Raw genomic sequence first — 229,676 nt, forward strand, 5'->3', positions numbered from 1 at the left:
TCGTGCCCTGCAGCAGCAACGTGAAAACGATCACGGCGAAGGCGATGAAGATGAACAGGTCCCGGAACGGCGAAGGGTCCAGCGTCTGGGCGGCGGCCAGGGTGACCACGCCGCGCATGCCGGCCCAGGCGATCACGGTCGGCGAGGTCCACGGCGGCCGTTCCTCCCGGCGGCGGATGCGCGGGATCAGCCGGACCAGGTAGGTCGCCGGATACATCCAGACGAAGCGGACGACGATCAGGGCGCCGATCACCGCGGCGGTGACCGCGACGGTCGTGCCCACATCCGTCTCGATGCTGTTGCCGATGCTCCGCAGTTGCAAGCCGACCAGGAGGAACACCACGCCCTCGAGGAGGAACGTGGTCAGCCGCCAGACCGCCTCCATCTGTAGCCGGGAGGTCGGCGACAGCAGGTACGGGATGCGGTGCCCGAGATAGAGCCCGCAGACCACCACCGCCACCACGCTGGAGCTGCGCGCCACCTCGGCGACGATCACCACGACGAACGGGATGAGCAGGGACACCGCGTCCTCCAGCAGCGGGTCCTCGATCTTGCGGTGCAGCTTGGCGGCGACGATCGCCGCGACGAGCCCGATCAGCACGCCGCCGCCGGCCTTGAGCGCCACCTGGCCGGCGATCGGCCAGAAGCCCACCGCGGCGCCGGAGAGGGCGCCGACCGAGATGCGCACCAGCACCAGCGCGGTCGCGTCGTTGAGCAGGCTCTCGCCCTCCAGGATGGTGACCACCCGGCGGGGCAGGCCGACCGAGCGGGCGATCGCGGTCGCCGACACCGCGTCCGGTGGGGCCACGATCGCGCCCAGGGCCACGCAAGCGGCGTACGGGATCTGCGGCAGGATCCAGTGCACCACCGTGCCCACCACGAACGCGGTGACCAGCACCAAACCGATCGCGAGCAGCAGGATCGGGCGGATCTGCCGGCGGAACGCGGGCACCGAGGTCTGCAGCGCGGCCACGTAGAGCAGCGGCGGCAGGATGCCGATCAGCACCAGCTCGGACTTGAGGTGTGCCTGCGGGAAGCCCGGCACGTACGACAGCGCCAGGCCGGCGACCAGCAGCACCAGCGGCGCCAGCAGGCCGAAGCGGCGGGCCAGAGCCGCGCCGAGGACCGAGATCGCCACCAGCACGACCACGTCGACGATGCTCTCCATGCCGGGAAGCTTAGAGACTTCAAGATGAGCACCCCTACTCACGCCCGAGGCACGCCGGATACGGAAGGCTGTCGCCCATGAATGTGGGGATCACCGGGATCGCGTACGCCCTGCCGGCCCGCGAAGTAGCGACCGGCGAACTGCAGCGCACCATCGCGGCGGCCAGCGGGCTGACGCTGCCGCCACGGATGTTCGAGCAGGCCACCGGCATCAAGCGGCGCCGGATGGTGGCAGACGGGGAGTACGCGTCGGACCTCGCGATCGACGCCGCCACCAAGGTGCTCGCCGACACCGGCACCGACCCGCACGACCTGGACCTGCTGCTGTTCGCCAGCGCCACCCGGGACATGGCCGAGCCGGCCACCGCGCACGTGGTGCAGGCGGCGCTGGGCAGCCGGGCGCACGCGCTGGACGTCACCAACGCCTGCAACAGCTTCCTCAACGGCATCGACTTGGCCCGGTCGATGATCCTGGCCGGCCGGGCGCGCCGGGCCCTGGTGGTGACCGGCGAGACGCCGACCCGGGCGATGCGTTCCCGGGTGGACGGGCTGGCCCAGGCCCGGACGGCGTTCGCCGGGTTCACCTTCGGCGACGCGGGGGCGGCCGTGCTGGTCGAGCCCGTCGCCACGGGCGGCATCGTGGACGTGGACAGCGAGACGCACTCCGAGCACTGGTCGGCCGGCGGGATCTTCGGCGGCGGCTCCCGGCACCCGCGCGGCGACGAGCACACCTACTTCACCGGCGACGGGCACCGGCTGCGCCGGATCTTCGAGCGGATCGGGGCCGGCCTGATCGAGCGGGTGGCGCTGCGCACCGGGTACGCCTGGGACGACTACGCCCGGGTGCTGGTGCATCAGGTGACCCGGCCGTACCTCGAGCACTTCGTCCGGGTGGCCGGGGTGCCCCGGGACAAGCTCGAGGTGACGGTCGACGAGCTGGGCAACATGGCGTCGGCGACGCTCGGGGTGCAGCTGGCCCGGGTGCGGCCGGCGCTGGAGACCGGCGACCGCGTGCTGCTGGTCGGCCTCGGCGGCGGGGTCAGTCTGATGACCATGGTCTGGGAGGTGTCGTGACGGCGCCGCTGTGGGTCGTGGTGCCGGCGTACAACGAGGCCGCCCGGATCGGCGACACCCTGCGGGCCCTCGCGGCGCAGACCGACACCGACTTCACGCTGCTGGTGGTCGACAACGGCTCGACCGACGACACGGCGTCGGTGGCCCGGTCGTTCGGTGCCCAGGTGCTGGTGGAGCCGGAGAAGGGAGTGGGCTGCGCGGTCGACACCGGCTTCCGGCACGCGATCGCGCGCGGTGCCGTCCACCTGGCCCGGACCGACGCCGACTGCGTGCCCGCGCCGGGCTGGGTCGCGGCCGCCCGCCGGGCGCTGGCCGAGAGCGGCGGCCTGGCCTGCGGCCGGATCGTGGCCCGGCGGGACGAGCATGGGCCGCTCGGGCGGGGCTTCTTCCGGGTGCTGGTCGGGCTGGCGGCGGCGTTCGGGCGGCTGCGGCCGGCGCACCGCGGCGACGAGTTCCTGGCGCCCTACCGGATGCACGCCGGCAACAACATGGCGATCACGGCCGGCCTGTACGAGGCGTGCGGGGGCATGCCGCGGCGGCCCTCCCCGACCGACCGCGCCTTCCTCAACCGGGTGCGGCGCACCACCGCGGCGATCGTGCACAGCCGGCAGATGGTGGTCGCCAACTCGACCCGGCGTCTTCGCGCCTACGGCATCGTCGGCACGGCGAAGTGGTACCTCGACCGCGGCAGCGGCACGTTGACGGCGGACCCGCGCTGATGCTGGAGCGGCTCCTTTCCGGGTTGCGGCCCGGCGACGACCGTCCGGCGCTGGCCGGGCGGGTCACTCGCGGTGAGCTGGCCGAGCTCACGCACGGCTACGCCGTGGCGCTGCGCGAGAAGGGCCTGGCCGCGGGCGAGACCATCGCTTTGGCCGTACGCCCGGGGCCGCGCTCGCTGGCGGCCATGCTCGCGGCGTACCGGATGGGGCTGCGGATCGCGGTGCTCGATCCGACCGCCGGCCCGGACGTGTTGCGCGCCCGCCTCGCGACGGCGACGCCCCGGCTGATCCTGGCCGACGCCGCGGCGCAGGCGGTGGCCGGCTGGCTGGCGCCGCTGGCCCGGCGCGCGCATCTCGCCCTGCCGCCGCTCGACTCGCTCGCGCCGGTGGTGACGATCGGCCGTCGCCTGCCCGGGATGCCGCCCGTGATGCGCCCGCTCCCGGGGCCGCCGCCACCGGCCTACGACGGCGACGGCGACGCGGTGATCGTCTTCACCTCGGGGACGACCAGCCGGCCACGGGCGGTGGTGCACACCCGGCGGTCGCTGTCGGCGGGGATGACCGCGGTGCACGACCTGGTGCGGCCGGTGCCGGACCTTCCGGTGCTGGGCGGGACCTTTTTCGTCCTGCTGCCGTCGCTGGCCGGCGGGGCGCCGGTGGCGTTGCCGTCACGCCGCCGACTGGGCCGGCAGATCCGGGCGCTGCGCCCGCAGGCCACCTATCTGACGCCGCCGCAGTTGCGCGCGGCGCTGGCGGACGGGGTTCGCTTCACCGGGCGGGTCTACAGCGGGTCGGCGCCGGTCAGCGCGGCCCTGCTGGCCTCGGTACGGGCAGCGGGGGCCGCCGAGGCGTGGGGCGTCTACGCGCTGACCGAGGTCTTCCCGGCGGCCGCAGTCGAGTCCGCGTCGAAGTCGGCCTTCACCGGGCCGGGTGACCTGGTCGGCGACCTGCTACCCGGCGTGACGGCGACCACCGACGCAGCGGGTCAACTCCTGCTGGCCGGGCCGACGGTGGCGGACCGGTACCTGGGCGAGGAGCCCTTCGACCGGGTGGCGACCGGCGATCTGGGGGACATTTCGGACGGCCGGGTCGTGCTCGGCGGTCGGCTCAAGGACATGATCCTCCGGCGGGCCGAGAACATCTATCCGGGCCTGTACGAGCCGTCGCTGCACCTTCCCGGCGTGGAGTTGGCGCTGCTGGTGGGCGTGCCGGCCGAGGACGGCGACGAGCGGGTGGTGGCGGTGATCCAGCCGGCGCCCGGTTCTGCGGAGGCCAGCCTCCGGGTGTCGCTTCGGGAGCCGCTGGCCCGGATGGGTGCGGCCCGCCCCGACGCGGTCGTCTTCGCGCGCATTCCGCTGGCCGGCCGCTCGCGCAAACCGGACCGCGCGGCCACCGCCCGCCTCGCCGCGCGGGCCACCGCGTGAGCTCCGCCGCCCGGGCGCGGGACCGGCGCGTCTACCTGCTCGGCCATCCGGTGCTGTTCGCGCTGCTCGCGGTCCTTCGGCGGAAGCCGGTGCGGAGGCTCGGCGGCACGCTGCTCGTGAACGACCGGGAGGCCTGCCTGACCGCGCTGACCCGGATTCCGCTCGACCGCACGGCCGAGGGCACGACCGGGGGTGCGGTGGATCGGCTGGCGGGCGCCGGCGGGCTCTTCGACCAGCAGGGCGACGACCACCGGCGCACCCGGCGGGACGTCGCCGAGCGGCTCGGCGCGGCCGGCGTCGAGCGGCTGCGGCCGGTCTGGAACGGGCTGCTCGACGAGCGCCTCGCCCGGCTCGCGGAGGGCGGCACGGTCGACCTCGTCCCGCTGGCCGCCGAGATCGCCGGGGCGACCGCGGCGGCGCTGCTCGACCTCGACGTGGATCCGTTCGAGCTGGCCGCGGCGGCCCGGGAGGCCGGCTCGGCGGCGGCGCGTGCCCACCTCCCGGGGCCGGCCCGGCGGCGGGCGGAGCGGCGGGCCGAGGCCGCGGCGGGACGCCTGATCGCGCTGGCCGGGCCGGGCGACGGCGGGCTGGCGGCGACGCTGGCGGTCGCCGCGGTGAACACGACCGTCGCGGCGCTTCCGCGCTCCGCGGCCTGGGTCTGCGATGACGGACTTTGGGCGTACGCAAGCGAGGTTTTGCTGGTCGACGAGCTGTTGCGGGTCACCTCGCCGACGCCGCTCCTGCCTCGCGTGGCCGCCGCCGGCGGCGAGATCACTCCGGGCTGCCCGGTCCGGAAGGGGGATCGGATGCTGCTGATCGTCCGGCACGCGGTGGACGCGCACCGGCGCGATCCCGACCCGGCGAATCCGGCACCGGCCCGGCAGGCTCAGCTGGTCTTCGGGGCGGGGACGCATGCGTGCCCGGGCGCGCGCCTCGCCCGGCAGCAGCTCGCCGACCTGCTGGCGGCCCTCGCCCCGCACCGGCCGGTCGTGGTGCGCGCGAAGGCCGACCGTCGCTCGGCGCTTCCCGGCTGGCGGTCACTGGTGATTCGGGGAACGGCATGAAGATCGCGATCACCGGGGCATCCGGCTTCTGCGGCGGCGTGCTGGCCAAGCAGGCGGCCCTGATGGGCGCCGACGTGCTGTGCGTGGGACGCCGGCCCGGCCCGGTCGGCAAGCACCTCCCCTGGGACGCGACCGTCGATCAGCCCGATCTCGGGGACGCCGACGCGGTCGTGCACCTCGCGGCGGCCGTAGGCGACCCGCGGCCCGGGCGCCGCACCGAGGAGGCCTTCCGCAGCGTCAACGTCGACGGGACCCGCCGGCTACTGACCGCCGCGGCCGGGCGACCGGTCGTCTGGGTGAGCAGCGCCTCGGTCTATCGGCCGGGGCCTTATCGAACGCCGGTGCGCGAGGATCACCCCGCCGATCGGCAGCGCACGGCTTACGGGCGTACGAAAGCAATCGGTGAGGAAATCGCCCTGGCCGGCCACGCGGTGGTGTTGCGGCCCCGCGCGGTCTACGGCGCCGGCGACCCCCACCTGCTGCCGCGCTTGCGACGGGTCGTGCACGGCGGACGCGCCTGGCTGCCCGGCCCGGACGTGCCGCTGAGCCTGACCGCCGTGGAGAACCTGGCGTCGGCCTGCCTGGCCGCGATCGGCTGGCCGCCCGGCGCCTACAACGTCGCCGACGACGTGGTCTACCGGCGGGACGAGGCGGTCGAGACCGTCCTCGGCGTGCCGGTGCGGCACGTCCCGCTGACGGTGGCGCGGGTGGCGGCGCTGCTCCCCGGCCGGACGCTCACCCGATACAGCGTCGACCAGGTCACCGACGGGATGGTGCTGGACCTCGGCAAGGCGCTGGCCACCGGATGGCGGCCGGCGAAGACCCTTACGCCGTCGTGACCACCCCGGAGCGGGCGACCGTCGAGGCCTGCGTGCCGTCCCGGCCCAGCATGGTGGTGACCGCGTCGACCGAGAAGACGTAGCGGGTCTTCGCGTCGAGGCCGCTGACCGTCGCGGTCAGGTAGCCGCAGCCCGTGCCGGGCGTGACCACGGTCCAGCCGACGTCGCGCTGCTGCCCCACGAGCACGTCCTGGGAGATCGCGGTGATCCGGTACTCGACCAGGTACGAGCCGCCCGGGTTGTAGAAGGTGACCGCGGCGCTGGTGGTGCCGGGGACGACGGTGGCGCCGCCGATGTCGTGCGAGGCGTCCGGCGGGCAGTCGGTCGCCGAGCCGGTGGGCGTCGGGGTGACCGAGCCGGAGGGCAGCGGCAGGAAGCCGGTCGGGAAGGTGCTCGGCGTGGCGGTGGCGACCGACGGGGACGGGGACGGGGTGGCGCTGCCGGAGACGGTGATCACCCAGGGTGTGCCGCTCGGGGACGGCACCGGGCTCGCGACGCTGCTCGCCTTGCAGCCGCCCAGCACCAGCGGCGCGCAGATCATCGTGCCCAGCCAACAAATGCCCAGCCAACGACGGCGCACCGGCCCGCCCTCCCCGTGTCTCGAACCGCTGTCGCGGATCAGATCGACCGGAGAGTCCAGAGCCTTAGACGGTACGGAACTGGGCGCGTGCCCGGGCGGCGAGCTCCCGCGTGGCGGCCGAGGTGACCCAGGCGGCCCGCTTCGCGAACACCCGGCGGGCCGCGTGCAGGCCGGCCATCTGGCCCAGGCGGTAGCCGAGCTTCATCATCACGCCGGTCAGCGGCCGGTCGCACACCTCGGTGAACAGGCGGCTGGCCCGCTCGCGGCCGGCGGCGACGCCGAGGGCCGTGCGGGCACTCTCGGCGCCCTTGTGCACGCGCTGCAGCACCAGCAGGTCGGCGGCGCGCTCGGGGGCGGCCGGGTCGAGACCGTACGCGGCGGCGATGTGCAGCACCATCCGCGACTGGGTCCAGGCCAGCACGCCGACGTCGAGCACCGCGGCCGGCAGCCCGGTGGCGCCGGAGACACTCCCGGAGATGCGGGCCAGCGTGGTGAAGCGGCGCACCGCCGCGGCGGCGAGGGCATCGCCGGTGATGCGCGGATTGTCCAGGCGGCAGCGCGCGGCCCAGGAGGCGGCTTCCGGCCCGAGACGACGCACCGCGTCCAGGGCCAGGTGTTCGGGCGCATACTGCGGATCTGACTTCATGCGTGACCAGAGCGGCCCGAGGGGCGCGACGGTCTCGGGGAGCGTGGCGGCTTCGCTCATTCCGATCTCTCCGTTGGGGGGTGGGAAGGATCCGGAGACTCCATTGTGCCGTGCACATGCACGTGCACGCGAGGGGTGAAGATCGGTTGTATCCGGGCTGAGACCTAGATCGCATCCGCCGCCGCCGGAATGAAGCCCGGCTCTACGTTGTTACCAGCAGTTACCCGCCTTTCTGCACAGGAGGTCCTCGACGTGCTCGATCCGACGGAGCTCTACGAGCTGGCCGACGACCTGCCGGCCCTGGACGAGCCGGTGCTCGTGCAGGCGCTCACCGGGTTCGTCGACGCGGGCAGCGCCATCCAGCTGTTCCGCGAAAACGTGCTGGACACCCTGGAGACCAGGGTCGTCGCGACCTTCGACCTCGACCAGCTGCTCGACTACCGCTCCCGCCGCCCTCCGATGATCTTCATGGAGGACCACTGGGAGTCCTACGAGGCGCCCAGCCTCGCCCTGCACCTCGTCCGCGACCAGCTCGGCAAGGAGTTCCTGATGCTCGCCGGCCCCGAGCCGGACCTGCAGTGGGAAAGGTTCATCGCCGCGGTCTCCGGGCTGATCGAGCGGTTCGGCGTGAAGCTGACGGTCGGGCTGAACGCGATCCCGATGGCCGTGCCGCACACCCGGCCGGTCAGCGTCACCGCGCACGCCACCGACCAGCGCCTGCTCGGCGACCGCGAGTCCTGGCTGCAGCGGGTGCAGGTGCCGGCGAGTGTCGGGAATCTGCTCGAGTTCCGCCTGGGCGAGCAGGGCAAGGACGCGATGGGGTACGCGGCGCACGTCCCGCACTACCTGGCCCAGACCAACTACCCGGCGGCGGCCGAGCTGCTCACCGACTCGGTCTCGGGCAGCACCGGCCTGGCCCTGCCCACCGGGGCGCTGCGCAAGGCCGCGGAGCTGGTCCGCGCCGATGTGGACAAGCAGATCGCCGACGACGAGCAGGCCGCCCGCCTGGTGAGCTCGCTGGAGGCGCAGTACGACGCGTTCCTGCGCGGCCGGGAGAACAACCTGCTGGCCGAGTCGGACACGCCGCTGCCTACCGCGGAGGAGCTGGGGGCCGAGCTGGAGCGCTTCCTGGCCGAGCAGAGCCGCGACGACTCCTGAGCAGGAAGTCGAGGACCACCTGGATCTCCCGATCCCAGTAGGGCCATTCGTGCCCGCCGGGGCCGAAGTCGGCGTCGAGCTCCACGCCGGCCGCGGCGCACGCGGCGACGAAGCGTTCGTTCTGCTTGACCAGGTGGTCCTCGGTGCCGCAGCGCAGCATCAGCCGCGGCAGGGTCGCCGGGTCCGCCTCCTTGACCAGGTGCATCAGGTCCTCGTCGCCGCCCGCGACCTTGCGGTCGGGGAAGACCCGGGCGACCAGGGCACGAATGTGCGGCCGCAGATCGAATTCCTGGATGTACGCGAGGTCCAGCGCCCCGGACATGGCGGCCGCCGCACCGAAGCGCCACGGTTCGCGCAGCGCCCACTTGAAGGCGCCGTAGCCGCCCATCGAGAGCCCGGCCACGAACGTGTCCTCCCGCCGGGTGGATACCTTGAAGAACCGGTCGACGGTCTCCGGCAGTTCCCCGGTCAGAAAATCCCAGAACCTCATCCCGTACGCCTCGTTGGCGTAGAAACTCCGGTGCACCTGGGGCATGACCACGGCCAGGCCACGGGCCGTCGCGTAGCGCTCGATCGAGCTGAAGCGGGTCCAGGCCGTGTCGTCGTCGGTGAGCCCGTGCAGCAGGTAGACGACCGGCGGCGGCGCCTCCCCCTCCTGCGGGAGCACCACGGTCATCGCGGTCTCCAGTTCGAGCGTCTCGGCGGCGAAGTCAACTCGGAGCAGGGCCATGCCGACCAGTCTGCGCGTACCACGCCTAGATGAGCGCCATCGCCTCCCACATGGCCATCGCGAGCTCCAGACCTCGTACATCCGAAAGGGTGTCGGCCATCTTGTTCGGGGTGTAGGCGAACGTCGTGCGGGCGTCGAGGTCGACCAGCACGAGCGAGCCGCCCAGGCCACCCCAGTAGAGCGTGTTCGGGTTGGGCATCATCCCGTTGCCGACGGCGAAGCCGAGCCCGAAGCGCAGCGGCAGGCCCAGGATGAGATCGCGGCCGTCGACCTGCACCTCGAGCGCGCGGCGGGCGACGGCCTCCCGCTCCGTGACCAGCAGGGCGAGCGCCTGGGCCAGCGAGCGGGCGTTGCCGGTGCCGTTACCGGCCGGGATCTCGGCGGCCCGCCAGGCCCGGCTCCCGGTCACCGCCACGTCGATCACCGGGTTGGTCGAGGCGTTGACCTGCAGCGGGGTCGGCTCGGCGAACATCGTCACCGCGGTCGCCGGCGGGATCATCTCGGCGACCCGGGCATCCTCGGCGGCGGGCAGCCCGATGTGGAAGTCGGCGCCGAGCGGCCCGGCGATCTCCGACCGGAAAACCGCTCCGACCGTACGCCCGGTGACGCGCCGCACGACCTCACCGACCAGGTAGCCCTGGGTCACGACGTGATAGCCGCTGGCCGTGCCGGGCACCCAGAACGGGGCCTGGGCGGCGAGCAGGGCGGTCGCCTTCTCCCAGTCGTACAGGTCCTCGACCGTGACCGGCTCGGCCCAGCCGGACAGGCCGGCCGAGTGGCTGAGCAGGTGGGCGACGGTGACCTCGCCCTTGCCGCCGGCGGCGAACTCCGGCCAGTACCGCCGGACCGGCGCGGCGACGTCGAGCTCACCGCGGTCGGCCAGCAGCAGGGCGGTCAGCGCGGTCATCGTCTTGGTGCAGGAGTAGACGTTGAGGATCGTGTCGGCCTGCCACGGCCGGGCGCCCGCGGCGTCGGCCCACCCGCCCCAGAGGTCGACGACGGTCTCGCCGTCGACGGTCACGGACAGCGCGGCGCCGCCGTCGGCGATGCTCTTCTCGAACACCGCGGCAACGGGCGCGAACCGGCCCTCAGCGAAGCCCTGCACGGCACGCAGTCTCCGGGCACGGACCGGACGACGCCACCGGTTTTCCCAGCCAGCCGGTGTTAATCTATAGATATGCCCGATTTTCAGGTGCTGTTCGAGTCGGCGCCCGGGCTTTATCTGGTGCTCGATCCCGAGCTGCGGATCGTGGCGGCCACCGACACCTACCTGCGGGCCACCATGACCGAACGCGCCGAGATCCTGGGCCGGCACCTCTTCGACGTCTTCCCGGACAACCCCGAGGACCCGGAGGCGACCGGGGTGGCGAACCTGCGCGCCTCGCTGGAGCGGGTCCTGAATCGCCGGGTGCCGGACACGATGGCGGTGCAGAAGTACGACGTGGCCCGGCCGGCCGCGGCCGGGGGCGGCTTCGAGGTGCGCTACTGGAGCCCCCGCAACACCCCGGTCCTCGGCCCCGGCGGGCGGCTCACCCAGATCATCCACCAGGTCGAGGACGTCACCAAGCTGGTGCTGCTCCAGCAGCAGGACGACGAGGCACAGCAGCAGACCGCCCGGCTGCAGGCCGAGATCCTGCGCCGCTCGGACGAGCTGCACCGGGCCAACCGGTTCCTGGCCGCGCTGCTCGACAACCTGGACGTGGGCGTCGCCGCCATGAACGCGCAGGGTGACTGGACGGTCTTCAACCGGGCGATGCGCGAGCTCTACGGCGTACCCGAGGACTGGGCCCCGGAACTGGTCGGGCAACGGGTCGCCGACCTGACCTTCGGGCCGGACGGCAAGCCGATGCCGCCGGAGCGGACCCCCTTACTCCGGGCGCTGGGTGGCGAGCACGTCCGCGCCGCCGACGTACTCGTCCAGGTCCCGGACCGGCGCGAGCGGATCTTCGTGGCCCGCGCCCAGCCGATCACCAGCAGCGACGGCCGGCGGCTCGGGGCGGTCACGGCGCTGCACGACGTCACCTCGGTGCGCCGCGCCGAACGCTTCCGCGCCTGCGAGCAACAGGTCCGGCGGATCCTCTCCACCTCGGCGACGATCGAGGAGGCGGCCCCGGACGTGCTGCACGCGGTGGCCGACGCGCTGGGCTGGCCGCACGCCGAGCTGTGGCTCATCGACCCGCTGACCGACACGCTGCACGACATCGCCGAGTGGAGCGCGCCCGGGCTGCGACTCGACGACCGGGTGGGCGGGAGCGCCGACATCATCGCCACCGTGTGGGCGAGCGGGCAGCCGCTGTGGGTGCCCGACCTCGCCGAGAGCACGCACCTGGCCGTCGCGCTGGCCGTGCCGGTCCGCGACGGCGACGTCATGTACGGCGTCCTGACCTGCTACGCCAACACCGCCGAGTACGACGAGGGCCTGCTCGCGGTGCTGCTGGGCGGGGTCGCCGCCCAGATCGGCCTGTTCCTGGCCGTCCGCCGGGCCGCCGACCTGCGGGTGCAGCTGAGCCGCAGCCGCGACGACTTCCTCACGCTGGTCGGCCACGAGCTGCGCACCCCGTTGACGACGATCTGCAGCTACGCTGCGATGCTCACCGACGACCCCTCGGCTGATGACACCCGGTCGATGATCCAGGCGATCGACCGCAACGCCCGTACGCTGCGGGCCCTGGTCGACGACCTCCTCGAGCTGGCCGGGCTGGAGTCGGGCCACCTGTCGCTCACCGTCACCGGGCTCGACCTGGCCGAGATCGCCCGGGCCGCGGTCGCCGCCGCCGAGCCGGCCGCGGCGGCCAACGCCGTACGGCTGGACCCCGACCTGCCCGAACACCTGCCGATGCGCGGCGACGCCACCCGGCTCCGGCAGGTGGTGGACAACCTGATCTCCAACGCGATCAAGTACAGCCCGGCCGGCGGCGACGTCCAGATCCGGCTGCGGGACGAGGCGGGCGTGGCCGAGCTGCGGATCAGCGACCGCGGCATCGGCATCCCGCCGGCCGACCGGGACCGGCTCTTCGGCCGCTTCTACCGGGCCAGCAACGTCGCCCACCACGGCATCGCCGGCACCGGGCTGGGCCTCGCCGTGGTCCGCGCCATAGCCGAGCTGCACCACGGCACGATCACCCTGGACACGGCCCACCAGCCGGGCGCCAGCCTGCTGCTGCGCCTGCCCGGCCACACCGCCTGATCAGTCGTCCAGCTCGACGGTGACGGTGACGCGACCCCGATCGTCGCGGCGGGAGGTCGCGTGACCGGTGCGCTGGACGCCGTCGAGGCCCAACGTGATCGGGCCGCCGCCGAGGAAGTTGCGCCACCAGTTCTTGGCATCGGGCATCAGCACGCTGATGGTCACCGTGCTCCCGGCTCGCTGGTACGACACCGGCGTGCTGAAGGTCCGGCCGGAGCGGCGGCCGGTGTAGGTGATGATCGTGAAGTGGCGTCGCCACCGCGGCGAGGACTCGAAGGACGCGAAACAGGCGTTGAACCGGTCGACCGCGGGCCGCAGCAGCATGCGTGGGATCGTAGCCCGTTGTGATCGAACAATTCGTCGAGGTTCCGGACGGGTACTTGTACAGCCGCACCCGCGGCGAAGGCCCGGACGTGGTGCTGCTCCACGCGGGCGCCGCCGACCTGCGCATGTGGGACTCGACGGTCGAGTGGCTCGCCACGTCCGCCCGGGTCACCGCGTTCGACTTCCGCGACATGGGCCTGTCGTCCCGGGCGACGAAGCCGTACCGCGAGGTCGACGACATCGCGGCGGTGCTGGACGCGGCCGGTGTGCGGCGCGCGGTGCTGGTCGGCGTCTCGGACGGGGCGAGGCGGGCGCTGGCCTTCGCCCACGCCTTTCCGGATCGGGTGGCCCGGGTGGTGTCGGTGGCCGCCACGTTCGGCGAGTTCCCCGACCCCACGCCGGATGAGGCCGCCGCCCGCCGGGAGATGCAGGAGCACATCACCCGGCTCGGACGACTCCTCGCCGGCCGGGGACTCGCCGCGTACGCCGAGGCGGACATCGGCAAGTGGGGTGCGGCCCTCGGCCCGGACGAGCGGCGCAAGATGGTCGGTCTGCAGCTGGCGAACGCGTACTGGATCGAACTGCCGGAGTCGCTCGGCGCCGAGCTCGACCCGCCCGTGAAGGCCCGCTTCGCCGAGCTCACCGTCCCGGTCGACGTGGTCGTCGGCGGGCGAGACTTCGCCAGCACACGGTGGTGGGCTCGCCGCCTCGCCGAGCAGGCGCCGGCGACGAGTCTCCTCGAGGTGCCCGGGGGCGACCACTTCCCGATGCTGTCGGCTCCCGCCGACTTCGAGCGCATCCTGCGCCGGGCGGCGGGGTTGGGGAATGTCGTACCCGTCGATTAGAATGTGTGTACTAAAAGGGGCCGTGACCTGCGAGGAGATCAACGTGAACGCTCCCGTTTTGTCCGATTCCGTGGCGGTGATCCCGCCCTACGCGACCATGCTCGGCTTCACTCGTTACGTGACCCGCACCGGCCCCGCGAAGGCCACGTTCGTCGGCGGTCTGCGGCGCGCCCGCGAGCGCCGCAGCGGTTTCAACCCGCACGGTCAGTTGGTGAAGGCGCTGAAGGCCGACATCGCGTTCCGCACCGGCGGCAGCTATCTGAACGGCGTGACCGATCTCGTGAAAGACCGGTGGAAGCCGCTGTATGAGGCGGTCAGCACCGGCGCGCTCGCCTACCTGGCGTCGCTGGGCGATCCGGCGGGGGTCAGCCTCGCGCAGACCCGGGACGCGCTCGCCTCGGTCGGGCCGCTCGCCGTCAAAATCAACCCCCACTTCGGATTGCGGTACGAGGACGGGCGGCGCGAAGCCGTGCGACTGCATTTCGACGAGGCGCCACCGACGGCCGAGGCGGTCACCGCGACGCTGCACCTGATGGCGGGGCATATGGACCAGATCCTGCCCAACGCGGAGCCGGTCCTGGTCGATCTGCGGCGCGGAATGACGCATCGCATTGACCCGGCCATGAAGCCGGCCGACATCGAGAGCTGGCTGACTGGGGAGGCGGCCGCGTTCACGGCCATGTGGTCCACCTCGGTCGCCTGAGGTTCGCTCCGAGCTCCGCGGCCGCCCCAACCACCCCGGGGCGGCCGCGGCAATCCGAGCGGCTCCCGTTATCGCGCCGGCCGTTTGCATCTCGGGGTCGCCCGCGTCTCGGGGTCGCCCGCGTCTCGGGGTCGCCCGCGTCTCGGGGTCGCCCGCGTCTCGGGGTCGCCCGCATCTCAGCGGCGCCCGCATCTCAGCGGCGCCCGCATCTCAGCGGCGCCCGCATCTTAAGTTGGCGTGACGTGACGTACCGGCCTGCTAGCGGACGCTGAAAAATGGCTCTGTCGACGATCTTGTGATCGTCGTGGTGTGCGTGTCACGCCTCCGTCCTATATGGACTGTGATAGTTGATCGCGGTGCGTTGCTGCTGGGCTTCAGGTGCTGTTTCCGCACCTGGGCGATGTCGTGGTGGCGGTCGGTCGGGCCGGACCGACGCCATGCGAAAGAGAAAGCGACATGAGCATGGTGATGCACCCCCGTGCGGGTCCGCCGAGCCCAGTTCGGCGGACCGCCGGGAGCATAGCGACGTCCTCGCGGCAGCGGTGACGGTCGATCGACCCACAAGGTAGGCCTCCACCAGCCGGATACCTCATCACTGCGGCCTGCCGAACACACCAGCCCAATCACACAGACAAGCCGAAACACATCGATCTTTCAACCTCTGCAACACGACCTGCGGGTGGTCCACTTGATCGATCGACACCTACAAATCTGGGCGCAGACGAGGCTGACGAAGCCGTCGTGGATGTCGAGGCGTCGTTGCGCCCGCTGATCGGTGACATCGGCACCGTGGTCGCGGCCCTGGCCTCGGCGCTGCTCAGCCCATGCGCCGGAACGCTCCCGGCGTCGTTCCGCGGTCACGCAGGAAGGCCCGGGTGAATGACGGGACGGACTGGTAGCCGACCCCCGCCGCGACGGCCTCGACGGGATCACGGGTGTCGCGCAGCCGGACGGCGGCGAGGTCCATGCGCCACTGGGTGACGTAGCTGGCCGGGCTGCGGTTCATGGCGGCCTCGAATCGCCGGGCCAGGGTCGCCCGGGACACGTTCAGTGCCGCGGCCAGTGTCGTGGTCGTCCAGTTCCCGGCCGGGTCGGCGTGCACGCGTTCCACCGCCGCGCGCACGACGGGATCGCCGGTCCAGCCCAGCCAGGTGCCGCGCTGCTGCGTGCCGCGCCGCGCCAGCCAGGCCCGGACCAGCTGGACCAGAACCAGCTCGACCAGGCTCTCCAGCACGGCGGTGGTGGCGAGCTGCGGGTGCGCCAGCTCACGGCCGAGCAGGCGTACGACATCGTCCAGGTACGCCGCGCCGGGCTCGCCGCCCTCGATGTGCAGGAAGTCGGGCAGCTCGTCGAGTACCTGGGTCCGGCTCACGTGATGGCAGTCGTAGTAGACGGTGAGGATCCGCGTGCGCGGCGCACCGGAGCCGAGGCGCACCACCTGACCGGCGGCGTCCCTGGGGAGCACCGATGCCGGTACGCCGTCGGTGGCGTCGCCCAGCCGGTGCGGCACGCCGATCGGCAGCATGACGACATCACCGGCCGCTAGCGGCACGTGCCGGCCGTCCTCGGTCAGCAGCAGGGCGGCGCCGCTCAGAACCGCATGGGTGGCTATTCCCGGGTAGTCCGACACCTCGGCGAGCCACCGGCTGCCCGCCTCGATGCGGGCGCCGACGGTTCCCTTCATCCCGGTCAGGCGCAGCACGTCGGTCACTGGATCCATGCCGCCTACCCTAGCGGCGTGCACCACCGAATGAGTCGATTGGATAAGCAAGATGCGTTTTTCGAGCATCGACTACTGCGAGGGCCTGCCACTAGCGTGACCTTCATGAAGCTATCAGGATCCACCGTGCTGGTCACCGGCGTCGGGGCCGGCAACCTCGGGCACCACTTCGTCGAGCAGCTGATCGAGCGCGGCGCGAGCCGGGTCTACGCCACCGCGCGCCGCCCGGAGACCGTCGATGCCCCCGGCTCCGAGGTGCTGCAGCTCGATCTGACCGACCGGGACTCGATCGCCGCGGCTGCGGCCCGCGCCCGCGACGTCAACGTGCTGATCAACAACGCGTCGGTGTTCGCCGCCGGGCTGACCTTCACCGGCGGCGACCGGGACGTGATCCGCCGCTCGTTCGACACCAACGTCTACGGCACCCTCGACATGGTCCGGGCGTTCGCCCCGATCCTTGCCGCCAACGGTGGCGGTGCCGTGCTCAACGTGCTCTCGTCGGCGGCCTGGGCGACCTCTGACGGTATCAACGTCTACGCCGCGTCCAAGGCCGCCCTGTGGAGCATGACGAAGGGCCTGCGCAGCGAGCTGTCCACCCAGGGCACGCACGTCAGCAGCCTGGTCTTCGGGATGGCCTCGACGCCGGCGTTGAAGGCGTTCGCGGAAGCCGTCGCCGGGCCCGGGACACTGGACGCGATGATGACCGACCCGGCCGTCATCGTGCGCCGGGCGCTGGACGGGCTCGAGTCGGGGCACGCGGAGATCCTGGCCGACCGGCTCGCCGTCGACGCGAAGGCGGCGCTGTCGGGCGACGGGCCGTCGGTCTACGCGGCCCTCACCGGCGAATAAGTTACTCGGTGGGGCGGGCCGAGGCGGCTGGAACGCGCCCGGGCTGAAACGCTGTATCGACTACCTCACCGCGAAACAGCCCTACCTCATCTACCGCATCGCGCTGACCATGGGCTGGCCCATCGCCACCGGCGTCATCGAAGGCGCCTGGTGCGCCACGAGGCGCATTGCTGTATCCCCAGCTCAGCTGGGAAGAACTCGAAGGGAGGTTCTTGGGTCCAATGGCTTACCCGCAGCCGAAAGGCCGACGCGGGGACCAGAGCATGCCAGGAAACCACGGGCCGGGTCCAGGCGTTGGGGACGGTGCCGTGGGAGGACCCGCGTGATATGGCGAAAGCTGGATTGCCTGAAACCCAATCTCCAGTCGACGGAACTTCGCGTCCGCCGGAAAGACGTCTGGAACCGGCGCCGTGTCCTGCCTCGGCAATGGCAGCAGAACGGGGCACCCTTCGGGGCGCGGGACGATGCCCAGCGAGGGCATCCAAGGAGATGAGTGGGTCGCCTACGTCACGGGAAGACTCGGCCGCTGGGCCTGCCGTCCTGGAGTGACAAGCTCGTCGGCGAGGTGATGCGCCTGCTGCTGGAGGCGTACTACGAACCGACGTTCTCCGAACGCTCTCACGGGTTCCGGCCCGGGAGGGGCTGCCATACCGCGTTGCGGGAGGTGGCCCAGACCTGGTCCGGACGGCCGGGTTCGTCGAGGGCGACATCTCCGACTGTTTCGGGTGGTTCGACCACGAGGTCATGGTCACGATCCTGGCGGAGAAGATCCACGACAACCGGTTCCTGCGGCTGGTGCGCAACATGCTCAATGCCGGGTACCTGGAGGACTGGACGTGGCACGCCACGCTGAGCGGGGTTCCGCAAGGCGGGGTGGCCTCACCAGTACTTTCCAACATATATCTACACAAACTGGATGTCTTTGTCGAGAAGACCCTCCTGCCGGAGTACACCCGAGGCCGCACCAGGGCCCGCAACCCGCACTACAAGAAGGTGGAAGCGGCAATCGAGAAAGCCCGCCGGGTCAGGGACCGCGCGCAGACGCGTGCCCTGCGACGGCGGCTGCATAGCCTGCCCAGCGGGGATCCGGACGATCCCGGATACCGCAGGTTGCGCTACTGCCGTTACGCCGATGACACCTTGTTAGGGTTCGCCGGCCCGAAGGCCGAAGCCGAACAGATCAAGCACCGCCTGGCCGGGTTCCTGCGTGACGAACTCAAACTGGAACTCTCGCCCGGCAAAACCTGATCACCCACGCCCGCAGCCAGCGGGCGCGGTTCCTCGGCTACGAGATCTCCGTGGCCAGCACCGACCGCCCGACGATGCGCCACACCCCGGGCAAGCGGCGGATCCGCCGTCGCACGCTCAACGGCGTCATCGCCTTGCACGTGCCCGCCACCGTGGTCAAAGCCAAGAGCGCCCCGTACTTGTCACGCGGCAAACCCGCATGCCGCAACCCGTTGATCAAGGAAAGCGATCACACCATCGTCAACCGATTCGGGACCGAGTACCGGGGCATCGTCCAGTACTACCTGCTCGCTCATGACGTCCACCGGCTGCACCGTCTGCGGTGGGTCATGGAAACCTCGATGCTCAAGACCCTGGCCTGCAAGCACCGCTCGTCGGTGACGAGGATGGCGGCCCGTTTCAAGGCCAAGACCTCGACACCACACGGCCTGCGGACCTGCTTCGAGGCCCGGGTCGAGAGGAAGAACAGGAATCCGCTGGTCGCGCGGTTCGGAGGTATTCCACTCAAACGGCACAAGAGCGCGGTCCTGACCGACCGTGCTTCTCCCCGCCCGCTCTATCCGGAGAAAGAGCTGGTCAAAAGGCTCCGGGCGGGCCGGTGCGAATGGTGCCAGCAACCGGACACGGACCCGCAAGTCCACCACGTCCGGCAACTGGCCGACCTCGACCGGCACGGAGAGCCGTGGCCCGCATGGGCAAAGATCATGAAGGACAAGCGCCGCAAAGCCCTGGTGGTCTGCGGAACCTGCCACGACCTGATCCACGGCCGAGCTGCCGTGACACTCACGTCATAGTCACCGGAGAGCCGGATGCCTGGAAAGCGGGCATGTCCGGTTCGGAGGGAGGCCACACGGAAAAGGACCAGCCAACCGGCTGACACCTCGCCGTGTGGTCGACCCTACCCGCCACCTCGTCAAAGACCGGCTCGCGATCACCGGCGCCCGCTGGAGCCTACCCAGCGCAGAGGCCGTCCTCCTGTTACGAGCCGTAATCATCAACGGCGACTTCGAGGCGTACTGGAAGTTCCATCTCCGGCAGGATTACCAGCGCACCCACGACGGCCGCTACCAGCACCAATACGACCTGGCAGCCTGACCAAGATCGAGAAAGTCACTCAGCGCAAAACGCACCCTTCTGGAGAAAGGCCCTGCCCTCTGCGGCTTTGTCCGAGGCGGCCCCACTCCTGAGGGCGCGCATGGTTTCCGACGCCGGGCGGGGGTTATGCGGGCATCCGCAGGTCGATCAGATGGTGGTCAGACCTTGGAGCTTCTGCCGCAGTGATTCCTGGGAGTGCCGATCCATGATCTCGTAGGCCTGCTCGATGTCGAGGCGTCTCATGGCTGCCACGAGGTCCCGATGGTCCTTGATCTCGGCTTCCTCGGTGAGCCTGTTGCGGAGGCTGGGCACGAGGTAGTGCATCCGGCGGACCTCGTCGCCCAGGTTGACCATCATGCGTTCGGCGCGCCGGTTTCCGGAGAGTGCGGCGATGTCGACGTGGAAGGCCGTCGCCGCGTTCAGCGCGGCTTCCGTGTCGGTCGCCGTCTCTTGGCCGTCGATGTGACGTTCCAGGGCGTCGAGTTGCTCGGGAGTGCTGCGCTTGGCGGCCTCGACGACCAGCGTCGGCTCGATCATCTGGCGTAGGGCGAAGACTTCACGCACGTCCTCGAACCGAAGTGGACGCACCAGGTAGCCCTTGCGGGGCAGGACCATCACCCAGCCCTCGTGGGCGAGAAGCCGTAGTGCCTCCCGGATCGGTGTCTTGGAGACCCCGTACTCCTCGGCGAGCTCCTGCTCGATGAGGAGAGTCTCCGGGCGTCGGCGGCCCTTGAGGATGTCCTCCTTGAGGAGGGCATGTGTCCGCTCGGTCAAAGACAGGCGCATGTCGCGTGCCGAAGCCATGGAAGACCCGATGTCTTTGCTGCTCACTGGAGTGTGCCTCGCCTCCCGCCTGAAGAGCCGACAGATCCTGCTGAGCTGAAAATACCACGTCCTTGACTGTGATCCCGCTCACCAGCATACTCAATGAATATCTAGAGAGCATCTCAGATATATCAGGCTCTTCAGCTGGCCTTTCGGGTGCGAAGCAGTGGTCGCGCACTCAGCTACTCCGCAGCCGACGAGTCAAGCGCATCACTCTGCGGAAGGGACGCCGCACGATGAATCCAACACCCGACCTGTCTTGTTCCGGGCCGCTCCAGATTGCCGCGAGGCTCGATCGCCTCCCGGTGTCCCGGTGGCACTGGAAGCTCGTTCTGCTGGTGGGCCTGGCGGCCTTCTTCGATTCCTACGAGATCTACATGAGCGGTGTACTCGGCAGTGTGCTGGCGGAGCCGTGGCAGCTGACCTCGTTCACCAAGCCCCTGCTCGTGGGGGCGCCGTTCTTCGGGATGGTCTTCGGTGCGATCTTCCTGGGGATGGCCAGCGACCGCTTCGGGCGGCGCCAGATGTTCACCTACAACCTCGCCGCGTACTCGCTGCTCGCGCTCGTGTCGGCCTTCGCGGTCAACGTCGGGATGCTGGTGGCTCTGCGTGTCGTCTCCGGGGTGTTCCTCGCCGCGGAACTCATCCTTCTCGACACGTACCTGAGTGAGTTCCTGCCGAGAAAGGCCCGCGGGCGCCTGATCGCGGTCGCCTACGCGATCGGCTTCCTCGCCGCCCCGGTCGTCGCGGGCTTCGGCGGACTGCTCATCGTCAAGATCCATTTCCTGATGGACGGCTGGCGCTGGATGCTGGTCGGCGGTGGCCTGGGCGGACTGCTGGTGTTCTGGCTGCGCCGCAACCTCCCCGAGTCCCCCCGGTGGCTCGCCGAGCGCAACCGCCCCCAGGAAGCGGAGGCGATCGTCTCCGAGGTGGAGCAGACGGTGGAGTCGCAGACCGGCCGCAAGCTGCCCGAAGTCCAGGGCGGCGCCTACCGGCCGGTGAAGAAACTCCGGTTCAGCGCGATGTTCCGACCGCCGTACTGGAAGCGGACCGCGATGATGTGGATCTTCCAGATCACCCAGACCGTGGGCCAGTACGGCTTCGCGTCGCTGGCGACCCTGATCCTGGTGAGCAAGGGATACGACATCCGGTCCTCACTGCTCTACACGGCACTGTCGTTCATCGGCGCACCGGTCGGTGCCCTGCTCGCGGTGCCGTTGGTCGAGCGCGTGGAGAGGAAGTTCCTGGTGATCGGTGGGCTTTCGCTCATCGGTGTGGCCGGTATCGTCTTCGGCAACTCGACCAGCTCCGTGGTTATCGTCGTCGCCGGCGTGACGATCACCGTCTGCAACAGCGTCGTCTCCAGCGCCTGGCACGTCTACCAGGCCGAACTGTTCCCCACGCAGGTGCGCAGCACCGCCGGCGGGGTGGCGTACTCGTTCTCGCGGCTCACGGCGGGACTGCTTCCGTTCGGTGCGCTGGCCATCCTGGACCACTTCGGGCCAGTCGAGGTCTTCGCGGCGGCCGCCGTGATCATCACGATCACGTGCCTCGATCTGGCGATTCTGGGTCCGCGAACGAACGGCCTGAGCTTGGAGGGCGTGACGGGGATCGGAGAGGGGACGTCGGCCGATCCCGCACCGCAGCTCGCGGCCGAGGTGGCCCGCGCGGGAATCGATGTGATTCCCGACCGGTCCTGAGGACACGGTCGTGGCATCCGGGTCACGTGACAGATCGGGCTCACCGGAAAGGACTGACGGCAGATGGCCCAAACGGCGGCCGACAAGATCTGGAACACACACATCGTCCGGTCGGACGATGACGGACAGGATCTCGTCTACATCGATCTCCACCTCTTACACGAGGCCAACACGCCCCAGGCTTTCGCCGGTCTTCGAGAGCAGAACCGCAGGGTCCGCCGGCCTGAACTCACCCTAGGCACCGAGGACCACGTCACACCCACGGTCGGCGGCACGGATATCTCCGGCGGTGTCGCCGAACGATACCTGACCCCTATGCGACGCAACTGCCATGATTTCGGCATCGAGTTGTTCAGTCTCGGTCACGAATCCCGGGGCATCGCGCATGTGATCGGACCGGAACTGGGACTTTCCCAGCCGGGGACGACGATCGTCTGCTGCGACTCGCACACCACGACGCACGGGGCCATGGGCGCGCTGGCCTTCGGGATCGGCACGAGTCAGGTGGAGCACGTACTGGCGACGCAGACGCTGCCGATGCGGCGGATGAAGAACATGCGGGTCACCGTCGACGGTGTATTGCCGCCCGGTGTGAGCGCCAAGGACCTCGTACTGGCCATGATCCGCCGGATCGGCACAGCTGGAGGCCAGGGGCACGTGATCGAGTACCAGGGACAGGCCATCCGGTCGATGTCAATGGAGGCCCGGATGACCCTGTGCAACATGAGTATTGAGGCCGGAGCACGGGCCGGGCTCGTGACAGCGGACGACGTGACCTTCGAGTACCTCCGCGGCCGGCCGCACGTTCCCCAGGGGGCCGCCTTCGACGAGGAGGTGGAGTACTGGAAGACGTTCGTCAGCGACGAGGACGCGTCCTTCGACAAGGAGGTCCGTCTCGACGCTGCCGCGCTCTCGCCGCACGTGACCTGGGGTACGAACCCGTCCCAGACGGTGGGTTTGACCGAGGTCGTTCCCTCGCCGTCGGAGTTCGCCGATCCGGTCGAGCGGCTCGCCGCGGAGCGGGCAGTCGCCTACATGGACCTGACGCCCGGGACACCGATGAAGACGGTGCTGATCGACGCGGTGTTCATCGGGTCGTGCACCAACGGCCGCATCGAAGACCTCAGGGAGGTCGCCGAGGTCTGGAAAGGCCGACGGGTCGCTGCGGACGTTCAGGTCTATCTGGTACCCGGCTCGGAGGGCGTGCGTCGCCAGGCGGTCGAGGAGGGACTCGACCGCACGTTCGAGGCCGCGGGCGTCCAGCTGCGCAGCCCGGGCTGCTCGATGTGTGTGTCCGTCAACGGTGAACGCCTCGCCGCCGGCCAGCGCACGGCATCGACGAACAACCGGAACTTCGAGGGACGTCAGGGGCCCGGTGTGCGCACGCACGTCGTCTCGCCCGCCGTGGCGGCGGCCACCGCCGTAGCGGGCCGCCTCGCCGAACCGAGCGACTTGGAGGACCGGACATGAAGCCGCTGCGCACCCATGTCGGCACGGCTGTGCCTCTGCGCAGGTCCAACGTCGACACCGACCAGATCTACCCCGCGCAACTCGCGCTCACCGGCAGCCTGACGAGGACCGGGCACGCCCCGAATCTCATGGGCGAGTGGCGCAAGGAGCCGGACTTCGTGCTCAACAGGCCCGAGTACGAGGGTGCCTCGATCCTCGTCGCCGGTCCAGAGTTCGGGACCGGCTCATCCCGTGAGTGGGCCGTATGGGCCTTGGTCGACTACGGCTTCCGCGTGATCCTGTCCCCGCGCTTCGGCGACATCTTCCGCGGGAACGCCGCCAACAACGGGCTGGTCGCAGCCGCCCTGCCCGAGCCCGCGATCGAAGCGTTGTGGGAGCAGGTCGAAGCAGCGCCGCAGCTCCCCCTGGCCGTCGACCTCGAAGGCCGGACCGTCTCCGTCAACGACCACCGGTTCGCGTTCGAGTACCCGGACGACTTCCGATGGCGTGTCATGAACGGAGTCGACGAGATCGAGCTGACGCTGCGGCACAGCGACGACATCACCGCGTACGAAGCCCGCCGCCGCCCTTCGCTGCCGAAGGCCCGCGGACCGGAGGCCGTGAAATGACCGCCGTTCCCGACATCGTTCGCCGCAGACTGACCGGGCGAGTGCCCGACGACCGGATCAGGACGGTGGACGTACCGCGACACGACACCGCCGAAGCCGCGAAGCTCCTGGCTCTCCCGGACCTAACCTCGGCCGTGGCCGACGCCCTCGACGAGCTCGGCGTCGGTACCGTGCTGACCACCGAGGCGCTTTCGCCGCTGACGCCGGACATGCGGGTCTGCGGTCCCGCCGTCACCTTGCGGTACATCCGGGCGAACGCCGATCCCGCGGTCGTCCGGTCCGCCGGGAGCCGACTGGTCGTCGGCGACCGTGACCTTTACGGAGTGGCCCGTCCCGGCGATGTGGCGGTCGTCGACTGCGGCGGCAACCGTGACTGGGCGCTGCTGGGCGGGCTCTCGGCGGAATGGGCGCTTAAGGCAGGTCTGGCCGGCTGCCTCGTCGACGGAGCCGTCCGCGACACCGCGACGATCGTCGGCACCGGTCTGCCGGTCTGGAGCGCGAACCGGTCTCCACGGGCGGCCCGCCACCGCGTGGACGCCGTAGCGATCAACGACGTGGTGAGCGTGGCCGGTGCGTCCGTCCGGCCGGGCGACTACATCGTCGCGGACGCCGACGGAGTGTGCGTGGTGCCGTTCGAGCACCTGCCGGCCGTCGCCGATGCCTGCGTCACCGCTCAGGCCACGGACGACGCCCTGGTCGACGCCATCCGCTCCAGCGCCGGCCTCGAAGAACTCGTCCGGCGCACCAGCACCCGGCAAACCCCCGAATGACCCGCCCCCAGCCTCGAAGGTGATCCCGCATGAACGTCTCCCTGGACGACCGGTACCGGCTCGACGAAGGAGCCATCTACCTCTCGGGCATCCAGGCACTGGTTCGGACGGTCCGTGACCGTGCGAGGCTCGATCGACGCGACGACCGGTCCACCGCGTCGTTCATCTCCGGATACGAGGGCTCCCGCTGGCCGGATTCGACCTCGAACTGGCCCGGCGCAAGAAGATGCTGGACGAGTTCGCCGTGGTGCACCGGCCCGGCATCAACGAGGAACTCGCCGCCACTTCGGTGATGGGCTCGCAACTGGCGTCGCGGGTCGGCACGTTGACGTACGACGGGGTGACCGGCTACTGGTACGGGAAGTCACCCGGCCTCGACCGCGCCTCCGACGCGATCCGCCATGCCAACCTGATCGGCACCGATCCCCGCGGCGGCGCCGTGGCGATCGTCGGTGACGACCCCGCGGGCAAGTCCTCGTCGCTGGCCTGCTCCTCCGAGATGGCCCTGGCCGACCTCTCGATCCCGACCCTGTACCCCGCAGACGCCCAGGAGGTCCTGGACTTCGGCCTCCACGCGCCGTATCTGTCCCGCTTCACCGGCCTGTGGTCGGGACTGAAGATCGTGACCGCGGTAGCCGACGGCTCGTGCACCGCGACCGTCCACCCCGAGCGCGTCCTGCCCACATACGGGGACCGGCCCGAGAGCACCTTCCGCCCCGACGCCAAGCTGGTCGGCGGGAACCTGCTGCGGCTGGAGCGGAGCATGATCTCGGAGCGCCTGCCGAGGGCGTTCGAGTACGCCCGGCTCAACCGGCTTGACCGTATCGTCACCCGGTCGTCCGGGGACCGTATCGGCATCGTGGCCGCCGGCAAGACGTACCTCGACCTCCGTGAGGCACTGGACGCACTCGGGCTCGACGACGCCGCGCTGACCCAATTCGGCATCCGCCTGCTGAAGATCGGCATGATCTGGCCGCTCGACCCGCAGGTGATCAGGGAGTTCAGCGAGGGACTCGACGAGGTGATCGTCGTCGAGGAGAAACGCCCCTTCCTGGAGAACGCGATCAAGGAGATCCTGTACGGCGTCTCGCGATCACCGCTCGTGATCGGCAAGGCAGACCCCGACGGGCGGGAGCTCGTCAGCCCGGTGGGGGAGCTCGACGCCGACCAGATCGCCGGGGTCCTCGGCGGACGGCTGGGCGACGCGCACGGGATCGAGTCGGCGCGGGCCTGGCAGCACCGCCCGGTCACCAACCGGACCGCACTGCCCCTGCTCACCAGGACGCCGTACTTCTGCTCCGGCTGCCCGCACAACTCCTCCACCAAGGTTCCCCAGGACACGCTCGTCGGCGCGGGCATCGGCTGCCACGGCATGGTGCTGATCATGGACGAGAAGCAGGCCGGTGAGGTCACAGGCCTGACCCAGATGGGCGGCGAAGGGGCGCAGTGGCTGGGCATGGCGCCCTTCCTGGCCGAGAACCACTTCATCCAGAACCTCGGCGACGGCACGTTCACCCACTCCGGGAGCCTCGCGATCCGTGCCGCCGTCGCCTCCGGGGAGAACATCACCTTCAAGCTGCTCTACAACTCCACCGTCGCGATGACCGGTGGGCAGGACCCGGCCGGAGCCCTGGCCCTGGACCAGGTGGCACGGCTGCTGCTCGCCGAGGGCGTGTCCAAGGTGGTCATCACGACCGAGGACAAGGATCGCGTGCCGCGCCGTCGCCTGCCCGCCGCGGTGGCGGTCCACGAACGACGTGACATCGTCACCCTTCAGCAAGAGCTCGCGACGGTGCCCGGCGTGACGGTGCTCGTGCACGACCAGGAGTGCGCCGCCGAAAAGCGCCGCAAGCGCAAGCGCGGCCTCGTCCCGACACCGTCCACTCGGGTCGTGATCAACGAGCGCGTCTGCGAAGGCTGCGGCGACTGCGGCGAGAAGTCCAACTGCATGTCCGTGTACCCGGTCGAGACCGAGTTCGGCCGCAAGACCCGCATCCACCAGTCGTCGTGCAACCTCGACTACTCCTGTCTCGCGGGGGACTGCCCCTCGTTCGTGACGGTGACACCGGGCACGGTCAAGGCCGAGCGGAAGGCCCTCGCCGACCTGGAACCGGACGCGATCCCCGCGGCCGCCGTCCAAGTCGACCCCGAAGACTTCACGATGCGCGTCACCGGGATCGGCGGGACCGGGGTGGTCACCGTCGCGCAGATCATCGCCACCGCCGCGTTCATCGACGGTCACGCGGTCCGCAGCCTCGACCAGACCGGCCTGGCCCAGAAGGGCGGCGCCGTGGTGTCCGACCTCAAGTTCACCGCCACGCCCTCAGAAGCCTCTTCCAAGCTCCGCGCCGGCTCCTGCGACCTGTACCTGATCTGCGACACGCTCGTCGGGACCGACCCGGTCAACCTCAAGGCGGCGTCGGCCGACAAGACGGTGGCCGTGCTGTCGACCGCTCAGATCCCCACGGGCCACATGGTCGTCGACACCTCGATCCGCTTCGCGGAGCAGAGCGCCATCCGCAGCGCCGTAGACCACACGGTGGCCCGCACCGTGTCCCTAGACGCCGACCGCCTGGCCCAGGCGCTCTTCGGAAGCGAGCAGTTCGCCAACATGATTCTGGTCGGCGCGGCGTTCCAGCTCGGCCGGCTCCCCATCACCGCGGCGGCACTTGAGCACGCCATCACGCTCAACGGCGCCTCGGCGGCCACCAACATCCAGGCCTTCCGCCGGGGACGCCAGGCCCTGGCGGACCCAGAAACCCTCCAAGCCGCTCTCGCGCAGAACGACGCACCTCCCGCCGTCACACCGATACCGTCCGGCGACGTGGCACGCCTGGTGGACATGGTGCGGGCGACGGACAGCTCACGGCTCGCCGACCTCGTCGCGCGTCGCACAGCTGAACTCGTCGCCTACCAGGATCTGGCGTACGGGCGGGAGTACGTCACCTTCGTGGAGAAGGTCCGCACCGCCGAAGAGGCCACCGTCCCGGGATCCACCGAACTGGCCGAGGCGGTGGCTTCCTACCTGTACAAGCTGATGGCCTACAAGGACGAATACGAGGTCGCCCGGCTCATCCTCGACGAGACGTTCGACGCGTCCGTCCGGCACGAGTTCGGCCCCGACGCGTCGTATCAGGTCAAACTGCACCCACCGCTGCTACGCGCGATGGGGCTCAAGCGGAAAATCTCGTTCGGCGCGAAGGCCCGTCCGATGTTCCGCCTGCTGTACGCCGCGCGACGCCTCCGCGGCTCTCGACTGGACGTCTTCGGCTACCACCCGGTGCGCCGCATGGAGCGCCAACTCATCGTGCAGTACCGGCGAGAGATCGAGGAACTGCTGCCCCGCCTCAGTCCGCTCACCCTCGCGTCCGCCGCCAAAATCGCCTCGCTCCCCGACATGATCAGAGGCTACGAGCAGATCAAGGTCCAGAACGTACACCGCTACCGGGAAGAACTCACGCGGCTGCGCCACGAGTTCGGGGAGAGCCACCGACTCAACACGCTCGACACTAGGGCGAGCGGCTCGCCGGACCGGTGAACCGAGGGCCCACTGCTCACCAGGTCGTGGCCGCTGGGCAGACCACGGACCACCGACTACGGCACCGGCTCCTGGACCGGCGGCGGTCCCGTCTGCCCGTACCCGGACACCACCGACCCCGACCGCCCTCCCGCATCAGTCAGTGCGCCGCGCTCCTGCCCCCGCTGCGGCGCCGCCTGGACCGACGAGCAGTACGGACTGGAAGCCACCGCGCTCGCCTACGCCCAGCACCTGAAGCAGGTCTTCACCCAGCTCTACCGCGTCCTGGCGCCCACCGGTACCGCATGGCTAAACCTCTGCGCCGCGGCCCGGCCAACGCCCGGGCGACCTGGACCTGCTCGGGCTTCACCGACCGCCTTTCCGACAAGTACCCGATCTGTCCGGCCGGCAGCCAGGTCCAGCGCGTGCCGGACTTCCCCGGCTGCTGGGACGGCAAGAACATCGACAGCACCAACCACCGCGACCACGTGGCCTTCGCCGACACCAACACCGGCGCCTGCAAGCACGGCTTCGTAGCGATCCCGCAGCTACGCATCACGCTCTCCTACGACATTCCCCGAGACGTGCAGACCAAGGGCCAGTTCGCGCTGGACTCCTTCCCCGAGGAGGACCACAACCCCTTCTCCGACCACAACGACTTCATCAACGTCAACTCCGCGCAGACCATGCAGAAGATCGCCACCTGCATCAACAAGGGCAAGACCTGCCGCTGACGGAAACCGTCGTACCGAAAGCCCTAACGGCATTTGAGGGTGGTTCACCTCGGCGGCTACTACCTTACGAGCGGTAACGGTCAGCTGCCGTCGACCACGGCTGGCACATTTCGGCTCACGACGCCATCGATCGCGGGTCCGGCGCACGGATGAGCCCTCAGCGGCGCACGCATCTCAGCGGCGCACGCATCTCAGCGGCGCACGCATCTCAGCGGCGCCCGCATCTCAGCGGCGCCCGCATCTCGGGGTGAAGACCGTGGGGGCGCTGCCCCCACACCCCCGGCCGAGCGCTCGGAGATGGGGGCTGGCGTATTGGTTGCGCTGGGGCGTTGGTGGGTGATCTCCTCGCGACGACTGCCGTAGGGAATCTCGGGGTGGGCGGGAGCGCAACCACACCCCGGTTGCGCTCCCGCCCACCCCGAGATGGCGCTTGGCTGCCGTCGCGAGGAGATCACCCACCAACTGGTTACCGTTTTGGGGCGGCTTCGCCGCATTTGTGTGCCTTGGCTAGTGGGTGGTTCGCGGGAAGTCGCCAAGATCAGGGCTCGGGTCGCGACCTTGGTGGGTTTGTGCTTTGTGCGAGTGCTTCGGCTTCAAGGTCTACGCGTGGGTGGCGTTCGTGGTGTGGGTGGCGTTCGTGGTGTGGGTGGCGTTGGTGGCTCGGCGGGCGGCTGCGGTGCGGGTGGAGCGGGAGACGGTGGCGGGGCGACCGGCGGCGGCTAGGCCGAAGGTGGGCATGTTGCCGTAGAGGGCTTCGAAGCCGCCGTTGGTGACCAGGTAGGTTTCGTGCCAGACGCCTACGTCGCCGCTGGTGCCTACGGCCTGGTTCCAGCGCTTCCAGGCCGGGCGGTGGGGCAGGCTCGCGTCTCGGGCGAAGGATTCCAGCTGCTCCACGCTGCGCCAATACTGCACCAGGATCGGGCCGCGCGGGCCCAGCCAGGTGGTGAAGTGCAGCAGGCCCAGCTCCTTGTGGCGCATCAGTTCGCGGAGCATCGGGCCCATCGCTCGGGCGACCGGGATCCACTTGTGCAGCTTCCAGGGCTTGTTGACGCGCATGCCGATCAGGAAGACCACGAAGTCGCCCTCCATCTCGGCGGTGGTGTAGCCCGGAACGACGGTTGCCATGGTGGTCTCCCCCGGCTCGTTTTGGATAGCGGTACTATCTGCTTCTAAATTAGATAGTTACACTATCCATTCATGGGCGCAAGAGTGGGGCGGCGCACAACGGGTGACGGGGGCGATGATCGATAGATGCGAGTGGGAGAGCTGAGCCGGCGTAGTGGGGTGCCCATCCCGACGATCAAGTTCTACTTGCGTGAGGGGCTGTTGCCGCCAGGGGTGGCTACCGCGGCCAACCAGGCGGACTACGACGAGGAGCATCTGCGGCGGCTCAAGTTGATTCGGGCGCTGATCGACGTGGGCGGGGTGACCGTTGCGGGGGCCCGTGAAGTAGTCGCGGCGTTGGGGGCGCACGCGAACGACCCGCTCGAGCTGCTCGGGGCGGCCCAGACGGCGGTCGAGCCCCGGCACCGGCCCGATCGGAGCACCGCGGCCTGGCAGGCGGCCCGTGATCGGGTGGTCGCGCTGATCGCCGAGCGCCGCTGGCTGATCCACCCGGGCTCGCCGGCGATCGACCTGGTGGCGGATGCGATCGCGGCCTTCTACTCGCTCGGCGTGGACGAGTTGCTCGACCTGCTCGGGGTCTACGCGGAGACCGCCGATCGACTTGCCGCCGACGAGGTGCGGGCGGTGCTCGAGTTGCCCGATCCGGCGTCGCGGATGGAGCTGGTGGTGGTCGGGACGGTGCTCGGCGAGGCGCTTTTCAATGCGCTGCGGCTGCTCGCCCATCAGCACGAGAGCGCACGTCAACTCGGGGCTGTGCCGCCGCGGGCGCCCCGTCCTCCGGACGGCGCGGAAAAGCCGGGCCCCGCCGGGGGCGGGTGAATTCCGGGTTTCACTCAGGCGCGAAACAGTTGCGGACGATCTGCTCGGTGTATGTCACATCGAGGGGGCGCTCCGTTATGCACGGCATGAAGACGATCACCGCAATCCTGACCGCGACGAGCGCCGCGGCCGGCGTAATGACGGGCGTGGTGGGGGGCGTGGTAACCGGCGTCGCGACCGGCGCGCTGACGGCCCGCCCCGCTTCCGCTCAAACCAGCAAAATGCCCGATATCGCGTACGTGCGCAGCGGCGACATCTACGTCAGCAACGGCTCGGCCGAGAAGCGGCTGACCGCCGGCGGCGGCCACTCGCGGCCGCGCTGGTCGCCGGACGGGCGCCGGATCGCGTACCTGAGCGGCGCCCAGCTGTGGACCATGAACGCCGACGGGTCCGGGCCGAAGCGGCTGACCACCCGGGCGGCGGCCGGGCCGTCCTGGTCGCCCGACGGCAAGTGGATCGCGTTCGCGTCGCTCTCCTGCAGCGGTGGGCCGGGCGTCTACCGGATCGCGGCGACCGGCGGCACGCCCGCGGTGCTGTTCCCGAGCGAGTGCCGCAGCGAGGCGCTTCCGCCGGAGCCGGCCGCGGTGGCGCCGCGGGCCGGCTCGCTCACCGACCGGCTGCGCGCCGACGACGCCGTGGCCTGGTCCCCGGACGGCGCGAAGATCGCCTTCCGGGGCGGCGAGTGCGAGTCGGTCTACGACGCCTGCCTGAGCATCGGCACCGTGGCGAGCGGCGGCGAGCGGGCCGTCGCGGCGTACGGCGGCGGCAGCCTGGAGACCCAGGGCTTCGCGGTGGTCCCGAGCTGGCGCACCGACGGCGCCCGGCTGGCCTGGACCGCCTACCAGGTGGGCGAGACGACCGCCGACAACCAGCCCGTCCACCTGGTCGAATACAACCCGGCCACCGGCACCCAGCGTACGGTCGGCGGCACGCTGGACCGGGAGCTCGCCTACCTCGACACCACGCACGCCGCGGTCACCGCGCAGTACCGGGGCGGCTCCTGGGTGATGCTGGTCGGGCTCACCGACGGCGCCCGGCAGCCGTTCCACCAGGGCTCGCAGCCAAGCGTCCGACCGATCCGGTAATGCCGCTAAGCGATCCCCCGTCGGTGCCGAACAGGTGGTGGACCGGTGGCAACCAGGTTGCCATCCCGCATGTAACTGATGGGGGACTCGCGATGACTGTCTCCGGCCTGGGTTCCGCGCACACTCCGCGCACACCTGCCGCCCCGGCGCTTCGGGCGCAGCGCACGGAGAAGGCGCACCGCAACGACTTCGACCACCTCACCGGGGCCGACCGGGAGCTGATCCACGAGGCGACCGGCCAGCGGCTGGCGCCCGGTTTCGACCCGGCCCGGGAGCCGACGACGACGTTCGCCGCGGCGCTGGCGGCGGAGCGCGCGGCCGGCCGCCTGGCGCCGGGCCAGCCGGTGACCGCGGTCTACCTCAAGGATCTCAACCGCCGCTTCGACCGCTCCGGGATGGCCAACCCGCTCGGGCCCTACCTGGGCAAGGCCCTCGACTACCTGGCCCGCAGCGGTGCCCGCCGGATCGACGTCTCGGCGTAGGGCCTGCGTATTCTCGGGAGACCATGACTGTCGAGCATCCGCCGATCCGCACATTCCATCCCCGCCGCGGCCGGATGAGCGCCCGGCACGCCGACGCGCACGCCGCCCTCTGGCCGAGCGTCGGTTTCACCGTCGACGACGGCGACCGCGAGCCGCTCGACCTGCCGAAACTCTTCGGCCGGGCGGCTCCGGTGGTGCTCGAGATCGGGTTCGGCATGGGCGACACGACCGCCGCCATGGCGGCGGCGGATCCCGGCCGCGACTATCTCGGCGTCGAGGTGCACACCCCGGGCATCGGAAATCTGCTCGCGCTGGTGTCCGAGCAGAACCTTGCCAACGTACGGGTGGCCCGCGCCGACGCCATGGAGCTGGTGCACAAGATCGCCCCCGGTGCGCTGGACGCGATCCACGTCTTCTTCCCGGACCCGTGGCCGAAGGCCCGGCACCACAAGCGCCGGCTGATCCGCCCGGACAACGTGGCCCTGCTGCGTGACCGGCTCCGCCCGGGCGGCCTGCTGCACTGCGCCACCGACTGGCCGCACTACGCCGAGGCGATGGCCGAGACCCTGGCCGCCGACCCGGGCTTGACGAGGGCCGGGGACGATCGGGCGGGCCGGCCGGAGACCAAGTTCGAGCGGCGGGGGACGGCCGCGGGGCGCCCCATCACGGATTTGCGGTATCGGCGGCGACGCTGACGGCGTACACACCCTGGTTTGCCGGTTTTAGAGGTTTTGGACCTTTAGGCTGGGAAACCGGAGGTAGGCCATGCGGCGAGAGGACCGCCGGGGTGCCGGCGATGCGTCGGGCGCCCGCGTGGCGACGCTCCCGAGCGGGGTCTGGCGACCCGGCGTGGTCGAGGAGGGGCTGCTCAGCGGCTCCGCCGAACCGCACCGGGGGGTGCTCACCAGCGGTGCCGCCGATCAGCTCGCCGCGCTGGTCGCCCGGGCCGCGCACGCTCCGGTCGGCCTGATCCACTTCGTGCAGGGCGGGCGGATGCGGCTGTACGGCGGGTGGGGGCTGGCCGGCTCCTGGGACGAGGTCGCCGACGTGCCGGTCGAGGACTCGCTGGCCGCTCTGGTCATGCGCACGGAGGCCCCGGTGCTGGTCGCCGACCTGTCCGCGGACGAGCGGATCCCGGCCGGCCAGCAGGGCGCCTACCTCGGGCACCCGATCCGCGACCAGCACGGTGCCATCCTCGGCATCTGCTGCGCCTGCGATCGCGGGCCGCGCCGGTGGACCGCCGACGAGGTGGCCGCGGTCGCCGAGGCCGCCCAGGTGTGCACCCTGCTGATCACCGAGCAGGTGGCCCGGCACGAGATCGACCAGCAGCGCCGCTTCCTCGACGCGGTGCTGGACAGCCTGCACGACGGGGTGACCGCCTGCGACGCCGACGGGCGGATCGTGTTCGTGAACGAGCGGATGCGGGCGATGTGGGGCGCGGCCGGCCTGCCCGAGAGCGAGCTGCCGGACGGGCTGACCGACGCCGACGGCCGGGTGCTGAGCCGCGACGACCTGGGCGTGTTCCGGGCGCTGCGCGGGGACAACCTGCGCGACGAGGAGGTCATCCTGCACGGCGCGGACCGGCACACCCGGCACTACCTGGTCGACGCGCACCCGATCGCCGGGCCGGACGGGCGCACGGTCGGCGCGGTGCAGGCGGTGCAGGACGTGACCCGCCGCCGCCGGGTGGAGCGGTTCCGCACCTGCGAGCTCGCGGTCACCAAGGCGCTCGCCGACGCCCCGAACATCGAGACGGCCGGACCGCGGGTGCTCGAGGCGGTCGTCGGCACGCTCGACTGGGTGCACGCCGAGCTGTGGCTGGTCGACGAGGCGGCCGCGGTGGTGCGCTCGGCGGCGAAGTGGAGCGCGCCGGGCTGGCGGGCGGACCTCGACGTGCCGGTGGACCTGCCGTACGGTACCGGGCTGGCCGGGCGGGCGTGGCAGGTCGGCAAGCCGCTGTGGATCCGCGATGTCGGGCAACCCCAGAGCCTGATCTCCGAGGAGACGGCGAAGAGCTCGCGACTGCATGCGGCGCTGGCCATCCCCGTACGGGAAGGATTTGAGACTCTCGGTGTCCTGACCGTCTTCGCGGACACGGTCGAGGATCCCGAGGACGAGTTGCTGGCGCTGATGTCCGGGATCGCGGCGCACATCGGGCAGTTCGTCGAGCGGAAAATGGTGGACGACCTGCAGCGGCAGCTCGACCGGTCGAAGCACGAATACCTGGCGCTGATCGGGCACGAGCTGCGCACGCCGCTGACCTCGATCAGCGCGTACACCGAACTGCTGCGCGAGGCGGACGAGCACACGCTGGTCACCGAGGGGCCGCGGCTGCTCGAGGTGATCGAGCGGAACACCAACCAGCTGCGCTACATCATCAACGAGCTGATGGAACTGTCCGCGTTGGACGCCGGGCACGCCGACGTCCAGCTGGCCCCGATGGACCTGGCCGAGCTGGTCCGCGACTCGCTGGCCAAGGCGCGGGCGGCGGTGCACGGCGCGCCGCTGGTGATCGAGGACGAGCTGCCCGAGCAGCTGGTGCTGCCCGGTGACCGCAAGCGGCTCAAGCAGGTGGTGGACAACCTGCTCGGCAACGCGGTGAAGTACAGCCCGGACGGCGGCCACATCGGCGTGACGCTGCGGACCACCGGCCGGGCCGCCGAGCTGGCCGTATCGGATGCCGGACAGGGCGTCTCGGCGGACGAGCGGGAGAAGCTGTTCACCGGCGTCTACCGGACCAGCCGCGCGCGGGACAAAGCCATTCCGGGTACGGGCCTGGGCCTGACGCTGAGCCGGGCGGTGGTGAGCCGGCACCACGGCAGCATCGAGCTGGTCGATCACGAGGGCGACGGGACGACGGTTCTGGTCCGGCTGCCGATGGACGCCCGTTGACAAGTCGTTGACATATGTAGCTCTGGTCCGCGGGCGGTCCGCCGGAGCAGGATGTTGGTCATGACCCGGTGGACTCCTGACCCGACGTTCTATCCCTCGCCCAGCGCGGCCGCGGGTGCGCCCGCCGAGACGCTGGCCTACGTGGCGGCCTTCGACCGGTCGGCGGAGCAGCCGGACGCGATCGCGGTGGTGGACACCGATCCGGCGTCCGGCACGTACGGGAAGGTGGTGGGGTGGACCTCGCTGCCGAACACCGGCGACGAGTTGCACCACTTCGGCTGGAACGCGTGCAGCAGCGCGCTGTGCCCGACGGCGCCGCATCCGCACGTCGAGCGCCGCTACCTGATCGTGCCGGGGCTGCGGTCGTCGCGGATCTATGTGCTGGACACGAAGGACGATCCGCGGGCGCCGAAGCTGGTCAAGGAGATTCCGGCGGCGGAACTGGCGGAGAAGGCGAACTACTCCCGGCCGCACACGATCCACTGCGGGCCGGACGGCATCTATGTCTCCGCGCTGGGTGCGGGGTCGGGCGACGGCGGGCCGGGCGGCATCGCGGTGCTTGATCACACCACCTTCGACGTACGCGGTCAGTGGGAGGCCGATCGGGGCGATCAGTTCCTGGCGTACGACTTCTGGTGGCACCTCACCCGGGACATCCTGGTCACCTCGGAGTGGGGCACGCCGTCCATGATCGAGAATGGGATCGACCCGTCGCTCCTCTTGTCCCGGAAGTACGGGCACAGGGTGCATTTCTGGGATCTGGCGAAGCGGTCGCTCGTGCAGACCGTCGACATCGGCGATCAGTATCAGATGACCCTGGAGCTGCGGCCGGCTCATGATCCGACGAAGGAGTACGGGTTCCTCGGGGTCGTGATCAGTGTTGAGGATTTGTCCGCTTCGGTGTGGGTGTGGCATCGGGAGTCGGGCGAGTTCAAAGTCTCGAAGATCATCGATATCCCGGCGGAACCGGCGCCGGCCTCGGCCCTGCCGCCCGCGCTGCAGCCCTTCGAGGCGGTCCCGCCGCTGGTCACCGACATCGACCTGTCCGTCGACGACAAGTACCTATATGTCTCCTGCTGGGGTACAGGGGAGCTGAAAAGGTACGACGTCAGCGACCCCTTCCACCCGGTCGAGGCGGGCTCCGTGCACCTCGGCGGCATCGTCCGGCGCACGCCGCACCCGTCCTATCCGGACGAACCGCTGGCCGGCGGCCCGCAGATGGTGGAGGTCTCCCGGGACGGCAAGCGCGTCTACGTGACCAACTCGCTCTACGGCTCCTGGGACGACCAGTTCTACCCGGACGGCGTCGGCGCCTGGCTCGCGAAGATCGACACCGACGAGTTCACCCTGGACCCGCGCTTCTTCCCGCACGGCGACGAGTTCCGTGGCCTGCGCGTGCACCAGACCCGATTGCAGGGCGGGGACGCCAGCTCCGACTCGTACTGCTTCCCGTGACCTGGGCGGCGCTGATCGCGCTCGGCGCCTTCCACGGCCTGAACCCGGCGATGGGCTGGCTGTTCTCGGTCGCGCGGGCGATGCAGGAGAAGTCCCGCCGCGTCCTGCTGCTGTCCCTGCCGCCCATCGCCGGCGGCCACCTGGCCTCGGTCGCCATCGTGGCCGCGGTGGTGACGGCGACCTCCTCGATCGTCGCCGCGAACGTCGTCGGCGTGGTGGGCGGCGCGATCCTGGTCGTCTTCGGGCTGTGGCGGCTGCTCTCCGAGCGGCACTTCCGCTGGGCCGGCATGCGCCTGTCGCACCCGCAGCTGGCCGCCTGGTCGTTCCTGATGTCCTCGGCGCACGGGGCCGGTCTCATGCTGCTGCCGGTGCTGACCACCACGGCCGTCGCCACCCACATGCACCACGGCGGCGGCGCGAACCAGCCGGGCGTCGCCGCGCTCGGCGGGCTGGTCGCCGCCGGGGTGCACACGCTGGCGATGTTCGCCGTGATGGCCACCTGCGCCCTGCTGGTCTACGAGTTCGTCGGCGTCAACATCCTGCGCAAGGCGTGGTTCAACATGGACAAGATCTGGGCCGGGGTGATGGTCGGCGCGGGCGCGTTGACGATCGCGCTGACCGCCTGAGCTACGCCGCCTCCGGCAGTTCGCGCATGGTCCGCAGCGGCGAGAATACGATCCACAACACGCCGAGCAGCCCGCCGATCGCGGCCACCCACAAGGCCGGCCGGACGCCGATGAACGTCCCGAGCGCGCCGCCGAGAACCGCGCCGACCGGCCGGATGCCGTAGTTGACCATCCGCTTGAAGCCGGACACCACCGAGAGCCGGTTGTGCGGCGTCGCCGCGGTCTGCAGCGAACCGGCGGCGATATCGAGCAGCATCACCCCCAGCGCCGACAGCAATTCCGCGACGAAGAGCGGGATCGGCCCGTGCGCCAGCGGAATCAGGATCAGCGGCGCCGGAAACGCCACCATCCCGAGAATCAGCGCCGGCCCGATCCCGACCCACCGCGCGACCCGGCCCGCGACCATCGCCCCGATCAGCCCGCCGACCGCTCCGCAACCGAGGATCAGCCCGAGCGTGCCCGGCGCGATATGCAGTTGCTTGGTCGCGTACAGCACGAACAGCGCGTCGAAGATGTAGTTGAAGAGGTTCAGGGTGGTGCCGCCGAGCAGAATCGGCCGCAGCACCGGCGACCTCAGCACGAACCGCATCCCGTCCGCCATCCCGCCGCCCTTCCGGTCCCGCTCGACCGGCCTTTCCTCGACCGCCATCCGGGACAGGAAGGCGGCCGAGGCCACAAAGGTCAGCACGTCGGCGACCAGCGCGAACGGCGCCGTGAACACCTGCACCAGCAGCCCGCCGACGCTCGGCCCGGCCACGTTCGCCATCGCCCGGCTCCCGTTGACCAGGCTGTTGGCCCGCACATAGTCGGGCCGTTGCACCAGATCGGCGAACAGGCTGCTGTGCGCCACCTCGAACAGCACCGAGAGCGTCCCGGTGCCGAACGCCACCGCGTACAGGACCGGCAGCGACAACCCGCCGCCCCACCACAGCAACGGCACCGCCAGCAGCAGAACGGCCCGCCCCAGATCGGCGAGAATCATCAGCCGGCGCTTGTGCGGATACCGATCGACCCACGCGCCGGCCGGCAGCGAGAAGAGCAGATTGGGCACCAGCGCGGCCGCCGTGAGGTAGCCCATCTCGGCCGGCCCCGCGCCGATCGCCAGCACCGCCAGCAACGGCATGGCGAGCAGCGTGACCTGGTCCCCGAACAGTGACACGGTCTGCGCCGACCAATACCGCCGGAACGTCACCTGCCGCAGCAGCGGCGGCATCATCGCCTCAATCACGGGGCACCGCCATCCGCATGATCTGCACCGGGCGCGCACCCTCGGGCCGCCGCGCCGGATCCTCGAGCCGGTCGTCGAACCGCGCCATCAACGCATCGATCTCCGCCATCAGCTGCACCAGCTCCGCCGCCGTGACATGCGTCAATACGTCCCCCAGCCCGGCCGCCCGCCGCCATTCCGCCGGCTCGTCCGCGCGCCGGGCGAGATACTCCCGCGTCCGCTGTGCGTACTCCCCCAAGATCGCCGTCTCGAGCTGAACGGCCGCGGCCCGGACCGCCGGATCGTCCGAGTCGCTCTCCCACGCGGTGTACCGCGCGGTCGCCCGCCAGGGCCGCTCCCGCGCGTCTGCCCCCGGCGCCCGCTCGGCCAGGCCGTATTTGGCCAGCTGCCGCAGGTGGAACGAGCAGTTCGGCACGGTGTCGCCCAGCCGCGCCGCCGCCTGGGTGGCCGTCATCGCCCCCTCGGCCCGCAACAGCCCGATCAACCTCAGCCGCAACGGATGCGCATACGCCCGCAGCGCCGTCGCGTCGTCCAGCCGCACCTCACGCATACCCTAAAGGATGCTTTAGAAAGACTCCTCTAGCAAGTCGGGCCGGCGGTCGATCAGCGGCCGACGGCGTCGAGGCGAGGGAGGGGAATCTTCCAGAGCGGCGTGCGGGGGTCGGCCATCCACATGCGGGCCGACATGACGCGCATCATGTGCAGCGGGCCGCCGATCAGGAAAACGGCGACCGGCAACTCGGCGACCAGGCTCGCCACCGACAGCCAGCGCCCGGGCCCGGCGGTGAGCATGACGTCGAACCAGCCGTCGCACAGGAGCAGGATGCCGGCGGCGAAGGCGGTCGGGATCATCAGCTGCCGGCGCCGCCAGCCGAGGACCGCGGTGAGGGCCAGCAGGAGGATCAGGATGATGTCGAAGCCCACCCACGCCGCCGCCCACGAGTGGACCTCATAGTGCGCCGGCAGCGTCAGCGCGAGATACACCGTCCAGGGGACGAGCGCGACGGCGACGACGGTCAGGATGGTCAGCCGGAACGTCCTGATCCGGCGCAGGGCGCCGGGTGGCGGCAGCAGTTCGCCGGCCGGCCGGCTCAGTCGCCGGATCAGCTCGCGGCGCTGCGACTCCGACAGGCCGGCGATCTGCTCGTCGGACAGGGTTTGTTCGCCCACTTGATCCATGCTAGGAGTGCCTTCGCGCCGGCGGACTACGAAGTCAGGCGGATGCGCCGCAGCAGCTGGGCGTTCGCGGCGACCACGATCGTGGAGGCGGACATCAGGATCGCGCCGACGGCCGGGTTCAGCACGAAGCCGGTCCCGGCCAGCACGCCCGCGGCCAGGGGCAGGGCGATCAGGTTGTAGCCGGTCGCCCAGGCCAGGTTCTGGATCATCTTGCGGTACGAGGCCCGGGACAGCCGGATGATCCCGGTGACGCCGCGCGGGTCGGAGGAGGCCAGCACCACGCCGGCCGACTCGATCGCCACGTCGGTGCCGGCGCCGATCGCCACGCCGACGTCGGCCCGGGCCAGGGCGGGGGCGTCGTTCACGCCGTCGCCGACCATCGCCACCCGCAGCCCGCGTGCCTGCAGGTCGGCGACCGCCTGGTCCTTGTCGGCCGGGAGCACCTCGGCGAAGACCTCGTCCAGGCCGAGTTCGGCCGCGACCGCCTCGGCGACCGGCTTGGCGTCGCCGGTGATCATCAGGATCTGGCCGACGCCGGCGGCGCGCAGCTGGGCGATCGCCTCGCGGGCCTCCGGTCGCACCTCGTCCCGCAGCGCGAACGCGCCGATCACCGCCTTGTCCTCGGCGACCAGGTAGAGGAGCACGGCACCGGCCCACTCCGACGTGGACTCGGTGAGCGCCGGCGGGACCTCCACCTTCAGCTCGCGAAGCAGGGCCGGCCCGCCCACGGCGTACGCTCGGCCCTCGACAAGCGCACGCACCCCCCGGCCGGTCAAAGACTGGAAGCCCGAGGCGGAAGCTCGCCGCGGAGCGGCGGCGACGATGGCCCGGGCCAGCGGATGCTCGCTGTCCGCCTCGACGCCGGCGGCGAGGCGAAGCACCTCGTCGGTCGAGTAGCCGTCGGCCGCGGCGACACCGGTCAGCGTGTGCGCGCCGCGGGTCAGCGTGCCGGTCTTGTCGAAGAGGACGGCGTCGACGGTGCGCATCCGCTCCAGCGCGAGCCGGTCCTTGACGAGGATGCCGGACTTCGCGGCGACCGCCGTCGACAGCGCGATGACCAGCGGAATCGCCAGGCCGAGCGCGTGCGGGCAGGCGATCACGAGGACCGTCACCGTGCGTACCACCGCCTGGTTGAGGTCGCCGAGCGCCCACCAGACCACGAAGGTGACCGCCGCGGCGGCCGTGGCCACATAGAACAGCAGCGCGGCGAACCGGTCGGCGAGCACCTGCGCGCGCCCGCGCGACGCCTGCGCCTGCGCGACCAGCCGGCCGATCCCGGCCAGCGCGGTGTCGTCGCCGACCGCGGTGACCTCGACGCGCAGCGCCGAATCGGTCGCCACGGTGCCGGCCACCACCCGGTCGCCGACGCCGCGCGCCACCGGCCGCGACTCCCCGGTGATCATCGACTCGTCCAGCGAGGCCGCGCCCTCCACGATCCGCCCGTCGGCCGGCACCCGGCCGCCCGATCGCACCAGCACGGTGTCGCCGACCCGGAGGTCACCGATGGCTACCTGCTGCGGCTCGCCCTGCGTGTCGATCCGCTCGGCCTCGTCGGGCAGCAGCGCGGCCAGCGCGCTCAGGGCGCCCTGGGCCTGGCCGATCGCCTTCATCTCCTGCCAGTGGCCGAGCAGCATGATCGTGACGAGGGCGGCGAGCTCCCACCAGAAGTCCAGGTCGAACCAGCCGAAGCTGGTCACCAGCGACGCCACGTAGGCGACCGTGATGGCCATCGAGATCAGCAGCATCATGCCGGGCGCGCGCCCGCGCAGTTCCTGCGCCCCGCCGGCGAGGAACGGCCACCCGCCGTAGCAGAACACGATCGTTCCGAGAACCGGCCCCACCCAGCCGATGCCGGGAAAGTCCAGGTGGTACCCGAACCAGTCCATCACCATCCCGCTGGTCACGACGATCGGGATGGTCAGCGCGAAGGTCAGCCAGAACTTCCGCCGAAACACCTCCGGATCGTGCCCGGCGTGCCCACCGTGCCCGGCGTGCCCACCGTGCCCGGCGTGCCCATCGTGCGCTGAGTGATCGCCGTGCTCTTCGTGGTCGTGGTGCTCGTGTGTCATGCCGGTCGCCGCGGTGCCGTGCTCCGTCATCACATCCACCTCCATGCCCAAACGTATACCCCCTAGGGGTACTCGGCAAAGAGAATGTGTCCAACGACCCATCCGCTTCCGTCAGCGGACGTTCTCGGCCTGCCGGCCCAGCCGGACCAGCGCGCTCAGCCGTTCCCAGCGGTCGACGAGGACGGCCGCCAGGGCGAACACCGCCGGTGGAGTGGCCAGCAGGACGGCCCACTGGACCGGCTGCAGCAGGATCGGCGAGGGGAACCGCTGGCTGGAATACATGAATCCGGCGAACCCGTAGCTGACCATCGCGGCGATGCCGGCCACCGGGGCGGTCAGCGCCAGGATCCGCCGGCGGACCGGGCCGCCCTGCCGCCACCACGCCCACCCGGCGAGCGCGGCGGCGATCAGGTAGAACGGCACGCCGAGCCGGACCTGGGGCCGGCCCTCGACGATCAGCGCGAGGTGGCTGGAGTATCCATAGAGCCGGTCGTCGACGACCCGGCCGCCGAACGCGACCACCAGCGCCGCGGCGAACCACCACCGGCCGCGCGGCGCGGTGACCGGCGGGCCGCCGACCAGCCACGCCGAGGCCACCGCGACCAGCAGGGCCACCGTCACCAGCCAGCTCGATTGCAGAACCTGGCTCGGCGAATGGTCGTACCACCGGGCGACGTGGACCACCTCGACGACCGCGCCGGCCATCGCGACGCCGGTGGCGACCCGGCGCAGGCCGGCGAGGGCCACGGCGACCACGATCGCCCACACGGCCGGCCGGGCGACGTCCAGCGCGTCCGCGCCGCCGGCGAGAAACGGGGCCAGGCGCAGGGGCAGCCGGTGGAGCCCGACGCCGAGCAGGAACAACGCCCCGGCAAGCTGCACCACGGATGCCGCCCGTCGCCACGCCTCGGCGCCGAGGACGCCGCCCCACCCACGAAGGCGCACGACCAGCGCGTTGACCAGCAGATCGGCGCCGTCCCGAAGATCCGGCCTGCGCTTGCCCGGCTCAGCCGCGGCCAGCAGCACGGCCACCATCTCCTCCTCGTACTCCCGCCGGTGCCGCCGCGGATAGGCGGTCATCAGGCGCCGATAACGGCGCTCCAACTCGTCATGCGCAGTCATCGACTGTGCGTCTCCCGTCATCTCGGTATCTCAGGCCGGCGCGTCGCCGAGCCGGGAACGCCGCTCCCGCAGCCGGCGGTCGGCGATGGTCGCCTGATGGCGCAGCCGGGCACTCTCGTCGGCCAGCCGCCGGTCACCGAGCGCGGTGAGCCGGTAATACCGCCGCAGCCGGGAGTTGACGACCTCTTCGCGGTCGACCTCGATGAGCCCGTCGTTCCGCAGCCGGTCGAGGACGGCGTAGAGCGTGCCCGCCCGCAGGGTGACGCGCCCGTCGGTGATGCGCCGGACATCCTCGATGACGGCGTAGCCGTGCTGCGGCTCGGCCGCGAGGGCGGTGAGCACCAGGAACGTGGGCTCCCGCATGGTCGCGTCAGTCATGGCCGCCACTATATACCGACGACGGGTATATACGCTGACGCGACGCTAGGGGTAAACAGCAGTGCTGTATTATCGGCGGATGGGTACGGAGGACCTCGCCGAGGAGTTGCGGGCCGCGATCGGCCGGTTCGTGCGGGCGACCCGGGCCCACGCCGACGGCCTGCCGCCAGCCCGCGCCCAGGCGATGGGTCACCTCAGCCGGGAGGGGCCGCAGACCATCGCCTGCCTGGCCGGCCGGCACGGGGTCCGGCACCAGAGCATGAGCCGGGTCGTCGGCGAGCTCGAGTCGCTCGGCTACGTGACCCGCGCCGCCAACCCGGACGACGCCCGCGGCTTCGTGATCGCCCTGACCCCGGCCGGCGAGGCGGCGCTCGAGGCCGACCGCGCCGCCCGCCGGGCCTGGGTGGCGACCGCCATCGAGACCCGGCTGACCCCGGCCGAGCGGGCGATCCTGCTGGCCGTCCCCGCCCTGCTGGACCGTCTGGCCGCCGACGACTGAGTCAGAGGTCCAGCGTGGTGCCCGGGGCCGGCTGCTCGATCGGAAGACCGGTCAGGCCGTCCTTGCCGAGGATCCGGGCCACCGACGCCTGACCGATCTCGCTCAGCATCACCTCGTGGATCTGCACCACCCGCGCCGGCCGCACCGCGCGCACGAAGTCGGCCGCCTCGCCGAACTTCGTCCACGGCCCGCTGGTCGGCAGCAGCAGCGTCTGGACCGGCACGTCCGGCACGAAATACGCGTCGCCGGGGTGGTAGAGCGCGCCGTCGATCACGAACCCGACGTTCTCCACCTGCGGGATGTCCTGGTGGATCCGCGCGTGCGTGCCGCCGACCGCCAGGATCTCGAAACCCGCGATCTCGAGCCGCTCCCCGGGCGTCACCGCGGTCACCCGTCCGCCGCGGTCACCGAGCGTTTGCCGTACGCCCGGCGGCGCCCACACCCGCAACCCGGCCCGCTCCCGCAGGGCCGCCCCCAGCATCTCTTCGTCGACGTGGTCGAAGTGCTCGTGCGTGATCAGCACGGCATCGGCCCCGGCCACCGCCTCGCGCGCGTCGGGCGTGAACACCCCGGGGTCGATCACGATCGTCCGGCCACCCTTGGCGAGCGCGACACAGGCATGCGCATACTTGGTAAGTTCCACAGCACCACTGTACAACTTGCCCCCGACCGCTACGGTCCGCGGCATGTCTTTCGTCCCGGTCAGGTGGTCCTGCAGCGGTACTTCCGGGGCGACCGGTGCACGTTCGTCCGGCCGATGCGGGTGGTCCGTGATGATCAGGACGGGCTGCTGCTCTGGCTCACGGCCGGCAGCGAGTTCGCGGCCCTGGTCGATGCGGACGGCAGGACCAGCCACGACCTCCCGCTCGACGAGTTGAACGAGCCGCGACTGACCAGGCAGCGGTGGCGCGACTACGACGTGCTGGAGTGGATGCCGGCCGGTGCCGCGTACTCGATCTGGTGGATGTTCGCGGACGCCTTCGCCGGGTGGTACGTGAATCTGGAGTCGCCCTACGAGCGGCACCCCGAGGGTGTGGACAGCGTCGATCTGGTGCTGGACATCCGGGTCGAGCCGGGCCGCGCCTGGAACTGGAAGGACGAGGACGAGTTCGCCGCCCGCACCGGCAGGCCGGGCTACTTCGACGCCGTCGAGGCCGAGGCGATCCGCGCCGAAGGAAACCGGCTGGCCAAGCTCGTCGAGGGCGGCGAGTTCCCGTTCGACGGCACCCACACCGACTTTCGGCCGGACCCCGGTTGGGGCCCGCTCACGCTGCCGACCGGCTGGGATCGGGAACATCGCGGACAGAGCGCGGGGCCCCGGCGCGGCGAGTAGCCGGCCGAGGCCCCGCTGACGGTCAGTGGGTCGGATGAGGGTCAGTGGGTCGGGTGGACGACGCCGGCCGCGCCGCCGCCGCGGCGGACCGGTTCGGCTGAGGCGATGAGGCCGCCGTGGGCGGTGAACTCCATGGCCGTGGCGGCACCCAGCTCGGCCATGTCCGGGCCGAACGAGTGGCCCAGCGCGGTGAGCGCCGGCCCGTACTGCGTGTGGAACGCCGGCTCCGCCTGGATTCCGGCTGTGTTGCGCTGGGACGCTCGCGGGGCCGCCAGCGCGGCCGGCAGCGGCATGCCCAGCACCAGCCGGTTGACCAGGATCTGCAGAACCGTCGTGATGATCGACGCGCCGCCGGGCGAGCCGAGGGCCAGGAACGGCTTGCCGCCCTTGAGCACGATCGTCGGCGCCATCGAGCTGCGCGGCCGCTTGCCCGGGCCGGGCAGGTTCGGGTCCGGCGCCGTGCCCTGGGTGGGCGCGAAGTTGAAGTCGGTCAGCTCGTTGTTGAGCATGAAGCCGCGCCCCGGCACGACCATCCCGTTCCCGCCGAACTGCTCGAGCGTGAACGTCCACTCGACCACGTTCCCCCACCGGTCGCTCACCGTGATGTTGGTGGTGCTCAGCCCGTTGTCGGGGGTGAGCGTCGCGGCGGCCGGGGTGCAGCCGGACGCGTTGATGTCGCCGGGCGCGACCGGCTTCACCATCGCCGCGGCGGGGTTGATCTTGCAAGCCCGCTGGGCGCCCCAGCGGTCCGAAACCAACTTCTGCAAAACCTCGGGCGGGGTGTACGCGCCGACATAGCGCCCGCGATCGGCGAACGCCAGCGCCGACGCCTCGAGGTAGGTATGCAGCACCTGCGTCACGTCGGCGGGCGACGGGTTCGCCGTCTCGAGAATGTTGAGCGCCTCGCTGACCGCCGTGCCCCCGCTGGACGGCGTGGACATCCCGTACACCCGCAGACCACGGAAGTCCGAGACGGTCGGGCTCGGTTGCCGCACCCGGTAGGCGGCCAGATCATCCATGGTCAGGACGCCGGGCCGGATCGGGTACGGCCAGGTGCCGACCGGGTTCGACGAGACCGGCGGGTGCTGGACGGTCTTGATCAGGTCCGCGCCGATCGGGCCGTGGTAGAACGAGCCGATCCCCTGCGCGGCGATCTGCCGGTACGTGCGGGCCAGGTCCGGGTTGCGCTGGGTGGTGCCGATCGCGGGCGGCTGACCGCCGGGCAGATAGAGCGCCTTGGTCGAGTCGAACTGCCCGAACGCGGCCGCGTTGTCGCTGACTTGCTGGCGGAACTGCGCGTCGACGGTGAAGCCGCGGTCGGCCACGGCCGCCGCCGGGCGCAGCAGGCTGGCGAGCGAGCGGGTGCCCCACTGCCGCAGCGCGGTGTCCCAGGTGGCGAGCGCCCCGGGCACGCCGGTGGAGAGGCCGCTGACCCGGGCCTCCTGGAAGTCGTAGGGCTGGCCGTCGACCGGGTCGATGAAGTAGGTCGGCGTCATCGTGGCCGGGCCGGCCTCGCGACCGTCGATGGTGGACACCCGGTGCCGCTTGGCGTCGTAGTAGACGAGGAAGCCGCCGCTGGCCGGGCCGGCCACGAACGGTTCGGTCACGCCGAGGGTGACCGCGGCGGCCACGGCGGCGTCGATCGCGTTGCCCCCGTGGCGCAGCACATCGAGCCCCGCCCCGGTGGCGGTCGCGTCGACGGTGGCGATCCCGCCGCCGTACCCGTAGGCGGTCGGGCCGAGGACCTGGGTGGAAGCGGACGCAGGGGCCGCGATCAATGTCGAGGACAGGGTTGCTGCTGCAAGAACCGGCAAGATCCGCATCGATCCTCCGAAGTGGGCAGAGGTAGCTGTCTATTCCTGCCTACCAGAAGTCGCGGCCCACGTCTCGAACATGGCGGCATAACGACCCCCGGCCCGAACCAGGTCGGCGTGCGAGCCGGACTCGACGATGCCGTGGTCGTCGACCACGATGATCCGGTCGGCGCGCATCGCCGTGGAGAGCCGGTGCGCCACCAGGATCGCGGTCCGCCCCTCCAGCAGCGCGTCGAGCGCCGCCTCCACGCGCAGTTCGGAGCGCAGGTCGAGGCTCGAGGTCGCCTCGTCGAGCACAACGACCCGCGGCTCGGCCAGAAACGCCCGGGCCAGCGCCAGCAACTGCCGCTCGCCGGAGGAGACCGACTGGCCGCGCTCGTGCAGCGGGGTATCAAGTCCTTCCGGCGCCCGCTCGACCAGGTCCCGCAGCCCGACCGCGTCGACCGCCGCCCACACCTCCTCGTCGTTGGCCGATGGCCGGGCAAACGCGATGTTGTCCCGCAGCGTCCCGGCGAAGAGGAACGGCTCCTGCGGCACCACCCCGATCTGGGTGCGCAGCGAGGCGAGCGTGACATCCCGCAGGTCATGCCCGTCGATCCGGATATGTCCGGAATCGGGATCGTAGAACCGGGTCACCAGCTTCGCCAGCGTCGACTTGCCAGCCCCCGTGGGCCCGACGCAGGCGACCGTCTCCCCGGGCGCGATCCGCAGGGATAGATGCGATAAAACCGGACGAGAAGGCAAATATCCGAAAGTGACGTCGTCGAACTCGATCTCGCCCACCACCGGCGGCAACACCGAAGCCGAGGCCGACTGCACCACCGACGGCGACGTCCGCAGCAGGGACCGGATCTTCCCGATCGCCGCCTTCGCCTGCTGATACTGGGTATAGAGCTGGACCAACTGCTGCACCGGCTGGAAGAACGCGTTGATGTAGAGCACGAACGCCGTCAACTCGCCGATCGTCAGCGTCCCCCGCAGCACCATCCGCCCGCCGACCAGGAGCATGATCGCCATCGCGACCAGCCCGATCACCGACGTCCCCGGCCCGTAGATCGCGTTGATCCGCCCGGTCCAGTCGTTGGCGTCCCGGTACGCGCCGACCACCGACCGGTGCGCGACCACGTTCCGGTCCTGCCGGTTGTGCGCGGTGACCACCCGCACCCCGTTCAGGCTCTCGGCCAGATCCGCGAACATCGCCGCGATGGTGTCCCGCTGGCGGTTGTAGCCCCGGTCCGCCGCGTACCGGAACCACAACGACGCGGCCGTGAGCGGCGGCACCACCAGCACCAGGGTCAGGATCGCCAGCAGCACGTCGTAGTGGAAGAGGATCGCGGTGACCACGACCATGGTCAGCGCCTGGATCAGGAACTGGGCGAACCCGTCCTGCAGCAGGTTCTGCAACGACTCCACATCGGAGGTCATCCGGGTCATCGTGACCCCGGCCTTCTCCTTGGTGTAGTAGTCCAGGGACATCCGCTGCAGGTGCGCGAAGACGCGGATCCGCAGGTCCCGGGTGGCCGAGGCGGCCAGCACGCCGGTCTTGCGCATCCGGATCGCGGTGGCGACCCCGGTGAGCAGCACGGCGGCCACGAAGCAGATCGTGGCGATCACCAGCACCCGCAGGTCACGCTTGGCGATCCCCTGATCAATACCGACCTGCACCAGGTACGGGCCGGCCTGCAGCAACAGCGTCTCGACCAGGATGGCCAGCGACGCCGCGAGCAGCAGCCCGGGCCGCCCGATCAGCAGCCGGCTCAGCGAGATCTTCGCGCCGGAGTCGGCCACCGGGTCGAACGGGACGCCCGGGTCGCCGTGGTCGGGCTCCCGGGACTCCAGCTTCGCCACGCCGGCGGCCAGGTCGGACGGGATGCCGGCGAACGGCAGCCCGCTGCCCTTCCGCCCGGCCGCGCCCACGGTCGGCCGCCCGCCCACGTTGAACCCGCCGAAGCCCCCGCCGAACATGCTCATGCTGTGCCCACCTTTGGCATGCCCTTCTGGCCCTCGCCTTCGACGCCGTCCGCACGTCCCGCCGGCTGCCGCTCGGTGCAGGCGGTCACGCCGAGACCTCCTGAGCCGCGAGCACTTCCGCGTAGCGCGGCTCGTTGGCCAGCAGCGACTCGTGCGTGCCGTCGGCGATCACCCGGCCGTTTTCCATCAACACGACCCGGTCGGCGAGGCTGATCGTGGACAGGCGATGCGCCACGATCAGCGTGGTCCGCCCGCGCATGCGCTCCTTGAGCGAGCCGTGGATCCGCTGCTCGACCCCGACGTCGATGGCGCTGGTCGCGTCGTCGAGCACGAGCACCGGCGGGTCGACCAGCAGCGCGCGGGCGATCGCGATCCGCTGTCGCTGCCCGCCGGAGAGCGTGTAGCCGCGCTCCCCCACCACCGTCTCGTAGCCCTCCGGCAGTTCCCGGATGAACTCGTCGGCGCCCGCCGCCACGGCCGCCTCGATCACCTCGCGGCGGGTGGCGTCCGGCCGCCCGTACGCGATGTTGTCGTGGATCGAGAGCGAGAACAGGAACGGCTCGTCCGGCACGATGCCGACCTGCTCGCGCAGCGCGGTCAGCTTGATCCGGCGGACGTCGACGCCGTCGATCGTGACGCTCCCCGAGGTCACGTCGTAGAACCGGGCGGCGAGCCGGCCGAGCGTGGACTTGCCCGATCCGGTGCCGCCGACCACCGCCACCGTCTCGCCGGCCCGCAGGGTCACACTCAACTGATCAAGAGCCAAGGTCCCATTGGGGTACGCGAAGGTGACGTCGACAAACGCGAGATCCCCGCGCAGCGGGCGCTCGACCGGCTCCGGGTCGTCGAGGATCTCGCTGGGCGTGTCCAGGATCTCGTAGATCCGCCGGGCCGACGCGGAGGCCCGCTGACCCATCATGATCATCATGCCGAGCAGCCGGAACGGCGGCTGGAGCATCAGCACGTACGAGTTGAAGGCGACGATCGTGCCCACTGTGGTGTGCCCGTTGATCACCATCAACCCGCCGATGAGCAGCACGAGCGCGAGCCCGAGCCGGGGCAGGTTGTCCAGCAGCGGGTTCCACCGGCTGCGGATCCTCGCGTCCTGCCGGTAGGCCCAGCGGATCCGGTCGGCGCTCTCGGCCAGCGAGCGCAGCTGCCGCCCCTCCGCCGCGAAGGCCTTCACGATGCGTACACCCTGAATGTTTTCGTCCACGACGGTGGCCAGCTGGGCCAGCCTCGCCTGGATCATCCAGGAGACCGGAAAGATCGCCTTGCGCATGCTGACGCCGAGCACCCCGATGATCGGCATGGTCACCATGGCGACGATCGCGAGCGGCACGTTGATCGAGAGCATCAGCACGAAGGCGACCACCGCGATCAGGCACTGCACCAGGATCGACGGGCCGAAGGACAGGTACATCTGCACCGCCCGGATGTCCGAGCCGGAGCGGGACATCAGCTCGCCGCTCTGCACCCGGTCGTAGAACCCGAACGGCATGCGGACGAGGTGCGCGTACACGATGTTGCGCAGGTCGTACTCCATCTCGTACGCCGTGCGCAGCAGATAGAGCCGGGCCAGATAGTTGATCAGACCCTGCAGCAGCGCGAGCCCGACGATCGCCAGCACGTAGGTGGAGAGCCGGCCGGTGCGGGCGACGATCGCGTCGTCGATCCCGATGCGGACCAGGTTGGGGATCTGGACCTGCACCACCAGGCCGATGAAGGACAGCAGCAACGAGGTGATCAGCAGCCCGCGATGGGCCTTGACGAGCGGCAGCGCGCGACGCAACCAACTCTTACGGACATCGGGATCGATGGACGCCTTGGGCGCGCGTCGGATCAAGCAGCGCCTCCCGGGAGGTGTTGTTAGCTTGGCTAACGATACTCCCCGTCGTCCGGCCTCGGAAGGTGACGCGAGCCACCACCGCCGTGACGATCAGCCCCAGCAGCTGGCAGCCGGCGATGCCGAGCAGCAGCACCACGGGGCCGGCCGACGCGGCGAGCCCGGCCACGGCCGCCGCCACCGCGGCCCCGGTGACCTTGAGACCGGCGCCGAGGGTGAACACCTGGGTCCGGGCCTCGGGCGGCGCGGCCCGGTCGCGGACCGCGAAGACCGCGACCACCAGGAGCGAACCGAGCGCGCCCGCGATCGCCAGCAGGACGAGCGCCGGCCATCCGTCCGGCGCCATCGCCACCAGGACGAAGACGGCCGTCGTTCCGGCAGGCAGAAGCGCGTGACCGCAAGCGGCGGACGACGCACCGGGAACACCGTCGTGAGCAGCGATCCGGCCAGCCCGCCGGCCGCCGTCACCGACAACACCAGGCCGGTGTACGCGGTGTCGTGCTGCCGGGCCGCCAGCAGCACCGCCACCACCGGCAGCGCGCCGACCCCGGTGTCCTTGAGCACCGACCCGGCGGTCACCGCGCCCAGCTCCCGATCGCGCACGATCACCGACAGTGCCCCGGCCGACTCGGCCCAGCGCCACCGCCGGCCCGAACCCGCCCGCAGCGGCAGCGACCCGGCCAGCACCGCCGCCGTCCCGGCCAGGCCGGCCAGCGCGAGCATCGACCAGAGCCCACCGGCGCTCGCGGCGATCACGGCGGCCAGGGCCGGACCGGCGATGCCCGCGACGGCGTACGTCGTCACGTCCAGCCCGAACGCCCGATCCAGCCGGTCACCGGCGAGTTCGCCGAGCAGGCTGGTGAGGCCGCCGATCAACAGCGGAGCGCAGCAACCCGCGGCGAGCAGCAGGCCGGCCGCCGCGACCGGGCACGGCCCGATCAGCGGTGCGGCGCCGGCCAGCGACGTCGCGTAGCCGAGAAACACGCCGGCGTAGAGTGCGCGCCGTCGCCGGGCGGCGTCGGCGAACGCGCCCACCACCGGAGCGGCCAGCACGTGCGGCACCATGAGCGCCGCGACCAGCAGGCCGCCCACCCCCGCCCGGCCGGTGCGCTCGATCGCGAGCAGGAGAACGGCGACCCTAGCGCCCTCGTCGGCGAGGCGCGCGCAGGCCGCCGTGCACACGTAGCGGCTCAGCACAAAGGACATCGACCATGCCTTACCCGGATCGGGCCGAGGGTCACCCCACGCCGAACGGTTTAGGCTCCACCGCCGGGCAGCTCGCGCCGGCCGGCGGTCGGACCAGCTTGATCAGGTACGCGTCGGCGGTGGCCGCGACGCAGGGGCTGTCCTTGTAGACGACGTGCCCCCAGCCCTGGTAGGTGAGCAGGCTGCCGGCCGGGCCGGCCTGCCGCGCGACCCGCTGCGCCCAGACGTAGGCGGTGGCCGGGTCGTGCCGGCTGCCGATCAGCAGCACCGGGGCCAGGCCGGTCGGCGGGGTGAACGGGCGCTGCGGGTTCGGCGGCGCGACCGGCCAGCCCAGGCAGTCCACGGTGGCGGAGAGCGCGAGCGGCGAGGCGATCATCTGCGGCGCGCGGGCGGCCAGGACCGACAGCCGCCGGTGCAGGTCGGCGAACCCGGTGATCGGCAGGTACCAGTCCGAGCAGATCACCGCGGCGAAGCTGTGCTCGCCCACGTCCATCGCGGACGCCGGCGCCGCGGGCACGGGCCGGGGCGGCGCGGCCCTGCGGGCTCCGCCGACTGATAGTCCAGGCTTGGGTAGGGACGCTCCGCCGACTGACAGTCCAGGCTTGGGTAGGGACGCTCCGCCGACTGATAGTCCAGGCTTGGGTAGGGACGCTCCGCCGACTGATAGTCCAGGCTTGGGTAGGGACGCTCCGCCGACTGACAGTCCAGGCTTGGGTAGGGACGCTCCGCCCCGGTCGTAGGGGTTCTCCAGGGTGCCGGCCCGCGCCCGGGCGAGCAGCTTCGCCCACAGCGCCGGGATGTCCTGGCCGCGCAGCACGCACTGGGCATCGCGGGCGCACCACGAGACGAACTCGCGGAACGAGTCCTGGGCGGCGTCGGTCTCCTGCACCAGGAACGTGCCGATGCCGGCGCTGTGGTCCATCACGCCGTCCAGCACCAGGGCGCGCAGCCGCTGCGGATAGCGCTCGGCGTACTGCTCGCCGATCAGCGACCCGTACGAGGCGCCGTAGAAGCTGATCTTCTGCTCGCTGAGGGCCGCGCGCAGCGCGTCGACGTCCCGCACCACGCTGAGGGTGTCGACGTGGTTGAAGACCGGGCCGGTGTGCGCGGCGCAGTCGGCGGCGAGCCGGCGGTTGTAGGCGATGGTCGACACGTACGCCGGCTCGGAGGTGATCAGCGGGTTCGGCCGCGCGTCGAGCAGGTCCTGCGTGCAGAGCACCGGGGTACTGCGGCCGACCCCGCGCGGGTCCAGGCCGACGATGTCGAAGTGTTTGCGCAGCTCCTCGGTGAAGAAGGTGGGCGCGTCGAAGGTGAAGTCCACCGCGGACCCGCCGGGCCCGCCCGGGTTGACGAACAGCGTGCCGATCCGTTGCGCCGGGTCGGTGGCCGGCCGGCGCGCCACGGTCAGCAGCACCGTCGGACCCTGCGGATCGGCCCAGTCGGCCGGCACTCGGAACGTCCCGCACTGCACCTTCGCGTTCTCCGGGCACGCCTTCCAGGCGATGACCGGAGGCGCCACATCTTGCGCTTGGGCCGGGCTTTCCGCGTACGGGAACAGGGTTAGCAGCAGGACCACCGCGGCCCGCAAGGGTCGCGCCAAAGCTCGCACCGCGCTGTCTCTCCGCCCTGCACGGCAGCGGCACCGCGCCGGCCCATCGTCGGACGAATCATGATCGCCGGACCGGGAAACGGGTGAATTTCGCCAGGCCGTGGCAGGGTATCCCGATGACCACCGCACCCCTCTCGCGTCTGGTCGCGATCGCGGCCGGCGCGGCATTTCTTTCCGCCTGCACCAACGGCTCGTCACCGCAGGTGGAGGCCCCTTCGGCCGCGGCGCCCGCGGCTTCCACCAGCCCCACGCTGCCGCAGACCGACGGGTCGTTCACCCCCCAGCGCGGCACCCCCGACCTGAGCAAGCCACAGACCGTGATGACCGGCCTCGAGGTCCCGTGGGGCCTCGCCTTCCTGCCCGACGGCGGCGCGCTGGTCAGCGAGCGGGACAAGGGCGACATCATCTACATCCCGGCGCGGGGCGGCAAGCCGTCGCGGGTCTACAAGATCGAGGAGTCGCAGGGCGGCGGCGAGGGCGGCCTGCTGGGTCTCGCGATCGACCCCGAATACCCCAAGAACGGTTTCGTGTACGCCTATTACACCGCCGCGACCGAGAACAGGATCGCCCGGTTCCGGCTGAACGACACCCGGCCCACCGTGATCTTCTCGGGCATCACCCGGGGTCCGCGGCACAACGGCGGCCGGATCGCGTTCGGGCCGGACGGGATGCTCTACGTCGGCACCGGCGACTCCAGCGACGGCGCGCAGTCGCAGGACCCGGCCGACGTGAACGGCAAGATCCTGCGGCTCACCCGGGACGGCAAGCCGGCGCCGGGCAACCCGACCCCGGGTTCGCCGGTCTGGTCGATGGGTCATCGCAACGTGCAGGGCCTGGCCTGGGGCCCGGACAAGAAGATGTACGCGATCGAGTTCGGCCAGGACACCTGGGACGAGGTGAACGTCATCGAGCCCGGCAGGAACTACGGCTGGCCCGAGGCGGAGGGCAAGGCCGGCAACCCGAAGTACGTCGACCCGATCGTGCAGTGGAGCACTGACGAGGCCTCGCCGTCCGGGGCGGCGATCTCCGGGAACACGCTGTACGTCGCGGCGCTCAAGGGCGAGCGGCTGTGGCTCGTACCGCTGAAGGGTGGCGCCCCGCGGTCCGAGTTCACCGGGAGGTACGGGCGGCTGCGCACGGTGGCGATCGCGCCGGACGGCGCGCTGTGGCTGATGACGTCGAATCGGGACGGTCGCGGCGACCCGAAGGACGGCGACGACCGGATCCTGCGGTTCCCGCTCGGTTGACAGCGGCGGGCCCGGTCCGTTGACGGCTCACGGACCGGGCCCGGCGCTCATCTCTTGGTGGCGTTCGGGGGTAGTTGGGGAAGGGCCGAGATCGCGTTGGCGTACTGCGCGATCTGACGGCCGTTGGGCACGACTCCGACGGCGCGGAGCTGGTCGTGGATCGCCTGCGCAACATCACCTTCGGACTGACCGCGGTGTGTCTGCGCGACCTTGTTGATGACGTAGTCGATCCGCACCTGTGCCTGCCAGCCGGCGGGTCGGCTGCCGCCGGATGAGGCGAGGCTGACTTTGGCTAGTGGTTCCATGCCCTGTCTATCGGAAGGTCAGACCCCGGACTCGAAGATATGGGTACCCGGTGCAACCGAATCGCACCGAGGGCACACCCCCTCGGCGATCAGTCCGGCTCGTCGCTCGGTTTCGTGTCCGTTTCGTCCGCCGGTTCGGGCAGCGCGTCGGGCGGGCTCAGCCGCAGCCAGAGCAGCACGAGCAGGCCGAAGACGAGCATGGCGAGGCCCATCCAGAGGTTGATGTGCACGCCCTGCGCCTTCTTCACCTCGGCGGTGGAGTCGAACAGGCCGATCACCGTGACGATGATCCCGTAGACCACGAAGAGGCCGCCGATCACCAGCCGGACGTCGAACAGCCGGGCGGCGCGCCGGCGGCCGGCCTCGGTCTCGTTTGCCATGACGGTTCTCCCCTCACCAGACCGGGATGTACAGGAGGACGGCGAGCACGAGCGCGATCACCCCGAGCAGCACCGGGTTGCGCCACCACACCCGGTCGCCGGCCATGATCACCTCGCCCGAGGTGGTGGTGCCGCCCAGCCCGTACACCAGGCCCCGCAGTTCGTTCTCGGGTTTCGGCGGGGTGAACTGGGTGACGATGATCGCGACGATGACGGCCACGACGAACGCGGCGCCCGCGCCCCAGAAGCTCTCGTCCAGGTCGGAGTGGAACTTGAGCACCTTGCTCAGGTGCAGGATGTACAGCGTCAGCGACGCCAGGAAGCCGAGCACCAGCGACCAGAAGCCGGCCCAGGCGGACATCCGCTTCCAGAACATGCCGACGATGAAGGTGGCGAACAGCGGCGCGTTGAACAGCGAGAACAGCGCCTGGATGTAGTTCATGATGTTGTTGAACCCGGCCGCGATGAACGCCGTGCCGATGCCGATCAGGATGCCGCCGATCGTGGCGATCCGTCCGACCCGCAGGTAGTACGCGTCGTCGCGATCCTTGCGGATGTAGGACTGCCAGATGTCGTACGTGAAGACGGTGTTGAACCCGGAGACGTTGGCCGCCATGCCCGCCATGAAGGAGGCCATCAGGCCGGTCACCGCCACCCCGAGCACGCCGTTGGGCAGCAGGTCGCGCATGAGCTGCGGGATCGCGTAGTTGTACTGCAGGTCGCCGGTCTCGGCGCCCAGCCCCTTGACGGTGACCAGCGCGATCAGGCCGGGGATCACGGTCACCGCCGGGATCACCAGCTTCGGGAAGGCGCCGATGATCGGAGTACGCCGGGCGGCGCTCATGTTCTTGGCCGAGAGCGCCCGCTGCACCTCGGCGAAGTTGGTCGTCCAGTACCCGAAGGAGAGCACGAAGCCGAGGCCGAAGATGATGCCGATCCAGTTCGCGCCCAGCGGGTTGTCGGTGCTCGCCGTGTTGGACCAGGTGTGCAGGCCGGCCTCGCCGAGCGGGGTTTGCCGCACCTTCTCGAACAGGCCGCCGATGCCGCCGACCTTGACCAGGCCGATGATCGTGATCGGGATCAGGCCGGCCAGGATCACGAAGAACTGCAGCACCTCGTTGTAGATCGCCGAGGAAAGGCCGCCGAGGGTGATGTAGACCAGCACGATGGCGGCGCCGAGAATGATCGACAGCCAGAGCGGCCAGCCGAGCAGCGCCTCGAGGATCAGCGCGAGGGCGAACAGGTTGACGCCGGCAATGAGCACCTGGGCGACCGCGAAGCTGATCCCGTTGAACAGGTGGGTGCCGTTGTTGAAACGCCGCCGCAGGAACTCGGGGACGCTGCGCACCTTGGAGCCGTAGTAGAACGGCATCATCACGATGCCGAGGAAGACCATCGCCGGCACCGCGCCGACCCAGTAGTAGTGCAGGGTCATCAGGCCGTACTGGGCGCCGTTGGCGGCCATGCCGAGGATCTCGATGGCACCGAGGTTCGCCGAGATGAAGGCGAGGCCGGTCACCCAGGCCGGCATCGACCGGCCGGAAAGGAAGAAGTCGGCACTGGTGTGGATCGCCGCGCGGGCCGCGAAACCGATGCCCAGCACGGTGAGGAAATACAGCGCGAGGATCAGGTAGTCGAAGACGTTCAGGTCGAGCCGGAGTCCGCTCGCGGCGAGCTCATGCACGGGCCACCTCCAAGGCAAGTCGCCACCGTCTACCCGGCATGAAGATGTTTCACACGCGTTGCGCCACAAGCACCCCCAAACCGTCCAGGATGCGCCCGAGTCCGAAGTCGAACGCGTCGTCGGCGCCGCCGTGCGCGGCCACGTCGGCCAGGGCGGCGACGACCGCCGGGTAGCGCTCGGCATGGTCGCGCACGACCATGCCCATCGCGGCGGCCAGATCGCTCTCCGCCCCGCCGGCCTGCCCGGCGATCATCCGGACGTGCCCGGCCAGGGTGGCCACCGCATCCAGCCGCTCGGCGCCGGTCAGGCCGGGCGGCAGCACGACCAGCGCCCGCTCCATCCAGGCCACCTCGTTCGGCCCGATCGGGCGGCGGCCGGTGCTCGCCTCGAGCGCCCAGGCATGCCCGCCATACGCCCGCAGCAACGCCGTCGCCCAGTCGGTCAGCGCCCGCCGCCACTCCCCCACGATCGGCGGCGGCGGGTCGAGCGCGCGCTCGAGCATCGCCGCGACCAGCTCGACCTTGCCCGGCAGGTATCGATACAGGGACATCTTCGTATAGCCGAGGTCGGCGGCGACCCGCTGCATGGAGACGGCCGCCAGCCCCTCGGCGTCGGCGATCGCGATGGCGGCATCGGCGATCTGCTCGAGGGTGAGCGCCGGCTTGGGCCCACGGGTCGGCCGCGGGCGCGGCGCCCAGAAGAAGTCAGCCATCTTGCCTTCCCTTCGAACAGCGTCTACCGTACACAGAAATAACCGAGTCCGATGGACACAGTTTTCGGTTTTCAGTCGACACAGCTTGAGGAGACGAAGATGGACGTCCTGATCTCGGGCGCGAGCATCGCCGGCCCGGCGCTGGCCTACTGGCTCGCCCGCTACGGCTTCGGCGTGACCGTCGTCGAGGCGGCGCCCGCGCTGCGCACCGGCGGCCGGGCGGTCGACTTCCGCGGCGACCTGCACCTGGGCGTGCTCGACAAGATGGGCGTGCTTCCGGCGCTGCGCTCGGTGCAGACCCACGGCACCGCCATGCGCGTCGTCGACGCCCAGGGCCGGCGCCTGATGGAGTGGCCGGCCGGCCTGGCCGGCGGCGATCTGGAGGTCCGCCGCGGCGACCTGTCCCGCATCCTGTGCGACGCCTCCCCCACCACGGAGTATCTGTTCGGCGACCGCATCACCGCGATGACCGAGACACCCGAGGGCGTCACGGTCACCTTCGCGAGCGGCCTGCGCCGCCCGTTCGCCCTGGTGATCGGCGCCGACGGCGTGCACTCCGGCGTCCGCCGCCTGGCCTTCGGCCCCGAGGACCGTTTCGTGAAACACCTGGGCTACTACGTGGCCGGCTGGGACGTCCCCAACACGTGGTCCCTGACCAACGACCTCCTGCTGCACAACGAGCCCGGCCGCATGATCAGCGCCGGCGCCGACCACCGCCACCCCGACCGGGCGTCGGCGTTCGTAGCCTTCGCTTCCCCCCTCTTGCAATACGACCGCCACGACCGCGACGCCCAGAAGCGCCTGCTACGCGACCGCTACGCCGGCATGGGCTGGCTGGCCCCGCAACTGCTGGACGCCCTGGACTCGGCCCCCGACTTCTGGCTCGACCAGATCTGCCGAGTCGACAATCCCCACTGGACCAAGGGCAGAGTCGCCCTGGTAGGCGACGCGGCTTGCGGCGCCACCATCGGCGGCCAGGGCAACGGCACCGCCATAGTCTCGGCCTACGTCCTGGCCGGCGAGCTGGCCGCAGCCAACGGCGACCACAAAGTCGCGTTCCCCGCCTACGAGCGCCGCATCGGCAGCTTCGCCCGCCGCACCCAAAAGGGCGGCGACACCACCGGCAAGTTCCTGGCCCCCAAAACCGCCACCGGCATCCGAGCCCGCAACTACTTGAACAACAAGCAGTGGTTCCTCGACCTGACCTTCAAAATCGCGGCCGACCGCAGCACCAACCTGACCCTCCCCGACTACCCGTCCCTGGCCCTCACCCGCCCACCCCGCTGATTCCGCTGCTTTCAAGATCGGCACCGGCACTGCGGTGCTGGACCGAAGACGACCGAACCCGCGTCTACCTGACCGACGGCTACGTGGCGCCGCCGCACCGGCGGCACGGCCTGGGCGGGCGGCTGCTGCGCAGGGCGGAGGTTGCCGCAGCCCGGCTTGCCGCCGGCGGCGTCGCGGACGGCGGGGTCATGCTGGGGCGGCAACGCCTCGACAGCCCAACCCGACCGGGCGGCGTTACTGCAGCGCAGCGGGTACCGGCAGGTGTTCACCATGGTCGAGATGGAACACGACGGGTCCCCGGCGCCACCTCGGCGGTTACCCGATGGCGTCACCATTCGTGCCGCCACGGTCGAGGATGCGCGACCGCTGCTGGCCCTCACCGCTCGCGCCTGGGCAAGGCGACCGTACTTCACCCTGCCGGCCGAGGATCGGTTCCGCGCCTGGCTGGGCCGGTCGCAGCTGTCGTTTCAGGTCGCGACCACCGGTGACCGCATCGTAGGGTTCGTCGCCGCAAGCCGTACTCCAGCCCGTGTCGAGATCGAGGACGTTCAGGTCGATCCCGACTTCCAGCGCCGCGGCCTGGCGACCGCGATGCCGACCCGGACACTCACCGCACCGGCCCTGCACGACGCCCGCCCGATCCGCCTTCATACCGAGGGGCACGACCCCGCCGGAGCGCGGTCGCTGTACGAGCGGCTCGGCTTCCGCGTCATCCGTGAGCACCACCGATACCGCAAAGCACTCAGCCCACAGCGCAACATCACACCCGCAGACCTTGAAACCTAAGTGCGAACACAGAACACAAACACAACAGCCTCACGCGTCAGGCCCCGGATCTTGACGACTTCCTGCGAGACAACCGCTCCCCAAATGCGGCAAAGCCGCCCAAAGCCCACCCCCGGTTGGTGGGTGATCTCCTCGCGACGGCAGCCAAAGCGCCATCTCGGCAGTCGTCGCGAGGAGATCACCCACCAAACAGCCAGCGCAACCGCCACGGGATGCATCCCCGAGCGCTCGGCCGGGGGTGTGGGGGGCAGCGCCCCCACGGTCTTAACCCCCCAACGCCGCCTCAATAGCCCGCCGAGTCTTCTCCGGCTCGGTAACCCACGGATAGTGCCCGGCATCCGGCAACCAAATAATCTGCGCATTGGGCAGCCAATCAGCCAACACATGCGGCGCCGCCAACCCGGTAACGATGTCCCGATCCCCCGCGATAACCGTAACCGGCACCCCCACCGCCGCCAGATCCCCCGGATCAAGCGTGTCCGCCCAGAAGTCCGCGTAATCCGCCGTCCTCTCCGCAAGACGAGAGTGCTCCCGCACCGCGGGCGTATCCGCCCCGTACACCAACGGCATGAACCCCAGGTCACCATCGACATCGGCATCCCACGACGCCTTAGCCGCCGGATACCACGGCTCGGCGGCAAACCACCGCTTGACCAGCACCTCCTGATGGGGCTCATCAGCCCCAAGAGGGATCGGAATCCGCGACGGCGTCAGCAACACCAGCCGGGAAACCCGCGACGGATGCCGAGCCGCATAGGCGAGCACCGTCCACGCCCCCGCCGAATGCCCCAACAGATCGAGCCGCTCCACCCCGAGGTCGATCCGAAGCCGTTCCAGGTCCTCCGCCAGATCGGTAAAGACATACGACGGCGCCGGTTCGGACAACCCCGTACCGCGCTGGTCGAGCAACAACAACGTACGCCCGCGGGAAACCCCACCGAGATCCCCCAGATACCCGGCGGGCCGCCCCGGCCCACCAGGCTGGCAGACCAGAAGCGGCCCATCCCCGCGCAGCTCGTAATGCAATTCGGTACCCGCGGCCGACCGAAAAACCCCCATCAGCGAAGCCTATCGATCGCTTCCACCGTCAGCCCGCCGAGATCCGACACGATCAGGCTCGCACCCGCGAGCGCATCCGGGGCAGGCGGGTAAACGCCGTGCGGCACCGCCACCACCGCCATCCCGGCGGCCGCGGCCGACCGAAGCCCATTGCTCGAATCCTCCACCGCCGCACAAACCGCCGGCGCCAGCCCCAGCTTCTCCGCCGCCGCGAGATAGACATCCGGATACGGCTTCCCCCGCGGCACCTCCTCGGTGGAGAGCGTCACCTGAAACGCATCGCTCAGCCCCGCCGTGGCCAGCACCTGGTCGATCAGAATTCGCGCCGACGAACTGGCCAGCCCCAGCGTGAACCGCGCCCCGATCCGCCGCACCGCTTCCACCGACCCCGGGATGAGCGGCAGTTCGGACCGGTACCGCTCAGCCATCCGCCCCAGCACGTCCGCCGCCACCTGCTCGGGCGTACGCGGCACACCGACCTCCGAGGCCAGGTGCCGCGACCACTCGCCGGTGCTCATCCCCATCATCCGGTCCTGGCTGTCCGGCAGAAACGAGCGCCCGTACTCGGCGACGTACCCCCGCCGGACCTCCTCCCAGACCTCCTCGGAGTCGATGATGACGCCGTCGAGGTCGAAGACGACCGCCCGGACCGTGCTCACAGCTCCGCTGCCGCTGGGATGATCTCGTTCCGGAAAACCTCGAACTGCTTGGTGTCGTACGCGTTGACCAGGCTGCCATGCGCCTGCTGGAAGCCCATCGCAGCGAGGCCACGCAGGCCGTCGAGGATCTCGCCCGGGCTCCTGGTGGTCAGGTCGTAGTGGAACATGCAGGTCTTCTCGATCTCGTCGTAGTCCCGGCCGACGGTCTCGCAGTGCTGCTTGAGCACGTCGAGCTTGTGCCCTACCTCCGGGCTCGGGAAGAGGTTGCAGGCGTCGGCGTACTTGGCCACGAGCAGCAGCGTCTTCTTCTCCCCGCCGCCGCCGATGAGGATCCGCGGGCTCGGCTTGCTCAGCGGCAGCGGCGAGTTGAGCAGCCGGCCCAGCTGGTAGTGCTTGCCGTGGTACGGGGTCTCGTCGCCGGCGAACATCTGCTTGCAGATCTGCAGCGCCTCCTCGAGACGCTCGAACCGCTCCTTCGTCGAGGGGAAGAACAGCCCGAGGCCGCGCGACTCCTCCTCGTTCCAGGCCGCGCCGATGCCGAGCAGCGCCCGGCCGCCGGAGAGCACGTCGAGCGTGGTCACCGCCTTGGCCAGCAGCCCCGGGTCGCGATAGGTCACGCCGGTGACCATGGTGAAGAGCTTGGCGGTCTTGGTGTGGGCCGCGAGGTACCCGAGCGCCGTGTAGGCCTCGAGCATGTCGTTCTCGGCCGGTCCGACCACGGGGATCTGCCAGACGTGGTCCATCACGCTGATCCGGTCGAATCCCGCCTCGTCGGCCGCCGTGGCCACGTCGGCGAGCACCGCGCCGAGCCGCGGCGCCCCCTCGGGCCAGGTGAAGCTGGAGATGTGCAGGCCAAGTTTCACTGCCTTTTTCCTTCCGAGAACCATTCACCCGTGTCTGATCCGCAATCAACCAAACCCTACCCCCAAAAACCTTTCTTATGTACGCACAGTAGCGGTGCACGAGACGCATACGTTCCGTCACCGCCGTTCGCCGGGGTGGAGTCCGACCGCGCAGCAGCCCGGTCTCCACCGTTCCGACGAGTTGCCGTTCGATTGCCGGCCGGTAGCTTCAAAGATCAGCAAGTCACCGTGAGGAGCACCGCCATGCCTCCCTCGCCGCTCAACCCAGCGACGACCCGTCACCGCCGACCATCACCCTCCGTGAGCGTCGTCATCCCGGTCCGCGATCCGGGCGGGCTGCCGCTGATGCTGCGCGGCCTGCCCCCGGTGGACGAGGTCATCGTGGTCGGCGAGGGCCCGACCACCGAGACCGCCGCCGTGGTCCGAGCCGCCCGCCCGGACGCCCGGGTGCTGCGTCCCGGCCGCCCCGGCGCCGGAAACGCCCTGGCCACCGGCCTGGCGGCGAGCCACTGCGACGTGGTGATCACGCTGAACGGCGACGGCTCGACCGACCCCGGCGAGATCCCGGCGTACGTGGCGGCGCTGACCGCCGGCGCCGACGTGGCGCTCGGCTCCCGCTATCGCGAGGGCGGCCGCGACCTGACCGGCGGCCGGTTCCGCCGCTGGGCCAACCTCGCGCTCGTCTGGCTCCTCAACACAGTGTTCGGCACCAAGCGCACCGACCCCGGCTTCGGCTACGCGGCGTTCTGGCGGGACGCCCTCGACCGGCTCGACCTGCCCGACCCGTCCGCCCGCTCGGCGGCCACCTGGACGGACGGCCCCGAGCTCGGCCCGCTGCTGGCCCTGCGCCCGTGGCTGCGCGGCCTGCGGGTGACCGAGATCGGCAGCGTCGCCTACCCGCGGATGAGTCGCCCGGCCCGCGCCGAGAGGCCCACGCTGGGTCAATGGCTCCGCATCGTCATCTCGGAACTCCGCGCCCGCCGGGCCCGCCACTCCCTGGAGGTCCCGGCCGGCCCGCCCGGCACCGGCTGGACGCGCGCCGCCGCAGCGGCGCTGCAGGGCCGCGCCGGCTCGACCCGGGGCGACGGGCCCCGGGCGCGATCGAGCACGCATGCCGGGAGCTCCGCGATGAAGGGGCTCACGTCCGCCGACGGCCGCGGTTTCGCCAGCGGCCCGGGTTTCGCCAGCGGCCCGAGTTCCGCCAACGGCCCGAGTTCCGCCAACGGCCCGAGTTCCGCCAACGGCCCGAGTTCCGCCAACGGCCCGGGTTCCGCCAACGGCCCGGGTTCCGCCAACGGCCCGGGTTCCGCCAACGGCCCGGGTTCAACCGGCGGCCCGGGTTCAACCGGCGGCCCGGGTTCCACCGACCGCCCGGGCGACGGGCCGACGGACCCCGCGGTCTCGGCCGAGTGGTATCGCTCGGACCGGCGGTCGGAAGGCGAACCGGTCTGGGGGCCGGGCCGCCGCCGGCCTTCGCTCGCCCGGGACCTGTGGCAGGCCGGCGAGCACCCGGAGCCGCACACGACGCCGCGCTCGATCGCCAACGTGACCCCGCACGCCTGGAGCCCCGGGCACCTCGGCGTGGCCGACGCGCCGGAGCCGCAGCCGAGCGCCGAGGGCGAGAAGCCCTGGCGCTACCCGCTGCCGGACGCCGACGAGCCCCGCGCCACGATCCCACCGCGGCGTGAGGTGGGCGGCAAGCGCCGCCGGATCGAGGGCCACGGCCGGCGCCCCGACCTGCGAGTCATCAAGGGCGAGGGCGACGGCACCGGGAGCCGCACCAAGAGCGGCCGCCTGCGCCCGGTCCCCAAGGAGAACCTGGGCAACTGACACCGCCCGGGCCGCCCTGTGGAGAACGCCCCGGAATTGTCACACCCACCCCGTTAAATGGTCCCCGCCCTACTGGGGTGGGGGCGGCCCGGGGTGGGGCCGCCCGCAGCGCGGTTGCGGGCGGGCGCGGCAAGCCCGCGGCGCGGTTGCGGGCGGGCGCGGCAAGCCCGCGGCGCGGTTGCGGGCGGGCGCGGCAAGCCCGCAGCGCGGCTGCCGACCGGCACGGCACGCCCGCAGCGCGGTTGCGGGCGGACACGGCAAGCCCGCAGCGCGGCTGCCGACCGGCACGGCACGCCCGCAGCGCGGTTGCGGGCGGGCGCGGCAAGCCCGCGGCGCGGCTGTCGCCGGGCGCGACACGCCTCCGGCGCGACTGCGGCCGGCGGCCTCGGGCAGGACCGTGCGGTCGGCGTGCCCGATCAACCGAGCCCGGCCGCGGGTCGGGGACAAACCACGCCGGCCGCTGCCGGAGCGCCTCGTCGGGAGCGCGGTCAGGCGCGGTCGCGCAGACGCGGGAGGATCTGGTCCGCGTACAGGCGTAGGAAGCGCTCCTGGTCGGGCCCCGGCGCGTGGAAGACCAGGTGTTTGAAGCCCATGTCGAGGTACTCCTGCACCCGGCTGCCGTGCTCCTCCGGGTCCGAGGAGCAGATCCAGCGGGTCACCGTGCGCTCGACCGGCAGGGCGTCGGCGCGGCGCTGCATCTCCAGTGGGTCCTCCACGCCCGTCTTCTCCTCCGGGGAGAGGGCCAGCGCGCCCCAGTAGTGGGTGTCGCTGCGGGCCCGCTCGAGGTCGTCGTCGAAGGAGACCTTGACCTCGATCATCAGGTCCAGGTCGTCGAGCTTGCGGTTCGCCTTTTCGGCGCCCTCGCGTACGGCCGGGAGCAGCGTGTCCGTGTAGAGAGCGTGGCCCTTGCCGCTGGTGGTGATGAAGCCGTCGGCGATCCGGCCGGCCAGCCGGGTCGCGGCCGGGCCCGAGGCGCCGATGTAGATCGGCACCGGCGTCGACGGCTTGTCGTAGATCGTGGCGTTCTCGGTGCGGTAGAACTGGCCCTCGAAGGTCACCCGGTCCTCGCGCCAGAGCTGCTGGATCAGCTGCACCGACTCCTTGAGCCGGGCGAAGCGCTCCTTGCCGTCCGGCCACTCGAGGCCCAGCGGCACCTCGTTGAGCGACTCGCCCGAGCCGACGCCGAGCACCACCCGGCCCGGCGCCAGGCAGCCGAGCGTCGCGAACGCCTGCGCCACCACGGCCGGGTGGTAGCGGAACGTCGGGGTGAGCACGCTGGTGCCGATCAGCACCCGCTCGGTGGTCGCGGCCAGCGCACCGAGCCACGGCAGCGCGGCCGGCGCGTGGCCGCCGTCGTGCCGCCAGGGCTGCAGGTGGTCGGAGATGAAGACCGAGTCGAAGCCGAGCTCTTCCGCGAGCCGGCTGTAACCGAGAAGCTCCGCCGGCGCGAACTGCTCGGCCGACGCCTTGTACCCGAACCGAATCATGACTCGACCCTAACCCGCGGCCTTGTAGGCCTCCCCGGCGGCAGTGGGCGAATCTCCGTCCCGATACAGGCCGAAGGCGGCGCTGTCGCCGACGGCGGGCAGGCCGAACCAGGCATACCTTTCGACGTACGACCGGCTCTGCATGCCTTTGGTGGTGCCCCTGATGAAGGTGACCAGTTGCGCGGCGGTGGGGTACTTCGGCGAGCCGGAGAAGTTCATCAGGCCGAACTCGGTGACCCAGATGGGCTTGTGGTAGCGCTGGTGCACGGCGTCGACGTATCCGAGGAACTGGTCGACGGCGGCGGCGCTGAAGTCCGAGCCGTACCAGTGCAGGGTGATGAAGTCGACCCGGTAACCGTTCCGCTGCGCCCCGGTCATGAAGCGGTCGAGCCATCCGCCGGCCTTGTCCCCGCCGTACGCCACGGACGGTGAACCCAAGCGCAAGCCGGTCGCCTGCAGCTTGGGCCACGCGGCCAGGGCGTCCTCGACGCTCATGTCGGCCTGGCCGGCCATGTCCGGCTCGTTGAAGCCGAGCAGCTCGCCGCCGCTCTCCCGCTTCGCCTTCGCGACGGTGGCATCGGTGGCGTCGCCCTTGGCCCGGATCATCGGAACGAATTCCACGCCGCCCGGGCCCGGCATGCTGTCGTTGGTCGACGCCCAGTTGTAGTACCAGCCGGCGCCGACGTCGGCGAGCGCCGCCTTGAGGCCGGTGAACTGCCAGACGCCGACGCCCTTCTTCTTGCTCGCCTTCGCGGTGATCACGACGACCGGCCGCTTGCTGGTCTTCGACGGCGAGGAAGCGGGCGTGGGCGACGGCGAGGGTTGGGTCGCCGACGGCCGCGGAGCCGGAGCCGAGGTGGCGAGCACGGCCGCGGCCGGGGTTCGCGAGGGCTGGTCGTGCTGGTAGACGACGACGGCGGTGGCGGTGGCGGCCACTGCCGTGGTGGCCAGCGCGGCGGTGAGCACCTTCTGCGAGACGCCGAAGCCGATCTTCGCGGCGGCCTGGGCCGAGCCGCCCGCCGCGGTCTTGCCGAGCAGCAGCTTGCCGCCCACGGCGACCGGGACCGGGACGAGCGACATGCGGGCCAGCAGCCGCTCGGCGGCGACCAGGTTCTGCCAGAACGGCGCGCACTGCCGGCAGTCGCGGGTGTGCCGGGCGATGCGCTTGCGCCAGAGCGGGCTCGGCGTGCCGTCCCAGTGCACGGTCACCAGGCGCAGGTCGGGGCAGGCCGGCTGGGCGGCGAGCGCGCGTACCACCACCCGGGCGGTCTCGAGCTGGCCCTTCATCCGCTGGATGCGGACCGCCGCGTGCTGCCGGCTGAGGTCGGTGGCCTCGACGATCTCGTCCCGGGTGAGCTCGCCGGAGGCCTCCAGCCACCACAGCGAGAGCAGCTCACGGCTCTCCTCGTCGAGCCAGCGGGTGGCCTCGGCGGTCTCCCGGCGCTGCCCGGACAGCTCGAGGCGGGTGATGGCCAGATCGGTGAAGTCGGCGCCCGGGTCGCGTACGTCCTGATCCACCAGGGTCTGCGGCGCGAAGCGCCGGGTGCGGAACCGCTCCCGCACCTGTCGGACGGTGATCGCCACCAGCCAGGACCGGAACGACTCGGGCTCGCGCAGGTCACCGAGATTTCGCAGGACGCGCAGCAGCACGTCCTGCACCACGTCGTCGACGTCCGCGTGCCCCTCCAGGGCGCGGCCGACGATCGTGTAGACCAGCGGCAGGTACCCCGCGACGAGCCGGTCGACGGCGGCCGGGTCACCGGCGCGGGCCGCGATGACCGTCGCGATATCGGGTTGGTCCGCCATGAGCCTGCCTCTCGTCGTGCGTCGCCGGCCGCGGTTGTGCCGGGCCACCTAGGGGAGACGCGCGCGCGTTCCATGGATAACACGTTTTCCGCAAGCCCCCGGACGGGCGAGCGCGGGATTAGACGGCCCGGGGTCCGGGCAACACCCAAGCAGGAGACAAGCCCTATCATGCTTGCACTCCGGCAATTATTGCCGACCTGGAAGGGAGATCGAGTGTTCGACGGACCGGCATCGACCGGCGCGCTGCTCCGCGCCACGCCACCCGATCGCCTCCCCGAGGTCACCGCCGAGCACCTGCGTGCGAAGTACGCCGCCGACGGGATCGAGGTGCTGCTCGGCGACCTGAGCCTGACCGCCCTCGTACCGGTGCTCGACCCCGACGGCCCGATCGGTGGCGCCCTGGAACAGCGCTGTTTCGGCAGCCAGCTGCCGGTGGTCGACGCCCGGCCCGACGGCCCCGCGCGAGTGGTTCTGCCGCTCACCGTCTGGGGCGACCGGCTCGGCGTCCTCACCCTGGCGATCGATCGGCCGGCCACCCCCGAGCTGACCGACGAGCTCGCCGATCTCGCGGGCGAACTCGCCATGGCGCTGCGCACCGCCGACTGCGACACCGACCGCTACCACCAGGTACGCCGCCGGCAGCGCCTGACGATGGCCGCCGAGCTGCAGTGGGACCTGCTGCCCGGGCGCTCGCTGAACGGCCCGCGGTTCCGGCTGGCCGGGGCGCTGGAGCCGGCGTACGCGGTCTACGGCGACCACTACGACTGGTCGGTCACCGGCGACCGGCTCACCCTCACCGTGCTCAACGGGCACGGCGACGGCATCGAGGCGACGCTGCTGACCGCGGTCGCGGTCAACGCCATGCGCAACGCCCGCCGGTCCGGGGCCGGCATCGTCGAGCAGGCCGAACTGGCCTCCGACGCGGTCTACTCACGGCACGGCGGAAACACTCACGTGGCCACCCTGCTGCTGGAGATCGGCCTGAGCGACGGCGCGGTCGAGGCGGTCGACGCCGGCTCGCCGAAGGCGATGATCGCGCACGACGGCGACATCCGGCCGATCACCCTGGAGCAGCAGCTGCCGCTCGGCATGTTCGGCGACAACCGGTACGAGACGCAGAAATTCCAGCTCGAACCGGGCGACCGGCTGCTGGTGGCGAGCGACGGCGTACACGCCGCGGCCCCCGGCGGTCGGGTCGAGTTCGGCACCACCGCGCTGCTCACCGCCCTGCGCCGAACCCGGCTGCAACCGCCCTCCGAGGCGGTCGGCACCGTCATCCGATCGTTGCGTGATTACCACGCGGGGCTGGACCCGGAGGACGATGCCGTGATTGTCTGCTTGGATTGGCTCCGATAGGCAGGCATGATTCGCGGCCTGGCGGGGTAGACACCTCCCGCATCGCGCAGTTGGCGTCTGCAGACAGGGACCTATCCGACATGGACGACCACGTCACCGATGTCGCCGCGGCCGTCGAGTCGGCGGTCGAGTCTCTCCTGTCCGTGCTGGACTCGGCGCGGGCCGCGCAGACCCCGACCGTGCCGCCGGCCCAGCTGCGGGTGCTCTCGATCATCTCGGGCAACCGGCAAACCAACATGAGCCGGCTGGCCGAGACGCTGGACGTGGTGCCCTCCTCGGCGAGCCGGCTCTGCGACCGGCTCGAGGCGGCCGGCCTGCTGCGCCGGGTGCCCGACCCGCGCGACCGCCGCGAGGTGCGGCTGATGCTCACCCCGACCGCCCGTCGCCTGCTCGACCAGATCCGCGAGCGGCGCCGGGCGGCACTGGCCGAGGTGCTCGAACGGATGCCGCCGGGCTCCCGGCAGGAGCTGCTGCGCGCGCTCGAGTCGTTCGCCGCGGCCGCCGATCCCGCCGTTCCGGCCGAGAACAACAACACCGAAGGATTGCGTACGGCGTGAGGTAAGTTCCTTTTCGTGCGCATCGGCATCGCGATCCTCCCCGACCAGCGCTGGTCGGTCTCCGCCGACCGGTGGCGCCGCGCCGAGGAGTACGGCTTCGACCACGCCTGGACGTACGACCACCTGGGCTGGCGCGACCTGATCGACGGCCCGTGGTTCGACGCGGTGCCCACCCTGACCGCCGCCGCCACGGTGACCACCCGCATCCGGCTGGGCACCTACGTCGCGTCCCCGAACTTCCGCCACCCGGTGCATTTCGCCCGCGAGGTGACGGCCCTCGACGACATCTCCGCCGGCCGCCTCCTGCTGGGCCTGGGCGCCGGCGGCACCGGCTTCGACTCGGCGGTCCTCGGCGAGCCCGAGTTGACCCCGCGCCGCCGGGTCGACCGCTTCGCCGAATTCCTGGATCTGCTGGCCACGATCCTGGCCAACCCCGCCACGACGTGGAAGGGCGAGTGGTACCAGGCGGTCGACGCGCGCAGCATCCCGGGCCCGCTGCAGCAGCCCCGGCCGCCTTTTATCGTGGCGGCGAACGGGCCGCGGACGCTGCGGCTGGCGGCCCGGCACGGCGACGGCTGGGTGACGACCGGCCCGCAGGCCGACGATGCCGAGTCCTGGTGGCGCGCGATCGCCGAGCTCGTCGGCCGCTTCGAGGAAACCATGGCCGGGGCGGGGCGGTCACCGGAGGCGATGCCCCGCTATCTGAATCTCGACTCGTCTCCGGTGTATTCAATGAGCAGCGTGGACGCCTTCACCGACGCGATCGGGCGAGCCGCGGCGCTGGGCTTCACCGACGCCATCACGCATTGGCCCCGCAAGAGCAGTTGGTACGCGGGCGACGAGAAGGTTTTGGAAGCCGTGGCGACCGTCCTGCCTACCCTGCGCGCCAACTGACACCAGGCCGGCATTGGGGGCGCGGCACGGTAGCCGTTCCGCGGGCGGCGTGCACGAGTCTGTGGGGTGTTCGGGGGGTAGACCCTGGGGCGCTGCCCCAGACCCCGGCCATCGCTGCGAAGATCAGGGGCTTGGCGTGTTGGTTGCGGTGGGGCGGTGGGTGATCTCCTTGCACGACAACCGTAGGGGATCTGCTGGTGGGAGGCGGCGCAAGCAAACCCCGCTTGCGCCGCCTCCCACCAGCAGATGGCGTTCGGCTGCCGTCGCAAGGAGATCACCCACCTATAGGTCGGGGTGTGCGGCGGCTGCTCCGCCTTGGCTGGGGGTGTGGCTGTGGCCGTTGTCCGGCGGCGGCTTGGGCTGTTGCGCTGGCGCTGGCTGCGGGACAGGAGCAGGAACTGTCCACGATCGCGTTCCGGGTGCCGACCTTGATAGGTCTGTGCTCGGTACGCGCACCAAAGCTTCGCCCTTGCCCGGCCGAACGCACGGGCCGCCCGATTTAGGGGAAATATCGCGACAGCCAGCGGGGCGGAATCCCAGCATGTGACCGCGAGGACCGGCGAGCGGGAACACCGGTCAGCATGCGGGACGCAGCCCACCCACTGGAACGGCTAACCCACTCCGCGAGACGAGTGCCTGGCTCGGCGTGGGCAGCGCCGCCCGATCCCGCCGCCGCTGTCGTGGGCTTGGCCCGTCCGCTGCCCGGTCATGTCGCGCCGCACCACGACCCCGTATCTGCGGGGTGCCCCGTATCCGAGAACGGCCCGCGATCGCCCCGCTGATGAGGAGAGGCCGGTTTTCGGCACCGCGGGGTTTGCGGTACCGAAACCCGGCCTCTCCTCATCAGCCCCAAAGGGGCGATCGCCCGCGGCGCCGGAGGCGACGCCAGCCAGCTCAGCCGCACGGAACGGTCAACCCGCGTGACTCGTCAATACGACCCGCACCACAACGGGCCGCACCACAACGGGCCGCACCACAACGGGCCGCACCACAACGGGCCGCACCACAACGGGCCGCACCACAACGGCAACGGCCCACACCACAACGGCCCACACCACAACGGGCCGCACGAGGACGGGCCGCACCAGGACGGGCAGCTAGTTCGCGGCGCGGTAAGCGTCGGTGACGCTCTGGGGAATGCGGCCCCGCTCCGAAATCTGGTGCCCGTTCGCCAAGGCCCACTCCCGGATCAACCGGTTCTCGTCGCGGGAGCTCGCCGTCCGGGCGGGCGCGCTGCGCCGGGCCGGGATGCGGCCGCTGCGGCCGAGGCGGGTGCCCGCGTTGATGAACGGGTCGAGGGCCTTACGAAGCTTCCCGGCATTGGCCTCGGAAAGGTCGATCGTGTAGTTAATACCGTCGAGACTGAACTCGACGGTGCGGTCCGCCTTCTTTCCGTCCAGATCGTCGATCAGCGTTGTGATGACCTGCCGCGCCATAACTGCTCCCGAAGAAAGCGATCCCGAGTCAATCCGATCAACCGCGCCCAGTGTTGCTCGTAACCGGCATCCCGCGCAACTCATCGGGCGGAAATTCGTAATTGTTTCTCGTCGGTGGCCGGTCCGTTATTCAAATGGCGGCACCAGCATTCACCGGAATCCGGCCGGAAAGACCGGGTGGCAGGCGGCCGGTGGATCACTTAGGGTCGCAGGCATGGACGACGGGACGGCCTGGAACGAGCAGCGCCGGCGGGCCATCGACGGGCACGCCGCCGCCCTGGCCGCCGGCCGGGAGGCCGAGGCGCGTCAGGCCGCCGACCTGCTGGTCTCCTTCGTCCGGCGGGCCGCGGAGCGTGGCCTGCCGCCGCATCCGCTGTCCGCGCGCACTTTCGACGGCCGCGCCACGTACCGCACCAGGGCGCGCGGCTGGTATCTGAAGTCGAATCGCTCGGTGGCGGTCGGCGAGCACGGTGAGTATTACGTCCTGTCCGTCCCGTCATCGTTGCGCGCCCGGTTCGCCGGCGCCGACCTCACCCCCAGCACCCCCCGATTGATCGTCGGCGCGGGCGGCGGTGACGGCGAGACCATTCCGCTGGCGCGACTGCTCGACCAGCGACTAGACGCGGGAGTCTCCTGGCCTTGATCCGCATCCCCCTCAGCCGGATCGCGGCGGCCGCCTCGGCCGCTGTCTTGATGATCTCCATTCCGGTAGCGGTTCCCGCCGCCGCGGAAGGAAAAACCGATATCTCCTGCCCCCATCCGAACATCGCCAAGCCGGCGGGTATCCCGCCGCGGCCGGTGCCGCCGCCGGACGACCCGGTGAACAGCGCGGTCGGCGGCGACGCCCTCGCCACGCACGGCCTGGTCATCCCGGCCGGGGCGAAGCAGCCGCCGGCGGTCACCGCGACCACCTGGATGGTCGCCGACCTCGACACCGGCGAGGTGCTCGGCGGCTGCGGCCCGCACGTCTACCAGACCCCGGCGAGCGTGCAGAAGACGCTGCTGGCCGCCACCGTGATGGACAAGCTCGACCCGAAGCAGACCGTGACCGTGGTCCGCGGCGACCTGGACATCGAGGTCAACAGTTCGGCCGTGGGGCTGGTGGTGGGCGGGAAGTATCAGATCGCCACGTTGTGGCTGGGGCTGATGCTGAACTCGGGCAACGACGCGGCGAACACGCTCGCCCGGCTGGCCGGTGGCGGAGGCCCGGACGGCGTGGCCAAGACCGTGGCGGCGATGAACGCGGAGGCGCGGTCGCTCGGCGCGTACCAGACGCACGCGGTGACCCCGAGCGGGCTGGACGGGAAGGGTCAGTTCACCAGCGCGTACGACCTGGCCTTGATCGCTCGTAAGGACTTCGCGAACGCCGACTTCCGCAAGTACGTGCTGACCAAGTCCGCCCAGATGCCCGCCCAGCCGCAGTTGAAGCAGAAGGGCTTCCAGTTCCAGAACGAGAACAAGTTGATCTTCGGCTACCCGGGGGCGATGGGCGGGAAGACCGGTTTCACCACGGTGGCCCGGCACAGTTATGTGGGCGCGGCCGCGCGTAACGGCCGGCGGCTGGTGGTGACGCTGCTCGGGGCCGAGGCGCATCCGCTGCGCGGCTACCAGCAGGGCGAGGCGCTGCTCGACTGGGGCTTCTCGCTGCCGAAGGACGCCTCGGTCGGCAAGCTGATCACGCCGGAGGACGTGGCGCAGCAGCAGGCGGCCGCCACCGCGAGCCGGGCCGAGTCGACCACCGAGGCCAAGCCGGTGTCGCCGGCGAGGTCGTCGTCGAGCGGCGGCGGCCTGCCGATGCTTCCGGTGGCGCTGGGCGTCGCGGTGCTGCTGGCCGGCACCCCGCTCCTGCTGCTGCTGATCCAGCGACGGCGGAAGCGGCCGCAGGTCAGGTAGCCAGCAGGGAAAGTCAGGTAGCCAGCAGGCCGAAGACCCAGACCACCGCGACGCCGAGCGCGGCGGTGAACTCGATCAGCATGGCCAGGCCGGCCGCGGCGAGCGCGCGCTTCGTCGACGGCCAGGCCTCGGCCGCGCCGACCCGGGCCCGTTCGACCAGCCAGACGCCGAGCACGAAGCCGAGGATCAGGCCCACCACCGGCACCACGAAGAACCCGATCAGGCCGAGCACGCCGCCGGCCAGCAGCGCCGTGTTGGGCACCCCGGCGGCCTTCAATTTCTTTCCCGGTACCAGGTACTTCACCACCGCCCCGAGCACGGCGACGAGCGTGGCGAACACCAGGACCAGCCACTTCAGCGCGCCCGAGGCATCGCCGAAGATCGCCCAGAACAGCACTCCGGCCCAGCCCAGCAACAGCCCCGGGATCACCGGGATCACCACGCCCACGACGCCGAGCGCGACCGCGATACCGGCGATCACGTTCACCATGGTCGCGGTGTTCGTGAGGTCCATGGGACACGGGTTCCCGATCTCCCGAGATTCCTAAACTCCGCAACTTTGCAGCACCTCTGCGTGACCAGAAGTCGTACTCGTGGTCACCCAATGTCTTTCCGGTCAGCCGGCAAGGAATGCCGACTAGCGAACCGGGGGAAAGACATGACGACCACCACCGTGACGAACGCCAGCGACACCGCGCCCGCCGCGACGGTGCTCTCCGTCGCCGAGCAGGAGGAGCTGATCCGCACCCACATGCCGCTCGTCGGCCATCTGGTGCGCGACATGCTCACCCGCATCCCGAACCACATCCACCGCGACGACCTCACCAGCGCCGGACTGCACGCGCTGGTCACCGCGGCCCGTGGCTGGGACCCGGACCGCGGCATCCCGTTCCACCGCTTCGCGAGCACCCGCATCCGCGGCGCCATCCTCGACGAGCTGCGCTCGCTGGACTGGGCAACCCGCTCGGTGCGGACCAAGGCGCGCGCCACCGACACCACCCGCCAGCAGCTGACCACCACGCTGGGCCGGACGCCGACCGCGGACGAGCTCGCCCAGGCGCTCGGCACCACCACGACCGACCTGCAGCAGACCGACACCGACGTGCAGCGGGCCACCGTGCTCTCGCTGCAGGGCTTCACCACCAGCAGCGCCGACGACCTGGTCACCGAGAAGAACCCGGGGCCGGAGGACATGCTGCTGCACCGGGAGCAGATCGGCTACCTGCACCACGCGATCGGCTCGCTGCCCGAGCGGCTGCAGACCGTAATCACCGAGTACTTCCTGAACGAGCGCCCGATGGCCGACATCGCCGAGGACCTCGGCGTCACCGAGAGCCGGATCAGCCAGCTGCGCGCCGAGGCGCTGTCGCTGCTCAAGGACGGGATGAACACGCACCTGAACCCGGACCTCGCACCGGTGCCGGACAACCCGGAGAGCATCACCGCCCGCCGCCGGGCCAGCTACTACGCCAGCATCGCCAACAGCACCTCGCTGCACAGCCGGCTGGCGATGACCAACGCGCACGGGCTCACCGCGCACAGCCGCGGACCGATCGACCGCACGCCCGTGACCGCGGCATGAGTTGACAAGAGGGGCCCGGTATCTCGCCGGGCCCCTTCGTTCTCACGATGCCAGGGCGGTGAGAACCTTGGGCAGGTCCGCGGTGTGCAGCACGCCGAGCCGCCGGGTGGCCCGGGTGACCGCCACGTAGAGATCGGACAGGCCGCGCGGGCTCTCCGCGATGATCTCGTCGGGCTCGACCACCACCACGGCGTCGAACTCCAGGCCCTTCGCCTGCCGCACGGTCATCAGGACCACCTGGTTGCGCAGGTCGGGCTGTTCGCCGACGGCGGCGCCCGGGACGGCCTCGACCAGGTGCCGGCCCAGTTCGGGTTCGAGCGCCTCGGGCACGATGACCCCGACACGGCCCTCTTCGGCTTCGGCGGCCTCCAGGCGTACGGCCGCAATCACCTCCGCGGGAAGCGCGGCCCGCGGCACCCGGAGTGACCAGGGAGCCACGCCGGCGGACCGGACCGACCGGGGTGGCTGCAGCGCCGGATCGACCGCCGCGAGCACGTCGGCCGCCACCGCCATCACCTCGGCCGGCGTGCGGTAGTTGACGGTCAGCTCGACCAGGTTCCAGCGCTGCGCGACGTACGGCTCGAAGACCTGCTCCCAGCCGGTGGTGCCGGCCAGCTCGGAGGTCTGCGCGACGTCGCCGACCACGGTCATCGAGCGGCTCGGGCAGCGGCGCATGAGCAGCCGCCAGGCCATCGGGGACAGCTCCTGCGCCTCGTCGACGATCACGTGGCCGAAGGCCCAGGTGCGGTCGGCGGCGGCGCGCTCGGCGGCGGTCCGCGTGTCGATCACCTCGTGCCGCTCGACGAAGGCGCTGGCGTCCACCACGTCGATCGCGGAGAGGATCTCTTCCTCCTGGTCCTCGAAGTCCAGCGAGCGGGAACCCTCGACGATCTCCAGCACGCCCTCCGCGTACTCGATCGCCTGGCGCCGCTCCTCGGCCACGGCGCGAGCGCGAAGCGTGTCGTCGACGCCCAGCAACTCGGCCAGTTCGTCGAGCAGCGGCACGTCGGCGGGGGTCCAGCGGGCCTCGCGGGCCCGCAGCAACAGCGCGCGCTCCCCGGCCGGCAGGTCGCGGGCCGCCGACTCCAGCCGGGCGGCGTCGGAGAGCAGGTCGCGCAGCACCTGCCGGGCGGTCAGCACCGGCCAGAACTCGAACAGCGCCAGCTGCACGTCGATGTCCTCGCGCAGCTCGCGGCGGGTCTCCGCGAGATCGGCCTCGGACAGCAGGTTTTCCCCACCCAGCGGGTCGGCGCCGATCCGCTCGGCGATCTGCAGCGACAGCGCGTGGATCGCCTCGGTCACGAAGATCTGCCGGGCCACGTTGTGCGGACGGCCGGACTTACGGGCCGCGGCCCGGGCATCCTCCAGCACCGACCGCTCGATCCGCAGCGGGTAGCCGTCATGGTCGACCTCGACGAAGTCGTCCGGCACGGTCTGCCGGTCGGCCACCGCATTCTCGAGGACGTCGAGCATGCCGAGCCGACCCTTGACCGCGGACGCGGCCGGAGATTCAACACCTTTCGCGCGTACGCCGGGGAACATGTCGCCCAGCGTCGCGAGCAGCACGCCGGTCTCCGCCAGCGACGGCAGCACCTGCGAGATGTAGCGCAGGAACGTGGTGTTCGGCCCGAGGATCAGCACGCCCCGTTTGGTCAGCTCGGCCCGGTACGTGTACAGCAGATACGCCGCCCGGTGCAGCGCGACCGCCGTCTTCCCGGTGCCCGGCCCGCCCTGCACGACCATCAGTCCGTTCAGCCCGGCCCGGATGATCTCGTCCTGCTCGGCCTGGATGGTCTCGACGATGTCACGCATCCGCCCGGTTCGGCTCGCGGTCAGCGCGGAGAGCAGCGCCGCCTCGCCGGTCACGTCCTCGCGGCCGCCCGCGCCGGCCGCCGCGAGGTCGAGCACCTCGTCGTCGATCCCGGTCAGCACCCGGCCCTTGGTGCGCAGGTGCCGGCGGCGGGTCACGCCGTCCGGCGAGACCGCGGTGGCGAGGTAGAACGGGCGGGACGCGGGGGCCCGCCAGTCGACCAGCAGCGGGTCGCGATCATGCTCCTCGGCGGAGAGACCGAGCCGGCCGATGTAGCGCGGATCACCCGCGGCGAAATCGAGCCGGCCGAAACACAAACCGTTCTCGACCGCATTCATCTGGGCGAGTTGCTCGGCGTAGTGGCCGCGGGTGGCCTCCCGCTGGGCCCGGCCCTGCGGGGTGCCGCCGGCCTCCAGCAGAATCGCCTTGAGACGGTGATCTGCCTGGTCACGCAGCCTGTCCAGGCGGTCGTAGAGGGTGGTGAGGTACGCCTGCTCGAAACGGAGGTCGTCCCCGGCGGAGCTTGACAATTCCACTCCCCTTTGTGGTAGCATTCGCCAGCAGTGACCATTCGTGGTCACTTTTTTATTGCTCGACAATCGGCCAGAATAGCCCATCGACGGCGACGCCCCAACCGGTGACGGCGGTGTCCGCAATCCGTCAGTTTTCCCGGCGAGCCGTTACGCAGGGGGGCGCATCGGACTTAACCGGGGCATGAACCACGACCACCCGATCCGACGTCTCGGCGCGCTCGCCCTCACCGCGGCCGCCGCCCTCACCCTCGTCACGGCGTGCTCCGGCGGCGACAAGCCGTCCGGCACCGCCGCGCAGGCCGCCGCCAACGGCCCCGAGCCCAAGACCATCGACGGCGCCAAGGCCGCCGCGCAGACCGTCTTCGACCGGTTCGCCGGCGGCGACTTCGCCGGGGCCTGGGACATGTACACCGCCGCCGGCAAGGCCGCGATCAGCAAGGACGACTACGTCAAGCTCAACCAGGCCTGCTCCCGCAAGGGCCTGGCCATCCAGCTGACCAGCGCCCGGATGGACGGCGCCGACCACGCGATCGTGATCGCCAAGCAGCTGGTGGCGACGCAGTCGTACACGATGGTCTACGAGAACAACGCGTGGAAGCTGGAACCGGCGCAGGAGGGGCTCGCGCTGTACAAGCTCGGCGCGGCCAAGGCGATCGCCGCCCAGAAGAAGGCCGGCACCTGCGCCGGCGGGCAGTAGCGGCACCGGCGCCCGCCGCGGGTCCGCGGCGGGCGCCCCGTTCCGCTCAGGCGGCCACCGGCAGGCCGTCCGGGCCGGTCATCGCGAGCCGGGTACGGATGTCGCCGCGTACGGCGATCTGCTCGTAGTAGGCGGCCCGGCGCCGGGCGACGCAGCCCTCCTTCGGCGGGTTCTCCGCCGCGAGCGCCGGGTCCAGGTGCGTGTTCAGCCCGTCGCGCAGCAGGCCCAGCGCCTCGGCGCGCAGCTGCGACACCCGCGACTCGGTGACCCCGAGGTCCTCGGCGATCCGGGCCATCGGCCGCTCGTCGAAGAAGTAGCCCTGCACCACCTCGCGCAACCGGTCGGGCAGCGCGTCCACCGCGTGCCGCAGGTAGCCCAGCCGCTCCCGGCGGATCAGCATCTCCTCCGGGCCGGCGCTCGGCTCGGTGACCATGTCGTCGGCCGTGGCGGTGGCGAAGCCCTGCAGGCTGAACACCACGGCGCGATGCACGTCGTCGTCGGCGCTCTCGATGTCCTCGACCGTGCAGCCCAGCCGCTCGGCGACCTCCTGCACGGTGGGCGTGCGGCCCAGCTCGGCGGTCAGCTCCTGGCGGGCCGAGTCGGTACGGCGGGCGCGCTGGCGGACCGAGCGGCTGGCCCAGTCCAGGCCGCGCAGCTCGTCCAGCAGGGCGCCGCGCACCCGGGCCGCGGCGAACCGGGCGAACGGGACGCCCCGCTCGGCGTCGAAGCCCCGGGCCGCGTGCACGAGAGCCGCGTAGCCGGCCGACATCAGGTCGTCGCGGTTGACGTGCTGCGGCACCCGGGCCAGCATCTCGCGGACCAGGTGACCGACCAGCGGCATGTGCTCCTGGACGATGTCCGGGCCGCGGCGGCGATCGACGTGGGGTGCACCGCTCATGGTGGGGGATCTCCTCGCGGTAACGCCCGGGCGGGGGTTCCCGGGCACTGAGGAGAACGGTGATCTGCGTTAAGTGCGGAACGGGTCCTGCCCGGGTGCAGCACGGTTGCGGATATGCTTGATCGCTTGGGAAGACCCCCAACCCTTTGGAGTTCCCGCTACATGACCACATTCACCGAGCTCGGCGTCCCTGCCGCCCTCACCAAGGCGCTGGCCGCGCTCGGCATCACCACCCCGTTCCCGATCCAGGCCGCCACCCTGCCCGACTCGCTCGCCGGACGGGACGTCCTGGGCCGCGGGCGCACCGGCTCCGGCAAGACGTACGCGTTCGCGCTGCCCGTGCTGGCCCGCCTGGCCGCCTCGGGCAGCCCCCGGCGCCCCGGCCGTCCCCGCGCGCTGATCCTGGCGCCCACCCGCGAGCTGGCCGGCCAGATCGACGCCGCCCTCGCGCCGCTCGCCGCCGCGCTCGGCCTGCGCACGCTGGTCGTCTTCGGTGGCGTCGGCGCGAACCCGCAGATCAAGGGGCTGGCGGCCGGCGTCGATGTGCTGGTGGCCTGCCCCGGCCGGCTCGACGACCACCTGCGCAACGGCCACGCCTCGCTGGACGCGGTCGAGATCACCGTGCTCGACGAGGCCGACCACATGGCCGACCTGGGCTTCCTGCCGGTGGTCCGAAGGCTGCTCGAGCAGACCCCGCGGGACGGGCAGCGGCTGCTCTTCTCGGCGACCCTGGACAACGGGGTCGACGTGCTGGTCAAGCGCTTCATGCGGCGGCCGGTGTCGCACGCGGTCGACCCGGTCGACGAGGTGCCGACCGAGATGGCCCACCACGTGCTGCACGTACGCGGGGACGACCGGTTCGGCGTGCTGGTCGACCTGCTGGCCGCGCCGGGCCGTTCGGTGGTCTTCACCCGCACCAAGCGGCGGGCGAAGGTGCTGACCAAGCAGCTGGTGGCGGCCGGGGTGCCGGCGGTCGAGCTGCACGGGAACCTGGCGCAGAACGCGCGCAACCGCAACCTGGCGGCGTTCTCCGACGGGAGCGCAGAGACGCTGGTGGCGACCGACATCGCGGCCCGGGGCATCCACGTCGACGACGTGGCGCTGGTGATCCACGCGGACCCTCCGGTGGAGCACAAGGCCTACGTGCACCGGTCCGGCCGGACGGCGCGGGCGGGTGCGCAGGGCACGGTGGTCACGCTGATGACGGACGATCAGCAGGCGGAGGTACGGGATCTGACCCGCAAGGCCGGCGTACGCCCGACGACCAGCCGGACCCGGCCGGGTGACCCGCTGCTGGCCCAGTTGGCGCCCGGTGAGCGGCGGTTCGTCGCGGCGCCGGCCGCCACGGCGCCGGCGGCCCGCCCGGCGTCGGCGAGCCGGCCGGAGTCGGCGAGCCGGCAGCCGTCGGCGAGCCGTTCCGGTGGCCGTCCCGCGCGCTCCTCGGGGCGGGGCGGGGCGCAGCCGGAGGCCGCCGGCCAGGGGTCGCGCGGCCGGGGACGCAGCGGCGGTCACGCTTCCGAGCCGGCGGCCGCCGCCGACCGGAGCCGTCGGGGTGGCGGTCAGCCGCGCACCCGTTCGGGGCCGGCCGCGACTCCCGTCGGTCAGCCGCGCACTCGTTCCGCGCCGGCCGCGACTGCCGGCGGCCAGCCGCGCACTCGTTCCGCGCCGACCCCGTCCTCCGGTGGCGGGGCGGCGGCGTTCTCCGCGTCCAGCCGGGCCGGTGGTCGCCGCCGCGGCGGCCGCTGAGGTTGAGCGGCGTTCGGTGGCCGGCCGGGCCGGTGATCGCGGGCAGGGTGGCCGCTGGGATTGAGCGGCGTTCGGTGGCCGGCCGGGCCGGTGGTCGCTGAGGTTGAGCGGCGATCGGTGGCCGGCCGCCAGCCGGGCCAGCTCGGTCCGGTTGGCGACCTGGAGTTTCGCGTACACGTGGGCCAGGTGGGTCTTCACCGTGCCGCGGCCGATGAACAGCCGCGCGCCGATCTCCACGTTGGAGAGACCCTGCACGGCCAGCTCGACGACCGAGAGCTCGGCCGGGGTCAGGCTCGCCCAGCCGGCGTCCGGACGCCGGCGTGGCCCACGGGCCTTCGCGGCATAGGCGGCCGCCGCCCGGAAGCCCAGCACCAGGTCGTGGTCCGCCCGGATCCGCATGGCCTCCCGGTGCAGCCTCAGCGCCCGCTCGGGATCGCCGTCGTGCGCCAGCAGCGCCTGCTCGTCGAGCACCCCGGCCCGGATCCGCGGCATCGCCGGGGTCAGCGGCGCGTTCTCCAGCGCCTGCAAGGTGCGGGCCGCCGCTTCGTGGTCTCCCGCCAACCGCAGCGCGGTCGCCAGCACCAGCCGGGTCTCCGGCGCCAGCCCCTCTTCGCTCGGCGCCGGCTGCCACCGGCCCTCCAACCGGCACCATTCGACCGCCTCCGCCGGGCGCCCCGACTCCAGCGCCAGCAGCGCCTTGGTCCGCTCCCAGCCGGTGATGTACGGCAACTCCCCGCCGAGCAGCGCGTCGATCGGCTCCAGCGCCCGCCACGCCTCCGCCACCCGCCCCTGCAGCACCCGGATCTCGGCCAGCACGCACCGGGTCGAGCCGGTCCAGTGGAAGTCCCGCAGCGGCGCCGCCGTCTCCACCGCCCGCTCGGCCAACTCCCCCGCCCGCCGGAGGTCACCGGACCGGGCCGTGGCCAGCGCCAGCCAGCACTGCGCCAGCGCCGCCACCCCGCGGTCGCCGCGGGCGAGCGGCCCGGCCACCGCCGCTTCGAGGTGCTTGATCGCCTCCGGATACCGGTCGGCGAGCACGTGGACCACGCCGATGAAGGCCTCGGCCGAGTCCGCGACGAACACGTCCCCGGCCGCGAGGGCCTCCGCCCGGGCCGCCTGCGCCTCGTCGAGCGCCCCGTCCAGGCCGACCATCAGCCGGCCGATCGCGGTCAGGGCCCGGCTGATCCGGGCGGCCGCCGGCGCGCCGGTCTCGACCGCGAGCTGCCGGGCCGCGTACGCCACCTGGTACGCCTCCGTGCCCGGCAGGCCGGTGTCGGCCACCAGCGCGTACGCCGCGAGCACGTCGGCCTGCAGCGGGGTGCGCTCGTCCGCGCCGCGATCGGCGGCGCGCCGAAGCAGGCGTACGCCCTCGCCGCCGCGCCCCTCCAGGTGCCACAGCCACGCGCAGGCCGCCGCCAGCCGCCGGCCTCGGCTCGGGTCCTCGCGGGACAGGCCCCACTCGATCGCCGCCCGGAGGTTCGGGTACGCCGCGCCGATCCGCGCCCGCCACTCGTCCTTGTCCGTGGTCAGCAGCGGCGCCAACCGCTCCACCAGGTCGAGGTACAGATCGAGGTGCCGGTCGCGCAGCTCGTCCGCCTCGCCGGCCTCGGTCAGCCGATCCATCGCGTACGCCCGCACCACGCCGAGCATCCGGTAGGCCGCCTCGCTGCCGGTGGTGTCGGCCACCACCAGCGACTTGTCGACCAGCCCGCGCAGCGCCCGCAGGCCGTTCCGCTCGGTCAGGGCTGACACGGCCGCCGCGCCGAAGCCCGGCTCGAACACCGCCAGCCGCCGGAAGAGCACCCGCTCGTCCTCGTCGAGCAGGTCGTGGCTCCACCGCATCGATCCTTCGAGGGTCTGCTGGCGGAACGGCGCCGTCCGCGCGCCGCCCTCCAGCAGCGCGAAGGGGCTGCCCAGCGAGTCGGCGATCTGGGCCGCGGAGAGGGTGCCGGCCCAGCCGGCGGCCAGCTCCAGCGCGAGCGGAAGCCGGTCGAGCCGATCGCAGAGCCGCCGGGCCCCGGCGCCGTCGGCGGCCCGGGACCGCTCCAGGAAGAGCGCCAGCGCGTCGGCCAGGCTCATCGGCGGCACCCGCCACACCCGCTCGCCGGGGACGCCGAGCGGGGCGCGGCTGGTGGCCAGCACGGTGACGCCCGGGCAGCCGGCCAGGATCGCCGCGACCAGCCGGGCCGCGCCGTCCGGGACGTGCTCGCAGTTGTCCAGCACGATCAGCAGCTTGCGGTCGCGCAGCGCGGCGACCACCGCGGGCACCGGGTCGAGCCCGGCCGGCGCGAGGACGTCCAGCGCCTCGGCCACCCGGCGCCCCACCCGCTCGGGATCGGGCTCCTCCTCGAGGCCGACCCAGCACGAGGCGCCGCCGTCACTGCCGCCGCCGGCTGCCTCCTGGCCCAGTCGGATGGCCAGCCGGGTCTTGCCGCAGCCGCCCGGCCCGACCAGGGTCAGCAGCCGCCCGGCCGCCAGCGCCGGCCCGAGCGCGGCGAGTTCCTCGGCCCGGCCGACGAAGGACGTCAGCTCCGGTGGCATAGGCGTCGGCATTCCCGGAAGTCTGCCAGGTGGCAGATGTTCTTCCGGCGCCCGGCGGACAGGATCGAGTCATGACACAGCAGATGAACACCACCGGCCGCCGGGTCGTCGCCAACCTCTCCCTCTCGCTGGACGGCCGGGTCAGCGGCGTCGGCGGCGAGTTCGACATGGGCTGGATCGTCCCGCACGCGGTGACCGACGCGGCCCGCGAGCACATGATCCGGGTGACCGGACCGGCCACCACCGCCCTGCTCGGCCGGAAGAACTATCAGGGCTTCGGCGGTTTCTGGCCGGCCGTCGCCAAGGACGAGAACGCCGACCCGCGCGACCGCGCCTTCTCCGAGTGGCTCAACGCGGTGGAGAAGGTGGTCTTCTCGACGACGCTGACCGACGCGCCCTGGGAGAATTCGCGGATCGCCGGCGGCTCCCCCGCTTCCGTCGTCCGGGAGCTGCGCGAGCGGCCGGGCGGCGACATCATCGTGCTCGCCAGCATCAGCGTCATCCAGGCGCTGCTCGAGGCGGGCGAGCTCGACCGGCTGAGCATCACGCTCTGCCCGGAGGTCGCCGGCGGGGGCCGCCGCCTGTTCGACGACGGCCTCCCCGCCGCGTCCTGGTCGCTCACCGACATGGCGACGACCGAGTCGGGCGCGATCTGCCTGATCTACGACCGGAAGTAGACCTTCTGTCCGTTCTAGGACCGGAAGTAGATCTCGAATTCCAGGTGGACGGGCCGGGCGATGATGCCCCGGCCCGCCTTCACGCCGGCCGCCACCCGGTCCAGAGTGCAGCTCGCCGTGCAGCGGTAGCCGGCGGTGGTCGGCTCGATCCCGTCGAGGGTCAGGGTGACCTCGCTGTCGGTGCCGCGGACCGACAGCACGCCGGTCACCTGCCAGCCGGCCGCCGCGCGGACACAGCCGGTGCTGCGGAAGGCGATCACCGGGTGGTCGGTGACGGCGAGGAAGCGCTTGCCGCGGATGTCCTTGTCGCGCTTCGGGTCGTCGCTGCGGAACGTGGCCGCGTCGAGTTGCGCCGAGGCGCTGGACCGGACCGGGTCGGCGCCGATGGTGACCGTGCCCGCGCGGATCGCCATGGTGGCGGTGACCGGCTTGAGGCCGAAGGCGTGGGCGGCGCGCAGCGTACACGTTGATTGACTTTGATCGATGGTGTAGGTGCCGGGCCGGAGGTCGGTGCTCAGGTTCGTTGTCATGCGCCCAGCGTCGGATTTTCCGGGGGCGCGGGCGTCAGTGCTGGTACTGAGATGTGCCACGTAGGTCGGCACGGCCGGTCAGGCCGAGCTTGCGCAGGATGCTGCGGACATGCGTTTCGACCGTACGCTCGGAGAGGAACAGGCGCGCGGCGACCTCCCGGTTCGACAGGCCGCGCGCCACCAGCCCGGCGATCTCCCGTTCCCGCGCCGTGAGCAGGTCGTCCCCGGCCAGCGTAGCCGCCTCCTCGGCGATCTTGTGGAGGCCGAGACGGCGGGCGGTGGCGAGCGCCCGGCCGGCCAGATCGCGGGACGTCTTCGGGTCGCCGGTGCGGAGAAAGCGGGCGTACGTCAGCTGCGCGAGCGCCAGGAACGGCGGCGAGCCCTGGCGCTCCTCCATCGCGACCGCGTCGCGCAGATGGCGCTCCGCCGCCGGATCCCCCAGCGTCGCGGCGATCACGCCGAGCGACCGGTCCACAGCGCCGTTACAGGATGACATGTTGTTGAGGTAACGGCCCGCATACGGCAGCGCCAGCCGGTAACACTGCGCGGCGAAGTCACGGTCACCGACCCAGGCCGCCACCTCGCCGGCCGAGACCACGATGAACGGCCGGCGCCCGTCGACCGGCAGCCGCGGCAGGATCCCGCGCAGCTGGGCGACCTGCTCGGCGGCCCGCTCGCGATCGCCCGCCCGCATGGCTATCCGGGCCAGCATGGTCACGCCGACCGGGACACCGGGGATGGTGATCGCGATCGCGGCCAGGTCGTTGTCCCAGCCCGGGGTGTCGCCGGTGAGCTGCCCGAGCCCGTCCTGGAACGCGGGCAGCAGCAGCCCGGCCGAGGTGTCCTGGGCGCGCAGGGCCAGGTCACGGGCCTCGATCGCGGTAACCAGCGCCTCGGTGACCTGCCCCGACAGCATCCGCCGGACCGCCCGCGCGCGCAGCAGGTGCCAGCGCGCGACCGGCCAGCCGAGGCGGTCCGCCAGCTCGGCCAGCCGGGCCTGCTCGGCGTCGAAACCCGCAAGATCACCGAGGCAGAGGTACGCATCGAGCCGCCACACGCGGCTCCACAGCTCGGCGTCGGGCCGGCCGCCCGGCACCGCCAGCTCGGCCCCGCGGCGGGCCAGGTCGAGCACCTCGTCCACGCCGAGCATCGGGTCCATGATCTCGTGCCGCGCGTGGATCGCGGCGACCAGGGCGCCCGGGTGGCCGGAGCGCTCGGCGAGGGTCATCGCCTCCCGGCTGATCGGCTCGGCCCGCGGCCCGTCGTGCATCTCGGCGATGAGGAAGGCGTACTGGGCCAGGACCTGGGCCCGGTCGGCGTCGTCGAGGGGCCGGGCGAGGGCGCGTTCGCAGAGGCGCAGGAGGGCCGGCGCCAGGGGGCCACCGAATCCGCCCAGCCCCCGGATGACCAGGGCGGCGGGCGCCCCGATCTCGTCGACGACGGCCTCGCAGTCACCCACGGCGAGATCGAGTTGACCGTCGCGGTAAGCGGCACCGGCCCGCTCCAGCCGGATCGCGGCGGTCGATTCGTTTTCCAGGGCGCGGGTCAGCCAGCGGACGGCCTCGCCGTGGTCCAGCGCGGCGGTCGCCTGCCGGGCGGCGGCAACACACGACTCCGCGGCGAGTCGGCGGGACGCGGGATCGACGGCGGCCCGCACCCGATGGCGAGCAACCTCGATCGGAGCCGCGCTGGCGGCGGCGAGCGCGTCCGCGATGCGCGCGTGCGCCCCGATCCGGGCCTCCCGGCTCAGGTCGGCGTAGCAGGCCTGCCGGACCAGCTCGTGCGCGAACCGCAACCGGGCCGGCGCCCACGGGTCGTCGACGAGCACGCCGGCCTCCACCGCCGGCGCCAGCTCGACGAGCTCCAGGACGGTCGTATCCACCTCGGCCCCGAACGCGGCGGCCACGCCCAGCGCCACCCGGCAGGCCGGGGCGAGATGCGCGGTGCGGCGGGTCACCAGCCGGCGCAGGCTGTCCGGCAGGTCGAGGTCGCCGGCCGGGCGCGCCAGCCGGCCCTCGCGCACCAGCAGCCGGCCCAGTTCCCGGGTGTAGAGCGGATTGCCGCCGCCGAGCTGGTGGACCACCGCCGCCCAGGTGCCGTGCGCCGGGCCGAGCCGGCCGAGATACGCCGCCACCGCCGGGACGTCCCACGGGCCGAGCGGCAGGACGGTCGCCTCCGGCAGGTCGAGGCCGGTACGCGAGGTGCCGAGCACCAGGATCCGGCTCGCCGACACCTCCCGGGCCAGCGCCGCGAGCAGGGCCAGCGACGCCGGGTCGGCCCAGTGCAGGTCCTCCAGCACCAGCACCAGCGGCGTACGCGTGGCCACCACCGCCAGCGCCGAGAGCACCTCCCGGATGGCCCGGAACCGCGCCGCCGCGGCCGGCTCCCCCGCGTCGGCGAGCGCCAGCAGCGACGGCGACAACCCGTCCACATCGGAGTCGAGCAGGCGCAGCCAGGGCCAGAAGGCGGGCGCCCCCTCGTCCGGGTCGGCCCGCCCGGTCAGCACCGTCACGCCGGCGGCCGCGGCCCGCGAGACGGCCTCCTCCACGACGGCCGTCTTGCCGATGCCCGCCTCACCGGTCAGCAGCGCCACCGCGCCGGACCCGTGCTCGGCCGCGGCGCGCAACTCGTCGAGCGCCACCACCTCGGCGACCCGGCCGATCAGGGTCTGTGTCGGAGTGGGGGCCGGAGCGAGGCGAGGTCCGGGCGTCGTCTGGGTGTGCGCCGCGGGCGCCCGAATACCGGGGTTGTATTCGGGTGTTCGCGGCGTGCGCCCAGGCGGCGGCTGGGCCACGCCGCAGCCCACGATCTCGTCGCCGAGGGCGAAACCGGCGCACAGTTCAAGCTCGTCGCCGCTCCAGAAGCGGCCGGGGTCGTACCAGTTGGGCTGGCGGCCGCGGGGCAGCAGGCCCATGTCCTCGTACGTCACCGCGACCACCTCGGCGCAGTAGGCCGTCTCCAGGCCGGCCTCGCCGACCGGGCCGCGCTGCCAGCGGCGGGGGCGGACCTGCGGCACCCGGCCGCGGACCCAGCGGAACGCGAGCTGGGCCGAGGACGGGAACGGGGTGCCGTCGAGGCGGGCCACCGTCTTCAGCGCCTTGTCTTCCATCGTGCGGGTGACGCCGGGCTCCAGCTGGCGCAGCCAGCCCCGCTGGCCGTAGCGCTGGGCCCAGACCGTGACCGCGTCCCGCAGGTCGTGCAGCTGAACGCCGCGCTGGAACGTGCCGGACCACAGGTCGGGCAGCGATTTGCCCAGCTCGGCGTGCCACATCAGGGGCGGCATGTCCTCGATCACCAGCGACATGCCGACGTGGTTGACCGGGCTGTTGGTCAGCGTCTGGATCGCCCGGTCGGGGCCGGAGCGCCCGCGGAAGATCCAGATGTCACCGGTGCGCGTCAGGTCGAGTGCCTGATCGAGGCTGATAGCGGCGTCCACGTGTCTATCCTCGGATGATGCGTTGGTGGAAAGTAGTGGGCTTGGCCGGATTGGCAGGGGTCGCGGCCACCGGGGTGGTCGTCGCCCGGGCGGAGCGCAAGCGCCGGGCGTACTCGCCCGACGAGGTACGCAACCGGCTGCACCAGCGGGTCGCCGAGGCGGCCGAGCCGGACAAGGTCTCAGACGACATCGGTGTCGCGGAGTAGCGTCCACAGCCCGGCGCCGTCGGGCGCCGTGAACCAGGTCTTGCCGCCGGAGCCGACCGCCTCGGGGTCGCCGGCCGGGCCCGGGATGGCGCCGGCCAGCACCGACTGGGTCGGCGACAGCCGGCGGATCGCCACCGCGGCCACGTTTTCCGGGTGGGCGTGCGCGAATTCGGAGTAGATCTCCTGGTCGTGCTGGCCGTCGTCGCCGATCAGCAGCCACTTGATGTCGGGGAACTCGGTGGCCAGGCGCTTCAGCGTGCTCCGCTTGTGCTCCTGGCCGCTGCGGAACCAGCGGTCGGGGGTGGGGCCCCAGTCGGTGAGCAGCAGGGGGCCGGCGGGGTACAGGTGGCGGCTGAGGAAGCGGGTGAGCGTGGGCGCGACGTTCCACGCGCCGGTGGAGAGGTAGAACACCGGGGCGCCGGAATTCGCGTTGACCAGCCGTTCATACAGCACCGCCATGCCGGGGACGGCCATCCGGGCGTGCTCGTCGAGGACGAACGTGTTCCACGCGGCCAGCAGCGGGCGGGGCAGGGCGGTGACCATCACCGTGTCGTCGATGTCGGAGATCAGGCCGAACTTGCAGGCCGGGTCGACCACCCGGATCGGGGCGTCGACCGAGGCCGCGCCGTCGGTGGACAGGCGCACGCTGGCCCAGCCGGGGGCGAGGTCGCCCTTGACCCGGCAGTCCACGTACCCACTTCGGTCGGTTCTGGTCTCGGTGACGTCGTCGCCGACCCGGATGCGCACCACGGTGTTGTTGACCGGGGAGGTCAGGAAGCTGCGCCAGCCGCGCAGCTTTTCCCGCTGCTTGCGCTTGCCGGCCTGGCGGGTGAGCACGATCCGGGCCATCACCCGGCACCAGCCGGGGGCGCCATAGCCCGTATACGCCGTGATCACCGGCTGCCAGCCGCGGCCGCGCAGCCGGCGCTCGACGACCTCGTGGAGCGCATCCTCCACCACGGCGGCGCGGTGCATCCGGACCGCGGGCGGGGAGGCACCCGCAGGAATCTCCGTCACGCTCGCCCCCTAACCCTCTTCACGTGCGGTTACGGTACCCGCCCGGTACGACCCTCGCGGAGGAATGCGGGGCCCCTCCATTCAGGACTTTCAGGCCGCCGCCGGAAGCTCGGCCGTGGTCCACGCGTCGGCCCACCATTGTTCATCGCCGGCCGGTTGCCCGGCGCCGGCCCGGGTGACGGCGGCCGACGCCTCCAGCCGGAGGCTGCGCAGCGCCTCGGCCGCGAACTCGGCCTCCTGCCAGGCCTTCCGCTCCTTCGCCAGGGCCGCCTGGTACTCGGCCCAGCGGTGGTCGCGGATCGCCTGCTTGAGCGCGGACTCCTGCACCACCGGGTGCAGCCGGGGGTTCCAGCCGCGGTGCGCGTATACGTCGTTCAGCTGGGCGATGGAGATCTCCCGGTTGCGGCAGGCCGCGCTCGCCGCGTGATGGAGATAACGCTGCCGTTCCACGTTCTCCCCCGGCTTGCGGCGCCGGCTCATCAGCGGGTACGCGAGGGCCTTGGCGGCCTGCCGGGCCACCTGGTCGGCCGCGTCGAAGGCCAGCCAGGCGGTATCGAGCTCCCGCTGGGCGCCGACCCACTCGGCGCGGCGGCGCTCGGCGGTGGCCCGGCCGGCGGCCACCGAGACCTCGCCGGCGTAGCGCCGGGCGTCGGAATCGGCCTCGGTGATCACCGGCTCGGCCGGGCGGGTGCGGCGGGCGAGCACGCCGGCGAGCAGGACGGCGCCGACGAGCATCAGCACCCAGAGAGCGGCGGCTTGCGGGACGGAGACAAGGAAGGTTTCCACGGAACACCTCACTGACGAACGCGGCGGTGGGTGGTGGGTCTTGCGGGGAGAGGCGCGGGCAGCGAATCAGGCGGCCGGCGGGGCTCGTTGCCCGCGAACCCGGAGCGCGCCACCGATCAGCACCACGAGCAGGGCGGCCACGACGATCGTCGCGGGCGCCTCGGGGGACGCCGGGCCTTCTTCCACGCGTACGGCGGAAGGCGCGGACACCGACTCACGCAGGGTGACCGAGGTCTCGGCCGACGCCGTCGTGACGGCGGGCGACGGCGCCACCGGCGGCGGAACGGTCGCGGCGGGCCCGGCGAACGCCATGGCGAGCAGCGCGAGGCCGGCCAGGAAGCGCAGCAGGCGCCGAGCGGCCCAGTCACTGGAGAACCAGTGACCGCGGAGCACACGCGCCACAGCTGTCACGGGATCAACTTACCGAATCAGGATGCAACGTGCACGAGTCGCCGAAGTCACGGGCGTGTGATGCGGTCCACCGAAGAGGGACCATTGGCGTCGTGGACCTTCAGGTGGTGGAGCAGGTGGCCACCCTCGGCGAGTGGATCTCCGAGGGTGGCGTGGTGGTGCTCAGCGGGGCCGGGCTCTCGACCGACTCGGGAATTCCGGACTATCGCGGGCCGTCCGGGTCGGCGCGGCGCAGCACCCCGATGACGTACCAGACCTTCACCCGCGACCCGATCGCCCGGCGGAGGTACTGGGCGCGTAGTCACCTCGGGTGGCGCACGATCGGGCAGGCTCGCCCGAACGATGGTCACCACGCCGTGGCCCGGCTGCAGCAGCGGGGCGCGCTGGACGGCATCGTCACGCAGAACGTCGACGGCCTGCACCAGGCGGCCGGCGCCCGCGACGTGGTCGAGTTGCACGGCAACCTGGCCCGGATCGTCTGCCTGGGCTGCGGCGCGTCCACGCCGCGGGAGGAGCTGGGCGCCCGGCTGGACGCGGCGAACCCGGCCTTCGCCGGAGTGGCGCTGGCGTTCAACGCCGACGGCGACGCCGAACTGGCCGACGAGTCGTTGGACGGATTTACCGTGGTGGATTGCCTGGACTGCGGGGGAATGCTCAAGCCGGATGTCGTCTACTTCGGCGAGACGGTGCCGCCGGGCCGGGTCGCGCGCAGCTTCGAGCTCGTCGAGAACTGCCGTACGCTGCTGGTTCTCGGCTCGTCGCTGACCGTGATGTCCGGCCGGCGGTTCGTGCTGCGAGCGGTCAAGCAGGGGATTCGGGTGGCCATCGTCAATCGCGGGGTCACCCGTGGCGAGCCGTACGCAAGCCTCCACATCGATGCCCCATTGGGCATCGTGCTCCCCTATCTCGCGACTTCGCATTGACGTGACCCGGGCCACTGCCGTTTACTGCCGGAACCGGTACCGAAACCGGTTCCGTCGTCTTCCCGAAACAACGGCGGCCGGGTGGGCGAGAATGCCTGCATGCAGACAGGAGGGCCAGGACCAGTGCCGATCACCATCGCCGACGTGGCGGCCCGGGCGAAGGTCAGCAAGACGACCGTGTCCCGGGTGCTCAACGGCAAGGGTGAGCTCGACGAGTCGACCGCGGCCCGGGTCCGGGCGGTGATCGACGAGCTCGGCTACGTGCCCAGTTCCCGGGCCGTCGGGCTGGCCCGCGGCCGTACCCGCGTGGTGGCCATGCTCGTACCGTCGCTGACCTGGCCGTGGATCGGCGAGGTGCTGCAGGGCGCGGTCGACGTGCTGGAGACCGAGCGGTACGGCCTGCTGCTGTTCACCTGCAACCGGGGCGAGGAGTCGATGCGCCAGTTCGGCGCCCAGGTCTCGGCGAAGTCCTTCGACGGGCTCCTGGTCATCGAGCCCGAGGGCACCCTCGACTACATCGCCACGCTGCACCGCCGCGGCCTGCCGGTGGTGCTCATCGACGACCGCGACCAGAGCACCGGCGAGATCCCCAGCGTCGGCACCACCAACCACGAGGGCGCCGGCGCGGCCGCCCGGCACCTGCTCGAGATCGGCCGCCGCACGCCGCTGGTGATCACCGGCCCGGAGCGCTTCGGCTGCACGGTCCAGCGCACGGCCGGCTTCGCCGCGGTGTACGCGGAGGCCGGCCTCGCCATCCCGCCGGAACGGGTCCGGCTCGGCGACTTCACCGTCGCCCGCGGGGCCGACGCGGTGCAGGCCGCGCTCGCCGCGGGGATCGACTTCGACTCGGTCTTCGCGCACAACGACCTCTCCGCGCTCGGCGCGATGCAGGCGCTGCTGGACAGCGGCCGCCGCACCCCGCAGGACGTGGCGGTGGTCGGCTTCGACGACATCCCGACCGCGGCGCACACCCAGCCGCCGCTCTCCACGGTGCATCAGCCGTTGCGCGAGATGGGCGAGTCCGCGGCCCGTACGCTGCTCGCCCACTTCGAGGGCACACCCCTGCCCGGCGAACCGACCGTCATCCCCACCTCGTTCGTGATCCGCGGCTCCACGGTCCACACCCCGTAAGCCTTCGCCCCACGTCGTCGCGCCCCGACGACTTCACGGAGTCGGCCGCACCTGGCCGGCACCGCGATACCGCACGCCCTCGATTACCCCCTCTTCACCCCATTCCCGGCAAGGAGCATCTGCGATGCAGAGAAGAAAACTGATCGCGGTCGCCGTGGCGGCCGCGCTCACCACCGGCGGTCTGGCCGCCTGCGGCGACTCGCCCAACGCCACCAACGCCAAGAACGCCGGCAAGACGTCGGTCGACTACCTGAAGATCGGCATGCCGAACGGGACGCAGACCGAGAACCACAACCCGTTCGCCGGCACCTCGTCGGCCAACGCGCTCGGCTACAAGTGGATGATCTACGAGCCGCTGCTCATGTGGAACCCGGTCAAGCCGGCCGAGCCCGCCAAGCCGTGGCTGGCCAGCAAGGTCGAGTGGGCGGCGGACTACAAGTCGGCGGACGTCACCGTCCGCGACAACGCGACCTGGTCGGACGGGCAGAAGGTCACCGCCGACGACGTCGCCTACACCTTCAACCTGATCAAGAGCAACGACGCGCTGAACGCGAACGCCATCCCGTTCGGCGAGATCACGGTCAACGGCAACGTCGTGCACCTGACGTTCGGCGAGCCGCAGTTCGTCAACCAGAACAAGATCATGGCGCAGACCGCGATCGTGCCGAAGCACATCTGGGAGACGATCAAGGACCCGGCCACCGACGTCGACAAGAACCCGATCGGCTCCGGCCCGTACACGCTGAAGTCCTTCACCCAGGCCGGCGTCGTGCTCGACGAGCGCACCGACGGGTACTGGCAGGACCTGCCCAAGGTCAAGGAGCTGCGCTACGTCTCCTACGCGGACAACAGCGCGCAGGCGACCGCGCTGGCCAACGACGAGTCCGAGTGGAGCTTCGTCTTCATCCCGAACTACCAGGCCACCTTCGTCTCGAAGGACCCGCAGCACCACAAGGTGTGGGCGCCCGGCGTGCTCGGCATCCACGGCCTCTACATCAACACCTCGGTGAAGCCGTTCGACGACCCGAAGCTGCGCCAGGCGATGAACATGGTGATCAACCGGGCGGACATCTTCAACCAGGCCGAGGCCAGTTACTTCCACCCGGAGATCGACAGCGTGACCGGGCTGCCGGCGGGCGCCGGGGACGCGTTCATCGCGCCGGAGTACAAGGGCAAGACGCTGTCGCCGGATGTGGCGGGCGCCAAGGCGTTGCTGCAGAGCGCGGGTTACCGGCTGAACGGGACGACGCTGACCGACCCGTCCGGGAAAGCCGTCAAGATCACCCTGACCGACCCGGCGCCGTGGTCCGACTACCAGACCACGCTGGAGATCATCAAGACCAACCTCGCGCAGATCGGCATCGACGCGACGGTCGACAAGGCCAACCAGGACAAGTGGGACCAGAGCGTCCAGAAGGGCGACTTCGGGGCCACCATGCGCTGGACCAACGGCGGCGCCACGCCGTACGACATCTACCAGACGGTCATGGACGGCGACCTGCTCAAGCCGATCGGCACCGCGGCGCAGCAGGGCAACTTCGGCCGGTTCAAGTCGCCGGAGGCCACCGCGGCGCTCAAGGCGTACGCGAACGCCACCAGCGACGCCGCCCGCGCCACGGCGATGAACCAGATCCAGAAGGTGTTCGTGGAGCAGGCGCCGATGCTGCCGGTCGGCTCGGACAACGTGGGCGGCGCCTACAGCACCAAGAACTGGATCGGCTGGCCGAGCGACGCCGACCCGTACGCGGGCATGCAGCCCACCCAGCCGTACGCGCTCGACGTCGTCCTGCACCTCAAGCCCGCCAACTCCTGATCGCGTGGTGCCGCTCCCCTGGTTTCCGGGGAGCGGCACCACCCTCGCAAAAGGAAGTACCCGATGACGTCTACGAAGGACGCCACGGTCGTGCTCGAGGCGGTCGGCCTGACCAAGCACTTCCCCGTCCGCCGGACGCTGCGCGATCTCGTCCGCAGAACGCACCACGCGGTGCACGCCGTCGACGACGTGCACCTCACGCTGAAACGCGGCCGGGTCGTCGCGCTCGTCGGCGAGTCGGGCTCCGGCAAGTCCACGGTCGCCCGGCTGCTCGCCCAGCTCTACCCGCGCACCGGCGGCGACATCCGGCTGCACGGCGAGTCCACCCGGGTCCGGAGCGGCCGCCAGTTCCGCGGCTACGCCGGCCGGGTCCAGATGATCTTCCAGGACCCGTTCGCGTCGCTGAACCCGGTGCACACGATCCGCTACCATCTCACCCGGGCGCTGCGGATCCACCACAACGACGGCGGCGACCTCGAGGCGGCCCTGCGCGAGCTGCTCACCCGGGTCAGCCTCACCCCGCCCGAGCGCTACCTCGACAAGTTCCCGCACGAGCTCTCCGGCGGCCAGCGGCAGCGGGTGGCGATCGCCCGCGCGCTCGGCGCCCGGCCCGAGGCGCTGCTCGCCGACGAGCCGGTGTCCATGTTGGACGTTTCCATCCGGCTCGGTGTGCTGAACCTGCTGCGCGACCTCAAGGAGCGGCTCGACCTGGCGATCCTCTACATCACCCACGACATCGCGTCGGCCCGCTACTTCGCCGACGAGACGCTGGTGATGTACGCGGGCCGGATGGTCGAGGGCGGCGACAGCGAGACGGTCACCCAGACGCCGGCCCACCCGTACACCCGGCTGTTGATCGATTCGGCGCCGGACCCGGACCGGCTGACCGGCGACGTGGACCCGCTCTCCAATGGGGTTTCTTCTAGGGTTTTCCGCCGCGGGTCAGCTCAAGCAGACCGGGGCAACGGTGAGCCGCCCAGCCTGATCCGCCCACCGTCCGGCTGCCGGTTCCACCCGCGCTGCCCGGCCGCGATGCCGCGCTGCTCGACCGACCTGCCCGTGCCCCTGGAGATCGGCGACGTGCCGGGCCACTGGGCCGCATGCTGGCTCTATGAAGGGACGGCGGGGTGAAGTACTTCCTGCAGCGCATGGGGTTCTACCTGTTCACCGCCTGGGCCGCGATCACCCTGAACTTCTTCATCCCCCGGCTGGTGCCGGGCGACCCGGTCCAGTCGCTGATCGCCAAGTACCAGGGCCAGCTCTCCACCAAGTCGATCGCGTCGCTCTACGTCCTCTTCGGACTGGACAAGCACCAGAGCCTGTGGACGCAGTACGTCGACTACTGGAAGCAGATCTTCCACGGCGACCTGGGCCTGTCGTTCACCTTCTTCCCTGCCCCGGTCTCGCAGGTGATCGGCCAGGCGCTGCCGTGGACCGTGCTGCTGGTCGGCATCACCACGATCATCAGCTTCACGCTCGGCACCGGGCTCGGCGTGCTGGCCGGCTGGCGGCGCGGCTCGTGGGCGGACGGCCTGCTGCCGGTCACCACGTTCTTCTCCTCGGTGCCGTACTTCTGGCTCGGCATCCTCGCGATCTACCTGCTGGCCGGGCCGGACAGCTTCTTTCCGTCCTCCGGCGGCTTCGACTCGGAGCTGGTGCCGGCCTGGGACCAGTACTTCATCCCGAGCGCGATCCAGCACAGCCTGCTGCCGGCGCTGACCATCCTGATCTCCTCGGTCAGCGGCTGGATCCTGAGCATGCGCAACATGATGGTGACCGTCTCGTCCGAGGACTACATCACCGTCGCGCACGCCAAGGGGCTGCCCGAGCGGCGGGTGGCGCTCTCCTACGCGGCCCGCAACGCGCTGCTGCCCAGCGTCTCCGGCTTCGCGCTGGCGCTCGGCTTCATCGTCGGCGGCACCCTGCTGGTGGAGATCGTCTTCTCCTACCCGGGGCTCGGCTTCACGCTGCTGCAGGCGGTCGGGGCCAAGGACTACCCGCTGATGCAGGGCATCTTCCTGATCATCACGATCGCCGTGCTGGTGGCCAACCTGCTGGCCGACGTCGCGTACCTGCTCCTCGACCCGCGCACCCGTAAGGAGGGCTGAGCGATGAAGAGCTTCCTGCGCAACGGCAAGGCCACCGCCGGCCTGGCCATCCTCGGCGTCTACCTGCTCTTCGCGATCATCGGGCCATGGATCGCGCCGTACGACCCGAGCGCCCGCGGCAACGACCTGGTGAAGGGCCCCTCGGCCGCGCACTGGCTGGGCACCACCCACCTCGGGCAGGACGTGCTGAGCCAGTTGCTGGTCGGCACCCGCAGCGTCGTCTACGTCGGGTTCCTGGCCGCGATCATCGCGACCGTGCTGAGCGTGCTGGTCGGGGTCGCGGCCGGCTACCTCGGCGGCAAGACCGACGACACGCTGTCGGTGTTCACCAACGTCGTGCTGGTCATCCCGGCCGTCCCCCTGATGATCATCATCACCTCGACGCTGAACGACGTCAGCGACACCCTGATCGCGGTGATCATCGGCCTCACCTGCTGGTCGTGGAACGCCCGGGTGCTGCGCGCGCAGACCCTGTCGCTGCGCCGGCGCGACTTCGTCGAGGCGGCCCGGGCGTCCGGCGAGCGCACCTGGCGGATCATCGGCTTCGAACTGCTGCCGAACCTCACCGCGGTGATCGCCTCCGGCTTCGTCGGCACGGTCATCTTCGCGGTGCTCTCCGAGATCACCCTGGCCTTCATCGGCGTCGTCAACAACGGCTGGAACTGGGGCACGATCCTGTTCTGGGCGCAGGGCCAGCAGGCGCTCGGGCAGGACGCGTGGTGGTGGTTCGTGCCGGCCGGCCTGGCCATCGCCGTGCTCGGCATGGCGCTCGCGCTGATCAACTTCGGCATCGACGAGTTCGTCAGCCCGCGGCTGCGCAGCGCCGGCAAGACCAAGCTCCGGACCGCGCGCGGGCGGACCGTCCGGATGCGGATCGGCTTCACCCCGGTGCTGGGCGGCGCGCCGCCGCCCGCCAAGGAACCCGCGCTGGCAGGGGAGGCGAAGTGATGGAGCCGGTCCTCGACATCCGCAACCTGAACGTCGACTACGGCCTCGGTGACAAAGCAGTGCATGCGGTACGGGACGTGAGCCTGACGCTGCACAGGGGCGAGGTGCTCGGCCTGGCCGGCGAGAGCGGCTCCGGGAAGTCGACCCTGGCCTACGGGCTGACCCGGCTGCTCGCGCCGCCCGGCGTGATCACCGGCGGCGAGGTGATCTACCACCCGCCGGACGACGAGCCGTACGACGTGCTCGGGCTCAGCGACCGCGCGCTACGGCAGTTCCGCTGGGCCGAGACGGCGATCGTGTTCCAGGGCGCGATGAACTCGCTCAACCCGGTGCACAAGGTCTCCACCCAGCTGACCGACGTGCTCAAGGCGCACGAGCCGAGGATGAGCGATCACGCCCGCAAGGCCCGCGCCCGGGAGATGCTGAAGCTGGTCGGCATCTCGCCCGACCGGATGGACGCCTACCCGCACCAGCTCTCCGGGGGCATGCGGCAGCGCGTGATGATCGGGATGGCGCTGATCCTGCGCCCACGGGTGGTGATCATGGACGAGCCGACCACCGCGCTCGACGTGGTGATGCAGCGGCAGATCCTGGGGCAGCTGATCGAGCTGCGCGAACGGCTCGGCTTCTCGGTCATCTTCATCACGCACGACCTGTCGTTGCTGGTCGAGTTCTCCAACCGGATCGCCATCATGTACGGCGGCCGGATCGTCGAGGAGGCGCCGGCGGCCACGATCTACCGGGACGCTCTTCACCCGTACAGCAAAGGTCTGTTGAGCTCTTTCCCGGCCTTGCGGGGCGCCCGGCGGGAGCTCGCCGGCATTCCCGGCTCCCCGCCGGACCTCGCGGGGATGCCCGCGGGCTGTTCCTTCCATCCCCGTTGCCCCCGGGCCTTCGAGCCGTGCGCCGGCGAGATCCCGGTGCTCGGCCGTCCGGATACCCCGGACGGCGCCGGCCGTTCCGTCGCGTGCTGGCTTTCCCATCCCCACCCTGGAGCGAGATGAACCCCACCATGACCGCGCTGCCGCCCTCCTTCCAGTGGGGCGTCGCGACCTCCGCCTATCAGATCGAGGGGGCGGCCTTCGAGGACGGGCGTACGGCGTCCATCTGGGACACGTTCTGCCGGAAGCCGGGCGCCGTGCACAACGGCGATCACGGCGACGTCGCGTGCGACCACTACCACCGGATGCCGCAGGACGTGGCGCTGATCAAATCGCTGGGCGTGGACGCGTACCGGTTCTCGGTGTCCTGGCCGCGGGTGCAGCCGGGCGGTCGCGGGCCGGCGAATCCGAAGGGGCTCGCGTTCTACGACCGGCTGGTCGACGAGTTGCTGGCGCAGGGGATCGACCCGTGGGTGACGCTCTACCACTGGGACCTGCCGCAGGAGTTGGAGGACGCGGGCGGCTGGCCGGTGCGGGACACGGCGTACCGGTTCGCGGACTACGCGGCGCTGGTGTTCGAGAGGCTGCAGGACCGGGTGGCCACGTTCACCACGCTGAACGAGCCGTGGTGCTCGGCCTGGCTCGGGTATCAGGTGGGGGTGCATGCGCCGGGGCGACGGAGTTTCGACGACGCGATCGCGGCGGTGCACCACCTGCTGCTGGGGCACGGGCTGGCGATGCGGCGGATGCGGGGGATGGAGACGCGGCCGCACACGTACGGGATCACGTTGAACCTGGGTACGGCCGATCCGGCGTCGGATTCCGCGCTGGACCGGGAGGCGGCTCGGCGCGCCGACGGGATGGGGACGCGGATCTATCTGGATCCGCTGCGGTACGGCCGGTATCCGTCGGACATCGTGGCCGAGTTGGCGACGCCGTTCCCCGTTCGGGACGGTGATTTGGAGATCATCTCGACGCCGTTCGAGGTGCTCGGGGTGAACTTCTATTTCGGGCAGGATTTCGCCGGTACGGACGAGGCGGGGAACACGCACGACCCGGACGGAAATCCGATAGTTCGGGCGATATTTCCGGATACCCCGCGCACGGCGATGAACTGGCCTATCACCCCTGCGCGCTTCACTCGGCTGCTAGTACGGTTGCACCGCGACTACCCCGGTCTCCCCATGGTCATCACGGAGAACGGGTCGGCCTTCGCCGACAATCCCGACATTTCCGGATTTGTCGCTGACGACGCTCGTACCGCTTATTTGGCGTCACATCTGGCGGCGGTGGCCGACGCCCGCGCGCAGGGGGCGGACGTGCGGGGCTACTTCGCCTGGTCCCTGCTGGACAACTTCGAATGGGCCGAGGGCTACGCCAAGCGCTTCGGCATCGTCCACGTCGACTACGAGACCCAGGCTCGCACCCCCAAGCAGAGCGCCCTCTGGTACCGCGACACCATCGCCCGCACCCGCGAGGCGTGATCAGTCCGCCGGCGGTTTCGCCAGACCGCCGGCGGACTTCACCTGGTCAGCCCTTGATCGCGATCGAGGGGAGGATGCTGCGCATCTGCGCGCCCGCCGCGTCCGGCTCGACGCCGGTGAAAATGAAGCCCAGCAGGGCGCCGGTGCCGACCCAGGCGCAGACCGAGACCTTCAGGCCGCTGAGGCCGGACTTGGCGCACTCCGCCTTGCCGCCGATCGGGCCCGCGTCGACCGCGGTCGGTTTCGCGCCGCCGAGCTGACTGCCCGCGCTGCTGAAGAAGCCGTCGAGCTGCTTCTGCCCGCCACCGGCGTTGAAGATCGAGCCGGTGCCGCCCCAGATGACGACGCGGCGCCCCTCGGTCTTGGTGTCCTGGTACACCGCGGCGAACGGGTTGTCGAACCCGGCGTTGCTCATCGCGCTGTTCAGCTTCTGCGCCTGGGACTGGTCGGAGGACTTCTTCAGCGCGCCGATCGTGGCCGGCGCGGTGAGCTTGAACGGCTTGTCCGTATTGGTCGAGCCGCCGCCCGACGAGGTGGTCTTGTCGTCGGAGCCGTACTTGACCGCGAGCACCGCGATCCCGGAGCAGAGGATCAGGGCGACCACGCCCACGACCAGGCCGATGATCAGCCCGGTCCGCCGCTTCTTGACGGGCGGCTGGGGCGGCGGGTAGCCAACGGGGCCCGGCTGCCCGTACGCGGGCTGCTGGTAGGCCTGCTGCGGCTGCGCGTAGGGGTCGCCGCCGTAAGGCTGCTGCCCGCCGTAGGGCTGCTCGCCCCCATAGGGCTGCTGCCCGCCGTAGGGCTGCTCGCCGCCGTAGGGCTGCTGCCCGCCATAGGGCTGTTGCCCGCCGTACTGCGGCGGCTGCTGTTGCGGGTAGTACGGCTGGCCGGAATAGGGCTGATTCGGCTGTTGCGGCTGGGATCCATACGGGTCGGACATCTTGTACTCCCTCGGCCGCTACGGGCAGCGAAATCTCGCCGAACTGGCGCTGGGCAGCATAGTGTCCGGCGGCGCCCCGCACCGCCCCGTTTCCGACACTCATCGCGAACCTCACAACACCGGTGCCACCATGGCGTGGGCGACCGTTCCGGGCAGGAGGCAGATGCACGACGTCGACAGTCTGATCATCGCGGCCGTTCCGGAGGAGTTCACCGCGGCGCGGGAGGCGGCCGAACGCTTGGCCGGCACGACCTGGGCGCGGCGGGACGGCGCGACCGCGGAGCCCTACCTGCTCGGCCGGTTCGGTGACTTGACGGTCGCGCTCGCCCGGCCGCCCGGCATGGGGTCGCGCGAGGGCGGCCAGTTCGTCGCCACCCTGGCCGGCCGGGTGCGCCCGCGGTCGCTGGCGATGTGCGGGGTCTGCGCGGGCCACCCGGACGAGACGGCGCTGGGTGACGTGATCGTCGCCGAACTGGCCTACCAGTACGACGAGGGCAAGCAGACCTCGACCTCGTTCCGGCCCGATCACCGGCAATACCTGCTGTCCGCCGCCTGGAAGCGGGCCGCTCAAGACTTCGATCCGGCCGGCCTGCCCAGCCATCGGGCGGCGACCCCGGACGACGGCGACACCTGGTTGCTGAGCCGGATCCGGCAGGGCCGCGGCTACCTGGACCATCCTGCGAACGAACGCTTCCCGGACACGCCGTCGGAGCGGCTGGATCGGCTGATCGCCGCCGGCCTGGTCACGGACGGCCGGCTGACCCCGGCCGGCGTCGCCGAACTCGAGCGTCGTGCCCGGCGACCGGCGCAACTGCCCTACGTCGTGCGGGTCGGGCCGATGGCCAGTGTCAACCAGGTTCGCCAGGACGACCTCTGGACCGAGATCGAGAACCATGGCGTACGCAAGATCCTGGCGATCGAGATGGAGGCCGCGACGATCGCCACCGCCGCGTTCCAGCGCGACCTGCGCTGGCTGGTGGTCAAGGGCGTGATGGACCACGCCGCCCTCGACAAGAACGACGGCGTGCAGGAGTTCGCCGCCCGCGCCTCCGCCGAGGTCATGTTCGGCCTGCTCGCCGGCTTCCGCCCGGCCGCCGGCCCGGGCTCCCGGGCGGCCGTCCCGGGCAAGATCAAAGTGGACGTGCTGCGCGGCCTGCTCGGCGATTGGCGGGATCTGGCCGACCACCTGGGCGTGCCGCCGCACGACACCTTCCGGTTCGGCGCCGGGGACCAGCCCCGCCAGCTGTGGGAATGGCTCGAGATCCGGCGCCGCCTCGGCGAACTGCCGGCCGCCCTCGACGGCATCGGACGCACCGACCTCGCGGACCTCGTGCGGCCTTACCTGTAGCGGCTACCCTGGGCTCCCTTCTCCACTTCGGACGGGGAGAGCTGGCGAAGATGTCCGAGTTTCGTTTCTCCGGCAAGTCCCGGGTCCGCTTCCAGCAGGATCTCGGTCCGAGCTGGAAAGACGTCGCCGACTACTTCCAGGTCGAGCCGCATGTCAAGGCCCGCTGGCGTCCGGGTGACGAGCCGAGCGAGCTGTGGGACTTCCTGCAGGCCCGCCGGCGGCTCGGCGAGCTTCCCGCGGCGCTGGCCGAGGTGGGCCGCCAAGATCTGGTTACCGTGCTGGAGCCCGAGCCGGCCCTGCCCCCTCCGCCGCGCCGGCGGATCTTCGTGCTGGTCGCGGCGGCCGCGGTGCTGGTTCTCGCGGCGGCCGCCGGATTGATCGTCTGGCAATGGCCCCGCGACCGCACCGCACCCGGGCCCGTGCGCCTGGTGGTCCGGCCGGCGCCCACGGCCACGACGTGGGGCACCGCGCTGACCTGCCCGGCGCATACCCAATGGCCCTTCTCGTTCCCCCGGGACTTCGTCGGCGACGTCTACGTGCAGTTCACCGCCGACGCGCGGCGGACCGTCAACGTCCACGCCACCCTCTACTGGGGCGGCTTGACCTGGAGCCAGACGGTGCCGTCCCGGCCGGGTGACATGGCCGAACGCGTCGGCGGCACCCTCCTGGTCTTCCAGAAGCGCACCATCGATCGCGGCAGCCCGGCGGTGGGGTCCTTCGAGACCGACGTGCCGGTGTGCGCGACCTTCGGCACCGCCTCCGGCACGACGAAACCGGCCCCCGGAGTTACGTTTCAGACCCCACGCTGGAGCTGAGCCCTATCGCCTCGAGTGCTGCGGGCGGCGATTCCTGGGCGGCAGGGCGACCATCGTCTCCTCCTGCTCCGGCAGGCCACCGTCGGCCAGCAACTGCGCGATCGGCAGCGTCGCCGCGCCCATCGCCACCGCGTCCGCGCCGAGCGTGCACAGCTCGATGCTGGTCTGCGAGTAGGGGCGGCGCAGGGCGTGCCGGGCCGCCGCCGCCCGGATCTCCGGGAGGAAGCGCTCTCCCAGCACCGAGCCCGCGATGCCGCCGATGACGATGCGCTCCGGGCTGAACAGATTGATCAGGTCGGCGATGCCCGCGCCCAGGTAGCCGGCCGTCTCGGTGAAGACCTCCCGAGCCGCCGGGGGCGTCGCCGCGAGCATCTCGGTGAGCAGCGCCGGACTGTACGGACGGCCGGTCGCGGCGGCCAGCCGGCGCCCGATGCCGCCGGCCCCGATGTAGGCCTCCAGGCAGCCGCGGGCGCCGCAGCGGCAGAGCTCGCCGTCGTAGATCAGCGTCGTATGGCCCCACTCGCCGGCGTTGCTGTTCGCGCCCCGGTAGCCGCGGCCGTCCATCACCACGGCGGCGCCGACGCCCGTACCGATCATGATGATGACCGCGTGGCGGGCGCCGCGGCCCGCGCCGAACCACATCTCGGCCTGGCCGAAGGTCTTCGCGCCGTTCTCCACGAAGATCGGGACCTCGGTGCCGGCCCGCAGCATCGCGCCGAGCGGCACCGCGTCCCAGCCGGTCGACTGCGAGTCGACCACGCCGTCCTGGTCGACCACGCCGGGCACGCCCACCCCGTAGCCCAGCACCCGGCCCGGGTCGACGCCCGCCTCGGCGGTCACCGCGGCCAGGCCGGCCAGCAGCAGCTCGGCGACCTGCGCCGGGTCGTCGTCGTGCTCGAACTCGGCCTGCGCGAGCCGGGCCATCGACAGGTCGTACAGCTCGATCAGCACGCGGGTCTCGGCCACGTCGGCGCCGACCACGTAGCGGAAGCCGCGCCGCACCTGCAGCAGCACCCGGGGGCGCCCGCCGTCCGAGCCGACCAGGCCGGCCTCCTCGACCAGGCCCTCCTCGAGCATCTCGCCGATCAGGTTGCTGACACTGGCCTGGCTGAGCGCGGTCGTGCCGGCCAGCTGCTGCCGGCTCTGCAGCCCGCCGTGGAACAGGTCGGTGAGCAGGCTGGACCGGTTGGCCCGGCGCACGTCTCGCACCGTCGTACGCCTGGTCTCCAACCTCGTGTTCCCCTCTGCCGGCCGCAACCTCCTCGAAACTCTACGGCGCGCCGGCCGCGCGGCCTCTATCGTGCCCCCGCGAGCAGCCATCGGGACATCAACTTGGCCCATCGGAACGGGGGCGCCGCCGCCCACGCAAACTCGCCCGGCTATCCGATGGCCGCTCTGGTGTCCGGCGGCGCAGGCCGTCAAAAACCTCATATCGTACGAGGCCACGGGCCCGACAACCGCAGGTGCGGCCGAACCCGCCTTTCCACGCGACCTGGGTGCCGTTCAAGGCTCTGCCGCGACCGCCGGGCTGACCTGCCTACTCACCCTCCCGGCCGTCCCGCCGTTCCGGTCGGTCGCGGGTTGGGGGCGGCTCGGTCACGGGTTGGGGGCGGCTCGGTCACGGGTTGGGGGCGGCTCGGTCGCGGGTTGGGGGCGGCGGCGGAGGTGGTGGGGTCCAGCGCCGCCGCCCGGCATGCGGGGGGATTACTTGCTTGGCTGAGGGACGTCGCACTTGATCTTCGGGTTGACGCCCATCCAGTTCAGCGGCCCGGCCACAACCGTGACCACGACGGTGCCGGCCTTCGCGCAACTGGCCGGCCCGGAGTTCTTGAAGTAACCACGCTCGGCGGCCGCCACCACGCCCAGCAGCAGCCAGATGACGATGATGACGGCGCCGATGGATCCGGTACGCATCGGGGGACTCCTCGGTCTCGGGGATGCCCCTCGGGTACCCCGGACCCGTCGATCTCTAAACGACCGGCTTCGTCCACAATCACCCCTCCCGCGCCGAACCCGCCGTCGCCGGCTCCGGTCCCGATCTTGGAAGGCAGGGTGAGTGGGCAGGTCAGCCCGGCGGCCGCGGCAAAGCCTTTCGTTGCACCCAGGTCGCGGGGAAACGCGGGCTCGGCCGCCGCTGCGGTTGGGGGTCGCCTCCTCGTACGGTCGAAGGAAGTTGAAGTTGGTCTTGCCGGCCGGTCGGTCAGCCTCGTTCGATCAGGTGGCCGATGATCTGCGGGCCCATCATCACCGCGGTGCCGGAGCCGTCGCGGCGGGTGTCGGGGTCGGGCAGGTCGACCGGGTCGCCGGTGTTGCTCGCGCCGACCGGACGGGGACCGACCCACGCCACCGCCAGGCGGGACTCGCCCTTGAGGAAGCGCTGCGCGCGCACGCCGCCGGTCGCCCGGCCCTTCGCCGGATATTGCGCGAGCGGCGTCACCTTCACCTGAGTGCCCGTCGACGTGACCACCATCGGCTCGCCGTGCTCGGGGTCGGCCGTCACCACCACGTTGAAGGACAGGACCTCGGCGTCGGCGGCCAGGTTGACGCCCGCCATGCCGCCGCCCTTGAGGCCCTGCGGGCGCACCGTCTTGGCCGGGAAGCGCAGCAGCGACGCGTCGGACGTCACGAACACCAGCGACTCGTTGCCGTCGGTGAGCCAGGTCGCCTGCAGGACCTCGTCGCCGTCCTTGAGCGTGATCACCTCGAACTCGTCGGAGCGGACCGGCCACTCCGGCGCGCACACCTTCACCACGCCGTGCTTGGTGCCCAGCGCTATGCCGGGCGAGCCGTCGGCGAGCGGCGCTATGCCGACCACCCGCTCCCCCCGCTCCAGCGGCACCAGCTCGGACGCCGACATCCCGCCGCGCAGCGACACCGTCCCGGACTGCTCGGGCAGCACCGGCAGGGTCAGCACGTCCGTCTTGAACGCCCGGCCCCGGCTGGTGACCAGCAGGATCCGGCCGCGGGCGGTCGAGTGGATCACCGTGCGGACCGCGTCGTGCTTGACCCGGCCGGAGCGGCGGCGGGCCTCGGTGGCCTCCTCGCTCTCGGCCGCGGTCCGCGCGATCAGCCCGGTCGCGGAGAGGATCACCTGGCAGGGGTCGTCGGCGACCTCGAGCGGCCCGGCCGGCGCGCTCGCCGCGAGCACCTCCTTGAGGTCGCCGTCGATCAGCGTGGTGCGCCGGGGCGCGGCGAAGTCCCGCGCCACCTCGGCCAGCTCGTCCGACACGACCTGCTTGAGCACGTCCTCGTTGTCGAGGATGCGGGACAGCTCGGCGATCTCGGCGCGCAGCCGTTCCTGCTCGGTCTCCAGCTCGATCCGGTCGAAGCGGGTGAGCCGCCGCAGCGGCGTGTCCAGGATGTACGTCGCCTGGATGTCGGAGAGGCTGAACTCGCTCATCAACGCCGCCTTGGCCGCGGCCGCGTCGTCGCTGCCCCGGATGATCGCGACCACCCGGTCGATGTCGATCAGGGCGATGAGCAGGCCGTCGACCAGGTGCAGGCGATCCGCGCGCTTGGTCCGCCGATATTCCGTACGCCGGGTGACCACGTCGTACCGGTGCTCGACGAACACCTCGAGCAACGCCTTGAGGCCCAGCGTCTGCGGCTGCCCGTCGACCAGCACCAGGTTGTTGATGCCGAACGACGTCTCCAGCGGACTCAGCCGGTAGAGGTCGGCCAGCAGAGCCGTCGGGTTGACGCCGACCTTGCACTCGATCACCAGCCGGGTGCCGTGCTCCCGGTCGGTGAGGTCCTTGACGTCGGCGATGCCTTGCAGCCGGGCGGCCTGCCGCTGCCCCCGCTTCGGCCCGGAGACGATCAGCTTGCCCTTCACCTCGTCGGTGATCGCCTCGATGATCTTCTCGGTGCCGATCCCGTACGGCAGCTCGGTCACGGTGATCGCCTGCCGCCCGCGCCCGCCCTCGAGCGGCCCGGTCTGCGCCCGCGCCCGCATCCGCACCACGCCGCGGCCGGTCTCGTAGGCCCGGCGCACCTCGTCGAGCCCGAGCAGCTGCCCGCCGGTCGGCAGGTCGGGCCCGGGCACGAACCGCATCAGCGTGTCGAGATCGGCGTCGGGGTGCGTGATCAGATGCTGGGCGGCGGCCACGACCTCGCCCAGGTTGTGCGGAATCATGTTGGTCGCCATCCCGACCGCGATCCCGGACGTGCCGTTGACCAGCAGGTTGGGGAAGGCGGCGGGCAGCACCTTGGGCTCGACGTCGTCGCCGTCGTACGTCGGCTTGAAATCGACCGTGCCCTCGCCCAACTCGCCGACCAGCAGCATCGCCTCGCGCGACATCCGCGCTTCGGTGTATCTCGCCGCCGCCGGTCCATCGTCCGGGCTTCCAAAGTTGCCGTGCCCGTCGATCAAAGGTGCATTCAGCGAAAAATCCTGCGCCAGACGGACCAAAGCGTCGTAAATGGCGACATCACCGTGCGGGTGGTACTTACCCATCACGTCGCCGACCACTCGCGCGGACTTCACGTACGCCCGATCCGGCCGGTGGCCCTGCTCGGACATCGACCAGAGGATGCGCCGGTGGACCGGCTTGAGGCCGTCGCGCGCGTCCGGCAGCGCGCGCGAGTGGATGACCGAGTACGCGTACTCCAGGTACGAATCCTCGACCTCGTTGGTCAGCGGGTTGTCGATGACCCGCGCGCCGGCCTGGTCGAACGCGGACGGATCGACGCGATTGTTCTCGTTCTTGCGGCGTGCCATGGGAAACAGCGACCTCTCAGGCGTCGATCGTCTCTTCGTCGATGCGGCCCGCCGCCTCGATCAGCCAGTTCTTACGGGGCTCGACCCGCTCGCCCATCAGCAGCTCGAGGGTGGCCTCGGCGCGCTCGGCGTCGTCCAGGGTGATCCGCCGGACCGTACGGGTGGCCGGGTTCATCGTGGTCTCCCACAACTCGTCGGCGTCCATCTCGCCGAGGCCCTTGAACCGCGGCACGGGTTTCTGCACCGTCTTGCCGCTCCGCTCGAAGCGGGCCACGGTCGATTCCATCTCCTGCTGTGTATACGTGAAGACGGTCTCCGAGTTGCGCCCCTTGGTGACCACCTTGTGCAGCGGCGGCATGGCGGCGAACAGCCGGCCCTCCTCGATCACCGGCCGCATGTACTTCGCGAACAGCGTGATCAGCAGGGTGCGGATGTGCGAGCCGTCCACGTCGGCGTCCGCCATGATCATGACGCGGCCGTAGCGGAGCGAGGCGAGCTCGAACGTACGCCCGGAGCCGGCCCCCAGCACCTGCACGATCGCCGAGCACTCGGCGTTGTCCAGCACCTGCTGCAGGGACGCCTTCTGCACGTTGAGGATCTTGCCCCGGATCGGGAGCAGCGCCTGGTATTCCGAGCTGCGCGCCATGCGGGCCGTACCGAGGGCGCTGTCGCCCTCGACGATGTAGAGCTCGGAGCGGGCGATGCCGGTGGCGCGGCAGTCGACCAGCTTGGGCGGCATCGAGGCGCCCTCGAGCGCGGTCTTGCGGCGGGCCGCGTCCTTCTGCTGTTTCTGGGTGAGGCGTACCCGGGCCGCATCCACCACCTTCTGCAGCACCAGGCGGGCCTCGGTCTTGGTGCGCCGCCCGTCGATCCACTCCTTGATGTGCGCCTCGACCAGCGCCTGCACCACCCGGGTGAGGCCGGCGGTGGACAGCTCGTCCTTGGTCTGCGAGGTGAACTGCGGCTCGGGCACGCGGACGTGCAGCACCGCGGTCATGCCCTCGAGCAGGTCGTCGAGGACCGGCGGGTCTTCCTTCGGGCGCAGCAGGCCGCGGGTGTTGCGGATCGCCTCGGTCAGCGCCCGCACCAGGGCCCGCTCGAAGCCCTTGCGGTGGGTGCCGCCGTGCATGTTGCGGATCGTGTTGGTGAAGCACTCGATCGTGCGGTCGTAGCCGGTGCCCCAGCGGAACGCGACCTCGACCTCGGCCTTGCGCTCGACGTTGGACTGCATCACGCCGTTCGCGTCGGCGGCGTTCTCCTTGTACGTACCCTCGCCGGTGACCAGGAGGATGCCGGAGACCGGCTTGTCACCCGCGTGGGTGAGGAACTCGACCATGTCGGTGAGGCCGCGCGGGAAGTGGAACGTCTCGGTGGCCGGCTCCTCCGCGGTCTCGTCGCGCAGCGAATACATCACGCCGGGGACGAGGAACGCCGTGTTACGCAGCTTGGCCCGGACCGCGTCGGCGTCCAGCCGGGCGCCGGTCTCGAAGTAGCGGGCGTCGTACCAGTACCGGATGGACGTGCCGCCGGGCTCGCCGCGCTTCATCTTCCGGACCACCCGCAGGCCGGACTCGGGGTGGAAGCGGGCGCCCGGGCCGGGGCCGTCGAAGACGCCGGGTGCGCCGCGGTGGAAGGAGAGCTCGTGGACCTTGCCGTCGCGCTTGACCGTGACGTCGAAGCGCACCGCCAGCGCGTTGACCGCGGAAGCGCCGACGCCGTGCAGGCCGCCGGAGGTCTTGTAGCCGGAGCCGCCGAACTTGCCGCCGGCGTGCAGCCGGGTCAGCACCAGCTCGACGCCGTTGAGGCCGGATTTCGCGTTGATGTCGGTCGGGATGCCGCGGCCGTCGTCGTCGACCTGGACCGAGCCGTCGGCGTGCAGGATCACCGACACCTTGGTGGCGTGGCCGGCGACGCCCTCGTCGGTGGCGTTGTCGATGATCTCGTTGGCCAGGTGGTTGACGCCACGGCTGTCGGTGGAGCCGATGTACATGCCCGGGCGTTTCCGGACGGCGTCCAGCCCCTCGAGGTGCGTGAGGTCGTCAGCCCCGTACAGAATTTCCGCGGTCACGAGGTGGCACTTCCCATCGGCCCTAGGTAATCGAGACGGCGCGAGCCTACCGGGACCCCCCGACAGTTCTTCGGAGCCGAGCCGAAGGCCGGTCGGAAGATCGGCGGATAATAGCCGCTAATACCCCAGGCGGTGAGCTATGACACGGCGCAGAGCACCCGCTGGGGCTGCAGTGCCCGCCACAGGTCGAGCGGGTACGGCTTGCCGGCCACCCGCACCGGCGGCAGCTCCTGGTAGGCGATCAGTTCGCCGGTGACCGCCTGGGTCGCCGCGCACACCACCACCGTGTCGTGCGGGGCGTACGCCTGCAGCCGCGCCGCGGTCGAGACCACGCTGCCACTGATCATGCCGTGCCCGAACTCGCGCGCGGCCGCGACGTCGACGATCACGTCGCCGGTCGCGAGCCCCACCCGGGTGCGGACGACGAACCTGCCGGCCAGGAGCTGCCCCCTCAACGCCTCCTGGACCGACAGGCCCGCCCGGACCGCCGCAGCGGCCGCCTCCGGACCGAACCCGCCGGGCCCGGTGCCGAACACCGCCATGACCGCGTCGCCGACGTACTTCTCGACCACGCCCCCCTCGGCGCGGACCACCTCGCACACGGTCGAGAAGTAGTCGCGTTGCAACGCGCAGACCACCGCACAGTCAAGATCATCCGTGAGCGAGGTGTAGCCCACGATGTCGATGAACAAAACCGTGACGGTCTGACGCCGCTCCTGCTCCGCCATAGCGATTGCGGTCATGACTCAACCCCCCAGATCACCTACTTGCCCCGGTGAGGAACGGTGCCAGCCGCCGTCCAGATCGGGATCGTCAGAACGACGTATCTCTGACAGCCGGGGCTCCCGTCACTTTTGTGACGCAGAACAGACCGAACCGACGAGAACCTGCTAGGTCCATTCGCACTAGGCTGCCCTGCATGGCCAGCGAGGAGGGGGACGACGGTCCGCTTGTCGGGCGCACCGACACGCTTGCCGAGATCGAGTCCGACCTGCGCAATGTCGGTCCGGGCGGCACGGCCGCGGTGTTCGTGACCGGCGAGAGCGGTGTCGGCAAGAGCCGGCTGCTGCGCGAGACCGCCCGCGCGATGGGTGACGCGGGTTACTCCGTGCTGTCCGGGACCTGCCTGGACATCGGCGACGCGTCCCCGTTGCACCCCGTTCTCCAGGCCTTACGGCAATATCAACCTGATCTTCAGCAGTGGGATCAGCCGACCGGTGCGGATGCCCTGCTCGATCGGGTGAGTCGCGACCTGCGCGCGGTGGCCGGCGAGAAGGATCTGCTGCTGGTCCTCGACGATCTGCAGTGGGCCGACCGCAGCACCCGGCAGCTGCTGCTCTACCTGCTGGCCGGCCTGGGCGGCATCCGCCTGTCGGTGCTGGCGGCGGTGCGCGCCGAGGCGCTGCACGGCGCCCACCCGCTGCGCCGCGTGCTGGCCGAGCTGCGCCGGCTGCGCTCGGTGCGGGTGGTGGATCTGGCCCCGCTCGACCGCGACCAGACCTCCGAGCTGGTCAGCGCGATCGCCGGGGAGGGCATCGAGCCCGAGGACGCCGACCGCGTCTACAAGCGGTCCGGCGGCAACCCGTTCGTGGTCGAGGAGCTGGCCCGTGACCTGCGCGACGGCCGGGTCGAGCTGTCCGACACGCTGCGCGAGATCTTCCTGTCCCGGGTGGACGAGCTGCCGCCGGCGGCCCATGCCGTGGTGCACGCGGTCGCGGCCGGCGTCGAGCCGGTCGAGCACACCGTGCTGGCCCGGGTGACCGGGCTGGCCGAGGCCGAGCTGATCGAGGCGATCCGGGCGGCGGTGGCGCACCGGTTCGTGGCGAGCTCGGCCGACGGCTACCGGCTGCGGCACCGGCTGGTCGCCGAGGTGCTGGAGGCGGAGGTGCTGGAGGCCGAGGCCGCGTCGCTGCACCGCCGCTACGCGGAGGCGATGGAGGTCTCCGGCGCGGCCGATCACGCCCGGCTCGCGCATCACTGGCAGCGGGCCGGCGAGCCGGCTCGCGCGCTGCCGTCGGTGGTCGCGGCCGCGCGCAGCGCCGAGAAGCTGTACGGGTTCACCGAGGCGCACCGCTACTGGTCCCTGGCGCTCGACCTGACCACGGACGACGCCCCGGAACGTATCGAGCTGCTCGCGCACGCGGCCGAGTCGGCCCACCACTGCGGCGAGCACCAGCGCGCCCTCGACCGGCTGGCCGAGCTGTCCCAGCGGCCCGACGCGCCCGGCGAGTGCGAGCTGCACCTGCGCCGGGCCCGCTACCTGGCCGCGGCCGGCCGGTCGGCGACCGCCGAGGTGGAGTACGAGCTGGCCCTGCGCTCGCCGGATTGCACCCCGCAGCAGCGCGTCTCGGCCGCCGCGAACCTCGCCGAGCTCCTGCTGCACCTGGGTCGCTACGCCGACGCGTATGCCCGGGCCACCGAGGCGCTCGACCAGGCCGCGGTCAACGGCTCCACCCGCGACCTGGTCCGGGCCAGCGCCGCCCTCGGCTTCAGCTCCGCCTTCCGCGAGGACCCGGATGCCGGGCTCGCCGTGATCCGGCACGCCGTCGAGATCGCCGAGCGCTCCGGCCACCCGGACGACCTCGGCGTGGCGTACCTGCACCTGGCCGAGCTGCTGACCGGCCCGCTGAACAGCGTCGAGGAGGGCGTGCTCGTCGCCCGCCGCGGCGCCGACCGGCTGGCCGCGCTGGGCGCCGGCCGTACGTATCAGACCCGCCTGCTCGCGATCGCCGGCAACGGCCTGTTCCGGGTGGGCCAGTGGGCCGAGGCCGACGCGGTGCTGGAGGCGGCCATGCGGCACCGCCCGTCCGGCGCCGACGCGGTCGAGCTGCTGCTGGCCCGCTGCCGGCTCTGGGTGGGCTTCGGCGACGTCGAGGCCGCCCAGCGCGACCTGGACGCGGTGGCCACCCTGCTGGCCGGCGGCGGCGCCCGGCACGTGCTGCCGATGCTCACCCTGCGGGCCGGCCTGGCGATGTGGCAGGGCCGGCACGCCCAGGCCCGGGCCGCGGTCCAGCGTGGACTCACCGAGACCCGCTCCGACGACCTGGTGCTGCTCGGCGTGCTGGCCTGGCACGGCCTGCGGGCCGAGGCCGAGGCGCGGGCGGCCGGCGAGGCGGTCGACCCGGGCGCGATCCGCCGGCTCAAGACCGTGGTCGACCGGATGGCCCAGGGCGTGGGCAACGCCGCGACCCCGGTCCGCGCGGTCGTCGACGGCTATCTCGACCTGTGCAACGCCGAGCTCAGCCGGGTCGAGGAGAAGCACGACCCGGACCCGTGGCAGCGCGCCGCGACCGCGTGGGACCGGCGCAAACAGCCCTATCCGGCCGCGTACGCCCGGCTGCGCCGCGCCGAGGCGGCCCTGACCCGCAAGTCGCGCAAGGCCGCGGCGGTGCTGGCGCTGCGGGAGGCGTATGCGACGGCGACCGCGATGGGCGCCCGGCCGTTCGCCGCCGAGATCGTCTCGACCGCGCACCGCTTCCGGGTGGCGCTGGCCGACGACGTCGACACGCAGGAGCTCGGCGGGCCCGGCGCGGAGGACGACGGGCTGGCCGTGCTGACCCAGCGCGAGCGCGAGGTATTGGCCGCGGTCGCCGAGGGCCTGACCAACCGGGAGATCGGCGAGCGGCTGTACATCAGCGAGCGAACGGTCGGCGTCCACGTCGGCCACATCTTCGACAAGCTCCAGGTACGTACGAGGGTGCAGGCCAGCCGGGTCTATCTGACCGCGGCGTGACCTTTTCGTTATCTGCGTTCGCGGAATACGTACTTCTACCGATCCCCGCGTAGGTCGCCGGTGAAAGGCTTCCCGCACGGGGGAGCACCACCCGGCGTCCACCGGCGCCGGGTGGTGCTGGGGGCCCTCCGAGGGAGAAGCACCTGGAGGAACCGATGACCGAGTCGGTCTGGGGTCCGGTGAAGCAGGAGATGTCGGATCTGCTGCAGACGTACCCCGACGACGTCCCCGCCGTGGTCGACCAGCTGACGAAGCTGCAGGACATACTCGGCCGCGTGCCACCGCTGCTGGCGGAGAATCCGCTCTGCGACTTCAACAAGCTGTACCTGACGATCACCGAGAGCGTCCTCGAGCGCCTGTACGCGGGCCGGTTCGCCGACCCGTCGTTCCTGTCCCGGCTCGACGTGGAGTTCGCCGCCCGCTACTTCGACGCGCTGCGCGCCTGGGCCGGCCCGGACGCCAGCCCGCGCTGCCCGCGCGTCTGGGCCGGGTTGTTCCAGCGGATCCCGGGCCCGGATTGCCGCCCGCTGCCCGCCGCCTGCGCCGGAGTGAACGCGCACATCAACTTCGACCTGCCGTTCGCGCTGGTGACCACGTTCGACCACCTGGGCACCGACCCGATCGACGACAGCATCCAGCACCACGACTACCTGCAGATCAACGAGATCTTCGCGGCGGCCATCCCCGGCCTGCGCCGCGGCTACCTCGACAGGTGGCAGGTGCTGATCGACACGATGAACGGCCGGCTGGACGACTGGTGGCAGGGCGAGGCGATCGATTACACCCGGAATGTCGCCTGGCGCAACGCGCAGAAGCTCTGGGGCATGCGCCACGACATGACGGCCACCGACAAGGAACGCGCCCACCTCGACCGGATCGCCTCCGACCTGGGGAAGCTACTGCTGAGCCCGCTCGGCGAGTTCCTTCAATAGAGCAAAGGCATTCCCGCGTACGCCGCGGCCCGTCCCGGGCGGGGAACGGGCCGCGGCCCCGGCTAGTCGGCCGAGATCATGGCTTGATCGCGATCAGCCGGGCGTCGTTGGCGCCGCCGTCCTTGGTGCCGGCCAGGCCGATCTCCTCGCCGGTCTTCAGCGCGCTCTTGTCGGCCGCCTTCTTGTCCTGAACGATTTTGACCTGGTCGCCGACGCTCCAGGTCAGCGTGAAGCCGTCGGTCGACTTGACGGTCACCTGGGTGGCGGTCACCGCGGTGACCTGGCCGCGCTGGACCACGATCGTCCGGGTGCCCTGTTTCTTGGTCTGGATGGTGAACTCGCCGTGCAGCGTGTTCTTGCGCAGGTACTTACGTACCTGCCGGCCGTGCGGTGCGTCGCCGCTGCCGGCCGAGGCGTTCGGCGACGGGGCGCCGGTCAGGCCGGTGTCGAAGCCGACCTGCTTCAGCGCGAGTGCCTCGTCGGCGATGTCCGCGGAGGCGGCGGCCGGGGTCGCGGTGCCGGTCGCGCCGCAGCCGGCGAGGGCCAGACCGCCGAGGGCCAGGCCGCCGCTGAGGCCGAGGGCCAGGAGGGTTCGTCTCATGGCGGCAATGCAACCGCGTACGGACGAAGTCTCGATCAGGGCAATGTACGGGTCACGTAAGGCTTGTCGGGATAGGGCAGCTCCACCGTGAACATCGCCCCGCCCTCGGGCGCGTGCCCGGCGCTGATCCGGCCGCCGAGCCGGGCCACCAGCCGCGCCGCCAGGGCCAGGCCGAGCCCGCTGCCGACCTTACGGATGCCGCGGTACCTGCGGTTCAGCGCGCCCCGGTCGAAGGCCACCTTCAGGTCGTCGTCGGTGAAGCCGGGCCCACCGTCGCGTACCTCGATGACGGCGCCATCCTGGCCGGCGTGCGCGGCCAGCACCAGCGGCCGGCCGGCCGGGACGACCCGCAGCGCGTTCTCGCACAGGCCGTCGATCACCTGCCGGATCCGGCCCGGGTCGGTGTCCACCATGATCGGCTCGGCGGCCAGCTGCACCCGCAGCAGCGGGCCGTCCGGCGCGCAGCGGGCCGCCCACGCCTCCCCGGCCGCGCGCACCAGGTCGACGACGTCCACCGCGACCACGTCCAGCGGCAGGTCGGCGGCCTCCAGCCGGGACAGCACGAGCAGGTCGGAGATCAGCCGGTCCAGGCGTTCCGACTCGGCCAGCATGGTGGCGCCCGCCTTCTGGGCGTCGTCCTCCGCCACGACCCCGTCGGCCAGGGCCTCGGCGTACCCCCTGATCGTGGCCAACGGGGTGCGCAGCTCATGCGAGACGCTCAACAGGAAGTCCCGCTCACGCCCCTCGCTGATCTGCAAGGCGGCAGCGAGGTGGTTGATCGCGGCGGCCAGGTCGGCGGCCTCGGCCGGCCCCTGCCGGGAGATCCGCACCGACCGGTCCCCGGCGGACAGCCGGGCGGCCGCCGAAGCCGCCAGCCGGATGGGCCGCGCGATGAAGCGGGCGAGCAGCGCCCCGGCCAGGATGCCGCCGCCCAGACCGGCCAGGACGGCGATCCAGATGCTGCCCAGCACCCGGCTCGCGGTGCCGGTGGCGACCGAGCGGGTGAGGATCACGCCGCTGGCCTGGCCGGTGAGCGGCTGGCCGACGATGAACGACGGGCGGCCCTTGACCAGGGCCCGCGTGTTCACCTGCGAACCGGCCGCGATCTGGTCGACGACCCGGGCGGGCAGGCCGGGCCGGTCGACGACGCCCCGGCGGACGAGGTAGATCTCGACCTTCTCGTCGCGCAGGTCGATCGCGATCCGCTCGCGGGCCGCCTGCTTCTCGGTGGTCAGCAGCTCCACCGCGATCTTGCTCTGCTCGACCAACTCGGCGCGGATCTGCAGATTCACCGAGCGGATCGCCACCGGCACCGCGACCAGCGCCGTGACGATCACGGCGACCACCGCGGTCGCGGCGGTGACCAGCACAACCCGGCCGGTCAGGGTGCGGAAGAAGTCACGCATCGGCGGTGTAGCCGACGCCGCGCACCGTGCGGATCAGGGTGGCCGCGTCGCCGAGCTTCGCCCGCACCTGGGCGACATGGACATCGACCGTACGGGTACCGGCCGCCGACGCGTATCCCCAGACGCTGGCCAGCAGCTCCTCCCGGGTGAACACCCGGCCCGGCCGGTTCAGCAGGTGGCCGAGCAGGTCGAACTCGGTCGGGGTCAGGGTCAGCGGCGCGCCGTAGACGGTGACCTGGCGCCGCCCGGGGTCCAGCGTCACCGGGCCGAGCGTCCGCACCCGGCGGCCCTCGTCGGGGGTGCCGGACGCGCGCCGCAGCAGGGTCTTCACCCGGGTGACCAGCTCGCGCGGGCTGAACGGCTTGGTCACGTAGTCGTCGCCGCCCAGCTCCAGCCCGAGGATGCGGTCGACCTCGTCGTCGCGCGCGGTGAGGAAGATGACCGGGGTCCAGTCACCGTCGCCGCGCAGCCGGCGGACGATCTCGGTGCCCTCCAGCCCGGGCAGCGCGATGTCGAGGATGCAGGCCACCGGGCGCAGCCGCCGGGCGGCCGCCAGCCCCGCGGCGCCGTCATGCTCCACGTGTACGCCGAAACCGTCCCGGGCCAGGTAGAGCCGGACCAGGTCGGCGATCGGCCGCTCGTCCTCGACCACCAGGACGAGGCCTTTTGCGGGGGCGTCGCTCACCGCTCCATCATGCCCGGGCGCGGGCACGGGCGGTGTTCGGGCAACGTAAGTCCCCCCGGGCGGCCGGGAACGCCTTCTGCTCGCCCTCTCGACGGCCTAGTGTCGGCAGAGAAAGAGGAGGTCAGCATGGACAAGGTCGTCCATTTCGAGGTGCCGTTCGACGACGGCGAGCGGGCCACGACGTTCTACCGCGAGGCGTTCGGCTGGCGGCTCGACTCGATGCCGCAATTCCAGTACACGATGGTCGGGACCACGGCGACCGACGAGCAGGGCCGGCCGACCGAGCCCGGCGCCATCAACGGCGGCATGCTGCACCGGCAGGGCCCGATCACCGCGCCGGTCATCACCGTCGGCGTGGACGACATCGACGACGCGCTCGCCCGCATCGAGAAGCTCGGCGGCAAGGTGGCGATCGGCAAGCAGCCCGTCGGCGAGATGGGATTCAGCGCCTACTTCCACGACACCGAGGGCAATCTGATCGGTCTCTGGCAGAACGGTTGAGTATGTTACATCGATGCGCGTCATGGTCTGGAACGTGTGGTGGCGCTTCGGCGGGAACTGGCGGGAACGCGAGGTCTCGATCGGCGCGACGCTCGAGACCTACCGCCCGGATGTGCTCGGCCTGACCGAGAGCTGGTCCGGGGACGGCACCGATCAACCGCATCGCCTGGCGGCCCCTTGCGGCATGCACGCCGCTTGGGCGCCGTCGTTCATTCCCACCATCATGGAGTACGCCGAGCAGCCCGGCATCGACATGGGCCTCGGGCTGCTCAGCCGCTGGCCGATCGTCGCCATCGAGGCCCACGAGCTGCCCACCACCCAGCGCGGCGGGCCCGGGCCCGCCGCGCTGCTCGCCACCGTCGACCATCCGCGCGGACCGCTGCACGTCATCGTGACCCGCACCGAGCCCGACCCGCGCTTCTCCCTGGACCGCCTGCACCAGTGCCGGGCGCTGGCCGCGCTCGCCACCGACCGGCGCCTGGACGGTCCGCTGCCGGTGCTCCTGCTCGGTGACCTGAACGCGAGCGCCGACCAGCCGCCGCTCGCTCCCCTGCTGGACGCCATGGTCGACACCTGGTCGGCGGCCGGCGCCGACCCCGCCGCGGTCACCCTCGACTCGTCGGTCCCGTACGCCCCGCGCGACGCACCGCACCTGCTGGACCGCCGGATCGACCACGTCTTCGCCCGCCCCGGCCGGCCCGGCCTGCCCCTGCCCGTGCACGGCGCGTTCCTGGCCGGCGACCGCCCCGCCGGCGGCGTCTACCCCTCCGACCACTACGCGGTCGGCGTCGACCTGGAGCCGTGACGCAAGTCGCCCTGGAGTCGTGACCGAAGTCGCCGACGAAGAATCCGCAGGGTCGCCGCAACCCGGCCGATAGACCCGAGCAACGGAACAGCAACCAGCCCCAAGGGGGACCCGATGGCGATCACCTCGGTCAGCACCAGCGCCCGCGCCCAGCTATCCCACTGCCAGGCCCGCCTCGACGCCGACCTGTCCGCCCGTAACTCCGCCGCCCGCGCCGTCGCCCAGGACGAGGACGCGATGAGTCGGGCTCAGCAGGCGGCCCGCCGCGAACTGCAGTCCCGCTCCAACAAGGGCCGCATCATCGACGTGACGGCCTGAGCGCATTTTCCCGCGCCATCAAGAAAGGCTTTTGGCCGTCGTCAACGCGGCGTCGCGAGTACGGAGGACCTGCAGGGCCAAGGCGCGCGTCTGCGGCTCGACTCCCGATTTGTCCTCGCTTTCGGCCAGATTCTGACTCTGTTCGAGATGCGCCCGGATCACCTTGATGACGTCCGCGTCGAAGGGCTTTCCGGTCAGCGCCTGCGCGTCGGTCACCTGCTGCGGGGTGACCATGCCGGGCATCGCCATGCCCTGGTGCGGGTTGGCCGAGGGCAGCCCGGCCCGGCCGCGCAGCGACCGCAGGGTGGACAACTCGGCGCTGGTGAACGCCTGGACCTGCAGCGCCAGTGCCTGCAGGCCAGGGCTGCCGCTGCGCTGCGGGACGAGCTCGAGCAGGGGCAGCAGTTGCTCGTCCATGGCGATGTTGATCTGGATCCAGGCGAGGTCGGTGCCGCCGAACTGGGTCGCCGTGGTCGCCGCCGGCGTCTCCTGCGCCCCGGGCTGCGCATTCCGGCAGCCCGCGAGCCCCGCCGCCGCCAGCAGCGCGACGAGCACCAGCCGGGCGATCGCTTTCACGCGCCGAGTCTGACTTTCGCGATCCACCCTGTCAACGATTCGATATTGATGAATGACAACGCCTTCGGCGCGTTTCCCACCGTGGAATTCGGTGCCCGCCGAAGAGGTGACTCGTCATGGCATGGGCCGTTCTGCCGGCTTGGTGGTGGGGCTGGCTCGCCATGGCCCGGGGGCTGCGTGGTCACGCTGGGCGGGGCCGGTCACGGTGGGCGATATGCGGCGAATGCCGAGGCCGTCAAGCGGCGCAAGGACCTCGCCGGACGATCTTCGCGGCAACGAAGAAGGGTTGCTGTTCACCACGAACAGCAAGTCATCATCGTCTGCCGGCCGTCGGTGAACCTTGAAGCACATCTGTTCGCCACGAACAGCAAGTCACCACTGTCGTGGCAGGCCGCCGCCCGAGGATGCCTCACCCACGCCCGGCCCTATGCCCGGACCACCCACCCAGCCCGACCGGCCGCACCAACAGCAACCACGCACACCCGGCCCATGGCAAACCAGCCCGGCCCGTGTTCAGCGGGAGCGGTGGTGGGCGGAACCACCGAGTCGCGCGAGAGGCGCGCTATGGCCTGTTGTTGCAGGTGGTCGCGCGGAGCGGCGGGGGCGGCCGCGATCGGCGGGGAGCCGTCATGCGTACGGTAGCGGAATTTGATTTACGGGCTTGCGGCGAGGAAGAGGAAGACGGCCGCGAGGGCGAGGTGGATGCCGCCCTGCAGGACGTTGGCGCGGCCGGGGACGATGGTCAGGGTGCCGACGGCCGCGGTCAGGGCCAGCAGGACCATCTGGGTGCCGCCCAGGCCCAGGAGCAGCGGGCCGGGTAGCCAGATCATCGCGATGGCGATCGCGGGGATGGTCAGGCCGATGCTGGCCATGGCGGAGCCGATCGCCAGGTTGAGGCTGGTCTGGACGCGATCGCGGACGGCGGCGCGGACGGCGGCGATCGTTTCGGGCAGCAGGACCAGCAGGGCGATCGCGACGCCGACGACGGCCTGTGGCATGCCGAGGTCGCCGACCGCCTTCTCGATCGCCGGGGAGACGCCCTTGGCCAGGCCGACCACGCCGATCAGGGCCAGCAGCAGCAGGGCGAGGCTGGTCAGCGCGGCGCGGGTGGTCGGCGGGTCGACGTGTTTCTCGGCGTTGATGACCTCGCCGGCGGTGGTGATCGGGAGGAAGTAGTCGCGGTGGCGTCGGGTCTGGACGGTCACGAAGAGTGCGTACAGGGCGAGCGAGGTGACCGCGGCGAAGGCCAGTTGCGCGGGGGAGAAGACGGGGCCGGGGCGGCTGGTGGTGAAGTTCGGCAGCACCAGGCTGAGGGTCGCGATCATGATGACGGTGGCGAACGCGCCGCCGGTGCCCTCGGGGTTGAAGACGGCCACCCGGCGACGGAGTGCGGCGACCAGCAACGAGAGGCCGACCAGGGCGTTGCAGGTGATCATCACGGCGGCGAAGACGGTGTCGCGGGCCACGGACTGGGTCTTCGCGCCGCCGCTGATCATCAGGGTGACGATGAGCGCGACCTCGATGACGGTGACCGCCACGGCCAGCACCAGCGAGCCGAACGGTTCGCCGACCTTGTGCGCGACGACCTCGGCGTGGTGCACCGCGGAGAGGACCGCGGCGCCCAGGACCACGGCGACGAGGACGACCACCGGCGGGGACAGATCACGGGCCCAGGTCAGGGCCAGAACGGCGACGGCGAGGATCGGTGTAATGGCTGCTCTCATCGAGCAACCTTACTGGCAGTATGGGAGGCATGGCGTACGCGAGCCCCTCGGGGGAGTTCAAGCGGGACCAGCGGTACATTCCGACGCGCATCACCGCGGACGGCCGGGACGGTTATCCGGTCGAGCCGGGGCGCTACCGGCTGATCGTGAGCCGGGCCTGCCCGTGGGCCAACCGGGCGATCATCGTGCGGCGCCTGCTCGGGCTCGAGGAGGTGCTGTCGATGGGCGTCGCCGGGCCGACCCACGACAAACGGAGCTGGACCTTCGACCTCGATCCGGACGGGCGCGACCCGGTGCTGGGCATCGAGCGGCTGCAGGAGGCGTATTTCGCCCGCTTCCCCGAGTACGACAAGGGGATCACCGTGCCCGCCATGGTCGACATCCCGAGCGGGCAGGTGGTGACCAACGACTTCGCGCAGATCACCATCGACCTGTCGCTGGAGTGGACGAAATATCAGCGGGCCGGGGCGCCGGCGCTCTACCCGGCCTCGCTGCGGGAGCAGATCGACAAGGTCAACCGGTTCGTCTTCGCCGATGTGAACAACGGCGTCTACCGGGCCGGGTTCGCGGGGACGCAGCAGGCCTACGAGCAGGCGTACGAGCGGTTGTTCGACCGCCTCGACGAGCTGTCCTCGAGGCTGGAAGATCAGCGATACCTGGTCGGGGACACGATCACCGAGGCGGACGTGCGGCTGTTCACCACGCTGGTCCGCTTCGACGCGGTCTACCACAACCATTTCAAGTGCAATCGGAACAAGCTGAGCGAGATGCCGGTGCTCTGGGCGTACGCGCGGGACCTGTTCCAGACGCCCGGCTTCGGCGACACGATCGACTTCGTGGACATCAAGCGGCACTACTACCTGGTGCACCGGGAGATCAACCCGACCGGGATCGTGCCGGCCGGCCCCGACCTGCGGAACTGGTTGTCGCCGCATGGGCGGGAGGCGCTGGGCGGGCGGCCGTTCGGGGAGGGGACTCCGCCGGGGCCGCCGCGCGAGCCGGTGCCGGCCGGGCACGGGGCGGCCTGACGGCCCAAACTGTCGTACCGCGCGTCTAGGGTTTGCCCGTGCCCGTTGAGCGATGGTCCCTCCCCCAGGTCGAGGCCCTGGCCCCCGATGCCGCCTCGGTGAAGGCCGCGCGGGGCCTCACCTTTTCGGCGTCCGGCCGGGTCGACGACTTCCTTTGGGGACTGTGCCGCGGTTACCAGGTCTGTGTCGACCTGACCGGGCCGGCGTTCCGCTGCTCCTGCCCCAGCCGCAAGATCCCCTGTAAACATTCGGTGGGCCTGCTCATGCTGTGGGCTTCGTCCGAGTTGTCCTCTGCGGACCCACCCTCCTGGATCTTGGGGTGGCAGGCGGCGCGCGCGGCTGCCGCTTCTCGGAAGAAGGCCGCAAATGGTCCACCTGATCCGGTGGCCGCGGCCAAGCGCGTCGAGCAGCGGGCCGAGCGGGTCGCGAGCGGCATGGCCGAGCTGAGCCGCTGGCTGGACGACCAGGTACGCCAGGGGCTGGCCGGCGCCCAGCGCGGCGGGCCGAAACCGTTCGACGCGATGGCCGCCCGGCTGGTCGACGCCCAGGCCCCGACGACCGCGGGCGCGGTGCGCCGGCTCGGCAGCATCGCCGGCATCGGCCCGCATTGGGCCGACCGGCTCCTGGGCGAGCTCGCGCTGCTGCGGCTGCTGGTGGCCGGGCACGAGCGGCTCGGCGAGCTGCCGCCCGATCTCGCCGCGACCGTCCGCTCCCGCATCGGGTTCCCGGTCGCCACCGACGACGTGCTGGCCGGCCCCCGGGTCACCGACCGCTGGCAGGTGCTCGGCCAGGTCGAGGTCGACGACGGCGCGCTGACCACCCGGCGCACCTGGCTGCGGGGCGCCGCGACCGGCCGGTTCGCGCTGGTCCTGGCGTTCGCCGCGCCCGGCCAGCCGCTGGTTTCCGAGCTCGCCCCGGGTACCGAGTTCCGCGGCGATCTGACCTTCTACCCCGGCGCCGCCCCACTGCGCGCGCTGGTCGCCGAGCGGCACAGCGCCGCCGAGCCGTTCCCCGAGCCCGACGGCGCCCAGCAGCTGGCCGAGGCGCTCGGCGGCTGGGCCACCACGATCGCCGCCGAGCCCTGGCGGTACGACGCGCCGGTCCTGCTCGCCGGGGTCACCCCGAGCGAGGACGGTTGGCTGGTCGACGAGTCCGGCGCCGCCCTGCCGCTGGCCGCCGGGCACCACGAGCCGTGGTGGCTGCTGGCCGCGGCCGGCGCGGCCCCGGCGACGGTGGCCGCCGAGTGGTCGCCGACCGGCCTGCGCCCGCTCGCCGCCTGGGTCGAGGGCGCCTTCGTCCCAGCCGGCTTCCCGGTGCCCACAGGACCGACCTCAAATCCGATGGGTGCGCCGCGGCAGCCCGAGCTGCCGCCCGACCTGCTGGCCGCCGCCCTGGTCGGCACCGACCGCCGCCCGTGGCCGGGCGGTTCGCTGCTGGAGGCCGCGGCGGTCGCGCTCGCCCGCCGCCGGGCCGGCGTCACCCCGGCACACGGGCACGCGCCGGTCCCGGCCGCGCCGACCGAGATCACGCCGCCGCTGCCCGCCGCGGCCGGCGCCCGGCTGATCCGCATCCTCGGCGAGGGCGTGCCCGGCGGCGCCCAGGTCGCGCACGAGCTGCTGGCCCAGTGGCTGGCGGCGGCCGCGGCCAAGGGCGGCCACGTGCCCCCGGTCGTGCTGCCGGCGCTGCTCGACGCGGGCCGGCGCAACTCGCTGATCCGCCCGGCGCTGGCCCAGGTCGCCGGCCGCCGCGGCGCCTGGCTGGCCGGGATGCGCGGCGACTGGCGCTGGCTGCGCGACGAGTCGGTCCCCTCCGCCGCCTGGGAGACCGGGTCCATCGGCGAGCGGCTCGGCTACCTCACCGAGCTGCGCCGGGCCGATCCGGCGGCGGCCCGCGAGCTGCTCGCCGCGTCGTTCGCCCAGGAGTCCTCGGATGACCGGGCCCGGTTCGTGGCCGCGCTGGGCACCGGCCTGAGCGTCGCCGACGACGCGTTCCTCGAGGAGGCCCTCGACGACCGCCGCAAGGAGGTCCGCGAGGCCGCCCTCGACCTGCTGCGCGGCCTGCCCGGCTCGTCGCTGGGCCGGCGGATGCGGGAGCGGGCCGCCGCGGCCGTGCGGCTCGACCCGCGCGGGTGGCTGCTGGTCACGCCGCCCGACGATCTCGACACCGGGATGCGCCGCGACGGGATGGCCGCCACCCCGGCCCGCGGCCTGGGCGTCAGCGCCTGGCTGCTGGAGGAGACGCTGGCCGGCGCGCCGCTCGACACCTGGTCCGACCCGGCCACCATGCTGCGCCTGGCCCGCGGCAACGACTGGGAGTCGGCGCTGCTGCACGGCTGGGCCAAGGCCGCCGTCACCCAGCAGGACCCGGCCTGGGCCACCGCGCTGATCGACGAGGCGGCCGGCGCCCTGCGCGAGTCGGTCCGGTGGGATCTGCATCTGATCATCCCGCCGGACGAGCTGGGCCGGCTCGCCGCCGACGCGCTGCGCCGCGAGGACGGCATGGCCCACCGGCTGCTCTCCATCCACCCCGGCCGGTGGCCCGACGAGCTGTCCGCCGCCGTGCTCGAGACCATCGCCCACCGCGCCCGGACCGACCGGCACACCTGGCAGCTCGGCGAGCTGTGCCGGTCGGCGGCGCTCGCCATGCCCCCGGCGTGGGCCGACCTCGTCGGCCGGCTCGCCGTCCAGCTCGACCAGGAGCCGTCCGACCAGTCGCGGGTGCGGCCGGTCGCCGAGCTCGCCCGCACGCTCACCTTCCGCCACGAGATGCTTCAGGAGTTTTCGTGACCGCTCTGCGCCCGCACGCCGAGGACCAGTACGCCGAGGAGCTGGCCCAGCTCGCCCGCGAGGACGACCGGCCCCGCCCGCCGGGCTGGCGGCTCTCCCCGCAGGCGGTGGTGACCTACCTGCTCGGCGACGGCGCGAAGGTCACGCCGAAATACGTCGGCCCGCGGCGGCTGGTCGAGGTCGCGGTGGCCACCCTCGCCACCGACCGGGCGCTGCTGCTGCTCGGCGTGCCCGGCACCGCCAAGACGTGGGTGTCCGAGCACCTCGCGGCGGCGATCTCGGGCGACTCGAAACTGCTCGTGCAGGGCACCGCCGGCACGGCCGAGGAGGCGATCCGGTACGGGTGGAACTACGCCCGGCTGCTCGCCGAGGGGCCGAGCGAGGCGGCGCTGGTGGAGAGCCCGATCATGCGGGCGATGCGGACCGGCGCGATCGCCCGGCTGGAGGAGCTGACCCGGGTGCCCTCCGACGTGCAGGACGCGCTGATCACGATCCTCTCCGAGAAGACGCTGCCGGTGCCCGAGCTGAACACCGAGGTGCAGGCGCAGCGCGGGTTCAACCTGATCGCGACCGCCAACGACCGGGACCGCGGGGTGAACGAGCTGTCCAGCGCGCTGCGCCGCCGGTTCAACACCGTGGTGCTGCCGGTGCCGGCCTCGGCCGACGAGGAGGTGGAGATCGTCGCCCGCCGGGTCGCCCAGCTGGGCGCGTCGCTCGACCTGCCCGCGGTGCCGACCGCGCTGGAGGAGATCCGCCGGGTGGTGACCGTCTTCCGGGAGCTGCGTGGCGGGCTGACCGAGGACGGGCGTACCAAGCTGAAGTCGCCGACCGGCACGCTCTCCACCGCCGAGGCGATCTCGGTGCTCACCAACGGCATGGCGCTGGCCGCGCACTTCGGCGACGGCACGCTGCACGCGGGCGACGTGGCGGCCGGCATCGTCGGCGCGGTGGTGAAGGACCCGGTGTCCGACGGCGTGGTCTGGCGGGAATACCTGGAGACCGTGGTCCGCGAGCGTCCCGACTGGATCGACTTCTATCGGGCCGCCCGCGATGCCTGAGCGGCTGTACGGGATCCGCCATCACGGCCCGGGTTCGGCCCGGGCGGTGGTGGCGGAGCTGGCGCGCCAGCGGCCGTCGGTGCTGCTGATCGAGGGCCCACCGGAGGCCGACGCGCTGGTGGAGTGGGTCCGTCACGCCGATCTTGAACCGCCGGTCGCGCTGTTGGGATATGCGCCTGACGATCCGCGGCGGGCGGCCTTCTGGCCGTTCGCGGTCTTCTCCCCGGAGTGGCAGGCGCTCAAATGGGCCGTTGCGGCCGAGGTTCCCGTGCGGTTCTTCGACCTGCCGTTCGGGTTTCGTCTGGATAAATCCGACTCACCGGAATTACGCCGCCCGGTCGACCCGATCGGCGAACTGGCGAACGCGGCCGGCTACGACGACCCCGAGCGCTGGTGGGAGGACGTCGTCGAGCACCGCGGCATGCCGGCCTTCGAGGCGATCGCCGAGGCGATGACCGCGATCCGCGACGACTCCCCGGAGGACCCGGACGACCTGGTCCGCGAGGCGTACATGCGGACGGTGCTGCGCGAGGTGCGCAAGACGCACGACGAGATCGCCGTGGTGTGCGGCGCGTGGCACGTGCCGGCGCTGACCCGCAAGGTGACCCAGAAGGACGACACCGACCTGCTCAAGGGCCGGAAGAAGGGCAAGGTCGCGTTCACCTGGGTGCCGTGGACGTACGGGCGGCTCGCCTCCTGGTCCGGCTACGGCGCCGGGGTGCGCTCGCCCGGCTGGTACCACCACCTGTTCACCTCGGCCGACGAGGTGGTGCCGCGGTGGCTGGTGGACGCGGCCGGGGTGCTGCGGGCCGAGGGCGTGCCCACCTCGTCGGCGCACGTCATCGAGGCCACCCGGCTCGCCGAGGCGCTCGCCACCCTGCGCGGCCGGCCGCTCGCCGGGCTGGCCGAGGTGACCGAGGCGGCCGAGGCGGTGATGTGCGACGCCGAGCCGCTGCGGGTCGAACTGATCAACAAGCGGCTCGTGGTCGGCGAACGGCTCGGCGGGGTGCCCGACGAGATGCCGGCGGTACCGCTGGCCAAGGACCTGGCGGCCCAGCAGCGCAACGTGCGGCTCAAACCGGAGGCCCTCGAACGTGCGCTCGACCTCGACCTCCGCAGGGAGACCGACCTCAAGCGCAGCCGCCTGCTGCACCGGCTGCGCGTGATCGGCGTGCCGTGGGGCGAGCCCGCGGCCTCCGGCCGGGGCTCGACCGGGACCTTCCGCGAGGAGTGGAAGCTGCGCTGGCAACCCGAGTTCGCCGTACGGCTGGTCGAGGGCAGCATGTTCGGCACCACGGTGGCCGCCGCCGCGACGGTGCGGCTCACCCGGGGCGCCGCCGAGGCGGAGACGCTCGCCGAGGTGACCGGCCTGGTCGAGACCTGCCTGCTGGCCGACCTCGCGGAGGCCTATCCGCCGGTGCTGGCGGCGCTCGACGCCCGGGCGGCGCTGGACGCCGACGTCGGGCACCTGATGGCGGCGATCCCGGCGCTGGCCCGCACGCTGCGCTACGGCGACGTCCGCAAGACCGACGTGGCCGGGCTGGCCGCGGTCACCACCAGCCTGCTCGGCCGGGTGTGCGCGGGGCTGCCGTCCGCGGTGGGCTCGCTCTCCGACGAGGCCGCCAAGATCCTGCGCGACCGGATCGACGGGGTGCACGCGGCGATCGGGCTGCTGGACGACGAGGATGCCCGGTCGCGCTGGCTGAGCACGCTGGAATCGGTGGCCGGGCGGGCCGACCTGCACGGCTTGCTGGCCGGGCGGTTGACCCGGCTGATGCTGGACGCGGGGCGGCTGGATGCGGCCGAGGCACGGCGGCGGTTGCGGCTGCCGCTGACGGTGGGTACGCCGCCGGCGCACGGGGCGGCGTGGGTGGAGGGATTCCTGGCCGGGGGCGGGCTGCTGCTGGTGCACGACGACGCGCTGCTCGACCTGCTGGACGGGTGGCTGGCGGACATCCCGGCGGGTGCGTTCGACGCGGTGCTGCCGTTGCTGCGGCGGACGTTCGGGGCGTTCGAGGCCGGGGAGCGCCGGGCGATCGGGGAGAAGATCGCCGGGGGCCGCTCGGCGGGTTCCGACGCCGGCGCCCTCGGCTTCGACGAGTCGCGGGCGGATCTTGTATTGCCGACGCTGAGCGCTCTGCTGGGGAGAGAGCTATGACCGATTTATCCGGCGAACGAGCGCGACGCTGGCGCATGGTTCTCGGCGGGGCGGCGGACGAGCCGCTGGGCAAGGCCGAGGGCCGCGACGGGCAGATGGACGCCGCGATGGCCGCCCTCTACGACTCGGGCGCGCCCGGCGAGGGCGAGACGACCGGCAGCAAGCGCTCGGCCGGCCTCGGCGGCTCGGCGCCCAAGGTGGCCCGCTGGCTCGGCGACATCCGCGAGTACTTCCCGAGCACCGTGGTGCAGGTCATGCAGTCCGACGCGATCGAGCGCCTCGACCTGACCCGGCTCCTGCTCGAGCCGGAGATGCTGGCCGCGGTCGAGCCGGACGTGCACCTGGTCGGCACGCTGCTCTCGCTCAACCGGGTCATGCCGGCCAAGACCAAGGAGGCCGCCCGCCAGGTGGTGCGGACCGTGGTCGAACAGTTGGAGAAGCGGATCACGCAGAAGACCCGGGCGGCGATCAGCGGCGCGCTCAACCGCGCGTCCCGGATCAACCGGCCCCGGCACGCGGACATCGACTGGGATCGCACCATCCGCGCCAACCTCAAGCACTACCAGGCCGGCCTGCGCACGGTGATCCCCGAGCGGCTGGTCGGCTACGGGCGGCGCACCACCGCCGTGCAGCGCGACGTCGTGCTGTGCGTGGACCAGTCCGGATCGATGGCGGCGTCGGTCGTGTTCTCCGGGGTGTTCGCGGCGGTGCTCGCCTCGATGCGGTCGCTGCGTACGTCCCTGGTCGTCTTCGACACCGCCGTGGTCGACCTCACCGACCAGTTGAGCGACCCGGTCGAGGTGCTCTTCGGGACGCAGCTGGGCGGCGGGACGGACATCAACCGGGCGATCGCGTACGGGCAGCAGCTGATCACCCGGCCGCGGGACAGCATCTTCGTGCTGATCAGCGACCTGTACGAGGGCGGCGTCCGGGAGCAGATGCTGCGCCGGGTGGCCGAGATGACCGCGGCCGGGGTGCAGGTGGTGGTGCTGCTGGCGCTCTCCGACGAGGGCGCGCCGGCGTACGACCACGACAACGCGGCGGCGCTGGCCGCGCTGGGCGTGCCGGCCTTCGCTTGCACGCCCGACGCGTTCCCCGACCTGATGGCCGCGGCGGTCGAACGGCGGGACCTGGTGGCGTTCGCCGCACGACTTGAGTCCGGCGCGAGCGGTAACTAGCGTAGGGGGTATGACTGCTTACATCTGGCAGGAGAGCTGGGACCGGCAACAGGCGGCGTTCATGCCCGACCGCGAGGAGCGCTTCGCGGCGATGCTCACCGCGGTCGACGCGATCACCGACGGGCGGCCGCCGAAGGTGCTCGACCTGGCCGGCGGGCCGGGCACGATCACGCTGCGTACGCTGGGCCGCTTCCCCGGCGCCGAGGTGACCGTCCTCGACCAGGACCCGGTGCTGCTGGCGATCGCGGACGCCACGCTGGCCGGGCGGGCCACGATCGTCGACGCCGACCTCGGCGACCCGGCCTGGCGGGCGAAGCTGCCCACCGACGGCTTCGACGCGGTGCTCACCGCCACCGCGCTGCACTGGCTGCCGGCCGAGCGGGTCGCCACGCTCTACGGCGAGGTCCTCGAGGTGCTGCGGCCGGGCGGCATCTTCGTGAACGCCGACCACCTGCCGGAGGAGTCGCTGCCCACGCTCTCCACGCGGCTGAGGGAGCGGGGGCGGGAACTGCGCGAGGCCCGGTACGCGTCCGGCGCGGCCACCTCGTGGGCCGAGTGGTGGCAGCGCGCCGCGGCCGACGAACGTCTCGGACCGAAGATGGTCGAGCGGGAGCGCATCTACCCCACGGTCACGCATCACCAGGAGTGGACGCCGCCCGCGCTCTGGCACGTCGACGCGCTGCGGGTGGCCGGCTTCGCCGAGGCGGGCGTGCTCTGGCGCGGCGGCACCGACGCCGCCGTGGTCGGCCTTCGGTCTCCGGAGAAGGGCATAGGGTGATCACATGCCATTGAACGGTGAATATGCCCCGAGCACGTCCGGCTGGGCGCGCGAGCAGGCCGAGAAGATCGAGTCCACCAACGGCGCCGACGGCACGACGATGCGTGGGATGCGGGTCATCGTGCTGACCTCGCGCGGGGCGAAGACCGGCCTGCTGCGCAAGACCGCGCTGATGCGGGTCGAGCACGAGGGGCAGTACGCGGTGATCGGCTCGCTGGGTGGCGCCCCGAAGAACCCGGTCTGGGTCTACAACGTACGCGCCGAGCCGCACGTCGAGCTGCAGGACGGGCCGGAGAAGCACGACTACCTGGCCCGCGAGGCCGAGGGCGAAGAGCGCGAGCTGTGGTGGGAGCGGGCGGTCGAGGCGTACCCGGACTACGCCGACTACCAGAAGAAGACCGACCGCGTCATCCCGGTGTTCGTGCTGACCAGGACCGACGCCTGACGGCAGTCCCGATCGGATCAACCTGCCGAAAATCGACTGCCACATCGACGTCGATGACCGATCATGGCGGTATGCGTACACCCCACCAGTCCGTGGACCGGCATGCCGGGCGCGCCGTGGAGCCGGCGGTCACGCCCCCGGCTTCCACGACGCTGCCGCTGTCCGGTTCGGTCGACGATGTCGACCGACTGGTGGACGTGGTCGACCTGCTCGCGCTGGACGCGTTCGTCACCGGGCGGGAGCCGTACGGCCGCAGCAAGTACCTGGAGAACGTGCGCTCCGACGCGCCGCTGACCGACGAGGACGCCCGCGTGCTGCGGGACGCGGTGGAGGACGACGCGCAGGGCCGGCTCGCGGTCGGCGAGGGCTGGACGCTGCACGTGATCCGCTGGAAGCAGAGCCGGCGGGCGCGCGTCACCGTGACGGCCGTGAGCGCCGAGCTGGCCGAGTCGGTGCTCGAGACGGTCACCGCCGGCGCGGTCGAGGAGCCGGCGCCGGCGGAGGACAGCGTACCCATCGGATTCTGGCATTTCGGTCCGCACGGACCACGACGCGTGCAGCGGGAGATCGACGCGGCGCCCTGGGAGAAGATCCAGGCGAACTATTCGCGGCCGGTCGCGCGGACGCTCGAGCAGCTGATGTCGCTTGATGGCTCGGTCGTGCACGGGCGGCTCCTGCTGCTGCACGGCGAGCCCGGCACCGGCAAGACGACGGCACTGCGGGCGCTGGCGCAGCAGTGGCGGTCGTGGTGCCAGGTGGACTGCGTGCTCGACCCGGAGCGGCTGTTCGGCGACCCGGCGTACCTGATGAGCGTGGCGCTGGGCAGCGGCGACGACGACGAGCCGCGCTGGCGGCTGCTGATGCTCGAGGACTGCGACGAGCTGGTCAGCGGCGAGGCGAAGGCGAGCGCCGGCCAGTCGCTGTCCCGGCTGCTGAACCTGACCGACGGCCTGCTCGGTCAGGGCCGGCACGCGCTGATCGCGATCACCACCAACGAGGACCTGGCCACCCTGCACCCCGCGGTGATCCGGCCGGGGCGCTGCCTGGCCAGCATCGAGGTCGGCCGGCTGCCGTACGCCGAGGCGACCGCGTGGCTGGGCACGACCGGCGGCGTCGGCCCGGAGGGCGCCACCCTGGCCGAGCTGTACGCCCTGAAGACCGGCGCCAAGCCGGTCACCGTGCCGGCCACCCCGCCCTCGACCGGCATGTACCTGTAGTCACTCGGGCTGGTTGCCGGCCACGTCGCCGATCTTGTAGGGCGTGGTGACGCCGGTGTAGGCGAGGTGGGCCAGCAGCCCGTCGGCGGCGTGCTTCAGGTTGTGGCAGTGGTCGACCCAGATGCCCGGGTTGTCGGCGACGAAGGCGATCTCGTACGTCTCCCCGTCGCCGACGTCCAGGGAGTCGAACCACCACGGGCTGCCGGTCGCGGCCACCCCGTTGCGGCTGAGCACCACGGCGTGATGCCCGTGCAGGTGCATCGGGTGCACCTCGCCGCTGTTGTTGGAGATCGTCATGCGCACGATGTCGCCGACGGTCACCATGAACATCGGCACGTCCGGGAAGAGGTGTCCGTTGACCGACCACCAGAGGCCGGGCTTGCCGTCGAGGAAGCCCGCCTTGCGCCCGATGCGATAGTCGAAGTTCCGGTTCGCCTTGGCGGGGTCGAAGCCGATCGGGGCTTTCGTCCCGTATGTCAGAAAATCCACCACCGTCTTCGGCTCGGCGGTGGCGGACAACCCGCCCGCGGCCAGCGCGGCCCCCGCGCCGGCATCGACCCTGGCCGCCCCCGAGGCCGGCATGGTGAACTCGAGATCCACCCGCCCACCCGCGGTGACCGTCACGGATTTGTCGGAAATGTCGGTCGGGCCGTGGACGTCGCGGCCGTCGATCGCGACGACCCGGTAGGGCGCTCCGGAAACCCAAGCCCGCAACGGCCCGGCGTCGGTATTGATCACCCGGGCCCGGACGAGCTGCCGCGGCCGGGCCGGCAGCGGCGACTCCCCCGCCGTCCCGTTGATCGTCCGGCGCCCGTCGTACGTGTGCACCTCGACGACCTCGTCGATCCCCTCGGAGAACACCGGCTCGCTCACCACGAACGCCCCGAACAGCCCGTTCTTCACCTGCTCGTGCGACACCTGATGGGAGTGGTACCAGTACGTCCCCGCGTCCTGCGCCACGAACCGGTAGACGAAGCTGTGCCCCGGCTGCACCGCGTCCTGCGTCATGCCGGCGACGCCGTCCTCCGCGTTCGGCACGTCGACGCCGTGCCAGTGCAGCGTCACGCCGTCGGTCACGTTGTCGTTGATCAGCGTCACCTGGACGAGCTGGCCCTTCTTGGCCCGGATCTCCGGACCGGGGGTCTGCCCGTTCAGCGTGTAGCGCCCGTCCTTCTCCGTGCGCGCCGTCAGCGTCACCGCGACGTCGGGGTCGCCGGTGCTCGGCCCGGTCAGCGAGGCCACGCTGATCGACCCGGCCCCGCCGTGCACATGCCCGGCCTGCTGGCCGCCCCCGTAGTCGGGATAGCCCATCTCGGCCATGTCGTAGGTGGACGGGACGAGGCTCCGCTGCCAGAAATACGCGAGCGGCCCGAGGATCGCCACCGTCACCCCTACGGCGACGGCAATCTTGACGGACTTCTTCAAGCCGCCACCGAGGCGCTCGCCTGTGGCGCCCCGGCCACCCGCGCCTGGCGCATCGCCAGCGAGGCAACGGCGGCCAGGGCGAACGCGTTGATCGCATGCAGCGTGCCGAGGATCGGCACCGGGCCGCCCACGTAGGCCAGCGCGATCTGCAGCACCATCACGCCGAACGTGATCGCCGCCCACTTCACCCCGCCCGGGATGCCGGCGAAAAAGGACACGACCAGCAACGCCAGGCAGATCAGCGGGACGACCATCTCGCCGACCACGGCGTGCACGGCGATGCCGGCGTTGTCCGAGTCCTTCGTGAACACCTGGCCGTCATCGGTCTTGTGCAGGATGTCGAACAGGGCGTACGCGATCGCCGCCGCCTGGACGACAACCCCGACCGCGATCAGCATGGCGAGAATCCGATACACCGCGCGCACGACACTCCCCCTCCAGTGGCCTACGTTTCCTGGGGCACATCCTGCCCCTCGGGTACGACAAGACGCACAACGCCCCTCAGAAAATGCTCAGTGTCGATCTCGTACGAGTGGCCGGCGGTGCCCTTCGGTACCCGGGGTGGAAGACTGTGCCGGTGAGCCCTCGTAGTCGCGGCCGCAAAGGCGGCAAGTCCCGGCGGTCCGGCCCGCGAATCCTCCGCGCCCTGCCGCCCGTCGAGTCCGGCGCCTGCGACTGCCCCGCCTGCACAGGTGAGGATCTCGATCCCCAGCAGCTCATCGACGACCTGGTCGCCGGCGGCGCAGAGCTCCTCGAGGCCGAGGACCCGCTGGAGGCGGAGCTGTTCGGCGCCGCGTTCCTGGCCGCGGGCGGCGTTGCCGGTGACGGTTTCGCCGATGCCCTCGCCGAGGGCATCGTGCCCGCCGTGGCCGCGCAGGCGGACCAGCGGTCGCTCGCCGTGCTGCTGGCGCTCGGCGCCGTGGCGGACGGGTCGGCCGCGGCCGACGCCGCAACGATGCTGGCCGGCGCGGGAGTGCCCGCCCCGGCCTGGGCAAGCGAGCTGGCCGAGCCGGTCCGGGTCGCCCTGTGCCGGCGATTCTCGATCGCCGACGGCACCGCTTCGGCCCTCCTCTGCACCTTCGACCGGGGCAGCAGCTCACACGGCTTCCTCCTGCACGCCGACCACACCGACTGCCACGCTGCGGTCGACATCGTGATCTTCCCCGGCGAGGTTCTGGGTGAGGTCCTCGACACGCTCCAGAAGGACGCCCGCCGGGCCGACCTCAAGATGACGGCGGAGGACCTCGAGCCGGCCGAGTTCCGCTGGCAAACCGAGCGCGCCCTCGACGCCCGAGCGGTACACGACGCGGACCTCGGCCCGGATGCGCTGGCGGACGACGACGACGCGGACGGGCTCGGCTATCACCAGCTGGCGGCGCTGCTGCGAGCCCGGATGCGCACGCTGCCCGAGCCGCCCCGGCCGCCGGCCCCGCACGACGAGGGATCCTCCCCGCTGGACATGCTGACCATGTTCCGGCAGCTCGCGGCCGCCCCTGGCACCCCACGGCAGCGCCGAGCCGGCACGCCGAAGCTGCCGGCGAAACGGAAGAAGTCGAGCGGCACGGCCCCGATCTACCAGATCAAGGTGGCCCTCAAGGAGACGAAACCGCCGATCTGGCGACGCCTGGAGGTCCCCGCCGACACCAGCCTGGCCAAGCTTCACGGCATCATCCAGACGGCGTTCGGCTGGGAGGACGCGCATCTGCACGTGTTCGAGACCGCGTACGGCGATTTCGGAGTCGCCGACCGCGAGCTGGGCCACCGGGCGGAGGCGCCGGTGACCTTGGAGCAGGTGGCGCCGGCCGAGGGCGACAAGTTCGGATACACGTACGACTTCGGCGACAACTGGACGCACGAGATCACCGTGGAGAAGGCGCTGGACCGCGGCCCCGGGCCGTACCCGAGGTGCACGGGCGGCCGGCGCGCCGCCCCACCCGAGGACTGCGGCGGGGTCTGGGGTTATGCCGACCTGCTCGAGATCCTCGCCGACCCGGCTCATCCCGAGCACGAGGAGCGGCTGGAGTGGCTCGGCCTGGACTCGTCCGCCGACTTCGACCCCGCCCGCTTCAACGCCGCCGACATCACCCGAGCCCTCACCAAGTAATTCCGCAGCCAGCCCGCCTGTACCAACTATCGGCAATATCAATGATGGAACCTATCGACATCCTGGATGGCATACGACTAGTCTAGTCGCATGCCCAGCGCTCAGCGCGAAGGCCCCGTAGCAGCAACCAGGACAAAACCCGATCTGCCGGCCGGCCCTGCCGCCAGCCATCCGCACCCGATGGGAGGCGTTCATGTCCGCCACAGCCGGCTACGAGTTCCAAAGTGAGCTGCTGCGCCAAGTCTCCGATGAACAGCAAGCCATTGGCGAGGCGAGGGGCGAGGCCCAAGCAATCCTCACCGTGCTCGAGGAACGCGGCGTCCCGGTCTCTGACGACATCCGCGGCGAGATCATGGCGTGCACCGACATCGGCCAGCTCGCCATCTGGCTGCGCCGCGCCGTCACCGCCGCGACAGCTGACGACGTCGTTCGCGAGTAGCGCCCGCCTCGGAAGTCCCGCAACACCGCGCCGACCTACGTTTCGGCCGCGCCATCCCGCCCCTCCGGCACGACAAGACGCACCAGCACCCGCAGGAAACGCTCGGTGTCCACCTCGTGCGGATGATCGCCGCCGAACACGTCTGACATGATCCAGTAATGGCTGACGGCCGCCATGATGACCGCGGCGAGCGCTTCCGGGTCCGGCTCGCCGGGTAGCTCCTCCCGCAGAAACGCGGTCACCGCAACGTGCACGCGTAGCAGTTCGCGCTCGCGTACGCGGTCCAGCAGGTCGGGAAACGAGGCCAGGTCACGCAGCAGCAGCCGGTTCACGTCCCGTTCCTGCTCGAGCCGCGCCAGGCCGGCCCGCGCCACCGCCAGGAAGCGCTCCCGCCGGCCGGCGGGTAGCTCCGCGCCGCCCAGAACGGACAGCAGCGGGGCCCCCGCCGCGACCTGCCGGTTCAGGCCCTCCTCGAGCACCGCCCGCTTGCTCTTGAAGTGCCGGTACAGCCCGCCCGCGCCGGCCGAGAGCCCGGCCGCCGCCTCGATCTGCGCGATCGTGGTCGCGTGATAGCCCTGCCGCCCGAACAGGTCCATCGCGGCGGTCACGATCGTGTCCTTGGTGCTCAGTTCCGCTCCAGCGTCAGCTCGTAGAACAGCGTCTTGTAGCCCTTGCTCCGATGGAAGGCCGGCACCAGCCGCCCCTGCAGCAGCGGGTGCTTGCGCGCCAGCAGCTTCCCGGCCCGCTTCACTTCCGCGCTCTCCCCGTCAAGCAAGGTAGCCCGTCCGGTCACGAACTCCCCGGTGACCCTCCCGCGCATCGTGCATGGCGCCACGCGCACCTCCGGGAAATTGCGCAGCCGCTTGGCCTTCCCCGACGCGTCGTAGGACTTGAAGAACCCGCGGCCGCCGTCGACCACGATGTTCACCGGCGTCCCGACCCAGCTTCCGTCCCGCTTCCGCGTCTCCAGCAGCAGGTAGCGCTCCCGCCCCAGCTCCTCGATCGTCTTCATCTCACGTCCTCGCTTCTAGTAAGTGCTTACTTACGACGCTAACTCCCGGGCACACCGGGCGCAAGTAAGTACTTACTTCCAAGCGAAAACCGACAAAACCACCGCAGACGTACGCGCGAAAACGCCCCAACCGCACGCTCGCCGTCCCGGCCCACTTGCCACCATCGGCGCCGTTCCGTGGCGTGCCGCGGCGACAACGACGACGGCTGAACCGTGGTGTTGCCGGCCGCGGTGAGCACCGCGTTGGTGAAGGCGTGCACCGAGAGGCCGCCGATGGTCGCCGTCAGGATGGACCCGCTCTGCAAGGTCGGGGCGGAAATGACGGCCCTGGTCGGCCTCCTCCAACGGCGCGCGGCGCCGAATCCGTAGTCGGGACGGGGCCCCGCGAGAAGTCAGCGCTGGGGAGACCCGAAAGGAGGATAACGGGAGAAACGACGAATGATGTGCGTTCCGGGAAATGCGAGAGCGCCCGCCGTCTCGATCGAAGACAACGGGCGCTCTTTTCATCTGGCTATCGTTTTTCGTAGGTGAGGCAGTCGGCCTTGTCGCCGGACTGGCCGACGACGATGGCCGGAGCGTGGCATTCGAGGTCGGTGTTGTGCTGACAGTCGGCCCGCTTGCAGGCCCCGACCTGCGCCAACGCCCTGCCCATGCCACCTTTGTCGCCGGAGTCGACGAAAGTGTCGCACTCGGCCGACATCGTCGTGCCGATGGTGACGGCGAACGCCGTACAGCCGTCGTGGTTGTAGCCACACTCACTCACGGTGCAGGTCTGCACCCGCGGCATTTCGAGCATCTGCGTCATGGCGGCCTCCTGGTTTCGAGTTCGGGATACGCCTCGACGATAAACCAATTCCACACCGCCGGAAAACGACGCCACCATTACCGTGAATAGGTAAGGCACCCCTTATTTAGTCGGCGACCAATACCCCGGGGACGACAACTGCCCGGGGACGAGGCCCCGGGCAGTCACTTGACTCGGTTGGGTTGAGCTACACGAGCGAGCTGTAGATGAGGATCCCGCCGGACGTGGGAGCCAGAGCCGGCGCGGTCAGAGGTCCACCGGAGTCCGGGTCCACCGTGGTGAACGAAACCGAGACCACGGGCGGGCTCGGGAGAGTGTGGATGACGAGGTGGCAGTAGGCCAGGGTGTCGGAGATTACCGTGCACGTGTACTCAACTCCGACAGAGCTGCTGGTGGTGAGGCTGCCGTCCCAGTCCCACACGGTCACGCCGGTCAGGCCTTTTCCGGTCACCTTGACGTCGGCGGTGCCGGACCCCGGCGTGTTCGCCGGACCGGTACAGGCGGGGAGCGTCGAGGGAAGAGTGGACGTAAGGTCGACCGAGCAGGTTGAAATATCGTTGATCACGGCCGGGTACGTCAGATGCGTCGTATCCGCGGTGCCCGGGATTCCGTCGTGGACCAGCATCAACCCGAACGGACTACCGTCCGGGCTGTTCGGCGGAAGCGTCACGGAGACGTTCGTCGTGTCCTTGAAGGCGACGGTGGCCGAGGCGACCTGCGGCGGGGCGTTGGACCCGGTCCCCACCGTGCTGTAGACGTAGGCGGTGATCTTCTCCAGCGGGAAGGTCGTGGTTGTCAGGTTGGCGATCCCGCCGGTGACAGCAACCGTGAGCACCCCGCCGCCGACCGGGTTCGCGTTCGTGGCGGCGATCGTGGCGGTGAGCGGCCTACGGTAGAAAAGCTCACTGGCCGTCGAAGCGCTGAGCAAGCTCGACGTTCCGCCACCCATGGTATTCAGAACCTGCACCTTGACCGAGCCCGTGCCCGCGACCGGCCCCCCGCTGGCCCCATCCGTTGCACTGATCGTCGGCACGGTGGCGTAGATCGTGGTGTCGGACACGACGGTGTAGCGGGTCGCAACCGTGAAGTTCGAGGTGCTGGTCGCCCCGACTCCGAGGAATCGGACCTGCGAGCATCCGGAGTTCGTCGTCGGATAGGCCACCGGAGCGTTACTGCTGCAACCACTGACGGCGGCATTGTCCGTCATACCGGTGAAGCCGGTTCCAGTAATGACGATGGTGCTTCCAGAGGTCACCACCTTGTTCGTGCTGGAGCCTGCGACGAAGACGCTGGTAATCGTCGGTAACGGCGTAACCGCGAACGCCGGACTGGCGACGATCGCTCCCCCGGCAACTACCGCTGCCGCCGTCAATCCGCTGGCGACACACCGCGCCAGCGTACCCGGTTTCGAAATCATCAAGTACCCTCCACATTGCCGCAGGGAATGGCCCCGCACCGCGATCGTTTCTTCGACGTCAATGCGACCCGGAAAGCGCCGAGGCCCGGGCCAAGACATTCGGTGAGGAGCTCTCTCGCAGCCTCCGCCACTTTCCGGGGAGCCGAAGTCCGCTCCTGTCCGTGACGAGTCTTACAGAAGCACGATGATCGTTAAGCGATTCGCCGATATCCGGGGCCGAAATCCGTCCGACATTTCCCGCACCCTTACATCGCCCTTCCGGCATCGCCCTTCCGCTTCTCGCAGGTCGGCCAGTCGACCCGCCTGCCGGTCACACGTGCGCGAACGCGTTGCTCACGACGCCCTTGGCGGCCGGGTCAACGACCGTGCCGCACTCCGCCGCCTGCTTCGCCCGATGATGGTCGCGACTTGCACAGCCGTCTGGCGGTAGTCGCACTCACTCACCAGGCAGGTCTTGACCCTCGGCATTTCCGTCGTAAAGGTGTCGTCTCGGCCGCGTGCTTCAAGGTCGGATACCGTTCCGCGACAGACCGATATCCGCGGCCGCAATCGACGCCACCAAATGCATGAATCCAGGTGACGCATCCCAAATTCACCAAAGCTCAATGTCGCAACCGCACGCAGCGGGTCGGGGGCGGAAGCGTGACCGTGCCGGCCGACGCCGGGTTGTCGGTATCGGGCCGGCGCGGCCATTCGAGGCACCGCGGCAGCGCCCGGACGTCGATGCTTGATCCACTCGTGCCAGGCAACGTCCCGCCAGACCAGACTCACTCAGATGAGGGCCCGAGCCGTCAGGACCGCGCCGAGCGAGGCGGCGTCGGCAAACGGAGCGCCGAACCCGTTCTCAGAATTGGTCGGCGATGGATCGATGGACGGCGTAGTTCTCGTCCCGTCGAGAAGGCGAACGAGTTCCGACGGCAGCGTAGCGCCCCGCGAGCTACGCACACCCGCAAAGTGTCGAAATTGCGGGAGAAGCGCCTCGAGGCCAGACCGCAACCCTGCAATCATCTTCATCACTCTAAGCAACTGAACCACTGCGTTTGGTTACGCTTCCGGCGAGATGGCCCGTGAACAGAATTCATGCGCGGGCCCCACCACACCCGACCAGCGGTCTTATTCACGACCGTAGGAGGACCTCGCATGAGCAAGTCCAAGTCCAGTACCGCCCGGCGACGGCTCGGCCGCGCCGGTCTCGCGACGGGCGCAGCGGCCGCCCTCCTCGCCGGTATCACCGCCGCGCCCGCCTACGCGGCGGCCGGCACTCTTGCACTGAGCGCGCCCAGCGGGCCAACCGGCGGAGGCAACACGCTCGTGGCGACCCTGGCGACGGCGCCCACTTCACCGAACCCCACGACGTTCACGTCATCGGCCGCGGCGTACTTCGTCATAGCGACCTCGGCGACCACCGCGCCGACCTGCCCGACCAGCTTCCCGAGCACGGCTCCCGCATCCAACCTGGTCGCCACGGGCTATCCCAACGTGAAGCTCCTGGCCCCGAACAAGATCGCGGTAGTCGTGCCGGCCGGTGTCGTCGTGTCGAGCAGCATCTACAAGTACGCGATGTGCGTGTTCGCGAGCAACGCCGCCAGCGCGGCCCTGATCGCCAGCGCCCAGTACACCGTCGGCACGGCGCCGAAGATCGCAGCGGTCAATGGCATCGCCCCGGTCGGCGGCCCGGCACTCGGAGGCACGACGGTCACGGTGACCGGAAGCGGCTTCGTCGCCAACACCACGGCGTCCCCGAACAACACGACCGCGACACTCGACGGCGTACCCCTGACGAACATCGTCGTCAACGGGGGCGGCACCGCTTTCAGCGCCACCACGCCGGCGCACGTCGCAGGTGGACCGTTCCTCCTGGAGATCACCACCCCTGGTGGCACCGTCAACACGCTCGGGAACACCACCACCAAGGCGAACCTCTTCAGCTACACAAACGGCATCATCGTGTCGCCCAATACGGCGCCGAACTACAACGGTTCGATGGATCTCGATGTCCTCGGCGTCGGCTTCTCGAACTTCGTCTTCGACTCCACGAACGGCAACACGCCGAACGCGGCCACCGGTCACGTGTACCTGACCGCCGGTGCCCACGACCCGACGACCAACAGCGGAGCCAAAACCAAAGCTGAGATCACCGAGTGCATCAACGTACTCGTGATCAGCGACAACGAGCTGCTGTGCAGCCTCCCGCTGAACCACACCTACAGCAACCCCACCACCGGCACTCCGCTCACCATCATCACCGGCGCCGGCGTCGCGAGCGCGCGGACCGGTAAGACGGTGACCACGACATCCGGGTCCACCGCGATCACCACGACGAACGGCGCCTTCACCCAGGCCGACGTCGGCATGCCGATCGTCGACTCCAACTCCAACACGAACATTGCGGCCGGTACGGTGATCACCGCGGTGAGCAGCCCCACCAGCGCGACCCTGTCGGCGGCCGCACTGGCGACCGGCACGATCTCCACGGCCAACATCGCCGGACCGCGCACGCTCGCCAGCGTCAACACGGCCACCTCGACGACGCTCGTCGGGTCGGCCGGCACCTTCACCTCGGCCGATGTCGGCCGCGTGGTCACCTCGGCGACCCTGCTCTCGAGCGCGACGCCGCCGGCGCCGGGTATTCCCGACAACACGACGATCATCGCCGTCAACGCCACGGGCACGACAGCCACGCTGAGCGCCCCGCTCACCGGCACGATCTCGACCAGCACCGCCTACACCGACGTCCTCGTCACCCAGTCGCCGCCGGTGCCGAACGGCACCTACACGGTGAGTGTCGTCAACGACGGCTCGGTCGGCGCCCAGGCCAACGCGACGTACTCGCAGTCGGTCGTCTCGAGCGGATCGACCTTCACCGTCGCGGACTTCTGATCCGGGGCACATTCACTGATCCACAGCAACGGCAGCGGCTCGAAGCCTGGCTTCGAGCCGCTGTTCCCCGTCTCCGGGCAGGCCGTGCTCAGCGGATCGCTGCCCACGCCTTGTCGAGCTCGGCGACGCTGTCCGCCGCGGACGGCCGCTTGTGGAAGTCGATCGCCACGGTGTAGGCGCTCTTCTTGGCGCTGGTCCGCCAGCAGATCAGCAGCGTCAGCCGCTCCCGTGCCGGAACGTTCTGGCTGACCGTGATCTTCTGGGTGCAGGTCGCGTCGCCGTACCGCGCGCCGTCGCGCACCCACGCGAGCTCCCGGTAGCCGGTGAGGTCGAACGGCGCCGACGACACCCGCATCATGTGGCCGGTCTGGTTGGAGCCGGTCTGCACGACCTTGACCTTGGACGGGTCGACGTGCGTCGGCGGCCGCGGCGCCGGTTGCCGCACCTCCGTGCCGAGCCGTTGGTTCGCGGACCGGGCCTCGCGCAGGCGCTCGGCGACGCTCTTGGCGCCCGAGACGGCCGGCGCCACCGGGCCCATCACGGCCGCGCCACCCGACGCGGCGCGACCCGAGCGCAACGGGCTCGGTGACCCGGCGGTACGGGCCGGGAGCGCCTCGGTCTCACCGGTCGTCTCCACCGCGGCGCCGGATCCGTTCCGCACCTGGTGGGTCACGAGAAGCGCGCCCACGCCCAGGACGGCCGCGAGCCCGGTCACTCCGATCACCGTCCGCTTGTTGCGGCGGACCCGACTGCTGATCGCCGACGGGACTCCGCCGTTCTCCGGTTCAGCGTTCGTCATGTGGTATGTCCTTCGCAGGTTTCGGCTGGCGGGCCACCCGCGCGCGCTGCGGGGCCGGCCCCGGACCCTCATGGTCCCAACACTGCCGACAAAACGGGCTAATACCACCGCTTGCTCAGCCAATCCACAGATCGTCGACGCCCACGGATTCATCCCGTGGGGGCCGGCGCGCTCACCCCAGCTTCCGCCACTGCTTGTCGATCTCGGCGGCGCTCTCCGTCGCCGACGGCCGGCCGTTCCGGGTGATGGTGAGGACCACGACGCTCCGGCTGTCGGACAGCCGCCAGCACAGCATCATCGTGGGCCGGACCGCGGCCGGGGCGGCACCGCTGAAGTGGAATCTCTGGGTGCAGCGAGCGCCGTCGACCGGCGTGCCGTCGTCGGCGGCCCAGAGCATCAGGCGATCCCCGCTGAGGTCGCCTCGCGCCGCGACCATCCGCCGCACGCCGCCGTCAGGGAGCGGCGTGGTGGTCTCGGTCGTGTCGTCGGCGGCCCGCATCGCGCCCGGCGGCGCGGTCAACGGCCGTTGCAGCGGAATGCCGTCCTTGGCCGCGGCCTCCCGGGCCGCCATGATCTTCTTGCGGACCGCCGCCTCGTCCTCCGAGGCGGCCGGCGAACCGGTCCGTGCCGTGCGGCCGCCCGAGGACGCCGCCGGGGCCGGCGAGGTGCTGACGGATGCGCTCGTCGGCGCCGAGGCCGGGGCGCCGGTCGTGGGCGGCGGGGAGACCGACTGCCGGAGCGGGGCGAGCGGCCGCGTGTCCTGCGCCACGGTCGCCTCCCGGCCGGCCGGCCCGGACATGACGAGGTAGGCGCCACCGCCGAGGAGCACGGCCATCCCGGCCACGCCCCCGACCGCCATCGCGCGGCGGCGGCCCGCCATGCGCCGGACGGCGTCGTCCGTACGTCCTTCGTCGTCGTGAACAGTCATTTCCCATCCCTTTGGTCGCGTCCGGCCCGGCCCCGTGCGGGCGGACCCGAGTTCCCATGGTCGCAACGGATGGGACATAGCGGACCAAAACCAGCAACCAGGCTGCTACTTGCGCATCACCAAGAACGGCGCATTTCGTCCGACTGTTACTCCTCGATCCCCCGAGCCAAGGACGACAGATGAAGCAGACACACCGTTTCGCCGCCACCGCCCTGGCGGCCGGACTGCTCGCCGGCGGCGCCGCCGTGGCCGTGACCGAGAACCAGCACCAGGCCCCCTACCAGACGCCGTTCGGCCTGAGCGCGACCCCCGACCAGATCGTGCCGACCACGGTCACCCCGACCCATCCCGTACGCGTGGTCAGCACGACGCTGGATCCGTACGGCCGCCCGGTGGTCAGCGCCAGCATCGCCACCGACCGGAAGAGCGCCACCGCGCTCGTCTCCAGCGCCCAACACGCCAGAAACGCGCTCGGCGTCGAGCTCGACGCCCCGATCACCATGCTCAGCGCGCCGGCCGGGGACGACACGCTGCGCGACGACCAGTGGGATCTCACCAAGATCCACGCGATGGACGCCTGGGCGTCCTCGACCGGCTCGGGCGTGACGGTCGCGGTCATCGACACCGGCGTCGACGCCACCCATGAGGACCTCGCCGGGCAGGTGCTCCCCGGCATGGACTTCGTGACCGGCGTCGCGGGCGCCGGCATCGACCCCAACGGGCACGGCACCTTCGTGGCCGGCACCATCGCCGCGATCACCGGCAACGGCCTCGGCATCTCGGCGATCGCCCCGGACGCGAAGATCCTTCCGGTACGAGTGCTGGACGCGGCCGGCAACGGCTTCATGTCCAACGCGGCCCGGGCCATCGTCTGGGCCGCCGACAACGGCGCGAATGTCATCAACATGTCGTTCGGCTCCATCACGCGCAGCCTCGCGGTCTCCGCCGCGGTCAGCTACGCCCGCGGCAAGGGCGTCGTGATCGTCGCCGCCGGCGGCAACGGCCGGGCGATGTCCAGCCCGGTCACCTATCCGGCCGCCGACCCGGGTGTGATCGCGGTCGCCGCCACCGACTCCAGCGACACCATCGCCGCCTACTCCAGCTCCGGCTCCTACATCGACGTCGCGGCGCCGGGCAACGCCATCGAGAGCACCACGACCGGCGGAACGTACGCCAGCATGTTCGGCACCTCGTTGGCGGCCGCACACGTTTCCGGGGTTGCGGCTTTGGTAGCGGCTCGGCAGCCGAGCCTCACGCCGGACGAGATCGAGGAGGCGATCGAGGAGAACGCGGTCGATCGCGGGGCGCGCGGCAAGGACAAGGACTTCGGGTACGGCCGGATCGACGCGGCCGCGGCGGTCACCGGCGCCGACACGATCGCGGGCACGCCGGCCCCCTCGGCGTCGACCTCGCCGGCCCCGATCGCAAGCCCGAGCCGTACCGTCGCCAAGAGCCGCGCGACCGTGTCGGTTATCGCATCGAAGTCGGCCGTCTCCTACGACACCGCCACCAGCACCGTCTTCACGGTCACGGTCGGCGGCCGGGCGGCTGCCGCACGGCCCGTGCAGCTCTGCATCGCCGACCCGGGCCAGGCGTTCATCTGCTCGGACACCACCACCTCGGCCAGCGGCAAGGTCGTCCTCACCCGTACGGCCGACGCGTCCTACCAGGTCCTGCTATTCGTCCCGGCAACCGACACCGCCGAGGCCGCGACCTCCGCGGTGGCCACCTACGTCGTGCGCGCCGAGGTCACGGTCACGAAGACAGCCCCGGGGACGATCAGCATCGATCTCACCGGCGACGTCGGCCAGGTCGTCCAGATCCAGCGGCTGGTCAAGGGCAAATGGATGCTGGTCACCGCGTACCGGGCCGTTCCGAACCACACGGTGAGCAACCTGACCAAGGGTCAGCAGTACCGGGTGGTCGTGCCGGACACCCTCGGCGTCACGGGAGCGACCAGCAAGAACATCTTGACCTGACCGCCGGCGGCAACCCATCTGCACCGCGGGAACAGCTCAAGCGCGCTCAGCCACCGCCGACTGTTGCCTTCGACCCCCACCCCCAGGGAGGCAGGACATCATGAGGAACCACCTGCGCCGTTACGCAGTCGGCGCGCTGGCTGTCGGCGCCGTCGCCGGTGCCGCCGCCATCGGCTTCGCCAGTTCGGGCGTCCAGGCGGCCCCGGCCTGGCAGCCCACCACCTACGGCCTGACCGCGAGCCCGGCGCAGCTGCTTCCGGCGAACGTCTCCGCGGCCCACCCGGTCCGGGTGGTCACCACGACCGTGGACAGCCACGGCCGGCCCGCCGTCTCCACCCGGACCGCCGGCGACAAGGTGACCGCCACCGCGCTGATCAAGGCCGCTCAGCAGACCAAGGGCGCGGTCAGCGTCAGCCTCGACTCGACGGCGTACTCGCTCGACACCGGGACCGATCCCTATCGCAGCCAGCAGTGGGACCTCGCCAAGATGAACGTGCCCACGGCGAACCTCAAGTCGACCGGCAGCGGCGTCACCGTCGCGGTGATCGACACGGGTGTGGACGCGAGCCACCCCGACCTGGCCGGGCAGGTGCTGCCGGGCATCGACATCGTCGCGGGCGGCACCACCGGCGTGGCCACCGACCCGAACGGCCACGGCACGCACGTCGCGGGCACGATCGCCGCGCTCACCGGGAACGGCGTCGGCGTGGCGTCCATCGCGCCGGGCGTCAAGATTCTTCCGGTACGCGTCCTGGGTGCCGACGGCAGCGGCTACATGTCCGACGCCGCCACCGGGATCGTCTGGGCGGCCGACCACGGCGCCAACGTCATCAACATGTCGCTGGGCTCCTCCTCGCCGGTCGCGGCGGTCACCAACGCCATTTCGTACGCCCGGAGCAAGGGCGTCACGGTGGTCGCCGCGGCCGGCAACTCCCGCACCTCGGGCAGCCCGACCTCCTGGCCGGCGGCCGACACCGGGGTGATCGCGGTGGCCGCGACCGACTCCACCGACACCGTCGCCTACTACTCCAACCAGGGCAGCTACGTCGACGTGGCGGCGCCCGGCAGCTCGATCGTCAGCACCTACCCGGTGGCGAAGGGCAGCTACGCCACCATGCAGGGCACCTCGATGGCGTCGCCGCACGTCGCGGCCGAGGCCGCGCTGCTCAAGGCGTACAACAAGAGCCTGACGCCGGACCAGATCGAGACGGCGATCGAGTCCACCGCCGTCGACCTGGGCCCGGCCGGCAAGGACACCGATTACGGGTACGGCCGGATCGACGCCGCGGCCGCACTGGCCGCCGTCACCCCGGCCACGACGTCGCCCAGCCCCAGCACCACCAGCGCGTCGCCGTCGGCGAGCCCGACCCCGGGCAAGACCAGCGCCTCGCCGTCGGCCAGCCCGAGCCCGAGCAAGACCGTCACGCCGACGCCCACCAAGACCGTCGCCAAGGTGAAGCCGGCCGTCGCCGTCAGCCCGGCCACCCAGCAGGTCGTCTACGGCGGCACGGCGAAGGTGACCTTCACGGTCACCGCCTCGGGCAAGGCGTGGGCCTCGCGCCCGGTCCAGGTCTGCGTCGTCGACCCCGGCGTGGCCGCCAAGTGCACCGCCACCACCACCGGCACCAACGGCGCGATCGTGGTCAGCCGGGTCTCCACCGCCGCCTACGGGCTCTACCTGCAGGTCACCGCCACCGACGCGGCCGAGGCGGCGACCTCCGCCACGGCCACCGTCACGGTCAAGGCCAAGGTCGCGGTGGTCCGCTCCGGCAAGTCGATGACGGTCAACCTCAGCGGGGTGGCCGGCCAGAAGGTGCAGGTCCAGCAGAAGAAGGGCTCGTCCTGGCTGACGACGCTCAGTTTCCAGGCGTCCGCCAAGACGAAGGTCTCCGGCCTCGCGACCGGCCAGCACTACCGTGTCGTGGTCCCCGACGCGACCGGCATCGCGGGCGCCACGAGCCCCACCGTCTGACGAACGCACCAGTACGCCCCCGGCCGTCGCGCACGGCCGGGGGCGTACGTCGTTCGGGCCAAGCTCAGAGCTTGGCCCACTCCCCGTTGATGATCGACTCGCTGACGCGCGGCGACGGCCGGCCCTTCTTGGCCACGGTGAAGGTCACGACACTGCGCTGCGCGGACACCCGCCAGCACAGCAGCACGCTCGGCAGCACCTGCGCGCCCGCGGCATTGGCGAACCGGAGCCGTTGCGTACACCGGGCCTGGCCGACCGGCTCGCCCTGGTCCGCGGCCATCCGCAGATACCGCTGTCCGGTGAGGTCGCCCTTCGCGGTGGTCACCCGGACCGTTCCCTCGCTCGTGGTCTCGGTGCGCTCCTTGACGGCCGTAACGCTCTTCGCCACCAACGGGCGCCCGTCGCCTGCCGATTTGTCCGGAGCCGCGGTGGTCCGCTGCTGGACCTCGCGACTCGCGGAAGGCTGGGGCGAGGCCGGCACCGCGGAACTCGCCTGCGAGCGGGCATCCCCGGCGACGCTCGGCGAAGCCGGAGGCGACGAAGGCCCGGCCGTGCCCGCGGAATCTCGCGCCGCGGTCGGACCGCTGCCGTGCGAACATCCGGACACCAGGCAGATCCCGGCCCCAAGCGTTGCGACCAGCCCGACGGCGCCCGCCACGAATCCGGCACGACGGCCCCTCGGTCGGCTCTCGATCATCACAACCCCCTATGATCAGAACTTCACTCTTCCGCCTAGACCTCCATGGTTTCAATGATTGGTATTTAACGGGCTAAAACGGGCGACGATCCACCTGTGAGTCTCTTGAAAGCGCTTTGGCCCGTGCGAATGACGGTCAGATAGCGGCCCACTCGCGGGCGACCAGCGCCGCCGCGTCGGCGGGCTGCGGCGGGGCGGTGGCCCGGGTGGCGATCACGACGACGCTCTTGAGCGGCGACATCCGCCAGCACAACAGCAGGCCCGGGCGGTTCTGCGGCAGCGGCGCCCCGTCGACCTGGAAATTCTGGGTGCAGCGCACCGAGCCGACCCGTACGCCGGTGTCGGCCGCGCCCAGCAGTTGCCACCTGGACGTGAGGTCGTAGCGCGCCGACACGATCCGCGCCTGCGCCCCGTCCACGGTGATCTCGTTCCGCACCGTCGCCGTCGCGTCGGCCGCCAGCACGCCCGCCCGCGGCTGCAGCAACCGGCCGACCTGCGTGGCGGCGAGCTCGTCGTCGGTGGGTGCGGTCGGCGAGGGCACCGGCGACGGCAGCCACGATCGGCGGGCGGCCGAGATCGTCCCCAGCGGCGGGCCGGCCGGCGCACTCTGCGGCGCGACGAACGGCGTGGCCGGGATCGGCGCCGCCACCGACGGCGTCACCATCGGCGGCAGCCCGTTCACCGTCGACTGGCGGCCGAGGAACCAGCTGGCCCCCACGTACGATCCGGCGCCCAGCAGCACCGCCCCGACGGCCACCGCCGCCCCGATCCTGCGCCGCCGCCGGCGGCGCTGCACCGTCGAGACGTAGATCCCGTCGTCCCCCACGCCTCGATGATCCCAGTTAACCCCACAAACCGCGCTAAAACGGCAAAGCACCCGTTTGGCACTCGGTCGGCCCGGGCCACCGCCGAATCCTCAGACCGACCACGGACATGGGGAGGCGGTCACTTTGCGGAAGAAAACTCTGTTGCTGAGCGCGGCACTAATCGGCGGCACCGGATTTGTCGGATTTGCACCCACAGCACACACCGAACCCAGGAGCGCCACCTGGCACCCGGTGACGACCGGCCTGACCCGAGCCGCCGCCGGCCTGCTCCCGGCGACCATCACCCGGGCCCATCCCGTACGCGTGGTGAGCACCGCCCTCGACGATCAGGGCCGGCCGGTGACCGTCGCCCGCACCGCCACCGACCGGGCCGGCGCCACCAGGCTGATCGCCGCCGGCCAGCATGCCCGGCACGCGCTCACCGTCGAACTGGACGCGACCGTGACCGTCGCCGACGCGCCGACCGGCTCCGACCCCCGCCGCGCCGCCCAGTGGGATCTCGCCGCCATGCGCACCCCGGAAGCGTGGGACCGTTCCACCGGCGCCGGCGTGACGGTCGCCGTCGTGGACACCGGCGTCGACTCCGGCCACCCCGATCTGGCCGGCCAGGTGCTGCCCGGCGCCGACTTCATCACCGGCACCGAGGGCCCGGCCACCGACCCGAACGGCCACGGCACCCACGTGGCCGGCATCATCGCCGCCGCGGCCGGCAACGGCGAGGGCATCGCCGGCGTGGCCCCGGACGCGCGCATCCTCCCGGTCCGGGTGCTCGGCGCCAACGGCAGCGGCTATCTCTCGGACGCCGCCAACGGTGTCGTCTACGCCGCCGATCACGGCGCGGACGTCATCAACCTCTCGATCAGCTCGACCTCCTCGATCGAGGCGATGACCAATGCGATTGCGTACGCCCGCAGCCGGGGCGTCGTGGTCGTCGCCGCGGCCGGCAACACCCGCGCCGACGGCAGTCCGGTCTCCTACCCCGCGGCCGACCCCGGCGTCCTGGCGGTGGCCGCCACCGACGCGGCCGACCACTATGCCCCGTATTCGAACGCGGGCGGCTACGTCGACCTGGCCGCCCCCGGCAGCGCCGTGCTCAGCACGTTCCCCGGCGGCTACCGCACGATGAGCGGCACCTCGATGGCCTCTCCGCACGTCGCCGGCCTCGCCGCCCTGGTCCGCGCGGCCGACCGCGGGCTCACCCCCGACCAGGTGGCGCAGGTCATCGAGTCGTCGGCCGTGGACCTGGGCGCCCCCGGCCGGGACGACGACTACGGCTACGGCCGGGTCGACGCCGCCGCCGCGCTCGCCTCGCTCCCCACGCCGGCGCCGTCGGAAACCACGCCGGAGCCGTCACCCTCGGAGACCACGCCCGAGCCGACGCCGTCGGAAACCACGCCGGAGCCGTCACCCTCGGAGACCACGCCCGAGCCGGCGCCGTCGGAAACCACGCCGGAACCCACGCCGTCGGAAAGCACGCCGGAACCCACGCCGTCCGAGAGCACACCCCAGCCCAGCCCGACGCAGAGCACACCCGAACCCGCGCCATCAGCGAAATCCCCGCTCCGGCTCTTCGTCGTGCACGTCAGCCACACCCAGCTCACCATCGCGATCGACCACCCCGACGGCCAGCTCGTCGAGGTCCAGCGGCGGCAGGACGACGACTGGGTCACCGACCTCACCTACCCCGCCACCCGGGTCAACCACCTCTCCGGGCTCACCGGGGCGGCCGTCTACCGGGTGGTCGTCCCCGCCACCGACATCTACGAGGGAGCGGTCAGCCCCGAGCTCATGCTTTAGGGGCGGCACCCACAACCAGCCTTCAGTCGAGTCATGGGGTGGTGGGATGGGCAGTGGAAACCCCATTGATCATCGGGTTTACTCATGTTCCATGGCCATCATTTCGCGAGGGTTCGGGGGCCGTCGACGTGAGTCGGTCCCCGGCCTGCCGCCCGGGCAGTATCTGACCCATGATTTCCCGGTGCTCTCGGCCGGGCCGACCCCGCGGATCCCGCTCGACCGCTGGAGCTTCACCGTCACCACCGAGTCCGGGGAGAAGACCAGCTGGACCTGGCCGGAGTTCACCGCGCTGCCGTACGAGGATTTCAGCACCGACATCCACTGTGTCACGAAATGGTCCAAGCTCGGGACCACCTGGCGCGGCGTCTCGCTGGACACGCTGCTCGCGGACGTCGAGACTGCTGCGGACTACACCATGGTGCACAGCTTCGGCGGGTACACCACCAACGTACCGCTGGAAGATCTGCTGGACGGGAAGGCGTGGATCGCTTATAAGTTCGACGGCGAGGATCTTGAGCCGGAGCACGGCGGGCCGGCCCGGATGCTCGTACCTCACCTGTACTTCTGGAAGTCGGCGAAGTGGGTCAACGGCCTGCAGATGATGCAGGAGGACGAGCCGGGTTTCTGGGAGGCGGCCGGTTACCACATGTACGGAGACCCATGGCTCGAGCAGCGTTACCAGGGCGACTGACCTGGCGGGCGGCGACCCTCGCCGAGGCCCGGCCGGAGACGCCGACGGCGCGCACCCTGGTGTTCGACGTGCCGGACTGGCCGGGACACCTGCCCGGTCAGCACGTCGACGTGCGCCTGACCGCCCCGGACGGGTACCGCGCGCAGCGCAGCTACTCGATCGCCTCGGCGTGGCCCCCGGGAGGCGGCGGGCCCCCGGGAGGCGGCGGGAAAGTCGAGCTGACCGTGCAACGGCTCGACGACGGCGAGGTCTCGCCGTACCTTACCGACGTGCTCGAGGTGGGCGATCAGATCGAGTTGCGCGGCCCGGTCGGCGGCTGGTTCGTCTGGCGGGAGACGCAGCAGAACCCCGTGCTGCTCGTCGGCGGCGGCTCGGGTGTGGTGCCGCTGATGGCCATGGTCCGCTCGCGGGGACAGAGCCGGGCCAAACAGCCGTTCCGCTTGATCTACTCGGTGCGTTCCCAGGGCGATCTTCTCTACCGCGAGGAACTGCCCCGACACGTACGGGATGATCCTGGTTTTGATCTGTTCTTGAACTACACGCGGCAGGCGCCGGACGGGTGGCCGAGCCCGCCGAAACGCATCGACGTGGCTACCATCAACACGCACGGCTGGCCGCCGGACTTCACGCCCGACGTCTACGTCTGCGGGCCGACCACCTTCGTCGAAACCGCCGCCGACATCCTGGTGGCGCTCGGCCACGACCCCAAGCGCATCCGGACGGAACGCTTCGGAGGCACCTCATGATGAAGTTGGACGGCAACGCGATGGCCGGCGACCTGCGCGAGATCTTCGCGTTCGACGTGACCGCCGCCCAGTACACCTGCGCGGGGTGCGGGCACGCCGAGGCGATCGGCGCCCTGATGCTGTGGGGGCAGGAGATGGGCCGGGTGGCCCGCTGCCCGCACTGCGACGACGTGGTGCTGAGCCTGGTGCACGCGCCCGGCCGGGTCTTCCTCGACGTGCGCGGCGCGGTCCGCCTCGAGCTGCCCCTCGCGGGCTCCTGAACCGGCCGGCCGCCCGTGTTCCGCCAAGCCGACCCGGGCGTGCCCGCCGACGACGACCTGCTCGCCGAGCTGGGCCGGGACGCCGTCGCGACCGTACGCGCCGCGCAGGACGACCTGGTCCGCGCCCCGCTGGACCGCCTGCTGATCATTCAGGGCGGCCCGGGCACCGGTAAGACGATCACGGCGCTGCGCCGGGTGGCCTGGCTGCTCGACGAGGGCCTGCTGGACGACGCCGAGACGCTGGTGGTCGGGCCGTCGGCGGCGTTCGCCCGGTACAGCGACGACGTGCTGACCAGCTGGGGCTACGACCGGGTGGCGCACCGCTCGGTCACCGCGCTGCTGCCGGACGTGGCGGTGACGGTCGACGAGCTTCCCCAGGTGACCCGGCTCAAGGGCGAGGCGCGGATGGCCCGGCTACTGGCCCGCGCGTTCGAGGAGCGGCCCGGCAGCTCGTCGCCGGGCGAGCTGCCCGAGTCGATCGAGATCGAGGGCCGGACGATCCGGCTCGACCCGATCGCGCTGCGCCGGGTGATCGACACCGCCCGGGCCAGCGAGGCCGCGCCGATCGCCCGGCGGATCCTGCTGCGCGCCACGCTGGTCGCCGACACCCGGGATCCGCGGCTGGTACTGGAGGCGGCCGACCGGCTCGCCGAGCGGCTGTGGCCTTCGCTCGACCCGCAGGGTTTCCTGCGCGAGCTGTTCGGCTCGCGGGAGCTGCTGGCCTCGGCGGCCGGCGGCGAGTTCACCGATCGGGAGATCGAGTCGCTGCACCGCCCGGCCGACGAGCACGGCTGGGGCGAGACCGACCTGCCGCTGCTGGACGAGGCGGCGCACCTGATCGACGGCGACCCGAAGGGCTTCGGTCACGTGGTGGTCGACGAGGCGCAGGACCTCTCGCCGATGCAGTTGCGGGCGATCGCCCGGCGCTCGACGACCGGCTCGATGACGGTGATCGGCGACCTCGCGCAGTCGACCGGGCCGTGGGCCCGCGACGACTGGCACGACCTGATCGCGCAGCTGCCCTCGGCCCAGCCGCACGAGCATCGCGAGCTGCGGTTCGGTTACCGGATCCCGCGGCAGATCTTCGATCTGGCCGCGGAGCTGCTGCCGATGGCGGCGCCGAGCGTTCCGGCTCCCTTGACCGTACGGGACGGAGCCGACCCGGTGATCGTGCCGGCCGACCCGGGGACCCGCGCGTCGCTGGTCGCCGCGGCCGCGGCCGGGCACGCCGAGCAGGGCAGGTCGGTCGCCGTGCTCTGCCCGGCCCGCTGCCGCGCCGAGATCATCGCCGGGCTGGACGCCGAGGGGGTGGCCTGGCAGCCGGGGGCGGCGGGGCCGGGGATCGCGCTGCTGGCGCCGCACGAGGCGAAGGGGCTGGAGTTCGACGCGGCGGTGGTGGTCGAGCCGGGGCACATCCTCGATGACGATCCGCGTGGGCATCGGCTGTTGTACATCGCGCTGACCCGCTCGATCGGGCACCTGCATCTGATCGGCGCCCCGGAGGATCTGCCGATCGAGCCGACAGTATCCGAAATTTCGGATACTTCCCCCGAGGCTGCGGTCGAGATCGAGCTGGATGCCGCCACGGACGAGACCATCAACATGACCGTGCAGTCGATGGCCGAGTCACTGCTCGGAACGCTGACGCCGGAGTTGTGGCCGGTCGCCCTCAGCCGCCTCGAGCAGCTGATCAACCCCGAGGCCTAGCGCCAGCCGCCGCGCAGGCGCTGGGCCAGCGAGACCGGCGGGCGCGGCGCGGGCGTGCCCGCGCGGGCCCGGGCCGGGCGGGAGCGGCCGACCGGGCGGTCGTAATCGGCGGTGGCGATGGCCTCGACGATCTGGCCGTCGCCGAAATTCTCCGAGTCGGGGATCGAGGCGACGAAGCCGACCAGGATCCCGTTCCGCATGATCTGGGCCTCGAGGCCGGCGGTGCCGTCGTTGTCCCAGATCGCCTCGCGGCCGTCCGGGAGAACCACGCGAATGCCGTACTGCGTGATGCCGGCCTGCGGCAGCTTCACATGGGCGAAGACGTTGCGTGCCCGCAGCGTGTCGACGACCCGACGTGCCCGTTCTTCTTCCATATGAAGACGGTACGGCGATCAACTGTGCGCACGCTGAGGGCCGCCTGTGGCGGTCTTGAAAGATCACCACGTGCGGTACGCGAAACATCACCACGTGACATAGGTGCAGGTCACATCGATGCATGTTACTACTTCGTAACTGGAAAAACACGATGTTTCTTTTCTCAGGGGCTTGACATACCGTGCGGTAACCGGAGCGCTTCGGCTTCCCTCCCCCTCGGACCGGAGGCCACCCCGATGACCAGACCCCACCTCGCCCTAGGCTGTCTCGTCGCTCTCCTTACCTTTGGCGTCGCGGCCCCCGCCGCAGAGGCGGCGTCCAGCGTCGACTACGTGGCGCTGGGCGACTCCTACTCCTCGGGCGTCGGCGCGCCCGGACAGGTCGGGCTGTGCCTGCGGAGCCCGAACGGCTACCCCGGCCAGTGGGTCGCCAAGAACTCCCCCAAGTCGTTCACCAACCTCACCTGCTCGGGCGCGGAGACCAGCGACGTGCTGTCCAGCCAGGCCCCGGACATCCCGAGCGGCACCGACCTGATCAGCATCACCATCGGCGGCAACGACGCCGGCTTCGCCTCGACGGTGCTGAGCTGCCAGGTCTCCAGCGACGCCGCCTGCGCGACGACGGTCGCCAACGCCGAGTCCAGCATCGGCGCGACGCTGGGCGGCAAGCTGGATAACACGTACGCGGCGATCAAGGCCAAGGCGCCGAGGGCCCAGGTGGTAGTCCTCGGCTATCCGCTGCTGTTCGACACGAGTTCGTCCTCCTGCGGGCTCACCGGGATGAGCCTGGCCAAGCGCAGGTCGCTCAACGGCGGTGCGGTGGTCCTCGACGACCTGATCAAGCAGCGCGCGCAGGCCGCCGGGTTCACCTTCTCCGACGTCCGCGACGAGTTCGCCGGCCACGGCATCTGCGCCTCGTCGCCGTACCTCAACGGCCTGACGCTGTCACAGAACGCGTTCCACCCGAACAAGAACGGATACACGTACGGCTACCTGCCCGCCTTCTCCGGCGCGGTCAGCTGAACGTCCGGCCCGGTGCTCCCCCGAGTGCCGGGCCGCACTACCGATTCGCACCCTTTCCGGGACCACCGGATCTTCTCAGGTTTGGCATCATCTACGCCCATGGCTCGCCTCTACTCGCTGTTCGTCCTCCTCGACCTGGCGCTGCTGGTCGTCGCGCTGATCGACTGCCTCTCCGCCGAGGAGTTCGCGATCCGGGCGCTGCCCCGGGTGGCGTGGGTGTTCATCATCCTGCTGTTCTCCCCGGTCGGCGCGATCGCCTGGTTCGTGGCCGGCCGCCCGGCGCCCACGGTCCGGCTCAGCAACGGCACGACGTGGCGGCCCGGCAGCGGCTTCCCGGAGGACGAGCGCCCTCAGCGCCGCAGCGGTCAGCGCGCCCCCGACGACGACCCCGAGTTCCTGCGCAACCTGGCCACCTCCCTGCGCGAGGACGAGTCGATGATGAAGAAGTGGGAGGCCGACCTCCGCCGCCGCGAGGAGGAGTTGCGCCGGCGCGAGCGCGAGGCCGAGTAGGTCAGCTGTCCCATTCCTGCGGGGCGGCGTAGCGGTAGACCTTCGAGTCGCGCAGCCGGAAGCCGAGCCGCTCGTAGAGCCGGTTCGCCGCCTCGCGCGAGGGCCGGGAGGTGAGGTCGACGGTCCGCGCGCCGGCCGCCTCGGCCAGCCGCACCGCCTCGCGGGTCAGCGCCGCCCCGACGCCCTGCCCGCGCGCCGAGGAGTCGACCACCACGTCCTCGATCCAGGCCCGTAGCCCGGTCGGAATCGGGAACATGACCAGCGTGAGCGTCCCGACGATCTCCCCCTTGACCCGGGCGATCAGCATCCGGTTCCCGGGAAAGGCGACCAGCTCACGCAGCGCCGCGGCGTCCAGGGCCGGCGCCGACCGGGAGAGCTGCGGCAGCAGCCGCTCGAACGCCTTGACCATGTCATCGGTCACGTCCCGGTCCCGCAGAACCTCGATCTCGACACCCATGCCGAGCACCCTAGGACCGTCTCGCACGCGGCGGAGGTAGGGGGCCCGGCTGACGTTGATCAGCCGGGCCGCCCTCGGCCTGGGCTGCCCTGGGGGGCCACAGCTGACCAGGCCCGCCGTTGGCCCGGCAGCGGGTTGTCGACATAGGTACTTGGTGCAGGGCAGGCCGCCCGTCGCTCAAGTCTCACTTGGCGTCCCGATTCCCCCGTAACGCTGTGCGCAGCCGGGCGAGGGCGACCTGTTCCCTGCAACGGGATCAATAGTCGACGGCGCATCTTGTACGAAGCGTGCGAGACTTGTCCGGCTCCTTGTGGATATCTTGAATCGCCTGGTGGGGACCGCCCGGGTCCGTAGTGGTGGGGAGGTCAGTTGTCGGCGGAGTTCGGGGTGCTCGGCGCGGTGGAGGGCCGGATCGACGGCCGGCCGGTCGTCCTCGGGCATGCGCGGCAGCGCAGCGTGCTGGCCGTGCTACTCGTCGAGGCCGGGCGTCCCGTCACGGTCGACCAGCTGATCGACCGGGTCTGGGGTGCGGAGGCGCCGCAGCGGGCCACCAACGCGCTCTACAGCTACCTGTCCCGGTTGCGGACGGCCGTCGCCGATGCCACCACCGGGATCGAGCGCCGGCCGGGCGGCTACGTGCTGACCGTCGACCCGCAGGCGGTCGATCTGCACCGCTTCCGCCGGCTCGCCACGCAGGCGCGGGCCACTTCGGACCGGTCCGCCGCTGAGCTGATCACGGCAGCTCTCGGCCTGTGGCGGGGCGAACCGTTCGCCGGCTTGGACACGCCGTGGCTGGACGCGACGCGGCAGCTGCTGCTCAGCGAGCGGTTCGCCGCCGAACTGGACCACAACGACGTCCTGCTCCGGCTCGGCCGGCACGGCGAGCTGCTGCCGTCGCTGTCCGCCGCGATGGCCGAGCACCCGCTGGACGAGCGGCTGGCCGAGCAGCTGATGCTGGCCCTCTACCGGTGCGGCCGCCAGGCGGACGCCGACGAGCAGTACCGGCGGATCCGCCACCGCCTCGCCGACGAGCTCGGCAGCGATCCCGGCGCCGGGCTGCGCCGGCTGCACGAGCGCATCCTGGCCGCCGACCCGGCCCTGAACGATGCGCCGGCGCAGGCCCGGGCGCCGCAGGCCCAGCTCGCCCCGGCCCGGAGGGTTCCGGCGCAACTGCCGGCGGACGTACGGGCGTTCACCGGGCGTACCGGGGAACTCGCCGCGCTGGACCGGTCGCTGGCGCCCGGCGGCGACGAGCCGCCGCTGCCCGTCGTGCTGCTTTCCGGCACGGCCGGGGTGGGCAAGTCCGCCCTGGCCGTACGGTGGGGGCACCGGGTGCGGGAGGCCTTCCCCGACGGGCAGCTGTACGTGAACCTGCGCGGCTACGACGCCGAGCAACCGGTGGCGGCGGCGGACGCGCTGGCCGGCTTCCTGACCGCGCTCGGCGTGCAGGGATCCATCCCGCCGGGCATCGAGGAGCGCGCCGGCCGGTACCGGTCCGAGCTGACCGGCCGCCGGATGCTCGTGCTGCTCGACAACGCGTCCTCGGTGGAGCAGGTGCGGCCGCTGCTGCCCGGTACTGGGTCCTGCCTGGTGCTGATCACCAGCCGGGACGCGCTGCCCGGCATGGTGGCACTGCACGGCGCCGAGCGGATCAATCTGGATCTGCTGCCCCTGCCGGACGCGGTGGGGCTGCTGCGCCGCCTGATCGGCGACCGGGTGGACCGCGAGCCGTCGGTCGCCGAGGATCTGGCCGCGGCCTGTTCCCGGCTGCCGCTGGCCCTGCGGATCGCCGCCGAGCTGGCCGCGGCGCGTACCGATGTCTCGCTGGCCGAGCTGGTCGGCGAGCTGAGCGACCACCGGATGCGGCTGGACCTGCTCGACGCGGGCGATCCGCGCGCCGAGGTCCGCGCCGTGTTCTCCTGGTCGTACCAGAACCTGCCCGCCGACGCGGCCCGGCTGTTCCGGCTGCTCGGCCTGCATCCGGGCGACAGCGTGCAGGTCGACGCGGTGGCGGCGCTGGCCGGAACGGACGCCGGCGAGGCTCGCCGGCTGCTCGGTGTGCTGGTCCGCGCCAGCCTGGTGCACGCCGGCCGCGGCGGCCGGTACGCCATGCACGATCTGCTGAAGGCCTATGCCGCGGAGCTCGCGGCGACGCATGACCCCGCGCCGGAGCGGAGCGCCGCGCTGACCCGCCTCTTCGATCACTACCTGGCCGGTTCGGTCGCGGCGATGAACACGCTGTACCCGGCGGAGGGGACGCCGGTGGCCGGCGACCCGGCCGCCGCCCGGAACTGGCTCGAGGCGGAACGGCCCAACCTGGCGGCGGCCTGCACGTACGCCTCCGCGCACGGCTGGTATCGATTCGCGATCGCGCTGGCCGGGACGCTGTTCCGCTACCTCGACGCCGGCGGGCCGGTCGCCGAGGCCGTCCGGGTCACCGCCTCCGCGGCGTCGGCGGCGCTGGCCGTCGGCGACCGGGCGGCGCAGGCCCGGTCGCTGTCCGATCTGGGCCGGTTGCATCGCCGGCAGGGCTGCCTGGACGAGGCCGCGGAGACGTACCGGCAGGCCCTGGCCCTCTACGCGGATCTCGGCGATCGCGCCGCCGAGGCGGTGGCGCTGCGCAACCTCGGCAGTGTCCACTGGCGGCTGGGCGACTACCGGCAGGCCGCGGAGCACTTCGAGCGGGCCTGGTCGAACTACCGGGAGCTGGCTGACGACGCCGGGCAGGCCGACGCGTCGGTCCGGCTCGGCCTGGTGGATGCCCGGCTCGGCGACGAAGCGGTGGCGACGAAGCGGCTCCGGTCGGCACTCGAGCTCTACACGAAACTCGGCGACCGGTTCAGCGAGGCGTACGTGCTCTCGCTGCTCGCCCGGCTCTCCGCCGAACCGGACGATCTCGACCGGGCCGCCGCCCACCTCGAGCAGAGCGTCGCCGCTGTCCGGCGGGCCGGCGACCGGACGGCGGAGGCGTACGCGCTGACCGATCTGGCCGCAGTGCATGCCCGCGGCGGCCGGCTCACCGAGGCGGCGGACCACCTGCGTCGCGCCCTGGTGCTGCACCGGCGGATCGGCGACCGGGCCAGCGAGGCCGAGGCGCTCAACGACCTCGGCGAGGTCCTGCGGGCCGCGGGCAACGAGGCCGAGGCCCGCGCCCAGCACGAGCAGGCGCTGGCCCTGGCCGAGGAGATCGGCGACCGGTACGAACAGGCGCGCGCCCACGACGGCATCGGCGGCCGGCCGCACCAGGATCTCGCCGGGAACCTCTTCGCCGATCTCGCGGTGCCGGCCACCCCGCGCTGGTAGTCAGACCCGGACCACACCCTCCACCCACAGCACGGTGACGGGGCGTCCGAGGGTCCGGGCGTACGTGACGACATCCGCGGTGCCGCCCACGCCCCGGGCCGGTCGGCCGTCCCACACCGCGAAGAGGTGGTCGCACCGATCCACCAGCGCCTGCCCGGCGGCGAGGAACGCCTGGTCGCTGGGCTCCGGATAGGGCATCGTGGTGACCTTCGCCGCCGCCCGCCGAAGGTGCTCGAACCGGCTCCGGCTGTCGTCCGCGATCAGCGTGGCGGCGTAGCCCTCGCACGGCAGCACCACCTCCAGGGTGCCGCCGGACGCCAGGACGTAGGTGGCGAACAACTGGTCGGCCCCGTCGGCGAGATTCGACACACCGTGCAGCTGGCCGGCGGCGGGGAGCACGAGGCTCCAATGTCGCATCGCCCGGTCGACGATGCTGGGCGGAAGGACCCGATGACCGGTGACACCGAACCGCACATCGACCTCCGTACCGGGCCCGTCAAGCTCTGCTGCGGTATGACAATACGATCTCCTGGCTTTTCTCGCGGGGCGCCGCCATGCACAATCTGTCGTCGCAGCACGTGCAGACCGCGGGGGACCAGCCATGACCTTCAATGGGTTCATTTCGTACAGCCATGCCGCCGATGGGCGCCTGGCTCCCGCCGTACAGCGTGGTCTGCACCGGCTCGGCAAGCCGTGGCACCGCCGGCGCGCGCTGTGGATCTTCCGGGACCAGACCGGCCTGGCGGTGACCCCTGGGCTCTGGTCCTCGATCCAGACCGCCCTGGACGGCTCGGAGTACTTCGTGCTGCTCGCCTCGCCCGAGGCCGCCCGGTCGGTTTGGGTGAACCGGGAGATCGAGCACTGGATGGCCACGAAGTCGGCGGACCGGGTGCTGCCCGTGGTGACCGACGGCGAGTGGGCCTGGGACGACGACCGGGGCGATTTCACCGAGGGCTCGACGGCGGTGCCGCCGACCCTGCGCGGAGTGTTCGCCGAGGAGCCGTTCTTCCTGGACCTGCGGTGGACGCAGGGCAGCGAGCACCTGACCCTGCAGCACTCCCGCTTCCGGGACGCGATCGCCCAGCTGGCCGCCCCGATGCACGGGGTGAGCAAGGACGAACTCGAGGGTGAGGACGTCCGGCAGCACCGCCGGGCCCGGCGGCTGCTCTCGGTGGCCGCGATCACCCTGTTGGTACTGGCGCTGCTGGCGTCGGTGACCGGGGTGTCGGCGATTCGTAACGCCGAGCGGGCGCGGAACGCGGCGGCGGAGGCACTGCGTCAGCAGCAGGTGGCCGACAACCAGCGGGACAGCGCCGCACGATCCGCGACCGAGGCAAGCCGGCAGGGCGAGCTGGCGAAGCAGGAACAGGCGAGGGCGTCCCAGGCGTCCCTCGCCGCGGACCAGTCCGACCAGGCCGCGAAGCAGTCCGAGGAGGCGGCGAAGCAGCAGCAGAAGCTGGCCGACAAGGCGGCGACCGAGGCACAGCGGCAGCGGCGGCTCGCCGACCAGGCGACGTCCCGGAAAAAGGAACAGGAGCGGCTGGCGGAGCAGGCGTCCGAGCGGGCCCGGCAGGCGGCCGAGCGGGCCCAGCAGGCGCGGCAGGAGGCGGACCGGCAGGCACGGCTCGCGGCCGAACAACGCCGAGAGGCGGCCGCGGCGGCCGCGGCGGCCGCGGCCGCCGCCAAGGAGGCCGACCGGCAGCAGCGCATCGCGATCAGCCGCCGGCTGCTGAACCAGGCCACGACCGAGATCGCCGACGACCCGCGGACCGCGCTGATGCTGGGCACCGCGGCCCAACGCCTCGACCCCGACCCGGAAACCCTCGGCAAGGTCACCGGGCTGGTCACGACGAACCAGGTCGCCGGGCGGATGCTCGGCGTGACGGCAACCGCGTACAGCCATGACGGCGTGCTGGCGACGCTCGGCAGCGACAACCGCGTCGCGCTATGGGACGTGACCGACCCGCTGCGGCCGGCCCAGCTCAGCCTGATTCCGGACGTGGCCGCGGCCGGCGCCGCGCTTCAGTTCAGCGTGGACCGGCGGACGCTGGCCTTCATGGATGCGCAGCGTGGGGCGGCCCTGTGGGACGTGGCCGACCCGTCCCACCCGGTTCGGCTGGCCACCGTGCCGATCGACGGCCTCCGGTCGTTCGCGTTGAGCGGGGACCAGAGCAAGCTGGTCATCGGCCAGACGTCCGGGGCCCTGACCGAATGGGACATCGCCGACCGGACGCATCCCGTCCAGATCAGCACCATCATCGAGGCCGACCCGCCGATGGTCATCCCGTCCAGCGGCCCCGTCCCACCGGGGCTCCCGCCCGGGCCGCCGGCGAATCCCGTGTCGGTCAGCCTGGACGGACGCTGGGTGGCGGTGGAATTCAGTGCCGACGTCGGTGCCAGCCAGGTGGTCTACGACCTGATCGATCGGGCTCATCCGGTGCGGCTGCCGTACATCACCTTCGACCTTCTGTCCAGCGGCGGCGAGGGCAAGCGTGCGATGACCATCAGCCCGGACGGGAAGACACTGGCCGTCGCGAACTTCAACGGCACGATCGATCTCTGGGACCTGACGCGCCCGAACGACGTCATGGCACCCGACTTCGGGTCATTTGCTCAGTCGGTCACTCCGCCGTCGAACCCCACCGCGCCTCCGGACATCACTCCGCCGCCACCGGCCGACTTGGACCCGGACTATGAGCCCATCGAACGCCTGAGCGGCCTGACCGACCGCGTCACCGCGATGGCGTACAGCCCGGACGGGCGCCTGCTGGCCGCCGGAGACCAAACCGGAACGGCGACCCTGTGGGACCTGACGGCGACACCGGAGCCGGCGGCCGTGGCCAAGGTGCAGGCCCACGGGCCGATCAACTCGGTGTCCGTCGACCCGGCGTCCGGCACGCTGGTCACCGGCGACAGCACCGCGGTGGCGACGCTGTGGCGCCTGGTTCCGCCCGGCGCCCCGGAGCAGCTCACGAAGCTCGCCATGCCGGGCTGGACGCCCCTGGGCGCGGTCTTCGGTGCGGACGGGCGATCCCTGATCGCCGCCGGCTCGTACGGAACGGCGAGGACCTGGACCGTCACCGATCCGAGCCATCCGGTCCCCGGCGCCGGCTTGACCCTGAACGCCGGCGGGGTCAACGCGGTGGCGTTCAGCCCCGATCGCCGTACGGTGGCGACCGTCGCGCCGGACGGGACGCTGCGGGTGGCGGACGCGGCGCAGCCGGCCCAGGCCACCACGCTCACCGTCCTGCCCGGGAGACCGGCGGGACTGAACGTGCTGTCGTTCAGTCCGGACGGGCGCACCCTGGCCGTCGTCGCCGACAGCGCCACCCTGATGCTCTGGGACGTGGCCGACCGAACCCGGCCCGCCCTGCTCGCCCGGCTGACCGGCGCCGGTTTCGGCGCCGCGACAGCCTTCAGCCCGAACGGACGCACCCTGGCCACCGCGGGCCCCGGCGACCGCACGATCACCCTGTGGAACCTGACCGACCGCTCCGCCCCCGCGCGCCTCGCCACGACCGCCGCCGGCCACAGCAACGACGTCGTCGCGCTGGCCTTCAGCCCGAACGGACGCTACCTGGCCAGCGGCAGTAACGACAGCACGGCGATGCTGTGGGACGTCACGGACCGGAGCCACCCGCAGCGAATCGCCACCTTGACCGGTCACAGCCAGGGAGTCAAAACGCTGGCCTTCAACGCCGACGGCCGCACCCTGGCCACCGGCGGCGGGGACGCCACGGTGATCCTGTGGGACGCCACCGCCCCGGCCGCACCGGTCCGGCTGGCCCAGGTGCGAGCTCCCTACGGCGAAGGGGTGTCCGGGCTGGCATTCCGCGGGGACGGGAGCACGCTCGCCGTCACCGGTTGGTCGACCGTTTCGCTGTGGAGTTACGCCAAGCTGAACAGTGTCCGCGCCGACCCGGCCAAGTACGCCTGCGCGATCACCCACGGCGGTCTCAGCCCCGACGAGTGGTCCCGCTTCATTCCGGAGGTCAAGTACCAGCCCACCTGCTGACCCGAAGTGGTTCCCGGCTTTTCTCGCGCTGCGGCGGCATGCACAATCTGTCGTCGCAGCAGGCGTCGACCGCGGGGGACCAGCCATGACCTTCAATGGGTTCATTTCGTACAGCCATGCCGCCGACGGGCGGCTGGCCCCGGCCGTACAGCGTGGCCTGCACCGCCTCGGCAAGCCCTGGCATCGACGCCGCGCGCTGTGGATCTTCCGGGACCAGACCGGCCTGGCGGTCACCCCCGGGCTGTGGTCCTCGATCCAGACCGCCCTGGACGGCTCGGAGTTCTTCGTACTGCTTGCCTCCCCCGAGGCCGCCCGGTCACCGTGGGTGAACCGGGAGATCGAACACTGGATCGCCACCAAGTCGGCCGAGCGGGTGCTGCCCGTGGTGACCGACGGCGATTGGAACTGGGACAACGACCGGGGCGACTTCACCGACGACTCGACCGCGGTCCCGCCCACCCTGCGCGGTGTGTTCACCGAGGAACCGTTCTTCCTGGACCTGCGCTGGGCCCAGGGCAGCGAGCACCTGAGCCTGCAACACTCCCGCTTCCGGGACGCGATCGCCCAACTCGCCGCCCCCATGCACGGGGTCAGCAAAGACGAACTGGAAGGCGAGGACGTCCGGCAGCACCGCCAAGCCCGCCGACTCCGCGTGGGCGCCACCGTCACCCTGCTGGTGCTGGCGCTGCTGGCGTCCGTGACCGGGGTGTCGGCGATCCGCAACGCCGATCGAGCACGCAACGCCGCGGCCGAGGCGCTACGCCAGCAGCACGTCGCCAACAACCAACGCGACAACGCCACACGATTCGCGACCGAGGCAAGCCGGCAGGAAGAACTGGCGAAGCAAGAGCAGGCAAGAGCGTCCCAGGCATCCCTCACGGCGGACCAGGCCGAGCAGGCCGCAAAGCGAGCCACGCAGGACGCGGATCAGCAGAAGACGCTGGCCGACCAGGCAGCGACCGAGACGCAGCGCCAGCGACGGCTCGCCGACCAGGCGACGTCCCGGAAACAGGAACAGGAACGGCTGGCGCAGGAGGCGTCCGAGCGGGCACGGCGGGCCCAGCAGGAGGCGGATCGGCTGGCGCGGATCGCGGCCGAGCAGCGCCAGCTGGCGGACCGGGCGGCCGCCGAGGCCGATCGGCAGCAGCGCGTCGCGGTCAGCCGGCGCCTGCTGAACCAGGCGGCGGCGGAAATCGTCGACGACCCGCGGACCGCCCTGATGCTGGGCGCGGCGGCGCAGGCTCTCAACCCCGACGCGGAGACCCGCAGCCGGCTCGCCGGCGTCGTCACGGAGACCCAGTTCGCCGGGGCACTCGCCGGCGTGACGAAGGCCGTGTACGGCCGGAGCGGCTTCCTGGCGGCTCTCGGCAACGACGACCGCGTCTCGTTGTGGAACGTGGCCGACCCGCGCCGGCCGGCCGGGCTCGGTGTGCTTCCGGAGGCCGCCTCGATCGACAGCCCCCTCGTGATCAGCTCGAACGGTCGGATGCTGGCCTTCGTCAACGCATACGGCAGGGCGGTCCTGTGGAGCGTCGCCGACCCGTCCCGTCCGGTCCGTCTCGCCACGCTGCCGACCGCCGGCTACATTGCCGCGATCGCGCTCAGCGAAGACGGGACCAGGCTCGTCATCGGCGAGGGGGCGGGGAACACGACCGTGTGGGACACCACCGACCCGATGCACCCGGTCCAGCTCGTCAGACTGTCCGACTTCGGAAACTATCCGGTGGCGCATCTGGCGCTCAGCCCGGACGGACGCCTGCTCATCGTGGACCGCCTGCGGTTCGTTCCGGTCTACGACCTGACCGATCCCACCCATCCGGTCTCCCCGAACGCGATCCTCAGCTTCGGCATGGTGCCGATGGCGATCAGCCCGGACGGATCGACGGTCGCGGTCGGGGACAGCGACGGCACAGTGGATCTCTACTACACGAGGAAGAGCAACGTCCCAGACAACGATCCGGACAACGTGCCGTTCGCCCGGCTCACCGGTCTGAGCGGCAGCGTCACTTCGGTGGTGTTCAGCCCGGACGGGCGCCTGCTGGCCGGCGGTGACGAGAACGGAAAGGCGGCGCTGTGGGACCGGACGGCGACGGGGAGTTCGGGCGCCCTGGCCATGGTGCAGGCCCACGGGCGGATCAACTCGCTGTCCCTCGACCTGAAGGCCGGCATGCTGGTCACCGGCGACGCCTCCGCGACCACGACGCTGTGGCACGTGACCTCGTCCGGCGCTCCGGACCAGCTCGCGAAACTCGCCACGCCGGACGGGCGGGCCCTGGCCACGGTCTTCGGGCCGAACGGACGGTTCCTGGTCGCCGCCGGCTCGAACGGAACGGCGAGCACCTGGAACACCGCCAACCCCCGCCATCCCGTCCCCGGCGCCGGCTTGACCCTGAGCAGTGGGGAGGTCCGGGCGGTGGCGTTCAGCGCGGATCGCCGTTCGGTGGCCACCGTCGCCGCGGACGGGTCGCTGAGGGTGGCGGACGCGGCGCGGCCGGCCCGCGCGACAAAGCTCACGGTCCTGCCCGGGGCGGTCGGGGAAACGAACGTGATGTCGTTCAGCCCGGACGGCCGCACCCTGGCCGTCGCGGCCGACCGCCGCACCCTGATGCTCTGGGGCCTGGCCGACCGGGCCCGGCCCGCCCTCCTGACCAAGCTGAGTGGGGTCAGCTTCGGCAGTGCGCTGGCCTTCAGCCCGGACGGCCGTACGCTGGCCACCGCGGGCCCCGACGAGCGAACGGTTACGCTGTGGAACGTGGCCGACCGCTCCGCCCCCGCCCGGATCGGCATGACGGCCGGCGGCCACAGCGACAGCGTGCAGTCGCTGGCCTTCAGCCCGAACGGCCGCTACCTGGCGAGCGGCGGCAACGACCGCACGGCCATCCTGTGGGATGTCACGGACCGGGCGCACGCGCAGCGGATCGCCAGTCTGGCGGGTCACGCGGGGACGGTGTGGTCGGTCGCGTTCAGCGCCGACGGCCGCACCCTGGCCACCGGCGGTGAGGACGCCACCGTAATTCTCTGGGACACCATCAATCCGGCCTCACCGTCCCGGCTGGCAACGGTGCGAGCCTTCGGCAGCGACCAGGTGCGCGGGCTGGCGTTCCGGAGCGACGGGCGCACCGTGGCCGTCAGCGGTCAGTCCAACATGGGCGACACGACCGTCTCGCTGTGGAGCTACGCGTCGCTGAACAGCGTGCGCGCCGACCCGGCCCGGTACGCCTGCGCCATCGTCGGCCGCGGCCTCGGCGCCGGCGAATGGGCCCACCTCATTCCGGAGATCCCGTATCGGTCCACTTGCCTGGGCTGACGGCCGGCTTCGACCTCGACCAGTTCCAGCTGACCGCATAGTGCGGCCCGGCGGCATCCAGCCGCCGGGCCGTCGTTGGTCAGTCCAGCAAGTGTGTCACCGTGCCGGCGGCGACCGTGCGGTTGCCCTCACGGACCGCGAAGCCCATACCGGCCTCGAGCGCGATCGGCTTGCCCAGCGTGACGACCACGTCGAGCGTGTCGCCGGGCAGGACCAGGTCGCGGTCCCCCAGGTCCATCCCGCCGGACACGTCCGTGGTGTGGAAGTAGAACTGGGGGCGGTAGTCGGCCGCGAACGGGGTGTGCCGCCCGCCCTCGGCCGCCGTCAACGCGTACATGGTCGCCTTGAAGGTTTTGTGCGGCGTGACGCTGCCGGGCAGCGCGACCACCTGGCCGCGCTGCACCTGCTCGCGCTTCACCCCACGCAGGAGGACGGCGGCGTTGTCGCCGGCCTCGGCCCGCTCGAGCGACTTGCCGAACATCTCCAGCCCGGTCGCGACCGTGCCGAGCGTCGGGCCGAGACCGACCACCTCGACCGGCTCGCCGACCCGCAGCGTGCCCCGCTCGACCTTGCCGGTCACCACCGTGCCCCGGCCGCTGATCGTCAGGACGTTCTCGATCGGCATGAGGAACGGCTCGCCGAGCTCGCGCGGCGGCACCGGCACGTACTCGTCGACCGCGTCCAGCAGGTCCACGACCGACCGCACCCACCGCGGGTCCCCCTCGAGAGCCCGGAGAGCACTCACGCGTACGACCGGAACCTCGTCGCCGGGGAAGCCGTACTCGGAGAGCAGCTCGCGGACCTCGAGCTCGACCAGGTCGAGCAGCTCCGGGTCGTCGACGGCGTCGCTCTTGTTGAGCGCCACCACCAGGTACGGCACGCCGACCCGCTGGGCGAGCAGCACGTGCTCGCGGGTCTGCGGCATCGACCCGTCCTGCGCCGACACCACGAGGATCGCGCCGTCCACCTGCGCCGCCCCCGTGATCATGTTCTTCACGTAGTCGGCGTGGCCGGGCATGTCCACGTGCGCGTAGTGCCGGTTCGGGGTCTCGTACTCGACGTGCGCGATGGTGATGGTGATGCCGCGCGCCGCCTCCTCCGGGGCCTTGTCGATCCCCTCGAACGCGACGTACCGGTTGGCGGCCGGGTCGCGCTCGGCGAGAACCTTGGTGATCGCGGCGGTCAGGGTCGTCTTGCCGTGGTCGACGTGACCCATCGTGCCGATGTTGACGTGCGGCTTCGTACGGATGAACTGGCTCTTCGCCATGGTCTTCTCTCGATCCTCACTGGATGTAAGGGCATTTCGGTGTCACACACCCCGTCGCCAGGCGGGGCGCGTCAGAACCCGCGCAGGGAGCAGCCCACCCTTCCCCGGGGTTCTGCTGCCGGTGGGGAAGGGTCAGAGTCGCGTATCGGCGCCGGGAAGAACGCACACGGGAGCCACCACGAGGGGCAGCTGCGAACCGAGCGCGAACATGAACAGCACGGTAGCCCTCAACGCGCGACGGCACGATCGAATTTCGCCTTCGGCACGGTCGCGCGGTGCACGAAGGCCGGCGGCAGGTTGCGCCACACCACCCGGCTCGTCCCGGTGACGCCGAAGCGCTCCTTGAGCTCACCGGCGAACCGGCGGCCCGGCGGCGTCCAGGCCGCGTGGGCGTACGCGAACGTCGTGAACGCGCCGGTGGGGGCGAGAACGGCGGTGACCGCGTCGAGAATCCGGCGCCGGACCGGCTCCGCCATGACGGTCCACGGCAGTCCGGACACCACCGCATCGACCGGCTGATCCACCAGGCTCGCCAGCTGGGTGGCGGAACCGTGCACGACGTCCACCGGCTCCCCGCGGTAACGGTGGGCAAGGTGCTCGGCAAGGTGCCCGTTGATCTCGATCGCGACGATCCGGGCGCCGGGCGGCACCCGGCGCCGGATCGCCTCGGTGAAGACGCCCGTCCCGGGACCCAGCTCGACGACGGTCCGGGCCTGCTCCAGGCCGATGCCGTCGGTCATCGCCCGGGCAAGCGCGGGCGAACTGGCGGCGACGGCCCCGGTCAGCAGCGGGTGGCGCAGGAACTCGGTGAGAATCGACATGGCGGGGACGCTAGGCGCCATGATCATCATCGGTCGTCCGGCCAGTCGGCCGTCCTCGTCCTCCCGCGGGAGGACGAGGTTCGCCGTACGGGAGGACGCCCGGCCGGCCGCCGATCGATACCGTGAGGCCCGTGTTCCGGGTGAGCTGGTGGTCGGGAGTGTGGGCCGTCGTCTTCGCGGCGTCGGCGATCGTGGATCCGCCCGCCGGCCGGCCGTTCTGGGTGCAGGCCGTCATCCTGGCCGGGTTGGTTCTGCCGCTGCTCTGGCGTCACCAGCGGCCGGGCGCGATGACGGCGATCGTCCTCGGCGCCGCCTGGCTCGGCTTGCTCACCCGCACCTGGGCGGAGAATCTCCCGCTCGCTCACCTGTCGCTGCTGCTCATGCTCTACACGCTGGTCGTGTGCGGCCGGCAGCGAGCCGCCGTGGCCGCCGGCGTGGCAGTGGCCGCGTTCTTCGGTGCCTGGACGCTTGTCCGGGCCGCTCCGGACATGGGCTGGAGCATGCTGACCTACGGGCTGGCGATCGCCACGGTCTGGCTGCTCGCCGCGCGGGTGCGGGCCCGGCGCGCCTACCTCGACTCGATCGAGCGCCGGGCCGAGCTGGCCGACTCCGAGCGCCGGGCGCTGTCGCGGGCCGCGGCGGCCGAGGAACGGACCCGGATCGCCCGGGAACTGCACGACGTGCTCGCGCACAGCGTGAGCGTGATGGTCGTCAACGCCGAGGGTGCGCAGCTGGTCCGGGAGACCGATCCGGCCGCGGTGGACCGGACGCTGCGGTTGGTGAGCGCCACCGGGCGGGCGGCGCTGATCGAGTTGCGCCACCTGCTGGCGGTGCTGGAGGCCGGCGACCCGGCGCCGTCGCCGCAGCCGACCCTGACCGACCTGCACCGGCTGACGACCGGGGTCGACGGGGCCGCCGTCCGGATCACCGGCCGCGGCGACGACGTGCCGGCCGGCGCCGTGGTGCAGGCCTACCGGATCGTCCAGGAGGCGTTGACGAACGTGGTCAAGCACGCCGGAGCGGGCGCCGAGGCCGAGGTGACCGTCGACCTCGGCGAGCCCGGCCCGCGCCGGGCGGTCCGGATCGAGGTGCGCGACAACGGTACGGCCGCGAGCCGGGCGGAACGGCTGCCGTCGTCCGGGCGCGGCATCGCGGGCATGCGCGAACGGGTGGCGATGTTCGGCGGCACGCTGGACGCGGCGCCGCATCCCGCGGGCGGCTACCGGGTGGTCGCCACACTGCCCCTCGACCAGGCGGTCACAGCGATTCCACAGCGGGAGACCGGCAGCATGGGCGGATGTTCGACCGGCCACCCTCCCGGGTCCTGATCTGCGACGACCAGGAGATGATGCGGGTCGGCCTCCGTATGGTGGTCGACAGCCAACCCGATCTCACCGTCGTCGGCGAGGCCGCCGACGGCCTCCAGGCGATCGACGCCGCGGCCGAGCACCGGCCGGAGGTGATCCTTCTGGACGTTCGCATGCCCGGCCTGGACGGCGTGGCCGCGGCCGGGCGGATCCGCGCCGCGCTGCCCGCCACCCGGATCCTGATGATCACGACGTTCGACCTGGACGAGTATGCCTTCGCGGCGTTGCGGGCCGGGGCGGACGGCTTCCTGGTGAAGGATGCTCCCGCCGCGGAGATGCTGGTGGCGATCCGCGGCGTGCTGCGCGGCGATCCGATGGTGTCGCCGTCGGTGACCCGGCGGCTGCTGGAGCGGTACGTCACCGCCGGCCCCGGGCCGCTGCCCGACCCGCGGCTGAAACGGCTCACCGACCGGGAGCGGGAGGTGCTGAGCCTGGTCGCGCGCGGGCTGAGCAACGCCGAGATCGCCGGCCGGCTCCACCTCGGCGAGACCACGGTGAAGACCCACGTGGGCCGGATCCTCGCCAAACTCGGAGTGCGGGACCGGATCGGTGCCGTCGTCCGGGCGTACGAAAGCGGGTTGATTCGGCCCGGCGCCTGAGTGGATCAAGCCGATCGGCCGGACCGGTGGGCCTCGCGCTGTTCGGTGACCCATCGCTCGGCCTGATCCACCGATGCCGCGAGCGGCCGGCCGCTGGTGTCGATGACGTGGGTGTGCCATCGGGGGTCCTCGGCGGTCCACCCGGTCCACCGGTGCCAGGCCATCTCCGGCCAGCTCCCGCTGATGATGACCGCCGGCCGGTAACGCGGGTCGCGGGCGTGGCCGCGGTGCCAGGCGGCCCAGCCGCAGAAGGCGTCGATGGCGGCGTGCTCCCATCGACCCTTGTCACGGACGGCGAGGCGGTCGCGCCGTTCCTGGTCGGCGACGTCGATCAGGCAGACCGCGATCCCGTTCAGCAGCGGGGCCGAGGGCGCGGCCAGGACCTCGCCCAGCGGCGAGTTCCCGGTCAGCAACAGGTCCAGGCCACGGTCCTGATATTCCAGCGCGCGCCGGACCCACACCTCGGTCATGCGATTGCGCCAGTGCGGCGGGATCGGCGGCTCCGGGACGCCGACCTCGTCGAAGTCGTGCACCACGACCCCGTCCAGTCGGCCGGCGAGGGCGAAGGCGAGTGTGGTCTTGCCCGCGCCGCTGGATCCGGTCAGCTTGAGCAGCATCCGGCCAGAGTGACAGCCGGCAGCGACTTTCTCGACTGGTTTGTCGGCCGCCGCTACGCTCGGTCAATTTCCGTCGTCGGCGCCATCACTATGCGCGGCTTCAGATGCGGGTCGAGCCAGCGCAGCATGCTGATCATGCTGGCTTGCGTGATCGAGACGCAGCCCGCCGTCGATCCCTTGCCGTTGACGTGGAGGAAGATGGCGCTCCCCCGCCCGATCATTGCCGGATCTGTCGTGAAATATTCGTGTTTTTTCGGGTCCCAGCTCACCGTGGCCGGGGGCGGCCGATTGAAGTCGATCACGGCGACGTACCGATACTGCCGCGGGTAGGCGGCCAGCCGCTCGGCCTGCCCGATCCGCCAGGTGCGCTGCGGCGCGGCCATCGGCTGGAAGAGGTTGTACGTACGCGGATCCGTCCGGTCGCCGACCCAGTAGTCGTCGCCGTCCACCCGCCGGTAGGGCAGCTTGGCGCCGGGATTCGCCGCGAGCCCGAAGGCCTCGGTGATCCGGAACGTGCCGATCGGCGTGGTGCCGGTGTCCTGCACCCGCTTGGCCGCCCACTGCCAGCCGCCGTAGCCGGTGCGCGCGGCCATCGCCGGGAAGGCCGCCCGCCATCGCCCGTCGTCACCACGCACGAAGGCACGCAGCGTCGCGTAGCTCGAGCCGGTCGAGCGTCCCGTGACGACGATCGCCTGCCGAGCGTCACCGAGGTGGGCGAGGCGGGTGGGGAACCACGCCGGGTCCCGCGGCGGCCCGCTCAGGGTCAGCACGATCGCCATTGTCGCCGACACGATCCCCACGCCGGCTCACGCTACGGCGATCACCAGGCGAAGACGGCGCCTTTCGTCGTGCTCGCCACCGTCTGGCCGCCGCGCACGTAGCGGAACGACATGGCCACGACGTACTTGTGCCCCTTTGCCGGATTCGCCCCGGCCGGGCCGCATCCCTGCGTGTCCGCGTCGCCGCCGAACAGCAGGCCGGTGCAGGTCCTCGGCCCGGCCACGGTCCTCCCGTTGCCGGCGTCCTGCAGCGCCACGGTGATGCTCCCGGTCCCGCCGCCGGGCGCGGTCAGCGAGGCCTGGTACTGGATGTCGCGGCCGAGCATCTGGCAGGGCTTGGGCGCGACCGGCAGCCTCGAGACGAAGTCGAACGCGATGCTCTGCGTGCACTGCCACGGCCCATAGGGCTTGGCTTCCGGTTGCGGTGACCGCGTCGTGGTCACCCTGGGTGCTTGCGATTTTGCCGGTACGCGCGGGGAAGTCACCAACCGCGCGACGTCCGTCGGCGCCAGTCGCGGCGGCGCGGCGCTCTTCGCGGCGGCGGCCCGTCGTGGCCCGTCGCCGCGCGTCGTCTCCCGGAATTGCCGCTCGGACGCGGTCGGCACCGCCACGATCGGGTGGGCGCCCGGGTCGGCGATGGCCTTGCCGTTGCCCCGGTAATGCCAGCCCGTGGCCGCGACGGCGGCGGCCAGCATCGCGCCCGCGATGACCGTCGTGGTGGTCGCCCCGGGCCGGGCCCAGCGCCGGCGTGGGGCAGCGTTGGCGGGCTCGCCGTGCCGCGGCAGGGGCAGCAGGCGCACGGCCTCCGGATCGTTCCCGCCCGCGTCCGGCGTCTTCCCTCCGTTGCTCATGGCGGCCTCTGCCCCGGTCCCCCGGCGGTTGTTGTCGTGCCCGCGCTCGGTGGTCGGCCGCCGCCCGCCGGCGGGAGCCATCGATCCGCCCTGCGCCGATCGGCCCTGCACCGGCACTCCCCGGATCGGCCCGGCGGATCCTCCACGTTCCCGCCGGGCCAGGTCCAGGCTCCCGCCGTCCGCGCGCTGGCCATTCACGCCCGGGCCGCCCACGCCCCGGTCTGCCACGTCCAGGTCGGCCAAGTCCGACTTATCCGGATCTATGGCGCTCGCACCTATGGTCGACGGCCGAGCCAGCGCCGGCACGTCGACGAACTTCCGGGCCGCGTCGGACAATTCGCCCACCATCTCGGCCGCCGTCGGGCGCAGGCGCGGCTTGGTGGCCATGCACTGGGTGATCAGGTCCCAGATACCGTCGGGGACGCCGCGCCGGCGCTCCGGGTTGCCCTCCATGTGCCGGCGCATCAGGTCGGGGATCGAGTCGCTGTCATACGGCGGGCGCCCGCTGACCAGCTCGTACAGCAGGACGCCCAGCGCGTACACGTCGGTCGCCGCGCTCGCGGTGACCCCGTGGAACGCCTCGGGGGCCATGTAGTGCGGCGTCCCGACGACCGCGTTCGGCGTGGTCATGCTGGGCGTGTTGAGGATCCGCGCGATGCCGAAGTCGGTGAGCCGGGTGTCCAGCCGCCCGCCCTCGACCCGCAGCAGGACGTTGTCCGGCTTGAGGTCGCGGTGGATCACCCCTAGCTCGTGCGCCTCGGCGAGCGCGGCGGCCACCTGCGCCGCGAGCCGCGCCGCTTCCCCGGCCGGCACGGTGTGGTACTCGCGCAGGTGATCGCGCAGGCTACCGCCGTCGACGAGGTCCATCACCAGCCCGAGCGTCTCGCCGACGCTGAAGAGATCACGCACCCGCACCACGTTCCGGTGCCGCAACATCAGCAGGATGGTCCGCTCCTGCACGAACCGGGTGACCAGCCGCGGCTGGCGCAGCAGGCTCTCGTGCAGCAGCTTGACGGCGACTGGCTCCCCCGATGCCCGATCGACCCCCCGCCACACCGTGCCGGTGGCACCCTGCCCGATCGGATGCTGGAGGACGTACGAGTTCCCCACGCACCGCCCGCTGAGATCCATGGTCGACGCGCCGTCGGAATCCGCGCGTGCGACGCTGCTCGTGCGATCCTTGGTCACTCAAGCTTCCTTCCGGGCTGCCAGCGATGACCCGGAATCCTGCTGTTTGTCCGGATCGCCTGGCAAGCCCGTGCGCCCAAGTTCGCACCTTTGGTAGGAGTCGCCGGATTCGCGTCACCCCCAGCCCCGGCACTCGTTCGAGCAGTCAGACCCTCCGAACCGAGCACCCGATCCGCCCACGCCGACTCGCCGCGCCTTCCCCGGCCCACACAGGAACTCGCTGCGGCCGCCCCGCGAAGAAAGTCGTCCACGTGGCCAGCGCGGGACCCGCAGCACCCGCCCCGCGCGCGAGACTCGCCGCACCCGGCCAGCGCGGGACTCGCCGCACGTGGCCCGCGCGGAACCTGCCGCGCACCCCTGGCGCCGCGCGCGAGACACGCCGCAGCGCCGGGACGGACTCGCCGCGCGGTTGCGGGCACGGGCAGTGCAGTGGCGCGAGAGGCGCGCTACGGCCTTCGTCGGCAGGCGGCCGCGCTGCGGCAGCGGCGAAGCCGAGCGCTGCCCGGATCGGCGTGGGAGCCGCCCAGCGTACGCGTTGGTGGTCTTTCTGTTCGGTCGGTGAGGTTCACAAAGGGTGCGAATCAGGCCCAGCGAGGTGCGAATAGGGGGCTACTCGGTGGGTTGGGGGCCGCAGAGGGTGCGGATCGCGCCCAGCAGGGTCGAGCGGGTGAACGGCTTTTCGATCAGCATGCTGTTCTCGTCGAGGTGCAGCTGCGGCCCGAGCGACGCCGCCGTGTAGCCGGACATATAGAGCACCGGCAGGTCGGGGTGGTGGGTGCGCAGCGCCGCGGCCAGTTCGGGGCCGGTCATCGTGGGCATGACCACGTCGGTGATCAGCAGGTCGGGATGGGCGCCCGCGGCAACCTGGGTGACCGCCATCAGGGCGTCGGTGGCGACCGTGATGACGTAGCCGGCCGGCTCGATCAGCCGCTGCACGAGCTGGGCCACCTCGGGCTGGTCCTCGACGATCAGCACGTTGCCGATCACCTGGTTGGCCGCCTGCCGCGCCTCGGCGGGCTGCTTGGTCTCGGCGGCCGGCAGGTAGAGGTGCACCGTGGTGCCGATCCGCGGCTGCGACTCGATCTCGATGTGCCCGCCGATCCCCTGCACGATGCCAGCCGTGGTGGCCAGCCCGAGCCCGGCCGCGGTCGGGCGGGTCGTGAAGAACGGCTCGAGCGCGCGCCGCCGCACCTCGTCGGTCATGCCGGTGCCGGTGTCGGTGATCACCAGGTGGACCAGCCGGCCCTTCGGCGCGCCCTCGGGCGGCTCGCCCTGCTCGTGCACCTCGTTCGACGCGGCGACCCGCAGCATGCCGCCGTGCAGCATCGCGTCCCGCGCGTTCGCCGCGAGGTTGACCAGCGCCTGCTCCAGCGGCCCCCGCTCGGCGCGCACCGGCCAGACGTCCTGCCCGAACGCCAGGTCGAGCCCGATGTGCTCGCCGAGCGTGCGGCTGAACAGCGACTGCACGTCGGTGAGCAGGTCGGGAATCGGGATGATCTCGGGCCGGTTGCCCTCGCTGCGGCCGAACGCGAGCAGCTGGTGGGTGAGCGTGCGCCCGGTGCCGACCGCCTCGAGGATGTCGTTGGCCAGCCTGTGCTGCGGCGAATCCGGCTCGGCGTGCGAGAGGATCATGTCGGCCGAGCCGCCGACGACGGTCAGCAGGTTGTTGAAGTCGTGCGAGATGCCGCCGATCAGCTGGCCGAGGCTGTCGAGCCGGCGCAGGTGATCGAGCTGCCGCTTGAGCCCGCGCGCGTCGATGTGGTCGGTGGTGTCGGTGACCATGCAGACCACGCCGGTGAACTGGCCCTGGTCGTTCATCAGCGGCATCATGCTCATCCGCACGCTGCGCCGGGAGCCGTCGGCCCGCATCAGCCGGGTCGCGCCGACCGTGGAGCGGCCGGCCTGGCACTCGGCGAGCCGCCGGGTCAGCTCCTTCTGCCCCTGATCGTCGAGGAATCCGCGCAGCGACACCCCCACGAGCTGGTGCCGCGGCATGCCGAGCACCACGCCGATCGGCTCGTTGGCGTAGGTGGCCACGCCGTCCGGGTCGAGCTGCAGCACCCCCTCGGGGATGGTCTCGAGCACCCGGCGGTACCGCTCCTCGCTCGCCCTCAGCCGCTCCAGCGCGCGGGCGCTCGAACAGGCCAGCGCCAGCTCGCCGGCGATGTCCCGGGCGAGCTCGACCTCGGCGGTCGAGTAGAACGAGCCCGGCGCCTCCCGGGTGAGCACGAGATACCCCGCATACATGTTGTCGACGATCACCGGGCAGAGCACGGCCGCGTGCACCTGGTGCTCCTCGCCGGCCAGCGGCTCGACGCCGTCGCCGGCCAGCACGATCGGCCGCCGGCTGGCGGCCAGCGCCGTGGAGAAGTCGTCGTCGGGCAGCTGGCCGACGTGGTCGAGCACCCGGCCGAGCGACGCCGAGCGTTCGTCGTCGACGTGTTTGTAGGTGATCGCTTCGTACCGGCCGTCGTCTCGCAACAGCTGCACGCCCGCGCCGTCCCCGATCATGTCGGCCGCCGCACGAGCCGCCGTGGAACGCACCTCCTCGGCGTTGTCGACGACCCGGCTGAGTGCCAGGGCGAGATCGGCGAGCGCGTACCGGAGGGGGTAAGCCATGACACCCATGTCGACATGATCCGTGTCGGGTGGGGTGCGTGCGGCCAGTTCGCCAGCATTGCAACCATCGTCAGACGATCGCGCGGTAGTGAGTGGTCAGCCGGCGCTCGTCGTCGAGCAGATGAAACGCGATCATCGGCGGCTGCCGGAGATCGATCAGCTCCTCCGTCTCGAACGGCAGCGTCGACATGGAGACCACGCCGGGGGCGGCCACCAGCGGACGCCCGGCGAAGGTGCTGACGGCCGCGGTGTGCGCATGCCCGCAGAGCAGCGCCACCACCTGCGGATGCCGCTCCACGACGGCGGCCAGCCGCTCGGCGCCGAACTGCCGGATGCCGTCGACGAAGGGCATGCCGAGCGTGACCGGCGGGTGATGGAAGCAGACCAGCGCGGGCAGCTCGGCCCGGGCCGCGAGCGTCACCCCCAGCCACTCGAGGGTCTCGTCGGCCAGCAGCCCGTCGTTGCGACCCGGGATGCTGGAGTCGCACATCAAGATCAAAACCCCGGCGATCTCGTACGCCCGATTGACCGGCCCCTCCTGCGGCTCCTCGCCGAGCAACGCCTTGCGGTAGGGCCCGCGGTCGTCGTGATTTCCCGGGCAGTACAGCACGGGCGAGGAGAGCGGGACCAGGCCACGAAACCGTTCATACTCCGCCTCGGCGCCATGGTCGGCGAGGTCGCCGGTGACGATCACCGCGTCGGGCGGGGACGGCAGCCCGGCGAGATATCGGAAGACCCGGCCGGTGCGCTCGGCGCTCCGCTCACCCGCGTCGACGTGGACATCGCTGACATGCGCAATCAAGACCATGCGCCGAAGGTACGCGCGGGCGGGGTCCCGGCTCGACGGCCAAAGGTCGATGGGTGGCGCTCAGAAGTCGACGGGGCCCACCGACTTCGGTCGACGAAAAGTCGACCGAGGCCGATTCACCGATCGGCCCACGCCCGGGCGACCAGCTCGGGCAGGATTCGCGCCGCGGTCCCCCGCAGGTTGACGTCGGCGACCGCGTCGAGGGCGGTGGGCTCCGGGTTGATCTGCACCACGGTGGCCCCGGACCGGGCCGCGACATAGGGAATCTCCGCCGCCGGGTAGACGAGGCCCGAGGTGCCCACCGTGAAGAGGAGGTCGCAGCCGAAGGCGGCCTCGGTGGCGGCGGAGAGCGCATCGGTCGAGAGCTCCTCGCCGAACCAGACGACGCCGGGCCGGACGGGGGCGCCGCAGGCGGCGCACTGTGGTGGCGGAATGCGGCCGTCGCGCTCACCCTCCGGCCGGGAGGCGGCGTCCGGCGAGGGCGGCAGGGAGGAGAGCGAGACGGGGCGGGAACACGACGAGCAACGCGGGGTGAAGAGGCTGCCGTGCAGGTGGATGGGGGTGCCGGAGCCGGCCCGCTCGTGGAGGTCGTCGACGTTCTGGGTGATGACCACCGTGTTGGGGACGTGCGACTCGATGCTGGCCACCGCCCGGTGGCCGGCGTTCGGGTGTACCCGCTCGACCCCGGCGCGGCGCCACTCGTACCAGCCCCAGACCAGCGCGGGGTCGGCGGCGAACGCCGCCGGGGTGGCCAGCGTCTTGGGGTCGAAGCGAGCCCACAAACCGGTCAGCGCATCCCGGAAAGTGGGCACGCCGGACTCGGCGGACATGCCGGCGCCGGTGAAGGCGACGACCCGTTTCGCGTCGCGGAGCAGCTCCGCGGCGTCACGCTCCGGCATCCCCCGGACCTCCCGGCGTCACGCGTCGCGGCCCCAGCGCCGCGACGGCCCCCGGCATTCTTACCCATCGGCGGCCCCGCGCGCGTCCCCCGGTCACGGGTGGACCACCGTGACGGGCCTTTCAGTATTGACAGATGTCAATTCAGAGGGAGGGTCGGCACTTGCCGGGTCACGCGCCGCGCGGAGGTCGAGGGCATCCTCCGCGGACCTTTCCCTGCCACCGACGGAGTTGTGAGCCTCATGAAAGCCAGGAAAATCCTCGTCGCCGCCCTTGTCACCGTCGTCGCGCCGGCCGGGCCGGCCCAGGCCACGGCAACGTCATCAGTCCGGCCTCGCGCAACTACGGCTGCTTCCTCCGGTGGGGCGACCACTTCCAGGACCGGCCATGGTCACCGAGGATCCGATGTGTTACCAGGCCTGGCAGGCCGACCCGAACGCGATGTGGAACTGGAACGGCCTCTACCGGGAGGGGTAGCCGGCAACCACCAGGGCGTCATCCCGGACGGGCAGCTGTGCAGCGCCGGGCACACGCAGAGTGGGCGCTACAACGCCATGGACACGATCGGCGACTGGACGGCCACCACGGTCGGCAACACCTTCACGGTGCAGGTGTTCGACCAGGCGCTGCACGGCGCGGACTACCTCTGGGTGTACGTCACCCCCGGCCACCACGCCCCCGACCACGCCGCCGGCCGCCGGTGACTGCTCCGCCGGGTAGGCGCTGAGCAGTCAGTGGTCCGGTGGATACCAGGCGGGCGTGACGGTGGCGGCCGGCTCGGCGGCGATCAAGGGCTGGACGGTCAAGCTCGCCTACCCGGGCGCGCCGGCCGTCCAGCAGACCTGGAACGCGACCGCGAGGGTGAGCGGCACTGTCCTGACGGCCACGAATGTCAGCTACAACGGGGCGCTGAGCGCGGGCGGGAGCACCACGTTCGGCTTCCTCGGCTCCGGCACGGCAACGACGCCGGCGGTCACCTGCACGGCGACCTGACGCGCCTCTGTTCATCTCTGTTGCGTACCGGTAAAGTCCTCTGGGAGCGCTCCCAAGATAGGCCCCCGCAAATGAAGGGAGGCAACCAGGCTGCACTATCGCGTGACACCGGTTCCTAGAGCCACCATCCGTCCGCTTGGACTGGAGCGGGGGACGGGACGCCCTCCCCGTCCCTCGCTCACCGGGTAACGTGACGTACGACCTCCTCCCGGTCTGGATCAAACTGCCGGTTGAGGAGGAGAAACATGCACATCGGGATCATCGGCGCGGGGCATGTCGGGTCGACGCTGGCTCGGTCGTTCGTGGTGGCCGGGCATGACGTGGCCGTCGCCAACTCCCGGGCGCCCGAGACGCTGCACGATCTGGAGACATCGCTCGGCAGGCACGCCCACGCCATGACCGCCCGCGAGGCGGCCGACTACGGCGACATGGTCGTGCTGGCCACCCCGTTCGGGCACTACCACGACCTGCCGGCCGGCGGGCTGGATGGCAAGACGATCGTCGACGTGGAGAACTATCTGCCCGGCCGGGACGGGCACATCGCGGCGCTCGACGAGGGGTGGACCACCTCCAGCGAGCTGGTTCAGGAGCATCTGCGCGGCGGCCGCGTGGTCAAGGCCTTCAACGCGATGCGGTGGGACCACCTGCGCGACTACGGGCACGAGGCCGGGGCGCTCGAGCGCTACGGCATCCCGCTCTCGGGCGACGACGCCGCGGCCAAGCGCGAGGTGGCCGACATCATCGAGCAGCTGGGCTTCGAGCCGGTCAACGCCGGGAGCCTGGCCGAGGGCGGCCGCAAGCACCAGCCGGGCAGCGACGTCTACGCCGCCGACCTCTGGGCCGAGGAAATGCGCGCCCGGATCGGCGTGACAGCCTGACGAACCACTCACGCAGAATGAAGGGCCAGGGGCAGCGAAAGCTGGGCCCCTGGCCCGGCCTCGGCGAGGCTGCGGTCGTACGCCCCACCCAGATACGACAGGAATGTGAATTCAGGCGAACAGGGCGCTCACCGATTCGCCGTTGTGGATGCGGCGCATCGCCTCGGCCAGCGCCGGGGCGACCGAGAGAATGGTCAGCTTCTCGGTGTGGTTCTTGCGGGGAATCGGCACCGTGTTGGTGCAGACGATCTCCTCGATCTCCTTCTCGTCGGAGAGGCGGCGGATGGCGTCGCCGGTGAACAGGCCGTGCGTGCAGGCGACCCGGACGCTGCGGACATTGCGCTCGCGCAGCCGGGCCAGCAATTCGAAAACGGTGCTGCCCTTGGCGATCTCGTCGTCGAGCACGATGACGTCGCGGTCGGTCACGTCGCCGATCACCGTGGTGATGACCACCTTGTCGTCGGCGTAGCGCTGCTTCGCGCCGGCCGCCACGTCGATGTCGAGCATGCGGGCGAACGCCGCGGCCTCTTTCGCGTTGCCCAGGTCGGGCGAGACGACCACGGTGTTGCTCAGGTCGTAGCCGCGGAAATGGTGGGCCAGCTCGCGCAGCGCGTGCAAATGGTCGACCGGAATGCTGAAGAAACCGTGCACCTGCGGGGAGTGCAACGTCATGGCCAGGACGCGGTGGGCGCCGGCCGTGGTGAGCAGATCGGCCACCAGTCGGCCGCCGATGGAAATGCGCGGCGCGTCCTTCTTGTCGCTGCGGGCGTAGGCGTAGTGCGGCAGCACCACGGTGATGCGGCCGGCGCTCGCGCCACGGGCGGCGTCGAGCATGAAAAGCAATTCCACCAAATTCTCTTGTACGGGTGGAACCAGCGGCTGGATGAGGAAGACGTCCCGCTCGCGGCAGTTGCCCTGGAGCTGGACCTCGATGCAGTCGTTGGCGAATCGGGAAGTCTTGGTGGGCATCAGCGGCACACCCAGATGCAGGCAGATCTCGGCGGCGAGCTCGGGATGGGCGGATCCGGAGAAAACGGCGATGTCACGCACGGGGATCACCCTAGAAGCCTACGGCCGGACACTTTCGAGCGACCATGGGTCCCGCTAGCGTGAGCCGCATGAACGGACTGGCCGTGGCCTGCCGCCGGGTCGTGCACATCTACCGGGCCGAGGCGGGTGACGTCGTGGCGCTGGCCGGCGTCGACCTGTCGATCGCGCCGGGTGAGACGCTGGCGCTGGTCGGGCCGTCCGGCTCCGGCAAGTCGACGCTGATCGCGCTGCTCGCGGGCCTGATGCGGCCGTCCGCCGGGCGGATCAACATCGGCACGTACGACATGGGCAAGCTCTCCGACGGCGAGGTCTCCCGGCTGCGCGGGACGGAGATCGGCGTGGTCCTGCAGGGTGCGGGACGAAACCTTCTGCCGTACGCGTCACTGCACCGCAACATCTGGCTCGCCCAGCGCCGGGCCGCCCACACCAGGGGTATCAAGCTGGACGACCCGGATCGCATCCTCGATCTCGTCGGCCTGCCGGGCCAGGGCCGGCAACGCCTCGCCGACCTGACCCCCGGCGGGCGGCAGCGGGCGGCCCTCGCGGTCGGCATCGCCACCGGCCCGGGCCTGCTGCTGGTGGACGAGCCGACCAGCCGCCTCGACACGGCCGGGCGCGACGAGGTCCTCGCGGCGATGGAGACGGTGAACGCCGAACGGCAGACCACGATCGTGGTGGTCACCCACGACAACGAGGTGGGCGCGCGGCTGGGCCGGGCGGTGACGATCCGCGACGGGCGGGTCGGCGCCGAGGGCCGCGACGGGCAGGACTTCGCGGTGGTCGCCGGCGACGGCACGGTGCAGTTGCCGCCGGAGGTGCTGGGCAACTATCCACCCGGGACGCTGTTCACCGTGCAGCACCTCGACGGCGAGGTCACCCTGGTGCCTAGTGATGAAAGGCGGTCGCCGACGGCCCACCCGACAGGTGCGGCAGCAACCGGTTGAGGTCGGCCAGGAACAGGTTGGCCAGGTCCATGGTGAAGCCGTTACGGACGACGATCCGCAGGACGGACAGGTCGGTGCGCTCGGCCGGGAACGTGTAGGCCGGCACCAGCCACCCCCGCTCGCGCAACATCCGGGACACGTCGAAGACGTCGAAGCCGGTCACCTCCGGGGCGGTGGCGAACGCGAAGGCCGGCACCTGGTCGCCGCGGGTGATCAGCCGGAACAGGCCGGTCGCCTCGATCCCCGTGGACAGGTGCACCGCGACGTCACGGGCGGCCTGCTGGACGGCCCGGAAGCCCTCGCGGCCGAGCCGGAAGAACGTGTAGTACTGGGCGACCACCTCGGCGCCGGGGCGGGAGAAGTTCAGCGCGAAGGTCGGCATCGAGCCGCCCAGGTAGCTGACGTCGAAGACCAGTTCCTCGGGCAGCGCGCCGCGGGAGCGCCACAGCACCCAGCCGACGCCCGGGTAGACCAGGCCGTACTTGTGGCCCGAGGTGTTGATCGACGCGACCCGGTCGAGGCGGAAGTCCCACTCGAGGTCCGGGTCGAGAAACGGCGCGATCATCGCACCGGAGGCGCCGTCGACGTGCAGCGGGATGTCCCAGCCGGTGCGCCCCTGCAGCGCGTCCAGGGCGGCGGCGATCTCGGCGACCGGCTCGTAGCTGCCGTCGTACGTCGAACCCAGGATCGCGACGACGCCGATCGTGTTCTCGTCGCACAGCGCCACCGCGTCCTCCGCCGTCAGGTGCAGCGTGTCGCCGTGCAGTTTCGCCATCCGGGGCTCGACCTCCCAGTAGTTGGCGAACTTCTCCCAGCACACCTGCACGTTGCTGCCCATGACGACGTTCGGCCGGGCGGTGCTCCCGGCCGGCTGCCGGGCGGCCCAGCGCCGCTTGAGGGCCAGGCCGGCCAGCATCGCGGCCTCGCTCGACCCGGTCGTCGAGCAGCCGACCACCTCGTCCGGGTCGGGCGCGTGCCACAGGTCGGCCAGCATGTTCACGCAGCGCCGCTCGAACTCGGCGGTCTGCGGGTACTCGTCCTTGTCGATCATGTTCTTGTCGGCGCACTCGGCCATCAGCCGCTCCGCCTGCGGCTCCATCCACGTGGTCACGAACGTCGCCAGGTTCAGCCGGGCCCGCCCGTCCAAGAGCAGTTCATCGTGTACGAGTTGGTACGCCACGTCGGCCGGCACCGGGTCGTCGGCCAGCGCCCGCAGCGGCGGCGAGAGCTGCTGCGCCAGCGCCGGATTGGCCACGGTCGCGAAGGGGTTGCTGTTGCGGTTCGTCGCCGCGTCCTGCGGGCGCCGGCCGGAGTGCAGAGGCATGCCCCCATCCTGCCCCCCGCCGGTTCCCCGAAGGGGGAATGGCCACCCCCACCGTGGGGTAATGTGTCCGCTCTCCCGCGCTGCGAGCGTCATAGGCGCGGTCGCGGAGGCCGCCACACGGAGGGAGCAATCGTGCCTGTATTCCGAGGCGGTCGACGGACGGCCGTGGTCATTGCCCTGATCGGAATGGTCGCGCCGGCGGGATGCGGCAGCGGCCGCTCGTCGGCCGCGCCCGCCCCCGCGCCGAGCGGCATGTCCGACGCGCAGGTCCAGGTGCTGGTGAACAACCTGGTCCAGTGCATCAGGCAGCACGGGGCGCCCGGCATGCCCGACGTCCCCGTCCGCAACGGGCACGTCGTGGTGCCCGACGAGAACACTGTGGACCAGGCGACGCGACAGAACCTCGACGCGGCTCGGGCCGCCTGCAAAGCGGTGGAGGACCGGATACCGGCCGCTGCCCTGCAGAACAACGACCGGGAGAACGTTCCCAACCCCGCCGACGTACCCAAGATGCGGCAGTTCGCCCAGTGCATGCGGCAGAACGGCGAGCCGGACTGGCCCGATCCGCGAGCCGACGGCGTGTTCCCGGGCGCGGATCAGATCATGGCGCAGGGCAAGGCCGCGGTCGGCCCGAAGATCCAGATCTGCCAGAAGTACTACGACGGCCCGATCAGGTTCGCCTCATGAGAAAGGTGGTGGGCGCGGCGGTGACGATTCTCGGTGTGGCCGCGGCCGGCGCCGGATGGGCGATGACCGCCCGGCCGGCGACGCCGGCGCCGGCCGCCGAGGTGGTGACGGGTACGGCGGCGGTGACCCGCGGTTCGGTGGCCGAGCGGACCCAGTACACGGGCACTCTCGGATTCGCCGGCAGCTACCCGGTCGCCGTTCTGGGTCAGCCGGGCGTGCTGACCGCGGTGGCGCCGGCCGGGAGCACCGTGTACCGGGGCGGCGTCCTGTACCGGGTGGCCGACCGGCCGACGCACCTGCTGTTCGGGGCGGTGCCGGCGTACCGGGAACTGCGCCTGGGCGTGACCCCCGGGCCGGACGTCAAGGAGCTGGAGACGAACCTGGTCGCGCTGGGCATGGATCCGGACGACCGGATGACGGTGGACGACACGTTCACGGCGGCCACGGCGGCGGCCATCAGACGATGGCAGGCCGCCTGGGGCCTGCCGGCGGGGCAGCGCACGGGGCAGTTGCCGTTGGGAACCGTGGTGTTCGAGCCGGGATCGCTGCGCGTCGACCAGGTGCCGGCGGCACCGGGGACCAGCGTCGGGGTGGGCTCGACTGTGCTGACCGGCACCTCGACCCGGCCGGTGGTCACCTGCGAGATCCCGGTGGCCGAGCGGGCCACGGTCGCCCCCGGCGACCGGGTGGAGATCACGGTGAACGGCCTGCCGGGCACGAGCGCCGGCACCGTCAGCTCGGTGGCTCGCACGGCCACCACGCCGGCCCGGCAGGGCGGTGAACAGAGCGCCGCCACCGTCACTGTCACCATCCGGGTCACCCTGCCCAAGGCGGCTCAGGGTCTGGACGAGGCGCCGACCGGCGTCTACCTCACGACCGCGAGCCGGACCGGCGTGTTGCTGGTGCCGGTCCTGGCCTTGCTGCCCCGATCCGGCGGCGGGTACCAGGTGCGGCTGGCGAGCGGCGGGTTCGTGCCGGTCACGCCGGGACTGTTCGACGATGTGACCGGCACGGTCGAGGTCGACGGTGACCTCACGCCGGGTCAGCTCGTTCAGGTGCCGGCCGGATGAGCGCCGTCCTGGAGTTGCGTGCGGTCCGCAAGGCCTACCCGGGCGTCGTGCCGGTCGACGGGATCAGCCTGACCGTCCACGCCGGAGAGATGGTCGCGGTCGTCGGGCCGTCCGGGTCCGGCAAGACCACGCTGCTCAACCTCGCCGCCGGACTGGACCGGCCGACATCGGGTTCCGTACGCATCGCCGGCCAGCCCCTCGAGGGCCTGTCCGACCGCCGGATCGCCGGGTTGCGGGCGCACCGTCTGGGCGTCGTCTTCCAGCAGTTCTTCCTGATGGAACGGCTCACCGCCCGCGACAACGTGGCCGCCGGCCTGCTGTACCGGGGCGTTCGGGCCGCCGAGCGCCGCCGGGCCGCCGACGAGGCGCTGGACCGGGTCGGGCTCGGGGACCGCGCGCGGCACCGGGCAGGGCTGCTCTCCGGCGGCGAGCGCCAGCGGGCGGCCATCGCGCGGGCCGTGGTCGGCCGGCCCGCCGTCGTGCTGGCCGACGAGCCGACCGGCAACCTCGACAGTGCCGCCGGCGCCGGCATCCTGGCCCTTCTCCGGGAGCTGAACGAGGCCGGCACGACGATCGTCGTGATCACCCACGACGACCGGGTGGCGGCGGCCGCCCGCCGTCGCGTGGAGATCCGCGACGGACGGATCGTCGACGACATCGGGAGCGACACATGACCCCGCTACAGATGACTCCGCCGCGGTCGCGGTTGCGCGTGGCCGACCTGCTGCCGGTCGGTACGGTCGGGCTGCGGAGCCGGCCGGTACGAGCGGCACTCTCGCTGGTCGGCGTGGCCATCGGCATCGCCGCCGTGGTGGGCGTCCTCGGCATCACCCGGTCCAGCCAGGCCGACCTGCTCGCCCGGATCGACCGGCTCGGCACCGGCATGCTGACCGTTTCGTCGGGGCAGAGCCTGGCCGGGCAGGAGGTGCCGCTGCCGGGCACCGCGCCGGCCACGATCGCCCGGACCCAGGGCGTGACCGGGACGACGGCCACGGCCGAGCTCGCCGACGTCAACGCGTACCGATCCGATCTGGTGCCGACGCGGCTGACCGGTGGGGTCGGCGTACGCGCAACCGCCGTTGATCTGCTATCCACGGTCGGCGGAACGCTCGAGCACGGCGCGTTCCTCAGCGGCACCACCGACCACTACCCGGCCGCCGTGCTCGGCCACGCGGCGGCGCAGTCGCTGGGCATCGCCGACCTGGCCGGCCACCCGCGGATCACGGCCGGTGGCCGGTGGTACGCGGTGATCGGCATCCTGCGCCCGGTCGAGCTGGCCCCCGAGATCGACAACTCGGTGCTGATCGGCCTGCCCGAGGCGGCAACGCGGCTGGGCTATGACGGGCACCCGACGCGCATCTATGTGCGTACGGAAACCGACCGGACCGCCCAGGTGCGCGACCTGCTCTCCCGCGCGGCCGATCCCGAGGCGCCCGAGCAGGTGACGGTGAGCCGCCCGTCGGACGCGCTGACCGCCCGGCTGGCCGCCGCGAGCTCCGGCACCGCGCTGTTCCTCGGCCTGGGCGCGGTGGCGTTGCTGGTCGGCGGCATCGGCATCGCCAATGTCATGATCGTCTCGGTGCTGGAACGCCGGGGCGAGATCGGCCTGCGCCGGGCGCTGGGGGCAGCTCGCCCGCACGTTGCCGCTCAGTTCCTCATCGAGTCGGTCGTGCTGGCCGCGGCGGGGGGTGGGCTCGGGGTGGTGGCGGGAGTGATCATCACCCGGGTGCTGGCCGTCGAGCACGGCTGGCCGCCGCTGATCCCGCTGGTCGCCGTGGCGGCCGGGCTGGCCGCGGCACTGGTGATCGGGGCGGTCGCCGGCCTGTATCCGGCGCTGCGGGCGGCCCGGCTGGCCCCGGCCGACGCGCTGCGCGGTACCTGAGCCGCCGGGATGCGTCCTATGGTGAGGTGGATGCGCAGAAGCTGGGGTCTGCGGGCCCGGATGGCCGGCTCGTACGTGCTGGTGACGGCGGCCGCCGTGGCCGTGGTCGAGGCCGTGGTGCTGATCGTGGTGGTGCCCGGCCTGCTCGCCGGCCAGCAGGACGCGCGGGTGCTGGTAGCCGGCCTGACCGCCCGGGACATCGCGGACAACGCCGCTGGGCTCGTCGCGCAGCTGGGTCGGCTGCCGGACGCCGCGCGGTTCCCGATCGGCGACCGGACCCTGCAGCTGCCGCCGGGCCAGGCGCAGCTGGCCGCCAGCGGGGTCGAGGTGCGCATCCCGTACACGGTGGGGGTCCCGGCCGGCACCGGCCCGATGACGATGGCGCTGCTGGCCGATCCGTCCGGGCGGATCGTCAGCAGCTCGTACCCGGCCCGGTACCCGGTCGGCGGGCAGATCGACGCCGGGGTGCTGGCCCGGTTCGAGAGCAGCCCCAAGGGTTACGGCGGACAGGACCGCGATGTGTTCTGGTCCGCCGTACCGGTCAGCGTGATCCAGACCGGAACCAAGGATGTCGCGGGCCTGGTCTACGTACAGATCCCGGTCACCGCCAGGATCAAGGCTATCGGTGGCCGCGGCCCGAGCGTCTGGGACGGCCTGGCCGCCGGCTCGGCCTCGGCCTGCTGGTGCTGCTGGGCGCGTTGCCGGTGGGCGCGGTGTTCGGGCTGCTGTCGACCCGGCGCTTGCTCGGCCGCCTGCAGCGCCTGGCCGACAGCACCGACGCGGTGGCCGCCGGCGACTACGAGCGGCGGGTGCCGGTGGCCGGCGGCGACGAGGTGGCCCGGCTCGAGGCCGGCTTCAACCGGATGGCCGAGCGGCTGGCCGAGACGATGGCCACCGAGCGGGCGCTGGCCGGCGCCGGCGAGCGCGCCCGCATCGCCCGCGAGCTGCACGACTCGATCTCGCAGGATCTGTTCTCGCTGCGGCTGCTGGCCGGCGGCCTGCGGCGGGCGTTGCCGGCGGGGTCGCCGATGCACCCGCGCGTCGAGGCGATGGAGCGGACCGTGTCGGGCACGCTGCAGGAGATGCAGGCGTTGCTGCTGGAGCTGCGGCCGGTCGCGTTGCGCGGGGCCGGGCTGGGACCGGCGCTGGCGGAGCTGGCTCGCGCGTACCGGGATCGGCTCGGCATCGCGGTCGAGACCGAGCTGGAACCGGTCGGCCTCGACCCGGCGGCCGAGCCGGCGCTGCTGCGGGTGGTCCAGGAGGCCCTGGCCAACGCCGTCAAGCACGGCCGGCCGTCCACCGTGGTGGTGCGGCTGGCCGACGCCGGCGGCGGTCGGATCGAACTGTCGGTCCGCGACGACGGCGCCGGCTTCGACCCCGGGCGGGCCGCCGAGCGGCACGGCATGGGCCTCGGTCTGATGCGGGAGCGGGTGGCCGAGCTCGGCGGCGAGCTCCGGGTCGAGTCGGCGCCGGGCCGGGGAGCGACCGTACGGGTGACGCTGGGACCGACCGCATGATCACCGTGCTGATCGTCGACGACCACAGCGTGGTCCGGCAGGGCCTGCGCTACCTCCTCGAGCAGGAGGACGGCATCGAAGTGGTCGGCGACTGCCCCGACGGCGCGAGCGCGGTGACCGCGGCCCGGGGCCTGGCCCCCACGGTCGTCCTGCTGGACCTGTTCCTGCCCGACGCCAGCGGCCTGGACGTGCTGGCCCGGATCAAACGGGACCGGCCCGCGACCGAGGTCCTGATGCTCACGTCCTCCACCGCCGACGAGCACCTGCTGGCCGCGATTCGCGCCGGCGCCCTCGCCTACCTGCCCAAGACGGCCGGCGTCGACGACGTCGTCGCCTCGGTCCGGGCCGCCGCCCGTGGGGAGAGCCGCCTCGACCCGCGGATCGCGGCCCGCCTGGTCCGTGAGGTCCGCGAGGCCGGTCCGCCGGCCGGCCCGTTGCACACGCTGTCGCCGCGGGAGACGCAGGTGCTGGCCCAGCTGGCCCGCGGACGCTCGAATCGGGAGATCGCGAAGACGCTGGCCATCACCGAGGAGACGGTCAAGGCGCACGTGTCCAGCATCCTGGCCAAGCTCCAGCTCTCCGATCGCACCCAGGCCGCCATCTTCGGCCTGCAACAGGGCCTGGTCCCGCTGGGCGAGGCGCTCGATTAGCGACCTAGGGACGGGCCCAGACCGCGGAACCGTCGGCCAGGCGCAGCTCCCGGTCGCAGGCCGCGGCCGCCTCCGGGTCGTGCGTGGCGAAGACGACCGCCGCGCCGCGGGTCGCCTCCGCCCGCAGCAGCTCGATCACCCGCTGCCGGTTGGCCGCGTCGAGCTCGCTGGTGACCTCGTCGGCCAGCAGCACGTCGCCGCGCAGCGCCAGCCCGCGGGCGATCGCCGTCCGCTGCTGCTGGCCGCCGGACAGCTCCTCGATCAGCTGGTCGGCCTGGCCGGCGAGCCCGAGCGGCTCGAGCGACTCGGCGGTGCGGCGGCGGGCCTCGGCCGGCGTGCCGCCGGTGGCGATGACCGCGACCGAGATGTTCTCGGCGGCGGTCAGGATCGCGGCCAGGCCGTTGTCCTGCGGGATCAGCACGACGCCCAGCGACACCGCGCGGTCGCGGTCGCCCAGGGACTCGCCGTCGATCAGCACCCGCCCGGTGGCCGGCCGCAGCAGGCCGGCCATCACGCTGAGCAGGGTGGTCTTGCCGGCGCCCGAGGTGCCGGTGACGGCCAGCATCTCGCCGGGGCGGGCGGTGACCGTGACGCCGGTCAGCACCGCGGGGCCGCCGTTCCAGGACAGGTCGGCACCCTCGACGGACAGGGTCTTCACTCGCGACTCCCCACGTTGATGCGACGCCGCAGATCGCGACCCGTGCCGAGGGCGACGGCCGCCAGCAGGACGACCACCGCGACGGCGGTGAGCAGGACGGTGGCCGGCCGGGGCCAGGTGGGCAGCGGCAACGGCGGCGGGTCGAGCCCGGCCAGCGGCAGCGCCCAGCCGGTCAGCGCCCACGCCGCCACCGCGATCAGCGTGCCGGCGATCGCCGCGATCGCCACCAGCGCCGGGTACGTCCACAGCGTCGCCCGCCCCGCCACCGCCCGCCGCAGTCCCTGGGTACGCAGCGCCGACAGGTCCTCGACCCGGCGCTCCCGGTCGACCGCCGCCGCCAGCACCAGCGCACCCGCGCCGAGCAGCACCGACAGGACGGCGGCCAGGACGTAGAAGTCGAGCGACAGGGCCGGCCCCTGCCCGGCGAGCCGCTGCCGCACCTGCGCCGCCCGGGTGTCGCCGGTGACCGTGAGCCCGGCCGCGGCCAGCCGGTCGAGGATGTCGGCGGGCGCGTGCCGGTTGAGCCAGACCTGCGGGTCGACCGCCGGCGACGCGTCCACGGCGAGCCGGTCGGCGTCCTCGAGGTCGACCATCGTGGCGTGCGTGCCGAGGCGCGGGACGGCGGGCAGCCGGGCGACGCGGCGGATCGGCAGGGGCCGCGCGTCGAGGCCGGCGATCTGGTTGGCCGGCAGGTCTCCGGCGTACGCGACCGGCAACGGGGTGGGCACGCCGGGCGGCCGCGCCCAGATGCCGTTCTGCAGGCCGGCCGGCGCATCGGCGTCGATCGCCAGCCCGCCGAGCGAGTCGACGACCACCTTCCCGGTCACGCCGGGCTGATCGGTGGCGATGGTGACCTCGATGCCGTTGACCCGGCAGCGCGGCGAGCAGACCGGCGCCCGCTGCACGTAGCGGGACCGGCCGTCGCGGAGCGTGCCGAAGTCGACCAGCTCGTCGCCGAGCCCGGTCATCGAGGAGACCGCGGCCGCCAGCTTCAGCTCCTTGCCCTCGGTCATGCCGGTGGCGGTGACGTCGAGGCCGAGATCCGGCCCGTCGACCAGCACCGGGGCGGCGGTCGCCGGACGCAGCCGGGCGGCTGCTGTCCGGAAAGAAGCGCCGGCCACCGCGGCCAGCCGGGTGGAGTCGACGGCGAGGCCGGGCGGCTCGTCCGCGGCGGAGCTGGGCAGCCGGGCGACCGCCATCGCGAACCGCCCATCCGGGTCGACCTGCCGCACCGCGTGGAGCAGCCGGCTGCGGTAGGTCGGGTCGATCGACAGCACCCGGTCGGCGCCGAGGCCCAGCCCGGCCTGTACGTCCCGGCCCTGGGCGGCGACGTCGATCGCACAGGCCGCGTACCCGGCCACCGCGACGGTGGCGACCAGCAGGGCGAACAGCCGCTGCGCGCCCGGGTGGCGGGAGAGCTGGAAGCCGGCCAGCGCCGGGCCGAGGCGGCCGGCCCGCAGCGTCCGGGTGGCGTAGCCGGTGACCGCCGGGAGCAGGGCCCGGGCGGCGAGCAGGGACAGGGCGAGGATGACGAAGGCCGGCGCGAGCAGCCCGATGCCGGTCAGCGTGCCGCCGGAGACCGCGAGCTGGACGCCGCCGACCACGGCGAGCAGCACGACGACCGCCTCGGCGACAACCGCGCCCCGGCCGTCCCCGGGGTGGCCGGTGCGGCGCAGCAGGGTGGCGACCGGGCTGATCAGCTGCCGGCGCTGGGCGAGCACGGCGGCGGTGACGGCGGCCAGCGCGGCGATCGGGGCGTAGCGCAGCGACGCGAAGCCGGCAGCCACCCCGACGCCGGGGAAGCGGGCGGCGGCCACCGCGTTGACCAGTAGCTGCCCGGCCACGCAGCCGACTACCGCGCCGGCCAGCACCGCGAGCAGGCTCTCCCCGGTCGCCAGCCACCAGCGGGTCCACCACCGGGTGCCGCGCAGCGCGACCACGGCGAGCTCGGGTTGCCGGCCCTGGGCGCTGTAGCCCACCGCGAGGAAGATGCAGAAGCAGGCGAGCAGCACCAGCGGTACGGCCATGACCGGCACGATCAGGTGCGCGTCGGAGCGGCCCGCGGCGATCCGGTCCAGCAGGTCCGGCAGGCTCGTGTTGACCTGCACGGTGGGCCCGAGCTTGCGGGCGGTCACCTTGAGCGCGTCGAGCCCGGCCCGCAGCTGCGGCAGCCGGTCGATGTCGAGGGCGGCCGGTTCGGCGGTGCCGTCGATCGCCAGCTGGGTCAGGCCGCGGTCGAACACCGCGAGGGTGGCCGCACCGGTGAAGACCGGCTCCCCGGGCCAGGCGCCGGGAGTCGCCGTGAAGTACCCGTGGGTGCCCCAGTAGAGGTCGTCCGGCCGCGGCACCGTGTACGTCCCGGCCACGTACAGCCGCTGGGGTTTGCCGTTGGGCAGCCAGAGCGGGCGCTGGTCGTTGTTGTTGTTCTTGGCGAAGGTCAGCGTGATCGCCTGCCCGGCCGTCAGCCGCAGCCGCCTCGCGGTCTCGGCGCCGATCAGCACCTCGCCCTCGCCGATCAGGCAGCGCCCGGCGACGATCCGCAGGTGCGCGCAGGCGTCCTGGCGGAAGACGACCCGGGAGGCGTTGACGTTGTCGGACTCGATGCCGACCGCCGGGAACTCGGCCGAGTAGCGGTAGTCGAAGCCGGGCAGATCGGCCAGCGCGGCGCCGATGTTGCTGAAGTCCGGGTTGCCAACGTTGTTGATCCGGTTGTCCTGCCCGGAGCTCAGCACGACGCCGCGCTCGGCCGGGGTGGCGGTGGCGATCTGCTCGGCGGCGACGGCCCGGTCGGCGGCGGCGAGGTAGGCCGGCGAGGCGACGGCGGCGGCCACCGCGAGCAGGGCAAGCAGGGCGAGCGTCAGCGACTGGCCGCGGCGCGTCCACACCATGGCGAGGACCAGGGAGATCATCGCCGGGCCTCCCGGGTCAGCGGCCGCGTCGCGAGCCAGCCGACCAGGCCGAGCACCAGCCACGCGGCCAGGGCGGCGAGGGCCAGCGACACCGGGCCGAGCGCGCCCGGCAGCGGCAGCACGTCCCAGCCGTCGGCGAAGGCGGGCACGGTGATCCGGGCGATCGGCCGGGCGAGCGCCGCCGCGACCAGCCCGGCGAGCAGGCCGCTGAGAACAAGACCAACCATTCCCGCGTACGCCGTGGCCACCGCGACGTTTCGGGGAAGGCCTTGCACGCGCAGCGCCCGCAACTGGTCGAGCCGGGCTCGCCGGTCGACGGCGGCGGCCACCCCGAGGGCCGCGGCGGCGAGCAGCAGCACCACGACGCCGGCCAGCAGCGCGAATCGGGTCACCACGGCGGGCGCCTGCTCGTCGAGGTCCCGGGCCCGGCCGGCGATCGTCACGTCGGAGCCGACGGTCAGCCCGGCTCGGGTCAGCGCGGCGACGATGCCGGGTCGCGCGCCGGGCGCCAGCCAGACCTGGAACTGGCCGGGCGGGCTGGCGTCGCCGATCACTCGCCGGGTCGCGTCGAGGTCGGCGAGAACGCCCCGCCGCCCGAGCACCGGCAAGGCGGTCGCGGTGGCGGCCACCCGCACCGGGGTCGGCTCGCGGCCGAAGGCGAGCAGGGTGGCCTCGCCGAACTGCCAGTGCTCCGGGGCCGGGCCGGCCAGCACGACCGGCAGCGGCAGGTCGGTGTCGACCGCGTACGCGGCGACGCCTTCCGGGCCGCCGGCGGCCGCGCCTTCCGGGGCGACGCCGGCCGCGCCTTCCGGGGCGACGGCGGCCGCGCCTTCCGGGGCGACGGCGGCGGGCGCGGGGACGGTCAGCGTCAGCGCGCCGCCGGTGGCGGCCAGGCTCAGCGCCGGGGCCGCGGTGCCGGCCCGCCAGCGGGCGATGTCGCCGAGCCGGGCGGCGTCCAGGATCGAGCCGGGCGGGTCGAGCTGGTCGAGGCCGCGTAGCGAGATCGAGGCGCCCGGCCGGCCGGCGACCTCCCAGTGCAGAATCCGGCAGCCGGGCGGCTCGGCGCAGCCGGCCACCGGCGCCGAGAGGGTCCGCTCCCCCGGGCCGACGCGGCCGAAGTCCACGGTGACCGGCGCGCCGGTGCCCTCGTGCTGCAGCACCAGGGTGAGCGTCGCGGGAGCCGAGCCGCCCGACGCCGGAGCCGAGCCGCCCGACGCCGGAGCCGAGCCGAGCGTCGCGGGAGCCGAGCCGCCCGACGCCGGAGCCGAGCCGCCCGACGCCGGAGCCGAGCCGCCCGACGCCGGAGCCGAGTCCGTCGCGGCTGCCGGGCCGGTCGCGGCGACCCGCACGGCCAGCCGGTGCCCGGTGATCCGGGGCAGCGCGGCCGGCCCCGCCCCCGCCGCCAGCGCGCCGAGCGGGCCGTACTCGGGCCGCCAGCGGGCCACCGCCGCCAGCCGTCCACTGTCGACGGCGAGCACCGGCGGGTCGGTCGTGGTGTCGACCGCGACCGCCATGGCCTGGTCCCCGGCCGGGTCGGCGGCGCGGACCGCGGCCAGCAGCACGGTCCGGTTCGGCGCCTGCACGCCGAGCACCCGGGTCGCGCCCAGTTCGGCGGCGCCGCGCTCGAGCCGGGCCGTACGCTCGCCGAGGTATCCGCCGACGCCGGTGGTGAAGACCGCGACCGCCACCACGACCAGCGCGAACACCCGGTCGCTGCCGGGCTGCCGGGACACCTGCACGGCGGTCAGGCCGAGCCGCAGCCGGCCGGCGCGCACGGCCGCGCCGCCGCCGCGGTCGGCCACCCGGCCGAGCAGCCGGGCCACCAGCAGCGCGACCGCCAGCGCCACCAGGGCGGGCGCGGCCAGCGCGAGCCCGGCGCCGGCCGCGCCGGACCGGGCCTGGTAGATCCCCGCCACCGCGACCGCGAGCAGCAGCACGTCGGCCAGGCCGGAGCGCCAGTCGCCGCGGCCGGTGACCTCGCGCAGCAGGTCGGCGACCGGCCGGCGCAGCGCCACCGCCTCGATCAGGGCGAGCACCACCAGGCCGCCGGCCAGCACCGCCCCGGCCGCGACCGCCGACAGTCTCAGCGTCGCCGGCCCGTCGACCGGCCCGGCCAGCAGCCGCGCGAGCGCGTAGCCCAGCGGCAGGCCGGCCAGCGCGCCGAGCACCAGCGGCGGCACATGCTGGCCCCAGGCCAGGCGCAGCAGCGCGCCGCGGGTGCCGCCGCGCAGCTTGACCAGGGCCGCGTCGCCGCGCCGGTCCCGCCCGGTGTAGTGGCCGGCCAGCCCGATCGCGAACCAGGCCAGCACCACCACCTGCAGCACCGCGACCAGCACCCCGCGCCGGATGGCCGCGCGGTCCTCGGCGACCGAGCGCAGCAGCGGCCCGGTGTTGTCGACCAGCCGCAGCGAGTCCTGGGCGAGGTCGTGGCCGGCCCGCCGGAGCACCGCGGCCAGGTCGTAGCCGCCGTCGCCGCGGATCAGCCGGTCGGACACCTGCACGTCGTAGCTGACCGTCGGCGAGCTCAACTCCGCCGCCCGGAACGTCTCGAGCGGGGTGAACGCCGGGTCGAGGCCGCCGTTCGCGGTGAACAGCGGGTCGCTCCAGTACGAGCCGGCCGGGTCGGTCAGCGCATAGGTGGCGACCACCCGCAGGGCGAGCGGCTTCGCGTCCGGCGCCGTCCGCAGGTCGAGCCGATCACCGGGCCCGAGGTCGAGCTGCCGGGAGGTGTTCACGCTGATCGCGACCTCGCCCGGCCGGACCGGGCAGGTGCCGTCGAGCCGCAGGTGGGCGCAGACGTCCTCGCGGTAGGCGACCTCCATCGACGGGGTCAGTTCGCCGCGCAGGATGATCAGCGGCTGCACCAGGCCGGCGACCGGGTCGCCGGCGGGCAGCGGGATGAGGCCGCGGACGTTCGCCACGAACTGGTCGAGGGCGCCGGACGGGTCACCGGCGGTCTGCGCGATCTTGCGGATCGACAGGGTGCGCTCGCCCGCGGGCGCCGACGCGACGTCGCCGGCGGCCGCCCGGCTGCTGCCGGCCGCGGCGAACCACGGGCCGGCCGCGGCCACGGCGGTGGCGAGCGCGGTGAGCAGGAGAACGGTCAATGCCTGGGCACGGCGGGAGCGGATGGCGCCCCAGACCAGTGCCAGCATGCCTCACCTTAGAGCCAGTGGCGCCGGCGAAGATAGATCCACAGACCGCCGGCCGAGAAGACGATCAGGACCATACTCTGCACGTACCCCCAAGGTTTGGCGAAGCCCGGGTACGGCAGGTTCTGTCCGAAATAGCCGGTGAGCGCGGTCGGGACGGCGATCACCGCGGCCCAGGCCGCCAGCTTGCGGGTGATGTCGTTGAGCACGTTGCCCTGCTCGGCCAGGTCGGCCTGCAGCAGCGACTGGATCCGGTCGCGCAGGTGCTCCACCTGGTCGTCGGCGTGCTGGGTGTGGTCCTCGACGTCCCGGAAGTAGGGCATCAGATGCTCACCGACCAGCTCGAGGTCGGGGCGCATGGCCTGCGCGACCAGGTCCGGCATCGGCGCCACCGCCCGGCGCAGCGCGGCCACCGTCTTGCGCAGCCGCATGCCCCGCATCCGCACCTCGCGCGGCGCGCCGCCCTCCTCGAGCAGGATGTCCTCGACGCTGTCCATCGCGACGTCCAGCTGCTGCGCGGCGCTGAGGTGCCCGTCGACCACCACGTCGAGCAGGCCGTAGAGCAGGAACGCGACGCCGCGCATCTCGGTCAGCTTGGCGCTGGCGTCCCACCGCTCGACGAACTTGGCGGTGTCGCTGGGCGCCTTGCGGACCGTGATCAGGGCCCGGTCGGTGACGAAGGCGCTGATCTCGGTCTTGCCGAACGGCGGGTCCTCGGGCTTCGTGGAGACGTCGACGGCGTACAGGTTGAGGAAGAGATGCTTCGGGTAGCGGTCGAGCTTCGGCCGCTCGTGCTCCTGGGTGGCATCCTCGACCGCGAGCGGATGCAGCTGAAACTCCTCGGCGACCGTGGCGAGATCCTGGGCGTCCGGCCGATAGAGGTCGAGCCAGAGCACGGCATCCGGATGTCGCGCCAGCCGCTCGGCCACCTCGCCGGCGGGGAAATCCTCAGCGATGACCTTGCCGTTCTCATACAGCCGAGTCTCGGCGGGACACGATGGGGCGTTCACCAAGACACTATGCCCCACCGAACAGCCGGCCATGCCGCGAGTCGTGGCCGGGCTCACGACGGTGCCAACCCGCGTCACCACTGCGGGTCGAAGGCTTCGAGCGCCGCGGCGTCGTCGCCGGTCAGGCTCGCGTGCCACGCTGCCGCGGCGGCGATGCGCTTGCGGCCGAGATACTCCCGGACCGCCGATACCAACCTCGTCATGGCTGGGATCGGGGGAGCACGATGCGGGACGGGCCCAGGGTGACCGTGTGGCGGGTCGCCTGGAGCTTGGTGCCCAGGCCGGGGTTTTCGTCGGTGCCCAGGTTGCGCCAGAACCGCGGATAGCAGCCGCCGGCGATCAGCACGCGCACCCGGGAGCCGGCCGCGAAGCGGTGGGCGATCGGGAGGAGCGGGAGGCGGACCGGGGCGTTCTGGTCGCGGTCGGGGTCGAGGCGGCGGTAGCCCTCGGTCACGTTGCGGGAGCGGCCGGCCGGGTCGACCTCGCTGACGCGGACGAACAGGTCGGCGTGCGGGTTGTCGCTGCGGTGCGCCAGCTCGGCCACCGGGGTGCCGTGCACCTCGAGCGCCGACTCCAGCGGGGCGCCGGTGAACGCCAGCACGTCGGAGCGGACGGCGAGCGAGCTGTCGTCGACGTAGCCGCCGCCCTCCAGCAGCGGGCCGCCGACCGCGGGCGTCGGGACGGCCGGGTCGAAGGTGAACGCCGCCTCGCCCGCGGCCGCCTCGCCGAGGCCGCCGCCGGGGCGCAGGTGCAGGGCCAGCTCGCGGGTGGGTGGCGGCCAGGACGCCGACTCGCGCCAGTCGTGGGTTCCGGTCACCTGCACCCGCACCGGACAGGGCCGCCGCAACGGCTCGCCGCGCAGTTTGGCGCCGAGCCAGTCGAGAGCCTCCGGGATGAGGATCGGGGCGCCCTTCCCGATCACCTCGGTGTGCGTCCACGGGCCGATCGTGAGGGCCACGTCGACGCCGCGGGCGCGCAGCCGGGCGTACTGCTCGATCGTCTGTTGCAGGAAGAGGTCTTGCCAGCCGCTGTGCAGCAGGATCGGGATCTGCGCCCGCTCCAGGGCGAGCGGGTGCCGCATCGGCTCCCAGTACGGGTCGGCCAGGTCGTTGCGGGTGGCCCGGTCGCGGAACCAGCGCGCCCGGCCCGCGTAGTGCCGCTCGGCCGCCTCGACCAGCGGCAGGTCGGTGAAGACCGGCCGCAGCGCCCTTTTCTGGCCGGGCCCGGCGAACACCTGGGTCACCGCGGCGGCCAGCGACGGCCTGTCCGACCGGGGCAGCCGGGACACCATGTCGCTCCAGCCGACCAGGTCGAGGTTGAGCGAACCGGTGCCCCACGAGTGCCGGGCGAAGTCGTGCGGGCCGACGGTGATCACCGCGGCGGCCATCTCGGCGGGCGGCTCCTCCAGCAGGGTCCACTGGGTGTAGCCGAGGTAGGACGGGCCGATCGTCGCGAACGTGCCGGTGAACCAGGGCTGTGCGACCAGCCAGGCCACCACGTCCCGCCCGTCCTTGCGCTCGGTGCGCATCGGGTCGAAATCGCCCTCGGAGTCGGCGGTGCCGCGGCTGGAGACGAACACGACGTGGTAGCCCCGGGCGGCGTAGGGCCTCGCGTACAGCAGGTTGAAGGGGAAACGACGGCCGTACGGGCCGCGCACGAGCAGGGTGCCGGCGGGTTTGCCGGCCGGCACGTAGTGATCGGCCGCGAGGGTGGTGCCGTCACGCATCGGAATGCGCAGGCCCCGCTCGACGGTGAACGCGCCGGCCGCGCCGGGCAGCTTGAGCACGCGGCCCACGAGTTGATCCTGCAGCGCCATGGCCGCCTCCTCGATCTGCTGGGCAACACCTTGCCAGACCGGTACGACAGCTTGCCGGGTCGCGGTACGGTCACTATCGGTATCGATGGGAGGATGGCATGGGGGATATGGTCCGCATCGACGAACCCGAGGTGTCCAAGATCGGGAACGCCGTCTCCGACGTGGCCGGGCGCCTCGAGCGGATCGCCGGCGAGGTCGACCGGTGCGGCCTGACCAGCGTATCGGCCGTCGAGGGGTCCGCGGCGCTCAACGCCGCCTGCGGATATGCGATCGGCTGGCGGCAGACCCTGACCGACCTGGCCGGGCAGGTGCGCGGCTTCGGCGACGACCTGCACAAGGCAGCCGGCGACTACCACGAGTCCGACGCCGGGGCGGCCCACGAGCTCTACCCGGAACCGAGGTACTCCTGATGGAGATCACGCTGGACGCGCTGCTGCACGCCGACACCGGCCGCATCCGGGAGGCGGCCGCCGGCTGGGAGAAGATCGCCGACGAGCTCGACGCGACCGTGGAGCAGATGGCGCGCGGCACCGGCGACCTGCCGAACCACTGGGAGGGCGCGGCCGCCGAGGCCGCCGAGCAGAGCAACCGCACCTTCCAGATCGAGATCGGCAACATCCCGCACGGCTTCCACGTCGTCTCCCAGCAGCTGCGCGCCCTGGCCGAGAAGTTCGAGCACTGCCGCCAGCAGGCGTACGCCGTGGTCGACGACGCCAAGGCCGACAGCATGCGGGTCGACCTGCGGACCGGGCAGATCAGCACGACCGGCCCGGTCACCACCGACTCGGTCGCGGCGGTGCAGGGCATCATGGACGAGCTCGCCCAGCGGCTCGCCCAGATCGTGGCCCAGGCCAACGACGCCGACCGCCGGGCCGCCGACCTGATCGACGGGATGGGGGTCGACCGGCACCCGCTGAACCCCGTGCTGGCCGAGACCGGGTCGAACGACTTCCTGCTGCAGGACTACCAGTTCCTGGCGAACGACATCTACTCGGCCGACTTCAAGGCGCAGGCCTGGAACGACATGAACCAGCTCAACCGGGACCGGCTGATCACCGAACACCCCGAGCTGATCGGCCCGACCATCGGCCTGCCCACCGCCGCCCGCGACCGGGCCAACCGCCTGCTTCTGGCCCGGGCCAGGAGCGCCGCGCTGGCCCGCCAGGAGCGGCTGGACGCCGTGCAGGACGGCGCCGCGAGCCGGGCCACCATGAACACCGAACGGGAGCTGTCCGACATCACCGCGGTGCAGCAGCAGCTGGCCGGCACGCCGGGCGCCCGGCTGCTCGGCTATCCGCCCGCGGTGATCGGCAAGGCCGACCCGAATTGGGACGACTGGCAGCCGCCGCCGCAGCGGGTCACCGGTTGAGCGTCCGGGCCGCCGGATAGCATCGTCTTCGGCCTGCCGTTCGTCGAAGGAGAAGACCGTGTCCGACCCTCTTGTCGTCCCGGCCGGGACCACGGCCGCCGACGCGGTGGCCAAGGCCGGCCTGCCCACCAGCGGCCCCAAGGCCGTCGTGGTGGTCCGCGACGCGGCCGGCCGGCTGCGTGACCTCGACTGGGAGCCCGAGCTCGACACCGACGTGACCCCGGTCGCGATCGACGAGCCGGACGGGCTGAACGTGCTGCGCCACTCCACCGCACACGTGCTCGCCCAGGCAGTGCAGGATGTGTTCCCCGAGGCCAAGCTCGGCATCGGCCCGCCCATCGAGAACGGTTTCTACTACGACTTCGACGTGCCGAAGCCGTTCCAGCCCGACGACCTGTCGAAGCTCGAGAAGCGGATGCAGGAGATCGTCAAGGCCGGGCAGAGCTTCCGCCGCCGCGAGTACAAGTCGCTCGACGAGGCGAGGGTGGAGCTCGCCTCCGAGCCGTACAAGCTGGAATTGGTCGACCTCAAGGGCGACGTTGACGCCAACGAGGTGATGGAGGTCGGGCACGGCGAGCTGACCCACTACGACAACGTCGACAAGGACGGCAAGCGGGTCTGGGGCGACCTGTGCCGCGGCCCGCACCTGCCGACCACCCGGCTGATCCCGGCGTTCAAGCTGATGCGCTCGGCGGCCGCCTACTGGCGCGGCAGCGAGAAGAATCCGCAGCTGCAGCGCATCTACGGCACGGCCTGGCCCTCGCGGGACGAGCTCAAGGCGTACCTCAATCGTCTTGCCGAAGCGGAACGCCGCGATCACCGCAAGCTGGGCACCGAGCTGGATCTGTTCTCCTTCCCCGATGAGATCGGGTCGGGTCTGGTCGTCTTCCACCCGAAGGGTGGGGTGATCAAGCGCGAGATGGAGGACTACGTCCGCGCGCGGCACATCGAGGAGGGCTTCCAGTACGTCGGCTCGCCGCACATCACCAAGGAGGGGCTGTTCCACACCTCCGGGCACCTGCCGTACTACAAGGACACGATGTTCCCCCCGATGGAGCTCGAGGGGGCGAACTACTACCTCAAGGCCATGAACTGCCCGATGCACAACTTGATCTTCAAGTCGCGCGGGCGGTCCTACCGTGAGCTGCCGCTGCGCTTCTTCGAGTTCGGCACGGTGTACCGCTACGAGAAGTCGGGCGTGGTGCACGGCCTGACCCGGGTGCGCGGCCTGACCCAGGACGATTCCCACTCGTACGTGACCGCGGCGCAGGCCCCCGACGAGATCAAGCACCTGCTGACCTTCGTCCGCTCGCTGCTCGACGACTTCGGTCTCGACGACTACTACCTGGAGTTGTCGACCCGAGACCCGAAGAGCGACAAATTCATCGGTACGGACGAGCAGTGGGCCGTCGCGACGAAGGTCCTCGAGGACGTGGCCGCCGCATCGGGCCTCGAACTGGTGCTGGACCCCGGTGGCGCGGCGTTTTACGGGCCCAAGATCTCGGTGCAGGCCAAGGACGCGATCGGCCGTACGTGGCAGATGTCGACGATCCAGTACGACTTCAACCAGCCGGCCCGCTTCGGCCTCGAATACCAGGCCGCCGACGGCACCCGCCAGGAACCCGTGATGATCCACTCGGCGAAGTTCGGCTCGATCGAGCGGTTCTTCGGCGTCCTGGTGGAGCACTACGCCGGCGCCTTCCCGGCGTGGCTGGCGCCGGTGCAGGTGGTCGGCATCCCGATCCGCGACGAGCACGCCTCGTACCTGGAAGATTTCGTCGCCGCGCTGCGGAAGCAGGGCATCCGGGCCGAGGTCGACCACTCGGACGACCGCATGCAGAAGAAGATCCGCACCGCGCAGCAGCAGAAGATCCCGTTCATGGCGATCGCCGGCGACGACGACGTGGCCGCCGGCACGGTGTCCTTCCGCTACCGGGACGGCTCGCAGCGCAACGGGGTCGCCCTCGACGAGGCGGTCGCGCACGTGGTCGAGATCGTCCGCTCCCGGGTGAACACCGGGCCGTCGGCCGCCTAACCCTCCTGGAGGCCGTCCCACGACCAGCGCGGGACGGCCATCCCGGCCGGCACCTCCGAGGCCGAGCCGTGGTAGCGCGACATGGTCGTGGTGGTCGCCCAGGCGAAGTAGTCGTGCAGCACCTGCCGCAGCGGCTCCCCGGTGAGCCCGGCGTCGGCCAGCGCCGCGTCGAAGCAGGCGATGGCGCGGCGATCCATCTCCTCGTGCGGCCCGTTGCCGCTGTGCAGCCGGACGACGTCGGTCTCGGCCAGCCCGCCCGGCGGCCCGCCGAGCGCCTCACCCCAGTACGCAGCCAGCCGCTCGGTGTGATCCGGCCGGTAGCCGTGCTCGAAGGCGTGGCTGACCACCTCGTCGGCGAGCACCCGCTCATGCCAGGCCGCGGCCAGCCTGGTCAGTCCGTCGCGGCCGCCCGCGGCCTCGTACACGCTGCTCATGCCCACGAAAATACGCGTGCCCGGATCGGGAAGCAGCATGAGCATCGCCCGGGAGCGCCGGCGGGCGGAAGCATCACGCTGGCCTGGCCGCTGGTGACGGCCACCACATCTATATTTACGACCGGTCGGTAGCTTTGTAGGTTCGGGGCATGACCGTCGACGGCCGGCTCGCCCGCGGCGAACGCACCCGCACCGCCGTGCTCGACCACGCCCTCGGCCTGGCCACCAGCGAGGGGCTCGACGGCCTGTCGCTCGGCCAGCTCGCCGAGGCGCTCGGGATGAGCAAGGCCGGCCTCTTCGCACACTGGCGCTCCAAGGAGTCATTGCAGCTCGCGGTCATCGAGCACGCCCGCGACCAGTGGACCGACGAGGTCATCCGCCCCGGGCTGCTCGAGCCGCGCGGGGTGCGCCGGCTGTGGGCGGTGCACGACCTGCGGCTCGCCTTCTACGAGACCGAGCGGCTGCCCGGCGGCTGCTTCTTCGCCAACGCCAACTTCGAGTTCAACGCCCGCCCCGGCGCCGTCCGCGACCGGCTCGCCGTTCAGCTGCGCGAGTGGATGGCGTTCCTGACCGGGCTGGCCGCCGATGCGGTCGAGCGGCGGGAGTTGCGGGCCGACACCGACGCCGCCGCGCTCGCGTACGAGGCCGAGTCGCTCGCCGTCTGCGCCGTGATGCAGGCGCCGGTGCTCGGTGCGGAAGTCACCTTCCGGCACGCCCGCAACGCGCTGCTCGGCCATCTGCGAGCGCTCGCCACCGACCCTTCGATCCTTCCGGAGCCGACATGACCGCCGCAGCCCTCGAATACGGACACACGACGCACGTCCCGGTGCACTTCGACGACCTGGACGCGCTGGGCGTGCTGCACAACGCGCGCTACGCCGTCTTCGTCGAACGCGCGATGATCAGCTGGTGGGCCGAGCGCGGCGTCTCCTTCGCCGACGGCCGCCCCACCACGCCCGACGCGTTCAACGTCGTCCGCGAGTACTCGATCACCTTCCACGCCCCGGTCCGCGGCACCGGCGAGATCGCCGTGCACTTCTGGGTGGAAAACCTCGGCACCACCAGCGCCGACTATCGCTTCCGGGTCACTTCCAAGAACAACCAGATGGTGTACGCCGAGGGCCGTCGCGTAAACATCCGCCTCGATCCAGCCACGATGCGCCCCACCCCGTGGACCGAGGAAGGCCGCCGCCTCGCGACCCAATTGGCCCGCCCGGCCTGACCCGGCGGCCCGGTGAGCCGGTGAGCCGGCCGCTCGGCGCGAGGACGGTCGCGCCGGGCGGCCGATCCTCGCGCTCAGGGCGTGGGCGCGGTGGTGGCCGCGCCGATCCCGCCGGCCGTCTCGGTGGTGGCCGGTTGCGGAGTGGCCGGCGTGGCGGCCGGTTGCGGAGTAGCCGCGGTGGCGGTCGGCGCCGGCGCGGTCGGCGTCATGGTCGGCCCCACCGTCGGCGCGGTGGCGGTCGGCGTCGGCCCTGCCGTCGGCGTCACGGTCGGCTCGGTCGTCGGCGTCACGGTCGGCTCGGTCGTCGGCGTCACGGTCGGCTCGGTCGTCGGCGTCACGGTCGGCTCGCCGTCGCGGTGGGCGTCGGCTCGACCGTGGGTTGTGCCGTCGGCGTAGCGGTCGGCTCCGCGCCCGGCGCCCCTGGCGTTCCCGGGCCGCCCGGCAGTCCGGGCATGCCCGCGCCGCCTCCGGTGTCCGACCCGCCCACCGGGAGGTGCAGGCGGGCGAGCAGGGCACCGAGCGGCCAGTTGTCGTTGCTCAGCGTAATGATCATGATGTGGACGGGCATGCCGCTCCCGCAGCCCGGTTCGGCCGCCGGCGCGTAGGACGTGTTCGTCGCGCAACCACCCGACGCGTCCGCGGCAACGCCGGAGAACGGCCACGGCCCCGGGTCCGCGAGGGCGGTTCCCGCGCACAGGGTCGCGCCGGCCAGCGCCCCGGCGCCGAGCACGGTCAGATTCCGCAGGTACTTCTTCATCTCGATACCTTTCGTGCTGGACGATTTCCGCCGCCCAGTCCAGCACGCAAATCAGATCACTTCCGGCGTTCGGCAGTATGCGGCCGATGTCGGGTTTCTTAGGTCCATATAGGAGATTCGCGGAACAAAACGCGAGCTAGCGGCCCCACATGGGCCGCCAGCCGATCCAGTCCCCGCTCTCGGACCGGTTAAACCTGGCCGAAGGATCGTCTTCGCCGGCGCACCGGCCTGACCGGGCCACCGCTGTCCGAGGCGAGGCGGGACGAAATCGCCCTCGCGGTGCGAAAGCAGCTCGACGAATGATCGCAGTCGGGTGGCGCCCCCTTTCCAAAGCGGTCAGCCGTACCACTGTTTGGCGAGCAGTTCGAACGATCGGAGGCGGTCGGTGTGGTCGTACGTCATGGTGGTGACCAGTAGTTCGTCGGCGCCGGTGACGCGGCGGAGGGTTTCCAGGCGCTCCGCCACCGTCGCCGGCGATCCGGCGAACTGCGTCTCCACCCGGTCGGCGACCAACTCGCGGTCCTGGTCCGTCCACTCGTGTGCCGCGGCCTCGGCCGGCGACGGGTAGGGGATCGCGCCCTCCCCCGTTCGCACGCTGCGCACCCACAGCCCGTACCCGGCCGCCAGCCGCCGCGCGGTCTCGTCGTCCTCGGCCACCACGACGTCGGCCGAGACCATCACCTTCGGCGAGGAGAGCACTGCCGACGGGCGGAACGCCTCGCGGTACGCCGAGACCGCCTCCAGGACCCGGGCCGGCGACACGTGGTAGTTGGCCGCGAAGGGCAGGCCGCGGGCGCCGGCCACCCGGGCGCTCTCCCCGCCGCTCGAGCCGAGCACCCAGATCTCCGGTTCGGCGCCCTCCCCCGGCACCGCCCGCGCCTCGTTCCCCTCGTCGTCGGTGTACGGCCCGGCCAGCAGCGTCTGGATGTCGGCGATCACCGTGTCGAGGTCGAGCGGTTCGGCATTCGGCTGGCTCAGCAGCTTGAAGAACAACGCCGACCGGGATGACCGAAATATCGGCGTAAAGGAGAAGGACTTCGGGATGAGCAGGCCGTCGACGACCCGGGATTCGGTCGCCGGGTCTTCGGGGCCGCCGCGACGGCGCTGAGCCGACCGGCCCAGCCCGAGATCGAACCGCCCCGGGTACAGGGCGTCGAGCATGCCGAACTGCTCAACCACGCCGAGCGGGGTGAGGAATCCGGTCTGCACCGCCCCGGACCCGAGCCGGATGTGGTCGGTGACCGCGGCGATCTGACCGAGCAGCAGGGCCGGCTGCGAGCTGGCCACCCCGGGCGTGAGGTGATGCTCGGCCACCCAGAACCGGTGGTAGCCGAACTGCTCGGCCCGGCGCGCGAGGTCGAGCGTACGGCGCAGGGCGTCGCCGGCCGTACCGCCGGAGACGAGCGGCGACAGGTCGAGGATCGAGAGCGGCACAGTCATCCTCTTTTCCTATCGCCAAACTAGGTTTTAAACAAGGGCAGGCGACGTTGACAACCTCGTAAAGACATACAAGTCCCATAGGACTTGTGGCGAACGAGCGGGCGCACCTAGCTTCGATCCCGTGAGTGTCTTGTCTGAGGCCCGGGCCGCGCCGCCGGCCACCGAACCGCTGACCGTGGTGCCCGCGCGACACCCGTGGCGCTGGGTGGGCGCGGCCGCCGTGTCCGTGCTCGTGACGCAGTTCGCCCACGGGCTGATCACCAACCCGGGCTGGGACTGGGCGACGTTCGCCGGGTATTTCTTCGAGAAGTCGGTGCTGCAAGCGCTGCTCGTCACGCTCGAGCTGACCTTCGCGGGGGCCGTGCTCGGCTTCCTCGGCGGCATCGTGCTGGCGCCCATGCGCCTCTCCCGCAACCCGGTGCTGCGGTCGGTGAGCTGGACGTACATCTGGGTGTTCCGCTCGGTGCCGCTGATCGTGCAGCTGCTGTTCTGGGCGAACCTCGGCTACCTCTACGACACCCTGCAGGTCGGGGTGCCGTTCGGGCCGGGCTTCGTCCACGTCGGCACCAGCGACCTGGTCAGCTCGTTCGGCGCGGCGCTGCTGGGCCTGGCGCTGCACGAGGCCGCGTACGCCGCCGAGATCGTCCGGGCCGGCATCATCTCGGTCGACCAGCGGCAGCTGGAGGCGGCGGCCGCGCTCGGCATCCCGCGGCTGCGCCAGTTCCGCCGCATCCTGCTCCCCCAGGCCATGCGGGCGATCCTGCCGAGCGCCGCGAACGAGCTGGTCAACCTGCTGAAAAACACCTCCGTTGTGTACGTGCTGGCGATCGGCGAGCTGTTCTACCAGGTGCAGGTGGTCTACGGGCGGAACGGCCGGGTCGTACCGCTGCTGCTGGTGGCGACCGTCTGGTACGTGATCCTCACGGCGGTCCTCTCCTTCTTCCAGCATTACGTCGAGCGGCACTTCTCGCGGGGATGGCGGCGATGATCGAGCTCCGCGGGGTGCAGAAGTCGTTCGGATCGCACGAGGTGCTCAAGGGCATCGACCTGACCGTCGGCAAGGGCAGCGTCACGGTCATCCTGGGCCCCTCCGGCTCGGGCAAGTCCACGCTGCTGCGCACGATCAACCACCTGGAAAAGGTCGATCGAGGCCACGTCCGGGTCGACGGCGAACTGATCGGCTATCGCCTGGACGGCACCAAGCTGCACGAGCTGCCCGAGCGCCTGGTCCTCCGGCAGCGCGCCGGCATCGGGTTCGTGTTCCAGACCTTCAACCTGTTCCCGCACCTGACCGCCGTGGAGAACGTCGCCGAGGCGATCCGGCGGCCCGACGCCCGGGAGCGGGCGATCACAGAGTTGGTACGGGTCGGGCTCGCCGAGAAGACGGACGCCTACCCCCGCCAGCTCTCCGGCGGCCAGCAGCAGCGCGTCGCGATCGCCCGGGCGCTCGCCCTCGACCCCAAGCTCGTGCTCTTCGACGAGCCCACCTCGGCCCTCGATCCCGAGCTGGTCGGCGAGGTGCTCGACGTCATGCGCGACCTGGCCCGGGCCGGCACCACGATGATCGTCGTCACGCACGAGATCGGGTTCGCCCGCGAGGTGGCGGACACGATCGTCTTCCTCGACGACGGCCGCATCGTCGAGCAGGGGCCGCCGGCCGAGGTCCTCGACTCACCGAAACACGACCGAACCCGAGCGTTCCTGTCCAAGGTCCTCGTCTGACATCCGGGAGCTTCCCATGCGTACGGCAAGAATTGCTCTGCTCTCCGCCGCACTCGCCGCGAGCCTCACCGCCTGCGCCGCGCCCACCGAAACCGTGCGAACGGCGACGGTTGCCGACACGGTGAAAGTCAACGACGGCCCGGACCAGAACCGGATCGTGCCGGCCAAGGTGGACGCGATCGCGCAGTTGGTGCCGGCGAAGATCCGGGCCGCCGGCAAGCTCACCATCGGCGTCGGCGCGGCCGGCTCCGGTTTCCCGCCGCTCGCCTTCACCGCCACCGACAACAAGACGCTGATCGGCAGCGAGCCGGACATCGCGGTCGCCATCGCCGGCGTCCTCGGCCTGCAACCGGACCTGGAGAACACCTCCTGGGAGAACCTGTTCATCGGGCTGGACAGCGGCAAGTACGACGTCGGCGCCTCGAACATCACGGTCACCGAACTGCGCAAGCAGAAGTACGACTTCGTCTCCTACCGCAAGGACGACCTCGCCTTCGAGGCGAAGAAGGGCGCGACCTGGACCGTCGCCGGGCCGAAGGACGTGGCCGGCAGGAAGGTCGCGGTCGGCTCCGGCACCAACCAGGAGAAGATCCTGGTCGAGTGGAGCAAGCAGGACGTGGCGAACGGCCTGCCCGCGGTCGACATCAAGTACTACCAGACCAACCAGGCCACCTACCTGGCGCTCGGGTCGGGGCAGATCGACGCCTATCTCGGCCCCAACCCGACGGCCGCCTACCACGTCGCGGTGGCCGGCCAGACGCAGATCATCGGTACCTACTCGGGGGCCGGCGCGAACCTGCAGGGGCTGATCGCGCTCACCACCAAGAAGGACAACGGCCTGGTCCGGGCGTGCAAGGCGGCGCTGGACGAGCTGGTGAAGTCCGGCGACTACGCCAAGATCCTGGCCCGCTGGAACCTCTCGAACGAGGCGATCATCACGCCCGAGGTCAACCCGCCGGGCCTGCCGATCGAGGGAAAGTGACATGACAGCGCCACTGCATCTGGCCGTCGCGCTCGACGGCACCGGTTGGCACCCCGCCTCCTGGCGGGAGCCGGACGCCCGGCCCGCCGAGCTGTTCACCGCCCAGTACTGGCTCGATCTCGCGCGCGAGGCCGAGGCCGGCACGCTCGACTTCGTCACCTTCGAGGACGCGCTCGGCCTTCAGTCCGATCGGCCGGACGGGCCGGACGAGCGGACCGACCACGTCCGCGGGCGGCTCGACGCCGTGCTGATCGCGAGCCGGGTTGCGCCAGCGACCGGCCACATCGGGCTGGTGCCGACCGCGACGGTGACGCACACCGAGCCGTTCCACATCGCCAAGGCCCTGGCCACCCTCGACTACGTGAGCAAGGGCCGGGCGGGCTGGCGGGTGCAGGTCTCCGGGCGGGCGCACGAGGCCGGGCATTTCGGTCGCCGCACCCTCCCGGTGATCGAGCCGGGCCGGATCGACGACCCGGCGACGCGAGCGGTCGTCGAGGACCTCTTCGCCGAGGCGGCCGACTACGTCGAGGTGGTGCGCCGGCTCTGGGACAGCTGGGAGGACGACGCCGAGATCCGGGACGCCGCCACCGGGCGGTTCATCGACCGGGAGAAGCTGCACTACATCGACTTCGCCGGGAAGTACTTCAGCGTCCGCGGACCGTCGATCACGCCGCGGCCGCCCCAGGGCCAGCCGCCGGTCACCGCGCTCGCGCATGCCGAGACCCCGTATCGGTTCGCGAGCCGATCCGCCGATCTGACCTACGTGACCCCCGCCGACGCCGATCATGCCCGGCAGATCGTCGGCCAGGTCGAGAGCGGACACATCTTCGCCGACCTCGTGATCTTCCTCGAGGAAGGCGCGAAAGATCGTCTCGATGCCCTGGACCGCGAGGTGTACCGGTCCGACGCCGCGATCTTCAGCGGCACTCCGGCACAGCTCGCCGACCTGCTGATCGAGTGGCAGGCGGCCGGGATCAGCGGGTTCCGGCTCCGGCCCGGGCGGCTGCCCGCCGACCTCCGCTCGATCACCCGGGAGTTGGTGCCGGAGCTGCGGCGCCGAGGCGTCTTCCGGGAGGCCTACGAGGCGCCGACCTTGCGCGGGCTGCTCGGTTGGGAAAGGCCCGCCAACCGCTACGCCGTGGGAGCGACCGTTGCCTAAGCAGATTCACCTCGCCGCGCACTTCCCCGGCGTCAACAACACGACCGTCTGGAGCGACCCCGCCGCCGGCAGCCACATCGAGTTCGAGTCGTTCGTGCGGCTCGCGCAGACCGCCGAGCGGGCCAAGTTCGACTTCTTCTTCCTGGCCGAGGGGCTGCGGCTGCGCGAGCAGGGCGGCCAGATCTACGACCTGGACGTGGTCGGGCGGCCGGACACGTTCACCGTGCTGGCCGCGCTGGCCGCGGTGACCACCCACCTCGGGCTGGCCGGCACGATCAATTCGACCTTCAACGAGCCGTACGAGGTGGCCCGCCAGTTCGCCTCGCTGGACCATCTCTCCGGCGGGCGGGCGGCGTGGAACGTGGTCACCTCGTGGGACGCGTTCACCGGGGAGAACTTCCGGCGCGGCGGGTTCCTGGCCGAGTCCGACCGGTACGGCCGGGCCACCCAGTTCCTGGCCACGGCGGCCGAGTTGTTCGACTCGTGGCCGGCCGACGCGATCCTCGCCGACCAGCGGAGCGGACAGTTCCTGCGGGACGGCGCCGCCGGCACGTTCAAGCACACCGACGCGCACTTCGACATCAGCGGCCGGTTCAACGTGCCGCGGTCGCCGCAGGGCCGGCCGGTGATCCTGCAGGCCGGCGACTCGGACGCGGGCCGGGAGTTCGCGGCGGCCACCGCCGATGCGATCTTCAGCCGGCACGGGACACTGGTCGAGGGCCGCAAGTTCTACGCGGACGTGAAGGGACGGCTGGCCCGGTACGGCCGCAAGCCGGACGACCTGCTGGTGCTGCCGGCCGCGACCTTCGTGCTGGGCGACACCGACGCGGACGCGGCCGAGCGGGCGGCCGAGGTACGCCGGCAGCAGGTCAGCGGGCCGACCGCGATCAAGCTGCTCGAGCAGCTGTGGAACCGGGACCTCAGCGGGTACGACCCGGACGGGCCGCTGCCGGAGATCGACCCGGACGTCTCCGACGCGCACATCGCGCGCGGGCGGGCCAGCGTACGGATGCACCGCGACCCGATCGCGACGGCCCGGGAGTGGCGGGAGCGGGCCGAGGCGGGCAACCTGTCGATCCGCGAACTGATCATCGAGGTGACCGGGCGGCAGACGTTCATCGGCTCCGCGGCGACGGTTGCCGGGCAGCTCGACGAGCTGGTGCGGAACGACGCCGCCGACGGGTTCATCCTGGTGCCGCACGTGACGCCGGGCGGGCTCGACGAGTTCGCCGACACGGTGGTGCCGTTGTTGCAGGAGCGTGGGGTGTTCCGTACCGAATATGCCGGACCCACCCTGCGCGACCAGTTGGGACTGACCCGGTGATCGACAATCCGATCTGGCATTCCCTCACCGGCGCGCACAGCCATCTGGCCACGGTGCACGGGCGCGCGGCGCGATATCCGGATGAAGTGGCACAGTTCTACGCGGTGGCCGACCCTTCCGACCCGGCGTCCTGGGTGGACCTGGCCGAGCTGGCCGGGCCGGGGGCCGAGGTGGCGGTCGCCGGCCCGGTCCCGGCCGAGCACCCCGGCTGGGAACTGGCGGCCGAGATCCCCGGGGTGCAACTGGTGGACGTCTCGCTGCGGGCGGAGCCCCATCCCGAGGCGGTACGGCTGACCGCGGCGGACGTGCCGGAGATGCTCGACCTGGTCGAGCGCACCCGGCCCGGACCGTTCCGGCCGCGGACCATCGAGCTGGGTACCTACCTCGGCATCCGGCGCGAGGGCGCGCTTGTGGCGATGGCCGGCGAGCGGATGCGCCCACCGGGGTGGACCGAGATCAGCGCGGTCTGCACCGATCCGGCGTACCGCGGGCGGGGCTTGGCGACGTCGCTGGTCCGGGCGGTGGCGGCCGGCATCCGGGAGCGCGGCGAGACGCCGTTCCTGCACACGGCGGCGAGCAACGCGCCGGCGATCCGGCTGTACGAGGCGATCGGCTTCAAGCTGCGGCGGCGCACGACGTTCGGCCGCTACCGGTTGGTCGCATAAATCGACCACGTCGATGACGAAGGTGCCGGCGGCCGATCGGTGTAGGCGACGGTCGGCTGGGGGTCGATGCGGCTGGGGGTCGATGCGGCTGCCGGCCGGGAAGCGGAGACGCTCGGCCTGCTGACCGGTGAGGGCGGGCTTCGCGGTGACCACATAAGACAGTTGCAGACCGGTGCGGCCGGGATCGGGGCGGAAGGGCGGGCAGCGGGGAGGTCGCCCGACACCAGGAGGAGCGCCACCAGCAACGCCGGCGCGGCGAGCACGCGCTTCAGGCGGCCTCCTGTCTCCATAGGAGAGATCTTCACCCAGCTGTCCGTGGGGCGACAGGCCGCGCGCTCCTCGTGCGCCATCGTCAACGGATGGACCTGAAAACCAGATTCACCGAGGCGTACGGGTTGAGCACGCCCATCGCGCAGGCTGGGATGGCATTTGTCGGCATGGCGCCGGAATTGGCGGTCGCGGTCAGCAACGCGGGTGCGCTCGGCTCGCTCGGCGTCGGGCTGCTGCCCCCGCCCGCCATCACGCAGACCATCGCGGCCATCCGGGCCGGCACGCCGCGCCCGTTCCACGTCAACCTGATCACCGCGCTGACCGACGAGGCGCGGCTCGACGCGGTCGCCGAGGCGGCGCCGGCCGCGGTCTCGTTCCACTGGGGACACCCGTCGCGGGTCTGGATCGACGGGCTGCACGCGGTCGGCGCCCGGGTGTTCGAGCAGGTCGGCTCGGTCGACGACGCGAAGCGCGCGGTCGACGACGGGGTGGACGTGATCGTGGCGCAGGGGCTGGAGGCGGGCGGCCACAACTTCGCGACGCTGCCGACCTTCGCCCTGGTGCCGCTGGTGGTCGACGCGGTGGCTCCGGCGATCGTGCTGGCCGCGGGCGGGGTCGCCGATGGGCGGGGGCTGGCCGCGGCGCTGATGCTGGGCGCGGACGGCGCGTGGGTGGGCACCCGCCTGGTCGCCACGGACGAGTCGCTGGCCCACGAGGAGTACAAGGCGCGCCTGGTGTCGGCGGCGGCCACCGACACCGTACGCACCTCGCTTTTCGGTCCGGAAATGCCGGAATTCAACCCGATGCGGGTGCTCCGCAACCGGGCGATCGAGGAGCCGCCGACCGAGGAGCGCCCGGTGATCGGCCGGACGCGTCTCGGCGACGAGGTGATCGAGCTGCGCCGCTACACCAACATGGTCCCGATGCGCGGCCTGACCACCGGCGACCTCGACGAGATGCCGCTGCTCGCCGGCCAGGGCGTCGGCTTGGTGGACGCGGTCAAGGGCGCCGAGTCGGTGATCGCCGACATGACCGCCCAGGCGCTCGACTGCCTGGGCCGCTACCGTCCGTCAGCCGGCTAGGAGCGCCACGCCCGCGACGATCAGCGAGAAAACCTTCACCAATTCCAGGCCTACGTACGCGAGGTGGGCGTGCGACCGCGGCCCGTCCGCGCCCGCCAGCACGGCATCCGATCGGCGGGCCAGGGCCGGCCGGACGGCGGCGAGCTGGGCGACCAGCGCCGCCGCCGCGACCGAGTAACCGGCCCAGGCCGTCGCGCCGCCCTGCCCGGCCGCCAGCCCGACCGCGACGGCGACCCCGAACCCGGCCTCGACCACGTTGAGCGCCCGGAACACGAGCCGGCCGATGCCCAGCCCGATCGGCAGGGTGACCCCGGGCGCCCGGAACTTCAGCGGCGCCTCGAGGAAGGAGATGGCCACCACCATCCCGAGCCAGACGAAGATCAGCGCCACCACAAGCCCCAGCCAGTTGTTCCCCACGGCCGCGACGATAACCCGGCACCGACACAGCGGCGGCGGGCCACCCTGGGGCGGCCCGCCGTGGGGTTGGGTCAGGGGCGTTCGATCGTGCGGATGCGGCTGCGGCCGGCCGTACGCTCGAAGGTGATTTTGTCGATCTCGGTGTAGGGCTTGCCGGAGCCGGGGAGGGCGTCGGCCAGGGTGCGGACCGTGAACGTGGTGCGCTCGCCGTGGCGGCCGGGGACCACGTCGACCGCGATGAAGGCGTAGTCGTCGTAGCGGACCTGCGAGTAGCCGGTGTTCGTCTGGATCTCGTACGACAGGTCGTTGGCGTCCACCGAGATCACGCCGACGTTGCCGTACCCGAACCGGTAGACCGCGGGGCAGGTGTGCGGCCCGTTCGCCGGCAGGTCGAGCCGCTTCGCGTGCCCGCCGTAGCCGTGGTTCGGGCTGCCGCCGAGGAACTCGGTGTTCCCGTACAGCGGCTCCATGTCGTGGTTGCCGGTCGCGAACATCCACGGCGTGAACGCCGCCTGCGGCTCGATCTGGTTGAGGAACACATCCCAGACGTACGGGTTGTACTTGTTCTTGCCCGCCGGGGTGGCGTTCGGGATCGCGCTGTCGTCGGCCGGGAGGCCGGAGCCGTCCGGGTCGGCGTAGCAGATGTCGCCGGCCAGCAGGGTGAAGACCGGGCTCTGGGTGGCCATCAGGCTGGTCTGGGTGACGGCCGGGGTCTTGTCGGTGCCGTTCGTGCCGGCTGCCGGATCAACGTCCCGTTATTCGGGTAATTCACCGGTGAACTGAACATGACCTATATCTGAATCGAAGTTGATCAAAGCGAGCGGTCAGAAACTGACCGCAATGGCGGCGACGATGGAGACATGACAGCGACGTGGAAGATTGAGCTCATCCCGGTGCCGGTGACCGACGTCGACCGGGCCAAGGCGTTCTACGAGAAGATCGGCTTCACCGCCGACATGGACCGCACGGTGCGCGAGGGGCTGCGGTTCGTCCAGTTCACCCCGCCCGGGTCGGCCTGCTCGTTCGCGATCGGCGAGGGCATCACCGAGAAGACGCCGGGCACCCAGGAGATCCAGGTCGTGGTGGCCGACGCGCACGCGGCCCGCAAGCACCTGCTGGACGCCGGGGTCGAGGCCAGCGAGGTCGACCCGCAGCCGTGGGGTAACTTCGTCTACTTCAAGGACCCGGACGGCAACAGCTGGTCGCTGCAGGCGCTCGACTACCGCCCCAACGGCTGAGGCGCCGTACGCTACCGTGCGTGCTGACGGACGGATGGTGATCGATGAATCTTCCGGCGGACGCGGACGTGGTGTTCGTCCCGGCGCGGCCGATCCGCGACGGCGGCGAGCGGGAGCCGGCGGTCGAGCTGCGCCGGCTGGCCGAGACCGGCGAGCGGGTCGCGCTCGCCTTCAGCTCGGTCGGGGCCCTGGTGCGTACGCTGGGCCCGGCCCAGCCGTGGGTCGGCGTGCCGATGTACGCCTTCGTCGTCTGGCTGCGCACCCAGGGCGTCGACCGGATCGAGGTCGACCCGGTCTACGCCGGCGACATCTGGCGATGGTCGGCGGCGGACGTCCGCCGGGCCGCGGAGGAGAACTGATGGGCGCGGGGTATCAGGTCGTCTACGGCGACCTCGGCGATCTGGCCGGGGCGTTCACCACCGAGTCGGGCGAGTTCGCCGGGCTGCGGCCGCGGATGGCGCCGGCCCCGGCCGACGGCGGCGACGCGACGGTCGACTCCGGGATAGCCGCGCTGCTCTCGCTGTTCGCCTCGCTGAACGCCGGGATCAGCCAGGCCATGGGCGAGCACGGCAAGAAGCTGCGCGAGTGCCACGACGACTACAAGGAGAACGACTCCGACGTGGTCGCGCTCTACAACAAGGTGATCGGAGAGGCATGAGGATCGCCGGGGACATCGGCGGCCTGCAGCGGGTGTCCGGCTCGCTGACCGGGGTCGTCGAGGAGATGCACGGCAGCGCCGAGGCCCTGAGCAAGCGGGTCGACCAGCTGATCGGCGACGCCGGCTGGTCCGGTTCGGCGGCCGAGGAGTTCCGGGGCGCCTGGGAGCAGGACGCCGCCGCGGTGATCCAGCTGAGCAGCTGCGTGAAGCTGGCCGGCACGGTGCTCGGCACGCTCGCCACCAAGCTCCAGGCCGCCCAGCACCAACTCGACCTGGCGGTCTCGAACGCGCTCGACGCCGGCGTGCCGGTCGCCGACGACGGCGCGGTGCCGCCCGGCGTCTACACCGCACCGGTGCTCGCGGCGATGACTCAGTACTCGACCGACCGGGCCGCCGCGGAGCGGGCCGCCCAGGACGCTCGCGACGAGACGAGCGACATGCTGCACGACATCACCGCCGCCATCACCGGCCAGCCGACCTCGTTCCTGAAGTCGGCCGACGTGGCCGTCCTGGCCGCGTCGCTGAAGGGCTACTACGCGCTGCCGAACGAGTACGCCGAGGACGCCAAGAGCAAGCTCGACGACTTCAACAAGCGCTACAAGGACACCCAGTACACCCGCAAGCACACCCCGGCCGGCTCGCCGGAGAAGAAGGCGCTGACCGCCGAACTGGCCGAGATGCGGGCCGAGCGCAAGCTGCTGACCACCGACCTGTCGGCGGCCGAGAAGCTGGCCGGGCACTTCAAGGGCGGCCACTTCCTGGGCAGCTCGCTGGGCGACATCGCGGACGGCCTCGGCGTCCTGCAGGACGGCGGAAAGATGTCCCGCCTGCTCGACGGCGTGCCGGCCGTCGACGTGGCGCTGGGCGCGTTCGCCACCTGGGCGCAGGCCAAGGAGGACCACGAGAAGGGCTGGTCCTGGACGCACGCGATCCTGGTGGACGGCGGCTCCAACGCGGCGGCGATCGGCGCCGGCCTGGCCACCGACTGCATCCCGTACGTGGGCCCGGTGCTCGCGCCGTTCACCTCGTACGGGGTGGGCGCCTTCGGGTACGAGGCCGGCCACGAGGGACACTGGAACGAGCACATCACCGAGGACGGCTGGGTCAAGGGCATCGGCGAGGGCTTCGTCGACTCCGGCAAGGCGACCTGGGATTCGGACGTGGTCGGCATGTACCACAAGGTCGGGCACGACATCCAACATCCGCAGGAAGCCGCCGAGAGCCTCTGGCACGGCGTGAAGAACCTGTTCTGACGAGAGCCGGCGCCGATGAGCAAGCCCCGCAAACCCGCCGACGAGCAGGAAATGCGCCTGCGCGTGGAGGCCCGCCTGCACGACGGCGTCATCCCGGTGCCGTTCCTCGGCAAGACCTGGCTGACCCGGGGCGCGGCCTACTGGCGCCGCCGGGCCGGCGCGGTGGTCGTGATGGTGCTGGCGCTCGCCCTGGTGGGCGGCATGACCGTGGGCTTCACCATCGGCATCGTCGGCGACGGCAGCGACGCGATACGGATCGCGCTGGCCGTCCTCTACGACCTGACCGTCGTCGCCGGCGTCCGCACCGGCCTCCGCAAGATCGCCGCCGCCCCGCTCGACGACCGCCGCGGCGGCCCGGGCACGCACGTCCCGAACGGCCTGCTCGCCTTCGTGCTGGCCCCCTTCGGCACCGGTCTCGTGCTCACCATCCTGCTGGCCATGTTCGGCCGCGACTTCATCGGCGAGCGCCGTGCCCGCGAGCTGAGCCACCCCAAGCCTAGGTGACCGGGGCCGTGCTGGCCCGGACCTTCAGTTCCACGCCGAGCAGCGACTGGGCCGGCGGCCCGCCGGCCGATCCGTCCACTCGGGACAGCAGGATGCGGGCGGCCTGCGCGCCCATCTCGGCCAGGGGCAGCGCCACCGAGGTCAGCGGCGGGGCCAGCTTGTCCAGGTGGGGCATGTCGTTGAAGCCGATCAGCGACACCTCGCCCGGGCAGGAGCGGCCGGCCCGGGCCAGCGCGTCCAGCACGCCGAACGCGATCAGGTCGTTCCCGGCGACCACCGCGGTGAACGGGCGGGCCGAGGCGAGCAGCCGGCCGGCCGCCTCGGCGCCCGCCTCCTCGGTGTAGGCGGCGCAGGCCCACACCAGGTCGGTGGCGGGCAGGCCGTGCTGCAGGACGGACTGCCGGAAGGCGGCGGCCCGTTCCCGGCCGGTCGAGGTGTCGGCCGGGCCGCCCAGGTGGGCGATGTGCCGGTGGCCCAGCGCGACCAGGTGGTCGACCGCGAGCCGGACGCCGGTGCGCTCGTCGCCGCCCACGTACGGCAACTCGGCGCTCGCGGTGTTGCGGTTGACCAGCACCGCCGGCACCCCGGCCGCGGCGATCTCGGCGAGCAGGTCGTCGTGCCAGCGGGCGGTGGCGACGATGAAGCCGTCGGTGCCGCGGGCCCGCAGCAGCTCGATCTGCCGGCGCTCGGTGGCCGCGTCGTTGTCGGTGTCGGTGAGCACCAGCGTGTAGCCGGCCTGGGTCAGCACCTTCTCCGCGCCGCGGACCATAGGCGGGAAGAGCGGGTTGGTCACGTCCGGCACGACCATTCCGATCAAGAACGATCGGGCCGTGCGCAGGCCCCGCGCCACCGGATTCGGCACGTAGCCGAGGCGCTGGGCGGCCCGGGCCACCCGCCGCACGGTCGCCGGGCTGACCTGCTCGCGGGTCTCCGGGTTGAGCGCGCGGCTGGCCGTCCCGGGGTGGACGCCGGCCGCCCGGGCAACGTCCGCCAGCTTGATCCGCTGCATGGGCTCAGCGTATCCCGTACCACAATCGATTGCGTCATCTGATCAAACACCACATTGACGTGGCCCGAAAGGTGGCGAATGCTCGCCTGCAATCGATTGTTGAGGAGCGGCCCATGTCGACGAACAATCGTTTCTGGCGGGCCGGCCTGGCGACCGGCGCCGCGCTGGCTCTCGCGGCGTGCTCGTCCGGCGCCGCGAAGACGACGAAGGCCGCCGAGGCGCCGCTGGTGATCGGCGCGTCGGTCTCGCTGACCGGGGATTTCGCCGATTCCGGCAAGGCGGTCAAGGCCGGCTACGAGCTCTGGGCGGACACCGTGAACGCCAAGGGCGGCGTACTCGGGCGTACGGTCCAGATGAAGATCGTGGATGACACGTCCAGCCCCAACCAGGTGGTCACCAACTACCAGAACCTGATCAACAAGGACAAGGTCGACCTGGTCTTCGGCCCGTTCTCCAGCCTTCTCACGGTGCCCTCGTCGCAGGTCGCCAAGCGGTACGGGTACGCGTTCCTGGAACCGGCCGGCGGCGGCCCGGCCGTCTTCGCCCAGAAGCTGCCCAACCTCTTCTTCGTCCAGCCGGCCCCGGTGGTCAAGCAGGGCGACGTCTTCGCCGACTGGGTGCTGTCGCTGCCCGCCGCCCAGCGACCGGCCACCGCCGCCTACACCGAGCTGGACGACCCGTTCGCGACGCCGGTCGCCGAGGACATCCGGGCCCGGTTCGAGGCGGCCGGCATCAGGACCGTCTACAAGCAGGTGTATCCGGCCGAGACCCAGGACTTCTCGACCATCATGACGAAGGTGGCCGCGGCCAAGCCGGACGTGCTGGTCGGCGGCACCCAGAGCGAGGACGCGTACGGGCAGGTCAAGAGCCTGGTCCAGCTCAAGTTCAGCCCGAAGTTCATGTTCCTGTCCAACGGGGCGAACTCGCCGGTGGAGTTCCCCGACAAGGTGGGCGCCGCGAACACGGCCGGCATCATGTCCTCCGGCGACTGGTTCCCGGCCAGCAAGGCGCACGGCAGCGACGAGTTCGCCGCGGCGTATGTCAAGAAGTACGGCGGGACCACCGACACGATCGACAACACCAGCGCCGAGGCGTACGCGGCCGGGCAGTTGGTCGAGGAGGTCGCCGCGAAGACCGGGAAGATCGACAACGCCACCGTCATCGCGACCCTGCACCAGGGCACCTGGCCGACCGTGCTCGGCGACCTGAGCTGGGACGCGGTCGGGCAGCCGAGCGGCAGCTTCGCGCTGATCCAGTGGCAGAACGGCAAGCTGGTGCCGGTCTACCCGGCGGGCGTGGCGCAGGCCCAGCCGGTCTCCCCCAAGCCCGCGTGGGGCGGGTGAGCGTGTGCACGCCCTCGTCCAAGGGCTGATCCTGGGCGTGCTGACCGGCGGCGTCTACGCGCTGATGGCCTCCGGTCAGACGCTCGTCTTCGGCATCATGAAGGTGGTCAACCTGGCCCAGGGTGCGCTGGTCGTCCTGGGCGCGTACCTCTCGTACCAGCTGTTCGTCTCGTACGGCATCGACCCGTTCCTGGCGATCCCGGTGACCGCGGTGGTGATGTTCGCCCTCGGCGTGGGCGTGCACCTGGCCGTCCTGCGCCCGCTGCGCCGCGAGGACCGGGCCGAGCTGAGCCTGCTGGTCACCTTCGCGGTGGCGCTGCTGATCGAGGGCGTGATCGGCGTCGTCTGGAACACGACCCGGCGCAGCATCAACACGTCGTACGCCAACGACAGCTGGACGGTGGCCGGCTACCAGATCACGGTGGTCCGGTTCGCCGCGTTCGCGCTCTCGGCCGCCGCGCTCGGCCTGCTGATCCTGCTGCTGCACCGCACCCGCTTCGGCCGGGCGGTGCGGGCGACGGTGCAGAACCCGGAGTCGGCCCGGCTGCTCGGGGTGCGCGCCGAGCGGGTGGCCGCCCTCGGCTTCGGCCTGGGCGCGGCCACCGCGGCGGCGGCCGGCTCGGTCTACGGCCTGCTCTACCCGTTCAACGCCGGCAGCCACTACGACCTGATCTCGCTGCTGCTGTCCATCGTGGTGCTGGGCGGGCTGGGCAGCATCGGCGGCGCGATCGCCGGCGCGATGATCATCTCGGTCTCGTCGGCGGTGGTCGCCTCGACGATCTCCCCGTCCTGGGCCCCGATGACCTTCTTCGTGCTGCTGCTGGCCGTCCTGCTCGTCCGCCCGCAGGGCCTCTTCGGGAGACCGGCGTGATCAGGGGCGCGGTGTTCGTGGTGACGCTGGCCGTGCTGCCGCTGCTCGGGCTGCCGCACTGGGTGCTCAACATGCTGGTCTTCGTGCTGATGTTCGCCGCCCTCGCCAGCGCCTGGAACCTGGTCGGCGGCCTGACCGGCTACCCGTCGCTCGGGCACGCGGCGTTCTTCGGCATCGGCGCGTACGCCTTCGCCCTGCTCCTGCACCGGCAGACCGAGATCACCGACGGTTGGCAGCCGTTCGCCTGGCTGCCGGCGATCGGCGTGGGCACGGCGCTGATCGGCGTGCCGATCGCCGCGATCGCGATGCGCACCCGGGCCGACGTCTTCGCGATCGTCACCATCACGCTGCTCTTCGTCGTGCAGACGCTCGCGTTCAACCTGCACGGGCTGACCGGCGGCGCGCAGGGGCTGTCCTTCCCGGTCGCGCCGTTCCCGGCGGACACCTTCGAGCGGCCGTTCTACTACGTGCTGCTCGGCCTGCTGGTGCTGGCGATGCTGCTGACCTTCGGCACGCTGCGCAGCAAGGTCGGGCTGGCGCTGGCGACCGTGCGCGGGGACGAGGACAAGGCGCGCGGGCTCGGCATTCCGGTCGGCGGCGCGAAGGTGCTGGCCTTCGCGGTCAGCGTCGGGCTCACCGCGATGGTCGGCGCGGTCTGGGCGTACTACCAGGTCGGGATCATCTACCCGCAGTTCGCGGTGGATCCGCTGGTCACGATCGCGATGGTGCTGATGGTGTTCCTCGGCGGCCGGGGCACGCTGTGGGGCCCGGTGCTCGGGGCGTTCGTGCTCGAGACCGGCCAGCAGTACCTCGCGTACGAGCTGGGTGCGAGCCAGTTCTACCTGATCGCGTACGCGATGATCTTTCTTTTGATCATGTTGTTCCTGCCGCGCGGAGTGCTGCCGAGCCTGGCCGGGCGGCTGCGATGAGCGACCTGCTGCGAGTGGACGGCCTGCGCAAGAGCTACGGCGGGGTGACCGCGGTCGACGACTGCTCGCTGGCCGTCGCCGAGGGCACGGTGACCGCGCTGATCGGGCCGAACGGCTCCGGCAAGACCACGCTCTTCGACCTGATCACCGGATATCGCAAGCCGGACGCCGGCCGGGTTTTCTTCGCCGGCCAGGACGTCACCGGCCGTGGCCCCGGGCGGCTCTACCGCGCCGGGCTCTCCCGCACCTTCCAGCAGGCCCGGGTGTTCCCGCAGCTCACGGTGGTGGAGAACATGGTGGCCGCGGCCGGGCACCGGTGGTGGCGGCAGCTCGCCACGCCGCGGGTGAGTGCCGCCGACCGCGCGCGGACCGAGGCGCTGCTCGCCGAGTTCGACCTGACCGGCGACGCCGACCGGATCGCGGCCGAGCTCTCCTATGGCCGGCGCAAGCTGCTCGAGTTCGCCGCCGTGCTGATGAGCACGCCCCGGCTGGTGCTGCTCGACGAGCCGGCCGCCGGCGTCAACCCGGTGCTGGTCGAGCGGATGGAGCAGCACGTCCGGTCCCGGCACGCGGCCGGCGTGACGTTCCTGATCGTCGAGCATGACCTGTCCTTCGTGATGCGGCTCTGCGACCCGGTCATCGTGCTGGACGCCGGCCGCCCGATCAGCCAGGGCGACCCGTCCGCGGTCCGGGCGGATCCGCGGGTCCTCGACGCGTACCTGGGCGGTTGAGATGCTGCTCCGGATCGAGCGGGTGGTGGCCGGCTACGGTGCCGGCGACGTGCTGCGCGGCATCGACCTGGACGTCGCCGAGGGCGGCGTGACGTGCCTGATCGGCCCGAACGGCGCCGGCAAGTCGACGCTTCTGAGAACCGTCAGCGGGCTGCTGCGGCCCAGCCGCGGCCGGGTGCTGTTCCGCGGCGAGGATCTCGGCCGGCGCGGCCCGCGCGAGCGGCTGCTGCTCGGCATCGTGCACGTGCCGCAGGAGCGCAGCCTCTTCCCGGCCATGACCGTGCGGGACAACCTGCTGATGGGCGGCTACCTGCTGCGGGACCAGCGGCTGTTGCGGGAGCGGATCGACCGGGCGGTGGCCGCCTTCCCGATCTGCGCGCGGCGGGCCGGGGCGCACGCCGGGTCGCTCTCCGGCGGCGAGCAGAAGCAGGTCGAGCTGGCCCGCACGCTGCTGCTGGACCCGGCGCTGGTGCTGCTCGACGAGCCGTCGATCGGGCTGGACCCGCGGTCCCGGCGGCAGGTCTTCGAGAGCGTCCGGCAGCTGGCCGGGGCCGGCCGCACGATCCTGCTGGTCGAGCAGAACGCCCGCTCCGGGCTCGCCGCGGCGGACACCGGCGCGGTGCTGGACGGCGGCGTGGTGCGGCTGGTCGCGCCGGCCGCGCGGCTGCTCGACGACCCCGAGGTGGCGCGGCTGTACCTGGGTGCGGGTCCGGCTGAACACAAGGCGGAAAGGAGTCGAGATGAGTGAGGTCGGCTGGATCGGCGCGGGGCGGATGGGCGCGGCGATGGCTCGGCGGTTGCTGGCGGCCGGTTACGGCATCCACGTCTGGAACCGCACCCGGGAGAAGGCCGAGGCGCTCGCCGGGGCAAAGGTCGCCGACGCCGTGGACGACCTGGCCGGGCTGGAGGTCGTCGTCACCACGGTGGCCGACGACGCGTCGCTGCTGCGGGTCACGATCGGCGAGGAAGGGCTGCTGCGCGGGCCGGTGTCCCCCCGCTTCCTGATCGACGCCAGCACGGTCGCGGCGGAGACGTCGGAACGGGTCCGGCAGTTCGCCGCCGAGCGGGGCACCACGCTGCTGGCCGCCCCGGTCAGCGGCAACCCCAAGGTGGTGCGGGCCGGCCGGGCGTCGATCGTGGTCTCCGGGCCGAAGGACGCGTTCGCCGAGGTCGAGCCGCTGCTGCGGGCGATCGGCGCGGTGACCTACGTCGGCGGGGGCGACCAGGCCCGGCTGGTCAAACTCGCGCACAACGTGCTGCTCGGTGTGGTGACCCAGGCGCTGGCGGAGGTGACGGTGATGGCCCAGCGGGGTGGCGTACCCCGGTCGGTGTTTCTCGGTTTCCTGAACGACTCGGTGCTCGGCTCGGTGTTCAGCCGGTACAAGTCGCCGGCGCTGGTCAACCTCGACCTGACCCCGACCTTCACCACCGACCTGCTGCGCAAGGACTTCGACCTGGGGCTGGCCGCGGCGCGCGGGCTCGAGGTGCCGATGCCGGTCGCGGCGGCGGCCTACCAGCTGGTGCAGGCGGCGGCCGGGCGCGGGCACGGCGACGCCGACTTCGCGGCGCTGATCGTGGAGCAGGCCCGCAGCGCCGGGCTCGAGCTGGAACCGGAGCACGCGGACGTCGACGACGGGCTCGGGTCATGATCCCGGCATCGCCCGGGCGGATGGGCGTGGATTTTGAGGAGCGCGTCGACTTCGCGCGCCTGCGCGCCTACCGGCTCGGCCGGGCCCGCGCCGCGCTGGAGGCCTCCGACCTGGGCGCGCTGCTGCTCTTCGACATCAACAACATCCGGTACGTGTCGTCCACCATGATCGGCGAGTGGGCCCGGGACAAGGTCGCCCGCTACGTCCTGTTGACCCGCACCGGCGAGCCGGTGGTCTGGGATTTCGGCTCGGCCGCCCGGCACCACCAGCTGTACGCGCCATGGATCGTCCCGTCGAACAGCCGCGCCGGGATGCTCGGGCTGCGCGGCGCGGTCGCCCCCGACGCCGGCCTGATCGCCGCGGCGGTGGCGGAGCTGCGGGGTCTGCTGGCCGAGCACGGCGTGGCCGGGGAGCCGGTCGGGGTGGACATCGCCGAGACGCCGATGTTCCTCGAGTTGCAGCGCTCCGGCGTGGACGTGCGCGACGGCCAGCAGGTGATGCTGGACGCCCGGGTGCTCAAGTCGGCCGACGAGATCATGCTGTTGTCCACCGCGGCCGCCATGGTCGACGGCGTCTACCAGGACATCGCCGAGGCGCTCAAGCCCGGCATCCGGGAGAACGAGATCGTCGCGCTGGCCAACAAGCGGCTCTACGAGATGGGCTCGGACGACGTCGAGGCGATCAACGCGGTCTCCGGCGAGCGCTGCAGCCCGCACCCGCACAACTTCTCGGACCGGCTGATCCGGCCGGGCGACCAGGCGTACTTCGACATCATCCAGTCCTTCAACGGCTACCGGACCTGCTACTACCGCACCTTCGCGGTGGGCCGGGCGACCGCTTCGCAGCGGGACGCGTACGCCAGGGCGCGGGAGTGGATCGACGCGGCGATCGACCTGGTCCGGCCCGGGGTGACCACCGATCAGATCGCCCGGCTCTGGCCGGCCGCGCCCGAGTTCGGTTTCGCCGACGAGATGGCCGCCTTCGGCCTGCAGTTCGGCCACGGGCTCGGCCTCGGGCTGCACGAGCGGCCGATCATCTCGCGGCTCAACTCGCTGACCCACCCGGTCGAGCTGCGCGAGGGGATGGTCTTCGCGCTGGAGACGTACTGCCCCGCCGACGACGGCTACTCGGCCGCCCGGATCGAGGAGGAGGTCGTGGTCACCGCGGAGGGCGCGGCCGTGCTCACGCTCTTCCCCGCCGAGCAGCTCTTCGTGGCCAATCGCTATTAGTTGGAGGCTTCGATGCCACCCCCCGGCCTGTCCGCCCAAGACCTCTACACCCCGGTGGGCGAGGTGCGTGCGCCGGTTGCGCTCGACCTCTTCCGTACGCAGGTACGCCTGCGCCGGTTCGAGAAGCGCGCGTACGACCTGTTCCTGCAGAACCTGGTGAAGGGCACGAGTCACCTGTCGCTCGGCATGGAGGCGATCGCGGCCGGGTTCGCCGCCGCGATGACGCCCGAGGACTACACCTTCGCGACCTACCGCGGGCACGCGCACACCCTCGCGCGGGGCGCGCCGATGGACGCGGTGCTCGCCGAACTGCTCGGCCGGGACACCGGGCTGCTGCACGGCAAGGGCGGCTCGATGCACCTCACCGACGTCGAGCACGGGATGATGGGCTCGTACGCGATCGTCGGCGCGCACCTGACCGTGGCGCTCGGCGCCGGCTGGTCGGCGCGGTACCTGGGCCGCCCGCGGGTGACCGTGGTGTTCTTCGGCGACGGCGCGACCAACATCGGCGCGTTCCACGAGGCGCTGAACCTGGCCGCGACCTGGCGGCTGCCGGTGGTGTTCGTCTGCGAGAACAACCAGTACATGGAGTACACGCCGATCCGGGCGGTGACCGCGGTCCGGCGGCCGGCGGCGGACCGGGCCCCGGCGTACGGGATGGAACCGGTTCTGATCGACGGCAACGACGCCGACGCGGTCTTCCTCACCGCTTCGCACTTCCTCGGCCGGGCCCGGGCGGGCGACGGACCGGCCCTGATCGAGGCCTACACCTACCGGTCTACCGGCCACTCGCGGGCCGACCCGGCGCACTACAAGCCAGCCGACGAGGTGGCCGCGTGGGCGAAGTACGACCCGCTCGACCTCTACCGGCGGCGGCTGCTGGACGGCGGCGTGCCGGCCGCGGTGCTCGACGAGATCGACGCCTCGGCGCGGCAGGAAGTCGACGCGGCGACCGCCAAGGCGAAGGCGGCCCCCGCGCCCGGCCCGGACCGCCTGCTGACCAACCTGTGGGCGGACGGAGGCTCGTCATGGCGGAACTGACCTACCGCGACGCGGTGGCCCGGGCGATCGCCCAGGAGATGGCGCGCGACGAGCGGGTGGTCTTCCTCGGCGAGGACGTCGGCGCCCCCGGCGGCGTCTTCAAGGCGACGCCGGGCCTGCTGGAGCGGTTCGGCCCGGAGCGGGTCCGCGACACCCCCATCTCCGAACAGGCGATCCTCGGCGCCGCGATGGGCGCCGCGATGACCGGCCTGCGCCCGATCGCCGAGGTCATGTTCGCCGACTTCTTCGCGGTCTGCTGGGACGTCGTCGCCAACCAGATCGCCAAGGCCCGCTACATGACCGACGGCCAGGTGAGCCTGCCGCTGGTGATCCGCGCGGCGAACGGCGGCGGCCTGCGCTTCGGCGCCCAGCACTCGCAGGCGGTGGAGAACTGGGCGATGGCCGTGCCCGGCCTCAAGGTCGTCGCCCCGGCCACCCCGCGCGACGTGATCGGCCTGTTCGCGGCGGCCGTCCGCGACCCCGACCCGGTGCTCTTCTTCGAGCACAAGGCCCTGTATCCGGCGAAGGCCGCCGTGCCGGACGGGGAGATCGTCGACTCGCTGGGCACCGCGGAGGTCCGCCGCCAGGGCGACGACGCGACCATCCTGGCCCTGGCCGCGATGGTCCCCCGCGCGCTGGCCGCCGCCGACCGGCTGGCGGAAGACGGCATCGAGGCCACCGTCGTCGACGTCCGCAGCCTGGTCCCGCTCGACACCCGGACGATCCTGCGCGAAGTTGCGCACACCGGCCGGCTCTTCACCGTCGAGGAGAACCCGCGGCTGCTCGGCTGGGGCGCCGAGGTGGTCTCGATCGTCGCCGAGGAGTGCTTCTGGAAGCTGGACGGCCCGATCGTCCGGATCACCACGCCGCACATCCCGCTGCCCGCCGCCGACTTCCTGGAGGACCAGGCCATACCGTCGGTGGACCGGATAACCGACACCATTCGGGCCGCCATGAAGTCGTGATCTTATACTCCTCCGGGGCCGCGTACGCAAGATCCCACGACCAACATCACCTGAACCGGTGATCAGTCCTAACTGGTCTGTCGGTGACAGCGGGTCGAGTCGCCGTGACTCGACGCGATCTCCCGCCAGTACGTTCTCTCAGACTCGTGAAAAGGGTGAGCGATGATGAGTGAACGGGCGCGGATTCTCTATCCCCTTGCCCTTCTGGTGGCGGTCTCGGTGTTGTTCGCCCTGGTGTGGCAGTCGGTCGGGGAGCAGTCCGACTTCGCCGGCTCGGAGCGGGACGGCATCCGGTACATCCAGGCGCTGGTACCGCTCGAGATCGCACTGACCAACGCGGAGTCGGCCGCCGTCACCGGCGACTCGTCGCCGCGCGACACGCTCGGCCGGGCCATCGAAGCGGTTGCGCAGGTCGACGCGGAGCTCTCCGGCTCGCTGCGCACCCAGGACCGGTGGACCGAACTGCGTACCAAGATCGAGTCGCTGCCGAGCACCGGCGCGCCCGCGGAGATCATCACCGCGTACGGCGGCGCCAACGACCTGCTGCTGGCCCTGATGGACAAGGTGCGCAACACCTCCAAGCTGATCCGGGACCCGGAGGCCGGCCCGTACTACCTGGAGGACGGCGCGGCCCAGGAGTTGCCCGAGGGCATCGTCGCGGCCGCCCAGTACACGGATCTGCTGGTGAGCGTCGCCAAGCAGTCGGTGGCCGACCAGGCCAAGTCGGTCGTCGACATCAGCTCCGCGAAGTCCGACCTGGCCAGCAACGCGTCGGACCTCTCCGACGACGTGCGGCTCGCGGTCGAGGGCTCCGGCGGCGGTGAACTCGGCGCCGCGCTGCTGAGCAAGCTCGACCGCTTCAACCGGTCGATCGACAACCTCAAGCCCCTGATGGCGCCGCTGCTGGCCGGCAAGGGCGGCCTCGACGCGACCAAGGTCGTCAAGGCGCGCGACGAGACCCAGGCCGCCGCCGCGGACCTCTCGGTGGCGCTCCTCAGCCAGATCGACGCCGCGCTCCGCGACCGGCTCTCGTCGCTCAGCCACAAGCGGCTGCTGGCGGCCGGGGTTCTCGTGGTGTCCGTGCTGGTGGCGGCGGCGCCGTTCGTCCTGGCCGTGCTGGCCCGGCGCCGCAAGGACCCGCCGGCCCCCGCGCACCAGGCGCCGGCGCCGATCCCCGCACCGCCGCCGGCGCCCGTGCCGGCGTACAGCGCGCCCAGCTCGGAATACGCACAATGGGAGCGTTTCGGTGCTTCTCAGTAGGCTTCGTATCCGCGGCAAGCTGACGCTGCTGGTGATGATCCCGCTGCTGGCGATGGCCGGCCTGGCCGTGCCGGTGATCCGCGAGCTGGTCGTCGACGCCGGCAAGGCGACCGACATCGACACCGCCGCCACGGTGGCCGGGCGGGTCGGCTCGCTGCTGCAGGACCTGCAGCGCGAGCGGCTGCTCTCGGTCGGCTACCTGCTCGGCACCGTCGACGAGGACGACCTCGTGCTGCAGATCGCGCAGGTCACCGACCGGATCCGGGACATCCGGCTGGACCTGGGCAGCGACCTGCCGGCCGAGGTGAGCGCCCAGCTCGACAACACGCAGAAGCTCA

205 protein-coding genes and 3 pseudogenes (2 of these 208 only partly in view) are annotated in these 229,676 nt (G+C 71.7%); 120 read left to right on the plus strand and 88 right to left on the minus strand.

Going from position 1 to position 229,676, the window contains the following annotated elements:
• Positions 1–1,168: the 5' portion of a Na+/H+ antiporter gene (locus IH26_RS0125515; protein ID WP_030438764.1), read on the minus strand. It extends 386 nt beyond the left edge of the window; 1,168 of the gene's 1,554 nt are visible here — the first part of the coding sequence; the start codon lies at positions 1,166–1,168; the stop codon falls past the left edge of the window.
• A 77-nt stretch (positions 1,169–1,245) separates the two neighbouring features.
• On the opposite strand from IH26_RS0125515, the gene IH26_RS0125520 reads away from it, so the two are divergent.
• Genes IH26_RS0125520 through IH26_RS0125540 form a run of 5 tightly spaced genes read left to right on the plus strand, consistent with a single transcriptional unit; the run spans position 1,246 to position 6,287 of the window.
• Positions 1,246–2,241 (plus strand): 3-oxoacyl-ACP synthase III family protein, encoded by a 996-nt coding sequence (locus IH26_RS0125520; RefSeq protein WP_030438765.1) that lies wholly within the window; start codon positions 1,246–1,248, stop codon positions 2,239–2,241.
• Positions 2,238–2,960, plus strand: a complete 723-nt coding sequence (locus IH26_RS0125525; protein ID WP_084599058.1) for a glycosyltransferase family 2 protein — start codon at positions 2,238–2,240, stop codon at positions 2,958–2,960. Before IH26_RS0125520 ends, IH26_RS0125525 begins: the two co-directional genes overlap by 4 nt.
• Positions 2,960–4,384: a class I adenylate-forming enzyme family protein gene (locus IH26_RS0125530; protein WP_034215944.1), complete on the plus strand. Its 1,425-nt coding sequence runs from the start codon at positions 2,960–2,962 to the stop codon at positions 4,382–4,384. Before IH26_RS0125525 ends, IH26_RS0125530 begins: the two co-directional genes overlap by 1 nt.
• Positions 4,381–5,448, plus strand: coding sequence for a cytochrome P450 family protein (locus tag IH26_RS0125535; RefSeq protein ID WP_030438767.1), 1,068 nt, complete (start codon positions 4,381–4,383; stop codon positions 5,446–5,448). Before IH26_RS0125530 ends, IH26_RS0125535 begins: the two co-directional genes overlap by 4 nt.
• Positions 5,445–6,287: an NAD-dependent epimerase/dehydratase family protein gene (locus tag IH26_RS0125540; protein WP_030438768.1), complete on the plus strand. Its 843-nt coding sequence runs from the start codon at positions 5,445–5,447 to the stop codon at positions 6,285–6,287. Before IH26_RS0125535 ends, IH26_RS0125540 begins: the two co-directional genes overlap by 4 nt.
• On the opposite strand, the gene IH26_RS0125545 is transcribed toward IH26_RS0125540, so the two are convergent.
• Together IH26_RS0125545 and IH26_RS0125550 are read right to left on the minus strand one after the other, a co-directional pair.
• Positions 6,274–6,867 (minus strand): RAD23 family protein, encoded by a 594-nt coding sequence (locus IH26_RS0125545; RefSeq protein ID WP_157437385.1) that lies wholly within the window; start codon positions 6,865–6,867, stop codon positions 6,274–6,276. The genes IH26_RS0125540 and IH26_RS0125545 overlap by 14 nt on opposite strands.
• A gap of 64 nt (positions 6,868–6,931) precedes the next feature.
• Positions 6,932–7,573 carry a hypothetical protein gene (locus IH26_RS0125550; RefSeq protein ID WP_030438770.1) on the minus strand — a complete coding sequence of 214 codons (642 nt, stop codon included), beginning with the start codon at positions 7,571–7,573 and terminating at the stop codon, positions 6,932–6,934.
• Positions 7,574–7,765: 192 nt separating this feature from the next.
• Between IH26_RS0125550 and IH26_RS0125555 the strand changes: the two genes are divergently transcribed.
• A complete protein-coding gene (locus tag IH26_RS0125555) occupies positions 7,766–8,671 on the plus strand; it encodes a proteasome assembly chaperone family protein (RefSeq protein WP_030438771.1) in 906 nt (301 codons plus the stop codon).
• On the opposite strand, the gene IH26_RS0125560 is transcribed toward IH26_RS0125555, so the two are convergent.
• The gene (locus IH26_RS0125560; RefSeq protein WP_051808494.1) at positions 8,604–9,401 is read right to left on the minus strand and encodes an alpha/beta hydrolase; all 798 of its coding nucleotides are present in this window, start codon (positions 9,399–9,401) and stop codon (positions 8,604–8,606) included. The genes IH26_RS0125555 and IH26_RS0125560 overlap by 68 nt on opposite strands.
• A 25-nt stretch (positions 9,402–9,426) precedes the next feature.
• A complete protein-coding gene (locus IH26_RS0125565) occupies positions 9,427–10,506 on the minus strand; it encodes a serine hydrolase domain-containing protein (protein WP_245665503.1) in 1,080 nt (359 codons plus the stop codon).
• Positions 10,507–10,578: 72 nt separating this feature from the next.
• Between IH26_RS0125565 and IH26_RS0125570 the strand changes: the two genes are divergently transcribed.
• Positions 10,579–12,588, plus strand: a complete 2,010-nt coding sequence (locus IH26_RS0125570) for a PAS domain-containing sensor histidine kinase (protein ID WP_084599059.1) — start codon at positions 10,579–10,581, stop codon at positions 12,586–12,588.
• On the opposite strand, the gene IH26_RS0125575 is transcribed toward IH26_RS0125570, so the two are convergent.
• Positions 12,589–12,912: a hypothetical protein gene (locus IH26_RS0125575; protein ID WP_030438775.1), complete on the minus strand. Its 324-nt coding sequence runs from the start codon at positions 12,910–12,912 to the stop codon at positions 12,589–12,591.
• 20 nt (positions 12,913–12,932) lie between these two features.
• Here IH26_RS0125575 and IH26_RS56100 point away from each other — a divergent pair, with 20 nt between their 5' ends.
• Both IH26_RS56100 and IH26_RS0125585 read left to right on the plus strand, forming a co-directional pair.
• Positions 12,933–13,757: an alpha/beta fold hydrolase gene (locus IH26_RS56100; RefSeq protein WP_030438776.1), complete on the plus strand. Its 825-nt coding sequence runs from the start codon at positions 12,933–12,935 to the stop codon at positions 13,755–13,757.
• A 97-nt stretch (positions 13,758–13,854) separates the two neighbouring features.
• Complete coding sequence (locus IH26_RS0125585; RefSeq protein ID WP_051808544.1) at positions 13,855–14,460, plus strand: hypothetical protein; 606 nt, start codon at positions 13,855–13,857, stop codon at positions 14,458–14,460.
• A gap of 817 nt (positions 14,461–15,277) precedes the next feature.
• Here the strand turns inward: IH26_RS0125585 and IH26_RS0125590 are convergent.
• A complete protein-coding gene (locus tag IH26_RS0125590) occupies positions 15,278–16,180 on the minus strand; it encodes an AraC family transcriptional regulator (protein WP_030438778.1) in 903 nt (300 codons plus the stop codon).
• 105 nt (positions 16,181–16,285) lie between these two features.
• On the opposite strand from IH26_RS0125590, the gene IH26_RS0125595 reads away from it, so the two are divergent.
• The 4 genes and pseudogenes from IH26_RS0125595 to IH26_RS0125605 all read left to right on the plus strand — a co-directional run.
• Positions 16,286–17,029, plus strand: coding sequence for an SDR family NAD(P)-dependent oxidoreductase (locus IH26_RS0125595; RefSeq protein ID WP_030438779.1), 744 nt, complete (start codon positions 16,286–16,288; stop codon positions 17,027–17,029).
• Between the two features lie 675 nt (positions 17,030–17,704).
• Entirely contained in the window at positions 17,705–18,277 is a 573-nt protein-coding gene (locus tag IH26_RS63105; RefSeq protein WP_342668307.1) for a reverse transcriptase/maturase family protein, read from the plus strand.
• Positions 18,278–18,327: 50 nt separating this feature from the next.
• Positions 18,328–19,071: a group II intron reverse transcriptase/maturase gene (locus IH26_RS63110; RefSeq protein WP_245665505.1), complete on the plus strand. Its 744-nt coding sequence runs from the start codon at positions 18,328–18,330 to the stop codon at positions 19,069–19,071.
• A gap of 109 nt (positions 19,072–19,180) precedes the next feature.
• Positions 19,181–19,372: pseudogene (locus IH26_RS0125605) on the plus strand (ISKra4 family transposase); the annotation flags it as partial.
• A 147-nt stretch (positions 19,373–19,519) separates the two neighbouring features.
• Here IH26_RS0125605 and IH26_RS0125610 read toward each other — a convergent pair.
• Positions 19,520–20,176 carry a GntR family transcriptional regulator gene (locus tag IH26_RS0125610; RefSeq protein ID WP_157437386.1) on the minus strand — a complete coding sequence of 219 codons (657 nt, stop codon included), beginning with the start codon at positions 20,174–20,176 and terminating at the stop codon, positions 19,520–19,522.
• A 98-nt stretch (positions 20,177–20,274) separates the two neighbouring features.
• Here IH26_RS0125610 and IH26_RS0125620 point away from each other — a divergent pair, with 98 nt between their 5' ends.
• From IH26_RS0125620 to IH26_RS0125645, 6 genes are all read left to right on the plus strand, one after another.
• Positions 20,275–21,897, plus strand: a complete 1,623-nt coding sequence (locus tag IH26_RS0125620; protein ID WP_211268752.1) for an MFS transporter — start codon at positions 20,275–20,277, stop codon at positions 21,895–21,897.
• Positions 21,898–21,960: 63 nt separating this feature from the next.
• On the plus strand, positions 21,961–23,367 hold the full coding sequence (gene leuC / locus IH26_RS0125625) for a 3-isopropylmalate dehydratase large subunit (RefSeq protein ID WP_030438783.1): 1,407 nt from the start codon (positions 21,961–21,963) through the stop codon (positions 23,365–23,367).
• Positions 23,364–23,975 carry a 3-isopropylmalate dehydratase small subunit gene (leuD, locus tag IH26_RS0125630; RefSeq protein ID WP_030438784.1) on the plus strand — a complete coding sequence of 204 codons (612 nt, stop codon included), beginning with the start codon at positions 23,364–23,366 and terminating at the stop codon, positions 23,973–23,975. The genes leuC and leuD overlap by 4 nt, the downstream gene beginning before the upstream one ends.
• Positions 23,972–24,745 carry an RraA family protein gene (locus tag IH26_RS0125635; RefSeq protein WP_030438785.1) on the plus strand — a complete coding sequence of 258 codons (774 nt, stop codon included), beginning with the start codon at positions 23,972–23,974 and terminating at the stop codon, positions 24,743–24,745. Before leuD ends, IH26_RS0125635 begins: the two co-directional genes overlap by 4 nt.
• A 226-nt stretch (positions 24,746–24,971) precedes the next feature.
• A complete protein-coding gene (locus tag IH26_RS53995) occupies positions 24,972–28,283 on the plus strand; it encodes an indolepyruvate ferredoxin oxidoreductase family protein (protein WP_245665507.1) in 3,312 nt (1,103 codons plus the stop codon).
• A gap of 284 nt (positions 28,284–28,567) precedes the next feature.
• On the plus strand, positions 28,568–28,996 hold the full coding sequence (locus IH26_RS0125645; RefSeq protein WP_030438786.1) for a DUF1996 domain-containing protein: 429 nt from the start codon (positions 28,568–28,570) through the stop codon (positions 28,994–28,996).
• Between the two features lie 600 nt (positions 28,997–29,596).
• Here the strand turns inward: IH26_RS0125645 and IH26_RS0125650 are convergent.
• Positions 29,597–30,121: a DUF4188 domain-containing protein gene (locus tag IH26_RS0125650; RefSeq protein WP_051808497.1), complete on the minus strand. Its 525-nt coding sequence runs from the start codon at positions 30,119–30,121 to the stop codon at positions 29,597–29,599.
• A gap of 126 nt (positions 30,122–30,247) precedes the next feature.
• Between IH26_RS0125650 and IH26_RS0125655 the strand changes: the two genes are divergently transcribed.
• The 7 genes from IH26_RS0125655 to IH26_RS0125685 all read left to right on the plus strand — a co-directional run bounded on the left by IH26_RS0125655 (position 30,248) and on the right by IH26_RS0125685 (position 37,480).
• Positions 30,248–30,940 carry a MerR family transcriptional regulator gene (locus IH26_RS0125655; protein WP_030438788.1) on the plus strand — a complete coding sequence of 231 codons (693 nt, stop codon included), beginning with the start codon at positions 30,248–30,250 and terminating at the stop codon, positions 30,938–30,940.
• An 86-nt stretch (positions 30,941–31,026) separates the two neighbouring features.
• Positions 31,027–32,025: a TolB family protein gene (locus IH26_RS0125660; RefSeq protein WP_030438789.1), complete on the plus strand. Its 999-nt coding sequence runs from the start codon at positions 31,027–31,029 to the stop codon at positions 32,023–32,025.
• Between the two features lie 92 nt (positions 32,026–32,117).
• A complete protein-coding gene (locus IH26_RS0125665; RefSeq protein ID WP_030438790.1) occupies positions 32,118–32,507 on the plus strand; it encodes a hypothetical protein in 390 nt (129 codons plus the stop codon).
• A 23-nt stretch (positions 32,508–32,530) separates the two neighbouring features.
• Entirely contained in the window at positions 32,531–33,202 is a 672-nt protein-coding gene (gene trmB, locus IH26_RS0125670; protein WP_030438791.1) for a tRNA (guanosine(46)-N7)-methyltransferase TrmB, read from the plus strand.
• A 70-nt stretch (positions 33,203–33,272) separates the two neighbouring features.
• Positions 33,273–35,399: a sensor histidine kinase gene (locus IH26_RS0125675; RefSeq protein WP_030438792.1), complete on the plus strand. Its 2,127-nt coding sequence runs from the start codon at positions 33,273–33,275 to the stop codon at positions 35,397–35,399.
• A gap of 60 nt (positions 35,400–35,459) precedes the next feature.
• Positions 35,460–36,854: a selenium-binding protein SBP56-related protein gene (locus IH26_RS0125680; RefSeq protein ID WP_030438793.1), complete on the plus strand. Its 1,395-nt coding sequence runs from the start codon at positions 35,460–35,462 to the stop codon at positions 36,852–36,854.
• Positions 36,851–37,480: a hypothetical protein gene (locus tag IH26_RS0125685; RefSeq protein ID WP_030438794.1), complete on the plus strand. Its 630-nt coding sequence runs from the start codon at positions 36,851–36,853 to the stop codon at positions 37,478–37,480. The genes IH26_RS0125680 and IH26_RS0125685 overlap by 4 nt, the downstream gene beginning before the upstream one ends.
• A 1-nt stretch (position 37,481) precedes the next feature.
• Here the strand turns inward: IH26_RS0125685 and IH26_RS0125690 are convergent, their stop codons facing one another.
• The 6 genes from IH26_RS0125690 to IH26_RS0125715 form a co-directional block, all read right to left on the minus strand.
• On the minus strand, positions 37,482–38,696 hold the full coding sequence (locus IH26_RS0125690; protein WP_051808499.1) for an MFS transporter: 1,215 nt from the start codon (positions 38,694–38,696) through the stop codon (positions 37,482–37,484).
• Positions 38,697–38,700: 4 nt separating this feature from the next.
• On the minus strand, positions 38,701–39,258 hold the full coding sequence (locus IH26_RS0125695) for a winged helix-turn-helix domain-containing protein (RefSeq protein ID WP_030438796.1): 558 nt from the start codon (positions 39,256–39,258) through the stop codon (positions 38,701–38,703).
• A gap of 53 nt (positions 39,259–39,311) precedes the next feature.
• A complete protein-coding gene (locus tag IH26_RS0125700; RefSeq protein ID WP_030438797.1) occupies positions 39,312–39,878 on the minus strand; it encodes a hypothetical protein in 567 nt (188 codons plus the stop codon).
• Between the two features lie 35 nt (positions 39,879–39,913).
• Positions 39,914–41,986: a copper-translocating P-type ATPase gene (locus tag IH26_RS0125705; protein WP_425394398.1), complete on the minus strand. Its 2,073-nt coding sequence runs from the start codon at positions 41,984–41,986 to the stop codon at positions 39,914–39,916.
• Positions 41,987–42,067: 81 nt separating this feature from the next.
• Positions 42,068–43,078, minus strand: coding sequence for a hypothetical protein (locus IH26_RS0125710; protein ID WP_157437387.1), 1,011 nt, complete (start codon positions 43,076–43,078; stop codon positions 42,068–42,070).
• Positions 43,079–43,108: 30 nt separating this feature from the next.
• Complete coding sequence (locus IH26_RS0125715; protein ID WP_030438800.1) at positions 43,109–43,456, minus strand: PadR family transcriptional regulator; 348 nt, start codon at positions 43,454–43,456, stop codon at positions 43,109–43,111.
• 79 nt (positions 43,457–43,535) lie between these two features.
• On the opposite strand from IH26_RS0125715, the gene IH26_RS0125720 reads away from it, so the two are divergent.
• Positions 43,536–43,955 (plus strand): MarR family winged helix-turn-helix transcriptional regulator, encoded by a 420-nt coding sequence (locus IH26_RS0125720; RefSeq protein WP_030438801.1) that lies wholly within the window; start codon positions 43,536–43,538, stop codon positions 43,953–43,955.
• Between the two features lies 1 nt (position 43,956).
• Here the strand turns inward: IH26_RS0125720 and IH26_RS0125725 are convergent, their stop codons facing one another.
• Entirely contained in the window at positions 43,957–44,598 is a 642-nt protein-coding gene (locus IH26_RS0125725; protein WP_030438802.1) for an MBL fold metallo-hydrolase, read from the minus strand.
• A 63-nt stretch (positions 44,599–44,661) separates the two neighbouring features.
• Here IH26_RS0125725 and IH26_RS0125730 point away from each other — a divergent pair, with 63 nt between their 5' ends.
• Positions 44,662–45,288, plus strand: a complete 627-nt coding sequence (locus tag IH26_RS0125730) for a ribonuclease FAU-1 family protein (RefSeq protein WP_051808500.1) — start codon at positions 44,662–44,664, stop codon at positions 45,286–45,288.
• A gap of 41 nt (positions 45,289–45,329) precedes the next feature.
• On the opposite strand, the gene IH26_RS0125735 is transcribed toward IH26_RS0125730, so the two are convergent.
• The 5 genes from IH26_RS0125735 to IH26_RS0125755 form a co-directional block, all read right to left on the minus strand.
• Complete coding sequence (locus tag IH26_RS0125735; protein ID WP_030438804.1) at positions 45,330–47,111, minus strand: gamma-glutamyltransferase family protein; 1,782 nt, start codon at positions 47,109–47,111, stop codon at positions 45,330–45,332.
• 30 nt (positions 47,112–47,141) lie between these two features.
• Complete coding sequence (locus tag IH26_RS0125740; protein WP_030438805.1) at positions 47,142–49,073, minus strand: ABC transporter ATP-binding protein; 1,932 nt, start codon at positions 49,071–49,073, stop codon at positions 47,142–47,144.
• Between the two features lie 85 nt (positions 49,074–49,158).
• Positions 49,159–50,919, minus strand: coding sequence for an ABC transporter ATP-binding protein (locus tag IH26_RS0125745; RefSeq protein ID WP_030438806.1), 1,761 nt, complete (start codon positions 50,917–50,919; stop codon positions 49,159–49,161).
• Positions 50,920–51,012: 93 nt separating this feature from the next.
• Positions 51,013–52,125 carry an MFS transporter gene (locus IH26_RS54000; protein WP_157437388.1) on the minus strand — a complete coding sequence of 371 codons (1,113 nt, stop codon included), beginning with the start codon at positions 52,123–52,125 and terminating at the stop codon, positions 51,013–51,015.
• A 31-nt stretch (positions 52,126–52,156) separates the two neighbouring features.
• On the minus strand, positions 52,157–53,734 hold the full coding sequence (locus tag IH26_RS0125755) for an alpha/beta hydrolase (RefSeq protein WP_030438807.1): 1,578 nt from the start codon (positions 53,732–53,734) through the stop codon (positions 52,157–52,159).
• 116 nt (positions 53,735–53,850) lie between these two features.
• Between IH26_RS0125755 and IH26_RS0125760 the strand changes: the two genes are divergently transcribed.
• A complete protein-coding gene (locus tag IH26_RS0125760; protein ID WP_030438808.1) occupies positions 53,851–54,981 on the plus strand; it encodes a PQQ-dependent sugar dehydrogenase in 1,131 nt (376 codons plus the stop codon).
• 47 nt (positions 54,982–55,028) lie between these two features.
• On the opposite strand, the gene IH26_RS54005 is transcribed toward IH26_RS0125760, so the two are convergent.
• The 4 genes from IH26_RS54005 to IH26_RS0125780 form a co-directional block, all read right to left on the minus strand.
• Complete coding sequence (locus tag IH26_RS54005) at positions 55,029–55,217, minus strand: hypothetical protein (protein WP_030438809.1); 189 nt, start codon at positions 55,215–55,217, stop codon at positions 55,029–55,031.
• A gap of 158 nt (positions 55,218–55,375) precedes the next feature.
• Positions 55,376–55,666 carry a hypothetical protein gene (locus IH26_RS0125770; RefSeq protein ID WP_030438810.1) on the minus strand — a complete coding sequence of 97 codons (291 nt, stop codon included), beginning with the start codon at positions 55,664–55,666 and terminating at the stop codon, positions 55,376–55,378.
• 13 nt (positions 55,667–55,679) lie between these two features.
• Positions 55,680–57,350 carry a sodium:solute symporter family protein gene (locus tag IH26_RS0125775; RefSeq protein WP_030438811.1) on the minus strand — a complete coding sequence of 557 codons (1,671 nt, stop codon included), beginning with the start codon at positions 57,348–57,350 and terminating at the stop codon, positions 55,680–55,682.
• A 49-nt stretch (positions 57,351–57,399) separates the two neighbouring features.
• Positions 57,400–58,062, minus strand: coding sequence for a TetR/AcrR family transcriptional regulator (locus IH26_RS0125780; RefSeq protein WP_030438812.1), 663 nt, complete (start codon positions 58,060–58,062; stop codon positions 57,400–57,402).
• Between the two features lie 99 nt (positions 58,063–58,161).
• Here IH26_RS0125780 and IH26_RS0125785 point away from each other — a divergent pair, with 99 nt between their 5' ends.
• A complete protein-coding gene (locus IH26_RS0125785) occupies positions 58,162–59,349 on the plus strand; it encodes an FAD-dependent monooxygenase (protein WP_030438813.1) in 1,188 nt (395 codons plus the stop codon).
• Positions 59,350–59,619: 270 nt separating this feature from the next.
• Positions 59,620–60,135 carry a GNAT family N-acetyltransferase gene (locus IH26_RS0125790; protein WP_157437390.1) on the plus strand — a complete coding sequence of 172 codons (516 nt, stop codon included), beginning with the start codon at positions 59,620–59,622 and terminating at the stop codon, positions 60,133–60,135.
• 264 nt (positions 60,136–60,399) lie between these two features.
• Here the strand turns inward: IH26_RS0125790 and IH26_RS0125795 are convergent, their stop codons facing one another.
• Genes IH26_RS0125795 through IH26_RS0125805 form a run of 3 tightly spaced genes read right to left on the minus strand, consistent with a single transcriptional unit; the run spans position 60,400 to position 62,716 of the window.
• Entirely contained in the window at positions 60,400–61,194 is a 795-nt protein-coding gene (locus tag IH26_RS0125795; protein WP_030438815.1) for an alpha/beta fold hydrolase, read from the minus strand.
• Positions 61,194–61,853: an HAD family hydrolase gene (locus IH26_RS0125800; RefSeq protein WP_030438816.1), complete on the minus strand. Its 660-nt coding sequence runs from the start codon at positions 61,851–61,853 to the stop codon at positions 61,194–61,196. The genes IH26_RS0125795 and IH26_RS0125800 overlap by 1 nt, the downstream gene beginning before the upstream one ends.
• Positions 61,850–62,716: an LLM class F420-dependent oxidoreductase gene (locus IH26_RS0125805; RefSeq protein ID WP_030438817.1), complete on the minus strand. Its 867-nt coding sequence runs from the start codon at positions 62,714–62,716 to the stop codon at positions 61,850–61,852. The genes IH26_RS0125800 and IH26_RS0125805 overlap by 4 nt, the downstream gene beginning before the upstream one ends.
• Positions 62,717–63,016: 300 nt before the next feature.
• Between IH26_RS0125805 and IH26_RS56105 the strand changes: the two genes are divergently transcribed.
• Positions 63,017–64,546 carry a glycosyltransferase family 2 protein gene (locus tag IH26_RS56105; RefSeq protein ID WP_051808502.1) on the plus strand — a complete coding sequence of 510 codons (1,530 nt, stop codon included), beginning with the start codon at positions 63,017–63,019 and terminating at the stop codon, positions 64,544–64,546.
• A gap of 488 nt (positions 64,547–65,034) precedes the next feature.
• Here the strand turns inward: IH26_RS56105 and fgd are convergent, their stop codons facing one another.
• Positions 65,035–66,033, minus strand: coding sequence for a glucose-6-phosphate dehydrogenase (coenzyme-F420) (gene fgd, locus IH26_RS0125815; protein ID WP_030438819.1), 999 nt, complete (start codon positions 66,031–66,033; stop codon positions 65,035–65,037).
• Between the two features lie 9 nt (positions 66,034–66,042).
• Positions 66,043–67,839: a sigma-70 family RNA polymerase sigma factor gene (locus IH26_RS0125820; protein WP_030438820.1), complete on the minus strand. Its 1,797-nt coding sequence runs from the start codon at positions 67,837–67,839 to the stop codon at positions 66,043–66,045.
• Between the two features lie 213 nt (positions 67,840–68,052).
• Here IH26_RS0125820 and IH26_RS0125825 point away from each other — a divergent pair, with 213 nt between their 5' ends.
• The 3 genes from IH26_RS0125825 to IH26_RS0125835 all read left to right on the plus strand — a co-directional run bounded on the left by IH26_RS0125825 (position 68,053) and on the right by IH26_RS0125835 (position 70,646).
• Positions 68,053–69,195, plus strand: coding sequence for a PP2C family protein-serine/threonine phosphatase (locus IH26_RS0125825; protein ID WP_030438821.1), 1,143 nt, complete (start codon positions 68,053–68,055; stop codon positions 69,193–69,195).
• 80 nt (positions 69,196–69,275) lie between these two features.
• Positions 69,276–69,752: a MarR family winged helix-turn-helix transcriptional regulator gene (locus IH26_RS0125830; protein WP_030438822.1), complete on the plus strand. Its 477-nt coding sequence runs from the start codon at positions 69,276–69,278 to the stop codon at positions 69,750–69,752.
• A gap of 15 nt (positions 69,753–69,767) precedes the next feature.
• On the plus strand, positions 69,768–70,646 hold the full coding sequence (locus IH26_RS0125835; protein ID WP_030438823.1) for an LLM class flavin-dependent oxidoreductase: 879 nt from the start codon (positions 69,768–69,770) through the stop codon (positions 70,644–70,646).
• A gap of 1,097 nt (positions 70,647–71,743) precedes the next feature.
• Here the strand turns inward: IH26_RS0125835 and IH26_RS0125840 are convergent.
• On the minus strand, positions 71,744–72,082 hold the full coding sequence (locus IH26_RS0125840; RefSeq protein ID WP_030438824.1) for a histone-like nucleoid-structuring protein Lsr2: 339 nt from the start codon (positions 72,080–72,082) through the stop codon (positions 71,744–71,746).
• Positions 72,083–72,296: 214 nt separating this feature from the next.
• Between IH26_RS0125840 and IH26_RS0125845 the strand changes: the two genes are divergently transcribed.
• Together IH26_RS0125845 and IH26_RS0125850 are read left to right on the plus strand one after the other, a co-directional pair.
• Positions 72,297–72,725, plus strand: coding sequence for a hypothetical protein (locus IH26_RS0125845; protein ID WP_030438825.1), 429 nt, complete (start codon positions 72,297–72,299; stop codon positions 72,723–72,725).
• A 50-nt stretch (positions 72,726–72,775) separates the two neighbouring features.
• Positions 72,776–73,975: a D-alanyl-D-alanine carboxypeptidase family protein gene (locus tag IH26_RS0125850; protein WP_084599099.1), complete on the plus strand. Its 1,200-nt coding sequence runs from the start codon at positions 72,776–72,778 to the stop codon at positions 73,973–73,975.
• 13 nt (positions 73,976–73,988) lie between these two features.
• Here IH26_RS0125850 and IH26_RS0125855 read toward each other — a convergent pair whose 3' ends face one another.
• Positions 73,989–74,489, minus strand: a complete 501-nt coding sequence (locus tag IH26_RS0125855; RefSeq protein WP_030438827.1) for a DUF456 domain-containing protein — start codon at positions 74,487–74,489, stop codon at positions 73,989–73,991.
• Positions 74,490–74,633: 144 nt separating this feature from the next.
• Between IH26_RS0125855 and IH26_RS0125860 the strand changes: the two genes are divergently transcribed.
• Entirely contained in the window at positions 74,634–75,557 is a 924-nt protein-coding gene (locus IH26_RS0125860; RefSeq protein WP_030438828.1) for a sigma-70 family RNA polymerase sigma factor, read from the plus strand.
• 42 nt (positions 75,558–75,599) lie between these two features.
• Here the strand turns inward: IH26_RS0125860 and IH26_RS0125865 are convergent, their stop codons facing one another.
• Positions 75,600–77,921: a HelD family protein gene (locus IH26_RS0125865; protein ID WP_051808503.1), complete on the minus strand. Its 2,322-nt coding sequence runs from the start codon at positions 77,919–77,921 to the stop codon at positions 75,600–75,602.
• 160 nt (positions 77,922–78,081) lie between these two features.
• Between IH26_RS0125865 and IH26_RS0125870 the strand changes: the two genes are divergently transcribed.
• Positions 78,082–78,597: a hypothetical protein gene (locus IH26_RS0125870; RefSeq protein ID WP_030438830.1), complete on the plus strand. Its 516-nt coding sequence runs from the start codon at positions 78,082–78,084 to the stop codon at positions 78,595–78,597.
• 46 nt (positions 78,598–78,643) lie between these two features.
• Here the strand turns inward: IH26_RS0125870 and IH26_RS0125875 are convergent, their stop codons facing one another.
• Positions 78,644–79,495, minus strand: a complete 852-nt coding sequence (locus IH26_RS0125875) for a sigma-70 family RNA polymerase sigma factor (RefSeq protein WP_030438831.1) — start codon at positions 79,493–79,495, stop codon at positions 78,644–78,646.
• Positions 79,496–79,657: 162 nt separating this feature from the next.
• On the opposite strand from IH26_RS0125875, the gene IH26_RS61420 reads away from it, so the two are divergent.
• A complete protein-coding gene (locus IH26_RS61420) occupies positions 79,658–81,241 on the plus strand; it encodes a DEAD/DEAH box helicase (protein WP_169789831.1) in 1,584 nt (527 codons plus the stop codon).
• A gap of 138 nt (positions 81,242–81,379) precedes the next feature.
• Here IH26_RS61420 and IH26_RS64275 read toward each other — a convergent pair.
• Positions 81,380–83,794, minus strand: a pseudogene (locus IH26_RS64275) (helix-turn-helix transcriptional regulator); the annotation flags it as partial.
• A 59-nt stretch (positions 83,795–83,853) separates the two neighbouring features.
• On the opposite strand from IH26_RS64275, the gene IH26_RS0125885 reads away from it, so the two are divergent.
• Positions 83,854–84,459, plus strand: coding sequence for a dihydrofolate reductase family protein (locus IH26_RS0125885; RefSeq protein ID WP_084599065.1), 606 nt, complete (start codon positions 83,854–83,856; stop codon positions 84,457–84,459).
• 14 nt (positions 84,460–84,473) lie between these two features.
• On the opposite strand, the gene IH26_RS0125890 is transcribed toward IH26_RS0125885, so the two are convergent.
• The 3 genes and pseudogenes from IH26_RS0125890 to IH26_RS63120 all read right to left on the minus strand — a co-directional run.
• Entirely contained in the window at positions 84,474–84,989 is a 516-nt protein-coding gene (locus IH26_RS0125890) for a YceI family protein (protein WP_030438834.1), read from the minus strand.
• Positions 84,990–85,023: 34 nt separating this feature from the next.
• On the minus strand, positions 85,024–87,795 hold the full coding sequence (locus IH26_RS58240) for an ATP-binding protein (protein ID WP_245665536.1): 2,772 nt from the start codon (positions 87,793–87,795) through the stop codon (positions 85,024–85,026).
• Positions 87,796–88,425 (minus strand): annotated as a pseudogene (locus tag IH26_RS63120) (hypothetical protein); the annotation flags it as partial.
• A gap of 41 nt (positions 88,426–88,466) precedes the next feature.
• Between IH26_RS63120 and IH26_RS54010 the strand changes: the two are divergent.
• Positions 88,467–88,631, plus strand: a complete 165-nt coding sequence (locus tag IH26_RS54010) for a hypothetical protein (RefSeq protein ID WP_245665542.1) — start codon at positions 88,467–88,469, stop codon at positions 88,629–88,631.
• Here IH26_RS54010 and IH26_RS0125905 read toward each other — a convergent pair.
• The 3 genes from IH26_RS0125905 to IH26_RS0125915 form a co-directional block, all read right to left on the minus strand.
• Positions 88,605–89,606, minus strand: a complete 1,002-nt coding sequence (locus IH26_RS0125905; protein ID WP_051808505.1) for an App1 family protein phosphatidate phosphatase — start codon at positions 89,604–89,606, stop codon at positions 88,605–88,607. The genes IH26_RS54010 and IH26_RS0125905 overlap by 27 nt on opposite strands.
• Before the next feature lie 132 nt (positions 89,607–89,738).
• Complete coding sequence (locus tag IH26_RS0125910) at positions 89,739–90,434, minus strand: hypothetical protein (RefSeq protein ID WP_245665508.1); 696 nt, start codon at positions 90,432–90,434, stop codon at positions 89,739–89,741.
• 66 nt (positions 90,435–90,500) lie between these two features.
• Complete coding sequence (locus IH26_RS0125915) at positions 90,501–90,845, minus strand: hypothetical protein (RefSeq protein WP_157437392.1); 345 nt, start codon at positions 90,843–90,845, stop codon at positions 90,501–90,503.
• An 83-nt stretch (positions 90,846–90,928) separates the two neighbouring features.
• Here IH26_RS0125915 and IH26_RS0125920 point away from each other — a divergent pair, with 83 nt between their 5' ends.
• From IH26_RS0125920 to IH26_RS0125955, 8 genes are all read left to right on the plus strand, one after another.
• A complete protein-coding gene (locus IH26_RS0125920) occupies positions 90,929–91,768 on the plus strand; it encodes an NAD-dependent protein deacetylase (RefSeq protein ID WP_051808546.1) in 840 nt (279 codons plus the stop codon).
• 123 nt (positions 91,769–91,891) lie between these two features.
• The gene (locus IH26_RS0125925; RefSeq protein WP_030438840.1) at positions 91,892–92,899 is read left to right on the plus strand and encodes a LacI family DNA-binding transcriptional regulator; all 1,008 of its coding nucleotides are present in this window, start codon (positions 91,892–91,894) and stop codon (positions 92,897–92,899) included.
• A 124-nt stretch (positions 92,900–93,023) separates the two neighbouring features.
• On the plus strand, positions 93,024–94,712 hold the full coding sequence (locus IH26_RS0125930) for an ABC transporter substrate-binding protein (protein WP_030438841.1): 1,689 nt from the start codon (positions 93,024–93,026) through the stop codon (positions 94,710–94,712).
• A gap of 63 nt (positions 94,713–94,775) precedes the next feature.
• A complete protein-coding gene (locus IH26_RS0125935; RefSeq protein ID WP_030438842.1) occupies positions 94,776–95,843 on the plus strand; it encodes an ABC transporter ATP-binding protein in 1,068 nt (355 codons plus the stop codon).
• Positions 95,840–96,820, plus strand: coding sequence for an ABC transporter permease (locus IH26_RS0125940; protein WP_030438843.1), 981 nt, complete (start codon positions 95,840–95,842; stop codon positions 96,818–96,820). Before IH26_RS0125935 ends, IH26_RS0125940 begins: the two co-directional genes overlap by 4 nt.
• Before the next feature lie 3 nt (positions 96,821–96,823).
• Positions 96,824–97,768 (plus strand): ABC transporter permease, encoded by a 945-nt coding sequence (locus IH26_RS0125945; protein WP_051808506.1) that lies wholly within the window; start codon positions 96,824–96,826, stop codon positions 97,766–97,768.
• Positions 97,768–98,772 (plus strand): ABC transporter ATP-binding protein, encoded by a 1,005-nt coding sequence (locus IH26_RS0125950; protein WP_030438845.1) that lies wholly within the window; start codon positions 97,768–97,770, stop codon positions 98,770–98,772. The genes IH26_RS0125945 and IH26_RS0125950 overlap by 1 nt, the downstream gene beginning before the upstream one ends.
• Complete coding sequence (locus tag IH26_RS0125955) at positions 98,769–100,133, plus strand: GH1 family beta-glucosidase (RefSeq protein WP_030438846.1); 1,365 nt, start codon at positions 98,769–98,771, stop codon at positions 100,131–100,133. Before IH26_RS0125950 ends, IH26_RS0125955 begins: the two co-directional genes overlap by 4 nt.
• A gap of 46 nt (positions 100,134–100,179) precedes the next feature.
• On the opposite strand, the gene IH26_RS62235 is transcribed toward IH26_RS0125955, so the two are convergent.
• Positions 100,180–101,073, minus strand: coding sequence for a hypothetical protein (locus IH26_RS62235; RefSeq protein ID WP_051808507.1), 894 nt, complete (start codon positions 101,071–101,073; stop codon positions 100,180–100,182).
• Between the two features lie 163 nt (positions 101,074–101,236).
• Here IH26_RS62235 and IH26_RS0125965 point away from each other — a divergent pair, with 163 nt between their 5' ends.
• Complete coding sequence (locus IH26_RS0125965; RefSeq protein WP_051808508.1) at positions 101,237–102,421, plus strand: phosphorylase family protein; 1,185 nt, start codon at positions 101,237–101,239, stop codon at positions 102,419–102,421.
• Between the two features lie 50 nt (positions 102,422–102,471).
• A complete protein-coding gene (locus IH26_RS0125970; protein WP_030438849.1) occupies positions 102,472–103,236 on the plus strand; it encodes a hypothetical protein in 765 nt (254 codons plus the stop codon).
• Between the two features lie 3 nt (positions 103,237–103,239).
• On the opposite strand, the gene IH26_RS0125975 is transcribed toward IH26_RS0125970, so the two are convergent.
• The 5 genes from IH26_RS0125975 to IH26_RS0125995 all read right to left on the minus strand — a co-directional run bounded on the left by IH26_RS0125975 (position 103,240) and on the right by IH26_RS0125995 (position 110,767).
• Complete coding sequence (locus IH26_RS0125975) at positions 103,240–104,436, minus strand: ROK family protein (protein ID WP_030438850.1); 1,197 nt, start codon at positions 104,434–104,436, stop codon at positions 103,240–103,242.
• A 504-nt stretch (positions 104,437–104,940) separates the two neighbouring features.
• A complete protein-coding gene (locus tag IH26_RS0125980) occupies positions 104,941–105,150 on the minus strand; it encodes a hypothetical protein (RefSeq protein ID WP_030438851.1) in 210 nt (69 codons plus the stop codon).
• Between the two features lie 286 nt (positions 105,151–105,436).
• Positions 105,437–107,956, minus strand: coding sequence for a DNA gyrase/topoisomerase IV subunit A (locus IH26_RS0125985; protein ID WP_030438852.1), 2,520 nt, complete (start codon positions 107,954–107,956; stop codon positions 105,437–105,439).
• Between the two features lie 16 nt (positions 107,957–107,972).
• On the minus strand, positions 107,973–110,024 hold the full coding sequence (locus tag IH26_RS0125990) for a DNA gyrase/topoisomerase IV subunit B (protein WP_030438853.1): 2,052 nt from the start codon (positions 110,022–110,024) through the stop codon (positions 107,973–107,975).
• Positions 110,025–110,161: 137 nt separating this feature from the next.
• The gene (locus tag IH26_RS0125995) at positions 110,162–110,767 is read right to left on the minus strand and encodes an adenylate/guanylate cyclase domain-containing protein (RefSeq protein WP_030438854.1); all 606 of its coding nucleotides are present in this window, start codon (positions 110,765–110,767) and stop codon (positions 110,162–110,164) included.
• Positions 110,768–110,943: 176 nt separating this feature from the next.
• Here IH26_RS0125995 and IH26_RS0126000 point away from each other — a divergent pair, with 176 nt between their 5' ends.
• Together IH26_RS0126000 and IH26_RS0126005 are read left to right on the plus strand one after the other, a co-directional pair.
• Complete coding sequence (locus IH26_RS0126000; protein WP_030438855.1) at positions 110,944–113,757, plus strand: helix-turn-helix transcriptional regulator; 2,814 nt, start codon at positions 110,944–110,946, stop codon at positions 113,755–113,757.
• A gap of 155 nt (positions 113,758–113,912) precedes the next feature.
• Positions 113,913–114,689: a DUF5995 family protein gene (locus tag IH26_RS0126005; RefSeq protein ID WP_030438856.1), complete on the plus strand. Its 777-nt coding sequence runs from the start codon at positions 113,913–113,915 to the stop codon at positions 114,687–114,689.
• A gap of 76 nt (positions 114,690–114,765) precedes the next feature.
• Here the strand turns inward: IH26_RS0126005 and IH26_RS0126010 are convergent, their stop codons facing one another.
• The 3 genes from IH26_RS0126010 to IH26_RS0126020 are packed head-to-tail and all read right to left on the minus strand — an operon-like array spanning position 114,766 to position 117,381.
• Positions 114,766–115,290: a hypothetical protein gene (locus tag IH26_RS0126010; RefSeq protein WP_051808510.1), complete on the minus strand. Its 525-nt coding sequence runs from the start codon at positions 115,288–115,290 to the stop codon at positions 114,766–114,768.
• Between the two features lie 35 nt (positions 115,291–115,325).
• Entirely contained in the window at positions 115,326–116,696 is a 1,371-nt protein-coding gene (locus IH26_RS0126015; RefSeq protein WP_030438858.1) for a sensor histidine kinase, read from the minus strand.
• The gene (locus IH26_RS0126020) at positions 116,689–117,381 is read right to left on the minus strand and encodes a response regulator transcription factor (RefSeq protein WP_030438859.1); all 693 of its coding nucleotides are present in this window, start codon (positions 117,379–117,381) and stop codon (positions 116,689–116,691) included. Before IH26_RS0126020 ends, IH26_RS0126015 begins: the two co-directional genes overlap by 8 nt.
• A 126-nt stretch (positions 117,382–117,507) precedes the next feature.
• Here IH26_RS0126020 and IH26_RS0126025 point away from each other — a divergent pair, with 126 nt between their 5' ends.
• The 3 genes from IH26_RS0126025 to IH26_RS0126035 all read left to right on the plus strand — a co-directional run bounded on the left by IH26_RS0126025 (position 117,508) and on the right by IH26_RS0126035 (position 119,005).
• Positions 117,508–117,882: a VOC family protein gene (locus IH26_RS0126025; RefSeq protein WP_030438860.1), complete on the plus strand. Its 375-nt coding sequence runs from the start codon at positions 117,508–117,510 to the stop codon at positions 117,880–117,882.
• 13 nt (positions 117,883–117,895) lie between these two features.
• A complete protein-coding gene (locus IH26_RS56120; RefSeq protein WP_084599068.1) occupies positions 117,896–118,687 on the plus strand; it encodes an endonuclease/exonuclease/phosphatase family protein in 792 nt (263 codons plus the stop codon).
• Between the two features lie 114 nt (positions 118,688–118,801).
• Positions 118,802–119,005 carry a hypothetical protein gene (locus IH26_RS0126035; RefSeq protein ID WP_030438862.1) on the plus strand — a complete coding sequence of 68 codons (204 nt, stop codon included), beginning with the start codon at positions 118,802–118,804 and terminating at the stop codon, positions 119,003–119,005.
• An 18-nt stretch (positions 119,006–119,023) separates the two neighbouring features.
• On the opposite strand, the gene IH26_RS0126040 is transcribed toward IH26_RS0126035, so the two are convergent.
• Positions 119,024–119,581: a DUF305 domain-containing protein gene (locus IH26_RS0126040; protein WP_030438863.1), complete on the minus strand. Its 558-nt coding sequence runs from the start codon at positions 119,579–119,581 to the stop codon at positions 119,024–119,026.
• A 653-nt stretch (positions 119,582–120,234) separates the two neighbouring features.
• On the minus strand, positions 120,235–121,305 hold the full coding sequence (locus IH26_RS0126045) for a calcium:cation antiporter (RefSeq protein ID WP_030438864.1): 1,071 nt from the start codon (positions 121,303–121,305) through the stop codon (positions 120,235–120,237).
• A gap of 29 nt (positions 121,306–121,334) precedes the next feature.
• Between IH26_RS0126045 and IH26_RS0126050 the strand changes: the two genes are divergently transcribed.
• The 8 genes from IH26_RS0126050 to IH26_RS0126085 all read left to right on the plus strand — a co-directional run bounded on the left by IH26_RS0126050 (position 121,335) and on the right by IH26_RS0126085 (position 131,953).
• The gene (locus IH26_RS0126050; protein WP_051808511.1) at positions 121,335–122,333 is read left to right on the plus strand and encodes a glutathione S-transferase family protein; all 999 of its coding nucleotides are present in this window, start codon (positions 121,335–121,337) and stop codon (positions 122,331–122,333) included.
• A 38-nt stretch (positions 122,334–122,371) separates the two neighbouring features.
• Complete coding sequence (locus IH26_RS0126055) at positions 122,372–125,119, plus strand: DUF5691 domain-containing protein (RefSeq protein ID WP_030438866.1); 2,748 nt, start codon at positions 122,372–122,374, stop codon at positions 125,117–125,119.
• On the plus strand, positions 125,116–126,177 hold the full coding sequence (locus tag IH26_RS0126060) for an ATP-binding protein (RefSeq protein ID WP_030438867.1): 1,062 nt from the start codon (positions 125,116–125,118) through the stop codon (positions 126,175–126,177). Before IH26_RS0126055 ends, IH26_RS0126060 begins: the two co-directional genes overlap by 4 nt.
• A complete protein-coding gene (locus IH26_RS0126065; RefSeq protein ID WP_030438868.1) occupies positions 126,170–128,335 on the plus strand; it encodes a DUF5682 family protein in 2,166 nt (721 codons plus the stop codon). The genes IH26_RS0126060 and IH26_RS0126065 overlap by 8 nt, the downstream gene beginning before the upstream one ends.
• Positions 128,332–129,513, plus strand: a complete 1,182-nt coding sequence (locus IH26_RS0126070; RefSeq protein ID WP_030438869.1) for a VWA domain-containing protein — start codon at positions 128,332–128,334, stop codon at positions 129,511–129,513. The genes IH26_RS0126065 and IH26_RS0126070 overlap by 4 nt, the downstream gene beginning before the upstream one ends.
• 10 nt (positions 129,514–129,523) lie before the next feature.
• Entirely contained in the window at positions 129,524–130,291 is a 768-nt protein-coding gene (locus IH26_RS0126075; protein WP_030438870.1) for a class I SAM-dependent methyltransferase, read from the plus strand.
• A 4-nt stretch (positions 130,292–130,295) separates the two neighbouring features.
• Positions 130,296–130,736, plus strand: a complete 441-nt coding sequence (locus tag IH26_RS0126080; RefSeq protein WP_030438871.1) for a nitroreductase family deazaflavin-dependent oxidoreductase — start codon at positions 130,296–130,298, stop codon at positions 130,734–130,736.
• Positions 130,737–130,807: 71 nt separating this feature from the next.
• The gene (locus IH26_RS0126085) at positions 130,808–131,953 is read left to right on the plus strand and encodes a DUF5925 domain-containing protein (protein WP_169789816.1); all 1,146 of its coding nucleotides are present in this window, start codon (positions 130,808–130,810) and stop codon (positions 131,951–131,953) included.
• Here IH26_RS0126085 and IH26_RS0126090 read toward each other — a convergent pair whose 3' ends face one another.
• Positions 131,954–133,378, minus strand: a complete 1,425-nt coding sequence (locus tag IH26_RS0126090; protein WP_030438873.1) for a multicopper oxidase family protein — start codon at positions 133,376–133,378, stop codon at positions 131,954–131,956.
• Positions 133,375–133,803: a hypothetical protein gene (locus tag IH26_RS0126095; protein ID WP_034215948.1), complete on the minus strand. Its 429-nt coding sequence runs from the start codon at positions 133,801–133,803 to the stop codon at positions 133,375–133,377. The genes IH26_RS0126090 and IH26_RS0126095 overlap by 4 nt, the downstream gene beginning before the upstream one ends.
• A 152-nt stretch (positions 133,804–133,955) precedes the next feature.
• Here IH26_RS0126095 and IH26_RS58245 point away from each other — a divergent pair, with 152 nt between their 5' ends.
• The gene (locus IH26_RS58245) at positions 133,956–135,482 is read left to right on the plus strand and encodes a plasmid pRiA4b ORF-3 family protein (RefSeq protein ID WP_030438875.1); all 1,527 of its coding nucleotides are present in this window, start codon (positions 133,956–133,958) and stop codon (positions 135,480–135,482) included.
• 193 nt (positions 135,483–135,675) lie between these two features.
• Positions 135,676–135,921 carry a hypothetical protein gene (locus IH26_RS54025; protein WP_063763746.1) on the plus strand — a complete coding sequence of 82 codons (246 nt, stop codon included), beginning with the start codon at positions 135,676–135,678 and terminating at the stop codon, positions 135,919–135,921.
• A 35-nt stretch (positions 135,922–135,956) separates the two neighbouring features.
• Here IH26_RS54025 and IH26_RS0126110 read toward each other — a convergent pair whose 3' ends face one another.
• The 4 genes from IH26_RS0126110 to IH26_RS0126130 form a co-directional block, all read right to left on the minus strand.
• Positions 135,957–136,529 carry a TetR/AcrR family transcriptional regulator gene (locus IH26_RS0126110; RefSeq protein WP_051808512.1) on the minus strand — a complete coding sequence of 191 codons (573 nt, stop codon included), beginning with the start codon at positions 136,527–136,529 and terminating at the stop codon, positions 135,957–135,959.
• 17 nt (positions 136,530–136,546) lie between these two features.
• A complete protein-coding gene (locus IH26_RS0126115) occupies positions 136,547–136,933 on the minus strand; it encodes a PPOX class F420-dependent oxidoreductase (protein WP_030438878.1) in 387 nt (128 codons plus the stop codon).
• Between the two features lie 511 nt (positions 136,934–137,444).
• Positions 137,445–137,738, minus strand: coding sequence for a DUF1540 domain-containing protein (locus tag IH26_RS0126125; RefSeq protein WP_030438879.1), 294 nt, complete (start codon positions 137,736–137,738; stop codon positions 137,445–137,447).
• Positions 137,739–137,925: 187 nt separating this feature from the next.
• Complete coding sequence (locus tag IH26_RS0126130) at positions 137,926–139,155, minus strand: hypothetical protein (protein ID WP_157437394.1); 1,230 nt, start codon at positions 139,153–139,155, stop codon at positions 137,926–137,928.
• Positions 139,156–140,235: 1,080 nt separating this feature from the next.
• Between IH26_RS0126130 and IH26_RS0126135 the strand changes: the two genes are divergently transcribed.
• Entirely contained in the window at positions 140,236–142,035 is a 1,800-nt protein-coding gene (locus IH26_RS0126135; protein ID WP_157437395.1) for an IPT/TIG domain-containing protein, read from the plus strand.
• Positions 142,036–142,123: 88 nt separating this feature from the next.
• Here IH26_RS0126135 and IH26_RS0126140 read toward each other — a convergent pair whose 3' ends face one another.
• Entirely contained in the window at positions 142,124–142,834 is a 711-nt protein-coding gene (locus tag IH26_RS0126140) for a hypothetical protein (protein WP_030438882.1), read from the minus strand.
• Positions 142,835–143,006: 172 nt separating this feature from the next.
• On the minus strand, positions 143,007–143,762 hold the full coding sequence (locus IH26_RS0126145) for a hypothetical protein (protein ID WP_157437396.1): 756 nt from the start codon (positions 143,760–143,762) through the stop codon (positions 143,007–143,009).
• Between the two features lie 179 nt (positions 143,763–143,941).
• Between IH26_RS0126145 and IH26_RS0126150 the strand changes: the two genes are divergently transcribed.
• The gene (locus tag IH26_RS0126150) at positions 143,942–145,741 is read left to right on the plus strand and encodes a S8 family serine peptidase (protein WP_030438884.1); all 1,800 of its coding nucleotides are present in this window, start codon (positions 143,942–143,944) and stop codon (positions 145,739–145,741) included.
• Positions 145,742–145,841: 100 nt separating this feature from the next.
• A complete protein-coding gene (locus tag IH26_RS0126155) occupies positions 145,842–147,713 on the plus strand; it encodes a S8 family peptidase (protein WP_030438885.1) in 1,872 nt (623 codons plus the stop codon).
• A 64-nt stretch (positions 147,714–147,777) separates the two neighbouring features.
• On the opposite strand, the gene IH26_RS0126160 is transcribed toward IH26_RS0126155, so the two are convergent.
• Positions 147,778–148,101, minus strand: coding sequence for a hypothetical protein (locus IH26_RS0126160; protein WP_030438886.1), 324 nt, complete (start codon positions 148,099–148,101; stop codon positions 147,778–147,780).
• A gap of 445 nt (positions 148,102–148,546) precedes the next feature.
• The gene (locus tag IH26_RS0126165) at positions 148,547–149,236 is read right to left on the minus strand and encodes a hypothetical protein (protein WP_157437397.1); all 690 of its coding nucleotides are present in this window, start codon (positions 149,234–149,236) and stop codon (positions 148,547–148,549) included.
• Positions 149,237–149,468: 232 nt separating this feature from the next.
• Between IH26_RS0126165 and mycP the strand changes: the two genes are divergently transcribed.
• From mycP to IH26_RS0126195, 5 genes are all read left to right on the plus strand, one after another.
• Entirely contained in the window at positions 149,469–151,034 is a 1,566-nt protein-coding gene (gene mycP, locus IH26_RS0126175; RefSeq protein WP_245665510.1) for a type VII secretion-associated serine protease mycosin, read from the plus strand.
• Between the two features lie 91 nt (positions 151,035–151,125).
• Positions 151,126–151,725 (plus strand): sulfite oxidase-like oxidoreductase, encoded by a 600-nt coding sequence (locus IH26_RS0126180; protein WP_030438890.1) that lies wholly within the window; start codon positions 151,126–151,128, stop codon positions 151,723–151,725.
• A complete protein-coding gene (locus IH26_RS0126185; RefSeq protein ID WP_030438891.1) occupies positions 151,695–152,471 on the plus strand; it encodes a ferredoxin reductase in 777 nt (258 codons plus the stop codon). The genes IH26_RS0126180 and IH26_RS0126185 overlap by 31 nt, the downstream gene beginning before the upstream one ends.
• The gene (locus IH26_RS0126190; protein ID WP_030438892.1) at positions 152,468–152,731 is read left to right on the plus strand and encodes a DUF6510 family protein; all 264 of its coding nucleotides are present in this window, start codon (positions 152,468–152,470) and stop codon (positions 152,729–152,731) included. The genes IH26_RS0126185 and IH26_RS0126190 overlap by 4 nt, the downstream gene beginning before the upstream one ends.
• Positions 152,732–152,746: 15 nt before the next feature.
• Complete coding sequence (locus IH26_RS0126195) at positions 152,747–154,438, plus strand: HelD family protein (RefSeq protein ID WP_030438893.1); 1,692 nt, start codon at positions 152,747–152,749, stop codon at positions 154,436–154,438.
• Here IH26_RS0126195 and IH26_RS0126200 read toward each other — a convergent pair.
• Positions 154,435–154,812 carry a hypothetical protein gene (locus IH26_RS0126200; RefSeq protein WP_030438894.1) on the minus strand — a complete coding sequence of 126 codons (378 nt, stop codon included), beginning with the start codon at positions 154,810–154,812 and terminating at the stop codon, positions 154,435–154,437. The genes IH26_RS0126195 and IH26_RS0126200 overlap by 4 nt on opposite strands.
• A 237-nt stretch (positions 154,813–155,049) precedes the next feature.
• On the opposite strand from IH26_RS0126200, the gene IH26_RS0126205 reads away from it, so the two are divergent.
• Together IH26_RS0126205 and IH26_RS0126210 are read left to right on the plus strand one after the other, a co-directional pair.
• Positions 155,050–155,835 (plus strand): SGNH/GDSL hydrolase family protein, encoded by a 786-nt coding sequence (locus IH26_RS0126205; RefSeq protein ID WP_030438895.1) that lies wholly within the window; start codon positions 155,050–155,052, stop codon positions 155,833–155,835.
• 99 nt (positions 155,836–155,934) lie between these two features.
• Entirely contained in the window at positions 155,935–156,345 is a 411-nt protein-coding gene (locus IH26_RS0126210; RefSeq protein WP_030438896.1) for a PLD nuclease N-terminal domain-containing protein, read from the plus strand.
• A 1-nt stretch (position 156,346) separates the two neighbouring features.
• Here IH26_RS0126210 and IH26_RS0126215 read toward each other — a convergent pair whose 3' ends face one another.
• Positions 156,347–156,829 carry a GNAT family N-acetyltransferase gene (locus tag IH26_RS0126215; protein ID WP_281179781.1) on the minus strand — a complete coding sequence of 161 codons (483 nt, stop codon included), beginning with the start codon at positions 156,827–156,829 and terminating at the stop codon, positions 156,347–156,349.
• Between the two features lie 342 nt (positions 156,830–157,171).
• On the opposite strand from IH26_RS0126215, the gene IH26_RS0126220 reads away from it, so the two are divergent.
• Positions 157,172–160,105, plus strand: coding sequence for an AfsR/SARP family transcriptional regulator (locus IH26_RS0126220; protein WP_030438898.1), 2,934 nt, complete (start codon positions 157,172–157,174; stop codon positions 160,103–160,105).
• Here the strand turns inward: IH26_RS0126220 and IH26_RS0126225 are convergent, their stop codons facing one another.
• Positions 160,106–160,579, minus strand: coding sequence for a hypothetical protein (locus tag IH26_RS0126225; RefSeq protein WP_030438899.1), 474 nt, complete (start codon positions 160,577–160,579; stop codon positions 160,106–160,108).
• Positions 160,580–160,706: 127 nt separating this feature from the next.
• On the opposite strand from IH26_RS0126225, the gene IH26_RS63975 reads away from it, so the two are divergent.
• Positions 160,707–164,120, plus strand: a complete 3,414-nt coding sequence (locus IH26_RS63975; RefSeq protein ID WP_030438900.1) for a TIR domain-containing protein — start codon at positions 160,707–160,709, stop codon at positions 164,118–164,120.
• An 85-nt stretch (positions 164,121–164,205) separates the two neighbouring features.
• Positions 164,206–167,427 (plus strand): TIR domain-containing protein, encoded by a 3,222-nt coding sequence (locus IH26_RS0126235; RefSeq protein WP_030438901.1) that lies wholly within the window; start codon positions 164,206–164,208, stop codon positions 167,425–167,427.
• Positions 167,428–167,506: 79 nt separating this feature from the next.
• On the opposite strand, the gene tuf is transcribed toward IH26_RS0126235, so the two are convergent.
• Together tuf and IH26_RS0126245 are read right to left on the minus strand one after the other, a co-directional pair.
• The gene (gene tuf, locus IH26_RS0126240) at positions 167,507–168,694 is read right to left on the minus strand and encodes an elongation factor Tu (protein WP_030438902.1); all 1,188 of its coding nucleotides are present in this window, start codon (positions 168,692–168,694) and stop codon (positions 167,507–167,509) included.
• 227 nt (positions 168,695–168,921) lie between these two features.
• Positions 168,922–169,515, minus strand: coding sequence for a class I SAM-dependent methyltransferase (locus IH26_RS0126245; protein ID WP_030438903.1), 594 nt, complete (start codon positions 169,513–169,515; stop codon positions 168,922–168,924).
• 131 nt (positions 169,516–169,646) lie between these two features.
• On the opposite strand from IH26_RS0126245, the gene IH26_RS0126250 reads away from it, so the two are divergent.
• Together IH26_RS0126250 and IH26_RS0126255 are read left to right on the plus strand one after the other, a co-directional pair.
• Positions 169,647–170,843, plus strand: coding sequence for a sensor histidine kinase (locus IH26_RS0126250; RefSeq protein ID WP_157437398.1), 1,197 nt, complete (start codon positions 169,647–169,649; stop codon positions 170,841–170,843).
• Positions 170,813–171,481, plus strand: a complete 669-nt coding sequence (locus IH26_RS0126255; protein WP_030438905.1) for a response regulator — start codon at positions 170,813–170,815, stop codon at positions 171,479–171,481. Before IH26_RS0126250 ends, IH26_RS0126255 begins: the two co-directional genes overlap by 31 nt.
• A 5-nt stretch (positions 171,482–171,486) precedes the next feature.
• Here IH26_RS0126255 and IH26_RS0126260 read toward each other — a convergent pair whose 3' ends face one another.
• The 6 genes from IH26_RS0126260 to IH26_RS0126285 form a co-directional block, all read right to left on the minus strand.
• Complete coding sequence (locus IH26_RS0126260) at positions 171,487–172,098, minus strand: ATP-binding protein (protein WP_030438906.1); 612 nt, start codon at positions 172,096–172,098, stop codon at positions 171,487–171,489.
• 53 nt (positions 172,099–172,151) lie between these two features.
• On the minus strand, positions 172,152–172,898 hold the full coding sequence (locus tag IH26_RS0126265; RefSeq protein ID WP_245665512.1) for a L,D-transpeptidase family protein: 747 nt from the start codon (positions 172,896–172,898) through the stop codon (positions 172,152–172,154).
• Positions 172,899–172,918: 20 nt separating this feature from the next.
• Positions 172,919–174,916 (minus strand): serine/threonine-protein kinase, encoded by a 1,998-nt coding sequence (locus tag IH26_RS62240; protein ID WP_245665514.1) that lies wholly within the window; start codon positions 174,914–174,916, stop codon positions 172,919–172,921.
• A 609-nt stretch (positions 174,917–175,525) separates the two neighbouring features.
• Positions 175,526–177,535 (minus strand): hybrid sensor histidine kinase/response regulator, encoded by a 2,010-nt coding sequence (locus tag IH26_RS0126275; protein WP_245665516.1) that lies wholly within the window; start codon positions 177,533–177,535, stop codon positions 175,526–175,528.
• A gap of 70 nt (positions 177,536–177,605) precedes the next feature.
• Positions 177,606–178,343, minus strand: coding sequence for a metallophosphoesterase (locus tag IH26_RS0126280; protein ID WP_030438910.1), 738 nt, complete (start codon positions 178,341–178,343; stop codon positions 177,606–177,608).
• A 116-nt stretch (positions 178,344–178,459) separates the two neighbouring features.
• The gene (locus IH26_RS0126285) at positions 178,460–179,242 is read right to left on the minus strand and encodes an SIR2 family NAD-dependent protein deacylase (protein ID WP_030438911.1); all 783 of its coding nucleotides are present in this window, start codon (positions 179,240–179,242) and stop codon (positions 178,460–178,462) included.
• Between the two features lie 441 nt (positions 179,243–179,683).
• On the opposite strand from IH26_RS0126285, the gene IH26_RS64890 reads away from it, so the two are divergent.
• From IH26_RS64890 to IH26_RS0126300, 3 genes are all read left to right on the plus strand, one after another.
• On the plus strand, positions 179,684–179,944 hold the full coding sequence (locus IH26_RS64890; RefSeq protein WP_483757043.1) for a lytic polysaccharide monooxygenase: 261 nt from the start codon (positions 179,684–179,686) through the stop codon (positions 179,942–179,944).
• Between the two features lie 55 nt (positions 179,945–179,999).
• Positions 180,000–180,233: a cellulose binding domain-containing protein gene (locus IH26_RS64895; protein ID WP_030438912.1), complete on the plus strand. Its 234-nt coding sequence runs from the start codon at positions 180,000–180,002 to the stop codon at positions 180,231–180,233.
• 230 nt (positions 180,234–180,463) lie between these two features.
• Entirely contained in the window at positions 180,464–181,111 is a 648-nt protein-coding gene (locus IH26_RS0126300) for an NADPH-dependent F420 reductase (RefSeq protein WP_425394399.1), read from the plus strand.
• 111 nt (positions 181,112–181,222) lie between these two features.
• On the opposite strand, the gene IH26_RS0126305 is transcribed toward IH26_RS0126300, so the two are convergent.
• Entirely contained in the window at positions 181,223–182,161 is a 939-nt protein-coding gene (locus IH26_RS0126305) for a ribose-phosphate diphosphokinase (RefSeq protein WP_030438914.1), read from the minus strand.
• 68 nt (positions 182,162–182,229) lie between these two features.
• Between IH26_RS0126305 and IH26_RS0126310 the strand changes: the two genes are divergently transcribed.
• Positions 182,230–183,105 carry an ABC transporter ATP-binding protein gene (locus IH26_RS0126310; protein ID WP_051808514.1) on the plus strand — a complete coding sequence of 292 codons (876 nt, stop codon included), beginning with the start codon at positions 182,230–182,232 and terminating at the stop codon, positions 183,103–183,105.
• Here the strand turns inward: IH26_RS0126310 and gad are convergent.
• Positions 183,047–184,429, minus strand: coding sequence for a glutamate decarboxylase (gene gad, locus IH26_RS0126315; RefSeq protein ID WP_030438916.1), 1,383 nt, complete (start codon positions 184,427–184,429; stop codon positions 183,047–183,049). The genes IH26_RS0126310 and gad overlap by 59 nt on opposite strands.
• Before the next feature lie 132 nt (positions 184,430–184,561).
• On the opposite strand from gad, the gene IH26_RS61425 reads away from it, so the two are divergent.
• The 6 genes from IH26_RS61425 to IH26_RS0126345 all read left to right on the plus strand — a co-directional run bounded on the left by IH26_RS61425 (position 184,562) and on the right by IH26_RS0126345 (position 190,235).
• The gene (locus IH26_RS61425) at positions 184,562–185,116 is read left to right on the plus strand and encodes a hypothetical protein (protein WP_169789817.1); all 555 of its coding nucleotides are present in this window, start codon (positions 184,562–184,564) and stop codon (positions 185,114–185,116) included.
• On the plus strand, positions 185,113–186,186 hold the full coding sequence (locus IH26_RS0126325; protein ID WP_169789818.1) for a peptidoglycan-binding protein: 1,074 nt from the start codon (positions 185,113–185,115) through the stop codon (positions 186,184–186,186). Before IH26_RS61425 ends, IH26_RS0126325 begins: the two co-directional genes overlap by 4 nt.
• Entirely contained in the window at positions 186,183–186,860 is a 678-nt protein-coding gene (locus IH26_RS0126330; RefSeq protein ID WP_030438919.1) for an ABC transporter ATP-binding protein, read from the plus strand. The genes IH26_RS0126325 and IH26_RS0126330 overlap by 4 nt, the downstream gene beginning before the upstream one ends.
• A complete protein-coding gene (locus IH26_RS0126335) occupies positions 186,857–188,068 on the plus strand; it encodes an ABC transporter permease (protein ID WP_030438920.1) in 1,212 nt (403 codons plus the stop codon). The genes IH26_RS0126330 and IH26_RS0126335 overlap by 4 nt, the downstream gene beginning before the upstream one ends.
• A 683-nt stretch (positions 188,069–188,751) precedes the next feature.
• Positions 188,752–189,585 (plus strand): HAMP domain-containing sensor histidine kinase, encoded by an 834-nt coding sequence (locus IH26_RS60035; RefSeq protein ID WP_030438921.1) that lies wholly within the window; start codon positions 188,752–188,754, stop codon positions 189,583–189,585.
• Positions 189,582–190,235 (plus strand): response regulator, encoded by a 654-nt coding sequence (locus IH26_RS0126345; RefSeq protein ID WP_030438922.1) that lies wholly within the window; start codon positions 189,582–189,584, stop codon positions 190,233–190,235. The genes IH26_RS60035 and IH26_RS0126345 overlap by 4 nt, the downstream gene beginning before the upstream one ends.
• 4 nt (positions 190,236–190,239) lie before the next feature.
• Here IH26_RS0126345 and IH26_RS0126350 read toward each other — a convergent pair whose 3' ends face one another.
• From IH26_RS0126350 to IH26_RS0126375, 6 genes are all read right to left on the minus strand, one after another.
• The gene (locus tag IH26_RS0126350; RefSeq protein WP_030438923.1) at positions 190,240–190,893 is read right to left on the minus strand and encodes an ABC transporter ATP-binding protein; all 654 of its coding nucleotides are present in this window, start codon (positions 190,891–190,893) and stop codon (positions 190,240–190,242) included.
• Positions 190,890–193,802: an FtsX-like permease family protein gene (locus tag IH26_RS0126355; RefSeq protein WP_030438924.1), complete on the minus strand. Its 2,913-nt coding sequence runs from the start codon at positions 193,800–193,802 to the stop codon at positions 190,890–190,892. Before IH26_RS0126355 ends, IH26_RS0126350 begins: the two co-directional genes overlap by 4 nt.
• Positions 193,799–196,957, minus strand: coding sequence for an FtsX-like permease family protein (locus IH26_RS54035; protein WP_034215951.1), 3,159 nt, complete (start codon positions 196,955–196,957; stop codon positions 193,799–193,801). The genes IH26_RS0126355 and IH26_RS54035 overlap by 4 nt, the downstream gene beginning before the upstream one ends.
• Before the next feature lie 8 nt (positions 196,958–196,965).
• Positions 196,966–197,964: a magnesium transporter CorA family protein gene (locus tag IH26_RS0126365; protein ID WP_245665518.1), complete on the minus strand. Its 999-nt coding sequence runs from the start codon at positions 197,962–197,964 to the stop codon at positions 196,966–196,968.
• Positions 197,965–198,038: 74 nt separating this feature from the next.
• Positions 198,039–198,167 (minus strand): hypothetical protein, encoded by a 129-nt coding sequence (locus tag IH26_RS63980; RefSeq protein WP_281179784.1) that lies wholly within the window; start codon positions 198,165–198,167, stop codon positions 198,039–198,041.
• The gene (locus tag IH26_RS0126375; protein WP_030438927.1) at positions 198,164–199,780 is read right to left on the minus strand and encodes a CocE/NonD family hydrolase; all 1,617 of its coding nucleotides are present in this window, start codon (positions 199,778–199,780) and stop codon (positions 198,164–198,166) included. The genes IH26_RS63980 and IH26_RS0126375 overlap by 4 nt, the downstream gene beginning before the upstream one ends.
• Before the next feature lie 98 nt (positions 199,781–199,878).
• Here IH26_RS0126375 and IH26_RS61430 point away from each other — a divergent pair, with 98 nt between their 5' ends.
• Genes IH26_RS61430 through thrS form a run of 3 tightly spaced genes read left to right on the plus strand, consistent with a single transcriptional unit; the run spans position 199,879 to position 203,184 of the window.
• Positions 199,879–200,190 (plus strand): hypothetical protein, encoded by a 312-nt coding sequence (locus IH26_RS61430; protein ID WP_169789819.1) that lies wholly within the window; start codon positions 199,879–199,881, stop codon positions 200,188–200,190.
• Positions 200,190–201,149, plus strand: a complete 960-nt coding sequence (locus IH26_RS0126385) for a WXG100 family type VII secretion target (RefSeq protein WP_030438929.1) — start codon at positions 200,190–200,192, stop codon at positions 201,147–201,149. Before IH26_RS61430 ends, IH26_RS0126385 begins: the two co-directional genes overlap by 1 nt.
• Before the next feature lie 58 nt (positions 201,150–201,207).
• Positions 201,208–203,184: a threonine--tRNA ligase gene (gene thrS / locus IH26_RS0126390; RefSeq protein ID WP_030438930.1), complete on the plus strand. Its 1,977-nt coding sequence runs from the start codon at positions 201,208–201,210 to the stop codon at positions 203,182–203,184.
• Here thrS and IH26_RS0126395 read toward each other — a convergent pair.
• Positions 203,181–203,618 (minus strand): globin domain-containing protein, encoded by a 438-nt coding sequence (locus IH26_RS0126395; protein WP_030438931.1) that lies wholly within the window; start codon positions 203,616–203,618, stop codon positions 203,181–203,183. The two genes, thrS and IH26_RS0126395, sit on opposite strands and share 4 nt — an antisense overlap.
• Positions 203,619–203,767: 149 nt before the next feature.
• Here IH26_RS0126395 and IH26_RS0126400 point away from each other — a divergent pair, with 149 nt between their 5' ends.
• Together IH26_RS0126400 and IH26_RS0126405 are read left to right on the plus strand one after the other, a co-directional pair.
• Entirely contained in the window at positions 203,768–204,403 is a 636-nt protein-coding gene (locus IH26_RS0126400; protein WP_030438932.1) for a TetR/AcrR family transcriptional regulator, read from the plus strand.
• Entirely contained in the window at positions 204,400–204,840 is a 441-nt protein-coding gene (locus IH26_RS0126405; protein ID WP_030438933.1) for an acyl-CoA thioesterase, read from the plus strand. The genes IH26_RS0126400 and IH26_RS0126405 overlap by 4 nt, the downstream gene beginning before the upstream one ends.
• Positions 204,841–204,914: 74 nt before the next feature.
• Here IH26_RS0126405 and IH26_RS61435 read toward each other — a convergent pair whose 3' ends face one another.
• From IH26_RS61435 to IH26_RS0126420, 3 genes are all read right to left on the minus strand, one after another.
• A complete protein-coding gene (locus IH26_RS61435) occupies positions 204,915–205,178 on the minus strand; it encodes a hypothetical protein (RefSeq protein WP_030438934.1) in 264 nt (87 codons plus the stop codon).
• Entirely contained in the window at positions 205,175–205,597 is a 423-nt protein-coding gene (locus IH26_RS61440) for a hypothetical protein (RefSeq protein ID WP_030438935.1), read from the minus strand. The genes IH26_RS61435 and IH26_RS61440 overlap by 4 nt, the downstream gene beginning before the upstream one ends.
• Before the next feature lie 336 nt (positions 205,598–205,933).
• Positions 205,934–207,037 carry an LLM class flavin-dependent oxidoreductase gene (locus tag IH26_RS0126420; protein WP_030438936.1) on the minus strand — a complete coding sequence of 368 codons (1,104 nt, stop codon included), beginning with the start codon at positions 207,035–207,037 and terminating at the stop codon, positions 205,934–205,936.
• Positions 207,038–207,158: 121 nt separating this feature from the next.
• Between IH26_RS0126420 and IH26_RS0126425 the strand changes: the two genes are divergently transcribed.
• From IH26_RS0126425 to IH26_RS0126460, 7 genes are all read left to right on the plus strand, one after another.
• On the plus strand, positions 207,159–208,025 hold the full coding sequence (locus IH26_RS0126425) for an amino acid ABC transporter permease (protein ID WP_030438937.1): 867 nt from the start codon (positions 207,159–207,161) through the stop codon (positions 208,023–208,025).
• Positions 208,013–208,759 carry an amino acid ABC transporter ATP-binding protein gene (locus IH26_RS0126430; RefSeq protein WP_030438938.1) on the plus strand — a complete coding sequence of 249 codons (747 nt, stop codon included), beginning with the start codon at positions 208,013–208,015 and terminating at the stop codon, positions 208,757–208,759. The genes IH26_RS0126425 and IH26_RS0126430 overlap by 13 nt, the downstream gene beginning before the upstream one ends.
• Before the next feature lie 16 nt (positions 208,760–208,775).
• On the plus strand, positions 208,776–209,741 hold the full coding sequence (locus IH26_RS0126435; RefSeq protein WP_030438939.1) for an ABC transporter substrate-binding protein: 966 nt from the start codon (positions 208,776–208,778) through the stop codon (positions 209,739–209,741).
• 1 nt (position 209,742) lies between these two features.
• Positions 209,743–210,900, plus strand: a complete 1,158-nt coding sequence (locus IH26_RS0126440; protein ID WP_030438940.1) for an LLM class flavin-dependent oxidoreductase — start codon at positions 209,743–209,745, stop codon at positions 210,898–210,900.
• Positions 210,893–212,224: an NtaA/DmoA family FMN-dependent monooxygenase gene (locus tag IH26_RS0126445; protein ID WP_030438941.1), complete on the plus strand. Its 1,332-nt coding sequence runs from the start codon at positions 210,893–210,895 to the stop codon at positions 212,222–212,224. Before IH26_RS0126440 ends, IH26_RS0126445 begins: the two co-directional genes overlap by 8 nt.
• Positions 212,221–212,889 carry a GNAT family N-acetyltransferase gene (locus tag IH26_RS0126450; RefSeq protein WP_030438942.1) on the plus strand — a complete coding sequence of 223 codons (669 nt, stop codon included), beginning with the start codon at positions 212,221–212,223 and terminating at the stop codon, positions 212,887–212,889. Before IH26_RS0126445 ends, IH26_RS0126450 begins: the two co-directional genes overlap by 4 nt.
• A 359-nt stretch (positions 212,890–213,248) precedes the next feature.
• Positions 213,249–214,241 (plus strand): NAD(P)H-dependent flavin oxidoreductase, encoded by a 993-nt coding sequence (locus IH26_RS0126460; protein WP_030438944.1) that lies wholly within the window; start codon positions 213,249–213,251, stop codon positions 214,239–214,241.
• Here the strand turns inward: IH26_RS0126460 and IH26_RS0126465 are convergent.
• Together IH26_RS0126465 and IH26_RS0126470 are read right to left on the minus strand one after the other, a co-directional pair.
• A complete protein-coding gene (locus IH26_RS0126465) occupies positions 214,230–214,658 on the minus strand; it encodes a hypothetical protein (protein ID WP_245665520.1) in 429 nt (142 codons plus the stop codon). The two genes, IH26_RS0126460 and IH26_RS0126465, sit on opposite strands and share 12 nt — an antisense overlap.
• A gap of 71 nt (positions 214,659–214,729) precedes the next feature.
• Positions 214,730–215,344 (minus strand): metallophosphoesterase family protein, encoded by a 615-nt coding sequence (locus IH26_RS0126470; protein WP_030438946.1) that lies wholly within the window; start codon positions 215,342–215,344, stop codon positions 214,730–214,732.
• 174 nt (positions 215,345–215,518) lie between these two features.
• On the opposite strand from IH26_RS0126470, the gene IH26_RS0126475 reads away from it, so the two are divergent.
• From IH26_RS0126475 to IH26_RS0126495, 5 genes are read left to right on the plus strand one after another with little or no spacing between them, the layout of a single operon-like run.
• Positions 215,519–215,896 carry a VOC family protein gene (locus IH26_RS0126475; RefSeq protein ID WP_030438947.1) on the plus strand — a complete coding sequence of 126 codons (378 nt, stop codon included), beginning with the start codon at positions 215,519–215,521 and terminating at the stop codon, positions 215,894–215,896.
• A gap of 44 nt (positions 215,897–215,940) precedes the next feature.
• A complete protein-coding gene (locus IH26_RS0126480; protein WP_051808516.1) occupies positions 215,941–216,255 on the plus strand; it encodes an SAV_915 family protein in 315 nt (104 codons plus the stop codon).
• Entirely contained in the window at positions 216,255–216,554 is a 300-nt protein-coding gene (locus IH26_RS0126485) for a DUF6317 family protein (protein ID WP_030438949.1), read from the plus strand. The genes IH26_RS0126480 and IH26_RS0126485 overlap by 1 nt, the downstream gene beginning before the upstream one ends.
• Entirely contained in the window at positions 216,551–217,807 is a 1,257-nt protein-coding gene (locus tag IH26_RS0126490; RefSeq protein ID WP_030438950.1) for a WXG100 family type VII secretion target, read from the plus strand. The genes IH26_RS0126485 and IH26_RS0126490 overlap by 4 nt, the downstream gene beginning before the upstream one ends.
• A 15-nt stretch (positions 217,808–217,822) precedes the next feature.
• The gene (locus tag IH26_RS0126495; protein WP_030438951.1) at positions 217,823–218,311 is read left to right on the plus strand and encodes a hypothetical protein; all 489 of its coding nucleotides are present in this window, start codon (positions 217,823–217,825) and stop codon (positions 218,309–218,311) included.
• On the opposite strand, the gene IH26_RS0126500 is transcribed toward IH26_RS0126495, so the two are convergent.
• A complete protein-coding gene (locus IH26_RS0126500; RefSeq protein WP_030438952.1) occupies positions 218,304–219,320 on the minus strand; it encodes a LacI family DNA-binding transcriptional regulator in 1,017 nt (338 codons plus the stop codon). The two genes, IH26_RS0126495 and IH26_RS0126500, sit on opposite strands and share 8 nt — an antisense overlap.
• Positions 219,321–219,433: 113 nt before the next feature.
• Between IH26_RS0126500 and IH26_RS0126505 the strand changes: the two genes are divergently transcribed.
• The 11 genes from IH26_RS0126505 to IH26_RS0126555 all read left to right on the plus strand — a co-directional run.
• Positions 219,434–220,663 (plus strand): amino acid ABC transporter substrate-binding protein, encoded by a 1,230-nt coding sequence (locus IH26_RS0126505; protein WP_030438953.1) that lies wholly within the window; start codon positions 219,434–219,436, stop codon positions 220,661–220,663.
• Between the two features lie 4 nt (positions 220,664–220,667).
• Complete coding sequence (locus IH26_RS0126510; protein ID WP_030438954.1) at positions 220,668–221,534, plus strand: branched-chain amino acid ABC transporter permease; 867 nt, start codon at positions 220,668–220,670, stop codon at positions 221,532–221,534.
• Entirely contained in the window at positions 221,531–222,463 is a 933-nt protein-coding gene (locus IH26_RS0126515; RefSeq protein ID WP_030438955.1) for a branched-chain amino acid ABC transporter permease, read from the plus strand. Before IH26_RS0126510 ends, IH26_RS0126515 begins: the two co-directional genes overlap by 4 nt.
• The gene (locus IH26_RS0126520; RefSeq protein ID WP_030438956.1) at positions 222,460–223,194 is read left to right on the plus strand and encodes an ABC transporter ATP-binding protein; all 735 of its coding nucleotides are present in this window, start codon (positions 222,460–222,462) and stop codon (positions 223,192–223,194) included. Before IH26_RS0126515 ends, IH26_RS0126520 begins: the two co-directional genes overlap by 4 nt.
• Position 223,195: 1 nt before the next feature.
• Positions 223,196–223,942, plus strand: coding sequence for an ABC transporter ATP-binding protein (locus tag IH26_RS0126525; RefSeq protein WP_030438957.1), 747 nt, complete (start codon positions 223,196–223,198; stop codon positions 223,940–223,942).
• Positions 223,935–224,843, plus strand: coding sequence for an NAD(P)-dependent oxidoreductase (locus IH26_RS0126530; RefSeq protein WP_030438958.1), 909 nt, complete (start codon positions 223,935–223,937; stop codon positions 224,841–224,843). Before IH26_RS0126525 ends, IH26_RS0126530 begins: the two co-directional genes overlap by 8 nt.
• Positions 224,840–226,072 carry a M24 family metallopeptidase gene (locus IH26_RS0126535; RefSeq protein ID WP_030438959.1) on the plus strand — a complete coding sequence of 411 codons (1,233 nt, stop codon included), beginning with the start codon at positions 224,840–224,842 and terminating at the stop codon, positions 226,070–226,072. The genes IH26_RS0126530 and IH26_RS0126535 overlap by 4 nt, the downstream gene beginning before the upstream one ends.
• 12 nt (positions 226,073–226,084) lie before the next feature.
• Entirely contained in the window at positions 226,085–227,113 is a 1,029-nt protein-coding gene (locus IH26_RS0126540; protein ID WP_084599101.1) for a thiamine pyrophosphate-dependent dehydrogenase E1 component subunit alpha, read from the plus strand.
• Positions 227,101–228,078 (plus strand): alpha-ketoacid dehydrogenase subunit beta, encoded by a 978-nt coding sequence (locus IH26_RS0126545; protein ID WP_030438961.1) that lies wholly within the window; start codon positions 227,101–227,103, stop codon positions 228,076–228,078. The genes IH26_RS0126540 and IH26_RS0126545 overlap by 13 nt, the downstream gene beginning before the upstream one ends.
• A gap of 165 nt (positions 228,079–228,243) precedes the next feature.
• Positions 228,244–229,338, plus strand: a complete 1,095-nt coding sequence (locus tag IH26_RS0126550) for a hypothetical protein (protein WP_169789820.1) — start codon at positions 228,244–228,246, stop codon at positions 229,336–229,338.
• A protein-coding gene (locus tag IH26_RS0126555; RefSeq protein WP_157437400.1) for a nitrate- and nitrite sensing domain-containing protein crosses the window boundary here: on the plus strand, positions 229,325–229,676 show its 5' portion. 1,853 nt of this gene lie beyond the right edge of the window; 352 of the gene's 2,205 nt are visible here — the first part of the coding sequence; it begins with the start codon at positions 229,325–229,327; its stop codon lies off the right edge, out of view. Before IH26_RS0126550 ends, IH26_RS0126555 begins: the two co-directional genes overlap by 14 nt.

The sequence above is a fragment of the Actinoplanes subtropicus genome (assembly GCF_000721705.1).
Taxonomy (GTDB): domain Bacteria; phylum Actinomycetota; class Actinomycetes; order Mycobacteriales; family Micromonosporaceae; genus Actinoplanes; species Actinoplanes subtropicus.

What these genes read in the sequence shown, in the direction of transcription:
- IH26_RS0125520 (WP_030438765.1), top strand. Translation starts at nt 1,246, where the DNA reads ATGAATGTGGGGATCACCGGGATCGCGTACGCCCTGCCGGCCCGCGAA.
- IH26_RS0125530 (WP_034215944.1), top strand. Translation starts at nt 2,960, where the DNA reads ATGCTGGAGCGGCTCCTTTCCGGGTTGCGGCCCGGCGACGACCGTCCG.
- IH26_RS0125540 (WP_030438768.1), top strand. Translation starts at nt 5,445, where the DNA reads ATGAAGATCGCGATCACCGGGGCATCCGGCTTCTGCGGCGGCGTGCTG.
- IH26_RS0125550 (WP_030438770.1), bottom strand. Translation starts at nt 7,573, where the DNA reads ATGAGCGAAGCCGCCACGCTCCCCGAGACCGTCGCGCCCCTCGGGCCG.
- IH26_RS0125560 (WP_051808494.1), bottom strand. Translation starts at nt 9,401, where the DNA reads ATGGCCCTGCTCCGAGTTGACTTCGCCGCCGAGACGCTCGAACTGGAG.
- IH26_RS0125570 (WP_084599059.1), top strand. Translation starts at nt 10,579, where the DNA reads ATGCCCGATTTTCAGGTGCTGTTCGAGTCGGCGCCCGGGCTTTATCTG.
- IH26_RS0125575 (WP_030438775.1), bottom strand. Translation starts at nt 12,912, where the DNA reads ATGCTGCTGCGGCCCGCGGTCGACCGGTTCAACGCCTGTTTCGCGTCC.
- IH26_RS0125585 (WP_051808544.1), top strand. Translation starts at nt 13,855, where the DNA reads ATGCTCGGCTTCACTCGTTACGTGACCCGCACCGGCCCCGCGAAGGCC.
- IH26_RS0125590 (WP_030438778.1), bottom strand. Translation starts at nt 16,180, where the DNA reads ATGGATCCAGTGACCGACGTGCTGCGCCTGACCGGGATGAAGGGAACC.
- IH26_RS0125595 (WP_030438779.1), top strand. Translation starts at nt 16,286, where the DNA reads ATGAAGCTATCAGGATCCACCGTGCTGGTCACCGGCGTCGGGGCCGGC.
- IH26_RS0125610 (WP_157437386.1), bottom strand. Translation starts at nt 20,176, where the DNA reads ATGGCTTCGGCACGCGACATGCGCCTGTCTTTGACCGAGCGGACACAT.
- leuC (WP_030438783.1), top strand. Translation starts at nt 21,961, where the DNA reads ATGGCCCAAACGGCGGCCGACAAGATCTGGAACACACACATCGTCCGG.
- leuD (WP_030438784.1), top strand. Translation starts at nt 23,364, where the DNA reads ATGAAGCCGCTGCGCACCCATGTCGGCACGGCTGTGCCTCTGCGCAGG.
- IH26_RS0125635 (WP_030438785.1), top strand. Translation starts at nt 23,972, where the DNA reads ATGACCGCCGTTCCCGACATCGTTCGCCGCAGACTGACCGGGCGAGTG.
- IH26_RS53995 (WP_245665507.1), top strand. Translation starts at nt 24,972, where the DNA reads ATGCTGGACGAGTTCGCCGTGGTGCACCGGCCCGGCATCAACGAGGAA.
- IH26_RS0125645 (WP_030438786.1), top strand. Translation starts at nt 28,568, where the DNA reads ATGGCTAAACCTCTGCGCCGCGGCCCGGCCAACGCCCGGGCGACCTGG.
- IH26_RS0125650 (WP_051808497.1), bottom strand. Translation starts at nt 30,121, where the DNA reads ATGGCAACCGTCGTTCCGGGCTACACCACCGCCGAGATGGAGGGCGAC.
- IH26_RS0125655 (WP_030438788.1), top strand. Translation starts at nt 30,248, where the DNA reads ATGCGAGTGGGAGAGCTGAGCCGGCGTAGTGGGGTGCCCATCCCGACG.
- IH26_RS0125660 (WP_030438789.1), top strand. Translation starts at nt 31,027, where the DNA reads ATGAAGACGATCACCGCAATCCTGACCGCGACGAGCGCCGCGGCCGGC.
- IH26_RS0125665 (WP_030438790.1), top strand. Translation starts at nt 32,118, where the DNA reads ATGACTGTCTCCGGCCTGGGTTCCGCGCACACTCCGCGCACACCTGCC.
- trmB (WP_030438791.1), top strand. Translation starts at nt 32,531, where the DNA reads ATGACTGTCGAGCATCCGCCGATCCGCACATTCCATCCCCGCCGCGGC.
- IH26_RS0125675 (WP_030438792.1), top strand. Translation starts at nt 33,273, where the DNA reads ATGCGGCGAGAGGACCGCCGGGGTGCCGGCGATGCGTCGGGCGCCCGC.
- IH26_RS0125680 (WP_030438793.1), top strand. Translation starts at nt 35,460, where the DNA reads ATGACCCGGTGGACTCCTGACCCGACGTTCTATCCCTCGCCCAGCGCG.
- IH26_RS0125690 (WP_051808499.1), bottom strand. Translation starts at nt 38,696, where the DNA reads ATGATGCCGCCGCTGCTGCGGCAGGTGACGTTCCGGCGGTATTGGTCG.
- IH26_RS0125695 (WP_030438796.1), bottom strand. Translation starts at nt 39,258, where the DNA reads ATGCGTGAGGTGCGGCTGGACGACGCGACGGCGCTGCGGGCGTATGCG.
- IH26_RS0125705 (WP_425394398.1), bottom strand. Translation starts at nt 41,986, where the DNA reads ATGACGGAGCACGGCACCGCGGCGACCGGCATGACACACGAGCACCAC.
- IH26_RS0125710 (WP_157437387.1), bottom strand. Translation starts at nt 43,078, where the DNA reads ATGACTGCGCATGACGAGTTGGAGCGCCGTTATCGGCGCCTGATGACC.
- IH26_RS0125715 (WP_030438800.1), bottom strand. Translation starts at nt 43,456, where the DNA reads ATGACTGACGCGACCATGCGGGAGCCCACGTTCCTGGTGCTCACCGCC.
- IH26_RS0125720 (WP_030438801.1), top strand. Translation starts at nt 43,536, where the DNA reads ATGGGTACGGAGGACCTCGCCGAGGAGTTGCGGGCCGCGATCGGCCGG.
- IH26_RS0125735 (WP_030438804.1), bottom strand. Translation starts at nt 47,111, where the DNA reads ATGCGGATCTTGCCGGTTCTTGCAGCAGCAACCCTGTCCTCGACATTG.
- IH26_RS0125740 (WP_030438805.1), bottom strand. Translation starts at nt 49,073, where the DNA reads ATGAGCATGTTCGGCGGGGGCTTCGGCGGGTTCAACGTGGGCGGGCGG.
- IH26_RS54000 (WP_157437388.1), bottom strand. Translation starts at nt 52,125, where the DNA reads ATGTCCTTTGTGCTGAGCCGCTACGTGTGCACGGCGGCCTGCGCGCGC.
- IH26_RS0125760 (WP_030438808.1), top strand. Translation starts at nt 53,851, where the DNA reads ATGACCACCGCACCCCTCTCGCGTCTGGTCGCGATCGCGGCCGGCGCG.
- IH26_RS0125770 (WP_030438810.1), bottom strand. Translation starts at nt 55,666, where the DNA reads ATGGCAAACGAGACCGAGGCCGGCCGCCGGCGCGCCGCCCGGCTGTTC.
- IH26_RS0125780 (WP_030438812.1), bottom strand. Translation starts at nt 58,062, where the DNA reads ATGGCTGACTTCTTCTGGGCGCCGCGCCCGCGGCCGACCCGTGGGCCC.
- IH26_RS0125785 (WP_030438813.1), top strand. Translation starts at nt 58,162, where the DNA reads ATGGACGTCCTGATCTCGGGCGCGAGCATCGCCGGCCCGGCGCTGGCC.
- IH26_RS0125790 (WP_157437390.1), top strand. Translation starts at nt 59,620, where the DNA reads ATGGTCGAGATGGAACACGACGGGTCCCCGGCGCCACCTCGGCGGTTA.
- IH26_RS0125795 (WP_030438815.1), bottom strand. Translation starts at nt 61,194, where the DNA reads ATGGGGGTTTTTCGGTCGGCCGCGGGTACCGAATTGCATTACGAGCTG.
- fgd (WP_030438819.1), bottom strand. Translation starts at nt 66,033, where the DNA reads ATGATTCGGTTCGGGTACAAGGCGTCGGCCGAGCAGTTCGCGCCGGCG.
- IH26_RS0125820 (WP_030438820.1), bottom strand. Translation starts at nt 67,839, where the DNA reads ATGGCGGACCAACCCGATATCGCGACGGTCATCGCGGCCCGCGCCGGT.
- IH26_RS0125830 (WP_030438822.1), top strand. Translation starts at nt 69,276, where the DNA reads ATGGACGACCACGTCACCGATGTCGCCGCGGCCGTCGAGTCGGCGGTC.
- IH26_RS0125840 (WP_030438824.1), bottom strand. Translation starts at nt 72,082, where the DNA reads ATGGCGCGGCAGGTCATCACAACGCTGATCGACGATCTGGACGGAAAG.
- IH26_RS0125845 (WP_030438825.1), top strand. Translation starts at nt 72,297, where the DNA reads ATGGACGACGGGACGGCCTGGAACGAGCAGCGCCGGCGGGCCATCGAC.
- IH26_RS0125850 (WP_084599099.1), top strand. Translation starts at nt 72,776, where the DNA reads ATGATCTCCATTCCGGTAGCGGTTCCCGCCGCCGCGGAAGGAAAAACC.
- IH26_RS0125855 (WP_030438827.1), bottom strand. Translation starts at nt 74,489, where the DNA reads ATGGACCTCACGAACACCGCGACCATGGTGAACGTGATCGCCGGTATC.
- IH26_RS0125860 (WP_030438828.1), top strand. Translation starts at nt 74,634, where the DNA reads ATGACGACCACCACCGTGACGAACGCCAGCGACACCGCGCCCGCCGCG.
- IH26_RS0125865 (WP_051808503.1), bottom strand. Translation starts at nt 77,921, where the DNA reads ATGCTACCACAAAGGGGAGTGGAATTGTCAAGCTCCGCCGGGGACGAC.
- IH26_RS0125870 (WP_030438830.1), top strand. Translation starts at nt 78,082, where the DNA reads ATGAACCACGACCACCCGATCCGACGTCTCGGCGCGCTCGCCCTCACC.
- IH26_RS0125875 (WP_030438831.1), bottom strand. Translation starts at nt 79,495, where the DNA reads ATGAGCGGTGCACCCCACGTCGATCGCCGCCGCGGCCCGGACATCGTC.
- IH26_RS61420 (WP_169789831.1), top strand. Translation starts at nt 79,658, where the DNA reads ATGACCACATTCACCGAGCTCGGCGTCCCTGCCGCCCTCACCAAGGCG.
- IH26_RS0125885 (WP_084599065.1), top strand. Translation starts at nt 83,854, where the DNA reads ATGACACAGCAGATGAACACCACCGGCCGCCGGGTCGTCGCCAACCTC.
- IH26_RS0125890 (WP_030438834.1), bottom strand. Translation starts at nt 84,989, where the DNA reads ATGACAACGAACCTGAGCACCGACCTCCGGCCCGGCACCTACACCATC.
- IH26_RS0125905 (WP_051808505.1), bottom strand. Translation starts at nt 89,606, where the DNA reads ATGCACCGCGCCGCCGTGGTGGAGGATGCGCTCCACGAGGTCGTCGAG.
- IH26_RS0125930 (WP_030438841.1), top strand. Translation starts at nt 93,024, where the DNA reads ATGCAGAGAAGAAAACTGATCGCGGTCGCCGTGGCGGCCGCGCTCACC.
- IH26_RS0125935 (WP_030438842.1), top strand. Translation starts at nt 94,776, where the DNA reads ATGACGTCTACGAAGGACGCCACGGTCGTGCTCGAGGCGGTCGGCCTG.
- IH26_RS0125945 (WP_051808506.1), top strand. Translation starts at nt 96,824, where the DNA reads ATGAAGAGCTTCCTGCGCAACGGCAAGGCCACCGCCGGCCTGGCCATC.
- IH26_RS0125950 (WP_030438845.1), top strand. Translation starts at nt 97,768, where the DNA reads ATGGAGCCGGTCCTCGACATCCGCAACCTGAACGTCGACTACGGCCTC.
- IH26_RS0125955 (WP_030438846.1), top strand. Translation starts at nt 98,769, where the DNA reads ATGAACCCCACCATGACCGCGCTGCCGCCCTCCTTCCAGTGGGGCGTC.
- IH26_RS62235 (WP_051808507.1), bottom strand. Translation starts at nt 101,073, where the DNA reads ATGTCCGACCCGTATGGATCCCAGCCGCAACAGCCGAATCAGCCCTAT.
- IH26_RS0125965 (WP_051808508.1), top strand. Translation starts at nt 101,237, where the DNA reads ATGCACGACGTCGACAGTCTGATCATCGCGGCCGTTCCGGAGGAGTTC.
- IH26_RS0125970 (WP_030438849.1), top strand. Translation starts at nt 102,472, where the DNA reads ATGTCCGAGTTTCGTTTCTCCGGCAAGTCCCGGGTCCGCTTCCAGCAG.
- IH26_RS0125980 (WP_030438851.1), bottom strand. Translation starts at nt 105,150, where the DNA reads ATGCGTACCGGATCCATCGGCGCCGTCATCATCGTCATCTGGCTGCTG.
- IH26_RS0125985 (WP_030438852.1), bottom strand. Translation starts at nt 107,956, where the DNA reads ATGGCACGCCGCAAGAACGAGAACAATCGCGTCGATCCGTCCGCGTTC.
- IH26_RS0125995 (WP_030438854.1), bottom strand. Translation starts at nt 110,767, where the DNA reads ATGACCGCAATCGCTATGGCGGAGCAGGAGCGGCGTCAGACCGTCACG.
- IH26_RS0126000 (WP_030438855.1), top strand. Translation starts at nt 110,944, where the DNA reads ATGGCCAGCGAGGAGGGGGACGACGGTCCGCTTGTCGGGCGCACCGAC.
- IH26_RS0126005 (WP_030438856.1), top strand. Translation starts at nt 113,913, where the DNA reads ATGACCGAGTCGGTCTGGGGTCCGGTGAAGCAGGAGATGTCGGATCTG.
- IH26_RS0126010 (WP_051808510.1), bottom strand. Translation starts at nt 115,290, where the DNA reads ATGAGACGAACCCTCCTGGCCCTCGGCCTCAGCGGCGGCCTGGCCCTC.
- IH26_RS0126015 (WP_030438858.1), bottom strand. Translation starts at nt 116,696, where the DNA reads ATGCGTGACTTCTTCCGCACCCTGACCGGCCGGGTTGTGCTGGTCACC.
- IH26_RS0126025 (WP_030438860.1), top strand. Translation starts at nt 117,508, where the DNA reads ATGGACAAGGTCGTCCATTTCGAGGTGCCGTTCGACGACGGCGAGCGG.
- IH26_RS56120 (WP_084599068.1), top strand. Translation starts at nt 117,896, where the DNA reads ATGCGCGTCATGGTCTGGAACGTGTGGTGGCGCTTCGGCGGGAACTGG.
- IH26_RS0126035 (WP_030438862.1), top strand. Translation starts at nt 118,802, where the DNA reads ATGGCGATCACCTCGGTCAGCACCAGCGCCCGCGCCCAGCTATCCCAC.
- IH26_RS0126045 (WP_030438864.1), bottom strand. Translation starts at nt 121,305, where the DNA reads ATGAGAGCAGCCATTACACCGATCCTCGCCGTCGCCGTTCTGGCCCTG.
- IH26_RS0126050 (WP_051808511.1), top strand. Translation starts at nt 121,335, where the DNA reads ATGGCGTACGCGAGCCCCTCGGGGGAGTTCAAGCGGGACCAGCGGTAC.
- IH26_RS0126065 (WP_030438868.1), top strand. Translation starts at nt 126,170, where the DNA reads ATGCCTGAGCGGCTGTACGGGATCCGCCATCACGGCCCGGGTTCGGCC.
- IH26_RS0126070 (WP_030438869.1), top strand. Translation starts at nt 128,332, where the DNA reads ATGACCGATTTATCCGGCGAACGAGCGCGACGCTGGCGCATGGTTCTC.
- IH26_RS0126075 (WP_030438870.1), top strand. Translation starts at nt 129,524, where the DNA reads ATGACTGCTTACATCTGGCAGGAGAGCTGGGACCGGCAACAGGCGGCG.
- IH26_RS0126080 (WP_030438871.1), top strand. Translation starts at nt 130,296, where the DNA reads ATGCCATTGAACGGTGAATATGCCCCGAGCACGTCCGGCTGGGCGCGC.
- IH26_RS0126085 (WP_169789816.1), top strand. Translation starts at nt 130,808, where the DNA reads ATGCGTACACCCCACCAGTCCGTGGACCGGCATGCCGGGCGCGCCGTG.
- IH26_RS54025 (WP_063763746.1), top strand. Translation starts at nt 135,676, where the DNA reads ATGTCCGCCACAGCCGGCTACGAGTTCCAAAGTGAGCTGCTGCGCCAA.
- IH26_RS0126115 (WP_030438878.1), bottom strand. Translation starts at nt 136,933, where the DNA reads ATGAAGACGATCGAGGAGCTGGGGCGGGAGCGCTACCTGCTGCTGGAG.
- IH26_RS0126125 (WP_030438879.1), bottom strand. Translation starts at nt 137,738, where the DNA reads ATGACGCAGATGCTCGAAATGCCGCGGGTGCAGACCTGCACCGTGAGT.
- IH26_RS0126130 (WP_157437394.1), bottom strand. Translation starts at nt 139,155, where the DNA reads ATGATTTCGAAACCGGGTACGCTGGCGCGGTGTGTCGCCAGCGGATTG.
- IH26_RS0126135 (WP_157437395.1), top strand. Translation starts at nt 140,236, where the DNA reads ATGCGCGGGCCCCACCACACCCGACCAGCGGTCTTATTCACGACCGTA.
- IH26_RS0126140 (WP_030438882.1), bottom strand. Translation starts at nt 142,834, where the DNA reads ATGACGAACGCTGAACCGGAGAACGGCGGAGTCCCGTCGGCGATCAGC.
- IH26_RS0126145 (WP_157437396.1), bottom strand. Translation starts at nt 143,762, where the DNA reads ATGACTGTTCACGACGACGAAGGACGTACGGACGACGCCGTCCGGCGC.
- IH26_RS0126150 (WP_030438884.1), top strand. Translation starts at nt 143,942, where the DNA reads ATGAAGCAGACACACCGTTTCGCCGCCACCGCCCTGGCGGCCGGACTG.
- IH26_RS0126155 (WP_030438885.1), top strand. Translation starts at nt 145,842, where the DNA reads ATGAGGAACCACCTGCGCCGTTACGCAGTCGGCGCGCTGGCTGTCGGC.
- IH26_RS0126180 (WP_030438890.1), top strand. Translation starts at nt 151,126, where the DNA reads ATGGCCATCATTTCGCGAGGGTTCGGGGGCCGTCGACGTGAGTCGGTC.
- IH26_RS0126185 (WP_030438891.1), top strand. Translation starts at nt 151,695, where the DNA reads ATGGCTCGAGCAGCGTTACCAGGGCGACTGACCTGGCGGGCGGCGACC.
- IH26_RS0126190 (WP_030438892.1), top strand. Translation starts at nt 152,468, where the DNA reads ATGATGAAGTTGGACGGCAACGCGATGGCCGGCGACCTGCGCGAGATC.
- IH26_RS0126200 (WP_030438894.1), bottom strand. Translation starts at nt 154,812, where the DNA reads ATGGAAGAAGAACGGGCACGTCGGGTCGTCGACACGCTGCGGGCACGC.
- IH26_RS0126205 (WP_030438895.1), top strand. Translation starts at nt 155,050, where the DNA reads ATGACCAGACCCCACCTCGCCCTAGGCTGTCTCGTCGCTCTCCTTACC.
- IH26_RS0126210 (WP_030438896.1), top strand. Translation starts at nt 155,935, where the DNA reads ATGGCTCGCCTCTACTCGCTGTTCGTCCTCCTCGACCTGGCGCTGCTG.
- IH26_RS63975 (WP_030438900.1), top strand. Translation starts at nt 160,707, where the DNA reads ATGACCTTCAATGGGTTCATTTCGTACAGCCATGCCGCCGATGGGCGC.
- IH26_RS0126235 (WP_030438901.1), top strand. Translation starts at nt 164,206, where the DNA reads ATGACCTTCAATGGGTTCATTTCGTACAGCCATGCCGCCGACGGGCGG.
- tuf (WP_030438902.1), bottom strand. Translation starts at nt 168,694, where the DNA reads ATGGCGAAGAGCCAGTTCATCCGTACGAAGCCGCACGTCAACATCGGC.
- IH26_RS0126245 (WP_030438903.1), bottom strand. Translation starts at nt 169,515, where the DNA reads ATGTCGATTCTCACCGAGTTCCTGCGCCACCCGCTGCTGACCGGGGCC.
- IH26_RS0126255 (WP_030438905.1), top strand. Translation starts at nt 170,813, where the DNA reads ATGTTCGACCGGCCACCCTCCCGGGTCCTGATCTGCGACGACCAGGAG.
- IH26_RS0126260 (WP_030438906.1), bottom strand. Translation starts at nt 172,098, where the DNA reads ATGCTGCTCAAGCTGACCGGATCCAGCGGCGCGGGCAAGACCACACTC.
- IH26_RS0126275 (WP_245665516.1), bottom strand. Translation starts at nt 177,535, where the DNA reads ATGGCTTACCCCCTCCGGTACGCGCTCGCCGATCTCGCCCTGGCACTC.
- IH26_RS0126280 (WP_030438910.1), bottom strand. Translation starts at nt 178,343, where the DNA reads ATGGTCTTGATTGCGCATGTCAGCGATGTCCACGTCGACGCGGGTGAG.
- IH26_RS0126285 (WP_030438911.1), bottom strand. Translation starts at nt 179,242, where the DNA reads ATGCCGGAGCGTGACGCCGCGGAGCTGCTCCGCGACGCGAAACGGGTC.
- IH26_RS0126310 (WP_051808514.1), top strand. Translation starts at nt 182,230, where the DNA reads ATGAACGGACTGGCCGTGGCCTGCCGCCGGGTCGTGCACATCTACCGG.
- gad (WP_030438916.1), bottom strand. Translation starts at nt 184,429, where the DNA reads ATGCCTCTGCACTCCGGCCGGCGCCCGCAGGACGCGGCGACGAACCGC.
- IH26_RS0126325 (WP_169789818.1), top strand. Translation starts at nt 185,113, where the DNA reads ATGAGAAAGGTGGTGGGCGCGGCGGTGACGATTCTCGGTGTGGCCGCG.
- IH26_RS0126330 (WP_030438919.1), top strand. Translation starts at nt 186,183, where the DNA reads ATGAGCGCCGTCCTGGAGTTGCGTGCGGTCCGCAAGGCCTACCCGGGC.
- IH26_RS0126335 (WP_030438920.1), top strand. Translation starts at nt 186,857, where the DNA reads ATGACCCCGCTACAGATGACTCCGCCGCGGTCGCGGTTGCGCGTGGCC.
- IH26_RS0126345 (WP_030438922.1), top strand. Translation starts at nt 189,582, where the DNA reads ATGATCACCGTGCTGATCGTCGACGACCACAGCGTGGTCCGGCAGGGC.
- IH26_RS0126355 (WP_030438924.1), bottom strand. Translation starts at nt 193,802, where the DNA reads ATGATCTCCCTGGTCCTCGCCATGGTGTGGACGCGCCGCGGCCAGTCG.
- IH26_RS54035 (WP_034215951.1), bottom strand. Translation starts at nt 196,957, where the DNA reads ATGCTGGCACTGGTCTGGGGCGCCATCCGCTCCCGCCGTGCCCAGGCA.
- IH26_RS63980 (WP_281179784.1), bottom strand. Translation starts at nt 198,167, where the DNA reads ATGACGAGGTTGGTATCGGCGGTCCGGGAGTATCTCGGCCGCAAGCGC.
- IH26_RS0126375 (WP_030438927.1), bottom strand. Translation starts at nt 199,780, where the DNA reads ATGGCGCTGCAGGATCAACTCGTGGGCCGCGTGCTCAAGCTGCCCGGC.
- IH26_RS61430 (WP_169789819.1), top strand. Translation starts at nt 199,879, where the DNA reads ATGGGGGATATGGTCCGCATCGACGAACCCGAGGTGTCCAAGATCGGG.
- IH26_RS0126385 (WP_030438929.1), top strand. Translation starts at nt 200,190, where the DNA reads ATGGAGATCACGCTGGACGCGCTGCTGCACGCCGACACCGGCCGCATC.
- IH26_RS0126395 (WP_030438931.1), bottom strand. Translation starts at nt 203,618, where the DNA reads ATGAGCAGCGTGTACGAGGCCGCGGGCGGCCGCGACGGACTGACCAGG.
- IH26_RS0126400 (WP_030438932.1), top strand. Translation starts at nt 203,768, where the DNA reads ATGACCGTCGACGGCCGGCTCGCCCGCGGCGAACGCACCCGCACCGCC.
- IH26_RS0126405 (WP_030438933.1), top strand. Translation starts at nt 204,400, where the DNA reads ATGACCGCCGCAGCCCTCGAATACGGACACACGACGCACGTCCCGGTG.
- IH26_RS61440 (WP_030438935.1), bottom strand. Translation starts at nt 205,597, where the DNA reads ATGAAGAAGTACCTGCGGAATCTGACCGTGCTCGGCGCCGGGGCGCTG.
- IH26_RS0126420 (WP_030438936.1), bottom strand. Translation starts at nt 207,037, where the DNA reads ATGACTGTGCCGCTCTCGATCCTCGACCTGTCGCCGCTCGTCTCCGGC.
- IH26_RS0126430 (WP_030438938.1), top strand. Translation starts at nt 208,013, where the DNA reads ATGGCGGCGATGATCGAGCTCCGCGGGGTGCAGAAGTCGTTCGGATCG.
- IH26_RS0126435 (WP_030438939.1), top strand. Translation starts at nt 208,776, where the DNA reads ATGCGTACGGCAAGAATTGCTCTGCTCTCCGCCGCACTCGCCGCGAGC.
- IH26_RS0126440 (WP_030438940.1), top strand. Translation starts at nt 209,743, where the DNA reads ATGACAGCGCCACTGCATCTGGCCGTCGCGCTCGACGGCACCGGTTGG.
- IH26_RS0126460 (WP_030438944.1), top strand. Translation starts at nt 213,249, where the DNA reads ATGGACCTGAAAACCAGATTCACCGAGGCGTACGGGTTGAGCACGCCC.
- IH26_RS0126470 (WP_030438946.1), bottom strand. Translation starts at nt 215,344, where the DNA reads ATGGCCACCCAGAGCCCGGTCTTCACCCTGCTGGCCGGCGACATCTGC.
- IH26_RS0126475 (WP_030438947.1), top strand. Translation starts at nt 215,519, where the DNA reads ATGACAGCGACGTGGAAGATTGAGCTCATCCCGGTGCCGGTGACCGAC.
- IH26_RS0126480 (WP_051808516.1), top strand. Translation starts at nt 215,941, where the DNA reads ATGAATCTTCCGGCGGACGCGGACGTGGTGTTCGTCCCGGCGCGGCCG.
- IH26_RS0126485 (WP_030438949.1), top strand. Translation starts at nt 216,255, where the DNA reads ATGGGCGCGGGGTATCAGGTCGTCTACGGCGACCTCGGCGATCTGGCC.
- IH26_RS0126490 (WP_030438950.1), top strand. Translation starts at nt 216,551, where the DNA reads ATGAGGATCGCCGGGGACATCGGCGGCCTGCAGCGGGTGTCCGGCTCG.
- IH26_RS0126495 (WP_030438951.1), top strand. Translation starts at nt 217,823, where the DNA reads ATGAGCAAGCCCCGCAAACCCGCCGACGAGCAGGAAATGCGCCTGCGC.
- IH26_RS0126500 (WP_030438952.1), bottom strand. Translation starts at nt 219,320, where the DNA reads ATGCAGCGGATCAAGCTGGCGGACGTTGCCCGGGCGGCCGGCGTCCAC.
- IH26_RS0126505 (WP_030438953.1), top strand. Translation starts at nt 219,434, where the DNA reads ATGTCGACGAACAATCGTTTCTGGCGGGCCGGCCTGGCGACCGGCGCC.
- IH26_RS0126520 (WP_030438956.1), top strand. Translation starts at nt 222,460, where the DNA reads ATGAGCGACCTGCTGCGAGTGGACGGCCTGCGCAAGAGCTACGGCGGG.
- IH26_RS0126525 (WP_030438957.1), top strand. Translation starts at nt 223,196, where the DNA reads ATGCTGCTCCGGATCGAGCGGGTGGTGGCCGGCTACGGTGCCGGCGAC.
- IH26_RS0126530 (WP_030438958.1), top strand. Translation starts at nt 223,935, where the DNA reads ATGAGTGAGGTCGGCTGGATCGGCGCGGGGCGGATGGGCGCGGCGATG.
- IH26_RS0126535 (WP_030438959.1), top strand. Translation starts at nt 224,840, where the DNA reads ATGATCCCGGCATCGCCCGGGCGGATGGGCGTGGATTTTGAGGAGCGC.
- IH26_RS0126540 (WP_084599101.1), top strand. Translation starts at nt 226,085, where the DNA reads ATGCCACCCCCCGGCCTGTCCGCCCAAGACCTCTACACCCCGGTGGGC.
- IH26_RS0126545 (WP_030438961.1), top strand. Translation starts at nt 227,101, where the DNA reads ATGGCGGAACTGACCTACCGCGACGCGGTGGCCCGGGCGATCGCCCAG.
- IH26_RS0126550 (WP_169789820.1), top strand. Translation starts at nt 228,244, where the DNA reads ATGAGTGAACGGGCGCGGATTCTCTATCCCCTTGCCCTTCTGGTGGCG.